Here is a 225,515-nt window from a genome sequence, read left to right on the forward strand (position 1 = left end):
TTCTCTCATTACTTGGGAGATCTTGAAGGCCAAGTATTCGTATTTTTTATTTTGACTGTTGCTGCGGCTGAGGCAGCGATTGGTTTGGCAATTTTGGTGACCTTATTCCGTAAGCTTGATTCAATTCAAGCTGAAGACTTAGGCGAGTTAAAAGGTTAACCACTGGATAAGAGATTTAAGAGAACAATATGACACCTACCTTGAACCCTCATATCCTACTAGCGATTCCTCTGGCGCCGCTCGTGGGTGCTGCGATCGCTGGTCTTTTTGGCACTAAATTCTTTGGTAATCTTTTGCCAAGAGCCATGGCGCATATCGTCACCATCCTTGGTGTGGCAATTGCTTGCGTACTGTCTTTCATGGTTTTGAAGGATGTCATGGCAGGGGCGCGTTTTAATGAAACGATTTATACCTGGATGCAGTTAGGTGAGTTAAGTCTAGATGTCGGTTTCTTGATTGACCCATTAACAGCCATGATGATGGTGGTGGTTACCTTTGTTTCTCTAATGGTCCATATCTACACCATTGGTTATATGTCAGAAGACGAGGGTTATGCGCGCTTCTTCTCTTATATTTCTTTATTCACTTTTGCCATGCTCATGCTCGTCATGAGCAATAACTTCCTCCAACTTTTCTTTGGTTGGGAGGCGGTTGGTTTGGTGTCTTATTTATTGATTGGATTTTGGTACAAGCGACCCACTGCGATTTTTGCCAATATGAAAGCCTTCTTGGTCAACCGTGTGGGTGACTTCGGTTTTATTTTGGGGATTGGTTTGTTATTAGCTTATAGCGGCAGCATGAGCTATGACGGTGTGTTTGCGCAAAAAGATGTCTTGGCACAACAAACACTGCCAGGTACGGATTGGAACCTGCTTACGGTGGCCTGTATTTGTTTATTTATCGGTGCGATGGGTAAATCAGCGCAATTCCCATTACACGTGTGGCTGCCTGATTCCATGGAAGGCCCGACGCCAATTTCTGCATTGATTCACGCAGCCACCATGGTGACAGCCGGTATCTTTATGGTCAGTCGTATGTCTCCTTTATTTGAGCTGACTGATACGGCTTTATCTTTTGTTTTGATCATTGGTTCTATTACGGCACTCTTCATGGGCTTTTTGGGGATTGTGCAAAACGACATCAAACGTGTGGTGGCCTATTCAACGCTCTCACAGTTAGGTTATATGACTGTGGCATTGGGCGTTTCTGCATACCCGATTGCTGTCTTTCACTTGATGACCCATGCTTTCTTTAAGGCACTTTTATTCTTAGGTGCTGGTAGTGTCATTATGGGTATGCATCACGATCAAGATATGCGCAATATGGGCGGTCTTTGGAAGTACATGCCGATCACCTGGTTCACTTCTTTGATTGGTTCCTTGGCATTGATTGGTACACCGTTTTTCTCGGGTTTTTACTCGAAGGATTCGATCATTGAGGCAGTCGCCAAGAGTCAAATTGCCGGTTCTGATTTTGCTTTCTTTGCAGTCATGGCGGGTGTTTTCATTACAGCCTTCTATTCGTTCCGGATGTATTTCCTCGTATTCCATGGTAAAGAGCGTTTTGGTCAGGCGCATGATGATCATCATGACGCTCATCATGACGATCACCATCATGGTCTGGCCCCAGGACAGAAACCTCATGAATCACCTTGGGTTGTGACCTTGCCACTCGTACTCTTGGCTATTCCTTCTGTGGCGATTGGTTATTTTGCTATCGGCCCCATGTTATTTGGTGAATTCTTTGGTCAAGCCATTTTCATTGATGCCCAAAAACATTCAGCATTAGCGCAGTTAGCGGCTGACTTCCATGGCCCAGTAGCGATGGCTGCTCATGCGCTTCATACCCCTGTTTTATATCTAGCTCTTGGTGGTGTGGTCACGGCTGCCGTGTTATATCTGTGGTTGCCGCAGATCCCAGCTTTCTTTGCGCGTGTCTTAGCTCCGCTCAAAAAGATTTTAGATAACAAATACTATATGGATGATTTGAACCAGGCATTATTTGCCAAAGGTTCGATTGTCTTGGGTCGTGGTTTGTGGAGGGGAGCTGATCAAGGTCTGATTGACGGTTTGATTGTGAACGGTAGTGCCAAATTGGTGGGCTGGTTCTCAGGCAGCGTGCGTCGCGTTCAATCTGGATTTTTGTATCACTATGCTTTTGCCATGATTCTTGGCTTGATCGGTTTGATCAGCTGGATTCTATATACCCATTTAAAAACTATTCAATAAGCACAGAGCCTTTGTCATGATTCTTTCTTACGCAATTTGGTTACCCATTATTTTTGGACTGGTGATTTTGTTCACCGGTTCAGATAACAGCAAGGCTTATGTGCGCGTGATGGCATTGATTGCCGCTTTGATTAGTTTTGCCGCCACCTTACCTTTAGTCACTGGTTTTGATACGACCACAGCGGCCATGCAGTTTGTCGAGCAATACGCGTGGGTACCTCGTTATGACATTCAGTATTTCTTGGGTGTAGATGGTATCTCGATGTGGTTTGTTGTGCTCACTGCTTTTATTACAGTGATCGTCGTGATTGCAGCATGGGAAGTGATTGAGACCAATGTGGCTCAATACATGGCCGCCTTTTTGATTCTTTCAGGCTTAATGATTGGGGTCTTTGCGGCCTTGGATGGTCTGCTCTTTTACGTATTCTTTGAGGCCACATTGATCCCGATGTACATCATTATTGGTGTATGGGGTGGACCGAATCGTGTTTATGCAGCATTTAAGTTTTTCTTGTATACCTTATTAGGTTCTTTGTTGACATTGGTGGCGATTCTTTATCTCTACAGTGCCACGGATACTTTCAATATCCTAGCTTGGCATAAAGCACCGCTAGATATAACAGAACAGATTTTGATTTTCCTGGCTTTCTTCATGGCCTTTGCTGTGAAGGTGCCGATGTGGCCAGTCCACACTTGGTTGCCAGATGCACACGTCGAAGCTCCTACGGGAGGTTCTGTAGTCTTGGCGGCCATCATGTTGAAGTTGGGTGCTTACGGTTTCTTGCGTTTTTCTTTGCCCATTGCACCGGATGCCAGTCAATATCTCGCCCCCGTCATCATCACCTTATCTTTGGTAGCGGTCATCTATATTGGTTTAGTTGCCTTGGTTCAGGCGGACATGAAAAAACTCGTCGCTTATTCATCGATTGCGCATATGGGTTTTGTCACTTTAGGCTTTTTCATCTTCAGTCCTTTGGGTATTGAAGGGGCGATTGTGCAAATGATTTCGCATGGCTTTGTCTCGGGCGCGATGTTCTTGTCGATTGGTGTGTTGTATGACCGTATGCATAGCCGTCAAATCGCTGACTACGGTGGTGTGGTGAACACCATGCCTAAGTTCACAGCTTTTGCCGTTTTGTTTGCGATGGCGAACTGTGGTTTGCCAGCCACTTCGGGGTTTGTCGGTGAGTTCATGGTGATTTTGGCTGCGATTGATTATGACTTCGTCATTGGCATCTTGGCGGCTACCGCTTTGATCCTGGGAGCCGCTTATTCTTTATGGATGACTAAGCGCGTCTTTTTTGGTGAAGTGGGTAATGAGCAGGTGGCAGCCCTGACGGATCTAAATCGCCGTGAATTTTTCATGATGGGAATCTTGGCAATATTCACGATTGGTCTAGGGGTGTATCCAAAGCCTTTGACAGATGTGATGCATGTATCTGTGATTGAGTTACTCAAGCACGTGGCTATTAGCAAACTTTAAGAGAAAACGCTGAGCACTGCGTAATAGATAAGGAATAAAAAAATGCAAATGACAGACTTGATCGCTATGTTGCCCGAGTTGGTGATGCTTGTGATCACCTGCTTGATGCTGCTGACTGTTTTCATTAAAGAGCAAAAAGTCAATGATGAAGATGTTTTTGAGACTCCTCGTGCGAGTCAATTGACCTATCAACTGACATTAGTCACCTTATTGGGCTTAAGTTTTGCTTTTGGTTTGCAGGCAGTCGACCAGCCAGTACATGCCTTTAATAATATGTTCTTGGTTGATGCGCTATCTAGCTTATTAAAGTCTGTCGCTTGTTTAGCATTACTGATTAGCTTGATTTATTCAAAGCAATACTTAGTCGATCGTGGCTTGTTTAGAGTTGATTTCTTTGCTCTCACGATGCTGTCTTTGTTGGGCCAGTGTATTTTGATTTCAGGCTCTAACTTAATGAGTCTGTATCTTGGCTTAGAGTTAATGGCTTTGCCTGTCTATGCGCTCGTTGCTATGCAAAGAGATTCGCGCTGGAGTATTGAGGCGGCGATGAAGTATTTTGTACTCGGTGCTATGGCTTCTGGTTTCTTGCTCTACGGTATGTCGATGCTCTATGGTGCGACAGGTAGCCTAGACCTCAATGAAATTTATAGAGCAGTCGGTAGCGGTGGTATCAACCGTTTGGTCTTGGCGTTTGCAGTTGTATTCATTGTCTCTGGTTTGGCATTCAAGCTGGGTACGGTGCCGTATCACATGTGGGTACCTGATGTATATCAGGGTGCTCCTACCGCGGTTACGCTCTTAATTGCTGGTGCACCTAAATTGGCGGCATTTGCTTTGGTCTTCCGTCTCTTGGTGGGTGGTTTATTGCCTCTGACTGCTGATTGGCAGCCGATGATTATGATCTTGGCCGTTTTATCATTGATCGTCGGTAACCTGACTGCGATTGCGCAAAGCAATCTGAAACGTATGTTGGCGTACTCGACTATTTCGCATATGGGTTTCATGATTTTAGGTATGTTGTCCATCTTTGATCAGCATGCCTATACTGCGGCATTGTTTTACGCAGTGACTTATGTGCTCACTACTTTGGGTTCATTTGGCCTCTTGATGCTCTTATCGCGTCAGGGCTATGAGTGTGAAACACTCGATGACTTAAAAGGCTTGAATAAGAGAAATCCATGGATGGCCTTTATTGGTTTGATATTAATGTTCTCTCTAGCAGGTATTCCGCCAACCGTTGGCTTTGCTGCTAAGTTATCGATCTTGGAAACGATTGTTGATGCGGGTTATCTCTACCTGGCTATCATTGCAGTGCTCACCTCTTTGATCGGTGCTTTTTATTACCTCAGAGTCGTCAAAGTCATGTACTTTGATGAGCCTATTCAGACTGAAGCGATTGCCGCTCAGGGTATAGCTAAAGCGATTTTTACTGTGAATGGCTTATTTGTTTTGTTGGCCGGTATTTTCCCTGCCACTTTAATGGCTTTGTGTTTGAGTGCGATGAGTAAAACTCTGTTAAGCTAATTCTATGCAGCCAGTCACACTAAGCATTGAGTCTTGGATATTTATATTGGTCGCCCTCGTGGCGGCCAATTTACCTTTCTTGTCCCAAAAATTTTTATTTATCGTCAGACTCAATAAAAAGCATATCGGCTGGTGTTTGTTAGAAATGTTAGTTTGGTATGCTGTGGTTGGGTTCATCGCTTATGCATTAGAGGCCTCGATTGGCAATGTTTTTGCTAAACGTTGGGAGTTTTTTGCAATCACGATCAGTCTTTTCTTAGTGGCCGCCTTTCCTGGTTTTACTTGGCGCTTCTTGCTTAAACATCGCGCCGAATAGTGAAGCCCCCACAACTGCAAGACCTGCCTGAAAGTGATGCGCATTTGCGCGAGACCTGTACCTCATCTGCTGAGGTTTATCAGGGTCAGTTTTTAAAAGTCAAAAAAGATATCGTGCGTTTGCCCGATGGCCAAGAACACTTTCGTGAGTACTTTGTTCATCCTGGTGCAGTCGCCATCGTGCCGATTTTGCCGGATGGTCGTATCTTGTTAGAAAGACAGTTTCGCTATCCAGTCGATGCTGCCATGATTGAGATCCCCGCAGGCAAGCTAGATCCCAATGAAGATCCTTTGGTGTGTGCCCAGCGTGAACTCAAAGAAGAGACTGGCTATACCGCGACAGAATGGTCCTACCTGGGTAGGATTCATCCTGTGATTTCTTATTCGACAGAAATCATCGAAATTTACATGGCAAAAAATTTAGTGCAGGGGACAGCAAAATTGGATGCTGGGGAGTTCCTTGATGTGTTTGCCGCCACCCTCAGTGAGATGCATGAATGGATCGCCACCGGGCAAATTACCGATGTCAAAACCATTATCGCGGTCTATCATCTCAGTCGTTTGCCGCAGTTTCGGGACATGTAAGATAGTCTTGGTTTCAACAAGACGGAAGAGGCAAAAAATAGCCTTAGTTTTTGAAGATTACTTGCCTTAATTGTGCGCTGCAAAATAAAATAGCGTTATGGCCAATTTCATCGATCCTGCAATCCTATTTTTCGTTTTCGGCTTTTTTGCTGGCTTTGTTAAATCGAATCTAGAGATTCCTCCGCAAATCTCCCGTTTCTTATCTCTCTATCTTTTGATGGCTTTGGGGTTAAAGGGTGGTTTTGCTCTCGCACAATCAGGTTTCACAGCGCATGTGGCGCTGAGCTTGGGTATTGCAGTATTTATGGCCATCTTGGTGCCGTTGGTCGCTTATTCATTACTGAGTCGAGTCATCAGCCGTTTTGACGCGGCTGCTTTAGCCGCCACTTATGGCTCAGTGAGTGCGGTCACTTTCATTACTGCCACCCAACACTTAGATCAGTCGGGTATTGCCTATGGGGGCCATATGGCCGCGGCGATGGCTTTGATGGAATCCCCAGCGATCATCATTGCGATCCTTTTTGCGAATCGCGTACGTCAGTCTCAGGCCAATGGTCAACAAGTAGAAAATGTGAGCATCGGTAAATTACTTCACGAGTCATTTACCGATGGAGCACAGCTCTTGCTCTTGGGGGCGATGGTGGTCGGTTTGGCTACAGGGGATGGTGGTCAAAAAGTCATGGGCCCGTTTTCTGTTGATTTATTTAAAGGGATGTTGGCCTTCTTCCTCTTAGATATGGGTTTGACAGCGGCACGCAACTTTAAGAGTGTGCTCAGCCAATCATTCTTTGTGGCACTTTATGGGGTCGTCGCTCCGATCACCCATGCGATGGTGGCACTCGGGCTTTGTTATATCTTTGGCCTGCCTCTCGGTGAGACAGTCTTGCTGATGGTTTTGGCAGCCAGTGCCTCTTACATTGCCGTGCCTGCAGTGCTTCGAGAGTCCATGCCGGAGGCCAACCCAGGTCTTTACTTTGGCATGTCTTTAGGGCTCACATTTCCCCTCAACATCATTGTGGGTATACCGCTCTACACTTGGATTGCGGAACAAGTGATACGCTAGGCTTTGTTAAGGGAATACCCCTAGCCTCAAGTTGTATCACTTAGTGTCCAATACAGGCTGTTTTGAGAGATCTTCTCTAAAAAAGCCCCCATAGTCGAGTTCAATAGTGAAAAAATGCCAACAATGTGGAACTGAGGTTCTTCATCAAGAACAACATCAAGACGCCAAATCAAAAGCGTCTTTAGAAATCCTACATTGCCATCATTGTGGTTTGATTCAGCAGGCCCATATTCCAACGGAAGACGAGTTAAAGATCTATTACTCGCATCACTATCGTACTGACTACAAGAGTGTTTATCAGCCCAAAATCAAATATGTTAGACGCGCTGGTTTGGCGGCGCTCGATCGGGTTCATTTTTTAGAAAAGCATTTAGGCAAGATCCATGGTCAGCAGTTGATTGATATCGGTGCTGGTGGTGGTGAGTTTGTTTATATGGCTCATAGCCATGGCTTTGCCGCGCGTGGCATTGAGCCTAATCAAGGGTATTCTGAGTTTGCACGCCAGGTCTACGACATGCGGATTGACACTGCGACGATTGATGCTTTGGAGGCTCAATCAGCGGACGTGATCACGATGTTTCATGTGCTTGAGCATATGCCTAAACCCGATGCGGTGATGCGTAAAGTATTTGAGTCACTCAAGCCAGGCGGGTATTTTTTTGTCGAAGTGCCCAACATCTTGCAGCAAGATGCATCACCACACAACATTTACTTTAAAGCACATTTGTACTATTTTAGTGAATATAGTTTGCGGGCCATTGCTGAACCTTATTTTGAAGTGCAAGCGCTTGAGTCCCACGGTAATTTAAAAATGCTTTTTAAAAAGCGTGAGATTGTGAAAAACTTCGCAGCACCCAGCCCAGCGACGATTGAGTTACAGAAAAAAGCGCTGTCTCAAAAGGGGTGGTTGAGTTACTTAACAGTGGGTGGAGGTTGGAAGAAACCTCTACGTCGCGTGTCTCAATATCGTGCAGAGGCACAGATCAAAGACATGAGCCCTAAAGTTTTGTTAGACCAATTGCGCTGCGCTAAACCCTAATTATCACAGGCCCTTAGCAATAAAAGCGGCTTTAGTCACATCAGTCATCCAGACAATGCCGTCACCGACTTGACCGGTTTGGCAGACGTGGATAATTTTGTCCATGAGGAGATCTGCGACCTCATCGGGGCAGACGATTTCAATACGGATCTTTTGTGTGTAATCCGTTAACTCATCTTTAATCGACGCTTTTTCTACTTTGTTAGGGGCGCTGCAACCCTCAGCTTTCGAGACCGTCATTCCTGGAAAGCCAGGGGTATCCATCAAGGTGTTTCTCAGGATGGGTAATTTATTTGGGCGAATGATGGCTTTGATTTCTTTCATGCTTCTGTCTCCTTATCTTCAAACCATCCGTAGAGTACGGGTAAAACCAAGAGTGTTAATGAGGTAGAGGTAATCAACCCTGAAATCACAACGACTGCCAAGGGGCGGGTCACTTCAGAGCCGGGACCGCTGGAGAATAGCATGGGGATCAGTGCGAGCATCGCAACGCTCGCAGTCATCATGACAGGTCTAAAGCGATGTGTGCAACCATCGATGAGAGCCTCTCGCAATGAGAGCCCATCTTCACGTAATTGTTTAATGAAGGAGACGAGGACCACGCCATTCAAAACGGCAATACCCCATAAATTGATGAAGCCGACTGCCGCTGGAACAGAGAGGTATTCCCCTGAGATTAAAAGACCAAAAACGCCACCAATCGAAGCGAAAGGTAAGACCAAGATAATGAGGCCTGCTAAGCGGACTGACTTAAACAGCATAAATAGCAAGAAGAAGATAGCGGCGATGGTCAATGGAATGATGATCATTAGGCGAGCCATGGCACGTTCCATATTCTCAAACTGGCCACCCCATTCTAGGTAATAACCACTGGGGATAGTCATCTCTTTGGCTATCCGAGTTTGCGCTTCTTTTACAAAGCCACCCAAATCGCGACCGGTGACGTTAACACCAATCACGAGGCGACGTTTACCCGATTCACGGGAGATCTGAGCGGGACCATCAATAATCGCAATTTCAGCCAAATCTTTCATTAAGACCAGTGCGCCATTAGGGGAGCGCAAAGCAATATTTTCGATCGCTTTAATATCATTACGGTAGTCGATAGGGTAGCGTAGGACCAGTGGAAAGCGTCTTTCCCCTTCAAAGACTGTTGTGGCTTGCTTGCCACCGATGGCCGTTTCGATCACATCATTGACATCTGCTACGTTGATACCATGACGCGCAATCGCATCACGATTAATTTTGATATTGATGTAGTTTTGGCCTGAGACTTGTTCAATACGTAAGTCAGTGCTACCCGGTGTGCTACTAAGAATCACACCCATTTGGGTGCCTAAATTTTTCAGTGTCTCTAAGTCATCGCCAAAGATCTTGACAGCCACTTGCGAGCGTACGCCCGAGACCATTTCATCAACACGAGCAGCGATGGGTTGTGAAATCGCTAGCTCAATACCAGGGAGGGTCTTGAGTTTTTCACGAATTTGATTCGCAATTTCTTCTTGTGTCAGATCGCGATCACCTAATGGTTTTAGAGACACAATCGGATCAGACTCAAAAGGTTGCCCAGGATCTGCGGGTGACTCACCGCGACCTAAGCGGGAGACGGCTTTTTCTACACCCGGAATGGTCATGATGCGCTTCATCGCCTCGAATTCAAGCTTGATCGATTCTTCTAATGAGATATTTGGAGCGCGCACAATTACAGGCGTGACAGCACCTTCTTGCATCACTGGAATAAATGCTTTACCCAAGAGCACAAAGCCTACCAAGCTCGCACCTAGGGCCAATATCGAGCGCTGTACAACCTGTTTTGGATTGGCCAAACACCAGTCTAGCCAGCGCATATAGGGCGCCTTGAGTTTGGCGACGAATTTCGTATCGTGCTCAGCGCCCCCCTTGAGGATGTAGGAGCACAGTACTGGAGACAGGGTGAAGGACAGAAGTAGGGAGATAGTTAATGCAATAGCGATGGTGAGAGCCAAAGGTGCAAACATCTTTCCTTCCATGCCTTCTAATGAGAGCAAAGGCATGAAGACCAAAATAATGATACCCACGCCAAAGAGCACGGGTTTGCCGACTTCAGCTGCAGCTTCTAAAACAATACGATTCTTGGATTCACCTTGCTTTAAGCGCTCACCGAGTTTGGCAAAGGTATTTTCAACCACAACGACTGAACCGTCGACCATAATACCAATCGCAATCGCAAGACCTCCTAAGGACATGAGGTTCGCAGAGATGCCATAGCGATTCATCATTAAGAAAGTCAACAATGGTGTCAGTACGAGCGTCGCCACCACAATCAGAGATGAGCGCACATCGCCTAAGAAAATAAAGAGCACGATGATCACCAAGATGATGCCCTCAATCAACACCTTGGCCACGTTAAACATAGCCGCATTGACGAGATCGGTACGGTCATAGAAGGGGACGATCTGCAAACCTTCTGGTAGCAGACGTAATTCATTAATCTCTTCTACCTTGGTTTTGATACGATTTACGACCTCACGCGCATTAGCGCCGCGAACCATTTGCACAATACCGGCTACAGATTCAGTGGCCCCATTTTTAATAATGGCCCCTTGTCTGACTTCGCTACCAATGGTGACTTCGGCCACGTTTTTCACAAAGACTGGCGTGCCGCGTACTTCTTTAAGAACAATCTGTCCAATATCTTCGGTTTTTGTAATGAGGCCTAAGCCACGAATCAAATAACGTTCGGCAAATACGGGGAGTTGCCCGCCGCCAGAGTTAGCGTTATTGCGTGCCAGGGCTGTATACACATCTTCAAGACGTAGTTGATAGTGGCGTAAGCGATCTGGGTTTACTAAAACGTGATATTCCTGTGCATAGCCGCCCATGGTATTAATTTCAGCAACCCCAGGGATGGAGCGCAACATGGGGCGTACCACCCAATCTTGGATGATGCGACGTTCCTTGAGTTCATCGACTGTCAATTCGCGATTACCATCGCTAGGGTGTTCTATGGTGTATTGGTAGATTTCACCCAGACCTGTAGAGGGTGGCGCCATGACAGGTGCCACGCCCTCAGGCATACGAGGCACCACCTCCATTAAGCGCTCCATGACTAGCTGGCGAGCAAAGTAGATATCTGTTTTATCCGTAAACACTAAAGTAACGACAGAAATACCGTTACGGTTTAAAGAGCGCATTTCTACTAGACCGGGCATGCCTGTCATGGCAATCTCAATCGGTACTGTGATGAAACGTTCGACTTCTTCAGGTGAGCGACCGGGTGCCTCGGTGGCGACCTGGACCTGAACGTTGGTTACATCAGGAAAGGCATCTACAGATAATTTCTTGACAGCCAAGAGGCCGACAAAAAACAAGGCAATAGAAATAACAATGACTAAGAGTCGCTGCTGGAGAGCGAAGCGGACAATTCTGTCAATCATTTGCTACCACCGCTTAACTGCTTTTTACGTTCTGTATTGAGGTGGTAAGCCCCTTTGGTGGCAATTTTTTGACCGGCTTCAATGCCTGAGTAAATGGGGCGCAAGCCTTTGCTCTCAGGCCCTGTTTTGACGGTCACCATCTTGAAAACATTATCTTCGCCACGCACAAACAGGTGGTCATAGTTACCATCACGAACGACCGCTTCTGCGGGGACTGTGAGGGCCGGTACAGGTTCACTTTCAATGAGCATAGTCGCTAACATGCCAGGGCGTAAGCGTCGATCTTTATTGTTCACCTCGGCACGCATCTTCACAGTACGAGTTTCCGGGTTCACGATAGAGCTGACAAAAGACACTTCACCATCGATGATGGCGTTGTTTAAGGCCACAATCTGAATTTGTAGTTTCTGACCCTTTTTAATCAAAGGCGCATTCGTTTCTGGAATATTCGCGATGGCCCATAAATGATCCAAGTTAGCAATCGTAAATAAGGCATCAGAAGGCTGCACGACTTGGCCGCGATTAATTTGACGCTCAACCACTTCGCCTGGAATGGTTGCAGTGACGGGGTTGATCGATTCAATCACGCCTGTTTGTGCCAAACGATCAATACTTTTTCTGGTCATACCTTGCACCAGTAATTGATCTTGAGAAGCGCGAAGTTCAGCTCGGGCATTGGCAGCCTCCGATTCACGACGCTGTAATTCAGCCAAAGCAATCACATCTTCCTTATAGAGAATCTTGGCACGTTCAGCGGCGCGGTTAGCCAGATCGCTGGTATTGCGTGCTTTGATATAAGCCAGTTGTGATTGAGTCAGTTCGGTAGATGTGATCTTTGCTAGTAAATCACCTTCTTTCACGACCTGACCTGGCAATGCGAGCATTTCGGTGACGCGACCTGTAACATTAGCACCAATGCGAGCTAAGTGGGATTCATGAAAATCAACGCGTCCGGATACGCGCACCACTTCAATGAAAGGGCGCACGGCGACCTCGCCGATTTCCACCATATTCAGAATATCCTCGTTCACGTACACTACTTCGGGGTCTTGGATACGAACCGGTGAGGGCTTATGGTCGAAGACATCAAAAATATAGAGAATGAAAACGAACAAAATGACCCAAGGTAACAAGGGGGTCGCCGATTGAACTGCAGCAGGGGATTTATCAAAAACCTCTACTAGTTTGGGCGCTTTTTTATTAGCTAGTTCACGAGTCGTTTTATTAATGGTTTCCTGAAACTCCTTGGCGACATCAATCGCTTGGCCCGATTGCTTGATAGCCCAGTCTTTGATGGGAACCACTTTATCGCGAAGACTTTGTAAGAGAGGTAATTTCATCTTAAGGGTTTGCTTTGACTAAAAGGTTATCGGGATTGGCGCGTAAACGTTCGATTTCAATAATGATGCTAGCGAGTTCGAATTTGGCACGGATCAAGTCTGCACGAGCAGCACGCAAAGTTCTTTGAGCATCCAAGTACTCTAAAAGGCCACGTTCTCCAAAGCGAAACGAAGCTTCAGCAATTCGACGTGCATCGGTGGCTTGTTGGATCACTTCATTTTCGAGCGTGCGTACTTGATATGAAGAAATTTCATATTGCTCATAAGCCAGCTCAAGCTGAGTTTCAAGTAATTGAGTTTGATAGTTCAATTGATTCTGTGAGCGAGCGACATTGGCCGCTGCCTCACGTACTTGACCGATCCGCCAGTCCCAAATCGGAATCGTCACTACCACGCCATAGCTACGATTGGTAAAGTCCGGTTCTTTGTTTTCTTGCCCTTTAAAGGCTAATTGAGGTAGGCGGGTATTTCTCTCTAGGCTTAGGCGAGATTGATTACTCTCGAGCTGGAGACGGGCGCGATTAATTTCGGGGTTTTGCGCTTTTACTTCAGCCAAGAGAGTCTCTAGCGAAGGAAGGTTGTCCTTCGGAATATCTTGAAACTTAATTTCAAACTGAGTGGGTAGATTTTTAGTGCCCACCACTAAGCGTAATTGAGCCTTCGCTTGATCTAAGCGTGATTTGGCTGCTTGAGTATTGATTTGCACATTGAGTAAGTCGGTTTCAGCACGAATTAACTCAAACTTCGCTGTTTCACCGACTTGATAACGTAGGCGGATGCGATCGCGGATTTGGCGAGTTAAATCAAGGTCTTCATTGGCCGCTTTAAGCTCTTCAACACGACGAATGTATTCGTAGTAGCGAGTTTTGACGCGCGCCACAATTTCATGTCGTTTTAAGAGCTCTGAGGCCTCAATCGCCTTGAGATTTTTCTCCGCCGCATTGACGCGAGGTACACGCATATAAGGCATGTCTATGGGTTGTGTCACTGACAGGGATTCCACAGTGCTCACGCTGCCACCTTGGCGTTTTTGGTCACCTCGCAAGGTTTCAAATTGTGGGTTTGGAATAGCTCGAGCAGTACTCAGTTGTCCTGCAGCTGCTTGAGTCTCATTTTTAGAGATTTGGACTTCCGCATTATTTTCCAGCGCCAAACTAATTAAATCGTTAAGTTGAAGCTGTTTTATTTTCGCAGTCGGGTTGGCACTCACCCAGGATGAGCTAAGAGCACATGCACTCATAGCAAGGGCGCTGAGCAAGTGACTCCATTGGAGTCGGCTGGCTTTCATGAGTATTTTTTTATTAGCCAAAATCGTTGTCTCTTATTAATCTAGTCTTACTAGTTTTTATGAATGTAATCATCATAGATTGTATTAGGATAACTAGGGTTAGCCCTTATGAAAACGGGGCTTTGTGGCACAATAGAGGTGCAGGTGCACCATTTAAAAAGTATTTCACTTGAAAACTTCTAGATTGGCACCAAATAGATGACGAATCATGAAAGTTTATAACCTCGCTTGCCCATTAGATCACCACTTTGAAGGTTGGTTTGCTTCAGAGCAGGATGCGCATGACCAGCAAGAGCAAGGCCTCTTGCGCTGTCCAGTCTGCGATAGTGATGAGATCACTCGTTTACCCTCTGCGCCTAGAATTTCAAAAAAAATGGCCGAGCCCCCAGTGGAAACCGTCCCAGCCGATACTGGCAATGCCATGGTGCTCTCAGGCAATGAAAGTGCTAAGTTACAGGCGCAGATCCAGGCGACGATGCTTAAAGCCATGCGTGATCTGATGCAAAAAACGGAAGACGTGGGCGATAACTTTGCCGAAGAGGCGCGCAAGATTCATTATCGTGAAGCTCCTGAGCGCAGTATTCGTGGTCAAACGAGTGCTGACGAGGCTGCTGAATTGCGGGAAGAGGGTATTGATGTGATTGCCTTACCGGTTATCCCCGCTCTTAAAGATACTCTGCAATAAGGATTCATTCGGTCTTTATTCGTCCTGCCCTCAAAGATTGGGGCAAATCAGTTGCGCTTAACGGGTCGGTACGACCTTTTTTTGGCGCGTGAGGTCTTCTACGGGGACCTCGTCGGGTCTTAAACGTCTTTCGCAGACTGGTTTTCCTTCGAATACGCGCATCATGGAGCAATCTTTGCCTGCTGACTCCGACACAGCATGGTCCGTCGGGCTTTTGCCTGTCGCTACGGTTGTGCCTACGCTAGCCGCTGTGACCGGGTAGGTAGCTACCATGGCACAGCCACTCAGGCTTGTCGCGCAGAGCGTAAGACCAAAATAGATAAAAGCTCTAAAATAATTGGGTGTCATTAATTAGCAATGTATTGATCGGTAAAAAGTTCAAACAGGCTATAGTTGCAGCAGTCATACTATAAACACTATAAATGAAGCAGGAGACAAAAATATGTCAATAATTATTGGCCACCATATTAATGGGCAACAAGTGCAGTTTGGGGGTGCTACAGCACCCGTTTATGAACCCGCAACGGGGGCTGTTCGTGCCCAAGTTGAATTGGCCAATGCTGATCAAGTCGGTCAGGCAGTAGCTGCCGCGAAAGCGGCTTTCCCAGCCTGGTCAACGACCCCTGTGACCCGTCGCGCGAAGGTCATGTTCAATTTCAAGCAGATTATCGAGGCACGCGTTAATGAATTAGCTGAAGCTATTACACGTGAACACGGTAAAACTTTTGATGATGCCAAAGGTGAAATCGCTCGTGGTTTAGAGGTAGTTGATTTTGCATGTGGTATTCCGCAGTTACTCAAAGGTGAGTACACCGAGCAAATTGCCACAGGCATGGATGCCTGGACGATGCGTCAAGCATTAGGTGTATGTGCCGGTATTACTCCTTTTAATTTCCCGGCGATGGTGCCGATGTGGATGTATCCCGTGGCGATCGCTTGCGGCAATACATTTGTACTCAAGCCTTCAGAGCGTGATCCATCAGCCACTCTACTCGTTGCAAAGTGGTTGGAGGAGGCTGGTTTGCCCAAGGGTGTATTTAATGTGGTGCAGGGAGATAAAACAGCCGTTGATGCATTGTTAGCACACCCCGATGTCAAAGCAATTAGTTTTGTCGGTTCAACACCGATTGCTTCTTATATCTATGAGACAGCGGCTAAGCATGGCAAGCGTGTACAGGCTTTGGGCGGTGCAAAAAATCATATGGTGGTGATGCCTGATGCAGATTTAAACCAGGCAGTTGATGCTTTGATGGGTGCCGCTTACGGTTCTGCAGGTGAGCGCTGTATGGCGATTTCTGTAGCGGTGGCTGTGGGTGATGTAGGTGATGCCTTGATTCAGAAATTAGCAGAGCGCATCAAAACCCTTAAAGTCAGCAATGGACTCACACCGGGTGCTGATATGGGCCCATTAGTAACGAAGGCCCATCTAGAGAAAGTCACTTCTTATGTAGAGTCAGGTCTTAACGAAGGCGCCAAACTGATTGTGGATGGCCGTGGTATTCAGGTGGTGGGTTGTGAAAACGGTTTCTTCTTAGGAGGTTGCTTGTTTGATCACGTCACGCCTGAGATGAAAATCTACCGCGAAGAAATCTTTGGCCCTGTATTAAGTGTCATGCGTGTGCCTGATGTGGCAACAGCGATTAATTTGATTAATGCTCATGAGTACGGTAACGGTACGGCTATCTTTACGCGTGACGGTAATACCGCCCGCGAATTCGTCAGCCGTATTCAAGTAGGTATGGTGGGTGTGAATGTGCCAATTCCAGTACCTATGGCATTCCACTCATTCGGGGGTTGGAAACGCAGTTTGTTTGGAGATCATCATGTGCATGGTCCTGAGGGCGTTCGCTTTTACACCCGTATGAAGGCTGTCACACAGCGTTGGCCAGAAACCATCGCCGCAGGTCCTAGCTTTACGATGCCAGTCAACGGCTAAAAAAGACCTTTTTTCTGCAAAATCAGGCTTGCATTTGATTTAACGCAGAAAGTCTACACAGGCTGGTCACTACAATGATGGGGTGACCAGCCCTCATCTTCGTCTCGTATCTAATGCCTCTGAGGCTTTATTTCAGCCTGAGCTCTTGCGGCGTTTTGATATTAATGGCCCGCGCTATACCTCCTATCCTACGGCCGATCGATTTAGCGCTGATTTTGGTGAATCTGATTATCTTTTAGCTCTCAAGCGAGTGGCAGCAGAGCAAAAGCCGCTATCGCTTTATTTTCATATCCCTTTTTGTCCCAATATTTGTTACTACTGTGGTTGTAACAAGATTATTACGAAGGATCATCGTCGTAGCGCTCAATACATTCGATATTTGGCGCAAGAGATGGATCAGGTCGTTACTGCGATGGGTCGACTAGGGAGAAAGATTCCAATTAAGCAATTGCATTGGGGCGGGGGTACACCCACTTTTTTATCGCATGATGAGATGAAAGAGCTCATGGCTCATATCCAAAGCCATTTTGAGTTTTTGGATGGCGGCGAATACTCGATTGAGATTGATCCTCGCCGTGTGCAAGAGTCTGATATCGCTCTCTTGGCTGATTTGGGCTTTAATCGCATTAGCTTGGGAGTTCAGGACTTTAATCCCGATGTGCAAAAAGCGGTACACCGCATCCAAACGATTTCTGAAACGCAGGCTGTTCTGGATTGGTCTCGAAAGTATGGTTTTACTTCAAGTAGTGTGGATCTGATTTATGGTTTACCGAAACAGACACCGAAGACTTTTTCTGAAACGGTAGCGGCAGTGATTCAGATGAATCCTGATCGCTTATCGGTCTATAGCTATGCGCATTTACCTCATTTATTTAAGCCGCAACGCCGCATTGCTGAGATAGATTTACCCATCGCAGTCGACAAGTTACAAATCTTAGCCAATACCATTGAGCAGTTACAAGATGCCGGCTATGGCTTTATTGGTATGGATCATTTTGCAAAACCAGATAACGAGCTCAGTGTGGCGCAAAGGGAAGGGCGCTTGCATCGTAATTTCCAGGGTTATTCAACCCAAGCTGAGTGTGATCTATTGGCATTTGGTGTTTCATCCATTGGTAAGGTAGATAATGCCTATGTACAAAATGTCAAAACCACAGATGAGTATTATGCAGCGCTTGATCAAGGCCATTTGCCTGTGATGCGTGGATTGATACTCAGCGCTGATGATCTGTTGCGTCGCGAGTTAATCAGTGAGTTGATGTGTCAATTTTCTTTAGATACAAAAGCATTTGCCCAAAAGTACCAGATTGATTTTCTGACTTACTTCGAGGATGAGTATCGCGAGCTTCAAGATTTACAGCGTTCAGGCCTTGTGGAGCTGAGTGAACATGGCATCCATGTGCCATTGCGTGGGCGCTTATTAGCACGTCGGGTAGCGATGGTCTTTGATCGTCACTTGCGTTTGGCAAAGACAAGTTCGGCTTATTCGAAAGTTTTATAGGAGAGTATTTTGCGTTTATTTTTGAAGAGCATCATAGGATTCATTTCATTGTTCGCTGTGCACAATATCGTCTTGGCCCAAGCAAATGCGATCACTATTGGTGTCGAAGTGAGTCAGAAAAACTTTACTGATCAATACGAAAGAGATCTCTTAATCCAAAAAACGACTGAGTGGATTTTCTTTGCTCCCGATCATGCTGCTAGTGAAATCATGAACCAAGTTTTAGAGGGTAAGGAGCAGCATGAGCTTGCTCAAAAAAATATGGTCTATTTAGCCGACATTAGCAAAATGCCAAGCTTAGTGAGTCGTTTTGTCGCATTGCCGAATATGCAAAAACTCAAATATTCAATCGGTTTGGGCCAGGATGCCCAGACATTGGCCATGTTTCCGCGTCAAAAAGCGTCAGTCACCATCTTGCGTTTGGAGAACTGGCGGGTCGTTGAAATACGTTTTTCACAAGACAGCCATAAGCTTAAAGACCTCTTGGTGACAGGGCGTCTATAGTTAGGCTAAAACCCTAGATGACTAATCTAAAAACATAATATAAACTTATATATTATTAAGTGATAAAAGGAGTAAACATGCTACGTTTTGATATCCCTCCCGTGAATGCCAATGTGGCTCGCTTTGAGGCATTCATTACATTTGCCGTATGTTTAGTGGCGCTCTTAGGCTTTCCATACCTCCTGCCGATCTTGGCTCTGATGGGTTTAGTCAGAGGTTTTTTTGGGCACTATCGCTGCCCATCCCATCGTTTGTTCTCAGCGGTCATGAACCGTATGGGCATTGCCGGAAAAAAAGAGAACGCGGGCGCCAAGATGTTTGCTAACAAAATTCTGTTTATTGCAGCGAGCGTCGCAAGTATCTTGTTTTTTACCGGTCATCCATTTTGGGTCGTACCAACAACTGCGCTGATCATTTTCTCCAGTATGGAATGGATGTTTTCATTCTGTGCTGCATGTTGGGCTTATGGTTATTGGTATAAGGTTTTTCCGCCTAAAGCCAATTGATCTAGACAAACTTCTTACATTCTTTATAAGGGCCTAAATAAAGGCCCTTTCTTAATTTTTCCTTAATTAAAACAAGCACAAATTCAGCTACTGTGCGGCATGCACAGAATATTTGATATTTATAAGTCTTGGCCTAAAGTCACAATCCACTCAGAAATCTATACATTGATCCTGAGTTTGTATATTTCTACTCTGCTCAATCAGAAGTTGTGGGCTCAGCTGTCTGATATTCAGACAGATCAATCTTTGACCAATCAGGCCATTTTTGGATTGGCACTATTTGTTCTGCTGACGACTCTGAACTATTGGATTCTGAGTCTCATTTCATGGGGGCGTAGCCAGAAGATAGTATTAGTACTGGTTACTCTGGCGGTGGCCAGTGCGGCGCACTTTAGTAACACTTATGACGTCCACTATGACACTAGCATGATGGCTAATTTGTTAGCAACTGATTATGCAGAATCGCGAGAATTACTGAGTTGGCGTTGGTTGTGGAGTGTGTGGATTTATAGTGTGCCTGTCGTTTTGTTGGGGCTGAGTACGCGTATTTCAAAGCTGACTGTAACGCGCAAAGTTACGCATAAGTTGATTGGTGTGTCAGTCACACTGGTATTGAGCTTGATGTGTTTGCTGCCACAGCTTAAGACTTTTACCAGTGTCATGCGCAATCATCATGATTTGCGACACTATGCTATTCCAGTCAGTATGGTGGTGTCTGGCATCAGGCAGGCCACAGTGCTTAAGGCTGTGCCAGCAGAAAAATTAGTCAAAATAGGAGAAGATGCTCAATATCAGGCTCCAGTCGATAAAAAAAATGAGTTGATGGTGATTGTTGTGGGTGAGACCGTTCGTGCAGCGAACTGGGGTCTTAGTGCTTACTCACGAGATACCACGCCACTATTGCGTAAAAAGTATGTGATTAACTTTCCTTATGCAGTCAGTTGCGGTACTAACACTGAAACATCGGTCCCTTGTATGTTTTCTGTTTATGGCCGAGAGAATTACAGTGAGAGAAAGATTAAAGAAACACAAAACCTACTTCACATAGTTCATAAAGTCGGTTTTGGAGTGACATGGATTGACAATCAGTCGGGTTGTAAAGGGGTTTGTGCGGGTCTTGAGTTTGTGGATGCTAAAAAATTCTCAGATCCGAAAGACTGTTTTGAGGGGCACTGCTATGACAGTAATCTTTTGAGTGCTTTGGAGTGGTCAATAGATCACCAAGCCGGTAATCAGGTGATTGTGCTGCATCAGATCGGTAATCATGGCCCAGCCTATTACAAACGCTATCCTGAAAACCATGCTTTCTATCAGCCAGAGTGTCGTGATACTAATCTTGATCGCTGTTCGAAAGAGAGTCTGATCAATGCTTATGACAATAGTATTCGCTATACCGACAAATTGTTGTCTGGCGTCATTGATCTTCTGGAGAAGCAAAAGAATAAAAATGTGAGCATGATTTATGTCTCAGATCATGGCGAATCATTAGGTGAAAAGGGTGTTTATTTGCATGGTATGCCTTATGCGATTGCACCTAAAGAGCAAAAAGAAGTACCCATGATGTTTTGGTTTTCCGAGCAATATCAAAAGACATATGCAAAGTCTGTTGCCTGTTTAAAACAGCAGTCAAAAGATCCTGCTCATCACGACCATATCTTCCACACAGTTTTAGGCTTACTCAATATACAGACGGCCAGTAAAAAACAAGAGATGGATCTGTCGCAGGTATGTCATGGCTAAGGCGAGTTATGCTTCTCTAGTACCTCAAGTTAAGGTCTTTGTGGCATTGATTGCAGGGGTTTGGCTTGCTGATTACAGTCATTTAGATTTTTGGTTAGAACAACAATTTTTCAATCACCAGACGCAAGTATTTACCTGGAGACATCATTGGCTGCTAGATATGCTATTGCACCATGGTCTCAAAAACTTAATGTATCTATTAGGTTTTCTCTCCATACTGTTAGCCATTTATGCTGTCAGAAAAAAATGGATCAGCCACCATCAGGCTATCTGGGGAGCTGGAGGAATTCTGTTTTTACCGCTACTGATCACTGGATTGAAGCGCATCACTGCAAAACAATGTCCTTGGAGTATTGATGGCTTAGGTGGTGCCAGTCCATATGTGCATCTTTTAGACAATAGTCTAGAAAGTTTAGGAAGCCAATGCTTCCCTGCGGGGCATGCGGCTGGCGGTTATATGTGGCTTGCTTGGGCGGCGACCCTTGCGGTGTCACATCCTCTCCTGGCTAGAGTGATTTTATGGTTTGGTCTATTGATGGGTAGCTTAATGGGACTTGCACGCATGATGCAAGGAGCTCATTTTTTATCTCATGTCATAGCAAGCGCTGCAATATGTTGGGCATACATGCTCACTGTGCAGACGATCTTTAATCGTAGAGTGGGTTATTTGGAATGAGAGTGCTTTCATTTTTAAAGCGACGTTTGATCTATGCATTTGCTTACTCGCTAGCGGGCTTGCGTTCTGCGTGGCAAACAGAAGAAGCAATTAAATTTGAGGCTTGTCTTTTGCCAGTGCTCATAGCCATAGCGATTAACTTTGGTAATAGCAATATTGAAAAAGCACTTTTAATTTCTTCCAGTCTTTTAGTACTCATTGTCGAACTACTCAACACGGGTTTAGAAAAAGCAATTGATCGAGTATCAATGGACTATCACGAACTATCCAAAGTCGTGAAGGATATTGGTAGTGCGGCGGTTCTTTTGAGCATGATTAATTTTTTAATTACTTGGGCTCTGATATTGATGTGATGATTTACTCTAAAAAGAATTTATTCCTTTTAATTCTCTCAAGTTGTTTGAGTGGATCCGTATTGGCAGAAGACGCGGCCTGCGAAAAAGTTGCCCCAGCACAGCTCAACTTGGCTCAAGCGATGGAGCGTGCGCTTCAATGTGGCCCAGAATTCCAGACTTTTCGCTGGCAATATGAAGGTCAATTAGCCGATGCCAAAATACTGAAGCAAAGACCGAACCCGAATTTCAGTTATGGGGTCAGTATGTTGAATCTGCACCCTAGCCAATATCCTGAAAATCGCAGTCGTATGGAAACGGGTACGCGCATCGATCAACTCTTTGAGTTGGGTGGTAAGGGGAAATATAAGATTCGCGCTGCTGATGCGCTCGAAGTGGCAGCGCAATATGACTTGAAGTTCAATGAAAAATTGGCACTTGTGAAGGTGCAGCACGCGTATTTTGATCTTTTGGCAGCGACTCAAAGAAATCAAGATTTGCGTGATTTAAGTCAGTTAAATATCCGCGCTAAAGAGGTGGCAGAAATTCGTCATCGTGCTGGGGATATTTCTCAATTTGAATATCAGCGTTTACTCATCGATATTCAGAGGACCCAAAATGATCTTGAGCTTGCTCAGATTGAGCTAGTTAAAAACCAAACGCAATTCGCTCAATTATTGGCTTATCAAAAAGGGCTAGAAAGTCTACAGCTCGCTAAAAATTGGCCAACACCCATGCAGTCATGGCCAGCCTTGGATTATGAAAAATTACTGCAACGCTCTGATTTGCAAGCGCTACGTCAAAAAACAATCAGCGCCGAAAACCAACGCTTGGTGGGGCGTGCTCTAAAAATTCCAGATCCAACGATCGGGCTGCAATACAACCATCAACCGGTGACTGGTCTAGCCAATAATGGCACGATCAATACCTACTCAATTGGTGTGAGCATTCCCTTATTTGTAAGACATGCCTATCAAGGCGAGGCTCGTAAAGCAGAGGTGGAGTATTACCAGGCTCGTGATCAGCAGTTACGTGCGGAAAGAGATGCCCTACAAGTAGTTCTTGAGCAAGAAAAAATCCTCAAGGCCAATCAAGCAAGGCATATTCGTTTACAAGAAGACATCTTGCCTGCTGCTGAACATGCTGCTAAGTCAGCAGAATATGCCTATCAAAAAGGGGCTATTCAATTACTGGACTTACTCGATACGAGGAGAACCCTAAGAATCGTACGCAGTGAGGCTGCACAAATACAGGCCGAGTATGCCAAAAGCCAAGTGCTTTACCGGCTTTTGATTGAAGTGGAAGACCTAAAACCATGAAAAAAATATTTCCCTTTTTGAAAGACAGTCTTGCCTTAATTATTTGGTTGTGGCGATTTGTTCAGCAATTGCTTATCAAGCTTCTGCGTAGAGCAATTGACTATCTGCGTCATGGACGTCTTCTGCAGAGTGCTCGACAATTGGAGCAAGGGCTGATTACACAATTAAGTACCCATTTACCTGCGGAGCCACAACGCTTTTGGCAGGCACATCATCGGATCGTATTAAAAATCATTTATATCAGTCTGATCATTTGGTGCTTCGTCAGCATTGCTAAATGTTCCTATACGCCTAGCAAGATCGTTGTTAAGCCTGTGATTGAGGGAAATTATGTGAGCTTTACAGGTACCAATAAGCCCATTAACGGGATCAAGGTTGTTGATCTGAGTGCTGGTAGTACGCAAATCATTAGTTTGCCTGGGCGTTTGGTTTGGAACGAAGAAAAAACTGCAAAAATGCTCAGCCCATTTTCAGGGCGCGTGCAATCTGTTGAGGTGCAGCTTGGGCAAGTGGTCAAGAAGGGTCAAGTCTTAGCCACTATCCAGTCGCCTGATTTTGGAGTTGCACAAGCAGATGCCAAGAAATCTCAAGCTCAAGCACGTTTAGCTAAAAATAACTTAACGCGTGCCAAGGATTTATATCAACATGGCATTCTTTCTAAGAGAGAGTATGACCAAATTCAGGCTGATGCTGAGCAAGCAGAGGCGGAGTATCAACGTGCGCATGCCAGATTGAAGAATCTGGACTCTGATTATCAGCAAGTGAACCAGGTTTTTGCACTCAAGGCGACTCAAGATGGTATGGTCGTCGAGAGAAATATTTATCCTGGTCGTGAAATCACTAGCGATGCAAGCGCGGGTTATTTGTTCACGATCACAGATCCTAGCCATTTATGGGCTACTTTAGAAGCCGCTGAGGTCGATTTAGGGCGCTTTGCGATTGGGGCAGAGATCAGTCTTTATAACAACGCCATCCCAAGTCAAAGGCTGACAGGCAAGATTATTCAGATTGCTGATTTTGTTGACCCTGTGACGCGCACAATCAGAGTTCGTGCTGAGGTACCGAATAACTCACGATTATTAAGAGCAGAAATGTACGTCCAAGGCGATATTCCTCTGAGTAATATCGAGGGCATTGTTGTTCCAGCTAAAGCCGTTTTCTTAGTGGGTACTCATCATTTTGTTTTTGTTGAGGTCGAGCAAAATAAATTTGCGCGTCGAGGTGTTGCTTTAGGCGCTCGCTTTGCCGATAAGGTGGAGGTGATGGAAGGCCTCAAGCCTGAAGATCGCGTTGTATTGGAAGGTAATTTATATCTCAATGAGATATTGCGTGACCATATGCGCTCACACGGATCTAGAGATCCGTCTTTCATAACACCAGCAAAGCCGATTTTGGAGGATTACCCTCTAGATGTTCATGTGGGTAACTAGCTATGCTCAATCGAATTATTCAGTTTGCTCTAGACCAAAAGCTCTTTGTGAGTTTGGGTTTACTGATTCTGATTCTTTCAGGTGCTTTAGCATTTAAAAACTTACCCGTGGAAGCTTTTCCTGATGTCTCGGATATTCAGGTGAATGTCATTACTCTTTATCCGGGTAGGGCTGCTGAAGAGGTGGAGAAGCAGGTCACGATCCCTATCGAAATCGCGCTCTCGGGGCTGCCTAATTCTGTGCGTATTTTTTCGCATACGCAATTTGGACTCTCTTTCTTGATGGTCACTTTCAATGACAAGACCACAGACTTTATTGCAAGACAGCAGGTCGCTGAGCGACTTAGAAGTGTTGATTTGCCGCCCGGGATACAACCTGAGATCGCACCTTTATCAACTGCGATCGGTGAGATTTATCGTTTTCGTCTCAAAGGTATTGGTAAAGACACGCAAGAGTTAAGAACATTGCAGGATTGGGTGGTTGAAAAACAACTGCGCCAAGTGCCTGGTGTGGCTGATGTGGTCGTGATAGGTGGGCAGGTCAAGCAGTATGAGGTCAATCCTAATTTAGCCAAGATGCGCGACTATAAAGTTAGCTTAGGAGAATTATTTGAAGCTTTATCCCGGGGCAATGCTAATGCGGGTGGAGGTCGAGTTGAAGAAGGACGACAACAATACCTCTTGAGATCTTTAGGGCTATTTAAGTCTTCTGCAGAAATTGGTAGCGTGGTGGTTGCTGAAAATCGGGGTGTGCCGATTCTGGTTAAAGATATTGCAGAGATCAGAACGACTTATGCACCACCTCAGGGTTTAATGGCTCAAGATGAGGAAGACGACATCGTTGTAGGTACGGTATTAATGAGAAAGGGCGAGAACCCTTCCTTAGTACTTGAGGGTATTAAGCAAAGAGTAGAAAAGCTCAATGATGAGATATTGCCCAAGGGTGTGACCATTGAGCCTTATTACGATCGTTCTTGGTTAATTGATAAAACCTTGAGAACTGTTTTTGGTAATTTAGTCGAGGGTGCCATCTTAGTTGTTTTGGTGCTCTACTTATTCTTGGTCAATGCGCGCGCGGCTGCGATCGTAGCGATGACCATCCCGCTAGCGCTATTGTCGACCTTTATTGGTTTAACTATTGTCGGTATACCTGCCAATTTACTATCGTTAGGCGCCATGGACTTTGGCATCATTGTGGATGGTGCGGTGATTGTGGTGGAAAATATTTTCAGACGATTAGGTGAACTCAATGATCAGCAGATTAGCCATGCTCGCGAAAGAAAGAGGGCGATTCTAAAAGCCACATCTGAAGTCGCAAGACCGACATTGTTTTCAATCATCATCATCATTGCGGCACATATCCCGATTTTTACTCTGCAGCGTCACGAGGGCAAGATCTTTGCGCCCATGGCTTATACGGTAACATCCGCTTTGATTGGGGCGCTGATTGTGTCACTGACGGTGGTCCCCTTATTCTGTTACCTCTTTCTTAAAAAAGACATTGCGCATGAGGACACCTCCATGGTGAGGTGGTGTAAAGAAAAATACCGCATTGTCTTGGATTGGGCGCTCAATCAAAAACGCAAAGTCATCAAAATCGCTCTCGGCATGATGTTGCTCACCATAGTGGTGGGTAAATTTTTGGGTAGTGAGTTCTTGCCGGAGTTAGATGAAGGCGCGATGTGGATCAGTATTGATTTGCCAGCCTCAGTGTCTATTACTGAGGCAAAAGATCAAGCGCGCCTTTTGCGCAGCATCATTGCACAAACACCTGAAGTTTCATCGACGATTTCCAAAGTGGGTCGTCCTGATGATGGTACTGATCCAAAGTTAATCAACACTGTAGAAATATTAGTTGACCTCAAGCCCGAGAAAGAATGGCGCTTTTGGCATAAGAAGACGCATATTATTCGTGAGATCGAAAATAATCTGAGAGCCATGCCGGGGATTGAGCCCAATTTCTCGCAACCTGTGCGCGATAACATTCTTGAAAGTATTTCCCAGATTAAAGGACAGATTGTGATCAAGGTTCTGGGAGATAACCTGGATCACAATAAAGAAGTGGCTGTTGATATCTTAAATCAGGTCAATCAAGTTGAAGGCGTCGTACGTGCCTTTATTGACCGCGAGGGCGAGTTGCCACAATTTATTCTCGAGATTGACCGAACTCAATCTGCCCGTTACGGACTCAATGTCGGTGACTTGCAGGATGTGATTGAAACTGCTTTAGGTGGTCGAGTGGCTACTGAATTATGGGAAGGTGAGCGCCACTTCTCAGTTGTGGTTAGGCTGAAGGAGACGCAGCGTTATTTGGGTAATTTACCGAACACCTTGGTGACTACTAAGACAGGTGCGCAGGTGCCACTCTCTGAGCTCATGAATTTCAAAACCGTCTCTGGCGCCATGAATATCAGTCGTGAGAATGGCCAACGTGTTACTTCAATTGGTGTTTTTATTCGTGATCGCGATATGGGTAGTGTCGTCAAAGATATGCAAGCGCGTGTGGCTAAGCATGTGAGTGTTAATGACGTCAGGATCGAGTGGTCGGGTGAATTTGAGAACCAAGAGCGCGCTATGAAGCGTTTATCGATTGTGATCCCTATCTCTATTTTGGTGATCTTCCTATTACTCTTTAATGCCTTTAAGTCATTACAAAGTGCTTTATTAATTATTTCGAACGTACCCTTTGCCATGATTGGTGGTGTATTGCTCTTATTTATTACCGGTACACCACTATCTGTATCTGCAGCCATCGGCTTTATCGCACTCTTTGGTCAGGCAGTCCTTAATGGTGTGATCTTAGTGACTTACTTTAATCAGCTGCAAATTGAAGGTTTAACTTTACGAGAGGCGATTGTGCAAGGCGCCACTGAGCGTTTAAGAACCGTTTTGATGACAGCCATGTTAGCGATGTTAGGCTTACTGCCGATGGCTTTATCAAGCGGTATTGGTTCGGAGACGCAAAAGCCTTTGGCTTTGGTTGTGATTGGTGGCCTGATTAGTGCCACACTACTCACTTTGGTGGTGTTACCAGTCTTGTACGAGGCTTTTGCTAACTACGCGACCCGACATCGCTACGAGGAGTAATTGACTCCCTAAGGTCATGTATCAGTGGTTTTATTGCCAAATAGGCGGCTTTTTAGCCGCCTTTTCTATGGCGACAAGATATTCTCTGTGAGCAGCCTCTTCAGCTTCATTAGCGCGCCGTACCTTAAGATCCTGAGGTAAGGGTTGGCGTTTGAGCTCTGAAATAGCTTCTAATTGGTCTAAATCGATACCTAAGCCATCTTGGCCACGTGTCATGGCGAGATAGACTTCTGCCAATAACTCGGCATCCAAGAGGGCGCCGTGCAAAGTGCGATGTTCATTGCTAATTTCAAAGCGTTCACATAGAGCGTCTAGTGAATTACGTTTACCCGGGAACATTTCGCGTGCTTCTTTGAGTGTGTCAGTGACCTTCGCAATATGCGATTCAAAGGTGCCCAATTTCAGGCGCTTGAACTCCATATCTAAGAAGCCAACATCGAACGGGGCATTATGAATAATCACTTCAGCATCTTTAACGAAGCTCACTATCTCATCAGCGATACTTGCAAAGACGGGTTTATCTGACAGAAATTCCACCGTCAGTCCGTGAACAGCGACAGCGCCTGGGTCAATGTCGCGCTCAGGGTTGATGTAGTGGTGTAACTGGCGACCGGTGAGGCGGCGATCGACCATCTCTAAGCAGCCGATTTCAATAATGCGATCCCCAGTGCTTGGGTTTAAACCAGTCGTTTCTGTATCAAGAATAATTTGGCGCATATCAGTCTTTGAGCATTTCAGGGGCTATCTCGAGTGGACCATCACCACTGTATTTATCAAAGTATAGATAAATCACCGGAGTGATTAATAGAGTCACCACTTGTGAGACCAATAAACCACCCACGACAGCAATACCCAAGGGTTGGCGTAATTCAGCGCCAGCCCCAAGACCCAAAGCAATCGGTAAGGCACCCATTAAGGCGGCTAAGGTCGTCATCATGATGGGTCTAAAGCGCAATAGACAGGCTGTACGAATGGCTTCTAAAGGTTTCATGTTTTGATTTCTTTGGGCATCTAGCGCAAAGTCAATCATCAGAATCGCATTCTTTTTCACAATACCAATCAAGAGCAAGATACCAATTGTGGCAATCATGGTCACTTCTAGATCAAACATGCGTAAAAAGACCAGGGCGCCTACAGCCGCTGATGGTAAACCCGCCAAAATCGTTAGCGGGTGAATATAGCTTTCGTATAGGACTCCTAAAAGTACATAAATCACTAAGACGGCAGCCAATAACAAGATCACCTGGCTACTTTGACCGCTCTTAAATACAGCGGCGTCGCCACCATAACTCGTGATGATGGTCGGTGGCAGTTCAATTTCTTTTGTGAATTGCTCCAGTCGCTTAGTCGCATCTCCAAGAGCAGCGTCAGGAGATAAGTTAAAGGAGATGGTCACAGCGGGTACCTGGCCTTGGTGATTCACGGATGTGGGGCCAATCGCACGGCGGAAGTTGGCAATGCTCGATAGCGGGACTAACTTATCACTGCGACCACGCACATAAATACCTGCTAGGTCAGATTCATACTGACGATGTTCAGGCGCTGCTTGTAAGATCACTTGATAAGTATTCACGCTGGTATAAATCGTAGAAACTTGGCGTTCACCATAGGCGGAGTACAAAGCGCTACGTATATCGGCAATGGAAACGCCAGCACTGGCGGCTTTTTCGCGATCAATATCAATTTGCGCTTGTAAGCCACGCAATTGTGAGTCGGTCGTGACGTCGCGGAATATCGGATCATTGCGCATTTTCTCGACCATCTTGGCTGACCACTCATTCACGCCCTCAAAACCCACACTTTGCAAAATAAATTGATAGCGGCTTTTCGTCACCTTGCCACCTAATTGCAAGTTTTGTATCGGGCGCATATAAACTTGCAAGCCTGGGATGTCGCGTAATTCTTTACGTAATTCTTCCAGCACTTTTTTCATGTGGACACGTTCGCTACGGGGCTTGAGGTTCACAAACATGCGGCCTGTGTTTGTGCCTGTGCTCGCACCACCCCCTAGGATGGACACAAGGCTATCAATATTGCGATTGTTGCGCACAATGGCTGCAGCCTGATCTTGCAGTTCGAGCATCGCCGTGAATGAAATATCCTCAGCGGCTTCTGTGGTGATAAATAATTGGCCAATATCCTCTTCTGGGAAAAATCCTTTTGGGCTCCAGACAAAGAGCACTATGGTCAGGATGAAGGTGGACAGAGCACCTAATAACACCTTATTCCGGTGTGTGAGTGACCAGTCTAAGGCGCGTTCATAAACTTTGAGTAAGGCTGCGAAGTATTCGTCAAACTGCAGTACTAGAGGATGACGACTTTCACTCATATGACCATCTTTAGGCAGGAAGCGGCTGGCTAACATTGGTACTAAGGTGAGTGATACCACGGCAGATACGAGGATGGATAGCGAGACCACAACCGCAAACTCTCTGAAGAGTAATCCTAATGGGCCGGGCATAAAGAAGATCGGGATAAATACGGCCACCAAAGAAATCGAGATCGAGAAGATCGTAAAGCTCACCTCGCGACTGCCTTTCAGAGCCGCTTTGAGGGGATGCATGCCTTGCTCAACATAGCGCATGATGTTTTCTAGCACCACAATCGCATCATCGACCACCAGGCCAACGGCAATCGTAATACCTAAGAGGGAAATATTGTCCAGGCTATAGCCCATCCAATACATCAAGAAGAAGGCGCCGATGAGGGAGACCGGTAAAGATAGAGCCGGAATAATCGTGGCAATCGCTTGCTTTAAGAATAAGAAAATTACCATGACCACCAATGCAATCGTGAGCATCAGAGTGAAGTTCACATCATGGATGGATTCACGAATCGATGCGGAGCGATCGATCAAGAGATTGATTGCGACCGATGCAGGCATTTGCTTTTCAAACTGCGGAATAATTTCTCGAATCTTGTCGACTACTTCCACTGAGTTGGCCGTGGGTTGGCGCAAGATGGCAATCGCAATTGAGCGCTCACCGTTATAGGCTGCTAAAGTTTTAATCGACTCATAGCTTTCTTGAACCCGCGCCACGTCGGCGAGTCGAACAGGTAAACCATTGCGTTGCGCAATGACCAAATTACCGTATTCTTTAGCGCGGACCATCTGCGGGTTCGCATAGATCGTCAGCTGTTGGCGTGGACCATCTAAAACGCCTACAGGTGTATTGGAGTTGGCTGCATTGATGGCTTTAGCAACATCATCAATCGTTAAGTTCTTCGCCGCTAATTGTGTAGGAATGACATCCACGCGCACGGCGTAACGCTTTTGACCATAGACCAATACTTGAGCAACGCCATTGATGGTCGAGAGCGTCGGTGAGATGAGATTTTCGGCATAGTCACTCAGCTCTGATAAGTCCATGGAAGGACTCGTCATGGTCATGATCAGTACGGGTGCATCAGCAGGGTTCACCTTACGATAAGAGGGAGGGGTGGTCATCTCTATGGGTAAGCGTCGTTGTGCGCGTAATAAAGCCGCTTGGACGTCAACTGCAGCTTTATCGATATCACGATCATTATTGAATTCCAGCGTGATATTGGTGGTGCTCAAAAAGTTGGTTGAGCTGATGACGGTAATACCGTCAATCGTTGAAAATTCTTTCTCTAAAGGCAGTGCCACTGAGGAAGCCATATTTTCAGGGCTGGCTCCTGGCAGAGTGGCTGTTACTTGAATAACCGGTGTATTAAAGCTCGGTAAAGCCGCCACTGGAATTTTGAAATAGGCCATCGCTCCTGCAGCCACTGTAGCGAGTGACAGCAGGATCGTCATCACAGGACGACGAATACATAACTCAGAGATATTCATTCAGCGGCTTTCTTTGTCTCGCGAATCGTGCCGCCGGGGCGTAGATTTTGTTTGCCCTCAACCACAATCTTGTCATTCTCGTTGACACCACTCACAGCCGTTTGGCCTTGGTATTGGTAGAGCACTTTAATCGGTTTGAGGTCTACCTTATTCTCAGCATTGACGACATAGAGGAAGGTGCCTTTTTGATTAATCACCACAGCTTGTGTTGGAATCACCAGGGCATCACTCATCGTTTTAGCGGTTAACTTGACGCTCACAAATTGCCCTGGAATCAGCTGACCCTTGGGATTGGGTAGTTGTGCCTTGACACGCACAGCGCCAATGGCGGGGTCGACTTGGTTATCAATCACATACACTTTACCTTGTACGCTGTCTTTGCTACCCGGTAAGCTGATGCTGACGCTCAGATCATCTTGACCCTGGCGCTCACCCATAATCAAAGGCAGTTCCTTTTCTGGAACCGTAAATTGCACATTGATGGGGTCCATCTGTGTGATCGTGACTAAAGCGCTAGTAGTGGTGGTGCCTGAGGCGGTTGTCGCAGTGGTGACGTTGGTCCCTGCTTGTACGAGGCTACCGGGGTAGACGTTGATTACCCCTGCGCGACCTGTAATCGGTGAACGAATACGATCGTAGCTCAGGGCGACTTCAGCCGCTTTTGCATTGGCAATAGCAGTTTGCCAATTCGTCTTACTGGTATCGAGCGCAGCTTGAGATAAAAATTTCTTGGCAAACAACTCTTTGGCACGTTCATATTGGCGCAGAGCATCATCGGCTTGTGCCTTGGCTTTTTCATAATTGGCTTGGCTAGCGCGATCATCCAAAGTGAAGAGCAGCTCTCCTGCTTTGACAGTTTGACCTTCTTTAATATGAATCTTGCTGACTAAATTAGTGGTTTGAGGGCGAATATCCACAATATTCGCTGAGGCAATCGTGCCACTAGCTTCTAGAATGATCGGGATTGCCTGCTTTTCAATCACAAAAGTCGTGACTAATTGTGGACCGCCTTTTTTAGTATTCGCAGGGAAGAAGTAGTTATATGCCGCATTGGCTGCGTAAACCAAAATCACCAGTAAGACTACTTTCCAGCGATGCGCCCATAGCCAAGACATGGATTGGCGTAAGTTGATTTTCTGAAGGCCGTTTTGTGCCGTATTAACCAGTTTGCAGGCGAGCTGTGTGATTTGATTTTTTATAGTTTTTTCCACTGACATAATCTAAAGGCGCGATGCCTTATCTCCTTGACTGTATAAGGGGAATTCTCGCACATTGTGGCTAGGGTTGCCGATTTTTAGCAAGTCCAGAAACGAAGCTCAAAAAGGCCTAAAAACACCCTCAAAAACCACGAAGGACTTGGTTAAAGGTAGTCTGCAACGCCTTGATTAGCCAGGGCATCGGCTAATTCATTGCCGGGGTCGCCATTATGTCCTTTGACCCAGTGCCACCGAATCTCATGCGAGCCTAAGAGGCTGTCTAACTCTTGCCAAAGATCAACATTTTTGACCGCAGCATTACTCGCCGTTTTCCAGCCGCGGGCTTTCCAACCCGCGAGCCACTCCGTGACGCCTTGCATGACGTATTTCGAGTCGGTATACAGGTCAACGATACAGGGATGTTTGAGGGCTTTGAGTGCATGAATAATCGCTGTCATTTCCATGCGATTATTGGTTGTCAGAGCTTCACCCCCGTGTAAATGCTTTTCTTTAGCACCGGAGCGCAAGACCACCCCCCAGCCACCCGGACCAGGATTACCTTTACAGGCGCCATCGGTATAAATGGTCACATGACTCATGATTCAACCTTTTGTTGTTGACCGCCAAGATGTGCAACGGGATTGAGTTGTGCGGTGGTCGGTAGAGGTTTGGTTTCAATTTTGCCGACCAAGCGTAAATGATTAACGCGTTTAATCGCTGAAACAATAAATACGGAGCCTAGGACGGGCCACCAACGATCACCGGCTTTTTCTAAAAAAGCCATCTTTTCCATACCTGAGGCACTGCGAAGCGGCAGGCGATAGCAGCCGAATTTGCCACGATCGACCGAAAAATCTAAGAGCTTGAGCCAATCTTTCACCCTGAGCAAAGCAATAAATTGTCCTTCGCGAGGCAAATAGGGGGTGCCAATCCAGTGGCTTAGGTACTGGCGTAAGCCCCATAAACTCGCCGGATTAAACCCGGAAATAATCACGCGACCTTCGGGAACTAAGACGCGGTGAACTTCTCTCAGAACTGCATGCGGGTCTTCGGCAAACTCGAGTACATGAGGCAATACGATCAAATCTAGACTTTGTGTAGCAAAAGGCAGTTCTTCAGGAATCGCTGAGACTGTTTGCCATTTTGGTGAATCCTCGCCTTCTGGACGGTCATGAGCACTTCTGACAATCAATTGGCAAGGCATACGATTTTCTTTGAGGGTGTTTATCTGTGGCAAACCGATTTGCAGCGCGTGGTAGCCAAAAATATCACTCACCATATGGTCAAACTGAGTTTGTTCCCAAGCCAAAACATATTGCCCTGGCGGGGAATTCAGCCAGCTATCCCATGACAACCAGGGATTGTTTTGTGAGGTGATGGGTGTGTGACTCATGGTCTAATTATGAATCATGGCGCGCTCTGCATTACAAGTCTTTCCAATCCCGGCTTATGACGACAACTATATTTGGTTGTTATCAGATGGCGAGCATGCTGTTGTGGTTGATCCTGGTGATGCGCAGCCAGTGATTGCAACCCTACGACAAGCCCAGTTAAAACTCACGGCGATCTTAATTACTCACCATCATGCCGATCATGTGGGGGGTATTGCTGAACTCCTAGCTTGGAGCCGCAGTCAGGGCGACACAGTTCAGGTTTATGGACCTTTAGCGGAAGAGATTCCAGAGTGTCATCAGGGGCTGGTAGCGCGCGATAGCTTACATTTTGCAGCGCCAGAACTCGATATCAGCGTCTTAGAAGTACCAGGACATACGCGTGGCCACATTGCCTTTTATTTGGAGCATCAGGGTCAGTCGCACCTTTTTTGTGGTGACACTTTGTTTGCGAGTGGCTGTGGGCGGCTATTTGAAGGGACTGCCTCACAGATGTGGCAGTCATTAGATCAGCTTCGTCAATTACCCGATAAGACATGGGTGCATTGTGCCCATGAATACACCTTAAGTAATATACGCTTTGCTTTAAGTATTGAGCCTCATAATGTTGATTTGCAGCAGTGGGAAGCTCGTGCCAAAGCCTTAAGGCAAGTGGGCAAGCCCACTGTGCCGACCACGATTGGACATGAAAAGAAAGTGAACCCTTTTTTGCGTTGTGAAGAAGATTCTGTGATGAGAGCAGTTCGGTTAGGCGACCCACAGCTGGCTTGCGACCCTGTCAGTATTTTTGCCAAACTGCGCGCCATGAAAGACGTATTTCGATGAACAGCCGTCTCATACAACGCATCTTAATTCTTGTATGTGCCACCAGTTTGGCTGCTTGTGCTAGTTTGCAAGAATCTGCTGAGTGGACCAATGAAAATTATTCAGGGCCTAAGCAGACCGGTAAGGCGCGTAAGGCGCCGCGCGTGAATATCGACAAACAATCTGTTACGGGTATGCAAGCCCCTTACGAAGATTTGTGGGATCGTATTCGTGATGGTTTAGTTCTTCAAGAGCCGGAAACGCCGCTAGTGATTAAACATGTACGTTGGTATGCCGATCGCCCTGATTATGTGGATCGCATGATGTCACGTTCTTCACGCTACCTCTTTTACATTGTTGAAGAGGTAGAGCGACGCAAGATGCCCATGGAGTTAGCGCTGTTACCGTTTATTGAAAGTGCTTTTAACCCACAAGCGTTTTCAAGGGCTAAAGCATCAGGGATGTGGCAGTTTATGCCGGCCACCGGTAAAGATTTCAAACTCACACAAAATGTTTTTCGTGATGAGCGACGTGATGTCATCCAGTCTACTGAAGCTGCTCTCGATTATTTGCAACGCTTATACCGTATGTTTGGTGACTGGAATCTCGCTTTAGCTGCATACAACTGGGGTGAGGGGAATGTTTCAAAGGCGATTAGACGTAATCAAGCGCAAGGTTTGCCCACCGATTATTTGAGCTTGAAGATGCCCGATGAAACACGCAATTACGTGCCCAAATTAATGGCGGTCAAGCGCATTATTCAAGATCCCAAAGCCTATGGTTTGACATTGCCTTCTATGGAAAACCACCCTTACTTTGTGATTGTCACTACAGAGCGAGATATTGATGTGGATCTTGCCGCGCAGTTTGCCCGTATGACGGTCGATGAGTTCAAGGCCATGAATCCCTCATTCAATAAGCCCGTGATTCTAGGAGCGAGTGAGCCTCAAATTCTGCTGCCTTTTGGTCGAGCCGAATCATTCCAAGAAAATCTCAATGCCTATAAAGGTCGTTTGTCATCATGGACCGCAGTGCGTCTGGGTCAAAGAGAGTCAGTCGATCAATTGGCAAAACGACTAGAGATGGATCCGAATAAAATCCGCGAGATCAATGCGATTCCCAAGGGTATGCGGATTAAAGCGGGGTCGACCATCATTGTTCCTAAAGGAAATAAATCATCTGATGTGCCGACACACTTAGCCGAAAATGCCAGCTTAAAGCTTGAAAAAGAAGTGGCTGCGAAGAAGAAAAAAGCGCATAACTCTAACCAAGCGAGCCAGGCTAAAAAAGCCAATACGGCTAAAAACAGCCCTCGTAAAGAGCAAAAAGTCGCAGATAGCCGCAAAAAGCCTCAGTAAGCGCATAGACAGCCCTTCTCCCTTTTATAGAAGGGGCTATTCCCTTAGGTGAATCCCTGATGTGTCAGTCCTCAGTCAGGCTTAGACTTCAAATTTATAAAGTTTTACTAAATTAATCGTCATCAGAGGGAGTTTCTATGTCTGCTTACAAGACATTTCACGAGCGTTCAATCAAGGATCCACAAAGTTTTTGGGCTGAGCAGGCGCAATTGATTGAGTGGTTCAAGCCATTTGATCAAGTACTGGAGTACAGCAAGCCACCGTTTGCAAAGTGGTATGTGGGCGGCAAAACCAATTTGTGTCATAACGCGGTTGACCGTCATTTAAAGACGCAAGCCGATGCTCGTGCTTTGGTAGCAGTATCGACAGAAACTGATCAAGAAAAGGTCTATACCTTCAAAGAACTTCATACTGAAGTCAATCGGATGGCTGCGATTCTGAAAGACCAGGGTGTGGCAAAAGGGGATCGCGTATTGATCTATATGCCCATGATTGCAGAGGCATGCTTTGCGATGTTGGCTTGTGCGCGTATCGGCGCCATTCACTCGGTTGTATTCGGTGGCTTCGCCTCACACAGTCTCGCCTCCCGTATTGATGATGCTAAACCCAAGATGGTGATCTCTGCGGAAGCGGGTGCTCGAGGTGGTAAGGCTGTGCCTTATAAGCCGCTTTTGGATGAAGCGATTCAGTTAGCGACCCACAAGCCTGACCATGTTTTGATTGTTGATCGTCGCTTGGTTGAATTCACGAAAGTGGTAGGCCGTGATTTGGACTATGCCACTGAGCGTGCCAAGCATATGGATGCTCAAGTGCCTTGTGAGCACATGGATGCGACTGACCCTTCTTATATTCTGTACACCTCGGGAACTACGGGTAAACCGAAGGGCGTGCAGCGTGATACTGGTGGCTACGCCGTAGCCTTAGCTGCTTCCATGAAATATATCTATGGGGGGCAAGCGGGTGAGACTATGTTCACCACCTCTGATATTGGTTGGGTAGTAGGACATAGCTACATTATTTATGGACCCTTGATCAATGGTATGGCGACCATCATGTATGAAGGCACACCACTCAGACCTGATGCGGGTATTTGGTGGAAGTTGGTGCAAGATTACAAAGTGAGTGTGATGTTCTCGGCACCGACTGCAGCCCGCGTACTCAAAAAGCAAGATCCTGCTTTTCTCACTAAATACGACTTATCAAGTTTGCGCTCTATCTTCTTAGCTGGCGAGCCGCTCGATGAGCCGACTGCTACTTGGTTGCATGGTGCAGTGAATAAGCCGATCGTGGATAACTATTGGCAAACCGAAACAGGTTGGCCGATGTTAGCTTTGCAACGCGGTGTAGAAGTCATGCCACATAAATTCGGTTCACCAGGCGTTCCTGTTTATGGTTACAACATGAAGCTTTTAGATGATGCGACTGGTGCTGAGTTGGGCGCTGACCAAAAGGGGGTGGTGGCCATTGAAGGACCATTACCTCCAGGTTGTATGCAGACGGTATGGGGGGATGATGAGCGTTTTGTCAAAACCTATTGGCAAGCTGTACCAGGCAAGATGGTTTACTCCACCTTTGACTGGGGTATTAAAGATAAAGACGGTTATTTCTTCATCTTGGGTCGAACCGATGATGTGATCAACGTCGCTGGCCATCGCTTAGGTACCCGCGAAATTGAAGAAAGCATTTCGAGCCATCCTAATATCGCCGAAGTCGCGGTGGTTGGTGTGGAAGATAAGCTCAAAGGCCAGGTCGCTGTCGGCTTTGCAATTCCTAAGGATGCCAATAAAACGGAGACCTTGGAGGCTGAGGTGATGAAGACCGTTGATTCTCAATTGGGCGCCGTGGCTAGACCTGCGAGAGTTTATATCGTCAATGCTTTGCCTAAGACTCGTTCAGGCAAGATTGTGCGTCGTTCTTTACAGGCTATCGCTGAAGGGCGTGATCCGGGCGACCTCAGTACGATGGAAGATCAAACAGTCTTGGCTCAAATCAAAACGATTATGGGTAAATAAGACCTACAAGATCCCATTAAAAACCTTTAAGTGATTGAATTCAGGGGGATTTATCCCCCTGATTCATTTTTGGCCATGCCAACGAGGGTCGGGGTTAACCATGAAGTCGGGTATAATTCCGATGTTATTAATTTTGAATACTTGCCCTAGCGCTTAAAGACACATTACCTCCCGAAAATCTCAGACCGGAGGTGTCTTTTCCGGGTGAGTGAAGTGTCGGATGGCAGCAGGGCTTTGGAGAATTCCTTTGCTGCCCCCGTTAATTCCTACTCTACCCCTCGCAGTTTTAGCTCTCGCTGATGGAAGTATCTTTCCTGGTTACAGCATTGGTGCGCCTGGTGAAACTGCAGGTGAAGTCGTGTTCAACACGGCGATCACAGGTTATCAAGAAATCCTCACGGACCCAAGCTACTCCAGACAGTTGGTGACATTAACTTATCCGCATATTGGTAATGTGGGTGTTAATCAGCAAGACTGTGAAGCGAGCAAAATCCATGCAGCCGGTTTAATCATTAAAGATTTGGCAATCGTGGCCTCGAATTTCAGAAGTGAGCAAACCTTAAGTGCGTATTTGCAAAGTGAGAACGTGGTCGGTATTGCTGGTATTGATACGCGCAAACTCACTCGGATTTTGCGCGATCAAGGAGCCCAAGCAGGGGCGATTGTCGCGGGTCGCCAAGGCGAGTCATACGCAGATTTACAAGCGCGCGCACTCAAAGCGGCGCAAGCTTTCCCAGGGATGGCTGGCTTGGATTTGGCTCAGGTGGTGACGACGACCCAAGCCTATGAGTGGACAGAGGGTGAATGGACTTTAAGCCTTAACGGTGGCGCACCCGGATTTAAAGTGTTACAAAAACCTCAAAAGCATGTTGTTGCTTATGACTTTGGTGTGAAGCGCAATATTCTCAGAATGTTGGCTGAGCGCGGTTGCCGCTTGACTGTAGTTCCTGCCAAGACATCTGCTCAGGAGGTTTTGGCGATGAAGCCAGATGGTGTGTTCTTATCGAATGGCCCAGGCGACCCCGAGCCTTGTGATTATGCGATTGCTGCGGCTAGAACTTTTATCGACAAGAGTATTCCTACATTTGGTATCTGCTTAGGGCATCAAATCATGGGTCTAGCCTCAGGCGCCAAGACTCTCAAAATGAAATTTGGTCATCACGGTGCTAATCATCCAGTCAAGGATTTAGATGATGGTCGCGTGGTGATTACCTCGCAAAACCATGGTTTTGCTGTGGACGCAAAAACGCTGCCAAGCCATGTGCGCGCCACCCACGTATCGTTGTTTGATGGCTCATTGCAAGGTTTGGCATGGACCGATAAGCCGGCATTTTGCTTCCAGGGTCACCCCGAGGCCTCTCCTGGACCGCATGATATTGCCTACCTCTTTGACCGCTTTATTAAATTGATGTGAGATTGACGAATGCCTAAGCGTACCGACATAAAAAGTATTTTGATTATTGGCGCAGGCCCGATCGTCATCGGACAGGCTTGTGAGTTTGACTATTCAGGTGCGCAAGCTTGTAAAGCCTTGCGTTCAGAAGGTTATAAAGTGATCTTGGTCAACAGCAATCCAGCGACCATCATGACCGATCCAGAGATGGCTGATGTGACCTACATTGAGCCTATTACTTGGGAAGTGGTTGAGCGCATCATTGCTAAAGAAAAACCGGATGCTATTTTGCCGACCATGGGTGGTCAGACAGCCTTGAACTGCGCTTTAGATTTGCACAGGCATGGCGTACTTAAAAAGTATGGTTGTGAGTTGATTGGCGCCTCACCTGAGGCGATTGATAAGGCTGAAGATCGTCAGAAATTTAAAGATGCCATGACTAAGATTGGCTTGGGCTCTGCCAAATCAGGCATTGCACACTCTATGGAAGAAGCTCATAGTGTGCAGCAACGAATTGCTCAAGAGACTGGCGGTGCTGGCTATCCTGTGATTATTCGTCCATCTTTCACCATGGGTGGTTCTGGCGGTGGTATTGCTTATAACCGCGAAGAGTTTGAAGAGATATGTAAACGTGGCTTGGATTTATCCCCCACGCATGAGTTACTGATTGAAGAGTCGCTCTTGGGTTGGAAAGAGTATGAGATGGAAGTGGTGCGTGATAAGCACGATAACTGCATCATCGTATGTTCGATCGAAAACTTAGACCCTATGGGCGTCCATACAGGTGACTCGATCACTGTGGCACCTGCTCAGACTCTTACTGATCGTGAATACCAAATTATGCGTAATGCATCCTTAGCGGTCTTGCGCGAGATTGGTGTGGATACTGGGGGCTCGAATGTGCAGTTCTCCATCAATCCGCGTGATGGGCGCATGATTGTGATTGAGATGAACCCTCGTGTGTCACGTTCTTCGGCCTTGGCATCCAAGGCAACCGGATTTCCGATTGCCAAGATTGCTGCTAAGTTGGCTGTTGGCTTTACCTTAGATGAGCTACAAAATGACATTACCGGCGGTAAAACGCCAGCCTCATTTGAGCCGAGCATCGATTACGTCGTCACTAAGATCCCTCGTTTTGCTTTTGAAAAATTCCCAGCGGCTGATAAGCGTTTGACCACGCAGATGAAATCAGTCGGTGAAGTCATGGCGATTGGCCGTACATTCCAAGAATCATTCCAAAAAGCACTCAGAGGTCTAGAGGTGGGTGTCGATGGCTTAGATGAAAAGTCTCAGGATCTTGATGAAATTACTCAAGAGATTCGTGAGCCTGGCCCAGACCGTATCTGGTACTTGGCTGATGCTTTCCGTATGGGTATGAGCCAAGAGGATGCTTTTAAGCATACCGCGATTGATCCTTGGTTCCTAGCGCAAATTCATCAGCTCGTTGAGATTGAAAAAACTCTACAAGCGCGTGACTTAAAGAGTATCAGTGTCGCCGAGTTGCGCTTTGTTAAACAAAAAGGCTTCTCTGACCGTCGTTTGGCTAAGTTGTTAAAGACTGAGGCCAAGGCTGTGCGCGAAGCGCGCCATGCCTTGAATGTTAGACCTGTTTACAAACGTGTAGATACTTGTGCCGCCGAGTTTTCGACCAACACCGCCTATATGTATTCTTGCTACGAAGCTGAGCATGGTGAGTGTGAGTCCAATCCTACTGGCAAAGAAAAGATCATGGTTTTAGGCGGTGGCCCCAACCGTATTGGTCAAGGTATTGAGTTTGACTATTGCTGCGTACATGCGGCTTTAGCGATGCGTGATGATGGTTATGAAACCATCATGGTCAACTGTAATCCAGAAACAGTATCGACTGACTATGACACCTCTGACCGTTTGTATTTCGAGCCATTGACCTTGGAAGATGTTTTAGAGATCGTTGCCAAGGAAAAACCCAAAGGTGTGATTGTTCAGTATGGCGGACAAACACCATTGAAGTTGGCTTTAGACCTAGAAGCTAATGGTGTGCCCATTATCGGTACAACGCCGGACATGATTGATGCGGCAGAAGACCGTGAACGTTTCCAAAAACTCTTGCATGAACTCGGTTTGCGTCAGCCACCGAATCGCACCGCAAGAACGGAAGAGGAAGCCCTCAAGTTGGCCGACGAAATTGGTTACCCCTTGGTGGTCAGACCTTCTTATGTATTGGGTGGTCGTGCGATGGAAATCGTACACGATAGCCGTGATCTTGAGCGCTATATGCGTGAAGCCGTCAAGGTATCGAATGATTCCCCCGTCCTTTTAGATCGTTTCTTGAATGACGCCATCGAATGTGATGTCGATTGTATTTGTGATGGTCAGCGGGTTTTCATTGGTGGTGTGATGGAACATATTGAGCAAGCAGGGGTTCACTCAGGTGACTCAGCGTGCTCTTTGCCGCCGTATTCTTTATCTCCAGAGACGGTTAATGAATTACGTCGTCAGACTAGTTTGATGGCCAAGGGATTGAATGTGGTTGGTTTGATGAACGTTCAGTTTGCGATTCAGCAAGAAGCAGGCAAAGACATTGTCTATGTCTTGGAAGTCAATCCACGTGCTTCACGTACGGTACCTTACGTATCAAAAGCTACCGGTTTGCAATTAGCAAAAATTGCCGCACGTTGTATGGCGGGCCAAAGTCTGGATCAGCAAGGTATTGGTGAAGAAGTCATACCGCCGTATTTCAGTGTTAAAGAAGCTGTTTTCCCATTCAATAAATTCCCAGGTGTGGACCCTATCCTAGGCCCAGAAATGCGCTCGACAGGGGAAGTCATGGGTGTGGGCAAAACTTTTGGTGAGGCGCTCTTTAAATCACAATTGGCAGCAAGCACCACTTTGCCAAAATCAGGCACTGTGCTTTTGACAGTCAAAGACAGTGACAAGGCGAAGGCGGTTGAAGTTGCCCAAATGTTGCATGGTATGGGTTATGCGATTGTGGCGACACAAGGAACTGCTGCTGCGATTGAAGCGGCAGGCGTGCCTGTGAAACGTGTTAACAAGGTGAAGGATGGTCGTCCTCATATTGTTGACATGATCAAAAATGGTGAAATCGAATTGGTCTTTACGACTGTTGATGAAACTCGTACCGCCATTGCAGATTCGCGCTCGATTCGAACCACAGCGCAAGCCAATCGGGTGACGTACTACACCACAATCAGTGGTGCCCGTGCGGCAGTAGCTGGCATTAAAGCCATCGACCAGCTTGAGGTCTATGACTTGCAGGGACTGCAGGCTTCTCTGTAAAGTAACGGTTTTAATACCCAGAATTAGAAAGCACGAAGTTTTATGAGCACGATCCCTATTACCAAACGCGGTGCTGAACTCCTCAAAGAGGAGTTGCAGCGCTTAAAACATATTGAGCGCCCAGCCGTGATTAATGCCATTTCAGAAGCACGCGCTCAAGGTGATTTATCTGAGAACGCTGAGTACGACGCTGCTAAAGAAAAGCAAGCCTTCATTGAAGGACGTATTCAGGAGTTAGAGGGTAAGTTAGCGGCTGCACAGATTATCGACCCCAGCACACTGGATGTAGAGGGGCGGATTGTTTTCGGTGCGACTGTGGAGTTGGAAGATTTGGAAGATGGCAAAGTGGCTATCTATCAAATCGTTGGTGATGATGAGGCCGATTTAAATAGTGGCAAGATTTCTATCAGTTCACCGATTGCTCGAGCCTTAATTGGTAAAGAAGAGGGTGATGTGGCCACCTTTAGTGCGCCCGGTGGTAACCGTGAAGTAGAAATACTCAGTGTTAACTACGTCTAACGACCATCCACGCGCACAGCGCCTTTTTTTGCTTTTGGTTGCCCTATGGGTAGGCACCCTGATTACGATTGGTTACATTGTCGCCCCGACCTTATTCGCCACACTGACTGACACGCAAGTTGCGGGCATGGTGGCGGGTGTCTTATTTAGAGTAGAAGGCACCTTGAGTTTAATTTTTTCTGCTGCCTTAATGGTCTTTGCGAATTTACTCGTTAAGCGCGGTCTTTTGCAGTACAAAGTCATCCGTTGGTATCTTTTAGCCATGCTCCTCAGTGCGGCCATCGTCGGCTTTGTTTTGCAACCACTGATGAACGCTTTGCGGGAAGAGGCGTTGGCGAATGGCTTTCCTGTGATGCTCTCGCCATTAGCTAGCCAATTTGCCATGTGGCATGGCTTATCAAGCGCCCTTTACCTTCTCCAGACGCTGATTGGTTTATGGTTGCTTTGGAAGCTGACGCGCTATCGCGAAGCGAGCTAAAGCTGCTTTAGATAGCCCAACTTAACCGAGTTGTCTTTTCTTGGCGCTCGTTTGGCGTGGCTTAGCTCGTTTGACCGTGCCACCTGCTGCCACGCGTTCATTGCCTAATACACGGGTGGCAACTGGTTTGGGGCGACGTGTGGGGTTGCGGGTGAACTTTTTCACCATCACTGTTTTAGGACCGCTGCCACGACTTGTTTTTGATTCAGCTTTTTCTTTGGCCGGTTTTGGGCGCCAGAGAACCAATAGTTTGCCGATATGTTGTATGGGGGCAGCGTTGAGGGTGTCGCACAAGTGCTTATAGATTTCTAAACGAGTCTCGCGCTCATCACCGAAAACGCGAATCTTAATCAGGCCATGGGCTTTAAGAGATTGATCAATCTCTTTTAAAACTGCCGGGGTCAGACCATCGGCACCGATCATTACAACAGGTTTGAGGTCATGTGCTTGAGAGCGGAGGGCGGAGCGTTCGGCGGAGTTAAGTTCCAGTACTGGCATAGTGTATTTTTTCAAAAAAGTCCCACATCATACGTGATTGTGCACCTTCAAGAGACTATTTTTCAGGGCTTTTTGCAAAAACAGGCGAAAATAGAGCTTTCTGATCGCAAAAAACAGAAAAACAACGCCGATTAACTGAATAAGTAGTGCTGTGGCTAAGAATAAATTCAATAAAGACTGGTTAAACGATCACCTCAATGATCCCTACGTCAAAATGGCGCAGCGGGAGGGTTATCGCGCGCGTGCTGCGTACAAACTCAAAGAAATTGATGAGCAAGATCGTCTTATTCGGCCTGGCATGGTGGTGGTTGATTTGGGCAGTACTCCTGGCAGCTGGTCGCAGTACGTACGTCAGCGCCTCGTTGAATTCGGTAAAAAAAATCCTCATGTCTCTGAAGGCAAGCCTGATGGCCAAATTATTGCCATTGATATTTTGCCCATGGAACCGATTGCTGATGTGACTTATTTACAGGGAGACTTTCGCGAGGAAGAAGTGTTGCGTCAGTTTGAAGCACTTTTGCCCGGAAACCCTGAAGATGGCCCTCGTGTGGATCTGGTTTTATCTGATATGGCACCTAATTTATCCGGTGTGGGGGTGGCCGATGCTGCGCGTATGGCGCATTTGGCTGAGTTGGCCTTGGAATTTGCCAAAGCGCACATGAAACCCGAGGGTGCTTTACTGATTAAATGTTTTCATGGCAGCGGCTATAGCCAAATCGTTGAATCCTTTAAAAAAGTATTCAAAGTAGTAGCCCCCCGCAAGCCCAAGGCATCGCGGGATAAATCCGCCGAAACTTTTCTTTTAGGTAAAAACTTTAAATAAAGTGCTTTTTGCAAGTGGCTTGGGCGTAAGTCTTTGATAACCACAGGAAAATATAAGGTATTAGCTGCAAAATCAAATCAGGCACTTGAAAAAGGCTCGGAGTAGAATCATATGTGTATAGATTGCATATGGGCATTTAGCCCCAAGGAGAAACTGTGAACAATAATTGGATTCAAAAAGTAGGCGTTTGGTTCATTGTGGGCCTGATCCTGTTCACTGTCTTTAAGCAGTTTGATAAGCCACGTGCTCAAGAAGGTGTGACTTATTCACAGTTCATGGAAGATGCCAAAAATGGCAAAGTCAAACGTGTGGATGTGCAGGGTCGCAATATTCAGGTCACACCGGTTGATGGTCAAAAATATTCTGTAACTAGCCCGGGCGATATTTGGATGGTCGGTGACTTGATGAAGTTTGGTGTACAAGTCACGGGTAAGCCTGACGAAGAGCAAAGCGTACTCGTATCCGCTTTGTACTATCTTGGCCCTACCTTATTGATTATCGGTTTCTGGTTCTTGATGATGCGCCAAATGCAAGGTGGTGGCAAAGGAGGAGCATTCTCCTTTGGTAAATCGCGTGCTCGTTTAATTGATGAGAACAATAATGCGGTCACTTTTGCAGATGTGGCTGGCTGCGATGAAGCTAAAGAAGAAGTATTTGAGTTGGTCGACTTCTTGAAAGACCCTTCTAAGTTCCAAAAGTTGGGCGGTCGTATTCCGCGCGGGGTTCTCTTAGTAGGGCCTCCTGGAACAGGTAAAACTCTTTTGGCTCGCGCGATCGCGGGTGAAGCGAAGGTGCCGTTCTTCTCAATTTCAGGTTCTGATTTCGTAGAGATGTTTGTCGGTGTGGGTGCGGCACGTGTGCGTGATATGTTTGAGAACGCCAAAAAGCAATCGCCTTGCATTATCTTTATTGACGAAATTGATGCGGTCGGTCGTCATCGTGGTGCGGGTATGGGTGGCGGCAATGATGAGCGCGAGCAGACCTTGAACCAAATGTTGGTTGAGATGGATGGTTTCGAAGCCAATAGTGGCGTCATCGTCATTGCTGCGACGAACCGTTCTGATGTTTTGGATAAGGCACTCTTGCGTCCTGGTCGTTTTGATCGCCAAGTACATGTGGGCTTGCCTGATATTCGTGGTCGTGAACAGATTCTCAAAGTGCATATGCGCAAGGTGCCCATCCATGGTGATGTAGATGCCAGCATTCTCGCTCGTGGTACACCGGGTTTCTCAGGAGCTGATTTGGCTAACTTAGTCAATGAAGCTGCTTTGTTTGCGGCACGTCGCAACAAGCGCACAGTAGATATGCAAGATTTTGAAGATGCGAAGGACAAGATTTACATGGGTCCTGAGCGTAAGTCTGCTGTGATGCGTGAAGAAGAACGTCGCAATACGGCTTATCACGAGTCAGGTCATGCAGTGGTTGCCAAAATGTTGCCGAAAGCTGATCCAGTCCACAAAGTGACCATCATGCCGCGCGGTTGGGCTTTGGGTGTTACTTGGCAGTTGCCTGAGCATGACCGTGTCAATATGTACAAAGACAAAATGTTGGAGGATATTTCCATCCTCTTTGGCGGCCGCCTAGCTGAAGAAATCTTCTTGAACTCCAGCAGTACCGGTGCCTCCAATGACTTTGAACGTGCGACAAAGATGGCGCGCGATATGGTGACCCGTTACGGTATGAGCGAGACTCTCGGTACCATGGTCTACGTGGATACCGAGCAGCAAGGCTTCTTTGGTCCATCGAGTTCAAAGACAGTGTCTGAGGCGACTCAGCAGAAAGTCGATGCCGAGATTCGTACTATTTTGGATACCCAGTATGCGGTAGCGAAGAAAATCTTGGAAGACAATCGCGACAAGGTTGAGATGATGGTCAAAGCGTTGCTCGATTGGGAAACGATCGATGCAGATCAAGTCAATGACATCATGGCGGGTCGTCCTCCACGTCCACCCAAGTATCCACCGAGTTCTAATACAGGTGGTCCATCAGGGGGTGCTCCAGCGCCTGCTGAAGGTGGAGCCCCGGCTGCTGCCTAATGCGTCATAGTTCATTAACGCCCGTAGCTTGGCGCTGCGGGCGTTTTTATTTCGATTGGCAAAAAAACCCAGCGCCACTGGTGATGGGTATTCTTAATGTCACACCCGATTCTTTTTCAGATGGTGGTCGCTTTGCCGCCCGTGATGCTGCCTTGAGGCAGGCTGAACTCATGATGGCTGAGGGCGCCCAAATCATTGATATTGGGGGTGAGTCGAGTCGTCCAGGTTCAGAACCTTTATCACTCCAAGAAGAGTTAGATCGTGTGATGCCCGTTTTAGAAGCATTGCAGGGTTGCGATGTAGCTCTTTCGGTCGATACTTATAAAGCGAAAACAATGCAAGCAGCCCTCGATATGGGGGTGGACTGTATCAACGATATTTGGGCCATGCGTCAACCCAATGCCATTCAGGCTGTTAAAGCCAGTGCCTGTGGAATTGTGCTCATGCATATGCAAAAAGATCCGCAAACCATGCAATTTAAGCCGGAGTATGAAGATGTGGTCAGTGAGGTCAATGGCTTCTTGGTCGAGCGTTGTGTGGCTCTCGAGGATGAAGGCATCGCACGGGAGCGTCTAGCGATAGATCCCGGTTTTGGTTTTGGAAAAACCGTCATTCATAATATGCAAATGCTCGGAGCGTTTGATGCCTTTTCGTATCATGGTTTGCCTGTCTTGGCTGGCATTTCCAGAAAATCGAGTCTTGGTGAGATCACTGGGCGTAAAACAGAAGAGCGAATGGTTGCCAGTGTCGCAGCGGCCCTCATGGCCGTGGAGAGGGGCGCCATGATCGTAAGAGTCCACGATGTGGGCCCGACAGTGGATGCATTAAAAGTTTGGTCTGCAGCGACACAATCCTTATAAAATATCGAAATGACAAGAAAATACTTTGGTACCGATGGTATTCGCGGTGAGGTGGGGCAGTTTCCGATCGTCCCTGACTTTGTAATGCGTTTAGGTTATGCCGCGGGTCAGGTTTTAGCCAAAAGCCCTGATGCTCACGGTAAACCGACAGTACTCATTGGTAAAGATACTCGTGTCTCCGGATATCTTTTGGAGGCTGCACTAGAAGCTGGTTTTTCTGCCGCTGGTGTGGATGTCATGCTTTGTGGCCCTATGCCAACCCCAGCGGTAGCTTATTTAACAAGAGCTTTACGTTTATCGGCAGGTGTGGTGATTTCTGCATCACACAACCCGTATTCAGATAACGGCATTAAGTTTTTTTCAGCCAACGGTGACAAGCTTGCAGATAGTGTTGAATTGGCTATTGAAAAAGCCTTAGAGGAACCGATGACGTGTGTCAGTTCAGCGCATTTGGGCAAAGCTAAGCGTATCGATGATGCTGCGGGGCGTTATGTCGAATTCTGTAAGAGCACTTTCCCTAACCACATGGACTTACATGGTTTGAAGTTGGTGGTCGATTGTGCTCATGGCGCTGCTTATCACATTGCACCCCATGTCTTTCATGAGTTGGGTGCCGAAGTGATTGCGATGGGGGTGCAACCCAATGGCAAAAATATTAACGATGGTGTGGGGGCGACTGCACCTCAGGCTTTGATTGAAAAGGTCAAAGAAACAAAAGCAGATTTAGGGATTGCCTTAGATGGTGATGCTGATCGTTTGCAGTTGGTGGATCAGTCGGGTCGTTTATTCAATGGTGATGAGCTGCTCTATCTCATTGCTATGGCTCGTTTAGCGGCTGGCGAGAATGTGCCAGGTGTGGTGGGCACGCTCATGACTAATATGGCGGTAGAAAAAGCACTACAAAAAAATGGCATTGCTTTTGAAAGAGCCAAAGTGGGTGATCGTTACGTTCTAGAAAAGCTCAAAGAGAAATCTTGGCTCTTGGGTGGTGAAGGTTCTGGGCATTTGATTTGTTTAGATAAGCACACCACAGGCGATGGCATCGTCGCAGCACTACAAGTCTTGGCCGCGATGCGTCAGGAAAAGCGAAGCCTCGCTGAGCTTTTACAGACAATCCAGCTTTATCCGCAAACATTAATCAATGTACGTTTTGCAGCGGATTATCAATGGCAGAGTGACGCGAAGATGAGTGCTGCCATCGGTGATGCCGAAAAGCAACTCAATGGCAAAGGTAGGGTCTTGATTCGTGCTTCAGGAACTGAGCCGGTCTTGAGGGTCATGGTCGAGGCCGAAGACGCTCACTTAGCTAAAACACAAGCTGAGAAAATCGCTCAAGTGATTCCACGCCAGTAATTCGACAACGCAGTCAAGCCTGTCATCATCCTGTCATATATTTCCATTATTATGGAAATATGAAAAATACGGACGCTATCCAAGCCTTCATTGCCTTAGGTCAAGAATCTAGACTCAATGTCTTTCGCCTCATAGTGCAAAAAGGGGATGAAGGTTTAACCCCATCACAAATCAAAGAAAAGTTAGGCATACCTTCAGCCACTTTATCTTTTCATCTCAAAGAACTCTATCAAGCCAATTTAATTGTGGTTGAGCGTCAAAGTCGTCATTTGATCTATCGACCCAACCCCAAACAACTTCAATCTTTATTGGATTTTCTGCTCTTTAACTGTTGCAGCGGTAAAGGTTGTGATTTGCCAACATTAAAAACCAAAAAGGCCTCACTATGAAGCGGATGCATATTCATATTGCTGTTACAGATTTAGATGCAAGTATTAATTTTTATAGCAAGATGTTTGCGCAAGACCCCACCATACGTAAAGCTGATTATGCAAAGTGGCAGTTAGATAATCCACGCATCAACTTTGCCATATCTGCTCGCGGCGCAAAAGAAGGTCTCAATCATTTAGGTATCCAGGTTGAAGATAACGCTGAATTAGTAGAAATGAAGGCTCGTTTAGACTCTCTTCAAGGTGAGCTCATTGAGGAGCAGGGGGCTGCCTGTTGTTATGCTCAGTCAGATAAATATTGGGTCAATGATCCAAGTGGTATCGCTTGGGAAACCTTTCATACACTAGATAGCATCCCTGTTTTTAATACAAGTGGTGATGACGCTAGTTGTTGCGTCCCACAGCCTACTGCTGTGGGGGTTTCTATAGCCAATATTCAAAAAAAATCATGTAATTAATTAGGGAGAGTATTTATGAAAACCTACAACATTCTATTTCTGTGTACGCATAATTCAGCACGTTCTGTGATCGGGGAAGTCCTAGCCACGCAAATGTCTGGGGGAAAATTCATTGGCTATTCGGCAGGTTCAACGCCTGGAGGAAGAGTCAATCCATTTGCGGTAGAGATCGCTGAGTCCCTAGGCTATGACACAAGTAAGCTCAGATCAAAAAGTTGGGATGAGTTTGCGGCACCCGGTGCTCCTCAGATGGATTTCATCATCACTGTGTGTGATAGTGCTGCAGGCGAGCAATGCCCTTATTGGCCTGGTAAGCCCGCTACTGCTCACTGGGGGTATCCAGATCCATCGGCCGTGCAGGGCAGCGATGAAGATAAGCGTGCCGCATTTAAACAAGTGGAGATGGGTCTGAAGCGACGCTTGCAAATACTCATGAATTTGCCCCTCGAAAAATTAGACACCATGTCACTCAATCAAGAGCTCAAACGTATTGCGACGGAGAATTAAATGCCAAGCTTGAGAGTGCAAGTGCTTGCAGAATATTTTGGTACTTTGTTGCTACTCGCTATTGTGGCCGGTTCTGGTCACATGGGCGAAACCTTAGGTGCGGGTAATGCAGCCGTCGCACTCTTAGGCAATAGTATTGCCACAGGTGCAGGGCTCTTGGTTCTGATTACGCTCTTAGGACCCATTTCAGGGGCGCATTTCAATCCGGTAGTGACCCTCATGTTTTGGGTACAAAAAGAATACGGCATCCAAAAAGCACTGAGCTTCATCGCAGCTCAATTCACAGGTGCTATTTCAGGTATTTGGCTCACGCACTTTATGTTTGGTTTGGAGATTCTGCAAAGCTCGAGTAAGCAGAGAACGGGGCCCGGTATTTGGTTGAGTGAGTTTGTCTCTACCCTGATACTGTTGGGCGTGATTTATCTTGCGATTCGTGTGGCCAAAGACAAGGTGGCATTATTGGTGGCGATGGTTGTGACCTCGGGCTATTGGTTTACTTCTTCGACATTCTTTAGTAATCCTGCTGTGACGGTAGCCAGAAGCCTCAGTAACACCTTTGTGGGTATCAGCCCAGTGGATATCCCAGGTTTTATCTTGGCTCAGCTAGCTGCCGTAGTCCTCATGGGATTTGTCATTTCTGCTTTCAAAAAGCCGTAGATGAGGGGATCTATCCCCCATAAATCAAAAGGATTTTTTATATAAGATACTGTTTTATATAGTCTTTTAATATTAATCCTGAGTAATGAATTTCCTCTGTGAATGTCACAAAACTTTCACATATCCTAGGTATCGTTCACTTGTGTTGCATGGGCAGCACATTTAATGAATGAGGAAATATATGAAAGCTATTTTGACCAGATCTTTAGTTGCAGGTGTCTTTGCACTTTCAACAGTAACAGCATTTGCCGCTGACATCACGGGCGCAGGTGCAACATTCCCATATCCGATCTATGCGAAGTGGGCAGAGGCCTACAAAGCCAAGACACGTAATGGTTTGAACTATCAATCTATCGGCTCATCTGGCGGTGTCAAGCAGATCAAAGCTAAAACAGTTGATTTTGGTGCCACAGATAATCCTGTGAAGTTTGAAGATCTCGAAAAAGACGGTATGGTGCAATTCCCAGCCATCATTGGTGGCGTAGTACCTATTATTAACGTCGATGGTATCAAGCCAGGCCAGATCAAAGTCACTGGCGACATTTTGGCTCAGATGTTCATGGGTTATATCGTTAACTGGAATGACAAGCAAATTGCTGCCTTGAACCCAGGTGTGAAGTTGCCCGATGCCAGCATTACTGTAGTGCACCGTGCTGACGGTTCAGGTACTACAGCGATCTTTACAGACTATTTAGCTAAAGTGAACCCAACATGGAAAAAAGATGTGGGTGCTGGTGCTGCTGTGAAATGGCCTGCGGCTTCTTCAGTTGGTGGTAAGGGTAACGAAGGTGTCGCTGCTAACGTGGGCCGTATCAAGAACTCCATCGGTTATGTTGAGTATGCTTACGCTAAGAAAAATAAGATGACACATTTGACATTGCGCAATGCTGCAGGTCAATTTGTGGAGCCTGATGATGAGACATTTGCTGCTGCAGCAGCAGGCACAGACTGGGCCAAAATTCCTGGTATGGGTACATTCATTACGAATGCTCCAGGTGCTAAGTCATGGCCAATCACAGGTGCATCATTCATCTTGATGTACAAGCAGCCTACTAACAAAGCCAACGCTGCAGAAGTGATTAAGTTCTTTGACTTTGCTTTCAAAGAAGGTAAGAAGATGGCTGCTGAGTTGGACTACGTGCCAATGCCAGATGCTACGACTGACTTCATTCGTAAGAATATTTGGACGCAAATCAACACCAAATAATTGGTGCGTTTGAAACTAAAGTGATAACCGCAGCCCACAAGGCTGCGGTTTTATTGATTAAAAATAAGAATAAGTTGTTATCTGAGAGAATTTTATGAATCAAGCATCAGATATGTTGACACCACAAGCGGAGAAAGTACTCAAGCGCCAGCGCATCGAGGATTTCTTATTCCATAAAACAACCTTGATTTTTGCTTTAACGGTTTTGGTGGCGCTCATGGGGATCATTATTTCCCTGATCATCAATGCCTGGCCAGTTCTCAAAGAGTTTGGAGTTGGCTTTTTCTTCACGGTTGAGTGGGACATTATCAACGGTCAATTTGGTGGTTTGATTGCTATTTTTGGTACTGTAGTCACTGCTCTAATCGCTTTGTTGATTGCTGTACCGCTGAGTTTTGGTATTGCTGTTTTTCTGACAGAAACTTGCCCGATTCCTCTGCGCCGTCCATTAGGAACTGCGGTGGAATTGTTGGCTGCTGTGCCGTCCATCATTTATGGCATGTTCGGTTTGTTCGTATTCGCCCCTTTGTTTGCTGAGTACATTCAGCCTGCTCTAGCAGCTACTTTAGGTCAGATCCCAGGTTTGGGAATTCTATTTACCGGTGCTTTCAATGGCATAGGTATCTTGTGTGCGGGCCTTATTCTGGCCATGATGGTAATTCCATTTATCGCATCGGTGATGCGAGATGTATTTGAGATCGTACCCCCTGTTTTAAAAGAGTCTGCTTACGGTATTGGTTGTACCACCTGGGAGGTGGTCAATAAAATTGTCCTGCCATACACAAAAACAGGTGTGATAGGCGGCATCATGTTGGGTCTTGGTCGCGCCTTGGGTGAAACGATGGCGGTGACATTTGTGATTGGTAATGCCCACAAGCTCTCGGCATCTTTATTTGCTCCTGGTAATTCTATTGCCTCGACTCTAGCAAATGAGTTTGGTGAGGCTGAGCCTGGCTTGCACTTCTCTTCATTATTTGCGCTGGGCTTAGCTCTGTTCATTATTACTTTTTTAGTGTTAGCGCTCGCTAAATTAATGTTGGCTCGTATGGAAGCTGGACAAGGTAAAAAATCATGATGAATGCAACTGTCAACAGTAATATGAATCCTGCAATCTACGCTAAACGCAAGCGTAGTAATTGGATTGGTCTGACCTTATCTATGTCCGCCATGGGTGTTGGCATGGCGTTCTTGATGTGGATTTTGGCTATCTTGCTTTACAAGGGTATATCGGCTATTGATTTGAATCTCTTTATTTCAAGTACGCCTGCACCGGGTTCTGAGGGAGGTGGTTTAGCTAATGCAATCGTCGGAAGTTTGCTGATCGTTTTGTCCTGTACCCTCATCAGCACGCCTATTGGTGTCATGGCCGGGATTTATCTAGCAGAGTATGGTTCACGTAGCAAAATCGCCACCGTCACACGTTTTGTAACGGATATTATGTTATCCGCCCCATCGATTGTGATTGGCCTATTCGTGTACGCCATTTATGTTGCTCAGGTGAAACATTTTTCGGGTTGGGCGGGAACGATTGCTCTCTCTTTAATTGCGATTCCTGTTGTGGTCAGAACGACAGAAAATATGCTCAGCCTAGTGCCCATTCAGTTACGTGAAGCCGCTTATGCTTTAGGTGCACCTAAATGGAAGGTGTCGTTTAATGTGACACTCAAGGCTGCCCAGAGCGGTGTGATCACAGGTATCTTACTCGCCTTAGCGCGCGTCAGTGGTGAGACTGCCCCATTGTTATTTACGGCACTCAACAATCAATTTTTCTCTACTAATATGAATGCGCCGATGGCTAATTTGCCAGTGGTCATTTTCCAGTTTGCCATGAGTCCTTATGACAACTGGGTTGATTTAGCCTGGGGTGGTGCCTTACTGATTACCTTTGTTGTGCTGGGTTTGAATATATTGACGCGTGTTGTCTTTAGAAAAAAAGTACAGGTATAAGAAAGTAAAGTATGAGAACTAGCTTTGAGATTGAAAAAATTCAAGGAACAATTATGGATAACCAACAAGAATTAAAAAATGCACTTGAGATTAAGAACCTCAATTTTTACTATGGTTCATTTCAGGGTTTAAAGAACATTAATCTAAATATCGCTGAGCGTCATGTAACCGCCTTTATTGGGCCATCTGGTTGTGGTAAATCGACTCTGCTGCGAACCTTAAATCGTATGTATGACCTGTATCCAGGGCAGCGTGCTGAAGGTGAGATTAATTTCTACGGTATGAATATCCTAGATCCTAAGCAAGACTTGAACTTGCTACGTTCAAGGATAGGTATGGTTTTCCAAAAGCCAACACCATTCCCGATGACGATTTATGACAACATTGCCTTTGGTGTCAAGTTGTATGAGTCTTTATCGAAGGCAGAGATGGATGAGCGTGTGGAGTGGGCTTTAAATAAAGCTGCATTATGGAATGAAGTGAAAGATAAACTGGGTCAGAGTGGCTTATCTCTCTCTGGTGGTCAACAGCAACGTTTATGTATTGCTAGAGGTGTTGCAGTGAAGCCATCCATCTTGTTGCTTGATGAGCCCACATCTGCGTTGGATCCTATTTCCACTGCCAAGGTTGAAGAATTAGTCCACGAACTCAAAAAAGACTATACGATTGCCATTGTGACTCACAATATGCAGCAGGCTGCGCGTGTATCAGATTTCACGGCCTACATGTATTTGGGTGAGATGGTGGAGTTTGGTAAGACCGATGAATTATTTATTAAGCCGAAAAAGAAAGAGACCGAGGATTACATTACCGGTCGTTTCGGCTAAAACAGGAGACTAAAAATGGTAGATAAACATTTATCTTCACAATTTGATGCTGATTTAAATTCAGTATGTGGCAAGTTGCTCGAAATGGGTGGCCTTGTTGAGTCGCAAGTTTCTATGGGTATGCGTGCTTTCGCGCAGTTAGATGCTGAGCTGGCTGACCAAGTCATGGCTCGCGAGCGTGATGTTAATACGATGGAAGTAGAAATTGACTCAGCCTGCACAGAGTTAATTGCAAGACGTCAACCCACGGCTCGCGACTTGCGTTTAGTGATGGCTATCTCAAAAGCCATTACTAATTTGGAGCGTGCCGGTGACGAAGCGGATCGTATCGCACGTCGAACCAAGCACATCATGGAAGACAGTGCCTCACACGGCATCAACACTGCTGAAATCCGTTTGGCAGGCCAGATGGCGATTTCTCTTCTCAGAAGAAGTCTGGACTCATTTGCTCGTCTAGATACATCAGCTGCTGCTGATGTGGTCAGTGAAGATAAGCAGATTGATGAAGAGTTTCGTGCATTTGTTCGTAAGCTGGTGACCTATATGATGGAAGATCCGCGCACGATTTCAGTTGCCTTGGATATGTTGTTCATTGCTAAGGCTGTAGAGCGTATTGGCGATCATGCGAAGAACATCGCTGAATTCGTTATCTACATCGTTAAGGGAACTGATGTGCGCCATTTGCCACAAGAAAAACTACAACAAGAGGCAAAAAGCTAATTTATGGCAAGTAGTATCTTAATTGTTGAAGATGAACCCTCTATTGCTGAGCTCATTGCAGTTAATTTAAGCCATGCGGGCTTTTTGCCGGTGCGGGCGTTTCAAACAGAGCAAGCCTCGCAATTAATGAAGGAGGTCTTACCTGATTTAGTTGTGCTCGATTGGATGTTGCCAGGTAAGTCCGGAGTGCAGTTTGCGAAAGAACTCAGAGCTAACGAGCGCACTAAAGATATCCCCATTATTTTACTGACAGCCCGTAGTGAGGAGATGGACAAGATTGCAGGCTTGGAGGCGGGGGCGGATGATTACATCACTAAACCTTTCTCACCCAAAGAGCTCGTTGCTCGTATACGTGCCGTATTGCGACGCAGAGCTCCTCAGTTGGCAGACGAAGTGGTGCAGATCAATCAATTGAGGCTAGATCCAGTATCGCATCGTGTGACTGCCCAAGCTGATGGTCATGAATCTACCTTGGATCTGGGGCCTACTGAGTTCAGGCTACTTCATTTCTTGATGACTCATCCAGAACGAGTTCACTCTAGGAGCCAGTTATTGGATAAGGTATGGGGTGACCATGTCTTTGTTGAAGAGCGCACGGTGGATGTACATATTAAGCGTCTTAGAGCTGCTTTAGCCCCAGCAGGCTGCCAAAACTTGATAGAAACAGTGCGTGGTAGCGGCTATCGTTTAACTAAAAACCCGGTGCTTGAATAGCTTGGTTAGGAAGATATCCAAAGGCCACGGATTGTGGCCTTTTTTATATAAATTGATAAAGGATTAGACCCCAGGTCATGGCGCATATCAAGAGGGCCACCATCACTGCCGCACTACCAAAGTCTTTAGCTCGTTTTGATAAATCGTGAACCTCAAAAGAAATGCGATCAATCGCAGCCTCAACGCTGGAATTGAGTAATTCGACCACTAGAACGGCCAGAACTGAGCTAATCATTAATATTTTTTCTACCGCTGTGACCGGAAGAAAAATAGCAATCGGAATCAAAATTAAAGCCAGAAATAGTTCTTGTCGGAATGCACTTTCTTCGCGATAGGCAAACAGCAAGCCATTCCATGAGTTCACTGCCGCGCGTATAGCTCTGGTGATCCCTTTATTGCCTTTGTGTGGGTTATCTTCAATACGATAATTCGCGCTCATAGATCTCCTTTTATTTCAGGCACATTAAGCAATAGCTATGTGACAAGATGATGTCATTACTTGACTTCAATTTGTCACCAAGTCGTTAAATTTCTATCACATTGCCTTTGCACACTGTGAGTAATTTATGAACAGGGGGCAAAATGAAAGTCACAGTCATTGGCACGGGTTATGTAGGTCTAGTCACAGGCGCTTGTCTAGCTGAATTAGGTAATGAAGTATTTTGCTTAGATGTTGATGCTGAAAAAATTAATTTATTAAACCATGGCGGTATCCCAATTTACGAGCCAGGCTTGAAAGAAATCGTAGATCGTAACCGCGCTTATGGACGTTTAACTTTTTCGACAGATGTCGCCGCTAGCGTAGCCCATGGTGATATTCAATTTATTGCAGTTGGCACGCCTCCTGATGAAGATGGCTCAGCAGATATGCAGTATGTATTGGCTGCGGCTCGGGCGATTGGTCGTTGCATGACCACTTTTAAAGTGATTGTTGATAAATCCACGGTACCCGTAGGTACGGCTGATCGTGTGACTCAGGTCATTGCAGAAGAGTTGGCCATCAGGGGTTTACCTGCAGAAAACTTTTCAGTGGTCTCCAATCCTGAGTTTTTAAAAGAGGGGGCAGCTGTAGAAGATTTTATGAGGCCAGACCGGATTGTGATTGGTACTCAAACTAATGCAGCAGGTTTGGCCGCTAAAGAGCTGATGCGAAAGCTATATAGCCCATTTAATCGTCATCATGAACGTACTTACTATATGGATGTGAGAAGTGCGGAATTAACTAAATATGCAGCGAATGCCATGTTGGCTACCCGTATCTCCTTCATGAACGAAATTGCTAATTTAGCTGATCAAGTAGGGGCTGATATTGAGTCAGTTCGCCTAGGCATTGGTTCAGATAGCCGCATTGGTTATGGATTCTTATATGCGGGCACGGGGTATGGGGGTAGCTGTTTTCCAAAAGATGTGAGTGCACTTAATAAAATCGCCCAGCAATGTGGTCAAGATTTAAAGTTGCTCAGTGCCGTAGAAGCTGTCAACGAACAACAAAAACATATCCTAATCAAGAAAATCACCAGTAAGCTTGGCAAGGATTTAACAGGTAAAACTTTTGCCTTATGGGGTCTGGCATTTAAGCCTAATACAGACGATATGCGTGAAGCGCCGAGTCGAGTGATTATCCGTAATTTGTTGATGCGCGGTGCCTGCGTACAGGCCTTTGATCCTGTGGCGCAATTAGAAGCTCAAAGGGTGCTTTATCAAGATATGGCTGATATTCCAGAGTTATTGGATCAACTAGATTTTGTCGCAGATCCCCAGGATGCTCTTCGAGGATCTGATGCTTTAATTATCGTGACTGAATGGAAGCAATTTAGAAGTCCCGATTTTCACTTGATGAAGCAACAGCTCAAGCTCGGTATGATTTTTGATGGGCGTAATCTCTATGATCCACTACATCTTCAGGAATTAGGTCTGGAATATTACGGTGTTGGTAGAGCATCTCATGGGGCCGCGGACCCATTTGCCTTTGTTGATCAGAATCATCTTCCAACGAGTCGCGAGCCTCTCTATACACACTTCACTGCCTGATCTAAATAATTGGTAAGATTCGAGCTATGTTGTCTTTTCAAGCTCGCATTGTTACGATTATTCTAATCACCATCGTTTTGGGATGGATTTTCTCCCAGCTTTATGGTTTGGTAGGTGGTTTACTAGCAGCCCTGATTTTTTTGACTATCTTATTAGTTCATCAGCTTTGGCATGCCCAGAACTTCACTAAGCTTTTAATGACCGCGCGCTACGGAGATGTGCCCGGAGCATTAGGTATATGGGGTGAAATCTACTATCGCCTACATAAATTGGTCAAAGGGTGGCGTGACCAAGTCCTTGAGGTTGAGAAACAGCATCAGCGGTTTATTCAAGCGATTCAGGCATCTCCTAATGGTGTGATCATGCTGAATGAGGATGATCAGATTGAATGGTGCAATGAAGTCGCTGAGCAACATTTTGGCATACAAGCACGTCGCGATGCTATGCAAAGAATCACCCATATTCTGCGTAAGCCGGCTTTTGTTCAATATATATTGCGTCAAAATTATCGTGATCCGGTTCGCCTGACTAATATGGGTCTTTATGAGCAATATTCTTTGGATGTGCAAATTTTCCCCTATGGCGATAAGCAGAAGCTAGTGCTTTCCCAGGATATCTCTCAGATTGAAAAAACAGACGCTATGCGAAGAGATTTTGTGGCAAATGTTTCACATGAGTTAAAAACACCTTTGACTGTCATGGCCGGTTTTCTTGAAACCGTACAGGAGTTAGATTTAACTGCTGAAGAGAGACAGAAGTACCTTGGCCTGATCAGTGCTCAAACGGGTAGGATGAAAAATTTAGTGGATGATTTATTAACTTTGGCTAAATTAGAAGGAAATCCTGAGCCGCCGATCTCTCAGACCGTTCGGGTTTCTCAATTGATGCAGCGTCTAGTGATGGATGCAGAAGGTTTATCACAGGGTGCGCATCGTATTCGTTCGGAAATCTTGTCAAACAAAGACTTCTTGGGGGATGAGGCTGAAATTTACTCTGCCTTTAGTAATTTGGTTTCTAACGCTATTCGCTATACGCCTGCTGGTGGTGAAGTAACCGTCATTTGGAAGGATGCTGATGAGGGTGGTGTTGAGTTTGTTGTGATGGATACTGGGCCAGGTATAGCAGAGGAACACATACCACGTTTAACAGAACGCTTTTATCGGGTTGACCGAAGTCGTTCCCGTGAGACGGGTGGTACTGGTCTTGGTTTAGCCATTGTGAAGCATGTGGCCACACGCCATCAGGGAGAGTTGCGTATTACTTCTTCCTTAGGGATTGGTAGTCGCTTTACTATCTTTATCCCAGCTCAACGTGTGGTTTCTGAATAATTCAGAATTTAATCTGAGAGCAGTTTGACTAATTCTAATTGACCAATAAACGGCTTACTGCTAGACCTTGCTTGTAGTTGTTTATAGCTGCCCTCAGCTTGCATGATCCACGCGGTGGTGTTATCTTTTAAAAGCATCATAAAGCCTTCACGAATCACTCTGGCTTTTAGTTTCTTATCCAAGACTGGGAAGGCGACTTCAACACGTCTAAAGAGATTGCGATCCATCCAGTCTGCTGAGGATAGATATAAGGTCTCAGCACCATCTGCATAGAAATAATAAATACGGTGATGTTCTAAAAACTTACCAATAATGGAGCGAACTTTGATATTTTCAGAGAGTCCCGGTACGCCCGGTTGTAGTGCGCAGACACCACGAATGATCAAATCAATCTTGACGCCAGCGGCTGAGGCTTTATAGAGCTCGGCAATGATGGTCGGTTCTAGTAGGGCATTCATCTTAGCCATAATTCGTGCCTTACGGCCGGCTTTGGCAGCGCGTGCTTCAGCACGAATGTGCGCGATGAGCTCGCTATGCATAGTAAAGGGGGACTGCCATAATTGCTTGAGTTCAGTGCGGCTACCTGTACCAGTGAGTTGCATGAAGACATGATGCATATCTTCACAAATTTCTTGGTTGGCTGTCATTAGGCCAAAATCACTATATAAGCGAGCCGTTCGTGGGTGATAGTTTCCTGTACCTAAATGGGCATAGCGCTTGAGCAAGACCTTAGATTTGCGACGACCTTGTGCAGGAACGACTTCTCGCCGCACAATCAATAGCATCTTGGCATGACATTTATGGCCGACTACGCCATAGACCACATGAGCGCCCACTTTTTCTAATTTGGCCGCCCAAGATATATTGGTTTGCTCATCAAAGCGCGCCAGGAGTTCTACCACGACGGTCACTTCTTTACCGTTACGGGCTGCTTCCATGAGTGCATCCATCACTTGAGATTGATCGCCGGTTCGATAAACAGTTTGTTTAATCGCTAAAACATCAGGGTCACGCGCAGCTTCTTTGAGCATTTCAAGTACCGGATCAAAAGCCTCGTAAGGATGATGAAGTAATACATCTTTCTCATCCAAAATATCAAAAATGCTATGTTGACCAGGTTTTGGCGTTACAGATTTTGTCGGGGAGTGTTTGGGAAATTTAAGATCGGGCCGGTCGACCAGATCAGGAATTTGCACCAGTCGTACAAGATTGACGGGGCCGTTGACGCGATAACAATCTGCTTCGTTCAAATGATTCATTTGACGAAGATATTTAATCAAGCCTTCTGGCATGGTGTCGGTTACTTCGAGCCTTACGGCGTCTCCAAGATGGCGTGTGGGCAACTCACCCTGTAAGGCCGAGCGCAAATCGGTAATGTCATCTTCATCGACAAATAGATCCGAATTACGCGTGACCCTAAATTGGTGACAGCCGGTGACTGCCATCCCGGGAAAAAGCTGTGGGACAAAAGCTTGCATAAAGGATGATAGTAGTACAAAGCCATGGGGTGCATCACAGAGGTGACTTGGCATCGGTACCACACGCGGTAGGGAGCGCGGGGCTTGGACTACGGCTAAGCTAGCTTCACGCCCAAAGGCATCTTGACCTGAGAGGCTGACAAAAAAGTTCAAGCTCTTATTGATTACCTTGGGGAAAGGATGTGCTGGATCTAGTGCTATTGGGGTTAGAAGGGGAACCAGTTCGGTATTAAAGAATTCTTGAGCCCATTTTTTTTGCCCTGCACTCCATTGGTCAGCCAAATAAAAACGAATACCTTCTTTATTCATCTTAAGCAGGATGTCATCTTGTAATAGCTGATACATACGGCTCACCAAGGCATGGGCTCGTTGAGTTACTAAGTCATAGGCTTTGATGACACTCAAACCATCGGGAGTCTGATTTTGAGGGTTGTCGCGTAATTGCTCCTTCAAACCAGACATACGAATCTCAAAAAACTCGTCCATATTGCTAGATACAATACAGACAAAGCGTAAGCGCTCTAGTAAAGGAGTTTTGGGATTTTCGGCTTGAGCTAATACCCGAGCATTAAACTCCAGTACGCCAATTTCTCGGTTTAAAAGTGCTATTTTTGCCATGTCATGAGTGTGGCAAATCGATATGTCAAAAATATGACAATTTGATGAAATCCAATTGTCATCGCCATGTCATAAAGAAGTCATAATGTTGGAAAAAATAAACCTATCAATCATGTCTAGTTCGATTTCTGCACCCCAAAATAATTTTGCTAATCAAAAAGAAGAGCTAGTCGCTGCCGTTGACCTAGGGTCTAATAGTTTCCGTATGGTGATTGCTAAGGTGATGCACTCGCCATCGGGTACACAGCTTCTACCGATCGACACTCTGAGAGAGTCGGTTCGTCTGGCGGCTGGCTTGAAAGAAAACAAAACCCTGGATCAAAAGGCCTTTCAAAGGGGGCTTGAGGCTTTAAGTCGTTTTGGTGATCGCTTAAGACATTTCCATCCTAAACAAGTTCGTGCAGTGGCTACGAATACCTTGCGTGTGGCGCGCAATGCAGACCAATTTATTCATGAAGCACAAAGACTCTTGGGTTTCCCCATTGAAGTCATTGCAGGACGTGAAGAGGCGCGTCTGATTTATATTGGTGCTGCACATGATGCCCCTGCATGTGATGGTAAGCGCTTTGTCCTCGATATTGGGGGAGGGTCTACAGAATTCATTATTGGCGATGGTTATGACCCCAAGCTCTTAGAGTCCGTCTACATTGGATGCGTCTCGTATTCGCAACAGTTTTTCCCGAATGGTTTAGTTGATGCCTATTGCTTTAAGCAGGCTCAATTGGCGGCGCGACGAGAGATAGAGGTCATTTCCTCGCAATTCCGTAAGATGGGTTGGAAGCAGGCCATTGGTTCATCGGGTACGGCGCGTGCGATTGCGGAATTAATTGCTTTGAACGGTTTTGAAGGAGAGCCTCATGAGTTACCGGTGGGTGATTTTGGGGGTGTCATCACAAGAGATAGCCTTCATGCACTTAAAAAATCACTTATTGAATCTGAATACATTGATCGATCTCAATTGATAGGCCTTAAGGGCGATCGTCGCCCGGTTTTGCCAGGGGGCTTGGCAATCATGATGGCAGCCTTTGATGAATTAGAGATCGATCGTATGGAAGTTACCGAAGCTGCTTTGCGCTTAGGGGTTCTTTATGATTTGATTGGTCGAGAGCAGCATCACGATATGCGTTTTGTGACGGTTGAACAGTTCATGCAACGTTATAACGTCGATCGCTCTCAAGCTTTACGTGTACAAGAAATGGCGAGTTATTTCTTGCAACAATTTCCTAAGCCTAAGACTGAAAATCGTAAAGAAAATCTTAATTTACTAAGTTGGGCTGCGCAGTTACATGAAATTGGCCTCACTATTTCTCATAACGGTTATCACAAACACTCTGCTTATATTGCTACCCATGCTGATATGCCTGGTTTTTCTCGTTTAGATCAGGCGCGTTTGGCTGCTCTATTGCTAGGACATACGGGTAAGTTGGGGAAACTGGCTGTCAGCTCTGCTTATATCGATTGGCGTATGCTTTTTTCAATTCGCTTAGCTTATGTGATCTGTCGCAGAAGGGCTGATGAGAAAGTTCCTGATATACAAGTCAAAGAAATTGAAGGGGGATTCACCATTACGATACCTCAAGCTTGGGCACAAAAAAATCCTCTTACAGTCTACAGCCTAGAAAAAGAATCAAATGATTGGCAAAAAATTGATAAGCGTTATCAGATAGAAATGATTTGAAATCCCATTCCCTAGTAATAGAAAAAGCTTCCCAGTGGGAAGCTTTAATCATTCAAGTGGCCGATCTGATCGATGCTTACGATTGAGCCAAGAAGTGCTTAGCGTAACGCGGATGAATCTCATCAAGTCGCAACATCGTCAAGAAGTCAGCTGTATTGAAGTCTGGGTCCCAAGCGGGGTCGCCACAAATCTTGGCACCCAGACGCAGATAACCTTTAATCAGTGCAGGTGGCTCAACCTCTAATTGATGATTGAGCTCTTCAATTGGTAAGGCTAACTTAGGAAAGACGCGGTATTCAACATCCGTGAGATGTGAGGCGCTCAATTTCTTTGCTAGGCTAGCCGCATAGTGGCCACCGTCACCCATCGGTACGCTGGCACAACCGAGCATAATTTCGTAATTATTTTTCTTCATGTACTGACCTAAGCCGCTCCATAAAGCCATAATGACCCCGCCTGAACGGTAATCACGGTGTACGCAAGAGCGACCCACCTCGACCATTTTTTCGCGCAAATGACGCAGACGAACTAACTCAAACTCTGAGTCAGAGTAGAAGCAACCCATTTCTTTGGCGCGATGTGGCGGTAAAACACGATAAGTACCAATCACTTTTAAGGTCTCGTTATCACGTACCAATAAATGCTCACAGTAGTTGTCAAAAATATCGACATCAAGATCTTCAGCATGAGGGGCTAGGCGGGCACCCATTTCCTCGGCAAATACTTTGTAGCGTAGACGTTGAGCTTCCTTCACTTCATCCTGATGGCGCGCCCAGCTGACGGAAATAGGCTGTGATTCCTTCTTAATGTTTGCCGCTTGAGGACTAGGGCGCTCAATACGAACATTCACGGGTGCGGCACTATTTTTCTTTTTCAGACCGGGTAGTTTTTCTTTCAAAATGACTTGTAGTGGAGCCAGGCGTTCAGACAGACTTTTTTTAGTTTTAGTCTTGATGATGCCATCGGTTAAGATCGATAGTGGGTTTGGAATCTCTCTCATAAAACTGTCTTCCTCATTATCTTTTCAATCATGAGTCTTAATTTAGTGACAGAATGTGTCAGGCGAGTGACGCAATCTTGACACTTGTGTGACTGCCGACGGGCTTCAGATGATTTAAAAACTGTTGGCTAGCGACCGCCCATGAAAACTTCTCCGCATGTGCACGAGCTACTTCACGCGGAATGTTGAGAGCATCTAAACAAGCTTGGCGCAGGTCTTCATTCATGGCCCCTGAATTAGAGTTGCCAATCACATCAATCGGTCCAGTGACAGGGTAGGCAGCAACCGGCAGGCCACAGGCCATGGCTTCTAATAAGACGAGGCCAAAAGTATCAGTTTTACTCGGGAATACGAATACATCGGCAGATGCATAGACTTTGGCAAGCTCTTCTTGCTGTAAGACGCCGAGGTAACTGACTTCTGGATATTTTGCTTTTAAACCAGCAAGCGCTGGACCATCTCCTACCACCCATTTAGAACCCGGTAGTTTGAGTTCTAAAAATGCTTCTATATTTTTCTCAACAGCCACACGACCTACGTATAAAAAGATGGGGTGCGCCGTATTGAGCACTTTCGCATCCTGCATCTTAAAAATGTCTAGATCCACACCGCGAGTCCAGAGTACGACATTGGTAAAGCCGTAAGCTTCGAGATCTTTTTTCACAACCTCGGTAGGCGCCATCACGGCAAGAGAGGGGTCATGAAACCAACGCAAAAACTTATAAGTAATAGCTAATGGAATGGCTGTACGTGCTTTGACATATTCTGGGAAGCGGGTGTGATATGCGGTTGAGAATGGCAGCTTATTTTTGATTGCATAAGAGCGTGCAGCGATTCCTAAAGGACCTTCAGTTGCAATATGAATCGCGTCCGGGTTAAACGATTTCATACGCTCAAGCACTTTTTTCTTCGGAAAGAGAGATAGTGCGATATCAGGATAGGTCGGGCAGGGGATGGTTTTAAATTCTAGGGGTGTAATCATCTGAATTTCATGCCCTAGTTTTTCCAACTCAAAGCGTGTTTGCTTGAGGGTACGAACTACGCCGTTGACTTGTGGCTCCCATGCATCGGTCACGATCATGATTCTCATTGCGGTGTCTCCATTTTTTCAGTAACTTGTATATTGATGGTCTGTGCGCTCAGTTCCTTTGTCTGCACAGCAGTGATGCTCATATCCACGATTAAATCTTTCACGGTTTCTTCTAGAATCACAGGCCAATGCACGATTCGAAGACTGCCATCCGCGTCTTCAACCAAGGCTGTTAGGCTCTCTACCCAGTCACCATCATTGCAATAAAGCAGGCCATCAATCGTGCGTATTTCAGCTTTATGGATATGACCGCAAACGACCCCATCGCAACCGCGCAGACGAGCTTCACGAGCCATGATGTGCTCAAAATCAGCGATATAACTCACTGCATTTTTGACCGAGTGCTTGAGGTATTGAGATAAAGACCAGTATTGCAAGCCCAGGCGCGAGCGGATCTTGTTGAACCAGCGATTCACCCACAAAATGAAGGTATAGAGAGTGTCACCTACGTAAGCTAGCCATTTGGCGTACTGCATCACGCCGTCAAAAAGATCCCCATGAGTAATCCACAAGCGCTTTCCATCGGCCGTCACATGAATGACTTCTTCCTCTACTCGGATATCACCGAAGCTCATGCCAAAGTACTCACGCGCCATTTCATCATGGTTGCCAGGGATGTAAATGACTTCTGAACCTTTGCGGGCTTTACGCAATAGTTTTTGCACGACATCGTTATGCGATTGGGGCCAATACCAGCTCTTCTTTAAGCGCCAGCCATCAATGATGTCGCCAACTAAATAAATCTTATCTGCGTCATTGTGTTTTAAAAAATCGAGAAGATACTTCGCTTGACAGCCGGCAGTGCCGAGGTGGACATCTGAAATCCAGATTGCACGGTAATGGTTCATGAGTGCTTATTGAGCCTGATATTTTTGAAGGCTCGATGACAGATTCATGTCATCTTGATGACACAAAGTTATGACATGCTTGGCGCATGAAAAGTAGTCTACTAGTGATTCATATTCTCTGGGCCTTGATACAGATACCCGTTCTGTTAGCGTTGGGGGCTCAGAAAAGACGCAGCATGATTCAGTCATGGGCGCAAAGATTGCTGCACATTTTAGATGTCAAGCTTGAAGTCCATCATGCTACAGATCATCATCTTAGAGAGCCTGCCTTGTGGGTCGCTAATCATATCTCTTGGTTAGATATCCATGTAATTAATGCAGTGAGTCCTGTGACATTTGTGGCCAAATCAGAAGTGGCGCGCTGGCCGATATTTGGATATCTAGCCCGAGCTATCGACACCATCTTTATTCAGAGAGAACGCGTCACCGATTTACGACGTGTTTTATCAGAAATGGTTGAGCGCTTTAGATTGGGTAAAGCGGTTTGTATCTTTCCTGAAGGCACATCTTCGGAGGGGCGTGAAGTATTAGCTTTTAAATCCAATTTATTTCAGGCCGCAGTCAGTGCAAAAGTCCCAGTTTTACCTATCGCTATTCAATATCAGTTAGAGGGACAGTTCACCTCGCATACCGCATTTATTGGAGATATGGGGCTCCTGGAGTCTATACGTTTGATTATGGATCATCCTGGGATTACTGCACGGCTGACCTTTTTAGAAACGCTAGATGCCAGTACGAACCGTCAAGCACTCATGAGCGCTGCTCATGAATCGATTTCATCAGTACTAAGAGGCTAATCAGTGCCACTTCGGTGATAGTAGACGAATACCAATAGAGATCCAACGATTATTTCTATCCCATTCCCCTTTATTGCCTATCGTCATATCGATTTGGGCACGTTGGGGGATTAACCAGTGTCGAACACCCCCTTGAAACGCTAGTTTTTCTGACGAGTCCTGAAAGCCTTCAGCAATCAAGTAACTGTTTGGAGCAATTTGATACTCCATACCTAGACCTGCGGTAGGAATATATTTTTTTTCATCATTCTTTTGCGAAGCACCGACATTCACATGAATAAATAAACCGTCGTTACGTAATGATTGTGTCCAAGGAATATAGAAATAATGATCGTTCATACGGGGCGAGATGAGGTTCGCTTCATTTTTGACATGACCCACAGCCAAACCCACGGACCAATCATTGGTCTTAGGTGCTCTCAATAAGGTTTTGCCCTGTACTTGTACCAAGCCCCAATGTCCGCCATCAACGGTATCTCCATGGGCCTTGGCGCCACCCACGGTCAACTCAAAATTACCCCCAATATTGCACGAAGGTAGGGCCCAATATTCATTGATATTTTGATTGAATTTGGCCCAGCTTTCTACTTGGCATGAGCCCTCATCGACAATGCGCGCATCATCGGTAATCATAGGGCGAGCGGCCCAAAGTGCATTGCAACATGAGCCCAAGATGCTGATAAGTATCAGTTTTTTAAACATGCGCATACTTTAATACAGTTATATGACGCCACTGTAACAACTGACCCTTATTTTTCTCCTTGCTAAATACATAAAAAAGGCGCAAAACCTTATAAATCCAAGTCTGACGTGCTATTGGAGGCGAAAAACACATTTAATTTAGATGCTTTATTTCCATGACATTTTTATTACTTCTGAGTAAATTCCACTTAGATGTATTTGTAAAGTAAATCACGTGATTAAAGATAAAAAAACGACTCGATTATTGAGGAGACACCGTGATTGGATTTCAGATTGTCTGCCCGTCGATAATTCTCTGGTGGCGTATGACATCTATTTATCCATCATGGAAAAATACTGTGCGAATGAACGTTGCACGGTCAAAGTCTTGTTCGAATCTTTGCCTCACTCCTATACCGCTGTGAGGAGTCATTACCAGCGCTTGCTGAAAAGCAATTGGATTCAGGTTATTAAATCTGATGAAGATGGTCGCGTGAAGTACGTCACGCCAACGGCTAAATCGATCAAAGCCTTCGATAAATTCACTGAGATTTTTAATGGCAATCATCACGCTTAAGTGATGTCAGCACATAAGATGAGTATGAGTCATTTAGATAGCTATCTAAAGTATTTGCGGTTTGCTGAAGAGCTTAATCGTGAATTTTCATTAGATGGTCGTGAAGTCAAAATGCTCGATCTGATTTTTATGAGAGAGCAGCAAGGTTTTCCGTTAAATGTATCTCAACTCATGAGTAGTTCCGATTTGGGTTCTCCAGCCACCAACCATAAAGTGATTGCACAATTGGTGCGCAAGGAGATGATTGAATATCAAATCTTGGATGATCGGCGCGTTAAATACGTATGTGTCAGTGAGAGAGCTAAAAAGCGCTACGCTAAATTAGGCCGTTATATCCATGAGAGTAGCGAACGTCAATTTTGACAATCTTGTCATAAAAGCACTTTTAGAGTACAATTAGCGCCTTAGTCGGAGTGTGGCGCAGTCTGGTAGCGCACCTGCTTTGGGAGCAGGGGGTCCAAGGTTCGAATCCTTGTACTCCGACCACTTTCCCCTCGATTTTCTCTACTTCCGCTCTAAAAGAATAGTCTTGTTACGGCATTGGCCTGGCTGGGCTTAAGCGCTGTCGATAATCAGCGATCGTATGCAGAATTGATCCCTCAGCAATGCCAAGATGTTCTAGGACATGGGTGCCAAGTTGCAGGCCTACCTCAAGTGTTTCGGGCATCGCGACGTTCGCCCCCGCTTTCAGAAGATCTTCGGCGTGTGCGCTATCGCGGGCGCGCGCAATGATTTGCAGGTGTGGATAGGTTTGTCGAATATCAATCACACTTTTGAGTGTGTCTTGGGAGTCGTTCATTGTTAAAACAATCGCTGCCGCGTTTTCTAAATGGATGCGACGCAGGACTTTCGTTTGACTGATGTCACCTAAATACACACGGGTCTTGGAGTGAGCGCCTAAATCTTGCGTGTGCTTATCCATCGCGATGTGAGGAATCTCTAGGGTCTGAAAGATATGGCCGAGTAATTGACCGACCCGACCATAGCCTGCAATGACGACTTGTCCATCGACTTGGTTAGGCAGATGACTTTCCAGTAAGGTCTCTGCATCTGAGTCAGTCTCTAGCAGGCGAATAAGCCATTGCGTGATTTTCTTAGCGATCAAGCTCATCAGTGGGGTGGCAAACATACTGATGGCAATGACCAGCATAAAGAATTGGGATAAGTCAGTACTCAGGATGCCAAGACTCAGTGCTAGGCCAATCACGATAAAAGCAAATTCTCCGCCTTGACCCATTAGTACTGCTGTTTCGATGGCTTTGGGCCAGGCAATTTTGCCAACATAAAAAATGACTGCCAGCACGCTGGCCTTGATCAAAAATAAGCCCAATACAGACAAAGGAATCCAGTAACCATAGGCGACAAATTCTTGAACCTGAATATTCATGCCGACAGTCATAAAGAAAACTCCCATCAATAAACCTTTAAAAGGTTCAATGGTGCTTTCGACTTCGTGACGGAATTGAGTTTCAGCCAAGACTAGTCCCGCCATCAATGCGCCCAATGCCATCGATAAGCCAGATAAAGAGGTGAGCCACGCAATCCCCAAGAGAGTGAGTAAAGTGAGGGCCATAAAGACATCAGAGCGATAGCTCTTGGTGAAGTACACAAAGATCGGTTGAATCAGCCAGCGCCCCAGGAGGTAAATCAAGACCATCAATGCCAAAGCTTTTGCTAGCGTCATGAAGGTGATCATTGCTATGCCGGCTTGACTGTGGTTTGCCATCATTTCGACCAGGATCAAAATAGGGACTACCGCTAAATCCTGGAACATCAAAATCGAAAAGCCGGCCTCACCATGGTGGGTTGCCAAGATGCGCTTATCGCTCATGATCTGCACAACGACCGCAGTAGAGGATAGAGCTAAGACTAGACCTAATAAAACCGATACCGAATAGCTATTGCCAAAGCCATAAGCAATGCAACCGATCATGGAGGCGGTGATGACGACCTGTAAAGAGCCGCCGGTAAATACCCATTGTCTGAGTTGCAGCAGTCTAGCCACCGAGAGCTCCAGGCCAATCATAAACATCAAAAAGATCACGCCGAGTTCCCCAAACTGGGTAATCACTTCATTTTGTGTAAAGCTAATTAACTTGAGAAAATCTAGTGGAGCTAGCCATTCCGAGATGCCATGGGGACCCAAGATCAAGCCCACAGCAAGAAAGCCCAGAATCTGATTGATGTGTAAGCGTTGTAGGAGTGGAATCAAGATGCCTGCCAAAACGAGATAGAGAATACTCTCGCGTAAAAAAGGCAGGGTATGAAGACTTTCCATGGATGATTCCTTGCTATGAGCTCAATATGATCATCATAAAGCTTCGGGTCAGCGATGCCCTATAAATCTGTGCAAAGAAGCGATCCAGTGTGAAATCGTTTGATCGATATCAGAAGAATGAGGAACTCAACCCTAAGTATCTCGATAGATACATTGGGTTGAGTTTGTCTCCTCGGTGAATAAGCGGTATTGACCTTATTGGGTCACGGTTTCGGTAATCGATGAGCGGATCAGATAATCAAAGGCGCCTAATGAGGCTTTTGCACCTTCGCCCATGGCAATAATGATCTGCTTGTAGGGTACAGTCGTACAGTCACCTGCAGCAAATACTCCTGGTAAAGAAGTCTCACCCTTAGCATCTACCAAAATCTCGCCACGTGGAGTGAGATCAACGCTACCTTTGAGCCAATCAGTGTTCGGTAATAAGCCAATCTGTACGAAGATGCCGGCGAGATCTAAGGTGTGCTCAGTCCCTGTTGTACGATCTTCGTAACGTAAGCCAACCACTTTCTGACCATCACCCAATACTTCTTTAGTTAGAGCGCTCTTGATGATGGTGACATTAGGTAAGCTGCCTAGCTTCACTTGTAAAACAGCATCGGCTCTTAATTTAGAGTCGAACTCAATCAAAGTCACATGGCTCACAATACCGGCTAAATCAATCGCCGCTTCCACACCTGAGTTGCCGCCACCAATGACTGCCACACGTTTGCCTTTGAATAGAGGGCCATCACAGTGTGGGCAATAAGCAACCCCTTTACCACGGTATTGTTGTTCACCGGGCACATTCATTTCACGCCAACGGGCGCCAGTACTCACAATCACGGACTTACTTTTCAGTACAGCACCATTTTCTAATTCAACTTCTAATTTTTGATCGACTGAACGCAGGGCGCGGGCACGCTGTAAGTTCATGATGTCAACTTCATAAGATTTGACGTGTTGCTCCATGGCCATCGCTAATTTAGGCCCTTCGGTCTCTTTCACAGAGATAAAGTTTTCAATACCCAAGGTATCCATCACCTGGCCACCGAAACGTTCAGAGACAACCCCAGTACGAATCCCTTTACGGGCAGCGTAAATCGCCGCAGCCGCGCCTGCTGGGCCACCCCCGACGACTAGGACATCAAACTCTTCCTTGGCATTGAGACGCTCAGCGTCTTTATCAGCAGCATTGGTATCTAATTTGGCAACGATTTCTTCGACGCTCATACGACCTTGACCAAAGACTGCGCCATTTAAGATCACAGTAGGCACTGCCATGATTTGGTAAGTATTGACCAGGTCTTGATAGAGGGCGCCATCCACCATCTCATGCTTAATGTTGGGGTTGAGTACCGCCATCAAGTTCAATGCTTGTACAACATCAGGGCAGTTGTGGCATGACAATGAAATAAAGGTTTGGAATGACAAAGGGCCTGGCAAAGTTTTGATCGTATCGATAATGGCTTGCTCGACTTTGGGTGGGTAACCACCGACTTGCAAAATTGCCAAAATGAATGAAGTCATTTCATGGCCCATGGGCAAGCCAGCAAAGCTAATGCGCGCAGGAGCATTTTCAGTCGCTACCGTGAAGCTAGGACGATGTTCGGCTTGACCATCGGTCTTGACCGTGATCTTGTCCGATTGTTCGGCAACTTCTTGTAAGAGAGTCAGCATTTCTTGAGCCTTAGGGCTCTCATCGAGTGATGCCGTCAAGACGACTGCTTGATTAATCTTTTCAAAGTAGGCTTTTAGTTGCGCCTTAATATTGTTATCTAACATGGCCATTCCTTTTTTCTATTTATATTGAAGAGTCTATTGATGAGGGCTTGCACCCTCGCCAATAGACTCTCTTGCGAGAGTCTATGGGTGTTGACTTAGATCTTGCCTACGAGGTCTAAGCTTGGAGTCAAAGTCTCAGCACCTTCTTTCCACTTAGCAGGACATACTTGACCTGGGTTAGCGGCAGTGTATTGAGCAGCTTTCAACTTACGAACTGTTTCAGAAACATCACGAGCGATCTCGTTGCTATGGATTTCAGCAGTTTTGATCACGCCTTCTGGGTTGATGATGAATGTGCCGCGCAATGCGAGACCTTCTGCGTCAATGTGTACACCGAAAGCACGTGTTAAAGCATGTGTAGGATCGCCAACGAGTGGGAAGCGTGCTTTACCTACAGCAGGTGATGTCTCATGCCACACTTTGTGTGAGAAATGAGTATCTGTCGTTACGATGTACACCTCAGTACCAGCCTTTTGGAATTCAGCATAGCTTTCAGCTGCGTCTTCGATTTCAGTAGGGCAGTTAAATGTGAATGCTGCAGGCATGAAAATCAGTACAGACCATTTGCCTTTGAGTGATTCCTCAGTCACAGTAATGAATTTACCGTTGTGAAACGCTTGAGCCTTAAATGGTTGAACTTGTGTATTAATAATTGACATAGCTTTCCTTTTTTTAAAGTTGTTGAACAACGGAGTGAATTGTGCACTTGCACAATTAATCTGTCTAATAGATTAATTAAATCTACTTAATCTATAAAATCGATTTTACTATCGGGGAAACCCTAGACCTAGTAACTACAATCTCAAAATAGTTATTGATAATCATTCTCATCTATGGTATAGTTCTTTCTGTGGGTTCCTCACTCTACCCACAAAGTTTCCTCATACGAAACTTCTCCTTCGATATGCCCCGCGCGGTTGACTCCCAAGCGGGGCTTTTTTTATGTTGACCCAGCTTCTTGGTTCTATCTGGAGATAGCGGTCAATGACGAATAGCGCACGCACGTTTTAAAGACCTGGAATGGGGCAGTGGTTGGTGTTGGTATTTTGCAACACAAATGATAACTATTCTAATTTGTGTTAAGATAATCAACATAATGAAAATAACGCTTGGCTATATATCTAATGATTATCAAAAAGTAGGTTTGCTCGTCACAGGCATTCATCTGGTGTGCCTGGTATGGATATTGGTGTGGGGAATGATTCATTTTGTAGCGCCTGTGCAGGTGGTGATGATGGCTGAAATGATTGATCGCGAAGCTAACTCGATCACTGCTCCCAAGAGCCTAGCGAAAATTCAGGAACAAGCAAAACCAGAAAAAATCAAAGAACCCATGATGACCCTGTCAGAGCGCTCTTCAGAGCGCGTTGAGACTAGTGCTAAAAATAGTCAGGGCCAATTGAGTAGTGCCTCAGTCCACCTACCAGATGCCTATGCCAAAGAGCTTAATAATCCTAAGCCACCTTATCCAGCCATCAGTCGCCGTTTAGGGGAGCAGGGTCGAGTGCAATTAAAGCTCTGTGTGAATGCACATGGAGAATTAGATCTCATTCAATTAGAGCAATCATCCGGCTACCCAAGACTAGATCAGATTGCTCTAGAGACAGTGGGCCGTTGGAAATTCATGCCTGCAAAGCAAGGTGTTCAAGCTATTGCGATGTGCTATCAGTTACCGATTCAATTTACTCTGGAGAAATAGTAGTGAACGAAAAATTAGGTTTTTTTCATATGTTGATAGAAGGTGGCGTGGTGATACAACTCACAGCCTTCATTTTGTTTCTGATGTCGATTGCTTCATGGACTGTGATCATTGTGAAGGCTCACGGCATTCAGGGGGCTAAAAAACAGGCGCAGAGCTTGAAAGATTTTTGGCACAGTCGTGATCTTGAGCAAGGGATTCAAAAACTGGCCGGTGCCGGAAATCCAGACAAAAACGCATTTGAGCATTTGGTTAGAGAGGGTCAATATGCCATCGCCCATCATCGCCATACAGATGCACATCTGCATGACAGCTTAGATCTGAGTGACTGGATTACGGGAACGCTCAAAAATGCTATTGATGATGCCCAAGAAAAATTGGGCGCAGGTTTGGCTTTATTAGCATCGATTGGGTCTACGGCCCCGTTTATTGGTTTATTTGGCACGGTTTGGGGAATCTATCACGCGCTCTTGGGTATTGGGGAGCTCGGACAGGTATCGATTGATCGTGTTGCTGGCCCTGTGGGTGAAGCGCTCATCATGACAGCCCTCGGTTTATTTGTCGCTATTCCCGCTGTATTGGGTTACAACGCACTCGTGCGTGGCAATAAATTCATTTTGGGCAAGCTCAATCGTTTTGCGTATGAGCTACATGCTTACTACATGACTGGACAGAAAACCATCTACACACACCAAAGATAAGGAGGAGCAAATGGCTTTTGGTACTTTAGAACCTGATCAGCAGGATGTCATGAATGAAATCAATATGACTCCGCTCGTGGATGTCATGTTGGTCTTGCTCATCATCTTTATTGTCACTATTCCTGTGATGCGTCATAGCGCTGAACTAGATTTACCTAAGGCGCATTCTCAAGCGATAGTCCAAAAAAATGAAACGATACACCTGAATGTCAATCAAATTGGCCAGTATCAATTGAATAAAAAAATCATGAGTCTTGATGAACTTGAGGCGCGCCTTCAAGAACTCGCCACCTATCATCCTGAGACTGCGCTCCATATTTATGGAGATCAGCGTGTGCCGTATGACTATGTGGCTAAAGCGATGGCTATTGCTAAACGGGCAGGTATCCAAAAAGTAGGTTTTGTGACTGAGGCGAAGTAGTTATGGCGGTTGTTGGAAGTGAACGCCTTGAAATCAAGATTCAGTACCTTAATGGTCGCAGGGCGATTGCAGCGAGGGAATTAATGGGAGAGACCAACAAGATTGTGATTATTCATGATGGGGAGACATATGAACTGAGATTAACACGTTTTGGAAAATTAGTTTTGAATAAGTAAGAATTTAATAGATCAATCCATAGTAGCCAGCCGTACATGGACTTCATTGCAAGTCCACGCGATGCAGCAAGCCAAATGAACTCGAGAGAGAAATCTCACTTTTTTATAAAACAGGAGCTTGTATGCATAAAAAAAATATTTCTGATTTCAAGAAAAAACCAATCACTACCCTAGGTTCAGCCATTGCTGTGATGTTGGTATCTCCCAGTTTGGCATGGGCCCAAACGAGTGAGACAATGCCATTGAATCAAGTCGATGTCAGAGGTCGATACGAACAAGGGGCCACTGGATATCACCAGGGTGTTAGTAATGTAGGTAAGACGGCCCAGGCGGTTAAAGATATTCCCCAGGCAATCACCATCGTGCCTAAAGAGTTAATTGTCGATCGTAATGATGACAATTTAAAAGATGCATTACGCAATGTTGCGGGTATGACATTCAACGCAGGTGAAGGAGGTCGTATTGGTGACAATATGAATCTCAGAGGTTTTTATTCCTTTGGAGACCTATATATGGATGGTATCCGAGATACTGCCCAATATAACCGTGAGGTCTTCAATCTAGAGCAAATAGATGTCTTGCGTGGTTCTGGATCTATGCTTTTTGGCCGCGGTCAGGCCGGTGGTGTGATCAATCAGGTGAGCAAAAAACCATTTATGACTGATAAAGGTCAGGTCTCTGGCACAGTCGGAAGCTATGACTACTACCGCAGTACTGCAGACTTTAACAAGGTGCTCGATCCAGACAGTAGTACCGCATTTAGGATCAATGCACTAGTACATGATGCCAAAAGTTCAAGAGATGTTGTCGCTAGTGAGCGGGAAGGCTTGGCACCAACATTGAGTTGGGGTATTGGTACCAATAATCAAATCACTTTAGGGCACTACTATCTTAAAACGCATAATGTGCCTGATTATGGGGTTGGCTTTGATTCAAGAACACGTTTGCCCGTGAATGTATCTGTGAAGCAATTCAGTGGTACGACCAAGGACTATGAAGACAACACCACGAATATGACCACGCTGCAGCATGAGTACACATTTGATAAAGATACCAAGCTCAGCACTAAATTCAGAAAATCAAATTACCAAAGAAGTTTATGGTCGAATGTGGGGCGTGATACCTATCCGCATACCAACCCACGCTTACCAGCGCCACGAGGAGCTGAGGAAGATACTTATGCCTTACAGACCGACTTTAGTAAAAAGTTCACGACAGGCTCTTTAAAGCACGAACTTTTAACTGGTCTGGAGTACCTCAAAGAAGACTTAAAACGTTGGACATTCAATTACAGCAACTGTAACAGTGGTTCGATCAGTGGTTATACCCTCATAGTTGATCGCTGTGATGTGGGCTATGGCAATCAGATTAAAGATCCGAATACATTATTTGGCTACCGTGGAGATTCCTATTCAGCGTACCTTCAGAACATGATTGAATTTGCACCGGGCTGGAAAGTATTGGGTGGTATCAGACAAGATTGGCTGAAAGCCAATTATCAATCAGCTACTGCCAGCTTTAATGGTGCCAATACAGCCAAACTTAACTTTTCGGAGAAAAGCTATCGTTCTGGTTTGATGTTCCAGCCCGACTCGATGACGACATACTATTTAGCTTGGAATGATTCTTTCAATGCCACGGCAGATCTCTATCAGTTATCCGCAGGAGCTGGATATCCGGCAGAAAGAAGTTCGACTACCGAACTAGGTGCTAAATGGGATCTTTTCGGGGGTGATCTTGCGCTAAGAACGGCTCTCTATCGGGCGAAGAAAGCTTGGGAGCGTAATACTGATCTAGAGAGTACTGGAAGCGTCAATGCGCGCAAACGTCATACCGATGGTTTGGAATTTGAGATGGCAGGTCGTATCAATCCGCAGTGGGAAGTCTTTGCTGGCTTAGCTTTGATGAATGCCAGAATCGATGAGCAGGGTGTTGGTAATCGTTTTAATCCGAACCTGCAACACAATGATGCGATTGTCGGTATGACCCCACGCAATACGCCCAATTACACTTATAACATCTGGTCAACCTATCGTGTTATGCCAGAACTCAAATTGGGTGGTGGCGTGACTGCAGTTGGTCGTCGCATCGTGTATCGCTTAGGAGATGCAGTACCTGCGGTCAATAATATTCCTAGTTATGCCCGCTTAGATGCGATGGCTCAGTACGACATTAAAGATCAATATACCGTCAAGCTCAATATTCTGAATCTCACTAATAAGAAAATTTATGAGACAGCTTATGAAAACGGCGGTTTTGTCGTTCCGGGTACTAAACGAGCGGTTCAATTAACCGGTATTTATAAGTTCTAAGCAGTAGGAGCCATCAGCATGTTGTTACATATTCCTCAAGTTCTAACACAACAAGAAATCATGAAGGTGCGTCAGATCATCGATGCAGCAGATTGGGCTGATGGCTCCATCACTGCGGGTACGCAGTCAGCTAAGAATAAAAATAATCGACAATTGCCTGAAGATCATCCATTGACAGAAGAAGCTCGACAGATTGTTCTGCGGGCCTTATCCATGAATGCGCTTTATCTAACGGGGGCCTTGCCCAAGAAGATTTATCCACCTTTATTTAATCGTTACGACGGGCAACAAAATTCTTTTGGTAACCATATTGATAATTCTGTCAGAACTCATGCTGCTACTGGCCGACATGTCAGAACGGATGTTTCATGCACCTTGTTCTTATCCGAGCCAGAAGATTATGAGGGCGGGGAGTTGATCATTGAGGACACCTATGGCTCACAAGCGATTAAGTTTGCTGCAGGAGATATGGTTCTCTATCCTAGCTCTTCAGTTCATCGTGTAGAGCCTGTGACGAGTGGTTCACGGATAGCCTGCTTCTTTTGGACTGAAAGTATGATTCGCCCCGATGAACAAAGACGACTCCTGTATGACTTGGATATGACGATTATGCAAATTCGTGAACGGTACGGAGACACTCCAGAGTCGATTCGTTTGACTGGAACCTACCATAATCTTTTGAGAATGTGGGCTGATGTTTAATAAGAACACTCTGCAAATATTGAAATAAATCAATATTTGCAGAGTAATCGGACACTTACTATTAGTAATTGAATCAATACGGTTTTGTACTAAAATACCGCCATGCATTCATTTAAGCGCCACATCGTTCACTGGTTTGCCGTACTTGGCATACTGATGTCGGCGCTTGCGCCCACGCTTTCTCAAGCCATGGCGGTCGCCCAAACGGGTCAGGGCATCAGCGTAGAAATATGTACCGTATCAGGTCAGAAAATGGTGCAAATCATTGCAGATGATTCAGAGTCAAAGACCCTAGATCAGAAGCACTGTCCTTACTGTACTTTACAGCCTGCCTTTCAGATTGAGCTCAATACGCAGCTTGATTTTGCTCAAGATCAAGAGCAACTCTTTCCGATACTTTTCTATCAATCACCCAAGCCACTTTTTGCTTGGCTCACTCTGCCCTCTCGGGCACCCCCACAACTCGCCTAATACCCATTAGCGTCAAGCATAGCTTGGCATGCGCACGTCAGTGCATTGGTTTTATGCGAGTTAAAAATGAAACAAAAATTACTGTTTAAGGCGGGTGAAACCGTTTATTTTGCTGGTCAAAAAGGGCCTGCTTACAGAGTCACTAAAGGCAATATTCGTCTCGATCATACTGATGAGGAAGGTGAGATCTCTTTTGCGAGCATGGCTATCCAAGAAGATTTATTGGGTGCTGAAGTCCTTTTAGGTCATAGCTATCAATTTAATGCCCATGCTCTAGTCGATACTGAAATTGAAGTATGGCAAGAGCCTAGTGAACTTTGGGAAATTGCTTTAGCAAAAGAGCTTCTGAAATCAAATCAAAGAAATGCTGAAGTCATTTCATTGAGATGCGGTCAAGCCATTGACAGAATTATCAAGCTGATCAAACTCATGGTCCCGGGTTATCAACAAGCCGCTAATGAGCAATTAGCGATCAATATCTCCTTACCCGCTTTAAGAGAAGCTGCGGAGATGACTGGGCTCACCATTGAGACTGTGAGTCGCTGCTTAACGAGTCTTCGAAAGCAGGGCATCTTACAGCCCATTCCAGGTGCGCGAGGAAATATACGTAATCAGTTTGTCCTCAACCTCAACAACGTAGAACCACTTGCTGCTTGAGATGAGCATTTGGTTTTGGATCATTTACATAACCCTCGGCATCGTTGGATACGCACTGGTGCTGAGGGCAAGAAATAAAAAATAAAAAAGAGAGTGAATATGAAAACATACTTAAAGCCAATCGTGATTGCTACATCGATCTTAATGATGGGTGGTGTTCAAGCTGTGAATACAGTTTTGGATGAGGTCACTGTGACCGGTTCTCGTGAAGAAACTAAAAAGTCAGACTCGATGCTATCTATAGGTGTTATTTCTAGGGATGCGGTTGACTTTACTAAGCCTGGCCATCCGTCAGAAATTATTAGCCAAGTACCTGGTGCGGCAGTGGCGGTGACTAATGGCGAGGGTCATACTACTGCAATTCGTCAAGGATTTACAACGTCACCACTTTATCTTTTCCTGGAGGATGGAGTTCCTATCAGAGCGACAGGTAGCTTTAATCACAATGCTTTGTATGAGGTCAATATCCCAAGCTCTGGAGGTGTTGAAGTGGTACGGGGTATTGGATCTGCTTTATATGGCTCTGATGCAATTGGTGGAATGGTGAACGTATTGACAAAAAAACCGTCTCTTAAAGAGGGAGGTGATGCGTCTTTAGAGTTTGGTGGGCATGGGTATAGAAGATTGCTGTTAGGTCACGATACTGGATTGTCGGCGATGGGTTCTGCATTTAGAGCTGATATAAATCTAACGCATACCGATGGCTGGCGTGACAAAACTGCCTACGATCGTCAAAGTGTTAATTTACGCTTGGATTCTGGTCTAGATCAGTTTACGGTTGTTAAAACAATCTTGGGATATACAAATATCGATCAGGAAACTGGTGCTAATTCTGCATTGCCATATGACTTATACATGAATGCTCCAAAAACGAATTTAAGATCCATTGGCTATAGGAAAGTTGAAGCTTTCAGACTATCCTCAGAGTTCCAAAAAGATTTAAATGCGGGCAATCAATTGTCGATCATTCCGTACTTAAGAAACAACAAAATGGATCTAAATGGTACATTTAACTTAGCAAGCGATGCACGGATTGAGAAAACAGAAACCACATCTTATGGGTTGCTGATTAAACATAAAAATAACTTCCATGATTCCTGGAAAAGTCGTTTGATTACCGGGGTCGATTTTGATTACAGCCCTGGTTCTAGAGTTGAGAATCCAATTTCAACTGTCACAACGGGTAGCGGGGCTTACACTAATTACACTGGTTACACAATTAATAGTCAAACTGCATATAACTATGATGTTACCTATCAAAATTTAGCGCCATACTTGCAACTTGAATCAAATCCAAGCAGTCAACTAAAGACTATTTTTGGTTTGCGGTACGACAATAGCTCATATGAAATGGTCAATAATCAAGCGCCAGGTTATACAAGTATTTCATCCAATCGTCATTACTATAGCCCAGCGAATGCAATCGCTACTTTTGATCGGTTAAGTCCTAAGCTAGGTTTTATCTATCAATTAACTAATACGCAAATTTTCTATGGTTCCTACAATCAAGGATTTAGAACTCCATCTGAAAGTCAGATATTTAGAGGGGGTAGAGGTGCCACACAAGCGGAAGCAAAAGCACAATTTGATGCATCTTCAAACCTAAAACCCATAGTTGCTGATCAATATGAATTAGGTACGCGGGGAAATGCCTATGGTTGGAACTATGAATTAGTGGGCTATCAGCTAACTAAACGTAATGATTTATTGGGGCGTCGTGATGAAACGGGGGCAACAGTTCAGACAAATAATGGTACGACGCGGCATCGAGGTATAGAGTTGGCTTTAGGCAAGGAGTTAGTTTCGAACTTAAGATTCGATACAGCACTATCCTATGCAAAACATCAATATCTTGATTGGGTAACTACTTCGAGTAATCGTACTGAAAATTATTCAGGAAAAGAAATAGAGGCATCACCGCGTTGGCTTTCCAATACTCGATTGACATATATTGAGAGTAAAAAACGCCAATCGCAATTTGAGTGGGTGAGGGTTGGGGATTATTATTTGGATCCATCTAATATGGGTGGTAAATATAGTGGGCATAACTTGTTTAATCTGAGACATTCCGAGTCAATTGATCAGAATCTGAGTGTCATAATTCGTGTTATGAATATATTCGATAAACGTTATGCAGATAGCGCATCTTGGAGCTCAAATAATCGAGATGTCTATAGTCCAGGATTGCCAAGAACATTCTATTTAGGACTGTCCGGAAGATTCTAATGAAAAAATTCTTGCTTATCTTTCTTGTTGGCATAACTAGTTTCGTTAATGGATATGCAAAAAATCAGCCTAATCATCTTGCTACTAGCTATGCTGTTGACGCTAATGGAGTTTTGTGGGCAATTATGCTGAATGAAGTTGGTAGGCTACAACTAGATAAGAGTCAGGATTTTGGTAAGACTTGGCGGACTCATCGAACTTTTGACTCTCAAGACAAGATATCTGCGCATGGTGAAAATAGGCCCAAATTAGTTTTTGGGCCTAAAAATGAGTTCATCATTACTTATACTAAACCTCTAAGTAGACCGTTCACTGGAGAGATTCGTTTTATCCGTTCAGAAGATGGGCAAACTTTTTCAGATCCAGTGACGCTGCATGATGACAGGCAGGAAATAACCCATCGATTTGAATCAGTTGCCTTTGATAAGCAAGGAAATTTACATGTGGTTTGGATCGATAAACGTGATCAGGAAAATATTAGAAAGTTAACAGGAAAAAAGGACGCGTATTCTGGTGCGGCTATTTATAGAAAAATGTCTATTGATGCTGGTAAATCATTTGGTCCAGATGAGAAGCTTGCCGATCATAGTTGTGAATGTTGTCGTATCGCTCTAATCTCCATTAATCACGGTGTGGCGGCAATGTGGAGACATGTCTTTGAGGGAAGTATTCGTGATCACGCCTTTTTATCTTGGTCTTACAATTCAAAACATACCAAAATAGTTAGGTCCACTTACGATAACTGGAAGCTAGAGGTTTGCCCGCACCACGGCCCTGCTTTAGCTGTTAATAATCAGGGTGGTTTTCATGCGATTTGGTTTGGTGAAAAGTCCGGGAAATTTGCTGTCAGATATGGAAAATTATCTGAACATGGTGATCCTATTGGGCAGGTGTTAGATTTGCCCGATACTAGGGCTGAGCATGCAGATATTATTTCTAAAGACAATACGATTGTCGTTGCATGGAGAAGTTTCGATGGGGATAAGACCACTATCAGATCAATGATATCCCGTGATAATGGCAACAGTTTTCATCAGGCAGTCAGCGCATCTACTTATCAAGAGAATGACTACCCAAAGTTAATTGAAATTGGAGGTCGTTTTTATTTACTTTGGAGAATTGAATCAAAAATTAATTCCTATGAAATTCGCTAAATTCCTAATTTTTCCAGCACTCATTCTTTATACAAGTTTTTTAAGTGCAACTCCAAAAGGTGTGGAGTTATTTTCTCCAGATACTTGGTCTCGTATTTCCACAGCTAAATCTCACGCTCAAGTAACAATTTTTACTACCACTGATTGTCAACATTGCCCTGCAGTAATTGAATACCTTGCAGACTTTAAGAAAAATAATAAAAAATTGAATTTAAGATTAAATATTGTTGTTATGGATGGTTTGGGTAATGAGGATTACCTTTTATCTTCACCCTATTATTTGCTTGCCAACAACCTATATGCTTTCAATGGTTCCCCTTCGAAATTAAGATATGTAGTGAATCCAGAGTGGCGTGGCATGACTCCATTTGTTGTTCTTCACCCCCTTAAACAGTTACCGCTATATGTTTATGGAAAGCCAGACAAGGCCCAGTTAAAAGTACTAAATTAAGAGGCCTATAGCTTTTCTTAATCGGGTCTGTACTGTGCTCTCAGCTATAATTCCCACTTCAAACACCTGCCCATAGCTCAGCTGGATAGAGCAACGGCCTTCTAAGCCGTAGGTCGCACGTTCGAGTCGTGCTGGGCAGGCCACACATCTAACCCATCACACGCTGAGCCATCCACATATATAAGGGTATACCTATTAGGATATTGATCGGGAAGGTGATGCCGATCGATAAACCAAAGTAGATCGATGGATTAGCTTCGGGTATGGCGTAGCGCAGTACTGCTGGTACGACAATATATGAAGCACTTGCCGAGAGCACCATTAATAAGACGGTATCAGCCAAACTCACACCGAGTAGTAGACATAAGACCATAGCGAGGCTTGCATGAACCAAAGGCGAGAGTGCTGCATATCCAATCAGTGCCAGGGAGTTAGATTTAGCCTCCTTAAAGTTCTTAGCGACCATCAAGCCCATGTCGAGTAAAAAGAAGGCCAGCATGCCTTTGAATAAGTCGCCTGAGAAAGGCTGCATCACTACTTTGCCGGCTTCGCCGCTCAGATAACCTACAGCCATAGCCCCTAGTAATAAGAGATGAGCACCGTCCGTGAATGACTCATGGAGGATCGCTTTGAGACTGGGGCCTTGGGCATTGTTCCTATCTAGCTCATGACGCAACATATTGGCCAGTAGTACTGCCATGATGATGGCTGGAGATTCCATAATCACCAAAGCAATCGCCATATAGCCATTCGGGCTTAGTTGACTTTGTTCTAAAAACTGCACAGCTGTGACAAATGTCACCGCGCTGACTGATCCGTAAGAGGCGGCCACAGCTGCAGCATCAAATTTAGAGATCTTGTTTTTAAGAAACTGATAGCCTAAAGCAGGCACGATAAAGGCCATCAGTATTGCTACTGCAAGGCTGATAGCGATATCACTATTCAGTCCTGTTTGAGCTAGAGCAAAGCCACCCTTTAAACCGAGTGCCATTAAAAGATAAAGCGATAAAAACTTAGCGATCGAGCGGGGAATCTCTAGATTAGATTTGATAAAGCCAGCAAAGCAGCCAAAGACAAAGAACAGAATCGCTGGGTCGAGTAAGTTTTGCATGATGTCTCCTTGTTTAGAAGGCATCATAGGTTTTTAATTACATCATGTAAAATCGATAATTAAATATTTATATATAGATAAATATCTATGAATGCAACTTTTCGACAACTACGATTGTTTCTTGCATTGGTTGACACTGGTAGTGTCAGTGGAGCGGCACGCAAGACTTTTGTGACGCAACCCACTGCCTCAATGCAATTAAAAGAACTCAGCGAAACCATTGGCCAACCACTTTTCGAGGTGATTGCTAAAAAAGTGTATCTCACGCAGGCTGGTGAAAAGTTAGCCTTAACCGCGCGCGCCATGATGGATGAATGGACGGGTTTTCAGCAAGAGTTGGCAGAAATGAAAGGCTTAACGCGCGGCCAACTAAAAGTCGCTGCGGTGAGTACAGCTAAATACTTCATTCCGCAGATGCTAGGTGAGTTCTGCCGCCAATACCCCGATATTGATGTTGCCTTTGAGGTGATTAATCGTGATGGTGTGGTGCAGCGTCTTGAGAAGAATATGGATGATTTGTACATCATGTCGATGCCACCCAAGCATATCGACATTGAGGATCAGATTTTCATGGCTAATCCATTGGTTTTATTTGTAGCGCATGATCATCCTCTAGCCAAGAAAAAAACCATTCAGTTAAAGGATCTCAAATCTGAGCGCTTTATTATGCGCGAACAAGGCTCAGGGACTCGTATGGCAATTGATGCCTACTTTAAGAAAAAACATTTTTCACCCACGATCCGTCTAGAGTTAGGCACTAATGAAGCCGTCAGAAACTCGGTAGCAGCCAATTTGGGGATTTCAGTTTTATCCATTCATGCTTTGCAATCGAGTCTGGAGAGGGGTGATATCAAGGTGCTCAAGGTGGCTGATTTTGAGCTGGTCTCACATTGGCACATCGTGACACTCAAAGGTAAAAAGCTCTCACCGATTGCGGCTAGTTTTAAGAAACACTTATTACAAAAAATGTCGCGCTAAATCAGTCTTTTAGGACATGACCCCACAAGCAGAATGTTTCAATTCGCTTTAACATGGGGGCATGACAAAAAAGAAAATTGGCGTAATCGGTGCGGGTATTGCAGGTTTATCTTGTGCCAAAGAACTCGTATCTGCGGGTTTCGATGTCACGGTTTTTGATAAAGGCCGAGGCGTCGGAGGTCGGATGAGCCATCGTCACTTTGAGAACTGGGGTGCTGATCATGGTGCTCAGTATTTCACTGTTAAAAATCCACTGTTTGCCAAAGAAGCAGAGATTTGGCTCAAAGAAAATGTCATTGCTCCTTGGCAAGGTCGACTCGCAAAGATTGATAACACGGTCGCTGAGTATCAAGATGAGGTGATTCGTTATGTCGGTACGCCCGGCATGAATGCTCCTGCTAAATATCTAGCGCAGGGCCATAAATTACATACCAGCTACACCGTTACAGAAATCAAGCGCAGCCAAGGGTATTGGTCGGTCGTTACTAAAGAGTGCGGTGAGTTGGAATACGCTTTTGATTTCATGATTTTTGCTATTCCTTCCGTGCAAGCCAAGCATCTGATTGATCGCTACTCCACCTCTTTAAGAGACCTTTGCGACAGCGCCAAGATGTTACCTTGTTGGACTTTGATGGCTTATCTCAAAAATCCACTCAGCCTCAACTTTGATGGAGCTTTTGTCAAAAATCATATGTATTCTTGGATTGCTAGAGACAGTGATAAACCAGAGCGATCCATTTATGAAAGTTGGGTTGCGCAAGCCAGCCCTGAATGGTCGACCGAGCATGTGGATATTGCTCCTGCAGAGGTCGAGCTTTATCTCACTGAGGGCTTTAAAGATTTGACCGGCTGCGAGTGTGATTTGTACCAAACTCATTTATGGCGCTATGCCAGACTTGAAACACCCCAAGAACTCAATTATTCGATAGACCCTCACGCCAAATTGGCTGTTTGTGGAGATTGGTTAAGAAACTCTACGGTCGAAGATGCGTGGTTGAGTGGTTATTATCTTGGGCAAGGCTTGTCTGAGGTATTGAGATAAACGATGTCTACTAAGCAGTGGAGTCCTGAAGATTTATCTCGCATCATTGAGATGGCTTGGGAGGATCGCACTCCCTTTGATGCAATACAGGCTCAATTTGGTCTGACAGAAGCTCAGACGAAGGCTTTGATGCGTCAAGAACTTAAGAGAAGTTCCTATGAACTGTGGCGTCAAAGAGTCACAGGCAGAAATACTAAGCATCAAGCTCTACGGTCTAAAGAAGTCATACGAGCCTATTGTGCGACCCAATATAAGCCCAAATAATCAATAGTTATCGTAGCGCTTTATTGGGCAAGTGCTTTTCTAATCCAATAAGACAGCCCATCAACCAGCATGACCAAAATAATCATGCTCAGTAAGAGGGTGCTAGTTTCTTGCATTTGAAATAAGCCCATATGAAAAGACAGCATCTGACCTAGACCACCGCCGCCAACGACGCCTAAAACAGCCGCTGCACGAATATTGTTTTCCCAACGATACAGCGTATATGAAATTAACTGGGGCAGCACGGTCGGTAAGGTGGCATATAAAAAGATATTGAGCTCTGATAGGCCATTACTTCTTAGGCTATCTGCGCAATGAGGGGGTGCGTTTTCAATGGACTCTGCAAACAGTCTACCGAGCACCCCAGATGTGTGTAAAGCCAGAGCTAATGTACCAGCAAAGGGGCCTAAACCTACAGAAATCAAAATGAGGGCTGCCCATACTAATTCAGGGATAGAGCGTAAAGCGTTTAATAGTAAGCGCGTGAGTGTTCTCAAGCGTGCAGGATCAGCGCTATGCGTCTGGCTCGCTGATAAAGCAAAAAAGATTCCCAAGATGGCAGCAATCAAGGTGCCCAGGGCAGACATGGCAATCGTTTCTAAGGACGCTACTAAAACTTTCTGCAAAAAAGATGAATCTAAATTAGGCGAGAGCAACTCGCCAAAGAAGCGACTCATTAAAGTCCAGCTGCGCTCTGAAAATAAACGATGCAGTTGTAAGTCCAGTGAGTAAAAGCTCAAGACCAAAAGCGCTGAGATACCTAAGAGCAAGGTATAAATACGCCAAGACGATTCGCGTGTCATCGTTTGCATCTTAGGCCAGTATCTTTCTGATTTGACTGCTCAAGGCGTCTGCGAGTGCCACCAATACAATAAATACCAGCAAGATTGTTGCGACCTCTGAGCCATTAAACATCTTCATTGAGTTATCCATTTGCTGACCGAGGCCACCTGCACCCACAAAGCCTAAAACAGCCGATGAACGAATTGCGCATTCCCAACGGTAGACTGTATAGCTAGTGAGCTCAGCGAGGTTTTGCGGTAGCACCGCGTATAAAAAAGTTTGTAATCGTCCGGCACCGTTAGTCATGAGTGCGCGACTGGATTCAGTGCCGCCACTTTCTAAGATCTCGCCGTAGATCTTGCCAAGCATGCCTGCATAAGTCAGTGCAATCGCCAATACACCCGCAGCAGGTCCTAAGCCCACCACACGCACAAACACCAAAGCCCAGACTAACTCTGGGATGCTGCGCATCAGGACTAATAGACCACGTATGATTTGGCGAAAAATAAAAGGTAGGCGATTCATCTTCCCTGTTAGAGCTGAGATAGATAGCACGCGCGTGCTCAGAAGCGTTAATGGCACAGCCAAGATCAATGCTAAAAAAGTCCCAGCGCTTGCAATGGCAATCGTCCGCCAAGCTTCTAGGGCAATCAGTTGCAGAAAATCACCTTGAATATTAGGTGGAAAAAAATCTGCTAAAAATTTCAGGGTTACTTTTAAATTCTGGGCCTCAAAAAAAAGCCAAGGGCGAAACTCAGTCGCGATCAGGCTGGGAACGAGTAACACAATCCCCAGAAAAAACCAGGTGAGCCGAGCATGCCAAGCAGGATCTTTTAACTGAGGGTGCAGCGCGACAGAGCTCATGAAGTCAAGCCGCTTTCAGAAGCGCAAGAGGGTTTCACTTGCGATAGCACCTCATCTTCATTGATGAGATGAGTGAGCTCATGTTGGTTTTGAGCATACAGTTCACGTAACTGGGTAGGTGTGATCGATTGAGCCGACTGATCAAAAGCGAGCCGTCCATTTTGTAGACCGATGACACGCGGAAACTCTTGTGTGGCTACATCTACCTGATGCAAGGTCACAATGAGAGTCACTCGGCGTTTATGAGCTTCTGCGATCAATGTTTGTATCGCTTGTTTGGAACGTTTAGGATCTAGCGCTGACAAAGGCTCATCGACTAGCCAAAGGCCAGCATGACTCATGAGCACCTTGGCTAAACCCACTCGTTGACGCTCACCTCCAGACAGTCGATCCACACGTTGCCATAACTTATCTTCCAGATCAAAAGCACTCAAGACCTCGAATCCGTCTCTAGCAAATTGGGGATAGATCAAATTGGCTAAGCTCTCTAATAGACTCAGTTCTGGTAGACGGCTCGCAGATAGAGCGGTGATGACTCGTTGGCGAGGGGGTAAAGGAGGAATTTGGGGCGCATAAAATAGTTGGCTACGAAACTCTTGGAGTTTGCCTACCGATAAATTCCAGGGGTTAAGATCATCCAGTCTGACTATGCCGCTTTGGGGTTTCAGGGCCGCTGCAATGACTTGCAATAGAGTAGTCTTACCTGAGCCCGAGGGGCCAATTAAAGCAATGTGTTCTCCAGATTGAATCGATAAAGAAATATCTTGCAGTGAAAACGCCCCATCCTGCGGGCTCGCAGGATGTTGGGCATAGATATGTTCGAGCTGAACCCTCACTATTTAATCAATCCAGCACTACGACCTGCACGCTCGAGAGCTTTATAGTTCTCTGCCTTGGTTGGAACATATTTGCTAGCGCGATTTAAGGTCAATATTTCTTTACCTTCAGGGGTATTCATGTCGATCGCTAAGATAGCTTTAGTGATTTTTTCACGTAAGGCTGCTGGCATATCGGCGTGTACAGACCAGTTGTAATTGAAATAAGCTGGCGTGGTAAAGAAGACATCAACCTTGCTGGTATCCACTTTGTTTTCGGTCACAAATTTATTCCAGACGGTGATATCCAAAGCAGCGGCATCTACGCGACCGCTGACGACTGAGGCAATCGTGGCGTCATGGGCGCCTGAGTAAGCCACACGTTTGAAGTCTTTCTCTGGATCAATCCCTGCCTCGAGTAAGAAGGTGCGAGGCATTAAATGTCCTGAGGTACTTGACTGTGAACCAAAACTGACTTGCTTGCCTTTTAAGTCTGCTAATTTAGTAATGCCTGAACTTTTCTGCGTGATAAAGACAGAGCGAAACTTCGTATCTTCCTCGCGCTGTGCAATAGGGATGACTTTTCCACCGGAGCGGATTTGAGCTTGAACATGCGTAAAGCCACCGAACCAAACAAGATCAACCTGTTTGTTGACAAGTGCCTCAACAGCGGCTGGGTAGTCGTTCACAGGAGTGAACTCCACTTTCATGCCGAGACTTTTTTGCAGATACTGACTTAAAGGACCAAATTTTCTGATTTGTTCCGTCGCAGCTTCTTCTGGAATCGTAGTCACACGCAAGACTTGTTGAGCGTGAGCCACAGAAAAGAGGGCGACAAAAGACAGCGCTAGGCTAGACTTAATCCAGAGACGTTTATTCATTGAATGCTTTCTAAATTTATGGCTCCAAATAGTCGAGCATGATGAAAGATCTAATGTGATCTATCTATACTCAATCCATTCGACTTTTGGGACACCGAGGCTCTAACTGAGCACTTATATACATCACTCATACCAACGGCTGGCGTTTGGTGATGAGGTTTACCGTAATTTAACATTTTCTATTCACTAAATGCAAATCCTTAAGTGAGACCTCATTCAGGTTGCGATTAATAGGCCTATATCAAAATTTCGACTATTTAAAGCACTTTTTCTTAGTTCCCTAGAGTTTCTCTTACCACTACATTGCAAGTTCAGAATTTAGAAAGTGAGAAAAACATGAGAAACAGATCGATAAACCGTTTATTTGTAGCAATAGCTTTATCAGTCGGCATTGTCTTGCCTAGCTTTGGTCAAGCAGTAATCACGAATGTATCGTATGACCCCACCCGAGAGTTTTACCAAGACTACAACAAGGCGTTTGCAGCGCATTGGAAAAAAACATCAGGTCAAGATGTGCAGTTCAAACAATCCCACGGTGGCTCTGGTAAACAGGCGCGCGCAGTCATAGACGGTTTGGAGGCCGATGTTGTAACACTCGCCTTGGCTTATGACGTCGATATTCTTGCGGAGAAGGATCTCATCCCTAAGGATTGGCAAAAACGTTTGAAGCACAACTCTGCACCCTACACATCAACCATTGTTTTTCTAGTTCGCAAAGGTAATCCTAAAGGAATCAAAGATTGGAATGATTTGGCCAAGCTGGGTGTCGATGTGGTGACGCCTAACCCTAAAACCTCGGGTGGAGCCCGCTGGAATTACCTGGCAGCTTGGGCTTATGCCTTGAAGCAACCGGGTGGTAGCGATAAAACAGCTCGTGATTTTGTCAAAAAACTGTATGCGAACGTCAAAGTACTTGATTCCGGTGCGCGAGGTTCTTTAACCACTTTTGCTGAGCGTGGGGTGGGGGATGTCTTTATATCTTGGGAAAATGAGGCATTCTTGGCGGTCAAAGAGCTAGGACCCGATAAGTTCGAGCTCGTGACACCTTCTTTATCTATCTTGGCTGAGCCACCGGTCACGATCGTCGATAAGAACGTTGATAAAAAAGGTACTCGTAAAGTTGCTACTGCCTATCTAGACTATCTATATTCTCCAGAAGGACAAGATCTTGCTGGTAAACATTACTATCGCCCGATTGATCCGAAGGTAGCAGCTAAATACTCTAGCCAGTTTGCTAAGGTCAAGTTATTTAAGATTGATGAAGTTTTTGGCGGTTGGCAAAAAGCCCAAAAAACTCACTTCAGTGATGGGGGCGTGTTCGATCAGATCATTGTGAAATAAGTTTCTCTTTGGCTCTGACTCCTCCTAGTCTGACCATCACCGCCCGGAATCCGGGCGGTTTTTTCTTGATTTGCCGTCTATAGTCGTTTTTCTTATAAGCAAATGACCATTTATTGGTTCACTTCTCCTCAATTCGTTTCTAGACTCACGGTCTATGACTATTTTGAAGAAAAATCAGATATTTCCGGGCTTTAACCTATCCTTAGGTTACACCCTGGTCTATTTGTCCCTGATTGTTTTGATTCCTCTGTCTGCCGTGGTATTCAAGTCCTCCCAATTGGGTTGGTCTGGATTCTGGGAGACAGTCACAGCCCCTCGTGTAGTTGCTTCTTACCAACTGAGCTTTGGTCTAGCATTGATTGCTGGTTTGATTAATGCAGTTTTTGGCCTCATCTTTGCCTGGGTTTTAGTGCGTTATAGTTTTTTTGGTAAGAGCCTGATTGATGCCCTGGTGGACTTGCCGTTTGCATTGCCAACGGCTGTTACAGGCATTGCCTTGACTGCTTTATATGCAAAAAATGGCTGGATTGGACAATACTTAGAACCCTTGGGGATCAAGGTGGCATTTACCCCCTTGGGTATCTTGATTGCACTTATTTTTATTGGCTTGCCTTTTGTAGTGAGGACAGTGCAGCCGATTCTTGAAGATCTCGAGGCTGAGTTAGAAGAAGCATCTGCTAGTTTGGGTGCCAATCGTTGGCAAACATTTCGTTTAGTTGTCTTCCCAATCTTGTTGCCAGCTCTTTTAACTGGTTATGCCCTCGCATTCGCTCGTGCCGTAGGTGAGTATGGCTCAGTCATCTTTATTGCAGGCAATATCCCGATGGTTTCAGAAATTACTCCTTTGATGATTATCACTAAGCTTGAACAGTATGACTATGCCGGAGCTACTGCAATCGCAGTAGTGATGTTACTCATTTCTTTACTCTTGCTTCTGGCAATCAATGGTTTGCAGGCCTGGACTGCAAAGCGTACAGGTCGGAGTCGTGTATGAGTATTTTGATAACGACCCCTACCCGTTTTGAGGCGAGCCAGGCAACTCGGGAGCCACGTTGGTTGAAGTACACCTTCATTACTATTTCGCTCCTATTTTTTGCTGTTTTTTTACTCATGCCATTGTTGGCTGTCTTTGTGGAAGCTTTACGTAAAGGCTGGTCGGTTTATTTGCACGCAATTGTTGAGCCAGATGCTTTAGCTGCCATTCGCTTAACACTCATTGCGGCACTTATTTCTGTCCCCCTCAATCTAATCTTTGGGGTTGCGGCTGCTTGGGCAATTACCAAGTTTGATTTCAAAGGTAAGCATATTTTGATTACCCTGATTGATTTACCCTTCTCGGTCTCACCGGTGATTGCAGGTCTCATTTATGTCTTGGTATTTGGTGCGCAAGGTTGGTTGGGGCCGTGGCTGCAGGAGCATGACATCAAAATCATCTTTGCTATTCCAGGCATAGTCTTAGCTACTATTTTTGTTACCTTCCCATTTGTGGCGCGTGAGCTTATTCCTCTGATGGAGGCACAAGGTCGTGAAGAGGAGGAAGCTGCAACTGTACTGGGTGCTAATGGGTGGCAAACATTTTGGAAAGTCACATTGCCAAATATTAAATGGGGTTTGCTCTATGGTGTAGTGCTCTGTAATGCACGCGCTATGGGTGAGTTTGGAGCTGTATCAGTCGTATCAGGTCATATTCGAGGCTTTACAAACACCATCCCTTTGCATGTAGAAATTTTATATAACGAATATAACTTTGCCGCCGCTTTTGCCGTAGCTTCAATTCTGGCTCTATTGGCGCTATTAACGCTTGTTATCAAAACTTATGTGGAATGGCGTTTACGTCGCGAGACCCATCCTAGCCCGATTATTGAAGGACAGTACTCATGAGTATCGAAGTAAAAAATATTAATAAAAAATTTGGCAACTTTACTGCCCTAGATAATGTCTCTCTAGAGTTCCCAAGTGGTGAGCTAGTCGCATTACTGGGACCCTCAGGATGTGGTAAGACAACATTGCTAAGAATTATTGCCGGTTTAGAGACCACTGATAGTGGCGAAGTTATTTTGGATGGGGTTGATGCATCAGGTACCCATGTTAGAGATCGTCAAGTTGGCTTTGTATTCCAGCACTATGCACTCTTTAGACATATGACCGTATTTGATAACGTTGCCTTTGGTCTGCGTGTCAAAGATAAAAAAGAGCGTTTGAGTGAAAAAGAAATTGCAGAAAAAGTACATAGCTTGCTGAACTTGGTGCAACTAGATTGGTTACATGATCGCTTCCCAGCGCAGCTCTCGGGTGGGCAACGTCAGCGAATTGCACTTGCACGAGCTTTAGCTGTTGAGCCCAAAGTTTTATTGCTTGATGAGCCTTTTGGTGCTCTAGATGCCAAAGTACGTAAAGAACTACGGCGTTGGCTACGTAAATTACATGATGAACTCCATATCACCTCAATTTTTGTGACACATGATCAAGAGGAGGCGCTGGAGGTTGCAGATCGTGTTGTTTTGATGAATAAAGGACATATCGAACAAATAGGGAGTCCAGACGAGGTATATGACAATCCAGCGACACCATTTGTGTATGGGTTTTTGGGTAATGTGAACTTATTTCATGGGCGTGTTGATGGTCAACATATCCAGGTGGGTGAGCACAGTTTGCAGTCTACAGATGCTAATTTTGCTGAGGGTACTTCAGTGATTGCATTTGCGCGCCCGCATGAACTTGACATTGTCGATAAAGACTCTCGTGCCGATGGTGTGGTTGCAAAGATTGATCGAATCTTATCTTTTGGCGTCAATTCTAGAATTGAATTATCTGCCTTAGAAGGTTCATCTGAAGATGGTTTGCCGCAGCACTTTGAAGTCGAGTTACCACGTTCTGAAGTACTCAATCGTGGTTTATCAGATGGCTTGGAAGTGCGTATTGTGCCGTCTCAATTAAAAGTTTTTGAAAAGCCTGAAGGTTTGCGCCCATGAACTTTCAGCAACTGCGCATCATCCGTGAAACGGTACGCTGTAATTACAATCTGACCGAGGTCGGTAATGCTTTATATACCTCCCAATCTGGTGTTAGTAAGCATATTAAGGATCTCGAAGATGAGTTGGGTGTGGAATTATTTGTACGTAAGGGTAAGCGTCTCTTAGGGCTGACTGAACCCGGTAAAGAGTTGCTGAATATTGTTGAGCGAATACTCTTAGATGCAAAAAATATTAAACAACTCGCTGATCAATTTAGTCAAAGGGACCAAGGGCAGTTAACGATAGCAACGACTCATACGCAAGCGCGTTATGCGCTACCTCATGTGATTCAGCAATTCAAGGCCGCATTTCCTAAAGTGCATCTAGCGCTTTATCAAGGTAGTCCTGAGGAAATTGTGGAGTTGCTCGCAGATGGTCGGGCTGATATTGGCATTGCTACCGAGGCCATCGATAACAGTGCTGAATTAGTTAGTTTTCCTTACTATAGTTGGCATCACGCAGTGATTGTTCCGAAAGGGCATGCCTTAGAAAAAGTGCCTAAGCCCAGCCTTGAGGATATTGCGGAATATCCGATCATTACTTATCACGACGGTTTCACGGGCCGTAAGAAAATTGACCAAGCTTTTTTAAAAGCAGAAATAACACCAGACATTATTCTCTCAGCCCTAGATGCTGATGTGATTAAAACTTATGTGGAGTTAGGTATTGGTATTGGAGTGCTAGCTTCGGTGGCATATCAAAAAGAACGTGATATACAACTCACCCTTTTAAATAGTAATCACTTATTTGAACAAAACGTAACAAAAATTGCGATTCGGCGAGGCCATTTTCTAAGAGGCTTTGCCTACCGTTTTTTAGAGTTGTGTTCGCCAGAGCTCTCAGAAGAAGTGGTGCGTCTAGCACTAAACCCCATCGATCAAACTCAACTAGATTAGGAAGACATCATGAAAAAAGTATGGTTATCACTATTGGTATTCGTGTCGGTTACAGCATCTGCACAGACGACTCTTTTGAATGTTTCATATGATGTATCTCGCGAGTTATATAAAGATATTAACTCCTCATTTATTGGACATTGGAAGGTTAAAACTGGGGAGCTAGTGACTGTTAATCAATCACATGGTGGTTCCAGTAAGCAGGCGGGCGCTGTAATCGGTGGCTTAGAGGCTGATGTGATTACGATGAATCAAGCGCCTGACATAGATATTTTAGTAGAGCGCGGCGGTCTGGTACGCTCTGATTGGCGTAAGGCTTTCCCGCATGATGCAAGCCCTTATTCTTCCGTAACCATATTTTTGGTTAGAAAAGGAAACCCCAAGAAGATTAAGGATTGGTCAGATTTGACGCGCGATGGGTTACAGGTAATTGTGCCCAATCCAAAAACCTCTGGAAATGGTCGTTATACCTATCTAGCAGCTTATGGTTTCGCATTACAAAAGACTAAGAGTGAAGCTCAGGCTAAAGAGTTTGTTAGAAAGTTATTTTCTAATGTGCCAGTTTTAGATGGTGGTGGCAGAGGTGCAACTACTACATTTACACAACGAGGTATTGGCGATGTGTTGGTGACCTTCGAGAATGAGGCTTCTTTGATCGAGCAGGAAGTAGGTAAAGGTCAGTTTGAGGTTGTTTATCCATCTCTCACGATTGAAGCCCCTGCGCCGGTTGCGATTGTTGAAAAAGTAGTTGCTAAAAAAGGTACTCAAAAACAGGCCAAGGCTTATTTAGATTATCTCTATACAGAGGCAGCCCAAGAAATTATTGCCAAGCATAATTTTCGTCCTCGCCATCCCGGTATTGCTAAGAAGTACGCAAAAGATTTTCCAGCAATTAAAACCTTCACAGTTGAAAGCCAGCTAGGTGGTTGGGCGAAAGTTCAAAAAGAACATTTCGCCGACGGTGGCATTTACGATCAAATTGTGATTAAGAAGTAAATGTCTAAATCCCTTGTATTGGGTTTGAGGGCGAGGCAGCGCCCGGATTTAAGTCTGATTCAAGCTAACCTTGAGCCATTGAATCCGGGACTGACTTGTCAGTGGCTTAGGGTTTCTCCGCTTGATATTGACTCAGTCGGTGAATCGATTTTTGCTCTTGATATCCAAAACTTGAGTTGCCCAGTTTCTGCTTTGATGGGGCATTTGCAAAGCATGGGGTACAGCGTTTCTTTACTCAAAAACGAAGCCAGTCAAATACCCTGTATTTTTAGTTAAGGTATTGATTTAATTGATTAAAATTTAATAATAATCTTATTATATTGAGTTATATAAAAACAATTAAATATTATTTTACGTAATAAAAAGCCCTCTATATAGTCATGGTTCATTTATAAGAGCAGTCAAGATTGAGCCATGACAGTCATCGGAAAAATTGAATATTTAATTAACAGAACAATCCCCCATATCCATTGGAGTCAAGCGATTGACTCAATGTGGGCACTCTCGTATGACACCCCATCGCTTAATTTTTGATTAGTAAAGATTCAATATGGCAACTTACACCAAAGAAAAAGTTCTCAGCGTGCATCACTGGAATGACACGCTCTTTAGTTTCAAAACGACACGTCAGACTGGCTTACGTTTTCGTAATGGTCATTTTTTAATGATTGGTTTAGAGGTCGAAGGCAAACCTTTGGCACGCGCTTACAGTGTAGCTAGTGCTAACTATGAAGAACATCTTGAATTCTTAAGTATCAAAGTCGAGAACGGACCTCTCACATCTCGCCTACAAAAAATTCAAGAAGGAGATGAGATTCTGGTGAGTCAAAAATCAGTAGGGACACTGGTGCTCGATGATTTAAAACCAGGTAAACACTTGTATTTATTTTCAACAGGGACTGGTTTAGCGCCATTCATGAGCATTATTCGGGATCCTGAGACCTATGAGCGTTTTGAAAAAGTGATCTTGGTTCACGGAGTGCGTTTGGTGAGTGAGTTGGCCTATGAGGATTTCATTCGCAACACCCTGCCTCATGATGAATATCTTGGCGAGTGGGTGCGAGACAAGCTGATCTATTACCCCACGGTCACTCGCGAAGCATTCAAGCACACGGGGCGCTTAACGCAAGCCATTGAGAATGGCCAAATGTTTGAAGATATTGGTTTACCACCCTTAGACCCCACTCAAGACCGTGCCATGATCTGTGGCAGCCCATCGATGTTGAAAGAGTTGTCACAGATGTTAGATGCTCGAGGCTTTCAGGTGTCTAGTGGTTTAGGTCAGCAAGGCGATTACGTCTTTGAGCGTGCTTTTGTGGAGAGTTAAGCGATGTATCAGTATCAAGCGATCGATCAACAACTCGTCAATGAGCGCGTTGCACAATTTAAGGATCAGGTAGAGCGCCGTCTAACTGGCGCTTTGCCAGAAGATGAGTTCAGACCTTTGCGTTTACAAAATGGCTTGTATTTACAACGCCACGCCTATATGTTGCGTATTGCCATTCCCTATGGCTTGTTTAATAGCCAGCAAATGCGTATGTTTGCCCAAATCGCGGATCAATATGATCGCGGCTATGGCCATTTCACAACACGACAGAATATTCAGTTCAATTGGCTCAAGCTAGAAGATACTCCCCAAATTTTGGCAGATTTGGCCAGTGTGCAAATGCATGCCATACAAACTTCAGGAAACTGTGTACGTAACATCACCAGTGATCCATTAGCAGGTGTTGCTGCTGATGAGATTGTCGATCCAAGACCCGTTTGTGAATTACTCAGACAGTGGTCAACTCTGCATCCTGAGTTTGCATTTTTACCAAGAAAATTCAAGATTGCAGTCAGTGCAGCAAAAGAAGATCGCGCGATTGTGGCGGCCCATGATTTGGGAATCTATTTACATAAAAATGCGACAGGCGATTTATTAGCTGATATTTTGGTCGGTGGTGGTATGGGGCGCACACCGATTATTGGTACTGTGATCAAAAAAGATTTACCATGGCAAGAGCTACCTAACTATATCTCGGCTGTATTGCGTGTTTACAACTTGCATGGGCGGCGCGATAACCTATATAAAGCACGTATCAAAATTCTGCTCAAAGCCTTAGGTGTAGAAGAATTCACCAGGCAAGTAGCAGAAGAATATACCCATTGGGATGGAGGTCCAGAGACCTTTACAGCAAGGGAGTGGCAGCGTGTTGCACAGTATTTTGTCAAGCCCACCTATAAAACACTGAGTGCTATTTCTGAGGAAGAGCTACGTGCTGCTGCTCCTGAGAACGAAAGAAAGACTTTCACACGCTGGCTAGAAAGAAATGTGAAGAGTCATCAAATGGCAGGTTATGCAAGTGTCTTCTTATCTTTAAAGCCACACGGCACAGTCGCTCCAGGCGATATTGATTCGGGTCAAATGCGCGCCATTGCCGATCTAGCTGATGAATATAGCCTGGGTTTGATTCGTTCTACTCACGAGCAAAACTTAGTATTGGCTGATGTAGAGCAGTCTCGCTTGTATGAGTTATGGCAAAAAGCCAAAGCTTTAGGTTTAGCTTTGCCGAATATCGGCTTATTAACTGACATCATTGCTTGCCCAGGGGGTGATTTTTGCTCACTAGCCAATGCTAAGTCGATTCCGATAGCCAATGACATTCAAAAGCGCTTTGATGATTTGGACTATTTATTTGATATTGGTGATATCACGCTGAACATCTCTGGCTGTATTAATTCTTGTGGGCATCATCATGTGGGCAATATTGGTATCTTGGGGGTCGATAAGGACGGTCAAGAGTGGTACCAGGTGACATTGGGTGGTGAACAAGGGCTCAATGCCAAGATCGGTAAAGTGATTGGCCCCTCATTTTTTGCAAGCGATATGCCCGATGTGGTTTCTGATTTGATTGCTGTTTACGCCGAATCACGCCATGCAGATGAGGCTTTCATTGACACAGTGCAACGCATTGGGATTGAGCCATTCAAGACTCGGGTGTATGCCAATAAAGAAAAAAAAGAAAAACATAAAAATACGGGAGAAGACGCTTATGCCTAAATTAATACGCTACCCGAAAGGACAGGCGGTCAGTGTGCTCGATGATGAGTGGCAGGTTCTCGCGATTGATGCCACTGAGCCTGGATTAGAGGGAAAAATCTTAATTCCATTTCGTTTATGGTTAAGTCATGCGAGTGATCTAGCCTATCAAGAAAAAGCATTAGCAGGACATCTAGGCGTTTGGTTTGAAAGTGACGCTGATATCTTGGCGCACCGTGAAATCATCTTGGCAGGCTTGAAATTATGGCCATTGGTGGCCATCGATTTCCCCATCTTCCGTGATGGTCGCGGCTTTAGTACGGCAGCCTTACTGCGTGAGCGTTTTGGCTGGAAAGGCGAATTACGAGCTATCGGTGATGTTCTAATTGATCAGCTATTGCAATTGGCTAAAGTCGGTTTTGATGGTTTTGTATTGCGTGCAGATCAGCAATTAGAGACTGCCTTGCGTCAGTTTGATCTCTTTGAACATCGTCTGCAAAACGATTGGCGGGCACAACGTTCACAGTTGACTAATTTGGGAACTAGCGTATGACATTGGCTGCCCCAATTCTCTGGAAAATACCTCAGACACATGTTTCTCTTGAACGCTTGGAGGCCTTGAAGAATCAGCTCGATCAACGCCTTACTGAGATTGTCAGTCGCTTTAAAGATGTACGTTTTGCAACCAGTTTGGCTGCTGAAGATATGGCAGTGACTGATGGGATTGCCAGGGTAGCTACAAGTATTCAGCTATTTACCCTAGATACGGGTCGATTGCATGCAGAGACTCTGGCCATGGCCGATCGTGTCCAATCGCATTACCAATTAAAAATCAAACATGTTTCACCCTCAGCTGAGACAGTCACTCAGTTGGTTAATGACTATGGCCTCAATGGTTTTTATGACGGTGAAGAACAGAAAAAAGCTTGTTGCAATATCCGTAAAGTACAGCCTTTAGCGCTCGCCTTATCGGGAGCGCAGGCATGGCTCACAGGGCAAAGACGTAGTCAGGCGGTCACCCGCCAAGAACTTCATTTTGAGGAGTGGGATGACGCTCGCGCTATCGCCAAGTTCAATCCAATTTTTGATTGGAGCGATGAGGATCTCTGGGCCTACACCCAGTGGCAAGCGATTCCCATTCATTCTTTACATCATCAGGGCTACCCTAGTATTGGTTGTGAGCCCTGTACTCGGGCTGTTAAAGAGGGAGAAGATATCAGAGCCGGGCGTTGGTGGTGGCTTTTACAAAACAGTAAAGAGTGCGGTTTACACATTAAATAAAAATAAATATGAGTCAGCTAGAGAGAAAAATACAAAATGAGCATTTAGATTGGCTAGAAGCTGAATCTATTTACATTATTCGTGAGGTCATTGCACAAGCGAGTCGGCCTGCTATGTTGTTTTCGGGTGGTAAAGATTCGATCGTGATGTTTCATTTGGCGCGTAAAGCATTTCGCTTTGGCAATCGACCTATTCAATTACCGTTCCCACTTTTACATATTGATACTGGGCATAACTACCCTGAAGTGATTGCCTTTCGTGATGAGATTGTGGCGCAAACCGGTGTGCAATTGATTGTTGAGTATGTGGAAGATTCGATTGCTAGAGGTAGTGTCAAACTGCGCAAAGCAACTGATTCTAGAAACGCTGCACAGGCTACTACTTTATTGGAAGCGATAGAAAAACATGAGTTTGACGCCTTGATGGGGGGCGCTCGTCGAGATGAAGAAAAGGCGAGAGCTAAAGAGCGAATTTTTTCTTTTCGAGACGAGTTTGGTCAGTGGGATCCAAAAGCGCAACGCCCAGAGTTATGGAATCTTTATAACGCCAGAATCGCCAAAGGCGAGAACATGCGAGTCTTTCCGATCTCTAACTGGACAGAACTTGATATCTGGCAATACATTGCCCGAGAAGAATTGGCTTTACCCAGTATTTATTATGCGCACGAGCGTGAGGTGGTCCAAAAGCAAGGCTTACTAGTGCCAGTAACACCCCTAACACCTAAAGGACCGGAAGACGTGAGTCAAACACTGAGTGTTCGCTTTCGGACTGTGGGGGATATCAGTTGTACTTGCCCTGTACTGAGTGATGCAGATACACCTGAGGCCATTATTGCTGAAACTGCTATTGCTGAAATCACTGAGCGTGGTGCTACACGAATGGATGATCAAACAAGTGAAGCCTCTATGGAGCGTCGTAAAAAGGAAGGATATTTCTGATGACAAATCACACACAACTTTCTCATCAGGCCGGAGTCCTTCGTTTCATTACATGCGGCAGTGTTGATGATGGTAAAAGTACTCTTATTGGGCGTTTGCTCTATGACACTAAAGCGGTGTTGAGTGACCAGTTACAGGCAATTTCTAAAACCAAACATGCACGTGTGACGGCTGCAGATGCTGCTGTGGATTTGGCACTTTTGACTGATGGGCTAGAGGCTGAGCGTGAACAGGGTATTACCATCGATGTGGCCTACCGATATTTTGCGACTGCTAAACGAAAATTCATTGTGGCGGATGCCCCGGGTCATGAACAATACACTCGTAATATGGTCACAGGTGCCTCCCAGGCGGATGTGGCTATTCTATTAGTTGATGCCACGCGTGTGCAGCTTGATACAGAGCCTGCTGCGCTACTGGCACAAACGAAGCGGCATGCCACTATCGTGAAGTTGTTGGGCTTACGTCATATCGCCGTGGCTGTGAATAAGATGGATTTGTTGGATTTTGATGAGGCGATCTTCCACAAAATCTCCTTGGCTATCGAAGACCTAGCCAAGACCCTTGACTTACCAAAGCCTGTAATTTTTCCCGTCTCGGCTTTGTTAGGCGATAACGTGGTGACGCCCTCACAACGCTTTGATTGGTATCAGGGCCCATCATTATTGACTTGGCTTGAGTCTTTGGAAATACAGGCAAGAGCAAGCATTCAGTCTTTGCGTTTGCCAGTTCAGTATGTGGCACGTCAGGATGGTAGCGCTACAGATGATTTCCGCGGGTATTTGGGCAGAGTTGAAAGTGGCCAAATTAAAAAAGGCCAACGCATTACTATTTTGCCTAGTGGCCAAGAGGCAACGGTGGCTCAGATTCATATCTCCAATGGCGCCGCTCACTCAGAGGGGGTTGATCAAGCGGATGCAGGTGATGTGATTGCCTTAAGTTTTGCTGAAGACGTTGATGTTTCAAGAGGTGACATGATTGTGGAGAGTGATCTTAAGTCACTGACTAAACAGATTCAGGCTCATCTCTGTTGGTTGGATACAGAGCCATTGTCTACATCCAGAAAGTATTTGTTGCGTCACACGACCCAAACGGTATTTGCTAAGGTCAAAGCAGTCACTCAAGTCTTTGATGTGCAAACCTTATCGCAACACACGGGTGAACATACACTCACAATGAATGGCATTGGCCAGGTTGAGTTGGTTTTACAAAAGCCAATCATGGCAGATCGTTTTGTAGACTCATTAGCAACAGGATCCTTTGTCTTAATTGATGAGGCAAGCAATCACACTGTGGCTGCAGGCATGATTGTGGAGATTGCCTGATGCAAGCGCCTTTCGGTAAAGTCTATTTAGTCGGTGCTGGCCCTGGTGCGCCAGACTTGATCACGGTTCGTGGAATGCGTTTACTACAGCACGCAGATATTGTTTTGCATGATGCTCTCGTAGATCCTGCAATGTTAGAGTTTTGCCCGCAAGCTGAACATATTCCAGTAGGTAAGCGTTGTGGTAAACATTCAGCGGCGCAGCACTTTATTAATAAGCGTTTGATTGATGCAGCAAAAAAACATCAAATCATTGTCCGACTCAAAGGAGGGGATCCTATGATGTTTGGCCGTGCTGATGAAGAGATTAGTGCTCTAGAAGCCGCAGGGATTGCTGTTGAGGTTGTTCCAGGCATTACTGCAGCCTTAGCCGCCTCAGCAACACTTAGACAATCATTGACCTTAAGAGGGGTGGCGCGCAGCGTTGCATTCTGTACTCAAGTCAAAGCTCAAGACGAAGTCAAAGCGAAGCTACCTGATGCAGATACGATTGTCATCTATATGGGACGTTCGGAAGCCATCACTATTGCTCAAGATTTACTCACTCAAGGCAAAGATGCGCACACTCCAGTACGCATTATTGAAGCAATCAGCACTATTCGTGAGCGCAGTCTAGCGCTGACTCTAGAACAAATGGCTAGAGGCGAAGCGCAGGCTTGGTTCGATACGGATGCGCCAGCTTTACTGCTCGTGGGTGCAGTATTTGGCAATCGCCTGGAGAACTTCGAGACTCTCACCGACAGCCGGCTTTACGCTTAATTGGAGCTGTGGGTTGGCCTGTCGACAAGTTGAAATGATTTTCGGTAGGTCTTCACGGATATGACCCCCTTGGCCAAAAAAAACGGGGATGACAGTAATATTCTCAACCCCTGCCTGAGTCAATTGCGCAACACACTCTGGAAGATTAGGGCTCATGAGTTCTAAAAAAGCGAGTTCTACTATTTGCTGTGGCTCAGTCTCTTTTAAGATTTCTTGTATCTTTAAAAAGGGTTCTTTCCAGCGTGGATCACGTGCGCCATGACCAAATAAGATAAGTGCTTTCTTTTCCATAGGCTCTAGTCTAATCCACTTACTTTGACGAGATCTAAAGATAAAAAAAGAGCCCGCATAGCGGGCTCTTGTCGTTCAACTGCAAGAAAGTTTACTGCTCTAAATCATAGCGATCTGCGTTCATCACTTTGACCCAAGCGGCCACAAAGTCTTGTACAAACTTCTCTTTGTTGTCGTCTTGAGCATAGAGTTCAGCATAGGCTCTTAAGATAGAGTTAGAGCCAAATACCAAATCAACGCGCGTTGCAGTCCACTTGGTTTTACCAGTCTGGCGTTCAACGATGTCGTACTGGTTATAACCATTGGGTTTCCAGCTGTAATTCATATTGGTTAAATTGACAAAGAAGTCATTTGTCAAAGCGCCAACACGGTCTGTGAACACGCCATGCTTGGTACCGCCATGGTTAGTACCTAGAACACGCATGCCACCGACTAGAACGGTCATTTCAGCAGCGGTTAAGCCCATCAACTGTGTGCGGTCGAGCAACATCTCTTCTGGAGAAACGGCATACTCTTTTTTCACCCAGTTACGGAAGCCGTCATGCAATGGCTCGAGCACTGCGAATGACTCACGATCTGTCATTTCAGCAGTAGCATCACCACGACCTGGAGCAAATGGAACTTGAACGTTCACGCCTGCTGCCTTGGCGGCTTCCTCAACACCCATGCTACCGGCCAAGACAATCACGTCAGCGATGCTAGCACCTGTTTCAGCACTGATCTTCTCGTATACAGCTAAGACTTTAGCTAGACGAGCTGGCTCATTGCCTTCCCAGTCTTTCTGAGGGGCTAGACGAATACGTGAACCATTAGCACCACCACGATAGTCAGAACCGCGGAAGGTACGGGCGCTATCCCAAGCAGTGGCTACACGCTCAGTGATCGATAAACCAGCAGCTGCGATCTTAGCTTTCACTGCGGCGACGTCGTAGTCCTTCTTGCCTGCAGGGATTGGATCTTGCCAGATCAAATCTTCTTTTGGAATCTCAGGACCAATATAACGTGTCTTAGGACCCATATCGCGGTGTGTCAACTTGAACCAAGCGCGAGCAAATGTCTGTGCGAAGTAGGCTGGATCTTTATAGAAACGCTCAGAAATCTTGCGATACTCTGGGTCGACCTTCATGGCCATATCAGCGTCAGTCATCATCGGCATCGTACGAATCGATGGATCTTCTACATCCACAGGCATATCTTCTGGCTTCACATTGATAGGACGCCATTGATTAGCACCGGCTGGGCTCTTAGTGAGTTCCCATTCGTAGTTCAACAGGAGATGGAAATAACCGTTATCCCACTTCGTTGGGTTGGTCGTCCATGCACCTTCAAGACCGCTAGTCACTGTGTCGCGACCGATACCACGCGTTTTATGATTCATCCAACCAAAACCTTGTTCATGGATATCTGCGCCTTCAGGCTCTGGACCGAGATTTTCTGCTCTGCCATTACCGTGGGCTTTACCCACTGTGTGGCCGCCCGCGGTCAAGGCGACTGTTTCCTCGTCATTCATCGCCATGCGTGCAAATGTGAGGCGTACATCGTGCGCTGTACGTGCTGGGTCAGGATTGCCGTTCACACCCTGGGGGTTCACGTAGATCAAGCCCATCTGCACAGCTGCTAGAGGATTTTCCAGTGATTGACGATCATCACCCTTATAGCGAGCAGAGCCTAACCATTCTTTTTCATCGCCCCAGTAAATATCTTTTTCTGGGTGCCAAATGTCTTCACGACCGAATGAGAAGCCGTACATCGGTAGACCCATAGATTCATAGGCTACGTTACCTGCCAAAATAAACAAATCAGCCCAGCTGAGTTTGTTACCGTATTTTTTCTTAATCGGCCACAAGAGGCGACGGCCTTTATCGAGGTTGCCGTTATCAGGCCATGAGTTCAGGGGTGCAAAACGTTGTGCACCTGTGCCCGCACCACCACGACCGTCAGCGATACGATAAGTGCCTGCTGCGTGCCATGCCAAACGAATCATCAAACCACCGTAATGACCCCAGTCAGCAGGCCACCAAGGTTGACTATCGGTCATCAAAGCGACGAGGTCGGATTTGACAGCCTTCACATCTAATTTTTTAACTTCTTTGCGGTAGTTAAAACCCTTCAGAGGATTTGTCTTGGTATCGTGCTGATGCAAGATATCCAAATTCAGGGAATTAGGCCACCAAGATACGACTGATTTTTCAGTCGTTGTATGCGCACCGTGCGCTACTGGACACTTACCTGTACTCATCGCTATCTCCTTTTTTAGTTTTACTATTTACTCATCGCCAAGGATTGCCAATAATTGGTCAACTCAGGACTATTTAACAGTTCTTGTAGATACATCATCTGAACCTCCTTCACTGTGTACGTCAAGTGTGTGCCTAAGACAGTGATATATCCAATGAATAAAAACGATGAGATTGATCGATTTTTTAGAACATGAAACCATGTCTAAAAAACGAGATAAATAATTGATTTAAATGAAATTTATAAATATTAGGGTTTGACCTAATGCTAGTGATGAGTGTTAAATCTTAAGAAAAAAATCCACGCGGCACTGGGAACTTTAGCGCGGGTTTTGCAAGGCAATCACTGCCATGCCTGCTAGCGCCAAGGAAGCGCCTAGCAGATCCCATCTACTCCAATGCAAACCATCCACCCAGCGCAGCCACAGCATGGCGACCACGATATACATGCCACCATAAGCTGCGTAAACACGCCCACTGGCGCTTGGATGCAGAGTTAATAAATAAGCAAAAAGAACGAGAACCAGGGTGCCGGGAAGAAGAAGCCAAGGTGTTTGATTTTGTTTTGCAACTAGCCAGAACAAATAGCAACCCACAATTTCTGCGACAGCAGTGATAAAAAATAATCCAGTCAGTTGTAGGGCGCTCATCATGTGTTTGTTTTTCTGAATGACTCCATCCTAACATTGAGGACATGCCTAACGCAGCTTGCCTGAAAAACCTTGGCTTTCAGAGTAAAGTAAGGCCCTGAGAACGAATAAAAAATAAGGAAACACAATGGCTGAAAAACTCTTTACTGCAGGTCATCTTGGCGATATACCTATTCGTAATCGTGTAGTGATGGCTCCTTTAACCAGAATGCGTGCTAATGATGCGGGAGTGCCCAGTGATTTAGCCCCTACTTATTACGCACAGCGCGCGAGTGCTGGCTTGATCATTGCTGAAGCTACCCAAATCTGTGAGTTGGGTAAAGGTTATCCGGCTACCCCCGGTATTCACACTGCAGAACAGGTGAGCGCCTGGAAAAAGGTGACTGATGCTGTGCATGCTGAAGGTGGCAAGATTGTTTTACAGCTATGGCATGTTGGCCGTATTTCACATTCATCATTGCACCCTGAGCAGGGTTTGCCGGTTGCGCCGTCGGCCATCAAGCCGCAAGGGCAGGTCTACACAGCATCTTGGGCCTTGGCTGATTACGAGACGCCACGGGCATTATCTTTGGATGAGATTGCTACGCTTAAGCTAACTTATCTGACAGCAGCCAAGAATGCCAAAGCAGCCGGTTTTGATGGGATAGAACTACACGCAGCGAACGGTTATCTCTTAGATCAGTTCTTGCAAGATGGTAGTAATCAACGTCAAGATCAGTACGGTGGTTCGATTGAAAATCGTTGTCGCTTAGTCTTAGAGATTTTGCAAGAGATCATTCCTGTGTGGGGAAGCGGACGTGTAGGTATTCGCTTATCACCCTATGGTACTTTCAATGACATGAGAGATTCGCAAGCGGTCGATTTATTTAGCTATTTAATCGATCAGTTAAATTCTCTACAGCTTGCCTACTTACATCTCATTGAACCGCGTGCGAGTTCGGCGGGTGGTAATGATGATCTTAACGAAGCTGCGCCGAATGTCAGTCAATTATTTAGAAAGCTTTATCAAGGTGCCGTCATCCTGGCAGGGGGCTTTGATCGGGGGTCAGCGATTGAGGCTGTCAAGCACGGTCAGGCCGATGCGATTGCTTTTGGTAGATTTTTCATTTCTAACCCAGATTTGCCCAAGCGCCTAGAAATCAATGCTGCTCTTCATCCTTATGACCGGGCTACTTTTTATGGTGGCGCAGCCAAGGGTTATACCGATTACGTCACACTTTGATTACAGTTTTGGCATAAACTAGGTGCCATGAAGACTTTATTGCGCTGCTATATTGCTCTCGCTATCTTGCTTGCGCCCTTGATGGGTGCTCAAGCTAGTATTACGCATGTAGTGCAGGAAAGTATTGATGTAGCGAGTCAGGCTATAGTGACCCATGACCTAACTCTGGATTGCCATGAGACTGTCACAGAGGTACATCAAGATCAATATCATAAAGCGTGTGATGCGAGTAAGCATTTGTGTTGCCTTGCAAGTTTATACATGAGTGATTCACGAGTATCGCTTGTGAATCACTTCACTCAACGTCTTGAAGATCAGTTTCGGAAATGGTCTTTGAAGACTTTCTTAGAACCCATCGAGCACCCGCCCAAAGCACTTTCTTAATTCATAGTTTTTATTAATTAAGAAAGGAAATCGAATGGGTATTTTTATTCCCGTTGTACTGGGCCTTGCCTTTGTAAAGGCATATCTGAAAAAGATAGGCTTAGCTTTAGCCTTATTACTGCCGCTTCAGGCAAGTTATGCAGGATTGTTCATACCTAAAGATATGACCATGATCATGGCTATGCGCACGGGTGAGATGACGACCACCGAATTAAGTTATGGCCTCAAGCCAAACTTAAGTATGGCGCTTAATCACTTTGAGTTCAGGGGCCACCATGACCGTATTAGTCGATATACCGGTGTGCAAGCTGCATATTTGTTAGATCGTCACTATGGAAGTCAAGGCATTGCTAATTGGTATGTTTTTGGTGGCCCGGTGACCAGTACTTATATGAACGCAGACTCAAAAAATGGTGCTCAGGGTGGGCTTTGGTTCGACTATGAAACTTTACGCATCTATACCCGTGTTTCAGCGCAACGTTTTCTAGTTCATCAACGTGAACAATCGGTCTATACCGCACAAGCCTTGTGGGCTCCCTATGCCGCGGAGTTTGGGGAAGTTGCTTCCTGGGTTGGAGTACAAGTGATGCGTGACTCTATGCAAACTGGACAAACCGCATTAACACCGATGTTGCGTTTTTTCGAAAGAAGCTGGTGGTTAGATATTGGTGTTAAAGCCAATACTGAGCGCCGCGGCGATCTATTTATGAATGTGATGTTTTTATTCTAAAAGGAGTTATTCATGAAAAAGTTAGTGATTCAATCTTGTGTCTTAATGCTCGCAAGTAGTTTTTCCTTGACAGCCTTGGCTGCTGCTGAATCTATCAAGATGAGAGTGGAGGGCATGGTCTGTGCATTTTGTGCTTCTTCTATTGAGAAGAAGTTAAAAGCATTACCGGCGACTTCGGAAATTTATATTAATCTTGAAAAACGAGTCGTTGCCATTACAACTAAAGATGGTAAAGCTGTGAGCGATGATGAGTTGAAAAAAATTATTGTCGATGCAGGCTACCAATTACAGTCAGTAGAGCGAGGTAAGTTCACTATGGCTGATATTAAAAATCAGGTCAAAGCAGACCGCTATAAGCCCGGTAATGAAACTCACCAGCATGACCATAAAGATGGTAAACATCATGGCAAACATTGATTCAGAGATTGTGAAATCCAACACGGGTCGACTAAGTTCGACCTTGAGCTTATTCACAAGTTTCTCAACATTAATTTGTTGTGCGCTACCAGCCTTACTAGTGACCTTAGGGGCGGGGGCGACCTTAGCCACACTGCTTAGTCATATTCCTCAGCTCATTTGGTTCTCTGAGCATAAATTATGGGTCTTTGGTATTGCAGGTTTGATGCTTACGTTGGCTAGTTATCAGCAGTATAGGAGTCGATATTTACCTTGTCCGACTGATCCTCAATTGGCCATGGCTTGTAATCGACAAAGAAAACGATCGCAAGTCATGTTGGGCATATCGATTGCCATTTATTTATTAGGCATTTTTTTTGCTTACATTGCACCGCTGATATTCGTTTAGGCTTAAAGGTGGCGATTACGCCACCTTTTTTCATGTCGACTTGTTTTCTACCAAAAATCATAGGTGGTCATCTGATTCGTTTAGTATAGCCATCTGATTGACGAACATCAGACCATGACAGCTTTATTGCGCGCCTCGCGTTACTACGGACCTCTCTTATTTACGCTGCTTTACATAGCGTTTGAATTCTCATTTAACTATCAGCTGCTAGATATCACGGGACCTATGGTGACTGAAGATACTCTTCAGGGGCTCGAGTTTTGGGGCAGGGTTTTATCGGGGATTGGTTTTGGTTTCACCATGCATCGCTGGGTGCAACGTTATTTTGAAAACACCACCTTATCACTCATCATTTGCTTTGCACTAGGTATTACCAGCATGTGGCATTTACAGAAAGAGGTGACTGATCACCTCGTTGCCCAAGCCAGCTTAGAAGATAAAAAAGTCGCTTTAGTCTTGGGGCAGTTGACGCAAAAGGCGGCGCAAGGGGAGCTAAGTACCTTACAGGCTAGACCTTTATTTACCGATGATATTGGCCAAGAGGATCGCAAAATTGTGGAATCATTATTTCCAGCCATGGCTTTGTTTGTGCCTAACCGAATCGCTCAATTGGCAGCTTGGCAGGGGGTTCCTGAAATTCAGATGACTGCGTATTTGGCTTCGGATATCCCTGCGCAACATTTAGATAATGCTTATCGCAACTTAATCGTGCCTCCTCTCACTTTAGGTATCTCCCTATTTTTTGCCTTACTCAATTTGGCCCAATTGATTTCCAGCATCATCAGTCCTTGGATATGGGGAGTGCAAGCTAGCTATAAGCGCTTTGCAGTATCTATGGCTTTGTTTGGGCTGTTACTGACTTATTCTTTTGCAGGACATAATCCGTTTGTGCATTCGCAGGCTTACCAACAAGACTTCAGAAAAACCTTATGGCAAGAAGATAGAACTTTAGCGGTACTCACGGAGTGGTCTTCTTATGGTGTGCCGAGTTGGTATCCGCTAGCCCATTGGTGCAACCAATATGTCTTGCGTGATGTCAAACTCAGAAGACCTTACTAAAGATTTTCTATGATGAGAGTTTGAGTACGACGACTCCCGCCACAATCAGGGCAACACCTAACCAGCGCAGCAGAGATTGTGGATCATTAAAGAAATAAACGCCCACTAAAAAAGTACCTACAGCCCCCATCGAGGTCCAGACTGCATACGCTGTACCTATGGGTATGCCCTTCAGAGAGAGCCACAAAAAAATACCGCTCAAGGTCATACTCACGAGAGCAAGCACTGGGCCCCAGATTTTGAAGGCAGGATTCGATGCCAACTTCAATCCTAGGGGCCAACCCACTTCACAAATACCTGCAAGGACTAGCCAAAACCAACTCATGTTTTCACCAGGGAAGTTCAGTGCCGTCGTAGGCTAAAAATTGCCCGCTCTGCATCGCAGTCACACGAGAGAGTACCTGCAAAATTTCTGTGGCAGCGATTTTGGGATCGCGTCCGATTTCATCGCCCCGAAATGGACGTGAGAGACGCGATTTGACCGTGCCGGGATGGATGGCCACGATGGCGGTATTGGTTTGGGTACGTTTGAGTTCGATCGCTGCGGTTTTGATGAGCATGTTCAGCGCTGCTTTTGACGCTCGATAGCTATACCAGCCCCCTAAACGATTATCACTAATGCTGCCCACCTTCGCTGATAAGAACGCCATCACTGCATGCTCCTTAGCCAAGTGGGAAGTGAAATACTTCATGATGAGCGCCGGTCCCAAAGTATTGACCAGAAAAGTCTCTTGCATTTGAGGCCAATTCAGATCTTTCAGTTGTTTTTCTGGCAGCCACTCTGGGGTATGCAAAATGCCAGCGCAATCAATAATCAGATCAAAAGCATGCGCCCCATAGCGTTCTTCTATAGCTTGGCTCGCTAGTGCGATGCTGTCGAGGTCAGTAAAATCCAGTGCGGGTTCACTGCTACGACTCAAACACACCACCTCATGACTCGGCTTTAATTCTTGGGCGATCGCTTGGCCAATCGCACCTGTGGCACCAATAATGAGGGCGCGTCGGACGCGGCCTGAAGTTTGATTTGTCATGACTGCAGTCTAAGCCGTATTGAAAGTCTTTGCAGATTAGGGTTTTTGATAAAAATCAATGATTTAAGTCCTTAATCTTGCCTTAATCATGTCTTAAGAGGCTCTTAATCTTCAGGTTTTATTGTGCTTACATGGATAAAGACATGGGAGACGCCGTGCAAGCAAGATTAGCTGTGATGGGTCACAAAGAAGTCTGGACGACGAAGAGTGAGCTACAAGAGCTCGATACTTTTCAGATCATTGAAGTCGGCCCGGATCATCCCGAGCGTTTAAGTCTACAAGCTTTTATCGCTGATAATTTTTTCAAGACATACCAAGCGGATGTGAAGCACTTCAGTGAAACTCTTTTGGGTTGCAAAGATGCTCAGGGACATTGGGTGGCAGCTTTGGGATATTCAGGCTTAGCGCATCGTCGTGCTTTTTTAGAGCAGTATTTAGATGTGCCGATCGAACAAGAAATCGCCAGTTTGCAAAAGCAGCCTGTTGCACGTGCACAGATTATTGAAGTCGGCAATTTAGCCGCGCTACATCCTGGTGCTGGACGTGCCTTAATTATTCAGATGACGCGCCATTTACATCGCAGTGGCTATCAATGGGTTGTCTTTACGGCTACGCGCCATCTTTTTAATTCATTTAAGCGCCTCAAACTCAAGCCTGTCAGTTTAGGGTTGGCCGATCCGAAACGTTTGGCCGATGGTGGTCGCGCTTGGGGTAGTTATTACGATACAGAGCCAGAAGTCATGTTTGGTGATATTGCACACGGTTATGCTGAACTGGCTGAGTAAGTATTCCGCAGATGCCATTGTTTTACGCCAGGCCGATAAGACCTGGGGTAAAGAGGCCATCTTACAAACGGTGAGCGCTTTAGTAGCAAGCCTGCGCTCACGACTTGAACCGTATGCTCCAGTGGGTATCTTGGGAGATAACCACCCCGAGTGGCTGATGATAGATTGGGCTTGCCAGGAGGCGGGGGTTGCATTGATACCTCTACCTACTTTTTTTACGCCAAGTCAGTGGGTTCATACCATCCGTCAAAGTGGTATGACGAGTCTTTTTGTACAAGATCCGCAGCATGCCAAAGCTTTAGGTTTTGTTTTTCCAATCACCGCGCCGAGTCAAAGCTATCATTTATTTGAAGCTAGTCAGGTTCTCAAAGATCAAATTCAAAAACCTGATTTGCTTGGTATTCAGAAAGTCACTTTTACTTCAGGGACCACTGCTGAGCCCAAAGGGGTTTGCTTATCAGCCGAGCAACAATGGGCTGTTGCGCAATCTTTAGAGCAACAGTTGCGTACTTTAGGAATAGAGAGACATTTAACCCTTTTACCTCTATCAGTCCTTTTAGAAAATATTGCGGGTGCTTATACAGCTGCCTTGAGTACAGCATCGAATGTTGTGCCAGCGCTGCAAGAGGTGGGGTTGTTAGGGGCAAGCCAGTTTAATCCTGAGTTGTGTTTGAATGCGATTGAGAAATACCAAGCACAGAGTGTGATTCTGCTACCGCAGATGCTGCAAGCGCTCTTGGCAGTACTGAAAAAGAATGATCCGCGTCTTGCCAGTCTGCGCTTTATGGCCGTGGGTGGTGCCAAGGTGCCTGAGGCATTACTGCATGCCGCACAAGAGATGGGCTTACCGATCTTTGAAGGGTATGGCTTATCGGAGTGTTGTTCAGTAGTGACATTGAACCTGCCACAAGCGTCTCGGATCGGTAGCATCGGTCAGGCTTTACCTCACCATCAGCTCACGCTTGCTACAGATGGAGAAATATTAGTCAAGGCGACAGCCCCTTTACGTTATCTCGGTCAGGCAGAGCAAGATCATGAGTGGATTGCAACAGGTGACTTAGGGCACCAGGATGCTGATGGGTATTGGTATATCTCCGGTCGCAAGAAAAACGTTTTAATTACAAGTTTTGGTCGTAATGTTTCCCCTGAGTGGCCTGAAAGCATACTCTTGGGTAGTCATTGTTTTGCCCAAGCGATGGTGTTGGGTGATGGCCAACCCTATTTATCAGCCATCCTCTTGCCTTACCCAGGGATTGATGGAAACAGTATTGAAAAAGCTCTTGAGCAAGTTAACGCTCAGTTGCCAGACTATGCGCAAATTCGAGCGTACTGCATCGCCCGTGAACCTTTTACTTTGAGTAACGGCTTGGCCACCGCCAATGGCCGTCCCAAGCGCGCCGCCATCTTGCAAAGCTATGCCACTCAAATACAAGCACTCTATACACAGGATTTAAATACAAGCCAGCTCAATCTGGTTGGAGAGAACTCATGACATTTTTTACGCAACTCAAAGAGCAAACTGATAGTGCTCGTCAGTATGTGCTTGGTGCACCGATTATTCAGGATGCCTTAGATGGCAACATTGTTCTTGAGCAATATATTGCTTTCTTAAGCCAGGCTTTTCATCACGTCAAACATACGGTGCCGCTTTTAATGGCTTGTGGCGCACGTCTAGATGATCGACACAATTGGTTACGTACCGCCATTGCAGAATACATCGAAGAAGAAATCGGCCACGAAGAGTGGATTCTGAATGATATTCGTGCTTGTGGCGCAGACCCGGAAGTTGTCCGTCATTCACAGCCTCACATCACGACTGAATTAATGGTGGCTTATGCCTACCATCAAATTGATCGTGGTAACCCCGTTGGTTTTTTTGGCATGGTTCATGTCCTTGAAGGTACGAGTATCGCGCTAGCGTCTGCAGCCGCTACCAAGATTCAAACTAGTTTGAATCTTCCGGATACAGCCTTCAGCTACCTAACCTCCCATGGTAGCCTGGACTTGGACCATGTCAAATTCTTTGAGTCTTTAATGAATCAGGTCACTGATTCAGAGGATCAGGTCGTAATCGTCCATTGCGCCCGACGTTTTTACCATTTGTATGGCGACATCTTTAGACATTTACCCTCGCGCGAGCAGGCGCTCGAGCAATTATTTACTGGAGTCACACATGTCTAAGTATCGTGTGGTGCTCACGGGTGCTACTGGCGGAATTGGTCAGGCTCTCGCAAAAGCCTTAGCACCGCATGCACAATCGATGATTTTATTGGGGCGCCAAGCGCAGGCCTTAGAGAAACTCGCTGGTGAGCTATCAGGATCTTGCCAAGTCGCCATAGTGTGTGGTGATTTACTGTCTCAAGAGACCCATCAGCAATTACAAGCTAAAGTCACTGACTTAGGCGGTGTAAATTTGCTTATTCATAACGCGGGTGTGAGTGATTTTGATGCTTTTGAAAATCAAGATCCAGCCATCATTAAGCAATTACTCGATGTCAACCTATTGACCCCGCTTTTATTGACGCAGGCCTTATTACCCTCTTTAAAACGCGAATCAGGCGCGCAAATTATCAATATCGGTTCAACCTTTGCGTATATTGGTTTCCCTGGCTTTGCCGCTTACTGCGCCAGTAAATTTGGTTTACGTGGTTTTACACAAGCTTTGCGCCGAGAGTTATCGGGGGCTGGCATTGTGGTGCGCATTTTTTCTCCACGAGCCACGCAAACGGACATTAATGATCAGAGAGTGGTCGCAATGAACCAGGCATTAAAGACTGCGGTGGATACCCCCGCTGCAGTAGCTCAAGCCTTTATGCAATTTTTACCGAAGACCACATTTGAAGCTCGCATGGGTTTTGCTGAAAACTTTTTTGCCATCCTCAATCAACTATTGCCCGCAATCCCTGATGGGGCGATTGCAGGGCAAGTCAAAACTATTCGTCAATTTTTTAGAAAAAAGGATGCATCATGAAATCGATCTATCGATTACTCGGGCTTTTGCTCGTCACTTCTTTCATTCATACACCCGTCATGGCGGCTGTTGAGGACGATGTTTTACTCATGCAAAAAGAATGGGAAAAAATCAAATACAGTATGCCAGCTACAGCTCAAGAACAAGCCTTTGATAAATTAGTCAAACAAGCGGATGCCATATTGGCTAAGAACAAAGCCTCTGCAGAAGTGCTGATTTGGCATGCAATCGTTGAAGCCAGTTATGCAGGTGCTAAAGGCGGTATTGGAGCTTTAGGTCATGTCAAAAACGCCAAAAAAGATCTAGAGCAAGCATTGACCATCAATCCCCAAGCGCTCGACGGCTCTGCCTATACCAGCTTAGGTTCGCTCTACTATCAAGTCCCAGGTTGGCCGATTGGTTTTGGTGACGATAAAAAGGCTGCCGAATTACTCAATAAGGCACTTGCCATCAATCCTAATGGCATTGATAGTAACTATTTCATGGGTGATTTTTGCTTTAGAAATGGTGATTTTGCCAATGCCGAGAAATTCCTTAAAAAAGCTCTCCAGGCACCGAATCGTCCTAACCGAACTCTCGCAGATGAGGGGCGTCGTCAAGAAATCAATACAATCTTGGATAAGATCGCACAAAAGCGTAAATTATGACCATCAAGGCCCATCTCGGGCCTCAGTAGGTTTAGGGGATTGGGATGAAAATCTTATTGGTTGAAGATGACGAGTTATTGGCTTCGGGTTTGCACGCGGCATTAACGCGCGGTCTTCATCAAGTGACCCATGAAAAAGACGGCGTAGCGGCATTGGCTAGTCTAGCCAAAAATACTTATGACCTCGTCATACTCGATCTTGGTTTGCCGCTCATTGATGGCACAGAAGTGCTCAAAGAGTTACGCAGTCGTCGTAATCTCACCCCCGTTTTGATTCTGTCAGCGCGTGATGCAACGCGCGACCGTATTGAAGGCTTGGATCTGGGAGCCGATGACTATCTCACCAAGCCCTTTGAGTTAGATGAATTACTCGCACGCATCCGCGTCTTAGAGCGTCGCCATGGCTCTATGAAAAATCAGCAATTGGAGTTAGGTCGTTTAATTCTGAATCTCGGAGCCTTGACCATTACTTGGGGTGGCGTGCCTATTGAATTACCCCGCCGCGAATTCGCGCTCTTGCGCAAGCTGGCTGAGAATCCTCATCAAGTTTTCTCGCGTGGTCAATTAGAAGAGACACTCTATGGCTGGAGTGATGGCGTGGAGAGTAATACCATCGATGTCCATGTGCATAGCCTCAGAAAAAAAATATCACCGGATATTATTAAAACAGTGCGCGGTGTCGGTTATCGCATTGGCCAGGTGAATTAATGCCATTTTCGATTCGCCAACGGCTGGTCTATGGCATTTTTATCGCCATGGCCTTGATTTTGAGTGTCATGGGTTATGCAGCTTATTTGGTCACTGATCACGAATCAGAGGAAATATTCAGTGCGCGACTAGCAACCTCGGCAAGAGTACTAGAAGCCCTAGTTGCCCGTCAGTTAGAAAAAGCGACCATTACTTCACCCATCATTATTGCCTTACCTGATGAGCTTGAAATTACCGATGAGCATTTTTCGCAAAAGGTAGGGCATTCCTATGAAAGTAAGATTGCCTTTCAGGTTTGGCACCAAGATGGTGTCTTACTAGCGCGTTCCGCATCAGCCCCCAATAAAGCACTGGGACCATTGCAAGCCGGTTTTCAAGACCATCGACTAGATGATGAGCTCTGGCACGTTTTTGCTTTACAGTCCGGGCAGGTCTGGGTTTTAGCAGCAGAAAAACATGATGTGCGCGATGAGATGTCCCGCGATCTGGGGCTGTCTATTCTCACGCCACTCAGTATTGGCGCATTAATTCTCTTGATTGTGGTCAATATGATTGCTTTAATTAATTTAAAGCCTATCTCTCACTTAGCAGAGAGTATTGCCAAGCGTGATCCCAGTTCTATGAAGCCCATCCAGCTAGAGGCATTGCCTGATGAGCTGAAGCCTGTAGTCGATGAGTTGAATCATCTCTTGGTACGCGTTCAGGATTCGGTCAAACAAGAAAAGCGCTTCATAGATGCCGCGGCCCATGAAATTCGCACTCCAATTGCCGCGCTCAAAATTCACGTTGAGAACGCTATTCATGCACAAAACGATATTGATCGTCAGAAATCATTGGCTGAGGCACTCAAGGGCTTGCGGCGCACGACTCGTTTAGCTCAACAATTATTGGCCTTTAGTCGTGTGAGTCGAGGTGTTGAGTTAGAGCGTAAAGACTTAATTGATTTAGAAAGTTTGCTGAGAAACTATTTAGATACGCATCAGTCTGTTTTGCAGCTGAATCATCGTTTGCAACTCAAGCTAGAACCTGATGTCTTGGTGATGGGTGATACCGATCAGTTAGAAAGACTTTTACAAAATCTGATCGATAACGCAGTGGTCTACGGTGAAAAAGATAGCGTGATTGATATTTCTTTAGCGCGTGTTGACGAGCAATATTTAGAACTGATTGTGGCCAATGATGGCCCACCGATTGCAGATAGCCAAAAAGAAAAGGTCTTTGATCCTTATTACCGTGTTTTGGGGGGTGGCTCTTCTGGTAGTGGTTTAGGTCTGGCGATTGTCAAAGAGATTGTCTTGCAACATGGGGGCCAAATTTATATTCGTGACAAGTCCTATCAATCAGGTGTGCAAGTCATTGTGCGTTTGCCGCTTGCACAAGCTTAGTTCAGCGGCGTATCACCTTGCTCGAGTTGTTCGAGCAACTCTTTAACGAGTTCGAGACGGATCAAAGGGTGGTCAATACTCAAGAGATGATTTTTCTGTGCCGCAGAAATGGGCATGATTTCACACCAACGATTGGCAACCCAAGCGCAATCATCAAGCAGGTAGGGGCTAGCAAATGGGATTTGTGCCTCACTCAAGCCGCGCCCCTTTAAACCGACAATAATTTCTCCAAGGCGTTGGGCCATATCTTGTACATGTTCTGGGATATCGCAGGACTTATCGTCTGGCATGAGTTCCACTTCGCCTATCCATAAACCATTTTTTTCTTGGCTATATTGATCGAGGCGAAAACGTTGGCCGCCTTGACAACGAATAAAAAAGAGGCTCGGTTGCACGGCTTCGAATTCTGCAATATGCGCCAGAGTACCAAAAGACATCAGTGAGAGCTGCTCATTAGGTTGCCTTACTTCTGAGCCTTGGTTGATCGTCACTACACCAAAAGGTGTGTTATCGCGCACACACTCTTTGATCATATCGAGATAGCGGACTTCAAAGATTTTTAAATCGAGTAAGCCATCGGGGTACAAAGTGGTACCCAGAGGGAAAAGTGGAATCGTTTGCGTACTGACTGACATAGACCTAGTCTAAACAGATTTTCTAAAAATTGCTCTTAGACACATTTTGTAGTCCTCCTGGACATCGACCTTCTGTTGGAAGTAAGCCTAGACCCTTGAGCTAGCTCAATATTTATGTAGCTTTGGGCGATGTTCCATTAATAAATGACTGTAGTCACGCTAAAATAAGGGTCTTTGTGACAGCATCGATCTGAACGAGTCACTGATAAAACACTGGATATAGCTCTATGGCAACGTATAACAAAGAAACTGTCTTATCTGTCCATCATTGGAATGAGACCCTATTTAGCTTTACGACAACTCGCTCTCAGGGCTTGCGCTTTCGTAATGGTCATTTCTTGATGATTGGTTTGGAAGTCGAAGGTAAGCCATTGGTACGCGCCTATAGCGTGGCTAGCCCGAACTACATGGAGCATTTAGAGTTTCTCAGTATTAAAGTAGAAAACGGTCCTCTCACATCGCGCTTACAAAAAATTCAAGTCGGTGATGAGGTGCTCGTGAGTGAAAAGTCAGTGGGTACTTTAGTGATTGATGATCTCAATCCTGGCCAGCACCTTTATTTATTCTCAACCGGTACTGGCTTGGCGCCATTCATGAGCATCATTCGTGACCCTGAGACTTATGAGAAATTTGAAAAAGTCGTCTTGATCCACGGCGTGCGTTTAGTCAGTGAGTTAGCTTACGAAGACTACATCAAAAATGAACTCCCGCAGGATGAGTATTTAGGCGAGATGGTGCAAAAGCAGTTGATCTATTACCCCACCGTCACGCGCGAGGCATTTAAACATACCGGCCGACTGACAACCGCCATTGAGTCAGGCCAATTATTTAAAGACATTGGTCTACCTCCTTTGGATCCGGCAGTAGATCGCGCCATGATTTGTGGCAGTCCTTCGATGTTAAAAGAAACCAGTGAGATGTTAGATGCGCGTGGCTTTAAGCAGTCACCGAGTCTAGGTGTCTTGGGTGACTATGTGATTGAGCGCGCCTTTGTCGAAAAATAATTAGCCTTGCCAGCGAGGTAATTCCCAGCGCTGGTAAACCGCTACGATTCTCAGTAATGCAATTAAGAGGGCGCACAGACTGAGTGAGAGCCATTCACTCCATCCTATGCTTTGCAAAATAATCAGCAAGGCGCTACCCAAAAAAGCAAAGATGGCATAGGGCTGATGATCTGAGAAAGCCTTTGGTATCTCATTACAAATCATGTCGCGCAAGACTCCGCCAAAAATGGCTGAGAGTACCGCCATCAGCAGAGTCACGATGATAGGCATGCCTAAATCCAGCGCCATTTGTGCACCGACTACACTAAACAAGCCCAGACCAATCGCATCAGGAACTTGAATCGCCCGTTCAGTGAACTCCACATGACGACGCTTCATGAAGATGGTAGCGATCACACACAAAAATAGGATGATCCACAACCAATAAGCATTTTCCATCCAAAAAAATGGACGACGGTCTAAGAGGATATCGCGTAAGGTGCCACCACCGAAGGCAGTAGCTCCGCTGACCATGCAGATACCGACCAAATCTAATTGCTTACGCAAGCCGGCAATCAACCCAGAGCAGGCAAAGGCCAAAACCGCTAGTACCTCTAGGCTAGTCATGGCATAGTGCAGGGACTCATTGATAGTGGGGTGCATTTTTTGAAGCTGAGTTAAAGAAAGTATTGTGACACTTTTTGGCAAGTGATGTGTCTTGCAGTGATTGATGAGATACGCTATAAAAATACCATCATGTCTTATTCACGTCGCCAAACTCTTTTTTATTTAGCTGCTTTGCCATTTTTGACGAGCGCCTGCGGCATACGCGCTTTACCGCCTGTGCAAACAGAGAAACTGCTTGGCTTACAGAGGCTCCCACAATTAAGGCCCATCACTGTTGGGCAATCATGGCGCCATGTGCAACGCAATGGTTTTAATGGTGAAGTCGTTCGAGAAATAGATGAGCTTGCACGCATCACAGACCAGCAAATTATCTTAGAGCGATCTTCGGCAGGGCAAGTATTGGCCCCAGAGATTCAAACGCGCACGGGTGGACTCTTACAGGACCCGTATTGGGATTTTGTACAAATTTATGATCAAGCCCTCACTGTGTGGCCGCAAAGCTTAGAGCCTGGTCGCGGAACTATTTTGAACACCCGGTATCGTATCCCTGATTTTTCGTACACGTTTTGGATACAGACTCAGTTACGAGTGATTGCTTGGGAGAAAATTCAGGTCGCAGCCGGGACATTCACGAGCCTACATCTACAGCGCTTTTATCGCTTGGACCATTATGACTTCACGCGCATTAGTACTACGCGTTATGACGATTATTGGTTTGTGCCAGAGATCAGTCGTTGGGTGATGCGAGAAACACGCGGAGAATTCCGCCGCTCTGGGCAGCGTTTATTGGACGCTCAATACGAGGATCACTTCCGTTATGAGCTCGTTAAGATGCAGGTTTAGAGCGCCAGTATTCGTGAAGTCGTAAAGCCAACATGGCTAGGATGCCCGCAGCCATCACGCCTAATGAAATACCTACGGCCTGTTTGCTAGCGGCATAACTAAAGCTTGAGTAGCTCAAATATGCGCAAGAGCCGCAAAATAGAAGTGGGGTGATGGGATAGAGGGGCACTCTAAACGGACGTTCTACCTTTTCTAGGCGCAAGCGAAACACCGCCAGACCGACTAAAGCTAAAAAGCTCCAGAAAACCGGAGCGGTAAATTCCACCATAGCTTCAAAGCCATCATGCTGTAGTGCGCCAAAGCCAATCAATGCTAAAGCGAAGCCCGCCTGAATTTGATACGCAGTCTTAGGCGAGCCTTTTGCGGGTTGCCAATGGCTCAAAAAAGACAGGCTTGGCCAATCAGCCCCCATGGCGTAGTTGCTGCGTGCACCCACGATCATGGTGGCGTTGATGCTCGTCAGTGCAGCAATAGCTACAAAGATACCCAATAGTTTTTGTCCCCAAGGGCCGAGCACCTGTTCAAGGAGTTGTGCGGGGGCGGCTTTACTCTTGGCTAAGCCATCAAGACCCAAGCCAGAAATCAAAGCCAAGTTCACGCATAAATAAATCAAGGTGATGATGATTAGACTGATCGTAATCACACGCACGGTCATGCGTGGCCCACCTTTGAGTTCGGCACTGATGTAGGCGGATTCATTCCAGCCGCCAAAGGTTAACAAGACGAAGACCATACCCAAGCCGAGTAGACCGAGAGGCACATCTTTTTCGAACCAAGGAGCTTGTGTCAAACCAGAAGTTTGACCTTGGCTGAGTAGATAGAGCGCTGCTAGAACAATCGCAATCAGTCCACTCACCTCCAAGGTGGTGAGTACAGTCTGAGTACGTGCAGAAGATTGGATACCACTCAAATTAATCAAGGTCAAAGATAAAACGATAGCGATGGCCCAGATGACCGAAGAGTACTTGCCAAGATGAATCACTTGGCTCATGTAATCACCAAACACGAAGGCCAGTAGTGCGATAGAGCCGGTATTAATCACCGTTGCTTTGGCCCAGCCATATAAAAAAGCAATATAGCGACCAAAGGCTTTACGTAAAAAATGATAATCACCACCTGCATGTGGGAAGGCGCTGGCTAGTTCTGCATAGCACAAGGCACCAGCAATCGAGAGCAGAGCGCCGCCTAGCCATAGCAGCAAGGTCCAACCGAGATCTTGGGTCAGGCCGGCGACGATCGCCGGGGTTTTGAAAATCCCAGCGCCAATCACGATCCCCACAATAATGGCGATCGCTCCTGTCTGACTCAGTAAGCGTTGCGGACTAGCGCTCAAAATGATAGTTCTTAGTTAACGCGACGACCAGTGACTTCATTGAGGATGCCATGGCCTTTTTCTTCACCCTTGGCATTGCCATCTTTGATAATGAGTTGCACCGTCCTATAGACTTGCTTGCGATCAATGAAAGAGAAAGTCAGTTGATTGCCTTCTAAGTGAGGATTCATGAGTGGCAAGTTACGTTTTCCGATCATGAGTGTGCCGCCCACTTTTTGATAGCGTTGCACTAAGTACAAGCGTGCTTTCTCACCGTCAACTCGGTCGAGTTGCCAGTAACCTCCCACCTCTGCAGGCACAATCCATAAGTAAGCAGTACCTGGCTCACGAATCGTTTGATCGGGTTCCCAATCTCCCATATCAAAGGCGTGCGAGACTAAGCGAGTGCCGGGCTTCATCTTCAAAAGTGTGGGGCGTAGCTTGAGATTCAATTCTGGCAATAGATACATAGTCACTACGCTGGCTTGGGAGAAGTCTTCTTTGAAGATGTCGCCATGAATAATTTGCACTCGCTTACCGACACCCGCACGTTCTGCATTACGTTTGGCAAGTGCTGCCATTTCACCATTGAACTCAATGCCAACCGAGGTAGCGCCAAATTCACGTGCAGCGGCGATCGCAATCTTGCCATCGCCTGCTCCTAAGTCATACACTAAATCACTCGAGCCTACTTTGGCCATTTCGAGCATATTGCGTACCAAGTCATTGCCGGTTGGAATCCAGATCACGTCTTTGCCATCTTGGCCCATCCTGGGGGTGTATTTATCGTCACCATAGCTGTTACCAAACAACTGTGCGTGTGCTGAAAAACTGAGTGTCGCGATAAGGCATAGAAGCGCACCTGCGCTACGCCATGTTGAACGCCACATAATTTGTCTCCTGGTATTTTTATAGGCAAAAAAAGTGTAACAAAGCCTATTGAATTTGTAATGAAAAAAGACAGAGTGCAAACCCTGATTTTTTGGATATTGGGTAAAAATCAGGGTTTCACCCTAAACCCCTTGGGTGAGAGTCAGTTATCCCACACGGTTTCGTTGGCTTCGTCTTTGGGGTCGATATAGGTATTTGTAGGTCGTTGGTACTTCACCAAAGCCTCTTTGATTTTTGCCACATTCACTGACTCAGTATCAGTCATCATTTTCAATGGTTCTGTCTGATCCTGCTCTATCGGTTTTCTAGCTTCATTCATCGCTGTCTCCTCGATGTATGAACCCACAATAGCAAATTCATATGTCATTGTCATGACCATCACGGGACTACGGAAAAAAATCACTTACTGCAGTAGGGTCTGCCCCAGAATTTTTTGGATAAGTGGGTGATGGACTTTTTTCTCGGTCCGTAAAGCAAAGAAATACTCGCGAATCGATTCAGAGACGCCGATTTGCTCCAAGCCGTAATTATTCTTTAATTCCTTGGCGAGGCGCTGTGCAGCAGGGAAGACACCCATGCCACTAGAGCCGAAGGTGACTAATAAAGCGCTATCTTCAAATTCACCGGCAAGATTGGGCGTGATACGCTGTTGATCTAGCCAGGCATCAATCGGTAAACGGGATGAGGCGTGATGTGTGGGTAGCAGAATCGGTAAGTCAGCTAAACAGTGGGGAAAGGCTCGCGCAGATTGTTTAGCTAGTGTGGGGCTAGCATACCAAGCGATGGGGGAAGAGCCTAATTCTTTGCTATACAGATTCAAGTTTTTATTTTCGGGCGCGCTCCGGTCAGCGAGCACTAAATCTAAACGGTGCAGTGCAAGATCTGCGACGAGGTCGTCAAACTCGCCTTCGTGACAAATGAGCTGTAAATTCTTTTCAGATAAAACGCTCTCAATTAGCGTGCGAGTAATCAGTTTGGGTAGACCATCGGAGACCCCAATCGTGAGTTTCATGCGCGTATTACTTGCAGCATCTTTGACCATGGCTGGCAACTGTTCACCGAGGGAGAAAATTTGATCCGCTAATTTCAGGGCTGCTTGGCCCGCTTCGGTGAGACCCAGACCGCGCCCGACCGGTTTAAAGAGCAGTTGCCCTAAATCTTTCTCTAATTCATGAACCTGCACACTGATTGTCTGAACCGCCATATTGAGGCGATCGGCGGCCTTAGACATGCTGCCTTCTTTGGCGACGACCCAAAAATAGTAGAGGTGACGATAGTTATAGGAGACGCTCATATTCAGTTTTTTACGAAATTATATTAATAAATTATCTACTTTTTTATGAATTAAGCAAAGGGTACAGTCACGTTGTGGTTATGGCCTGGCCTGTGAAGCCAGATCGCCCCAGATGGGGTTTTTAGAGTAGGAGACGTAGTATGAGAATCGCAACACAAAGTCGATATGCAATTATTGCCCTGGTGGACTTAGCGGTGCATTCCAAGGACATCTACCCGGTGAACTTGAATAATATTTCTAAGCGTCAAAACATATCCCTGTCTTACATAGAACAATTGTTCGCGCGTTTGAAGAGCGCGGGTATTGTGGAAAGTTATCGTGGCCCGGGTGGTGGTTATCTACTGAGTAAGCCGGCTAAAGAAATTAGTATTGCGGCAGTCGTGCGTGCGGTCGATAAAAACCATACTAGCAATAAAGAGCAAAGCCCGACAGATACGATTTGGCAAGAGCTCGAGAACCGTATGCAAGACTACCTCCAAGGTATTTATTTGGACAGCCTAGTGCCTGACAGCCCACTTCTTGAAGTGGCTGAAGAAACCGTTGAGCAACAAGCTGAAAAACTGGCGCGCCGTCGTCAAGCCACTCATACAGAAGCTCATCCTGCCAAGGCTAGATCTATGAGTCAGCGAGTAGCCAGAAAGGTCAAACCTTTAGCGAATTCTGTATTTGACTGGGGACGCTATATTTCTGATGCGCCAAAGGCATAAATCAGAATAAGCGGGAAAATGCCAATAAAAAAGCTCCCTCGGGAGCTTTGTTATTCAGAATACTTCAAGAACACATGGCTTATGCCATGGCGGCCACGTAGCTGAGCCCTTTGCGCCAGCGATCAAAAGCCACTAGCATCGGGGGGATTTCCCGGATCTTGCCTACGATATACAGGCCTTTGCTTTTGTTATAGGCCTTGCATAAAGCGATAAATTCATCATCACTGAGTTGGTTAAATCCATAACGCATGGATCGTTCCTTTCTTTTGTCTACTCATGCCCAAAACGCATTTACACGATACGCGTTGACAAAAAAGAGCTGCAAACCCCATTTTTTTATGCATACTGGCACAATACCAATATAAATCAATAATTTGGAGTACAAAATGACTTGGCCTTTATGGAGCATTTTGGTCGCAGGTTTATTGCCTTATGCGGGTACAGCGATCGCTAAATGGGGTTTTATACGATTCGATAATCATCATCCACGGGAGTGGTTGGCGCAGCAGACCGGTTTTCGAGCCCGGGGCAATGCGGCTCAAGCGAATAGTTTTGAGTCCTTTCCTTTTTATGCGGCAGCCGTATTAGTGGCCACAGTACAACAGGCACCACTAGCCATCGTCAGTCTATGTTGCACGGTTTATATTCTGGCGCGTATCAGTTACATCATCTGTTATGCGGCCAATTGGGCAGGAGCGAGAAGCCTGAGTTGGTTAGTCGGGATTATGAGTATCGTAGGCCTATTTATTGCTGCGTCTCGATAAATATTTTCCCTGATGCTTCAAGAGTTTGTCGTGAACAAAAAAGCATAAAAGCCAATTCCTAGGCTAATGTCGAAGCCTATTTTCAATTTGTCTTGGGCAAGCTAAATCAGTCCTGAGGCTAAGTGATCCGCTAGGTAGATAAGAGCTAGGAAATCATCTAGGATTACCCAAAAAGCATCTAAAACAAATGTTATTTTGGGAGGGCATCATGGGGCGTGGCACTAGCAATCATGAGCTACTAATGAAATTAGTCGAGTCCGGTGAAATACAGCTATCAGCGATTGCGAAGATGGACTATGACGATTTGGAAGAGCTCTGTACGCAAATTTTGAATTGGAAATTATTCGTGGGTAATCGCGAACATATTCCAGAAGCGATTTCACAATGGGCAGGTCATAAAGAGACTTAAGCCTTGAGCTCTTTGCTACTCCAGCGCGCTAAGAGTGGCATGGTGATTGCCCAAGCAATTGCTAAATAAATCGTGGCTGCTAGAGGATGCGCGAGCGTTGCTGCCCCAAGTTGCGCGCCAGCCATATACGATAGTGGTCCAGCCACAGCGCCCAAAAGAATCGCCAGTATCGAGCGTCCTTGTAGCCAAGCTAGTGAATGACGCAAGGTCATAGCAAAGGCGGGCCATAGAGCGATTAACCAAAGCGGTGGATACGGAGGAGTGATACCGGTGTAACTGATCCATTGCGTTTGAATCAGAGCAGTCTCAATAAACAATCCCAAGATGGTGGTGCGTAGCAAGAGTGCTATTTCTGTACGCCGCTCTGATGGGGGGATTTGCGTTAAAAGATGGAGTGCGATAGAAGCGCATACCACTGCGGGCCCTAACCATCGATAGCCATGCGCTGCCCCTAAGATACAGGCAAACCAGCTCACTTGAAAAAGAAGCAGATTGATCAATAAGCGCATAACTAGCGTTTATAAAAGCTTAATGTCACTTCGCCAAGATAAATGCCGAATTTACTCATTGCCGCGCGATTGAGCATGACTTTGTTATCCATTAAGTACATCCAGTCATCAAACTGCACATGAAAGATACGTCCATCGACGGGTAAGGCTAGGGTATAGGTCCAATTGAGGGCATTACCAGAAACAGTACCAGCAGCTTTGCCAATCACGTCATCGGCCGTGCCTTCATAGCGTTGTGGGGCGACTTCAGTCAGAGTCCAAACACGTCTTTGGGTCGTGCCGTCTGAGTAGGTGAAGCGTTCGTCGAGTACCCCCACTTTTTTGCCATTCTGAACGGTCCACTGGGCATCGATGACTACTTTGAAACGTTTCACCACTTCGCCACTGCGATTGGTAAAGATGCCATACGCATCGATCGTGCCATTGAAATACTCGGCTAAATCGAGGCTGGGTTTTTCTTGTGCGTAACGAGTGACCTGTGGGCCCGCACAGCCTAGTAAAAAAGTCACCCCACCCAGGAGTAAAACACTTTTTAAAAACCTCGATAGCTTATTCATAAAATCCTTCATCATGATCAACAGGCAGGGCCAATTAGCGCGGGAGCGCAGCCATTAGCAATCAGTTTGTTACGTAGCTGTGGAGCGCTCGTACGGGGATCTAACCAAATACCAAAAAATGCTTTTGCAAAGTCGGAGCCAGGAATCTGAGCAATTTTTTGTTGGTTATGTAAAAAAATAGTGCCCTGTGATGGAATGTGTATGGCGGTCAAAGTTTGTCCCGGTTGAATATCGGGGAAAATTTTCAATAACTCCTCACCCCATGCTTCGCGTTGTTTTGCAGGGATGTTCAATTGTTTCATTTCGGTTATCGTTCTCTCAGCTAAAGCTTGGCCCTTAAAGTTACGCAGATATTGAATATCTAGAGCAAAGACCTCGCCAGGTTTTTTGGCGTGTTGATACAAGCGAGCATCGTAGAGTTCAAAACCGAAGTAGGTCATACGCCCTTCACCCTGAAGACGCAGTTCGGGGGCGAGATTGCGTAAACCCGAGGGCAGCTCAGCAAAAGCTGGAGCTACACAGAATAGTAATAAACAACAAAGCTTTTTCATCAGTACAGGATAGCGAGCTTTTACGAAGTTTGCTGAAAGACCGAAAACCCTGATTCCACATCACGCTTTGATACATATCAAATCCTTAGCGGATATGGATTTCAATTCATAGAGGTCGGCGTATGATGAAACTATGGACCACAAGGAGGACGACCATGTTTCCAGAGTATCGTGACTTAATTTCTCAGCTCAAAACAAAAGATCGGCACTTTCTTCATTTGTTTGACAAACATAATGCGCTAGATCAGAAAATAAAAAATATGGAGGCCCGTATTGAATCAGGAAGCCATGAGGAGATTGAGGTTTTAAAGAAAGAAAAGCTCTTGATCAAGGATCAGTTGCATGAGATTCTCAAAAAGGCAAATGGCAAGAACTCGATATGACTCGCGCTTTTTGAAGGAAGAAGGCCTGCAAATGCAGGTCTTCAACTCATCAAGGCTTTGCTAGACTGGGTTTTTATTTCTTCTTTTTCTTCTTCTTTTTCTTTTTCTCTAATTTGTCGGCGTTGCCGTTTGCGTATAGAGCCCATTTCTTGATTTCTTCCAATAAGTCTTCTAAGTCTTCATAAGACATTTCTTTGAAATCCATCAAACTCATGGAGCCAGTCTCTTGTAGTTGTTTGACTGCTGCTTCGTAATTCATCGAGTGATCCCTTTCATTTCTCTCTGAGCACGCAGTTTTACGAATCCATCCCGGCAAAACAAGAGAAATACGGCGATTCACGAAAATTTAATATTGCCGACATCAAGTTACATGCAATTAACGACAAATAAGCTCATTTTTAAATGCTTTATAAAAATCATGATGTGATTGAATGGGCTATACTGACAAAAGCTTACAAAAATTAATATGCTCTTAGGCTAAGGATGACAAAAAACAAAGACCTGCAATCTGTCTATTTTCGCTTTCTGAATCTGGTTCGATCCGTCGATCAGCTATCTGTGTTTCCGAAACTAGACGCGACAGAGACAGAATTGTTGAACCATATCAGTATCGAATGGCGTCATGGGCGCCGTCTCTTGGTCAGTGATGCGATTGCTCTGAAGTCGATTGGTTCGCCAGCGACTTTGCACTCTCGTCTAAAGCTCTTGCGTGATAAGAACATGATTACTTACACGATCGAGGCGGATGGGCGTAAGAAATTCATTGAGCCCACTGAGCAAGCCCTGGACTACTTTGCAGAGCTCTCCAACTGTATGCTGAAGGCAACGAAGCCATAAACAGCAAGAGGACAGTAATAGGACAGAAACAAGACAGTCAATAGTCGCAAAAAAGCCACCGCAAGGTGGCTTTTATATTGACAGACTATCAAGGACTACAGAGCAATCACTTTGCCCGGGTTCATCAGGTTATCTGGGTCGAGTGCGCGCTTGATCGACTGCATCACACTAAAAGCAACAGCGCCACGGTGGTCGGGGAGATAGCCGACTTTTTGTTGACCCACGCCATGTTCGGCAGAGATAGAGCCTGAGTATTTTTCTACTTCAGCGTAGACCAATGCCTGAATTTCTTTTTGGCGATTGACAAAGAAACTCTCAGTTTCGCTAGCGCTTGGCCCAGCGACGTTGTAATGTAAATTACCGTCTCCTAAATGTCCGTAGTTAATGATCCGAATGCCAGGATAGCGTTGGCGCAGCATCTCATCACAAGTGCTGACAAATTGAGGAATCGCCGAAATCGGTAAAGAAACATCGTGTTTGATATTCGGACCATCATCGGCTTGCGCTAAAGGGATGTGCTCACGCATATCCCAAAACTTTCTGGCTTGGGACAGATTACTAGCGATGGCCGCATCGCTCGCGCATCCTGATTCAAGAGCACCTTCTAGAATTTTCTCCATCAAGGCCATCGCATGTTCAGCGCTTTCATAATCAGAGATTTCTACTAGCACTTCATAAGCATTATCGGCTGCTAATGGACTGGCTAGGGCAGGGTAGTAATGTTTGAGAAGGTCGAGGGCTTCGCGTGACATCACTTCAAAGCCCGTAAGTTGTGCTGAGGCACCCGCCTGAAAACGACTTAAGAGCTCCACAGCACCCTCGGCGCTGGGCACGGCCACTAGGGCGGTCCATTGCGCTACAGGGATGGGAAATAGTTTTAAAACCGCGGCAGTAATGATGCCAAGAGTACCTTCGGCACCAATATATAAATCACGCAGATCGTAACCCGTATTGTCTTTGCGTAAGCCACGAATACTATTGAGGATCTGGCCTTGAGGCGTCACGACTTCGAGGCCTAGACATAATTCACGCGCATTGCCATAGCGTAGAACCGAAGTGCCGCCGGCATTGGTAGAGAGGTTGCCGCCAATACTGCAACTTCCTTCAGCGCCCAAGCTGAGTGGGAAATAGCGACCCGCTGCGCTAGCTGCTTCTTGCACTGCTTGCAAGATACAACCTGCTTCGACCGTGATGGTTTGGTTCGCGGTATCGACCTCGCGCACGCGATTCATGCGCTGCAATGACACCACAATCTGACGACCTTGAGGATTCGGTGTGGCACCACCACACATGCCGGTATTGCCCCCTTGCGGGACCAAAGCGATTTTTTCCTGAGCACACAGTTGCACCACGGCTGCGACTTCATGGGTATTGGCAGGTCGAACTGCGGCTAGAGCGGTACCGCGATAGCGTTTGCGCCAATCAATCAAATACGGTTCTAAATCACTGGCTTCTGTGATGACTTGGTCCTGACCGACAATGGCCTGTAGTGCTTGGATAAATTGAGTATCGTTCATAGTGCGTTGACGTTGATTTAATGAGTGTGGTTCGCTGAGGACTCTTCTGCTGCTTTTTTAGCACGTGCCGCCTTTTTTAAGGGACGTAAATAAGCTAAGAGAGCTAGATAAGCGAGGATGGATAAAAAGACTTCGAGCATCGCCAAGTAGCTCGATAAGCCTGCATCGCCGATGCGAACGACCCCCTCAATGAAGTAGAGCATGACTAACATGCTCGACCATTGCATGGTGTAGTTACGTCCTTGCCAAATCCCTTTGAGTGCAAAAACTAGGGGTAGGGCTTTAATCACTGCCCACGATCCGCCCGGTTTGATGGGGGCTAAAACACTCTCCCAGGTAATACATAGCACCAAAAGCGCAAACCAACTGAACCAGGCAATCAAACGCCAGCGGTCATGTGATGGGGATAAAGAACTTGAGATCATGATTTAAGCTAAGCGAAGCGCTATTTCAGCTAGACGTTTGCCTTGGGCGATAGCCAGTTTTTTCTCTTCCGCACTGATGGGCGCTGAACCATCGGGCTTGGCATGATGGGTCACGCCGTAGGGCGTGCCTCCTGAAGTCGTATTCATGAGCTCTGGGTGACTGTAGGGCAGTCCCACAATCACCATGCCATGGTGCAGCAGAGGCAGCATCATGGACAAGAGCGTGGATTCTTGACCACCGTGCAAACTACCGGTGCTCGTAAAGACGCAAGCTGGTTTACCCGCAAGCGCACCCGCCAACCATTCAGCACTCGTGCCATCCAGGAAGTACTTCATGGCAGCAGCCATATTGCCAAAACGCGTGGGTGAGCCCAAGGCCAAGCCAGCACATTCTTTTAAGTCGCTGGCTTCCACATAGGCGGGGCCAGAACTAGGAATGTCACTCTCGGTCGCTTCGCAAACGGTAGAGACCGCCGGCACTGTGCGTAGGCGTGCAGTGGCACCGGGCACGCTTTCCACGCCTTCAGCAATTAATTCCGCTAAAGCTTGGGTGGCGCCATGGCGCGAATAGTAAAGAACCAATATAGTTACGTTTTTCATAAACCGTGCGATGATTGCAATCTGTAATTTCGTAATGATAGAGCCGTGGCAATAATTCTTCAGAAAGACCGTTGGTTAGACTTTTTTCGCTATATGCGCGCTCGTGCTCGTGGCGGTCATATCAATGAGTTGGCAGCGAGTCTCTCTTTTACGACCACACTCTCTTTAGTCCCGATGGTGACTTTGGCATTTTCATTATTTGCGGTAATGCCACGCTTTTTAAAATTACGTCAGTCCTTTCAAACTTGGTTATCGGATAACTTAATCCCCGGTGCGATTGGAGATCCCATCGTGATGTATCTCAATCAATTCGCACTCAAAGCGAAAGGGCTCACGGTCTTGGGTTCTTTAGGGCTCTTGCTCGGTGTTTTGTTCACCCTCCTGACGGTCGAAAATGCCTTTAATCGTATTTGGGGCGTGACTGAGCGCCGTCCTTTCATGAAACGTTTAGGCATGCATTTATTAGCAGCTATCTTCGGCCCGATCTTATTGGCTGGTAGTATCTATTTCAGTTCTTTATTACTCTCGGCAGGACATGGCTTGATTGGGCCACTGAGTCATGGTGTGGAATTGCTCGCAGCACTATTACCATTGGTCTTATCAATTCTAAGTTTTATGTTGGCTTATAAGATCTTGCCGCGTGAGCAAATTCCTTGGGCAGACGCGTGGTGGGGTGCAGTGTTTGCAGCGACCGTCTTTGAATTGGCTAAGTTTGCTTTTGCTAGCTTTATTTCTAATTTCCCCATGTATAAAACCGTATATGGTGCTTTTGCGATCTTGCCACTCTTTTTGGTTTGGATCTATTTGACTTGGTGGGTGACCTTGGCGGGCGCCACCTTGGTCGCCAATTTACCGATTGTGCGGGCCTGGAGCCGGGGTGAGGGCCAGTTGAACTTACCACTACGGTAGTTGCCCTAGTGTCAAAAGTCTAGCAAAGCCTGCCCGCTACTGATAGACTGAAGTCAATAACAACAATATTTGTTCGCCAGGAGTGCTTATGAAAGTCAGTGATATCTTACGTGTCAAAGGAAATACTCTTTTCACGGTATCTCCAGATACCTCTCTGTCTGCAGCTGTGCACATCATGGCTGAAAAAGACATTGGTTCTTTGGTGGTGATGGAGTATGCAGAGCTCGTCGGTATTTTGACTTTCCGCGAGGTGATCAATACCTTGGCGAAAAATCATGGCACCGTAGGGACGGTTCATGTGCGTAGCGTCATGGATCAAGCCCCCTTAACCTGTACCCCAGAAACTGACTTGGACGAAGTGCGTCGCATGATGCTCGAAAAACATGCTCGTTATTTGCCCGTGATGGATGCTAAGACATTGATGGGTGTGATCTCTTTTTACGATGTGGCTAAAGCGGTGGTGGAGGCGCAAAGTTTTGAGAACACCATGCTCAAAGCTTATATCCGTGATTGGCCAACTGAGGAAACGAAGTCATAAGGCACACTAAATATCAGAAAGGGCTTCGCAGAAGCCCTTTTTTAATGGTCAAGTGCAATCGATGACATAATGTCACCTATGGCTGGAAGCACACTAGGACACTTATTTCGTATCACCACCTTTGGTGAATCTCATGGACCTGCGATTGGCGCTGTGGTGGACGGTTGTCCTCCCGGTATGGAACTTTCTGCAGAAGATTTGCAAGGCGATTTAGATCGTCGCAAGCCTGGCACTTCACGTCATGTGACGCAGCGCCAAGAAGCTGATCAAGTGGAAATTCTGTCTGGTGTTTTTGAGGGCAAAACCACCGGTGCACCCATTGCTTTATTGATTCGTAATACCGATCAGCGCAGTCAAGACTACGGTGATATTTTGGATACCTTCCGTCCAGGCCATGCGGACTATACCTATTGGCACAAATACGGCATTCGGGATCCTCGTGGTGGTGGCCGCTCGTCAGCGCGTCTCACAGCGCCCGTAGTTGCAGCTGCAGGTATAGCTAAAAAATGGTTAGCCACACAAGGCATTCATTTTTATGGCTATATGAGTGCCTTAGGCGAAATGGCAATTCCTTTTGAAAGTCGCACTGAGATTGCGAACAATCCATTTTTTGCACCGAATAAAACTCTGATTCCAGCACTGGAGGCCTATATGGATCAATTGCGTAAAGCAGGGGATTCTTGTGGGGCACGTTTAACGGTGGTTGCCACTGGCGTTCCAGTTGGTCTTGGCGATCCCATATTTGATAAGTTGGATGCGGACATTGCACACGCGATGATGGGTATTAACGCTGTCAAAGGTGTGGAGATTGGGGCGGGTTTTGCAAGTGTTGCGCAAAAAGGTTCTGAGCATGGCGATGAACTTCATCGTGATGGGTTTGCAAGTAATCATGCGGGTGGCACCTTGGGTGGCATCAGTACCGGCCAAGATTTGGTGGTCTCTATTGCCATCAAGCCCACTTCATCAATCATGAGCCCCAAGGCCTCGATCAATCGTGCCGGTGAGCCCACCACGGTGCAGACCAAGGGTCGACATGATCCCTGCGTAGGTATTCGTGCTACCCCGATTGCTGAAGCGATGTTGGCTTTGGTGGTGATGGATCATTACTTACGACATCGTGCTCAATGCGCTGATGTTCAGGTATCGACCCCGCGCATTCCTGCGCAACGTCCTTAGCACTCGAGATAGGCGATGACCGGTCCGACTCGACTGGCCTTCGCCGCTTTTTTCTTCTTTTACTTCTGTTACATCGGGCTGATGTCGCCCTATGCCAGCCTTTATTTTGCGCATTTGGATTTCACAGCCTTTGAAATCGCTGTCTTAATGTCGATGTTTCAGGTGACACGCATGATTGGCCCATTTTTTTGGGGTTGGTTAGCAGATATGCGTCGAGACCGTTTAGGGATTATGCGCACCACCGCGGTCATGGCGACGCTTTTATTTCCAGCTATCTTTTTCTTAGAAGGTTTTGCTGCCTTTTTGATTTGGATGTTTGTTCTCAATATTGTGATTAGTAGCTTAATGCCACTTGGTGAGGCAGCAACCGTTCATGCTTTACAAAAAGAGAATGCTTTTGACGAACGTTATGGGCGCTTAAGACTGTGGGGTTCGATGGGCTTTATTGTCATGGTCATGAGTGCCGGAGCTTGGTTTGAGCGCTTTGGTATTGAAGGCTTGCCATGGTTTGGTGTGGTTGCACTCTTGATCATGACTGTATTGACATGGGCTTTACGGGAACCCCCGATCGAAGCGCCATTACAGCAAGTCATTCGTTTTGCACACGTGCTGAAGAACACCCAAGTGCAGTGGTTCATGGCTTCTCATTTTTGGATGATCTTTGCTCATGCAGCCCTGTATGTTTTCTATTCTCTTTACCTTGATCATTTGGGGTATTCAAAAGCGGTGATTGGAATTTTTTGGATGCTCGGTGTTTTGGCTGAGGTCATCTTTTTCTATTACCAAAAACACTTTTTTGCTCGTTTTACGAGCAGGCAGTTACTGCTCGCGGCGTACCTGGTAGCCGCATTGCGTTTTGCCTTGATCGCTTACTGGCCCGTATTTTGGGTCTTGTTATTTGCGCAATTGATGCATGCCGTTACATTTGGGGTGCACCATAGTGCCAGTATCAAAATGTTACAGATCTGGTTTCATGGACCGCTGCAAGCCAGAGGTCAAGCACTTTACTCGACAGTATCCTATGGTATCGGTGGAACGGTAGGTGGCATAGCCGCCGGCTATGTGTGGGAACATTTAGGAGCCGCACACGTTTTTGGGGTGGCGGCGATCAGTAGTGCTCTTGCTTACTGGTGTATGCAGCGGGTACGTCTACATATTTGAGTAATTTGGTCCACCGGTACCTTCAGGCGTCACCCAAACGATATTTTGCGTGGGATCTTTGATGTCACAAGTTTTACAGTGCACACAATTTTGTGCATTGATTTGTAAACGTTGAGTATCTCCGTCGTTCACATATTCATACACGCCTGCAGGACAGTAGCGCTGCTCCGGACCCGCGAAGATCGCCATATTTGTGAGTACAGGTACCTGATCATTTTTCAAAGTCAAATGGGCCGGTTGATTTTCTTCGTGATTGGTATTGGAAATAAACACTGAAGACAAACGATCAAATGAGATCTTGCCATCGGGTTTAGGATAGGTAATCGGTTCACACAAGGCCGCAGGTTTTAAACATTCATGATCAGCATGTGTGTTATGAATCGTCCAAGGTACATTGCCGCCCAAAAGCTTTTGTTCAATGCCCACCATCAGGGTGCCGAGATACAGGCCTTTAGACATCCATGGTTTGAAGTTACGCGCTTTTTTCAATTCAGTATGTAGCCAGCTCTTTCTGAATGCCGCGGGGTAAGCTGTGAGTTCATCGCCTGTGCGACCTGTACTAATGGCAGCCACTGCGGCCTCGGCAGCGAGCATCCCAGTTTTAATCGCTGCGTGACTACCCTTAATGCGAGACGCATTCAGATAACCTGCATCACAGCCAATCAGTGCGCCGCCCGGGAACACGGTCTTAGGAAGACTATTGAGGCCGCCGGCGGTAATGGCCCGTGCACCGTAGGCAATGCGTTTGCCACCTTCAAAGAAGGTGCGGATAGCCGGATGGGTTTTATAACGTTGGAATTCTTCAAAAGGACTTAGATAGGGATTGCTGTAAGACAAACCGACTACAAAACCAACAGCCACTTGATTGTTTTCTAAGTGATATAAAAAAGATCCGCCATAAGTGTCAGACTCAAGAGGCCAGCCTGCGGTGTGGATGACTAAACCTTCTTGATGTTTGGCAGGGTCAATCTCCCATAATTCTTTCAAACCAATGCCATAGCTTTGTGGGTCTTTGCCTTCATCTAGTTGATAGCGAGCAATCAGTTGTTTGCCTAAGTGGCCCCGTGAACCTTCAGCAAAGAGGGTGTACTTGGCGCGCAACTCCATACCCAATTGAAAATTTTCTGTGGGTTGGCCATCTTTGCCAATCCCTAAATTGCCTGTAGCAACCCCTATGACTTCGCCTTCTTCACCATAGAGAATCTCAGCCGCCGGAAAGCCCGCGAAGATTTCTACACCGAGATTTTCAGCTTGAGTACCTAGCCAACGTGTGACATTCGCTAAGCTCACAATATAGTTGCCATGATTTTGGAAGCATTCAGGCAGCATCCAGTTAGGTGTTGTGATGGCTTTTTGCTCGGTGAGGAACATGAAGCGATCTTCGTTCACGGCTGTATTTAATGGGGCACCTAATTCTTTCCAGTTGGGAAATAGCTCAGTGATGGCAATCGGATCCATCACGGCACCAGACAAAATATGCGCGCCGACTTCAGAACCTTTTTCTAGGACGCAAACGGAGATATCTTGCTGATTTTGAGCGCAGAGTTGCTTGATGCGAATCGCTGCAGATAGACCGGCAGGACCACCTCCGACGATCAAGACGTCATAGTCCATGGATTCGCGGGGGCCATATTGTTCTACTAGAGCTGCAGTAGTCGACATCGATTTATCTCCGTTTTTTTTGTGACAACGCCATCTTAATCGAGTCTTGACAGGTAAATGTCAGGACAGTTTCAGGGAAAAGGCTAGAATAATTGCTGTTGTGCATCATTTTTGCCCAAAAGAAGCAATCTAAAGGTAAAACTGATCTCATTCAAGCCATTTCTCAAGCGAGGGAGTCGTCATGAACAAGGTGTATGGATCTGCCCAAGAGGCCCTAGCCGGGGTCGTGCAAGATGGACAGACATTGGCAGTCGGTGGTTTTGGTCTATGTGGTATCCCAGAGGCTTTGATAGCCGCTTTGCGTGATAGTGGGAAAAAGAATCTGACGGCAATTTCAAATAACGCCGGTGTCGATGGCTTTGGTTTGGGTCAACTTTTAGAGACGCGTCAAATCAAAAAGATGATTTCCTCTTATGTCGGGGAAAACAAAGAATTCGAGCGCCAATATTTGGCAGGTGAACTCGAGTTGGAATTCACGCCGCAAGGCACGCTCGCAGAAAAGCTCAGAGCGGGTGGTTGTGGCATTCCCGCCTTCTTTACCAAGACTGGGGTGGGTACCATCGTCGCAGAAGGTAAAGAGATCCGCGAGTTTGATGGCGAAAAATATGTCATGGAGCGCTCTTTAGTCGCGGATGTCGCACTCGTCAAAGCTTGGAAGGCAGATAAATCAGGTAATTTGGTGTACCGCTTTACTTCTCGGAACTTCAATCCTATGTGTGCGATGGCCGGCAAAGTGACGATCGTAGAAGTCGAAGAGATTGTCGAAAACGGCGCCTTAGATCCAGATCAGATTCATACCCCAGGTATTTACGTGCACCGTATCGTGCTGAACAAAAATCCAGAGAAGCGCATTGAGCAGCGCACTATCACTACGAAGGCTTAAGGAGTTAAAGATGGCATGGACACGTGATGAGATGGCTGCGCGCGCAGCTCTAGAATTACAAGATGGATTCTATGTGAACTTAGGGATTGGTTTGCCAACCTTGGTGGCCAATCATGTGCCAGACCATATGGAAGTCTGGTTGCAATCAGAAAATGGTCTCTTGGGTATCGGCCCATTTCCAACCGAAGATCAAATCGATGCCGACTTGATTAATGCGGGTAAGCAAACGGTCACGACTTTGCCAGGCTCATCGATTTTTTCATCGGCTGACTCCTTTGGCATGATCCGCGGCGGCAAAATTAATATTGCTATTTTGGGCGCCATGCAGGTCAGTGAAAAAGGGGATTTGGCCAATTGGATGATTCCAGGCAAGATGGTTAAAGGTATGGGCGGTGCGATGGACTTGGTTGCAGGGGTCAAACGTATCGTTGTCTTGATGGAGCATATTGCCAAGAAAAAAGACGGCTCAGAAGACATGAAGATTCTGCCAGCCTGTACTCTGCCCCTCACAGGAGTAGGAGTCGTAGATCGCATCATTACGGATTTATGTGTGATCGATGTCACAGATCAAGGCCTTAAGCTCATCGAGTTGGCACCGGGTGTGACACAAGAAGAGGTGATTGCTAAAACAGCCTGCAAGCTCGACGTATCAGCGCTTCGGTAAGTCAATTCTTTGCAGTACCCGTATCTCATCATGGACTCCTCGGAGTCCATGATGCTTTCTGGCCAGCGCTTTATCTAAAAATGACCCGCTCTTTAAGAAGTGCTTCAAAGAGTGCTACATTCTGATTATGGGTCATACACATTCATCACACCTGCACGCCCATAAGGCGGGAGATGCGCAACACCTACATACACGTAGCGAGTTTTCGCAGCGGGTATTAGTTTGGGCCGTTATTCTGACATTCAGTTTTGCCACGATTGAAGCGGCCGCCGGTTGGTGGGCACAATCTTTGGCCTTGATTTCAGACGCAGGTCATATGGTCACGGATTCAGCAGCCCTCGCATTGGCCTTACTCGCGCAATACATTGCGCGTCGTCCTCCCTCGGCGCAACATTCATTTGGCTATGGTCGTGCAGAATCACTCGCTGCTTTTGTGAATGGCTTGGCGATGCTTGCTTTAGTGGCATGGATTGCATTCGAGGCCTTTTCAAGGATTCGTGAACCTCATCAAGTACAAGGTATGACGGTCACTGTTGTGGCTGTGATTGGTTTGATCATTAATCTGATTGTTGCGTGGCTCTTATCTAAAGATCAAAAGAGTGTTAATACGCGTGCGGCACTGGTGCATGTGATGGGGGATCTCTTGGGCTCCATCGCCGCTTTGATTGCAGGCTTAGTGATTAGTTATACCGGTTGGATGATGATTGACCCGATTTTGTCGATCTTTGTTTGTGTATTGGTTTTGCGTTCCACCGTCGATGTCCTCAGGGAGTCTTATCATTTTCTGATGCAGGGGGTGCCTGAGTACATCAACTATGTGCAATTGGGTGAAGATCTATCGACTGTGATTGGTGTCTTAGCGGTACATGATTTACACGTTTGGGAAATGTCACCGGGTGAACCTGCTCTGATGGGGCATGTAGAAGTCGAGAATTTACAAGATTGGCCCCAGACCTTAACGCGCATACGTCACTTATTGCATGAGCGATATCGTATCGAACATATCACTTTGCAAGCCGAGATGCCGAGTTAATGGATCTTTGTCAGCGGCGTGTCACCTCAATTGTTGTATAAAGAAGTATGGTGTCAAACAAGCCCTGAAGCGGGATGCTCTTGATGGCCTTCACAAAATCATTGAAACACTACTTGGCGCGGAGATAGAACATGAGTTTAAAAGGTAAAACAGCATTGGTGACTGGTTCAACCAGTGGTATTGGTTTAGGAATCGCTAAAGCATTGGCGGCTCAAGGCGCCAATATCATGATGAATGGTTTTGGAGAAAAAGACGCTGCTATTGCAGAGATCAAAGCCTTGGGTGTTGAGGTCGATTATCACGGTGCTGATATGAGCCGGCCTGCGGAAATCGAGGCCATGATGCAAGCGGCGCAACAACGATTTGGTGGTGTAGACATACTCGTCAATAATGCGGGTATTCAGCATGTGGCAAACATTGAAGACTTTCCAGTCGATCGCTGGGATGCCATCATTGCTATCAATCTATCTTCTGCTTTTCATACGACACGTTTAGCATTGCCTTACATGAAGCAAAACAACTGGGGTCGCATCATTAACTTGGCATCTGTTCACGGCTTAGTAGCCTCAGCACAAAAGTCAGCTTATGTGGCCGCTAAGCATGGCATTGTTGGTTTAACCAAAGTAACGGCCTTAGAGACGGCGCAAACCGGTGTGACTTGTAATGCAATTTGTCCAGGTTGGGTTTTGACTCCTCTGGTGCAAAAACAGGTGGATGCCCGTGCCCAAAAAGAGGGTTTGAACAATGATGCAGCTAAGAAAGCCTTGCTCTTGGAAAAGCAACCTTCCGCTGAATTTGTCACCCCAGACCAATTGGCTGCCTTAGCTGTCTTTATGTGTAGTGATGCGGCAAGTCAGATTCGTGGCGTTGCCTGGAATATGGATGGCGGTTGGGTCGCGCAATAAGCATGCTCAAAAAAATACTGACACGTCTGCGTGAGTTGCTGTTGGGGCAGTCCCCAGACTCAGAGTCTGGGGCGCCAAGTGCCACCTTAGCGGATGCGCAAAACTTTGCAGTGTCAGAGAGTTATCCAATTCCGGTAGCGGAAGTCGAAGATAGTGATGACCCCGCTTGTCGAACTCATTATGTGCAATGCGCGAGTGCGACAGGCTTACATCGCATGGCTTATCACGAGTGGGGCGACCCTAGCAATCCTAAAGTCTTGATCTGTGTGCATGGTCTGACTCGTCGAGGCAGTGACTTTAATGTCTTGGCTAAAGCCATGGCCAAAGACTATCGGGTGATTTGTCCGGATGTCGTCGGTCGTGGTGAGTCTGATTGGCTTGAGAACCCGATGCTCTATGGTATACCGCAATACGTCGCGGATATGGTGACTTTGATTGCGCGCTTGGGTGTCAATCAAGTTGATTGGTTGGGCACTTCCATGGGAGGGCTGATTGGTATTTTCTTGGCGAGTCAAGAGAACTCACCGATCAAAAAAATATTACTCAATGATGTGGGGCCCAAAATTGAGGTGAGTGCTCTACGACGTTTAGGTGATTATGTTGGTAAGCCCATGCGTTTTAAGACCAAGCAAGCGGGCCTCATTTATCTCAATCGTATTTGCGCCCCCTTTGGTGATTTCACACCCGAGCAATGGATGGCTTATAACGGCCCTCACTTAATCAAAGACGGTGGGGAATGGATTTTGCATTATGACCCCGCCATTGCTAAACCCTTTGCGGCGGTGACTATCGCTACAGCGGCGATGGGTGAGATGATGACTTGGAAAGCCTATGACGCCATCACTGCGCAAACGCTCGTCGTCCGCGGCGGACAATCAGATCTTCTGTCAAAGGAGACTGTGGCCAAGATGTGTCAGCGCAATCCTCGTGCTCGCAGTATTGAAATCCCAGGGGTGGGTCATGCTCCAGCGTTTATTACGCCAGAACAGGTAGACTTAGCGCGTGAGTTCTTCAGCGAGTGATTTACTCTTAAGGGGCGAGCCGCTTGAGCAACACAATCAAGGGGTTGCTCAGATTTTGCGCACGCTGAATTTGGATGCGGCAAGCTGCCAGGCCGCTGAGCATCTTGCGAGTGAACTGAATAAAGAAGCCTTAGAAAAACAGTTGGGTCCTGAAGTGGCGAAGCTCATTTTGGGCTATCGTGGCTTACGGCAAGCCCAGCTCAAGATTGCTAAAGGCGGACAAAAAGCAGAAACAACTTCATCTCAAGTTGAAGTGCTACGCAAAATGCTCATGGCTTTTGCGCATGATTTGCGCGTCGTGCTCTTGCATTTAGCTTCGGTCTTGCAAACCTTGCGTTGGGTCACATCTCAGCGGATGGAGGTGGAAGCAGTGTGGGCGCAAGGGGTCTTGGATGTCGATGCGGCCCTTGCAAACCGCTTAGGGATTTGGCAGGTCAAGTGGGAGATGGAGGACTTGGCCTTTCGGTGCTTAGCGCCGGTAACTTATAAGCAAATTGCACAACTCTTAGACGGTAAGCGCATAGAGCGTGAACAATTTATCCAAGGTGTGATTGAACGTTTGCGCTCTGAGCTGGCGAGCGCTGAAATCAAAGCCGATGTGCAGGGGCGACCCAAGCACATCTACAGTATTTGGAAAAAAATGCAGGGTAAAGCCTTGGATTTTGCCGAGCTCTATGATGTGAGAGCCTTTCGTATCTTGGTGGATGACATCAAGGCTTGTTATGCCGCTTTAGGTATCGTGCACCATGTTTGGCAGCCTATCCCCAAAGAGTTCGATGACTACATCGCCAGACCCAAGCCCAACGGTTACCAATCTTTGCATACCGTCGTGATGGATGAGGCAGGGGTTGCCTTTGAGATCCAGGTGCGTACCCATGAGATGCATCAACAGGCTGAGTATGGTGTGGCCGCGCACTGGCGTTACAAAGAAGCGGGTACAGCTGCTTATGCGGGAACGATTAGCGCAAAAGCGGAGTATGACCAGCGGATTGCCTGGGCCAGACAACTGATTGCCTGGAAGGAAGACGCCTGGGATCAGCTTAAGGGTCAAGAACTCGATGATCAGATTTATGTCATGACCCCATTGGGGCAAGTGGTAGGTTTGCAGCAAGGGGCAACACCGGTTGATTTTGCCTATGCAGTGCATACCGATTTAGGGCATCGTTGTCGCGGGGCTCGTATCGATGGCGCGATTGTGCCCTTGGATACACCTTTGAAGAATGGCCAGACGGTCGAGATTATTTCAGTCAAAGTCGGTGGCCCATCCTTAGATTGGCTCAACCCTGATAGAGGTTACTTGGCCACACATCGTGCCAAATCGAAAGTCAGAGCTTGGTTTCATGCTTTACAAGCTGATGACGAAGAGAAAGATAAAGAGAAAGAAAAGGACAAAGACAAAGATAAAGCCTATGAGGTGCAAGACAATCCACTCCTCATGGTGCGTAAGAGTCGCGCCAAGGGGCAAGGCGATGTCTTGGTGGTGGGGGTAGACTCTTTACTCACTCAATTGTCTAGATGTTGTCGTCCAGTACCACCCGACGCGATAGCTGGTTTTGTGACCCGTGGTCGTGGGGTATCGATTCATCGCCAAGATTGCCGTACTTTCAAACAGCTCTTAGCTAGAGCCCCAGAGCGTGTTGTGCTGACTGAGTGGGGTCAACAGCTCAATGATACGAGTCTCTTCCCGGTCGATATCGCCCTGATGGCGATCGATCGCCAAGCTCTGTTAAGAGATATTTCAGAAGTCTTTTCGCGCCTGAAGATCAATCTGACCGGGGTCAAAACAATCTCTAAAAAAGGCCTAGCGAGTATGCAGTTCACGATCGAGGTCAACTCGACCGAGGGCTTACAAAACGTCCTGAATGCCTTGTTAGATGTCAAAGGTGTTACACAAGTCAGAAGAAAGTAGTCAAGCGGTGCTAAACTATCACCTTTGGAATTTAGTAATAGGCTCGTAGCTCAGTTGGTTAGAGCGCTACCTTGACATGGTAGAGGTCGTTGGTTCGATTCCAATCGAGCCTACCAGTGACCACACAGTGTGTGTAATGTAAAACAGGCGCGGATAGCCTGAGATTAAAACAATAATCTTAGAGCGCCGCGCTTATTTTTTTGGAGTGAGTAGATGCCAGTAGTGACCTTGCCGGATGGATCTTCGCGCGAATACCCTGCGCCATTGACTGTATTTGAAGTCGCGCAAAGTATTGGCACGGGACTGGCCAAAGCGGCGCTGGCAGGACGCGTTAATGGCCGTTTGGTCGATACCAGTTACACCATCGCTGAAGATGCAGAGCTGGCTATCGTGACAGACAAGGACCCTGATGGTCTCGAAGTGATTCGTCATTCGACCGCTCACTTATTGGCTTATGCAGTCAAAGAACTCTTTCCTGAAGCGCAGGTCACAATTGGACCGGTGATTGATAACGGCTTTTATTACGACTTCTCTTATGCCCGCGCTTTTACGCCGGAGGATTTAGAGAAGATTGAAAAGCGTATGGCGGAGCTGGCTAAAAAAGATGAGCCAGTCACACGTCGAGTGGTGCCGCGTGATGAGGCGGTGGAATACTTTAAGAGTATTGGCGAGCATTACAAAGCTGAATTAATTGCCGCGATTCCTCAGGGAGAGGAAGTATCTCTTTATTCTGAAGGTGGTTTCATCGATTTGTGTCGTGGTCCGCATGTGCCCTCGACTGGCAAATTAAAAGTATTCAAGCTCATGAGTGTCGCAGGGGCATATTGGCGCGGCGACTCCAAAAATGAAATGCTTCAGCGTATCTACGGTACTGCTTGGACCAAAAAAGAAGATCAAGAAGCTTATTTGCATATGCTCGAAGAAGCCGAGAAGCGCGATCATCGCAAACTCGGTAAGCAGCTCAACCTTTTCCATTTCCAAGACGAGGCCCCCGGCCTTATTTTCTGGCACCCTAAAGGTTGGACCATTTGGCAGCAAGTCGAGCAATACATGCGCCGTGTTTATCAAGAGAATGGCTATCAGGAAGTGAAAGCCCCTCAGATCTTGGATCGCAGTCTTTGGGAGAAGTCAGGTCACTGGGATAACTACAAAGACAATATGTTCACGACCGAATCTGAAAATCGTTCATACGCGCTTAAGCCGATGAATTGCCCAGGTCATGTTCAGATTTTCAATGCGGGATTACATAGCTATCGCGAGTTGCCATTGCGCTACGGTGAGTTTGGTCAATGTCATCGCAATGAATCATCAGGAGCCCTTCATGGACTGATGCGTGTACGTGGCTTTACCCAAGATGATGGCCATATTTTCTGTACCGAAGATCAAATTCAAAGTGAGGTCGCTGCTTTTGACGTGGCCGTGCGCAAAGTCTATCAAGACTTCGGCTTTACCGAAGTGGCTGTCAAACTGGCCTTAAGACCCGCCAAGCGAGTCGGTGATGATGCGATTTGGGACAAAGCAGAGGATGCTTTGCGTAATGCGCTGAAAGCTTCTAATCAAACTTGGGAAGAGTTACCGGGCGAGGGCGCCTTCTATGGCCCGAAAATCGAGTACCACCTCAAGGACTCGATAGGTCGTTCTTGGCAGTGTGGCACCATGCAGGTGGATTTTTCCATGCCTGTACGCTTAGGTGCTGAGTACGTATCGTCTGACAATAATCGCAAAGTACCGGTCATGCTACACCGAGCGATTGTAGGATCGCTAGAGCGTTTTATCGGCATTTTGATCGAAAACCATGCCGGCGCGATGCCGACCTGGCTTGCACCAACTCAGTGCATTGTGATGAATATTTCAGAAAATTCAGCCCAATACGCGGAAAAAGTCGCACAAATCCTCAAAAAACAAGGATTTAGAGCCGAGGCTGATTTGCGTAACGAAAAAATAACGTTTAAAATCCGTGACAACGCTTTACAGAAGATTCCTTATCTCGTGGTGGTTGGAGACAAGGAACAAGATGCAAATGCGGTGGCCGTACGAGCCCGAGGTGGTATTGATCTAGGCGTGATGCCGATCGATGACTTCGTGAACCGACTCCAACAGGATGTATCCCAGAAGGTCGGACCCCAGCAAGCCTGAGGTGAGTGCGGTTTTGTGAAAATTTTTTAAAGGAAACGAAGATAGCTACTGAGAAACAGCATCGTATTAATCGGGAAATCACTACTCCTGAAATACGATTGATAGGTGCAGACGGTGAACCGATTGGTGTAGTTAAGATTGCCGAAGCGTTAAGACTGGCCGAAGAGAGTGAATTAGATCTGGTAGAGATTGCCCCGACAGCGGCGCCTCCAGTTTGCCGAATCATGGATTACGGCAAATTTAAATACCAAGAAGCTAAAAAAGCTCACGAAGCTAAGATGAAGCAAAAGGTCATGCAGGTTAAGGAAGTGAAATTCCGCCCTGGAACTGATGACGGTGACTACAACGTGAAGCTACGCAACCTAGTACGTTTCTTAGAGGACGGTGATAAAACGAAAATCACCCTACGTTTTCGCGGTAGAGAATTGGCTCACCAAGAAATTGGTGCGCGAATGTTGGAAAGACTGAAAGCTGACTTAGAGCCTTATGGCCAAGTAGAACAGTTTCCAAAAATGGAAGGGCGCCAGATGGTGATGGTGCTCTCCCCGGTGAAGAAGAAGTAATTCTTCTTCAACCCAAGAGCGCAAGCTCTTAAGAAGTGTGTCTGGGTTTTAGAAGTGCAATCGTCGATTGCCACCTGATTCGCACAAATTAGTAAAAGGTGATTTATGCCTAAGATGAAAACGAAAAGTGGCGCAGCCAAACGTTTTCGAGTTCGCGCAAGCGGTTCGATCAAGCGTGGTCAAGCCTTCAAGCGTCATATTCTGACAAAGAAGACGACAAAGAATAAACGTCATTTGCGTGGCCCAGTTCAGGTGCATGATTCTGATGTCAAATCAGTACGCACCATGATGCCTTACGCTTAACCCAAAGACCATTAGGAGAGAATAATGCCAAGAGTCAAACGTGGGGTTACAGCGAGAGCCCGCCATAAGAAAGTGATCGACGCCGCTAAAGGTTATCGTGGTCGTCGTAGCAATGTATTCCGTATCGCCAAGCAAGCTGTTATGCGTGCTGGTCAATACGCTTATCGTGATCGTCGTAATAAAAAGCGCGTCTTCCGTGCTTTGTGGATTGCGCGTATTAACGCTGCCGTTCGCCAATATGATGTGTCATACAGCGTATTCATGAACGGTATCAAAAAAGCCGGTGTTGAGTTGGACCGTAAGGTGCTCTCAGACATGGCGATCAACGACAAGCCAGCATTTGCTGCTTTAGTTGCTCGTATCAAACAAGCCGCGGCTTAATTAAGGAACCCGCATATGGTTCTTCTCGACCAAGTCGTCGAGGACGCCAAGCGGGACTTCGAGGCCGCTGCTGATTCAGCAGCCCTCGAAGACGCCAAGGCTCGTTACCTCGGTAAATCCGGTGTTCTCACTGAGCAACTGAAGTCGCTCGGTGCGCTAGAGCCTGAGGCTCGTAAAGCAGCCGGTGCCCAAATCAATCAAGCCAAAGCAGCGGTTGAAGCTGCTTTGACTGCACGTCGCCAAGCATTGGCGAGTGCGGCCCTGCAAGCCAAACTATCTGCCGAAGCCATTGATATCACCTTGCCTGGACGTGGTCAGGGTGTAGGTAGTTTGCATCCTGTGATGCGGACGTGGGAGCGTGTTGAGCAGATTTTCCGCTCGATCGGTTTTGATGTGGCTGACGGCCCTGAAATCGAAAATGACTGGTTCAATTTCACAGCATTAAATAGTCCGCAAAATCATCCAGCGCGTTCTATGCAAGATACCTTCTATGTGGAAGGTCATGATGAGCAGGGGCAAGCCCTTTTACTCAGAACGCACACGAGCCCCATGCAGGTACGTTATGCCAGCGCACATGTAGCTCGTTATGCCAAAGAAGCATCGATGCCACCCATTAAGGTGATTGCTCCTGGCCGCACTTATCGGGTTGACAGTGATGCGACTCACTCACCCATGTTTAATCAGGTCGAAGGCTTGTGGATTGCCGATCAAGTCTCCTTCGCGGATCTCAAAGGCGTGTATGTCGACTTCTTGAGAACATTCTTTGAAACGGATGATATTCAGGTACGTTTCAGACCGTCTTACTTCCCATTTACTGAGCCTTCTGCAGAAATCGATATGGCTTTTGCAAGCGGTAAATTGGCAGGTCGTTGGTTAGAGATTTCAGGTGCAGGTCAAGTGCATCCACAAGTACTGAAGAACATGGGCTTAGATCCTGAGCGTTACATTGGTTTCGCTTTTGGTTCTGGTCTCGAGCGTTTAACGATGTTGCGTTACGGTGTGGATGATTTACGCCTATTCTTTGAAAACGATATTCGCTTCTTAGCGCAGTTTGGTGCTTAAGAGCAACACTCAAGGACTTCAAACCTCATGCAATTTTCAGAATCTTGGTTACGTCAGTATGTGAACCCTGCGTTGAATACGCAAGAGTTGGCGCATGCTTTGACCATGGCAGGTTTGGAAGTTGAAGAGACCAAACCCTTAGCGCCCCCTTTTACTCAAGTTGTGGTTGCTAAGATTCTTGATGCACAACAGCATCCGGATGCTGATCGTTTACGTGTTTGTCAGGTTGATGCCGGACAGGGTCAAGTTTTACAGATCGTTTGTGGTGCCCCTAATGCGAGAGCTGGCATCAAGATTCCTTGTGCTCTTGTAGGAGCGCAGCTGCCACCCGCAGAAGAGGGCGGTAAGCCCTTTGCGATTAAGTTAGGTAAATTGCGTGGCGTTGAGTCCCAGGGCATGTTGTGTTCAGGCAGAGAGTTGGGGATTGGTCAAGACAGTGATGGCATCATGGAGTTGCCTGAGGATGCCCCGATTGGTCAGGATATTCGTCAATATTTACAGTTAGACGACACCATTTTCGTCATCAAATTAACCCCCAATAAAGCGGATTGTTTATCGGTCTTCGGGGTGGCTAGAGAAGTCGCAGCGATTACCGGAGCACCTCTGCAAGCCCCTGAATTCAAGGCAGTCACTGTGCAGATCAAAGATCAACTGCCAGTCCAGGTGATTGATAAAGATCTTTGTGGGCGCTTTGCAGGTCGTGTGATCAAGGGTGTGAACGCCAAAGCCAAGACCCCCGCTTGGATGGTGCGTTATTTAGAGAGCGCAGGTCAAAGAAGTATTTCTGCATTGGTGGATATTTCCAACTATGCGATGTTGGCTATTGGCCAACCGTCACATGTTTTTGATTTGGATAAGATCAAAGGGTCTTTGACAGTGCGTTGGGGTCAAGACGGTGAAAGCTTAAAGTTACTGAACGAGCAAACCGTATCGCTGTCTCAACAGGGTCAGCAAGGGGTTGGCATTATTGCCGATGAGGTCGGGCCACAGAGTTTGGCGGGCATCATGGGCGGTGACTTAGCGGCAGTCAGCTTGGAGACGCAACAAGTTTATTTGGAGTGCGCATTCTGGTGGCCACAAGCGATCCAAGGTCGTTCACGTCGTTTTAACTTTTCAACCGATGCAGCGCATCGTTTTGAGCGAGGTGTGGATGCTAGTCAAACGGTCAATGCACTGGAATTCATTACCCAACTCATTCTTGAAGTCTGCGGTGGTCAATGTGGCCCTGTGCAGGATCAAATTTTGGCTTTGCCAGAACGCAAGCAAGTACGCTTAAGAGTCTCGCGCGCGCAAAAAGTGATTGGTGTGAAGATTTCTGCTGAGCAGATTGCTGAGCTCTTTACGCGCATTGGTTTGTCGTTTGAAAAAACCAGCAGTGCTGATGACACTATTTTCCAGGTACAAGCTCCTGCACATCGCTTTGATATTGAGATTGAAGAAGATCTCATTGAAGAGGTGGCGCGCTTATACGGTTTTGAGAATATTCCAGCCAATCCACCAGTAGCTAGTCAGAGTATGCAAGGCACGCATGAGACGCGCCGCAGTATTCATGGCTTAAGACATGCATTGGCGGCTAGAGCTTATCAAGAAGCTTTGAACTTTGGATTTATTGATCAGCAAAGTGAAGAGCGCATTGGAGGTAATCCAAATCCCATTAAGGTTCTTAATCCCATCGCCAGCCATTTGGCGGTGATGCGTAGCAACCTCATTGGAGGTTTGGTACAAAACCTCACACAAAATTTAGCGCGTAAAGCTAGCCGCGTTCGCCTGTTTGAAGTCGGACGTGTATTCCAAAGAAATCCCAACACCCCAGCTGGTGAGTTGGCAGTTGCAGGCTACGATCAACCGATCAAGATTGCAGGCTTAGCGTATGGTCCAGCTTATCCAGAGCAGTGGGGTGTGGCTACTCGAGCAGTCGACTTTTATGATGTGAAGGGTGATATCGAAGCGCTCTTAGCACCACTTTCTTTGCAATTTAAAACATGTGAGCATCCTGCTTTGCATCCCGGTCGTAGTGCCCAGATCAGTTTTAAGTATCGCGGTAAAGATATCTTGGTGGGTGTCTTGGGTGAGTTGCATCCCGAGTGGTCTCAAGCCTATGACTTGCCTAGCTCACCGATTGTCTTTGAAATAGATTGGGCAGCGATTCAGGACTTGGGTTTACCCAAAGTCAGTCCAATCAGTAAGTTCCCAGCGGTTAAACGTGATTTGGCTGTCGTGGTTAAACAACATGTTACGGTTGCTGAACTCCTTGCTGCAATGCAAACCGTCAAACAAGCTTTGATACAGTCCATTGAACTCTTTGATCAATTCAAACCCAGCCCAGGCCGTATGGGCGGGATGGCTGAAGATGAGAAGAGTCTTGCCTTTAGAATTACCCTAGCTGATGAAGCTGGCACTTTACAAGATGCTCAGGTAGAACCCGTGATTTCAGAGTTGGTATCTGCAATGAGCGTAAAATGCCAAGCTAGAATAAGATAATCATCGTAAGTTCGAGCGTACAGCACGGAGAGACTGATATGACAGATGCAACAACAATCACAAAAGCTGAGTTATCAGATGCCTTGTTTGACCAGGTGGGTTTGAACAAGCGTGAGGCGAAGGACTTGATTGATGCTTTCTTTGAAACCATCAGTACTTCTTTAGCGCAAGGCGTGGATGTCAAGATTTCAGGATTTGGTAACTTCCACCTTCGTGAAAAATCAGCTCGACCAGGACGTAACCCTAAGACGGGTGAACTCGTACCTATTTCTGCGCGTCGTGTCGTTACATTCCACGCTAGCCAGAAGCTTAAAGACAAAGTCGATCCCAAGGTCTAATTTAAACAGCGATGGAACGCATGAACGGCACAATTGCCGGGGATACACTCCCTCCAATTCCAGCGAAGCGCTACTTCACCATCGGTGAGGTAGGGGAGTTGTGTGATGTCAAACCGCATGTGCTGCGTTATTGGGAACAAGAATTTAATCAGCTCAAGCCTCAAAAAAGAAGAGGTAATCGTCGCTACTATCAACATCATGAAGTAGTTCTCATCAGAAAGATCAGGGAGCTACTGTATGAAGAAGGTTTCACCATTAGCGGCGCCAGAATTCGTTTAGAAGAGTTAACAAGTCAAAATCAAAGTCAAACTTCATTAAGAAGTGAGCTTCTAGCGGTACTCAAGGTTCTCTCTAGCTGATATAGTGTTGGTTTTTCGTCGGGGCGTAGCGCAGCCTGGTAGCGTACTTGCATGGGGTGCAAGTGGTCGGAGGTTCAAATCCTCTCGCCCCGACCATTGATTCATTCAGTTCTCATCTTTTTACAAGCAATTTCTTCAACAATGTCCTATGATGGCTTTCATAGGAGGACAGGATGAAGACATTGGATCAACACCTAGCGCAGTATGCGGCTTATCACCAAGATCGACGTAATGTTGCAACACATTTTGTCGGCATTCCACTCATTATTTTGGGTATCGTTTTTGCACTTTCTACAGTTTCTTTTGCAGTGGGTGAGTCCAATATCACGCTCGCTTGGATCGTCAGCCTTGCCGCCTGTATTTATTACTTAAAGCTCAATCTAAGCTATGGCATCTTGATGCTCGTTTTGCTCATGGGCGCTTGTGCATGGGGAGCTGATGTGGCCAACATGGATCATAGTCTTTGGATTGCTCTAGCGGCCTTCATAGTGGGCTGGATCTTTCAGTTTGTGGGCCATATTTGGGAGGGCAGAAAGCCAGCCTTCTTCGATGACCTGATGGGTCTACTGATTGGTCCTTTATTCGTTCTGTATGAGTTTTTATTACTGCTTGGGCTAGGTAAAGACCTGGAGGCTAAGGTTCGTTCTCATATGAAGGCCTAGCTGAGAGCCATTAGCGCTAATTCTGGGGAGCGATCTAAAATCCTAAGCAAAGCTTTAGCAGCACCCGTAGGGCTTCTTTTGCCTTGTTCCCAATTACGGATTGTTTCTAGCGGGATGCCCATTTTTTTTGAAAATTCAAGCTGGGTCATACCAATTCTACGCCGTACTCTCTTTGCAAACTTAGCTGCATCTGCCATTGCTTCAAGATCGTCTTCTAGTTGATGTCGTGCAATGTCACGTTCGCTAGTTTGGTCTAGCTTGCTTGTATTGACCCTACCCTTGGGTAGTAATGGTCGACCCATTTGATCAGTTTTTATTGAGATTTTTTTCATAGCTTCTGATTTCTCTCAAGTTGGCTTTACGAGCTGAAATAATTCTAGTCAAGGATATTCTCACCGTATAAACCGTGAAAAATAATCTACGATGTGCCTGAGCAATCATTTGATAGCGTACTTCACCATAGTTTCGGCGATTATCTATCTGCACGAGTCGATAAGGATCATAAAAGCAGGGTAATACATAGGCAAAATCAAACCCTCTATCTCTTAGCAACGGTCACTTTTTTCTTCATTCCATTCAAAATTCATTGTACTCAATGTAGTTCAATGAACTACTTAAGTCAAATTTTTTTAGACGAGCCTACGAATAAAGATTAATACCTATCATTTTTATAACTTTTATATTAATTATTTAATGATTAAATACTGTCATTTTTATTAAATTAAAATAAAAACCATTTCCATATTTAATAGGTATAATCATCCTGTGATATTAATAATAATCACGTATTAATACAGGAGAATATATATGGCAAGCTACGCAGAGTTATTAGCCCAAAAAGAAGCACTAGAAAGACAGATTATTGAAGCCAAGGCCCGTGAAAAGGCCGAAGGTATTTCAAAGGCTAAAGCGATTATTGAGCAATATGGTTTAAGTGCAGCTGATTTATTTTCACGTCGCACCGGTTCTGCAGGCGGTTCTGGCCCACGTGGCAAGGTTGCAGCTAAATATCGTAATCCAACAACAGGAGAAACTTGGACGGGTCGTGGTAAGGCCCCCAAGTGGATTGAGGGCCAAGATCGCGCTAAATTTGCGATTTAATCTCTTCGTCTAAACCTTCGAAAAGGGGCTGAATGCCCCTTTCGTGTTTTTCATATAGACATAAACGCATCATTTCCTCGAGTTGACGAGCAAAACGCAGATTAATTTGCTGGTTTTCAAAGACAAACTCTTGGTGTTGATACATTCTTAAATCGACATATTGTCGGCTGTCCAAGGCGGGCGGATATTCGTGGCGACGGGGATTATCGAGTTGCTCAGGATAATCTTCTTTGGGACCCGTCGGTAAGCCAGTCGCCATGAGATAGTCGCTATTGACCAACACGCTGATTTGTCGGGTGCGGCGATTGCGACCTAAATGCGTCAAGATAAAGTGATGTTCACTGTCGCTGATCGATGCGTCGATATAAATCAGATCAGGCTCTAGGCAGGCCGCCTTCATCAGTGCATCGGTAGCATCACAAGTCAGCTGTAGATCAATCTTGGCTTGCCAGGCTTCGGCTAGACGCTGAAATTCTTGATACAGCTCGGGCGGGTTTAAGACGGCGAGCACCATAAACTCTTCAGTGCTGCGATAGCGCAGATTGTCTCGACGCAAGCGCAAGATCTTTTGCATCGAGGATTGCAGGATGCGGCGATGGCCTCCTTTAGTCTTCCAAGCCAATAACTCGCCAGTTTCTACCATCTTTTGGACGGTACCGAGAGAGACCTGCAGTTGACGCGCGGTTTGACGCGTACTTAGGTATTTCTCGGAATTTTCTGGATGTTGGTTCTCCAAGATAACTCCTTTTAAGGTTTTGCTAGGAGACTCAATACTAAAAAAAATTAGAAATTTTGAATATGGCAAGACATAAGAATTTCTTGTAGGAAATTACTTACATCAGTCTTGCAGAAGTCATTGATTTTGTTAGGGGAAACTACCAAATGTTGCGCTCGAGCCAATGCGCTAGAGTAAGGGCATAAAAATTTCAACAAATGGGAGGGCTCGTGGTATTCTCTCGTTTGCGGAATTCCTTCCGCTGCAATGACAATTAGTGTGCAATCCGCTAACCGGTGAAGCCGTGTCGCGGAAGGTTTTAACCCACTACAAATTCGGGAAACCCGATGAAAGGTGAGCAATATGATGCAGTCCTACAGAGGTAGTTCATATCTCTTTGGCGGTAACGCCCCCTATGTAGAAGAACTCTACGAGTCCTACTTAAACGATCCCACTTCTGTTTCAGACTACTGGCGTGAATATTTTGATAATGTTCAGCACGTGCCTGCTGTCGACGGCACGAATCGCCGTGATGTGCCTCATGCACCGGTGGTCAACGCCTTTGCTGAGCGTGCGAAGTCAGGCCCGATTCGTGTTATCAACGATTCTGCGGATTCTGAACTCGGTCGTAAGCGTGTGAACGTGCAGCAGCTCATTGCTGCGCATCGTAATGTGGGTAACCGTTGGGCTGATCTTGACCCCCTAAAGCGCACTGAGCGTCCCAATATTCCTGAACTCGAACCGTCCTACTATGGCTTCACAGATGCCGATATGGACATCGTGTTCAATACCAGCAACACTTTCTTTGGCAAAGACAATATGCCTTTGCGTGAGTTGTTGCAAAACCTGCGTCAAACCTACTGCGGCACGATTGGTGCTGAGTACATGTACATCACTGATCAGAAGATCAAACGTTGGTGGCAAGAGAAGTTGGAGTCGATTCGTTCAACGCCCACTTATGCACCTGAAAAGAAAAAGCAGATTCTCGAGCGCTTAACTGCAGCTGAGGGTCTAGAGCGTTACCTACACACCAAGTATGTCGGTCAAAAGCGTTTCTCACTCGAAGGGGGTGAGAGTTTTATCGCTTCGATGGATGAGTTGATTCGTGCAGCCGGTACTAATGGCGTACAAGAGATCGTGATTGGTATGGCTCACCGTGGCCGCTTGAACGTCTTGGTTAACGCTTTAGGTAAGATGCCTAAAGACTTGTTTGCCGAGTTTGATCACACTGCACCTGAAGATTTGCCTGCCGGGGATGTGAAGTATCACCAAGGTTTCTCTAGTGATGTCACAACCCCTGGTGGTCCGGTGCACTTGTCATTGGCGTTTAATCCATCACACTTGGAAATTGTGAACCCCGTGGTTGAAGGCTCTGTCCGTGCTCGTATGGACCGTCGTGGTGATACGACCGGTTCACAAGTATTGCCAGTTCTTGTGCACGGCGATGCCGCAATTGCGGGTCAGGGTGTTGTCCAAGAAACTCTCGCGATGGCTGAAGTACGTGGTTATTACACCGGTGGTACGGTCCATATCGTGATCAATAATCAGATTGGTTTTACGACTTCAGATCCGCGCGATTTACGTTCAACGCTTTACTGTACTGATATTCTCAAAACGATTGAGGCGCCGGTATTACACGTTAATGGTGATGATCCTGAGGCGGTGGTATTGGCCACTCAATTAGCGATTGAATATCGCAACACCTTCAAAAAAGATGTGGCGATAGACATCATTTGTTTCCGTAAACTCGGTCACAACGAACAAGATACGCCATCACTCACGCAGCCGCTGATGTACAAGAAGATTGCACAGCATCCTGGTACACGTAAGTTGTATGCAGACAAGTTAGAAGCGCAAGGTGTTTTACCTGCCGGTGGTGGTGATGAGATGGTGAAGGCTTATCGTGCCGCAATGGATGCTGGTAAGCACACAGTCGACCCCGTGATTTCTAATTTCAAAGGCAAGTATGCGGTGGATTGGAGCCCCTATTTAGGTAAGAAGTGGACCGACTCTGCAGATACCGCGATTCCATTGGCTGAGTGGAAGCGCTTAGCTGAGCGCATTACGACTGTACCTGAAGGCTTTAAGCCTCATAACCTTGTAGAGAACGTTCTCGCTAACCGTGCGGCGATGGGCCGTGGTGAAGTGAATGTTGACTGGGGTATGGGTGAGCATATGGCTTTTGCCTCATTGGTCGCAAGTGGTTACCCGATTCGTTTATCGGGTGAAGACTCTGGCCGTGGCACATTCACACACCGTCACGCTGTGATTCATGATCAAAATCGTGAGAAGTGGGATATTGGTACATACATTCCACTGCAGCATGTGGCCGAAGGTCAGGCGCCGTTTACTGTGATTGACTCGATCCTCTCTGAAGAAGCGGTCTTGGGCTTTGAGTACGGTTATGCAGCAGCAGAACCTAATACGCTCACGATTTGGGAAGCGCAATTTGGTGACTTTGCCAACGGTGCTCAAGTTGTTATCGACCAATTCATCGCCTCAGGTGAAGTGAAGTGGGGTCGTGCTAATGGTCTTGTCTTGATGTTGCCTCACGGCTATGAAGGTCAGGGCCCTGAGCACTCATCAGCCCGTTTGGAGCGCTTTATGCAGTTGTGTGCTGATACCAATATGCAAGTGGTTCAGCCAACTACAGCTTCACAAATTTTCCATCTCTTGCGTCGTCAGATGATTCGTAACTTCCGCAAGCCTTTGGTCATCATGACACCGAAGTCACTCTTGCGTAACAAGGATGCGACATCACCGATTAGCGAATTCACAAAAGGCGAATTCAAAACAGTGATTGGCGAGTTGAATGCCGATATTGATGCGAAGAAAGTCACTCGTGTAATCGCTTGTTCTGGCAAGGTCTACTATGACTTAGTCAAGGCACGCGAAGCGAAGAAGCAAGATGATGTAGCCATCATCCGTGTGGAGCAACTCTATCCATTCCCGCACAAAGCATTTGCCGCGGAAATGAAGAAATATCCTAAAGCCACTGAGATTGTCTGGTGCCAGGATGAGCCACAAAACCAGGGTGCCTGGTTCTTCGTGCAGCACAACATTCATGAAAACATGACCGAAGGTCAGAAGTTGGGTTACTCCGGTCGTCCCGCTTCAGCCTCACCGGCTTGTGGTTACGCTCACTTACACCAAGACCAACAAAAGGCCCTGGTTGATGGCGCATTCGCAAAGCTCAAAGGTTTTGTGCTCACGAAATAAACAACAACGAACAATACATATTTAAAAGGGAAAGAACATGGCACTCGTCGACGTTAAAGTTCCACAATTATCTGAATCAGTTGCAGAAGCAACTTTATTAACTTGGAAGAAAAAAGCTGGTGAAGCAGTGGCTCAAGATGAAATCTTGATCGAGATCGAGACTGATAAAGTCGTTCTCGAAGTACCAGCGCCTTCTGCTGGCGTGCTCTCTGAGATCGTTGTAGCCGATGGCGGCACTGTGGTTTCTGATCAAGTGATTGCAAAAATTGATAGCGCTGCTAAAGCTGCTGCTGCACCGGCAGCTGCCGCTACGCCTGCAGCTGCTCCAGCACCAACACCAGCACCTGCGGCTGCTCCTGCAGCAGCACCGGCTGCCAGTGCTAAAGCCATGCCATCTGCAGCGAAGCTCATGGCTGAAAACAATCTGTCTAATGTGGCAGGTACTGGTAAAGACGGTCGCATCACCAAAGGCGATGTGCTCTCTACATTAGCCGGCACTGCCCCAGCAGCCAAAGCAGCGCCTGCTGCTGCACCTGTTGTGTTTAATTCAGCCGGTCGTCCTGAAGAGCGCGTACCGATGAGCCGTTTGCGTGCTCGTATTGCTGAGCGTTTATTGCAGTCACAACAAACCAACGCGATTTTGACCACTTTCAATGAAGTCAATATGGCGCCGGTGATGGCCATGCGTAATAAATACAAAGATCAGTTTGAGAAAGAGCACGGCACTAAATTAGGTTTCATGTCTTTCTTCGTTAAAGCTGCGGTTCATGCTTTGAAGAAGTACCCGATTCTGAACGCTTCTGTTGACGGTAATGACATTGTTTACCACGGTTACTTTGATATTGGTATTGCAGTCGGTTCACCACGTGGTTTAGTGGTTCCTATCTTGCGTGATGCAGATCAAATGAGTTTGGCAGATATTGAGAAGAAGATTGCTGAATTTGGTGTGAAGGCCCGTGATGGCAAGCTCTCATTGGAAGAGTTGTCAGGAGGTACTTTCTCCATCTCTAACGGCGGTATTTTCGGTTCGATGTTGTCTACACCAATCATCAACCCACCACAATCTGCCATCTTGGGTATTCATGCGACGAAAGAGCGTCCAGTTGTTGAAAACGGCCAAGTCGTAATTCGTCCGATCAATTACCTCGCGATGTCTTATGACCACCGCATCATTGACGGCCGTGAAGCTGTTCTTGGTTTAGTGGCCATGAAAGAAGCGCTCGAAGATCCAGCCCGTTTGTTGTTAGACCTGTAATTGACCGTTATTCAAAGGAAAAAACATGAGTCAACAATTTGACGTATTAGTAATTGGTGCAGGTCCGGGCGGTTATATTGCTGCAATTCGTGCTGCGCAATTGGGTTTTAAGGTGGCATGTGCCGAAAGCAATGCCTACGATGATCCCAAAGGTGAGCCACGTCTGGGCGGTACCTGTTTGAATGTGGGCTGTATTCCATCTAAAGCACTCTTGGCGAGTTCCGAAGAGTTTGAGAATGCTGCTCATCATCTGGCTGATCACGGTATTTCTGCCAAAGACGTGAGCATTGATGTCAAAAAGATGGTTGCGCGTAAAGACGAGATCGTGACCAAAATGACGGGTGGTATTCAGTTCTTGTTCCGCAAAAACAAAATCACCTTGCTCAAAGGCCATGCTTCGTTTGCAGGTAAAACTGCAGAAGGCTATCAGGTCAAGATCGATGGCAAAGATGCGGGTACGGTCACTGCCAAAAATGTCATTATTGCGACCGGTTCAAAAGCCAGACATTTACCTAACATCCCAGTCGATAATGAAATCATCTGTGATAACGAAGGCGCCTTGAAGTTTGGTGCCACACCGAAGAAGTTGGGTGTGATTGGTGCGGGCGTGATTGGTTTGGAGCTTGGCTCTGTATGGCGTCGTTTAGGTGCTGATGTCACAATCTTGGAAGCCTTACCTGGGTTCTTAGCTGCTACTGATGAAGCTGTTGCTAAAGAAGCGCACAAGCTCTTTACCAAGCAGGGTCTTAAGATCAATTTGGGCGTTAAGATTGGTGAAGTTAAAACCAGCAAGAAAGGTGTATCGATTGCCTATACCGACGCTGACGGTAAGGCTCAGACCTTGGATTGCGATCGCTTAATCGTTTCTGTGGGTCGTGTGCCTAATACCGACAAACTGAATCTGGATGCGATTGGCCTCAAAGTTGATGAGCGTGGTTTTATTCCCGTAGACAACCACACTTGCGCGACCAGTGCAGCAGGTGTTTATGCCATTGGTGACGTGGTTCGCGGCCCGATGTTGGCTCACAAAGCTGAAGATGAAGGCGTGATGGTTGCTGAAATCTTAGCCGGTCAAAAACCACATATTGATTACAACTGCATTCCATGGGTAATCTACACCTCTCCTGAGATTGCTTGGGTGGGTAAGACTGAACAACAGCTCAAAGCGGAAGGTCGTGCTTATAAGCCAGGTCAATTCCCGTTTGCAGCCAATGGTCGTGCCCTCGGTATGGGCGCTGCCGATGGTTTCGTCAAGGTCTTGGCTGATGCCAATACCGATGAAATCTTGGGTGTACACATCGTCGCTGCTGCGGCTTCAGATTTGATTGCTGAAGCAGCTGTCGCTATGGAATTCAAAGCGGCTGCTGAAGATATTGGCCGTGTTTGCCATCCACACCCCAGCTTGTCTGAGGTGATGCGTGAAGCGGCATTGGCTACGGATAAACGTGCTTTGAACATGTAAATCCATCTCGGTTGATAATAAGGGGCTGTTGAGTATTCAGCAGCCCCTTATTCATTAAAGATCATGAAAGTTACCCAGTTCTACGAACAAGAGTTAGCCAAGCGCGGATACAAGAGTGATCCTGCGCAGCAAACGGCTATTGATCGTTTGCAACGTTGCCAAGATGAATGGCTGGCTTACAAAGAGGTACGTAGTGGCAAGATTGCCAAGATGGTGCGCTTTCCTGATTTGCCAAGAGGTGTTTATCTATGGGGTGGTGTTGGGCGTGGTAAATCATTTTTAATGGATTGTTTTTACGCGGCCTCTCCCCTAGAAAAGAAAACCCGTTTGCACTTTCATGAGTTCATGAGAGAAGTGCACCGTGAACTACAAGACCTTAGAGGTAAGGCTGACCCACTCGATATTCTCGGTAAAAATATTGCCAAAAAATACCGTCTCATTTGTTTTGATGAGTTTCACGTAAGCGATGTCGCTGATGCCATGATTCTTTATAAGCTGCTCGATGCTCTATTTAAAAATCGTGTGCAATTTGTCATGACGTCTAACTATCGTCCCGATTTACTCTATCCCGACGGTTTGCATCGCGACCGTATTTTGCCGGCCATCGCTCTTTTGCAAGAGAAGCTAGATATTCTCAATGTCGATGCGGGTCTAGATTACCGGCAAAAAGCCATGGAGCAAGTCCAGGCCTATTACACCCCTTTAGGGGAGGCGACAGCACAGAAGATGGATAGTGTATTTACCAACGTGGCTGAAGCCCATGATGAAGAAGATCCAACTTTGCACATTGAGCAGCGTGAGATTCGCGCGGTCAGACGTGCCGGTGGGGTGGCTTGGTTTAGTTTTAAAACTCTCTGTGGTGGACCCCGCTCACAAAATGATTATTTAGAGATTGCTAATTTATTCCATACGGTCTTGCTCTCAGATGTGCCTTATATGCCACCCAAGATGGCCAGTGAGGCGCGACGGTTTACTTGGTTAATCGATGTCTTTTATGACCACAAGGTCAAGCTCATCATGTCTGCTGCGGTTGAACCTGAACAGCTTTATACCGAAGGCCCGATGGCCAATGAATTTCACCGCACGGTTTCGCGTATTGTAGAAATGCAGTCCAAAGAGTATCTAGAAGCACCGCGCCGGGTTGTGAATACACAACTCACTTAATTCATATAAGCCGATTAGAATAGGGCTATGAACACTCTCAATGCCGATTTGCATTGTCACTCTGTGGTCTCTGATGGCACTTTGACGCCTGAGGCTCTGGCTTTGCGCGCCCAAGAAAACGGCGTACAGATCTGGGCTTTGACCGATCACGATGAAGTGGGTGGTCAGTCCAGGGCGCGCACAGCTGCGCAAGATTTAGGTATGCGCTATATCTCCGGTGTGGAAATATCAGTGAGTTGGGCCAATCAAACTTTGCATATCGTGGGTTTAGGCATTGATGAAAATAATCCCCAGTTGATTCAAGGTTTATATGACACGCGCAATGGCCGTACCAATCGCGCCAAAGCGATCAGTGCTGAACTCGAAAAGATCGGGATTCAGAATGCTTATGCGGGTGCCTTACGCTTTGTAGGCAATCCCGAGCTCATTTCTCGAACCCACTTTGCTAGACATTTGGTGGAAAGTGGTGTGTGTGCCAGTACCGAGGAAGTTTTCCAAAATTACTTAGTTGCGGGCAAACCCGGTTTTGTCGATCACGTCTGGGCTAATCTGGCTGATGCCATCCAGTGGATTACCGGTGCTGGTGGTATCGCTATCATTGCTCACCCAGGGCGCTACCGCTACAGCGACTTACAAAAAGAAGAACTCTATGCGCAATTCAAAGACTTAGGGGGTAAAGGTATAGAAGTCGTGACTGGCAGTCATACGCCAGAAGAGTACGCAATATTTGCTAAAGTAGCACAGCGCTACGGATTTTTGGCTTCCCGTGGATCTGATTTTCACTCTCCGGATGAGAGTGATATTGATCTAGGGTGTTTGCCAAATCTCCCGGCACCATTACGACCGGTATGGTCGGAACTTCAATAAGAGAGCTATGTTTTCTGAACGCGTTTTATCAGGTATGCGCCCCACAGGGGCACTGCACTTAGGGCATTATCACGGAGTACTCAAGAACTGGGTCCAACTACAAACTGAATACCCTTGTTTCTTCTTCGTGGCTGATTGGCACGCGCTCACTACACATTACGAAACACCTGAGATCATTGAAGAGTCCGTCTGGGATATGGTGATTGACTGGTTGGCTGCTGGTATTGATCCTACGCAAGCCACGTTATTTATTCAGAGCAAGGTTCCTGAGCATTCAGAACTCTTTCTCTTGCTCGCCATGGGTACGCCCTTAGGTTGGTTAGAGCGAGTGCCAACCTACAAAGATCAGATTGAGCGCTTAAAAGAAAAAGATTTGCAAACCTATGGTTTCTTAGGCTACCCCTTATTGCAAGCGGCAGACATTTTGATCTACCGTGCGCAACATGTACCTGTGGGTGAAGACCAGGTGCCGCATGTAGAGATGACCCGTGAAGTCGCACGGCGCTTTAACCACCTGTATGGTCGTGAAATTGGCTTTGAAGAAAAAGCGCAAGAAGCCGTTAAAAAATTAGGCAGTAAACGCGCCAAACTCTACCTAGAGCTCAGAACGCAATACCAAGAGAAGGGTGATGATGAGGCGCTAGAGCAAGCCAGAGCCGTTTTAGCGGATGCGCAGAGTTTATCGATGGGCGATCGTGAGCGTTTATTTGGCTACTTAGAAGGTGCACGGAAAATCATCCTGCCTGAACCGCAAGCGCTTTTGACCCAAGAGTCACGTATGCCAGGTCTAGATGGTCAAAAAATGTCAAAGTCTTATGGCAACACCATTGCTCTAAGAGAAGATGCACAAAGCATTGAGAAAAAAGTCAGAACTATGCCGACTGATCCGGCTAGGATTCGTAAAACTGATCCAGGCGATCCAGCACGCTGCCCCGTGTGGCAATTACATCAGGTGTACTCTGATCAAGAGACCCGCGATTGGGCTGAGAAGGGGTGTAAGAGTGCGGGTATTGGTTGCATTGAGTGTAAGCAACCGGTGATTAATGGCATTCTTAAAGAACAACAGCCCATGATGGAACGTGCGCAGACTTATTTGGATGATCCTAGTCTTTTGCGTGCCATCATCGCCGATGGTTGCGATAAAGCACGCCGTGTCGCGCAAGAAACGATGCGCGATGTACGCGAAGCCATGGGTTTGGACTATAGCTAATCATCTTGAAGGCTATCCCGATTCAGGCGGCAAGCCACGGGCGTGATCTGCCACCCTCGTCTTGGATCGTAGCGCACGCCAAGCGTATCCCTTCCTCAGGCACAGTTTTAGACTATGCCTGTGGCAGTGGCCGTCACGCACTCTACTTAGCCCGTTTAGGTTACCAAGTCACGGCAGTCGATCAAGACGAGCAGATGTTAGCGCTTCTGATGGAGCAGGCCGCATCCCAGGGACTGATTATCAAAACCCAAGTCATGGATTTAGAAGGACCCAATTGGCCATGGGCTTCTGGTACTCAGTTTGATGGTGTAATCGTGACTAATTATCTATATCGACCCTATCTACCAAAAATCCCCAGTCTCTTAGCTATCGGGGGTGTTTTGCTTTATGAAACCTTTACACAGGCTCATGCCCAGTTTGGTAAGCCCAGTAACCCTGACTATCTTCTCAAAGACCAGGAGTTGATGCATTTAGCCCAAGATCAAGGGCTGGAAGTCTTGGCTTTTGAGGATCTACAAATTTCATCACCGAAGCCGGCCTGTGTGCAGAGGCTATGTGCGATTCAGATACAATTAAATGTATGACTAAATTAGCAAAAAACATTCAGGGCAGCCTAGTCGCCATCGTCACGCCGATGCACGCGGACGGTAGTTTAGATATGGCTGGATTGCGCCAACTGATTGATTGGCATATTCAAGAAGGTACCGACGGTATTGTCATTGTGGGTACTACTGGCGAGTCTCCGACAGTCTCTGTCGAAGAGCACTGTGAGTTGATTCGCGTCACTGTCGAACACACTAAGGGCCGTATTCCGATCATTGCGGGTACTGGAGGTAATTCAACGGCTGAAGCGATTGAGTTGACTGAGTACGCCAAAAAAGTAGGTGCTGATGCCAGCTTGCAGGTGGTTCCTTATTACAACAAGCCGACCCAAGAGGGTATGTATCAGCACTTTAAGACGATCGCGGAAAAGGTCGACTTACCGGTCATTCTTTATAACGTTCCCGGTCGTACAGTTGCAGATATGAGCAATGAGACCGTGATTCGTTTGGCCCAAGTTCCTGGTGTGATTGGTATTAAAGATGCTACCGGTAATCTTGAGCGCGGCACACAATTGATGGCTGGTTTGAAGGCCACTGGACAAAGTCAATTTGCGGTTTATTCGGGGGATGACCCGACTGCCTTATTGCTCATGTTCATGGGTGGACAAGGAAATATTTCTGTCACTGCTAACGTTGCACCGAAGCTCATGCATGAGTTGTGTGTCGCAGCGATGGCGGGTGATGTTGTCAAAGCACGTGAGATTCAATATCGCTTATTGCCCGTGCATAAAGCGATGTTTATGGAAGCCAATCCAATTCCTGTGAAATGGGCTTTGCATGCCATGGGTAAGATGGGCTCCGGGATTCGTTTACCACTAACGACGCTGACTGAACCTGTACAAGTACAAGTTCGTGCGGCTTTAAAAACTGCTGGATTGTTGTAATACCTTCTAAGAAAGAGCGACCTGTATGCGTCATGATGTAACTAAACTGTGTCTGATTGCTTGTGGCCTCGTGCTATCAGCGTGTACCTCGACTTTCTCAGGTGACACGATTGATTACAAATCTGCGGGTGAGAAAAAAGGACCTAATTTGGCCTTTCCTCCTGACATGACTGTCACGGGTGGTGATAAGCGTTATGTAGTCCCTGATTCAGGGGCTACGCTGTCTGGTTACAGTGCTGCGGTCAAGAATCGCCCAACAGCAACGCAGCAAGTATTGCCGCAGACACCCGATATGCGCATTGAGCGTGATGGTAATCGTCGTTGGCTCGTCGTGAAGCGTCCTGCCAAAGAGGTTTATCCGAATGTGCGTGAGTTTTGGCAAGAGACCGGTTTTATCCTGATGGTCGACTCTCCTGAGACCGGCATTATGGAAACTGACTGGGCAGAAAACCGTGCCAAGATTCCACAAGATATTATTCGTCGTACGCTCGGTAAAGTTCTCGACTCTCTCTACTCTACTGGTGAGCGTGACAAATTCCGTACTCGTATTGAGACCAATGCTCAAGGTGAGACAGAAATCTATGTGACGCATCGTGGGGCGATTGAAGAGTTAACGGGTAACGATAAGACGCAAACCATTTGGACCACGCGTCCTAATGATCCCGAGTTAGAGGCGGAGTTCATTGCTCGCATGATGCAACGTTTGGGTTATTCTGAGCAGGCAGCCCGAGCAGCTGTAGGTAAGCCAACTGCTAAGACAGCACAAGTATCACGCTTGAAAAAAGACGGCATGCCACGTCTTGAGTTCCAAGAAAACTTTGACCGTGCTTGGCGCCAAGTCGGTGTTGGTTTAGATCGTTCAAACTTCACTGTAGAAGATCGTGACCGCAGTAAAGGCATTTACTTTGTGCGTTTTATCAATCCGAAAGATCTTTCTAATCAGACAGGTTTCTTTGACAAGCTCTTTAGTCGCAAGAGTGAAGATGACTTCAAGAAAGCCAAGCGTTACCGCGTGATCGTGAAAGAGCAGGGCGCCATCGTGAACGTGACGGTGCTTGATGAAAAAGGCAATCCTGAAAAAGGGGAGACGGCCATTCAGTTACTGACCATTTTGGATCAGCAGACAGGTCGCTAAGACTGTCGACTTGTAGAAGTCACCAACAAAAAAGCCACCCTAGGGTGGCTTTTTATCAACTCAAGAAGGATTACTTCTTTGCTGGTTCTGCAGCAGGAGCAGCAGGAGCAGCAGCTGGAGCACCAGCAGCAGGTTGTTGTGCAGGAGCAGCGTCAGCAGCTGGAGCAGCTGGCTTAGCTTCTTCTTTCTTACCACAAGCTGCCAAAGAAACTGCTAACAAAGATGCGATCAAGAGTGATTTTTTCATTTTTCTATCCTTAAATATTTAGATTAGCTAATCATCGGCTTGCGCCGTAAATCGCACACGCGATTCATCTATGATTATAAGCAGTTTTCAACAAAAAACTAGTGGAAAACCCTAGGTCTTGTTCAAAATCAAAGCCCCGGCTAAATAGTGCTCGTACCATGGGTTATTTTCATCCTCTAAGACAGCTTGAGCTTCTGCCATTTGCGCACCCGTTAAGTGCTGTAAATGGCTCAGGGCCAGCCATGTGGACCAGTCGGGTGCATGGTTATCTGAAACACTTTCACCATTGAGGTAAATGAACTCGCCGTCATGCAAAAGACGTGAAGCCCAAGCGAGTCGCAAGCCGTGTTTCAGGACTGCCTTATGAAAGGCCGATAGGGATAAGACCGGTTGGGGTGGTTCAAAGACCACATGAGGTTTGGGTTCGCTCAGCATGGCTGCCAAGCTGCAAGAAATATCACTGTTTGACCAACGTAATTGATCGAGGCGCTTCGCAATCGCTTTGACCATCGCTTGAGGGATGCGCCCACTGCCAGCGACTGCTTTTTGCAGAGGATCTGTGTATAAGCTCGCGAGGGCAGGATCCTCAGCCAAGACATCGGCTGTACGCCATAAGATTTCACTTATGAGTTCGGCATAACTCGGTGAACGAAAGCCAATCGACCATGTTTGGCAGCCGGGATCTAAAGCGATGCCATCATGAGCGATGTGTGGCGGTAAGTACAACATATCGCCTGGTTCTAAGATCCAGTCTGAACTCGCTTTGAAATCTTTTAGAATTTTGAGTGGTAAGCCAGCGCAGAAATCGAGATTCTTTTGTGCAGAAATTTTCCAGCGACGTCGACCTGACATTTGTAATAGGAAGACATCGTAAGAGTCGACGTGTGGACCGACGCCACCCCCAGGGCCCGCAACGCTGATCATCAAATCATCTAAGCGCGCATCGGGAATAAAACGGAACCAAGATAAAACGGTTTGCGCTGCCTCGTGATGCAAATTCATGCCTTGAACCAGCAGCGTCCATTCTTTTTCATGGAGCGCCGGAATCTGTTTCAGAGGCCCTTTTTCTAAAGACCAAGGATGGGCTTTCACCAGGCGCGATTCCACTTGATCGGATTGTGCGAGCGTGCATAACTGGGCAAAATCAATCGGACTAGTCAGGGCCTGACCTGATTTTTTGGCTAAGGCAAAAGCCGGAATAGCGCCGCGTATTAAAAGGGGTTTTTTCTGCCAATAATCCCGCATGAATACTTCGGGGCTCATCCCTCCTAAGAGTGCCCAAGCTTGGCCTAGGGGCATGGGTTGTGGCATCGCAGGCGGGGTATAGGGGTAAGAGGACAGAGTCGGTTTCATGGCATGCATTTTGCCTGATTTAAACCGATTTTCGCGAGAAAACACGCTTTTACAATCTCTCTCAGTACGATTTAGCATCAGAGGCAAGTCATTTAGGTAAAATAGCATTAATGAAAGTAGAAAAAAATACGATCGTCTCGATTCGATATCGTCTGACGGACGCACAAGGGAACCTCATCGAAGAATCCACGGACCCCATGGTCTATCTCCATGGTGGCTATGACGGTACCTTTCCCAAGATTGAAGCAGCGGTTGATGGGCAAAATATTGGTTATGAGACCACTATTTCGCTTGAGCCTACCGATGCTTTCGGTGAGTACGACCCTGAACTATTAAAGATCGAACCGCGTTCACGTTTTCCCGAGCCGCTAGAAGTCGGTATGCAGTTTGAAGGACTCCTCGAAGACCCTGAAGAAGAGGAAGATGAGGATACGCAATTGATTTACACCGTCACAGATCTGGCTGAAGATAAAGTGGTTTTAGACGGTAATCATCCCTTGGCAGGAATCTCTTTACGCTTTTGGTTGCAAATTGAAGATGTGCGCCAAGCCACTGATGAGGAACTCGTCGATGGGCATCCCAAAAATGCCTTTGGCCTGAGAGTCTTAGAAGGTGAAGAGGGTGGTGATGCAGATGATGATGGGGATGTTTATCCCAGTACATCCGAGCGTCGTCCGACCTTACATTAATTTTTTCAATTGATACAAAAGATCCAAAGCCTCGCGTGGCGAGAGCTGATCGGGATCGATTTGTCCTAAGGTGCTGAGTAATTCTTGATAGGGCGGTGTGACCACTTCGGCATCTTGTGCCATGCTCAGCAAATCCGCTTGTTGCTGATCACCTTTTTGTTCTTCAAGACGTTGTAAATGTTTGCGTGCATCTTTGATCACTTCTTGAGGTACACCAGCGAGTTGCGCCACCCCAATGCCGTAGCTTTGGCTAGCGTGACCACTTTGCACGCTATGCATAAACACAATGCGATGATTCTTTTCCAGTGCTGATAAATGCACATTAGCGCAACTGCTATGTTTAGTGGGTAAGCTTGCGAGCTCGAGGTAATGCGTTGCAAAAAGTGTCCACGAGCGATTGCGCGCTGCCAAATGTTCTGCAATGGCCCAGGCCAGAGCCAAACCATCAAAGGTCGATGTGCCGCGGCCAATTTCATCCATGAGAACTAAAGATTCTTTAGTAGCACGATGCAAGATAGCCGCTGCTTCAGTCATCTCCACCATAAAGGTAGAGCGACCACTAGCGAGATCATCAGCAGCACCAATTCGGGTGAAGATACGATCTATCGGGCCAATCACAGCACTGCGCGCTGGCACAAAGGAGCCCACATAAGCCAATAAAGTAATGAGGGCAATCTGGCGCATATAAGTTGATTTACCGCCCATATTCGGACCGGTAATCACCAGCATGCGGCGACTGTTATCGAGGCGGATATCGTTGGCAGTAAATGCTTCCGATTGCTTGGCTAACTGCGCCTCCACCACCGGATGACGCCCCCCTTGAATATCTAACACTGCCTCATCACTCATCTGTGGCGCTTGCCAATCGAGTACATGAGCACGCTCTGCAAAACAAGCCAGGAGGTCAATGTCTGCCAAAGTATTTGCCAAGCTTTGGCAAGCTGCCACGTGCGCTTGCAAGAGCACAATTAATTCATCAAAGAGTTGTTTCTCTAAAGCAAAGCTTCGTTCTTTGGCCGACAGGGCTTTATCTTCGAAAGCTTTTAATTCTGGGGTGATGTAACGCTCGGCATTCTTGAGTGTTTGGCGACGACGATAGTCTTCTGGGACCTTATCTGTTTGACCGTGGGTCACCTCAATAAAAAATCCATGCACCTTATTGAACTCGACGCGCAAGTTGGCAATACCGGTGCGCGCACGTTCGCGCGCTTCTAAATCGAGTAAGAACTGACCACAGTCATCTGAGAGGCTGCGTAATTCATCTAACTCAGGGTGATAGCCTTTGGCGATCACACCCCCTTCGCGCAGCACCACAGACGGCTCAGGAGCGATTGCTCTTTGCAAGAGTTCAAGAACGGGCGGTGGAGTCTGTAAAACAGCTTGCCAGCTTTGCAGTAACTCTGTCGCATGAAAACGCTCTAGTTCACGCGCAATTGCTGGTAGGACAGCCAAGCTATCGCGCAAGCTACTTAAATCACGCGGCCTAGCACTGCCTAATGCAATACGCCCGCTGATGCGTTCGATATCTGCGATTTGGCGCAATTGTGAACGTAAAGTTTCTAAGGCAAATAAATCATTTTTGAACGTGTGTACGGTGGCGTGGCGCAAAGCGACTGCAGCCCGATCACGCAATGGGTGGTGCAGTACGTGGCGTAGACGCCGGCTACCCATTGCACTAGCGCAGGTGTCGAGTAAAGATAAGAGAGTGGGCTCGGTTTCACCGCGCAGCGTTTCTGTAATTTCTAAATTGCGTCGTGTGCTGGCATCTAAACCAATGTACTGTTGGTCATCAGAGACACTGCAACGTTGCAGATGCGGGAGTTGCCCATGCCAACCTAGGCCTTGAGTATTCGCAGCATAAGCCAAGACACCGGCTACAGCTGCTAATGAAGGGCTATAGCGGTCTAGATCATCAATCCCAAAACCTTGTAAAGAGGCCACATCAAAAGCTTCTTGTAAACGGCGCTGTCCTTCGTCTGGTGTCCATACCCAATCCGGAATTTGTTGGCCCCCTAAAGTGAGATGAGCCATTGCAGAGTCACGCAGAATATCGCGCAGCATCTCTGCTGAGCCGAGTGGACAGATCACTTCTACTGCTTGGATACGAGCTAATTGACTGGCTAGTTCTGAACGAGCAGCTTGAGTGACTTGTAGCTGACCACTGGTCACTGTGAGCCAGGCTAAGCCCCAGAGCTCTGCCTGAGCGCTGGCAGGGACCAAGGCGAGGACCGGTGCATCGCTGCGTTCATTGAGTAGGGCTGCATCAATCAAAGTACCAGGGGTCACCACCCGCACGACTTTACGCTCTACAGGGCCTTTACTTGTTTCTGGATCGCCTATTTGCTCAGCAATCGCGACTGATTCACCATGACGAATTAATTTGGCTAAATATTGTTCAGCCGCATGGTAGGGAACACCAGCCATTTTGATCGGTGCACCGGCTGACTGGCCGCGCTGTGTGAGGGTGATATCGAGAATGCGAGCAGCGCGTTCAGCATCTTCGAAGAACAACTCATAAAAATCCCCCATACGAAAAAATACCAAAGCATGGGGATGTTCTGCTTTGATGCGTAAAAACTGCTGCATCGCTGGCGTATGTTTAGCCAGCTCAGTCGAGGACAAGCCTGCAGCACTCATAAGAGAAAATTAATTGCCCAAATCTTCAGGGCGCACACCATAAGCCGTAAAGGAATGTTGTGACTCATCCGTTTGAATAATCCGTGCGGGGATGCCGACCGCTGTGGCACCGGCGGGAACCGCTTTAAGGACTACAGCGTTTGAACCAATGCGTGCACCCGCACCCACTGTAAAGCCACCGAGGACTTTAGCGCCGGCACTCACCACTACCCCCGCCTCGAGAGTCGGGTGGCGCTTGGTACCTTTATACAAAGAGGTGCCGCCCAAGGTCACGCCTTGATAGATTGTGCAATCGTCACCAATCACGGTAGTCTCACCAATCACCACACCTAAGCCATGATCAATGAACACCCGTTTGCCGATGATCACAGCAGGATGGATTTCAATACCGGTGATAAAGCGCGCCGTATGGGACACAATGCGCCCCAAGAGCTTGAGACCTATATTCCATAAAAAATGCGCAACGCGGTGTAACCAAATGGCGTGTAAACCCGGATAGCAAAGGATGACCTCAAGACGGGTACGCGCAGCCGGGTCGCGTTCAATAATGGAATCTACGTGTTCGAATAAAGACATCAGCGAATTTTACCGTGCAATAGCATTTGTTTGGCGATACCGCGTAAAAGATCGATTTCTTCTTGGCGCAAACCGGCACGCGCGAAGAGCGCTTGCAAACGTGGCATCAGTTTCTTTGGATGATCAGGGTCGAGATAGCCGATCGCGACCAAACCGGCTTCCCAATGCTCGAGCATCTTAGCGACTGCGACAGCGCTTGCCATCTCAGGCATCTCAGGACTGGTCTTAGAAAGTAATTGCTGCATCATGGCTTGACGCAAGCTATAGGCCACCACCATCATGGCTTGCGCCAGATTCAGTGATGGGTAAAGGGGATTGGCATCAATCCATACGCGATGCGTACAGACCTCTAGATCCTCATTGTCTAGGCCGGTACGCTCCGTACCAAACATCATGGCCACACTCTGTTTGGCAATCAGTGCCTTGGCTGCTAAATCACAAGCCTCGGGTAAAGAGATCGCTGGTGGCCCGAATTCTCGATCTCTAGCGGTCAGGCCAAATACCCACTGGGCATCGCCTACGGCGCTGAGTGTCTCAGTATGGGTTTGACTGTTTTCCAAAATATCCAAAGCCCCGCTGGCTAAGGCGATGGCCTCGGCTTTGTTCTGCATCCGCGGGTAAGCAGGGTTCACCAAATGCAGGTCGGCAAAGCCCATAGTTTTGAGGGCGCGTGCGGCCGAACCGACGTTTCCCGGGTGGCTGGTACGCATCATCACCCAGCGTAAGGGCCAGTTTTCTTGTAAAACGCCCAATTGCTCCTTATTTCGGGCTAAAATCGCGTTTTGCCGTTCAGCTTGTGAGCTGGACATTGTTCTTCTCCAATTCGTTGTGTTTTGAGATTACTTATGCACCCCATGTTAAACGTGGCCGTGAAGGCCGCTCGTCGCGCTGGCACTATTATCAACCGAGCCTCATTGAGCAATGATGGTTATCAGGTCACACGTAAACAACACAACGATTTTGTCACGGAAGTCGACCAAGCGGCTGAAGCTGCGATTATCGATACTCTCAAAACCGCCTATCCTGAGCATGGTTTTCTAGCTGAAGAGACTGGCGAGCAAGCAGCGTCCAACCCAGGACAAACTCAATACACTTGGATCATTGATCCACTGGATGGCACTACCAACTTCATTCATGGCTTTCCACAGTACGCCATCTCGATTGCTTTACAAGTCGATGGTGTGATCACCCAAGCGGTGGTCTATGACCCGAATCGTGATGAACTCTTTACTGCTACCAAAGGCGGTGGTGCTTACCTGAACAATAAACGTCTGAGAGTGGCAGGTCGCACCAAGATGGCGGATTGCTTAATTGCCACAGGCTTTCCATACCGCGCTGACCAAGATGTCGATACCTATATCAAGATGTTTAAAGATATGACCACTCAATGTGCTGGTTTGCGCCGTCCAGGCGCCGCATCATTGGACTTGGCTTACGTGGCAGCAGGTCGTGTCGATGGTTTCTTTGAGCAAGGCTTATCCCCTTGGGATATGGCAGCTGGGGTACTCTTAATCACCGAAGCCGGTGGTTTGGTCGGCAATTATGCGGGTGAAGAGGGTTACCTCAAGAGCGGTGAAATCATGGCCGCTAACCCGAAGATTTTTGGCCAAATGGTCCAAATCCTGCAGAAATACAGCCAATCTAATTAAGCCTGCACCAAGTCTAGGCTGCGTACACCCTCGGCTGTGATGGCTAAAGCATTGCCCTTCGGTAGCACCGTCTCAGGATGGTCAAAGTCCCAATCGGAGAGCACCCAGCGCTCCCAGTGTTGACCACCCAGACTTTCTTGATGATAGCCAGGACGATGCGTATGACCGTGGATGAGTTTCTTGGCACCGGTCATCGCCATTAAGCCCGCAGTAGCGACTAAAGTGACATCTCCTTTGACCTGAATCACTTCGGGTGTGAAACGTGCGGCACGCTGATATTGAGCAGTACTATTGCTGCGTAAAGTGCTGGCAATTTTGATGCGCATGCCGCGGGGCAAGCTTAAAAATAACTTTTGTACCCAGCTGTGGCGTACGACCCGACGAAAACGCTGGTAAGAATGATCTTCGGTACACAGAGCATCGCCGTGACTGAGAACCCATGACTCATTGGCAATCGTCATGACTTGCGGGTCACGCAGTAGAGTCATCTTGGCTTTTTTGGCAAAGGTCTCGCCTAGCAGGAAGTCACGGTTACCGTGCATAAAGAAAACAGGTATGCCGGCATCGGCCACCGCAGCAATCTTCTGTGCCACTTGGTGGTGGAAGGGGGAGTGTGCTTTAGCATCATCGCCCACCCAGTACTCGAATAAATCGCCGAGGATGATGAGGGCGCCATATTGGCGCGCCTCATTTTCTGTGAAATCAAAAAAACGTTGCGCGGTCCGCGGCATTGACGCCGTCAGGTGTAAATCGGAGATCAGGACCGCGTTGGCAAAAGACATATTTATTCTTCGATGATTTCAGCAGATTGAATCACCACATCTTCTTTAGGTACGTCTTGATGAAAGCCTGAGCTGCCTGTTTTTACTTGGCGGATCGCATCGACCACATCCATACCCTCAATCACTTCACCAAAAACGGCGTAGCCCCAACCAGAAGGTGTGGGAGCTGAGAAATTCAAAAAGGCGTTATCCACCACATTGATAAAGAACTGGGCAGTCGCTGAGTGCGGATCATTGGTACGCGCCATCGCAATCGAGCCGCGCTTGTTCGGCAAGCCGTTATCTGCTTCATTATCAATCGGTGCACGTGTGGCTTTTTGTTTCATGCCCGGTTCCATGCCGCCGCCTTGGATCATGAAGTTAGCAATCACGCGGTGGAAAATCGTACCGTTGTAATGACCTGAGCGTACATACTCCAAGAAATTCTCCACGCTCTTCGGGGCGAGCTCATCATTGAGGCTCAATGTAATTTTGCCGTGATTGGTCGTGAGTTGAACTTTAGACATGACTTTCCTTTATGAACAAATAATCAAAACAATAAAAAAAATGAAATTATTTCAGAATATCTTCAGCAAGCTTCATCTTGCGGCGACTATCGACTTGACGCTTATCAAGCTGCACCGCACGGCCATAGGCGCGGGCGGCTAGACGTGTATAGACGTCGCCGAGATTCTCCAGCGCTGTTGGGAATGACGGTTGTACTTTCAGAGCCAGCTCGAGATACTCTTTCGCTTCTTCTAGTTGTCCCTTGTGCGCATAGATAGCTGCTAAATTGTTATAGGGTTCAGGCAATTCAGGAAACTGTTGCGTCAGTTCTATAAGCGTTTTCTGGGCAGCATCAATTTGCCCTTCTTCCAACTGAATGCGAGAAGACAAGAAACGCAATTGCACATTGCGAGGATTGGCTGTTAATTCTTTGGCAATCAAGCTTTGTGCCAAATCTAATTTTTTATCAGCAATCGCTTTGTAAATATCAGCCGGAATCGCATTGCGATTCTTCGGTTCTGGAATACGTTGCAAGACAATAAAAGGGGTGGCCAGAGACGGTTGCATCTGTGCTGATTGCACGGCATTCGGATTATTCTCAAATGGCGAAGGATCTGCTTTGGCCGCAATCGCTGAGCGATCGAGTGGATTGACAGGATTACCCCCCAATAATTGCGCATGGCCAGCGCTAGGCAGCCATAGGCTCATGGCGCAGGCAAGCGGCAGATAGATAGATCGCAGGGGGCTAGAAAACGGGGTTTGGCTTACGGTCATTGTTGGGGAAATTAGCTATACTCAGCGCTCAGTCTAACAAAACCGCCAAGCATAAGCCATGGCGCATGAAAAAATAATTCAAGACCCGCATGCTACAAATTTTTAATACCCTCACGCGCCGTAAAGAAGTCTTCAAGCCGATCGAGCCTGGTCAGGTCAAAATGTACGTGTGTGGCATGACGGTCTATGACTATTGCCATATTGGGCATGCCCGTGTCATGGTCGTGTTTGACATGGTGCAGCGTTGGTTAAAAGCCAGCGGCTTAAAAGTGACCTATGTACGCAATATCACCGATATCGATGACAAGATCATCAAGCGTGCGCTTGAAAATCAAGAAAGCATTGCCCAGCTGACGCAGCGTTTTATTGATGCCATGCATCAGGATGCGGATGCTTTAGGCATTGAAAGACCGGATCATGAGCCACGTGCCACGGACTATGTGAAATCGATGCAGGGCATCATCAGCACGCTCATACAAAAAGGCTATGCCTATCAAGCTGAAGATGGTGATGTGAACTATGCCGTGCGTCAATTCAAGGGCTATGGCAAGCTCTCTGGGAAGTCCTTGGATGACCTCAGAGCGGGTGAGCGAGTTGCGATTGCTAGCCACAAACAAGATCCATTGGACTTTGTTTTATGGAAGAGCGCCAAGCCCACCGAGCCGGCGGATAGCCAATGGGCTTCACCGTGGGGCATGGGTCGCCCGGGTTGGCATATTGAATGCTCGGCCATGAGTTGTGACCTTTTGGGGCAGCATTTTGATATTCATGGCGGTGGGGCAGACTTACAGTTCCCTCACCATGAGAACGAAATTGCTCAAAGTGAAGGCGCGTTCTCGGACGAGACCGGTAAGCCTTTTGTGAACACCTGGATGCACAATGGCTTTGTGCGAGTCAATGAAGAAAAAATGTCCAAGTCTTTGGGCAACTTCTTCACCATTCGTGATGTGCTCAAAAGCTATGATCCTGAAGTGGTACGTTTCTTTATCCTCAAAGCGCATTACCGTAGCCCGCTGAACTATAGTGACGCTCATCTCGATGAGGCTAAACAAGGTTTGACGCGTTTATATAACGCACTCGCTTCTGTAGCAGAGATCCCCACGTATGCCAAACCCAGTGAGTGGCGAAAGCGTTTTGCCGAAGTCATGAATGATGACTTCAATACCCCAGAAGCAATTGCCATTTTGTTTGAGCTTGCCAATGAAATCAATAAAGCAGAAGGTGAGCAAAAAGTGGACTTAGCCAGAGAGCTTAAAGGCCTTGCCAAACTCTTAGGTCTACTGGAGAGAAGCCCCCAAGCTTTCTTGCAGGGTGGAATCGGACAAGCCGGTCTGAGTGAAGAGAGTATTCAAGAGGCCATTGAGGCACGTGCGCAGGCTAAAAAAGACAAAGACTTTGCCAAAGCGGATCAGATTCGCCAAGATCTTTTAGCCCAAGGCGTTGTTTTAGAAGATAAGCCAGGCGGTATCACTGTCTGGCGTCGTGCCTAAGATGCCTGCAGTAAAGACTTCAGCAGTCCTGGCTGCGCCGGATTATTGGCAAACGGCTTGTACGCAGCTTATGAAGCAAGACCGTATCTTGCGTAAGCTCATTCCGAAGTACCCGCAAGCAGAATTTCTCACGACCCGCGGTGATCCTTTTCAGACACTTGCCAGAGCCATTGTGGGGCAGCAGATTTCTGTTAAAGCTGCGCAATCAGTATGGGACCGTCTTTTAGAGACCAATCGTGCTCAGCATAAACACTTCAATGCCAAAAACATTCTCCAACTAGAGCCGAGCCTCCTGCGCGCTGCAGGTTTATCCACGCGCAAAGTTGAATACATGCGCGACTTGGCCAACCATTTTGAAAACGGTGGTTTAGGTCATGCTCAATGGGATCAGCTCGATGATGAAACCGTCATCAAAGAGTTAGTCGCGATTCGGGGAATTGGTCGCTGGACCGCCGAAATGTTCCTGATCTTCTATCTCATGCGCCCCAATGTCTTGCCTTTGGACGATATTGGTCTAATTAGAGGCATTTCCTTGGCTTATTTCAGTGGTGAGCCTGTGACTCGTTCTGAGGCCAAAGAGGTCGCAGCCAATTGGGAGCCTTGGAAAACTGTAGCCACTTGGTATATGTGGCGCAGTATCGATCCCATCCCAGTTGAGTACTAAAGCCGTTTTTTTGGGGAAATACCCCCTGCCATATTAGAATAGACCCCATGAAAATCACTTTTCTAGAATTCGAGCAACCGATTGCCGAGTTAGAGCAAAAAATCGAAGAGCTCCGCTTTGTGCAAGATGAGTCAGCCGTTGATATTTCTGAAGAAATTGAAAAGCTCTCAGAAAAAAGCCAGCAACTCACCAAAGACCTCTATGCCCGCTTAACGCCTTGGCAGGTCGCGCAAATTGCCCGTCATCCACAGCGTCCCTACACCATGGACTATGTGAACCACATCTTTACCGATTTCCATGAACTGCATGGTGATCGTAATTTTGCCGATGATCAATCCATCGTCGGTGGTTTGGCCCGTTTTAATGGCATGCCTTGTATGGTGATTGGCCATCAAAAAGGGCGCGATACTAAGGAGCGCGCATTGCGTAACTTTGGTATGAGCCGCCCTGAGGGTTATCGTAAAGCCAAGCGTCTGATGCGTCTTGCGGAAAAATTCAATATCCCGGTTTTCACTTTTGTCGACACCCCGGGCGCCTTTCCTGGTATTGATGCGGAAGAGCGCAATCAATCCGAAGCGATCGGCCATAACCTCTATGTGCAAGCAGAGCTCAGAGTGCCCATCATCGCCACCATCATCGGTGAAGGCGGTTCAGGTGGAGCCTTAGCGATTGCGATGGGGGATGTGGTGCAGATGTTGCAATATGCCACCTACTCAGTCATTTCTCCAGAAGGTTGTGCTTCTATTTTGTGGAAGACCGCAGAAAAAGCACCTGAAGCAGCTGAGCAATTAGCGCTGACAGCGCAGCGTCTCAAAGCTTTGGGACTCATCGACAAAATCGTCAATGAGCCACTCGGTGGTGCTCATCGTGATCATGCCAATATGGCTGCCATGCTCAAACGTGCCTTGGCTGACTCATTAAGACAGTTCCAAAGCATGGGTGTGGATGAACTCCTCGCGCGTCGCCATGAGCGCCTCATGAGCTATGGCAAATTCAAAGACACCACCCAAGACAAGTAAGGCCCAAGCCAAGCCCAAGATTGCAGTAGCCTATAGCGGCGGAATGGATTCCGCCGTTTTGCTTCATGCTGCTGTCAAGCACTATGGGGCTAAGAACATCTATGCCTTGCATATTCATCATGGTATTCAAAAAGAAGCCGATGCATGGCTAGCGCATTGCCAAGCCAGAGCCCAAGAACTCGCTTGCCACTTTGACTATCGCCACGTCACGCTCACCCACAAAGGCAATATTGAGGCCCAAGCACGGCAATTAAGATACCAAGCACTCCAAGAAATGTGTGAGATCCATCAGATTGGACATGTTCTCTTAGCGCATCATCAAGATGATCAAGCCGAGACGGTTCTGATTCAGTTGCTCAGAGGAGGAGGGCTCTCAGGTTTACAAGCTATGCCGGCCATCAAAGCTAAAGGGACATTACAGTTTTATAGACCTTTTTTAGAGACCCCGCGCTCTGAGCTGAAAGCGTATGCTAAGTTGCATCACATCATTTGGGTCGAAGACCCTAGTAACCAAGATGATGCCTACACCAGAAATGCCATTCGTCAGCACGTCATGCCCGCCCTAGAAAAAATCCAGGCGCAGGCCAAACAGAATCTTGCTCAAAGTGCCCGATATCTGAGTCAGGCGCATACATTGCTCACGCAACTGGCGCAAATGGATTTAAAGCCATTGATTCAAGGCCCAGTGCTGAATATGCAGGGTCTAAAAAAGCTCCACCAGGTAGAGCCCCTCAGAGCCAATAATGCCCTCAGGTATTACCTACAGCAACAAGGCATTCATGCGCCGAGTGAAGAGCGCCTACAAGCCTGGTGGCAAGATCTAGACAAGCAAAAAAGAAGTGCGCAAATCATTTGGCAACACGATGCCTATACCTTGAGGGTGTGGAAGCAAGAACTTCATATTGAAAAGCCTATTCAAGAAGGTGAGTGGACATTCAGAAAAGCCAAAAAAGGAGAGTGGGGTATTGCCCAGGCTGTCTTTGAGCAAGCCAAACATAGGGGGCTGATTAACACCATGCCACGCAGTGGGGGTGAGAAATTCAAAACACATCCAGATCGGCCTCGCAAAACACTCAAGAATCTATTCCAAGAAGCCAACATTCCGCCTTGGCAGCGCCAGGCTCCTCTTTTATATCTTGGTGAGGATCTCATTGCTGTGGCCGGGCTTGGCATTCATGCCGATTGGAGCACCAACTCAGGCCCCCGCATAGTGCCGCTCTGGCAGTAGTAAGCAGTAATTACTACACACAAATTCCCATCATTTCCTACACAAAACCCCCCTTGTGTTGTCCATACATTTTTTAGAAAAATAGTGACCCAATCTTTTTTCTTAAAGATTGTATTTTTGGAACAAAAGGGGAAACCCAGAAGGAGTAGAAATGAATCAGTACGACATCCACAACGATAGAGACTATAGAACGGCGCTTATGCATATGCGTCGCATGGTCACTGGATCAGGCATTAACAATTGCAAGGGCTTCTTGCAATTGTTAATTGACGATGTCGAGCATTATGAAAGTCGTGTTTTGGGCATTGAGGTTTCAGACAAGGTCTTAAGTCTGTGCATACGCTTAAAGCGCCTCGGTTTAACGGATGAGCAAATACAAAGCCTCTGTGAGGAAAAAAGCACTGATGAGGAGGCTCTAAACGTGTAAAATCATAGTTTTGCTGGAAAACGCACCCTCGTGGTGCGATTTTTACGATTACTAGATACACATTCAAACATGGCTTTAATTGTTCATAAATACGGCGGTACCTCGATGGGCTCGATTGAGCGCATCAGAAACGTCGCCAAACGCGTTAGCAAGTGGATGAAGGCTGGACATCAGGTGGTGGTTGTGCCATCAGCGATGTCTGGGGAAACCAACCGCCTTTTAGTCTTGGCTAAAGAGATCTCTGCTAATCCTGATCCACGTGAGTTAGATCAGATTGCTTCTACAGGTGAGCAGGTCAGCTCAGGCTTATTAGCTTTAGCATTACAAGCGGAAGGCACACCTGCAGTCAGTTATGCAGGTTGGCAGGTCGTCATTAAAACCGACTCTTCCTACACCAAGGCCCGTATTCAGGGGATTGATGGTGATAAGGTCAAAGCTGATCTTAATGCCGGTAAGTGCGTTGTCATTACAGGTTTCCAAGGTGTGGATGAGAAGGGTAATATCACTACCCTAGGTCGTGGTGGTTCAGATACTTCTGCAGTTGCGGTTGCGGCTGCTTTAGATGCAGATGAGTGCTTGATTTACACCGACGTTGATGGTGTGTACACCACTGACCCACGCGTATGTGAAGATGCGCGTCGCTTGGATAAGATCACCTTTGAAGAAATGCTGGAGATGGCCAGCTTAGGCTCTAAGGTTTTACAGATTCGTTCAGTTGAGTTTGCTGGCAAGTACCGTGTCAAAACACGTGTACTCTCATCGCTCACTGACCCACTCATGCCGCTCGAACAAGAAATGAATTCGGGTACTTTGATTACTTTTGAGGAAGATAACAATATGGAAGCCGCTGTCATTTCGGGTATTGCTTTCGCCCGCGACGAAGCAAAGATCACTGTTTTAGGGGTACCTGATAAGCCAGGTATTGCATATCAAATCTTGGGCCCGATCGCGGATGCCAATATTGATGTGGACATGATCATTCAGAACCAGTCTGTAGATGGTAAGACTGATTTCACATTCACCGTACCTAGAGCAGATTACCAAAAAGCTTTAGATCTATTGAAGAGCAAGGTACAGGCACACATTCAGGCGAAAGAAATACTGGGCGACCCCAAAGTTTCTAAAGTTTCTGTAGTGGGTGTTGGTATGCGTTCTCATGTTGGCATTGCGAGCAAAATGTTCCGCACTTTGTCAGAAGAGGGCATCAATATTCAAATGATCTCAACGAGTGAGATCAAGATTTCTGTTCTGATTGATGAGAAATATATGGAGCTCGCAGTCAGAGCCCTCCATAAAGCTTTCGAGTTAGAGCAAAAGTAATTTACAATTCACGTGTTCACAGTAACACGTGAAATGGAGACGTGGCCGAGTGGTCGAAGGCACTCCCCTGCTAAGGGAGCATACGCCAAAAGCGTATCGGAAGTTCGAATCTTCTCGTCTCCGCCAGATTAGTTGTTTAAATTAGGAGCTCTGCTCCTTTTTTATTTTCTACCTTTGAAGCTTTTTGATCTAACAACCCCACAAAAAACTCGGACTAAATTTTTCCTACACAGCCTGTCAAACACTTCATACAACTGACTGCTGGGCCAATCATTATCAGCATCCCAGAACCCCAATAAAATCAAGACTCACTGGCACTTTTGACATATCTCATTAGCACTTTTGTCACTTCAAAAAAGCATGTATCTCAGCTAAAAAATTGAGGTAAGATTTCCTCACCAACACACCATTTCAGGGTATCGAATGAGCTGTGTTGAGCCAGCCAAAGCAGTGTTCTGAAAGCTCACACACCTTAAAAGTTCACACGCGACTAGCCAGCAGATTGAGTCGACACCTATCTATGTCGATGAGTACTGTCGCTAGTTCTTGCGCTTGTATTTCTCTTCATAGAGTTGACTCTTTGTTTTGCAGGGGCGATCTCGCCCAATCATTTCTTAACTATGGAGGATTGCTATGATCAGAAATAGGCAGGTCAATCAAAGAAACGTCTTTGCCTGGGTTGTGAAAAATCACATGGACCCTAGTTACGCTGTACCCAAAGATTTACCCAAAAGAAAAATTCATAAAGAAGACTACGAGTGGGATCCTGAAGACTACTTGGATGTAGATCTTTTTGACCGTCTGCCATCGCGCTCACAAGACTTTGTCATGCATCAGATTCATTGTCCGGACTCGAACCATAAAAAAATCTGGCAGTCCTAGGGAGCTATCCACGGTTTTTGATTGCCAGGGTGGTGTCTGGCCCCAACACCACCCTGAGCATCAAGCTCTGAGCTCCATTCTTCAATGGTTCAACCCAATTTTATGGATCGGCGTATGATGAGAAACAAGACACTTCTGGTGTTGGCTTCAGTGCTAGTTTGTTTAACGAATCGTTGTGGTTTACCTAGTGAAAAAACTTTACCTCAGCGCACTCATATGTCTGACTCATGCCTCCATAGGCTATGCGGATAATGCGAGTATTTTGTGCCCAAGAGCGATTGAGGCCGCTGAGAGTCGTTACCTAGACACACTACAAAAGAAGCTTATAGAAAGCTCGGAAAAAGATCGTCACGGCATTGCACAGATGGAATTCATGAAGTATCAAGAGCAACTTGAACAATTGACCGCAAAGCAACTCAAACAAATTCATGCGCAGGGCGGGGATGTGAACAAAGTCAGGTCTAGCCTGAAAACCCTCGACAAACTGAATAGCCTGCACTATGAGTTCTTTGCGTGTACTCTTTTACAAGACCCTCGCCAGCAGAAGAAAGAATTATTGAAAATCGGATTTAACTATTGCGAAAAACTCATCAATGGCGCTAAGCCCATGAGATGTCTAACGCCATAAGTCAATCTTAGTCAAGAAACGGAAACCATCATGAGAGCCTTTTTATTTATCTGTGGATTGATCATGGCCCAGGCCAGTCATGCTGATCAACGCCTAACGCATCAGATTATTTCTTGTCATCAAGGTAAGAACGCAGATTGCTCGGATTGTTCGATTACCGAAAAACCCCATTTTCAAGGATTTCTGGTGAACGCTCGCGAAAAGACCGTCGTGATTCATACCTTTGGGCCTGAGAAAAACTGGATCAGTTCTTCAGTCTTTGAAGATTGCAAAATTCAGGATAAGGACAACTGGACTTGTGACCTGAGCGAAGCCGATAGCAAGCGTCGTTACCAAGCGAAGCAGAGCTTCTTAGAGTATTTGATTAATGAGCCCCAGCATAAGGGTCAGTTGAGGTATTGCGGCTTTAAGAGCGCCACTCAATAAAGCCCTATACACTTAGTGAAAACCCTATAAAAACAATGAGATAAGTAAGGGTTTCTGTTTTTTAGGCCTCGGACCTACAATCGAAAGCATGAATACAACTCATGCTAATCACTCTCACGCCCTCTGGCAAAAAGCTTATCAAGAGGCTGGCATTGTGCCTCAACTCAAAGCTCCAGAGTATTCCAATCTAGCAGCGCTTGTACACGATATGTGTTTGCGCTATGCGCAACAAGACCCTAAGAAAAAGGCCTATACCTGCGTCGTACCGAACGGTATGAATGGCAATCTGACATTCAAGCAAGTCGATGAAATGTCAGATGCATTTACCGGCTATTTGCGCGGCGTATTAGGTTTGCAAGCCGGTGATCGCGTCGCAGTGCAGTTGCCCAATAGTTTGTCTTACCCGATTGTTGCTTTTGGCATCATGAAAGCCGGATGTGTTTTGGTGAACACCAATCCACTCTATACCGAAAGCGAGATGATTCATCAGTTCAATGATTCGGGTGCCAAAGCACTCGTGATCATTGATATGTTCGCTAATAAATTACCAGAAGTATTAGCCAAGACTCAAATCAAGCATGTCGTCGTTGCGGATGTCACGGCATTTTTCCCAGCCGTTCCGCGTCGTGTGATTCGTTTAGTGCAAAAAGTTTGGAACCGTGTTTTGCCAAGTATCACTGTGCCGCATGAGCGCATTGCTAGTGCCCTGAAAAAGGGTGCGGCGACCTTGGCGCAAACCCCGGCTAAAACTTATTGGGAACATATTGGTCCCGATGAAATGGCCGTCTTGCAGTACACCGGTGGTACTACAGGGGTCAGCAAAGGAGCCGTACTCACCCACAGCAACTTATTGAACAACGTCAATCAAATGTTGGCCATGGGTGGCACCCATATGCAAATCGGTACTGAATGTGTACTCACTGCATTACCGATCTATCACATCTTTGCATTCACGGCGAACCTCCTAGGCTTCCTGGTCATTGGTGCCAGAAACATCTTGATTCCGAGCCCACGTCCAGTGCAGAACTTGCAGCGTGCGATTGAGAACTACCCAGTGACCTGGATGACTGGGGTGAACACCTTATACAACGCGCTGCTTAATGAAGAGTGGTTCTTGGCTTATCCACCCAAGCACCTTAAAGCTTCGATTGCGGGGGGTACGGCTTTGCACTTAGCTGTAGCCCAACGCTGGCGCGAAGTGACTAAGACACCGATTGCCGAAGGTTATGGTCTGACTGAAACTTCGCCCGTTGCGACATTCAATCCTTTGTCGGGTAAACCACGCAACGGTATTGGTATTCCAACACCGGGTACCGATGTGCGTTTGGTGGGAGAAGATGGTCAACTCGTTGGCATCGGTGAACCGGGTGAGATCCAAGTCAAAGGACCTCAGGTGATGAAGGCTTATTGGCAACAAGATCAAGAGACTGCCAAAGTGCTCCATGATGGTTGGTTAGCTACGGGTGATGTGGCCATGATGGATGAAGAGGGCTATCTGCGCATTGTGGATCGTAAGAAAGACATGATCTTGGTTTCAGGTTTTAACGTCTACCCCAATGAGGTTGAAGACGTCATCGCCCAAATGGATGCTGTATTGGAAGTAGCAGTAGTCGGTGTCCCAGACCCAGTCAGTGGTGAAGCAGTGCGTGCTTATGTCGTACCTAATCCTGAGCATGATGGCGAGCTCAAGACAGCAGATGTAATTGCACATTGCAAATCACAACTCACCAACTACAAGGTGCCACATCAAGTTTTGATTCGTCATGACTTGCCGAAAACACCCATTGGTAAGGTCTTACGTAAGACTCTCAGAGCAGAAGCCTTGGCTGAGATGGGTGCACCCAGACAATAACAAGATAGAAAGAACACTATGGTTACCGAATTCGAGACAAAACTACTAGGCATGATGATGATCATCATCATGCTGGGCATGGGAGCATCCTTGACCTGGCGTGATTTCCTCATTTCATTCCGTAAGCCCAAGCGCCTGATATTGGGTTTGTTTTTGCAATATGGTTTGATGTCTTTCATTGGCTTTAGCTTGGTTAAGCTCTTGGGCTTGCCACCAGCAATTGCGATTGGTCTGATTTTGATGAGCTGTATGCCAGGGGGTACAACCTCTAACATCTTTACTTACTTCTGTAAGGGTGATTTGGCGCTCTCGATCATGATGACTTGTGTATCTACGCTTGCCGCCTTAGTGATGGTGCCTGCAACCATTGCTTTCTATTCTAATTTGGCAGGCTTCTCGGGAGACTATGTCATCCCCGCAGAAAACGTCGCTCAAGTCCTGGTAGTCTTGCTAGTGCCTACGGTCATTGGTGTGATACTGCGTAAGCTCAATGCTAACGTGGGAGCAACCGTTGAACTTATTGGTGCTGCCTTTGGCGTCGGCGTGATTCTTTTCCTAGTGGTCACATGGATCCCCCGTAACTATCAGCTACTTCTTGATACGCCTATAACAGTCTACGCAGGTGCTATTGGGCTTGGTTTGATTGGTATGTTAGCGACTTACTACATTTCGCGTGGCGCAAGAGAAGATAAGAACCGTGCGCGCACGATTGCTCTTGAGATTGGTATTCAAAATGGTCCTCTGGCGATTTTGATCGTGACCCTCAATATCACTGGCCCTAATCAGCAAGATGTACTTTTAATCCCCGTCTTGTATTCACTGTTTATTGTGGTGAATTCTACGATTTTGACATTCTTCTTTAGACGTAAAGCTGATGAAGAGGCTGCGGCACGTGACCGTGCCAAATTAGCAAAAGCCTAGTAATCACTGCGGAGTGGCTGGAACTAATTTCCAGCCCTCTGCGCAGACTTGCACATAGGGATAGTAAGTCTGAGTCGAGGCACAGTAATACCAAACCGGTGGCAGATTTTGTGCCAAAAGCGGTTGAGGGGGTACTACAAGCACCGGAGGTGCTGTATAAACCGGGCTTGGATAAACGGGTTGAGCATAGACCCAGCGCGGCTGGGTCAGGGCATAAGTCACGACACCGCCAGCGATAAAGGGACCCACCCAGTGACTGGTACGATGGTAATGACCCCGATGGCCACCATGAGCTTCAGCAGGGCTGGCAATCATTGAGCCTAAACTCAGGAGGCTGATGGCCAAGAGTGTTTGTGTAGCCTGACGGATGATCGCTTGTTTCATATTCACCTCTTTTGGCAGGATGCCAAGGATATGCCCATAACGTAGTTCAAGCGTCTAAGTTGACATCTTTTTACTCATCAAAAGCCCTGTGCCAGTGTTATATTGCAAGCGTTTGATTTCAATTGCTTTTAGGAAAGATATGCTGAAAAAAATAATTTTGGGTTTCATTATTTTTCTAATCTTCATCATGGGCTTTACCGTCTATGGTATTTATCAGTTAGATAGTTTGGTCAAGCAAGCGATTCAGAGTTATGGCAGTGAAGCAGTGGCTAGCAAGGTCACTGTGGGTGATGTGAACGTCAATCTTAAAGAAGCCAAAGTCTCGATTCGTGATTTGCAGGTCGCTAACCCCGATGGCTTTACTCAGGCTCAGGCCCTCCAAGCCAAGCAAGTCGAAATTCTTTTAGATAAAGATAAATTAGGTACGGATTTAATTGTGGTGCGTAGCGTCCTGGTGACAAAGCCGATGATTGTCTATGAATACCAGAATAAAAAAGATAACCTCAGCATTTTGCAAAAAAATGCTGAGGCATACGCGCAGCGTATACAAAAAGAAGCCCCAGTCACACCGGCTGATCCCAAAGTCGCTAAGGCGCAAAGTACTCGCTTAATTATTCAAAGTGTCGAGATTCAGAAACCAGAATTAGTGCTCCAAGACACTCGATTGGCTGATAAACCGGTTCAGATTGATTTGCCGGATATTCGTTTAAAGCAAATAGATTCTGAAAAAGGAGTCAGTGCCGCTGAGTTAAGTGCCCAACTCATGGAATCTTTATTTACGGAATCGCGTCGCTCGATCAGTAATCACGCGCCCACAGTGCTATTTGAGGCAGGTGAAAAACTCAAAGAGGCGGAGTCCCAAATCAAAAGTCAGGGCGATAAGTTATTACAGGAACTCAAGAGTCTATTTCGCTAAAACGCTGATGCGGTGATTAGCTCTACGTGATATCACCGAATTGCTCGATCAAGGGGTGCTGACGCGCTCCTCATCCTCGGGTAGAAGTGCTAGCTATGACTTGAGCTCTCTGAAGTAATTCCCGTAAATCGATTAAATCAACATATTTAATCGAATTCATCTATCATGTAAATTCCAGTGTTATAGATAACTGAGGTTTTCATGGCTGCACTTCCTTCGCTGCGTCAATTACGCTATTTAGTGGCTGTAGCGCAACATCTGAACTTCACCAAAGCGGCTGAAGCTTGCTTCGTGAGCCAATCGACACTCAGTACTGGGCTCAAAGAGCTTGAGCAGACCATGGGCGTGCAATTGATTGAGCGAGATCGACAAAATGTGTCTGTCACTCCAGTCGGTGAAGAGGTAGTCGCGCGTGCGATTCAATTATTAGCCGGCGCAGAAGATCTCATTGAGTACACCCATCACACCGGACATGCCATGACCGGCACCATCAAGTTAGGTGCTATTCCGACGATTGCGCCATTTTTATTGCCTCAAGTGATACCGATGATTCGCCAAGAGTATCCGGATTTAAGAATAGCTTTACGCGAAGACTTAACTGCCAACTTATTGCAAAGGGTCGTTGACCACCAGCTTGATTTTGCATTGATTGCGCTACCTTATGACACAGAAGGTTTACTGGTCAAAGAGCTGTATGCCGATGAGTTTTGGTTGACCGCCCCCCAAGGCGATCCTGCTTTGCAGGAAGAGGAAGTCACAGTACCCGCCAAAATGGCCGAACGACTTTTATTGCTCGAAGAAGGGCATTGTCTGCGTGAACATAGTTTACGAGCTTGTCGTAAAAAAGAAGTCGCCAATGCCGATGGTTTGGAGGCAACCAGTCTTTTAACCCTGGTCCAAATGGTTGAGTCGGGTCTAGGCATTACCTTATTGCCAGAGATGGCTGTTCGTTCTGGGATTCTGAACAACACCCATTTGCAAGCGCGCCCATTGTCCGCTCCTGCACCTAAGCGTGGCATTGCTCTGGTAGCGCGTCAAACCACTGCCAGAATCGATGAGTTTTTAGCCATCGCACAAATGATCATAGAAATTCATTGGCATGTACAGAAAAAGACTCAAGCTCAAAGTGTGAGTGGGAAGAGTGCCCGCTAACTGCTACAAGATGCTAGAAGAAAATTTAGACTTTGAGTCTAAAGGGTGTGAAATTCGTGTGATAGTCGTAATAGTCTTCTGACTCCTTACGTTTGAGCCAAGCAATCACGCGGTAGGTCACAGGGGTCATTAATATTTCCCAGGAGGTCTTCAGCACATACTGAGCCAGCGCCACCGCAATAACTTGCTCGGTCGGCCAAATGGCATAAAACGCCATGAAGTAAAAAATAGAAGAATCAATCGCTTCGCCCACCGCTGTTGAGCCTATCGTGCGCATCCAGAGATGTTGGCCTTGCGTTAAGATTTTCATCTTCGCCATCACATAGGCATTAGCAAGACTACCGCACCAGAAAGCCAACATCGAGGCGGCAATAATGCGCCAAGTATTGCCAAAGACAGTTTCTAAACCGATTTGGTACTGACGCATATAGTCGTTATCGGCCGGTGGTAATTGAATCACCACGACAGACATGAAAGCGGCAAATAAAAGCGCGGCAAAACCGGCCCACACCGCACGGCGATCATGCCCGTAGCCGTAGACCTCGGTGAGGATGTCGCCAAATAAATAAGTGATGGGGAAAAATAAAATACCAGCACCAAAGACAGTCATCCCGAGGATGGGTAAATCCACCACGGCTGCTTTACCTGCACCAATCAAGTTGGAGCACAGTAAAGCGGTGACAAAAGCCGCTAGGAGTAGATCGTAATATTTGTAATGGCGCTTGGCTTGCATCTGGTCATCATAGACCTAGATGCAAAACTCTGCTTAGGGGTTTAAAAAATCACCGGAACGAATACGTGTTAGATATTTGACATCTTTAGCGTATTCATAAATATGAGCCGTGTATGTTTGTTCGTTTTCAATGAGGTGAACAGTGCTCACAATCCGATCGTATTCATGGGGGCGCAGGTCAGTCATACTGCATTCTTCAAAGGCGTCAAGTTTGGCTAACAGTGGTGCTAGTGCATCTTCAGCAATTTCATAAAGCTCACCGATGACTTGATCGTCTGGATTTTCTGAGCCGATCGCGGCAGGGTAGAAAGATACTTGATAGAGTTGTGCTTGCCAACGAGCTAAACCTAAACAACGACCTATGCTTTGTATCTCGGTGCGCATCGCGCGCCCTTGTTCTTGAGGCGCTTGGCTTCTTAATGTGCCGTATACGAATAAATAAGACCAACGCATGACACTCTCATTCACAAAAAAGACTTAGATATGCCTAGGAATCTTTTAACGCCTCATGAATACTCGGAAAGCAAGTCAAGAAGAGATAACTTGGATATTGCTCGGGCTTCATGCCGTCGAGATTGGCAAATACTTCTTCACGGATCTTACCAATCGTATGAGAGTCTGTTGCCGCCAAGGCGCTCACAAGACGGGCGGCTAGAGAATCTTTTTCCATATCAATACCATGTTGCATTTTGATATTCGCTAAAAATGATCCATAAGTACTCGCAAATTGCATATCGCAAACAAAACCGTGATGAGTACTCGGATGTTGTTGTGACAAAGTCACTGCTAATTGTTGGCAATCGCTAAATACAGCGCGTAGTTTTTGCAAGATTTCGGCAGAGGGATTCATGATGCTATTTTATCGGGAAACTCACCGTTCAGGTAATACCAGCGGCTCTCTTGCCGGACAAAGCGACTGACTTCATGTAAGCGATAAGCCTTGCCATTGATTTTGTATATGGCAAGAAACTCTACGAGTCCTGACTCGCCGCTAGGCTCTATTTCACTGCGATAGATTTTTAAGCTCTGCCAGCGGGGCCGTTCATCTTGAGCATCGTCATCGAGTGTGGCTGGACGCGTACTCGGATGCCATGTGTCTAATACATAATCATGAAGACCTAGGGCATAGGCGCTATAGCGTGAACGCATCAATAATTCAGGACTACTTGCAGCAGTACCTTGATGCCACACTTGGCAACAACTGACATAGTCAGCTCCACCGCAAGGGCAGGGTATAGAGGTCTTCAATGTTTTAGCCATACCGCATTATTCAATGAAACTCATTGGTGTCAGTATTTTTACCTCCCCGAGATTTACGCGAGCGGGTTTGCGCAACAGAGACTTCGACGCTCTGAGTGGGATTGATTTCATGCCAAGTCATCAATATGTCACGTTTGAGATAAATCATGATTTGTGACAACTTGCGTTTAGAGGGCTTAGGCAAAGTCTCGCGAGCAAAAAACATGCGAGCTAACTCTTGATTGAGCATTTGTTCGGCATGCATGATGGCTTCAGAAAGACTGTGACCGATGGCGAGCAGATCAGGAAAGTCGCTCAAGCTAATCAGATAATCTCCTCGAGCGGTTTGTTCTACGGTGGCAGGGTAAGCAAACATGGTTTTCTCATAAAAATCTCGAGTCTAGGCAAGCCCCCATAGCAAAGCAAATCTGTAAAAAAGACCTTTTGTGAGGTAGTGACAAAAACTTTCCTAAGTAAATCAATTGGGTATATATTGCGAACATTCAGAAATAAGAAAAATGACAGATAAGTCTTACGCAAAAATAAGTATTAACCTACAGAGGATTCAGAAAACAATATGACTCAAGATCATTCCAGCGTGACAGTCGTGAGTGAGCGCCCCATACAGTTTCAGGGGAACCGCTTGGCGGCATGGTTACTCAAGCGTTTAGGGTGGACTCTGTACTTTGATGGATTGCCTGGCCCTCATGGTGTGATGGTGGTCTATCCGCATACCTCTAACTGGGATTTTTTTATTGGCTTATTGGCGAAATGGGCGATGGGTCTACAGATTCAGTTTTTAGCGAAAGACTCGCTCTTTAAGATTCCTTTGGTCGGTGCTTGGTTGCGTTATCTTGGTGGCATCGCTGTCGTGCGTTCTAGTCCACAAGGGTATGTGCAAGATATGGCGAGTTCAATGTTAGCCCGTGAATATGCTTGGGTGGTCATTACCCCCGAGGGTACCCGTCAACGCACGCCCGGTTGGCGCAGCGGTTTTTATCGCCTAGCCACGCTCGCCAATATTCCCGTAGGTTTAGCATTTATAGATTACCGCCATAAAGAGATTGGTGTGAAACATTTCATACAACTGTCTCAGAATGAAGATCTAGACCTAGACACAATAAGACAAGAGTATGCCGAGCGCGCTGGGTTTCATCCTGAAGATGCAGCGCCCATTACTTTTTGGACGCCGCGCTCATAGTGCTAGACGGTTTGTGCTGCGTCGTAACGCTTGAGTGTTTCAAGATCGACACGTTCAAGCGCTTTGAGATGGGTACTCTCTAATTTAATTTTGGGAGCACAACCCGCCTCGAGGGCTTCTAGCCAACGTGACAAACATAAGCACCATTGGTCACCGGCTTGTAGACCAGCAAAGCGCCACTCAGGACGTGGCGTGATAAGGTCATTGCCACGCGCATAACTAAATTGTAGAAATTCATCACTCATGATGGCGCAGACCAGGTGACTGCCTACATCATCAGGACCGGTCTTACAGCAGCCATCACGATAAAAGCCAGTGAGGGGCTCAAAAGAACAGGGCGATAGTGGTTCACCCAAAACATTGCGTGCGATTTCTTGTGCAGACATAAAACGAATCAGTTACATTAGGAAGACTTCACTCTAGTGCATTTCATGCGGCTTTGCAGCATGAAACCAAAAAGTGCTGCTAGGGGAAGGGGATTGAATATCAATAAAAACAATTCGAGGAGAATCAATTGAAGCCCTTCTTATCTAAAACCCTGCGTTTAGCAACACTCATGAGTGCTGTTTTACTCACAGCAGCAGTTCATGCACAGAATTATCCGAATCGCCCGATCACCTTCGTCGTGCCCAACCCTCCTGGCGGATTGGTGGACACCTCAGCGCGTTTAGTGAGTGATTCACTAGCGGGTGTGATCGGTCAACCCACAGTCGTAGAAAATAAACCTGGGGGTAGCGGCAATATTGCTTACCAAGCTGTCGCGAAAGCGCCCAAAGATGGCTACACGATATTGGTCTCTTATTCCGGGTATCACGTCGCCAACCCGATTCTGATGGATAAGCTCCCTTGGGATCTAAAAAGTTTGACTCCGATCGGCTTGGTCACGATTGCGACCAATGTGATTGCCGTACATCCATCGGTGCCTGTGAATAATCTCAAAGAGTTCATCGCCTATGTTCAGAAAAATCCAGGCAAACTGAATTACGCATCCCAAGGCAACGGTTCGGTGGCCCATATCGGCACTGAAATTTTCAAGCAAAAGATCAATGGCAATATCGTGCACGTTCCTTACAAAGGATCTGGCGCGGCGATTCAGGATGTTCTGGCTGGCCAAGTACAAGTCTTCATTACCACACCACCTTCTGTCATGGGCCATATTCAAACCGGTAAGCTCAAGGGCTTGGCGGTGACTGGTAAGAGTCGTCACCCCATGATGCCCAATGTACCCACAGTCGCAGAAGCGGGCTTGAATAATTTTGATTTAGAGTCATGGGTCGCTTTATATGCCCCAGCAGGCACACCTGATGCAGTGATCAATAAACTATCAGCCGATGTCAAGAAAGCTTTGGAATTACCAGAAACGAAAAAACGTGCAGATGCTGCAGGGGTGGAGGTTCGTTACTTACCCCCTGAGCAGATGACACGTCTATTAAATTCTGAAATCGAGATTTGGGGCAAAGCCATCAAATCAGCGAATATCAAAATGGATTAAGAACCTACATAATCCTTTTGTGCTTCCCAAGACGCCGCTTTAAAAGCGGCGTTTTGCATGAGCTTGTCATAAATACGCATAATTTGCGGATAGCGTTCTAAGGGGATCTGAGCGGCGATGGCATTACGAACTTGAGGCACTAAACACACATCTGCTAGGCTGATTTCATCGGCGAAAGAGTATTGCCCCGCACAATCGGTCAAACGTTGTTCATAGGCAGTTAAGGCTAGGTGATGCCAATGAGCGTACCAAGTATCAAGACCGTTCGCTGAAACTTGTAACTCTCGTTTGAGATAACGCAGCACGCGTAAATTGGTTAAAGGATGAACGTCACTGGCCATATCGTGACACAGTGCTCTGACTTGGGCGCGTGCGATCGGGTCTTGAGGTAGTAGGGCGGGTTCTGGATAGACTTCTTCAAGGTACTCTAAGATGGCCATCGATTGATGCAAATGGACATGACCGGTATTTAAAACCGGCACCATACCTGCTGGATTTTTTAAAAGAAAATCACTACTAAACTGATCCCCGGGTTGCCCTTTGAGATTAACCGGGATAGCTTCAAAAGCTAAGTTCTTATAGTGCAAAGCAATTCTGACCCGAAAGGCAGCGGAACTGCGATAGAAGGTATGGAGTTGTAGATTCATGGGTACATCTTAAGCCAAATAGGGTGCGAAGGTGCAGGGCTAAAAAATGGTTTAATGCCGTATGGATGTGAAAAATAAAAAATACCTATTTGTCTACTTGCATGGTTTTCGCTCTTCGCCACAATCGACCAAAGCTCGTTTGACTGAAGCAGCTCTTGCTGAACGTCAAGCCAACGGTTGGCAGATTGAGTGGTACGCACCGCAACTACCCGCTTCACCGAAAGAGGCGATGGCTCTGGTACAGGCCGAGATTGTCCAGAGACAGTATGATGTTTTATGCATCATCGGCTCCTCGCTCGGAGGCTACTACGCGACTTATCTAGCAGAGCAGTACCCTGGTGCGCGCACCACCTTGCTCAACCCCGCTGTATTTCCGGCCCGTGATTTAGAGCGTTATGTGGGCACACAAACGAACTGGCATGATGGTAGCCCCTTTGAATTCAAACCCGAGTATGTAGCGCAATTAGAGGCGCTCAAGGTCGACCGTTTGACTGGTCACGAGCGCTATTACTTGGTGGCTGCCACGGATGATGAAGTTTTAGATTGGAAAGAAATGATGATGAAGTATCCTGGCGCGAATCAAGTGGTGATTCGTGGTGGCGATCATGCGATTACAGATTACCCCATCTATTTACCAGAGATATTGCGCTTTCATTTTTTCTGGTCTTATGAGAATTAGGCAAGTCAGATTTGATTACTAGACAATCTATTTATAAAAATATCGAGACAACTATGAGCCAGCCAAGCAAATTATTTAGTCCCCTCAAACTATCATCTCCTGCAGGTGGTTTGACTTTGGCTAATCGCGCTATTGTGGCGCCGATGTGTCAATACTCCGCGAACCAGGGTCAAGCCACTGACTGGCATATGATGCATTGGGGTAACTTACTCAATAGTGGCGCAGGTTTATTCATTATCGAAGCGACCGCTGTCGAGCCTGAGGGCCGTATTACTCCTTATTGTTTAGGTTTATGGGATGACAAAACAGAAGCGGCTCTAAAAGACCGACTCCAACGTGCGCGCGCCTTAGCGCCGCAGGTTCCAGTCTGTATTCAGTTAGCGCATGCGGGGCGTAAAGCCTCTAGTGATGCGCCCTGGAAAGGTGGGCAATTGCTTGATGCGCAGCAAGGGGGTTGGCAGACCGTGGGCCCATCAGCGATTCCTCAACTCGATGGTGAAGTTGCGCCTCAAGAACTTGATGCTACTGGTCTAGAACGGATCAAGCAGGCTTTTGTCAAAGCGGCACAGAGAAGCCAAGCGCTGGGAATCGAAGCCATCGAAATTCATAATGCCCATGGATATCTCTTGCATCAATTTCTCTCACCGATTGCTAATCAAAGAAGCGATCAATATGGTGGGTCTCTGGAAAATCGCATGCGCTATCCTCTCGAAGTGTTCCAGGCATTACGTAGTGCATTTTCAGGTGTTTTGGGTGTGCGTGTTTCTGCGAGCGATTGGTTAGATAACGGTCTACAGCTTGAGGAAGTAATTGAGTTTGCAAAGCAACTCAAAGCATTGGGTTGTGATTTCATTCACGTATCTTCAGGAGGTATATCGCCTAAGCAACAAATTGCGATTGGTCCTAATTATCAAGTACCGTTTGCTAAAGCGATTAAGGCAGCTACCGGTATGACAACCATTGCTGTTGGTCTAATTACTGAAGCCAAGCAAGCTGAGGCCATATTGCAAGCTGATGAAGCGGATGCTATTGCCATGGCGCGCGCCTTTTTATATCAGCCTCGTTGGGTCTGGCAAGCCGCTGCTGAGTTAGGTGGACAAGTGGCAGCTAGTGAGCAATACTGGCGTTGTATGCCGCGTCAAGCGCAGCATATCTTTGGCCAAGTCAAACTCGGGCAGCGTTAAATCCTGCCTACCCAAGGAGTGGGTATGCAAAAGCCAGCACTGAAATCTTCAGCAACGCTCATTAGCGTTGCTTTAGTGCTATCGCTTCTGCTGCACTTCATAGCCATGGGGGGATTATCTTTCTGGCCCAAAACCACAGCTTTACCTTTGCCCAATACCGTTGTGCAAGCCACATTGGAAATGGCTCCCGTAGATAATAAACAAAGTACTGAGCGCGCAAGTATTGAGGAAACATCATTGGTGGGTGACGCTTTTGAAGAATCATCAGAGCCATTCAATGCTCAAGCCTTTCAATTGCCACCTAGTGCTTTGATGACTTATACCGCTTATTTAAATGGCGCAGCTTACCCTGCGGGGACAGTCAATTGGCAAATACGTGATGCACGATATCAACTGCAAGTCACGGTACCGGTGCCCTTTATTGGGGACTTTACTTTTACAAGTTCAGGGGGTGTCGATACTTTTGGATTAGCCCCTGAAATTTATATTGAAAAACGAGCGAGTCGCTCAGAGCGCACAGTCACTTTATTGCGCGATCAGGAACTGATCCAGTTTTCTACGCAGACAGAAAAGATTCCTTTACGCCCCGGCACTCAAGATCGTTTTAGTGTCATGTTTCAGTTAGCAGGTTTAGTAGCCGGTAATCCTGAGATCGATCAAAAGGGGATTGCCCGAGAAATTCCATTGGCCAGTATTCAACAGTTAGAGACTTGGACTTTTGTGAGCCAGGGAGATGTTGTGCTGACAGAAGTGGCAGAGCATTTACAGGAAACACGTCATTTTTTACGGCTGCCTCGGGATGAAAAAGATCTAAGACGCTTTGAGGTTTGGCTCGCTAAAGGAGCGCATTACTTACCCGTCAAAATGCGTCAGACGGATCACAAAGGCCAAGTCATTGAACTCGTCTTAAGCCAATTACAAATGCAATAAAGGTCTGATTAGCGCACATCGCGCACACACCGAAAACCAATATATGCGACGCGTGTATCCATCGGTTTGGTAGCTAGGTCAGACTCGATTTGCCGCTCTGGCCCATACCACCAGGAAGCCCCTCGCGTAATTCGTTCTTGACCACTACCGCCATCAACCCACTCCCAAAGGTTGCCACCCATGTCATATAAGCCATTCACGCCGGCTGTGGTGGTCATCACAGGCACATGGCCGCTACCCCGATTCAGTGAGCCTTGAGGAGCGACACCTTTGAAGCGACCTTGTAGATGGTGAGAGCCATCGGCAGAAGGGCCATTGGGGTAGCGATAGCGTTGTCCTTGAACAAAGGGGGCTGATGGTGTTGTTCTTTGCTCTAGGTAAGCGGCCTGCGTCCATTCTGCATCCGTCGGTAAGCGTTTGCCGAAGTAACGACAGATTGCTTGCGCTTCGGCATACATTAAGTGAGCTGCAGGTTCACGATCCTGGGCAGCCACACCAAAAGGGGTGCGCCAAGTCCAACCCGGTTTTTGAACCCAGCCGGATTCATAGATATAGCTGCCACCTTCTTTTTCACCGCGACTCACAAATCCAGTGGCCTTGGCATAGCGCTTGACAGTGCCGATGCTCACTTCATGCAGATCCCACTCCAGTGGGCCAATTCGAGTGGTTTTCTCTAAGGTAGTCAGAGGGCCAGCACTCTCAGCCATCAAGTGTGGGCCGTAGAGCAAAGCACTACAAACGGATATCCATGCGAGCTTTTTCATCGACGTACGATCCTTGTGAGTAATAACCATCCAATAAAGAGAGCATACAGGCTGACCTCAAAAAAATCTTGCTTACCTGATTTATGCCAAAAATAGTGCAGGATGACTGTTATAGCAATCACATAAATCAAGCGATGTAATTTTTTCCAAGACCGCCCTAAGGTGCGCATGGCCCATGTATTGGAGCTGATTGCCAAAGGCAACATCATCACAAAAGACAAAAAGCCCATCGTAATGAAGGGGCGCTCCAATACATCGACGACCATCGTAGACCATGACCAACCATGATCTAACCAAAACCAAATCACAAAATGACACAGTGCATAGCTAAAACTCGCTAAACCTAGTGTGCGTCTCCAGGGTAATAAAAATGGCTGTTGTGTGATTTGTCGTAAAGGCGTGATTGACAAAGTTGCGCATAAGAACACGAGTGCCCACGTCCCTGTGGAACGTGTAATGAACTCAATGGGATTGGCGCCTAGACCATCATAGAGGCCTAAGTAAACAAGTCTTAAAAAAGGTAGGCTCGCTAATAAGACCAGTAGGCTTTGTTGTACTGCCGGTGATGCACTCAGAGTTATCTTTCGCATCACAGGCTTTAGTAAAAACGCTTCAGATCCATACCTGCATAGAGCGACGCGACTTGCTCAGCATAACCATTAAAGGGCAGGGTCTTGATGCGGGGAGCAAATAGACCGCCTTCACCGCCTATGCGACGTTCTTGGGCTTGGCTCCAGCGAGGGTGAGATACCTCGGGATTGACGTTGGCATAAAAACCATATTCATGAGGGGCTGCCACTTGCCAACTGGTGCGCGGTTGCTGTTCTGTAAAGCGAATCGCCACAATGGATTTGCCACTCTTAAAGCCATATTTCCAGGGAATAGTCATGCGAACGGGGGCTCCGTTTTGTTTCGGTAACACTTCACCATATAAACCAAAGGTCAGCAGTGTGAGGGGGTGTAAGGCTTCATCGAGGCGCAAGCCTTCGGTATAGGGCCACTGTAAGACGCGACTTTTTAAGCCGGGCATTTGCTCACGATCGGCTAAGGTCACAAATTCAACAAACTTAGCGGAGCCTTGAACTTGAGTCGCTTTGATTAGGTGTGACAAAGAGTAGCCAATCCAAGGAATCACCATCGACCAACCCTCTACGCAGCGCAAGCGGTAGACACGTTCTTCTAGAGGCGCTAATTTGATGAGCTCATCGATATCCCAGGTCCGTGGTTTATTCACAAGTCCTTCGACACGCACCGTCCAAGGACGGGTTTTAAGTCTTTGTGCGTGGACGACGGGGTCGGCTTTGTCCAGACCAAACTCATAAAAATTGTTATAGCTGGTGACATCCTTATAGGGTGTTAATTTTTCTGCTGTGAAAAATTGTGGATTGGGTTTTGCAGCTAATGCCAGGCGCTCATTGGCGCGAGCCTCCCTATGCCATGCCAAAGAAGTGATAGATGTTGAAAGGGCCAATGTCGACCAGCCCGCTTGGGCTAGCCACTGACGCCGTCCTTCGTAAAGGGCTTGAGGTGTGATTTCAGAGGCAAGAATCTTTGGAGGCTTGTTCATAAAACAAGCTTAATCGACTTCTTTATTTCTTGCACAAACGATGTTCAATTTTTAGGCAGCGATTGGTGACAATCGGTATCTGAGCCTTCTTAGCAGCGGCAACGCTTGCTTCATCATGGATGCCTAACTGCAGCCAGATCGAGCCTACTCCCAGCGCAATCGCTTCTTGCGTGATGCGTAAGCAGTCTTCTGCGCGACGAAACACATTCACCATATCGATCTTCTGTGGAATGCTTTTGAGATCAGGGTAGCAGGTCATCCCCAGAATACTCTGGCAGTTAGGGTTGACTGGAATAATGTCGTAGCCCACTGCTTGCATATACCTAGCTACATCATAGGAGGGACGATCCGTCTTGTCAGACAGTCCTACTACGGCAATCGTTTTTGTCTTTTGAAGTAATTCTGGGATATCAACGCTCATGCAAAACACCTAGAAAGCTGAGATACTCTGATCATGCCACAAGATCAGAACTTTGTTGATGTGAAGAAATTACATCACTCCAAGTGGACCGCTGTGACTCCTATCGAGCGACAAAAACATTTCATGGTGGTTAAAGTGATCGTGCCTGAGGATGGTTCGCCGATTCGTCAGGTTGTTATTGAAGCGGTTTTGACGCGGCAGCAAAAAACCATTGAGTGGCGTACTTTGAAAGATCGTCAATATTGGATCAGCGGTTGGTCTTAGCACTGTGAGTGAATGCTCAAGAGCGATGAAAGCGTCGCATGAGTCTTTTTTCAAAGAGCTCATAAAAGGGCCAAGCGAGAGCTACGCTGAGTATCACAGCGCATAGCATACCCAATAGATGTATCCCTGGTTCGCGAGGTAAGAATTGCATCCAAAAAGCGTTCACGACGAGTGAGATTGGAAAATGCACTAGAAAAACTGAGTATGAGCGTTGGCCTAAGGCGAGTAAGGCAGAGGATGCGGGCATACGTAGTTTAAGATCTACACTCAAAAATAGAATACAGGCGCAGATCCAGGCAAGCGATAGACGTAAATTCGGTTCTTGATAGAGTGCCAAGCCATAGGCTAAGCTGACTAAGAGCATGGTGATGTAGCCTAAAGGGCGTTGTAATTGATTGGCATACGCAGCAATCATGCCAATACCATAAGCAGCCAGGTAATAAATAAAGTAAATATCATAGGCATGCGCTTGGCTAAACATGACCAAAGAGATCAAGCTGGCAGACACAATCAGGGCTAAGGCTAAATAACGGGTTGTTTTAAATGACCAAGAGACAGGTGCTAATTTCTCAATCAAGAAAATGAGCAGAGCACTCACCATAAAAAGCTGAAAATCAATCGCCACATACCAAAACCCTGCGGAGAGAGATTCGTAATGCAAGATATCTTGTAAAAACAGAAGATGACTGGCCAATTGCCAAGCGCTAGGTCGTGCTGAAATCGAATCATGACGCATCCACAGACTCGCGAGCTCATTGCAGAAAATGACTAAAACAATGGCGGCGTAATACGGAATAGCGAGACGCCAGAATTTATGGCTGATATGTTCAGTAATGCTGCGCTTCACAAATGTGTTAGCGGTACTCCATTTACTCGCTGCTAAATAGCCACCGATGGCTAAGAAGACATAGACTGCCATACGACCATACTCAAATAGCCAGGCATTGAGTGGTGCTATCAGTGGAGCGGCAAGGTCAGACATTGGGCCGTAAAACGCCAAATGGTGTCCCACAATCAAGAGGCAGGCGATGCCCTTGATTTGATCGACGAGAAGATTGCGTGAGTTCAAATCTTATTTCACGATCGGCCACATCAAGTTCAATTGATTGGACTTGGAGGCTTCAATCTTGATATTGCGTTTTAATGGGCGACCTTCAAAGACTGCATCGATGGTGTATTCCCCGGGAGGTAGATCAATCAGGAGGATAGGCCCTTCGGTCACGATCTCTAGGCTAGGCGTTTTACTGCCTTTTTTACTCAGTTTGATTTGTACATCTGAGATCCATAACGCTCTTTGGGGGTGATCTTGGGAAAGCTCCACTAGTAGTGGCCATTTTTTACCCAGCTCTTGCATCGCTTCAGACTCTTCGCTGCCGATGCCGCCTGTCATATACATCAGGCCGTTGATATTCTTTGTCTCAGGTAAGAGACTTGTGGTTTGTGCCAGTGCACTCGTTAAGCTCCAATAGAGTGCGAGGAATAATCCAGTCCAAGAAATTTTCACGCCATCTCCTGCAAATTAATTGAATTCGTGTAGCATGGTCAGATGTCTTTATGCCTGCCCATTCGCTATTATCGGCTAAGAATTTCAGCTCTGATGCAATTCCTCGCTCTAGGGATATTTTGTTATTCCAGCGGGGTCTGTGCCATGAGCTCGGAGCAGGTCGCAAAAACGCTCATGCAGCGTGATCAGATTTTAGTGATGCGTCATGCTGATGCGCCGGGTTACAGTGATCCGCTCGGTTTTCGTCTAGGTGACTGCAGTACCCAGCGTAATTTAGGAGACGCGGGGCGCACACAAGCCAAGGCGATCGGTCTCTGGTTAGCGCAGGGACTACAGAAGACCGCAAGCGAGCGACAAATTTACTCTAGCCCCTGGTGTCGTTGTGAGGAGACTGCTCGCTTACTCCAGTTAGGACCCGTGCGTAGCGAGCCCGTTTGGGGTTCTTTCTTTGAGCGGCCGCAAGAAGAGGGGCGTTTTCGCCAGGGCGCCAAGCAGTTTTTAAAAGAACGCTACGCAGCTAGAGTAGCAGGACCTAACAATCCCGCCATGATTGTGGTGACACATCAAATTAATCTGACCTCACTGATCGGTTCTTGGGTGAATGTGGGTGAGATGGTGGTATTGCGATTTAACGCCCAGGGCGAGGTGATCAGTCATCAACGCCTTGCCCCTATACCTTACTAGCCTAATTTATCAATATAAATCAATGACTTAATTAAGTCACAGGATAAGTCTTGACCTTATTCTTAAATACTGTATATTTATACAGTATTGAACCTGTATTTGATTAAGAGCTAATAGGAGTATGTCATGAAAACATTAATTGCTAACCCACTATGGTCAGTATTGAGCGGTCTCGTGATTTGGATGGTTTTCGCAGAAAAACCCGGTGAGTGGCAGCGTAAAGAATGGATCTGTTCACGCCAAGATTAAGGCTTCATTGATCCCATCCTAAAAACCCACTTCACACTCACTTCTTTGGGATGGGATCTTTCCCTGTTTGCCAATCAATTCCTGCTCGCTGCAAACGATCTTGTAGACAGGATTCGCAAAGACAAGTCTGAGTCTCTTGAATAACACTGGCTGGCAATGGGGGGTATTGCATACACCAACACTGCTGGTCAGGCGCTTGCGCACCACACTTTACTGGAGCATGGCAAATCGGGCAAATAGAAGGTGTCGAATTCATGGATGCAGGATCAGTAGTGTGATGCCGGGATTGCCATAGATGTCTTTGGTCAATTGAGTCTTTAACTGAGGATAGAGTTTGGTGCACTGGGCATAGGCACTATAACCTGGTAATAAATCATCCCCTCTAAAGTAGTTCTCAACCGTTTTATAAAAGCCTGCTTGCAAGTCAGCTATCAGGGCATTTTTAATAGCACCCCCGCGACCTCCAGAACCGTAGCCATGAATCACTTTTACAAATTGCACGCCCGTATCTTCAAGTTGTCTTAATTTTTCCACCAGCCGTTCGCGTGCTTGATCAACGCTCGGTAGCCCCACTTCAAGATTGAAAGTAAAAATACCTGCCACTTTTTTGGCGCCATCGGGAAGTTCTGTGGCGCCACAAAAAGGGCAGGAGGAGGCTAATGCGCTACGCGCATTGCCGCAACTAGGGCAGGGGACGTACGATACTTTGACCATGGAGCCAAGCATTCAAACATTCGACGACCCCTTGGCTAAAGGTCTTGAAAACATCTTCAGCCACAAAGCCAAGATGAGGGATTAACAGCGTATTGGGGCAATCGCGCAGCGGATGATCAATCGGCAAGGGTTCGATATCAAATACATCAAGAGCTGCTCCTGCAATTTTTTCATCGCGCAAAGCATTTACCAGAGCATCGGTATCAACTAACACGGATCGGGAGGTGTTAATGAGTAAGGCGCCGGGCTTCATTAGAGCAATTTTTTCTTTGCTCACGATGCCCTTGGTCGTTGGGCCTGCCACGATATGCAATGAGATGATGTCGGATTCGCTCATTAATTGATCGAGTGATACGGCACTGGCACCCGCTGCTTGAGCTCGCTCTGCGGTCATATTCGGGCTCCAACACAGCACACGCATGCCAAAAGCTTGCGCGTAGCGCGCCATCCGTGAACCAATTTCGCCTAGGCCAATCAGTCCCAAGGTTTGACCTTTGAGCATTGGTAAGAGCGAGCGATCATTGCGCCAAGCACCTAACATCATGACGGCGTTTTGTTCGATCACGCGCTTATACAGGGCCATTAACATGGCCCAACTTAATTCAGAGGTGGAATCTTTTGACGGGCCCCATTCGGTGAAGCTAACTGGAATCTGACGTTGTTTGAGGGCCTCAACATCCAAGGCTAGATTACGGGTGCCTGTAAACACCACATACTCTAGGTAGGGCAGTTGGGCAATGAGATCGGCCTTTAAAGGGGTGCGATCACGCATTAACACCAAGGCGTTCGCATCTTTGATGGCTTTGAGTAAATCAGGACCTTCCATGCGTTCAGAGTAGTACTCGACATGCGCATCTCTTTCGATCGCTGACCAATCGGCTAAGCGGCGGTAGGCTTCTTCATAATCATCTAGCACGACTATTTTTTTCATATTGTCTCCGTGTAAACCCTAGTCTAGGGGGTGCCTCATTATTTTGGGGCTTGGCACAGATTATAGGAGTGTGGGATATTAACGTTGTCATAGAGCAAAAATAGCCGGACATAACACAGGAGACAATATGAAGTTAAAGACCTTAGCCCATGTGGCAGGTGCAGTATTTTCAGCTGCGACCTTACTCGCATCGCCCTTAGCGCAAGCGCAAGAGTGGCCCACACAAAAACCCATCAAGCTCATTGCCGTTTTCCCACCTGGGGGTTCAGTGGACCAAGTAGCCCGTATCTTGGCCCCGGCATTGCAAAACCAATTAAAGCAAAACGTCATTGTTGAAAACATCGGTGGTGCTTCTGGTTCGATAGGTACTGCAGCCCTTGCTAAAGCGGCGCCGGATGGTTATACCTTTGCAGTTGTATTTGATACGCATGGTGTGAATCCGAGTCTCATTGAAAAGCTACCTTTTGATACCAAAAAAGATATTGCGACTGTGACCATGATTGGTACAGCCCCAATGGTTTTAACAGCCAGTAAAGCATCGGGCCTGACAAGCTTTAAGCAATTGGTTGATCAAGCACGTGCGAATAAACCGAATAGCTATGGCTCTATTGGTACAGGTAGCTTAGGCCATTTGGCTTTTGCTTCTTTAGCCAAAGATGCCAAATTTGATTGGACCCACATTCCATTTCGTGGGGGTGGTCCTTTGATGCAAGATGCCTTAGCCGGTCATGTGCCATTAGCGGTTGGTTCTTTATTCTTGGTCAAGCCTCATATTGATTCAGGTGGGGTGATTCCTTTGGCGGTCACAACTAGCAAACGTTCACCTGAATTGCCAAACGTGCCAACGATCGCTGAGAGTGGCTTCCCAGGCTTTGAAGCCCCTGCTTGGTGGGCTGTGATTGCGCCTGCACAAACACCGCCTGCGATCATCAACCGTATGCATGAAGAGGTGGCCAAAGCTTTGAAGTCGCCTGATATTGCCTCACGCATGAAGACCCAGGGGATTGAAATCTCTGCATTAGGACCGAAGGCAGGACAAGATTTCATTAATCGTCAGATTGATGTTTGGGGTAAGTTTGTGCGCGACAACAACATCAAGCAAACGAACTAATTGATGAAAAAAAACATCGTTCCATTGCAAGCCTCAGATCTAGCAGAACCTGCGGATCTGGTGGCGGCCATTCGTGCGCGACGTGGTGGCGAACTGATCAATTTAGATCGTATGCTACTACATAGCGTTCCGTTTGCACGAGGATGGAATCGATTTTTAGGGGAGGTTCGTGAGAACCTCACCCTAGACCCCAAGTTGAGAGAATTAGCGATGTGTGGTGTTGCTGTTCTCAATCGCGCTGACTATGAGTTTTTACATCACGCACCGATTTTTATGAAATGTGGTGGTAGTGCTGCGCAAACAGCTGCGTTGCAACAACTGGGTCAAGCCCCTTTGCCTCAAGGTTTGTTTTCAACTCAAGAAGAACAGGTGATTGAGTTGATTGTGCAAATGACTCGTCAAATCGAAGTCGATGATGAGCTGCTGGAGTCCTTGCAGCGCCAATTGGGTAATACGGTGCTGGTGGAGTTAGTCGGCGTGATCGCGACTTACAATATGGTGTCGCGTTTCTTAGTGGCGCTCCGCGTTACCCCTGATTCTCACTAACAAGCTGTTTTACAGCCGTATACTTTCATTAGCCTAATAGCTAATAGCTCTGGCCATTATTCATATCTATGATGCGCTCATTAGTCTATAAGAAAGTAAATAGTGTCAGCTGGCCATATCTACCTGATTGATGATGATAGTTCGGTGCGTGAGTCTATCTCTCGTATGCTTAAGAGTTATGGGTTTTCAGTGGAGAGTTACGCTGATCCAGAAGATTATTTAAAGCAAGCGATTCCAGTTTCTCCCGCAGCCATCATTTTGGATGTGCGTATGCCGGGGATGAGCGGTGTAGAGTTACACGCAAAACTCAATGAGATGGGACGTAAAACCCCCATTATTTATATTTCTGGTGAATCGATGCCCCATGAAATCGTTACTTCTATGAAGCAAGGGGCTATGGATTTCTTAATTAAGCCCTTTAATCTAGAAGATTTGCTCAAAGCAGTCCAAGCTGCCCTCGAAGTGGACACTCAAACCCATCAATTACTCAATCAAACGATCTCAATTCAAGCACGCTATGAAAGTTTGACCCCACGCGAGAAAGAAGTCTTTGAATTATTGGTCGAAGGCCTCATGAATAAAGAGATCGCAGTGCAATTGGGCACGACCAATGCCACCATTAAAGTCCATAAATCACGCGTCATGGAGAAAATGCAGGCCGGCTCTTTGCAGGAGTTGGTGAGGTTGCATCACAGACTGTCTTAATGCATTGTTATGTCATGTAATCAATGTTAAAGTCTTAATAAATAAAGAGAAAGAGCCGAACGGAGACAAAAATGGCCCTGGGCAAAAACAAAATAGAAGTGCTGCCACAAATCGTGGGGTCTGCCATTGTTGCGGGTCGCGAAAAAATGCGTCTGACTCAGGAGCAACTCGCACACCAGGCTTGTCTTTCAAAACGTCAAATCATGCAATTGGAAGAGGGTGGTGTTTCCACTTTCTATTCAGAGGCGCACAAAGTTACTGTTGCCAAAAAAGTAGCTAAATTACTCAATATCGATGAATCTCAGGTCTTGGTAGATCCAAGAGGCGATGCTGTCTTACAAGAGAACTTACCTTTTGATCAACAAGAATCTCCAGCAGACGTGCCTGCACCAGCTGCATCCTTCAGTGCCGAAGCTCGCACTGCACGTCAAGAGTCGACAGAGCCTGTGCATAAAGTTTCTCTAGAAAATCTTACTTCGAGCGAGAAACCAGAGCCAGTCAAAAAGAAATCTTGGTTACCCCTGCTACTGATTATCTTGGTGGTCGCAGGTATTGTGTTGACTAAAGATCAAATTTTAGAAGTCTTCATGCCCAAGCCTGCCACGCCGATTGAGGTCAAGCTCGAGGGTGAGAGTAAACCTGAGGATAATAACGCCGCACCGAATGCAACACCTGCTAATCCGGGTACTTCACCTGCAGGTCAGCAGGGCAGTGCTCCAGGAACGCCAGCAGTGACTGCAGCAACGAGTGCCCCGTTGCCTAGCGAATTATCTTGCCCTAAAGCTGATGCAAATGTGACTGAAGTGCGCGTGACAGAGCCGAGCAAGCCGGGTAATTTTGTTTACGTACAAGCCAAAACCAAGCAAGTAGTTTGTGTGATTGATGCCAGCGGTAAAAACATGATGCAGACTCTTGAAGCAGGTGCTGCACATACTTTCCCTGGTCGTGCACCATTTACTGTGCTGACTCAAGGTTTGGCTCAGGTCCAAGTCTACTATCAAGGTCGCCCTGTTCGTGCGGGTGAGCAAACTCGTACGGTCCGTTTAGTCGAAGCCCAAGCTCAATAATTAGCTCCACACCACTCCTTGAGGTTGCAGCTATGCGACTGCCCTCATCGATGCTCTAGTCTTGATATGATGTAGGCATCTTTTTATCTAGCTTGCATCATGCCTCAAGAATTCATCAAAATCGTCGAAGTGGGCCCACGCGATGGCTTGCAGAATGAAGCTGTACCCGTGACGACTGATACCAAAGTGGAGTTAATTCGGCGATTGGCAGCCGCAGGATTTCAACACATTGAAGCCACTGCATTTGTTTCTCCACAATGGGTGCCACAGATGGCCGATGCGAGTGCAGTCATGGCCCAGCTTGAAAGAAAAAACACCATTCAATACTCAGCGCTTGTGCCTAATTTAAAAGGATATGAAGCTGCGCTTGCTGCCAAAGTCGATGAGGTAGTCATCTTTGGCGCAGCGTCTGAGGCCTTTTCACAAAAAAATATCAATTGCAGTATTGCTGAGTCTCTTGAGCGTTTTCGTCCAGTCGCCCAAGCAGCGCAACGCGATGGTTTACGTTTGCGCGGTTCTGTATCTTGTGCTTTTGTATGTCCATATAGTGGTGAGGTGAGTACTTCAGCCTTAGTCCAGATTGCTCAAGGCTTGCAGGACTTAGGCTGTGCAGAAATTGATATCTGTGACACGATCGGAGCAGCGACAGCTAAGCAAGTCAGAGTCGCTTATGAAGCTTTGGCCAAAGTCATTCCAGTAGAAAAAATGTCAGGCCATTTTCACGACACCTATGGTCAAGCCTTGGCTAATATTTTGGCCGCACTAGACAGTGGCATTCGTATCTTTCACGCGAGCGTTGCAGGTTTAGGAGGGTGCCCTTACGCCAAAGGGGCTACTGGTAATGTCGCTACTGAGGATGTGCTCTATTTATTACAGGGTTTGGGTTATGAGACCGGCATTGATTTTGCCAAGGCCTGTGAAGCAGGGCACTTTATTGCCCAAAGTATTGGTAGACCTAATCATTCGCGAGCAGCCAACGCTTGGTTAGCCAAGTGTGCGGCATGAGAGCGCAGCCACGTTCTAAAACCGAATTATTCTGGGCATTTACCCAACTCTCTTTACAGGGGTTTGGCGGTGTCTTGCCGGTGGCCCAGCGCGAGTTGGTTGAAAAAAGAGCGTGGTTCACTCGAGCCGAGTTTTTAGAAGAGTGGGCTGTTGCCCAGGTTCTACCCGGCCCCAATATCGTCAATTTATCGATTATCTTTGGTGCTAGGTATTTTGGCTTTTGGGGTGGTCTAGCAGGTTTAGCGGGCATGCTTTTATTTCCCATGCTGGTATTGATTGTGATTGCTATGTTGTATTTGCAGTTGGGTGATCGGGCCTCAATCGAAGGGGCCTTGCGAGGGATGGGGGCTGTAGCTGCTGGCCTGATTGCCGGCACCTCGTTGAAGTTAGCTACGGCCTTGCGTCAACATCCTTTGGGTCCTTGGCTGACTTATGGCATTGCTGTTTTATGTTTTGTCTTGATTGCCTTGTTACGGGTACCGCTGTTGTACGTACTTTTATTTTTAGGCGGCAGTTCCATTTTGGCGACTTACTGGGTCGTCAAAAAATCTAATACACAAAGGCAGCATGATTAGTTTAGGGTTCAGTTTATGGTGGGATGTCTTTCTCACATTTATTGGTATGTCCTTGCTGGCGATTGGTGGGGCCATCACGGTCATACCGGATATGCATCGTCATTTGGTACTGCAGCAAGCATGGATGACTGATTCTCAATTTACTGCATCGATCGCGATTGCACAGTCGGCGCCGGGCCCGAATATTTTGGTGGTGGGTATGATGGGTTGGCACATTGGTATCAATGCCACACAGGGACTCTGGCAACAATATGCTTGGGGAACGGTGGGCTTCTGTGTAGCAATGTTAGGCGTGATGTTGCCTAGCTCGTTACTGACCTATGGCGCAGCGCGTTGGGTACAAAAACACCGCGATACCTTAAGCGTGATTTCTTTTAAGCAAGGTTTAGCCCCGATTGTGGTGAGCAGTATCTTAGCGACCAGTTGGATCATTACCGTCGCGCATGATGATTGGTCACGCGATTGGACGATTTGGTTAAGCACTGGATTGACCGTCTTATTGATTTGGAAGACCAATATCCACATTTTGTGGCTCTTAGGAGCGGGCGCCGTATTAGGGGCTTTAGGCCTGATATAGCCAAACAGTAGACGTAAAAAAACCCGGCAGCGCCGGGTTTTCTCACATCAATATCCTATTACATAGGCTGAATGTTCGATGCCTGCTTGCCTTTAGGACCTTGAGTCACTTCAAAGCTAACCTTTTGGTTTTCTTTGAGGCTCTTGAAACCTGAACCTTGGATAGCAGAAAAGTGTGCGAAGAGATCTTCACCACCGCCATCAGGAGTAATAAAACCGAAGCCTTTAGCGTCGTTGAACCATTTAACTGTACCTGTTGCCATTACTAATTTCCTTATCAAACTAATTTAAAACATACGGTGACAATCACCGCTTACTGCAGGGCTGGAAGATTTAATTGCACGAAATCTCCAATCAAATGGAAACAACGGAAGTCACCTAAAGTCCTACGAAACTGAGTATCGCACACATTTCTAAAGATTTGATGACTATTTCATCAGGGGTTTTACTAGGTATTCCCTTGATTTATCAGTCAATTTAGGCATTTTGGGGCCGTTTTTTGGATATTTGAGAGATTCTTACACGCTAAAGTTGGAGTTTCGCGCATCGATTCTGAATGCCTTATGATGTATCAAGGGCACAAAAAAGCCCGATGATGATGAATCTATAACGATAAAAAGGCAGACAATGAATCAAGCAGAAATTACAAAAATTGTGGATGAAAACATCGCAAGTCGTCGTTCGATTCGTGCGTTTTTACCCCAAGAAGTGTCTAAGGAATTGATCCTGGAGATCATGAATGTGGCTGCACGTGCGCCTTCGGGTACAAATACGCAGCCTTGGCAAGTGCATGTGCTTACCGGAGATAAGAAAAAAGCACTCTCCGAAGAGATCGTGCAAACCTTCCTCGATCCAGAAGCGGCTAAACAGCACACAGAAGAATACAACTACTATCCTGCGCAATGGGTGGAGCCCTACATTGGGCGTCGTCGTAAAGTGGGTTTTGATCTGTATGGACTGCTTGGCATTGGTAAAGAAGACAAAGCCAAAATGCAGCAACAGCATGCGCGCAACTATCAATTCTTTGATGCACCTGTCGGCATCTTCTTCACTATCGATCGTGTGATGCAGCAAGGTAGTTGGTTTGATTACGGTATGTTTGTGCAAAACGTGATGTTGGCTGCTAGAGCTCGAGGACTCGATACTTGCCCACAAGCTGCATTTACTCAATTCCATAAAATTATCGGGCGACACTTAGGTTTGGCTGAGAACCAACAATTGATATGCGGTATGTCACTCGGCTATGCTGATTTATCTAAGCCAGAAAATAAATTAGTCACTGTTCGTGAGCCTGCTGAAACCTTTACACGCTTTTTATAAACACATTTATGTCCAAAGCTTTTCAATGGGATGATCCTTTTCGCTTGAGTGAACAACTCTCAGAAGAGGAGCGCATGATTGCCCAGGCTGCACGTGATTACGCGCAGGGTCAGTTAGCCCCGCGCGTCTTGCAGTCCTTTCGTCAAGAAAAAACCGATATTGAAATCTTCCGTGAGATGGGCTCATTGGGCCTTTTAGGTGCGACAGTTGCGGAGCAATATGGTGGGGCTGGCTTAAGCTATGTGGCCTATGGTCTGATTGCGCGAGAAGTCGAGCGAGTCGACTCGGGTTATCGCTCGATGTTGAGTGTGCAATCTTCACTAGTCATGTTGCCCATTGAGACTTTTGGTACGGAGGTACAAAAGCAACGTTATTTACCCAAGCTAGCCACAGGTGAGTGGATAGGTTGTTTTGGTCTAACGGAACCTGATCATGGTTCAGATCCGGCCGGTATGGTCACTCGTGCGAAGGCAGTCTCTGGTGGTTATGAAATCACGGGTAGCAAAATGTGGATTACCAATAGTCCGATTGCAGATGTCTTTGTGGTGTGGGCTAAATTGAAAGATGACAGCAGCGGTCGCGATGAGATTCGTGGCTTCATTTTAGAAAAGGGTATGCCTGGTTTATCAGCGCCCGCGGTGCACGGTAAAGTGGGTTTGCGCACTTCGATTACTGGTGAGATTGTGATGGATCGCGTGTGTGTCACTGAAGATGCCATCTTGCCTAATGTCAAAGGTCTGAAGGGGCCTTTTACTTGCTTAAACAGTGCGCGCTACGGTATTGCTTGGGGAGCGTTAGGCGCTGCCGAAGATTGTTGGCATCGCGCGCGCAATTATGTGTTGGAGCGTCAGCAGTTTGGTCAACCCTTAGCGGCTAATCAGTTAATTCAAGTCAAACTGGCAGATATGCAAACTGAAATTAGTATTGGTTTGCAAGCTTGTTTACGTTTGGGGCGTATGAAAGATGAGGGCAGTGATGCTGTTGAAATCACCTCCATCCTCAAACGTAACTCCTGTGGCAAGGCTTTGCACATTGCGCGCTTGGCACGCGATATGTTGGGGGGTAATGGCATTGCCGATGAGTACGGCGTGATTCGCCATCTGGTTAACTTAGAGGTCGTCAATACCTATGAAGGCACGCATGATATTCATGCCTTGATACTTGGACGCGCCCAAACTGGCATACAAGCCTTCTTCTAAGATGTTTTTACGTAAGCTTTTTTTATTGCTATGTTTCTTGACTGCATCACACCCAGCCATTGCTTTGGAGGTGGGTGATGAACTGAAGCTCCCCGAGTTAAAAACAATTCAGGGAAAGGTTTTTACCCAAGCTGACTACAGCAAGCGATTTACGATCGTACAGATCTGGGCGACCACTTGCCCATTTTGTCGTTTTCAAAATAAAAACTTAGACGAGTTACTCAAAAAAATAGAGCCCAAGCAGGTGAATCTGATTTTGTTATCGGTCGATAAAAATACTAAAGTGGTTGAAGACTATTTAGAAAAGAATCAATATCGTTTTGATGTCGTGATGATGACCCCAGATTTGGCCAAGCGCTTTGGTAAACGCCGTTGGATTCCAGAGCTTTATGTCATCGATCCCAAAGGCAAGATCATTCAAAAGGACATGGGGCAGATGATCGATCTAGACGTTTATGACCTGGCGCGTTTTGCTCGTTAAGCGAGAGTTGAAAAATTTGAAATTGTAATGATGTGCATTACAATTAATGGATGATTCAATCTTTCAGGCATAAAGGTTTAAGAGATTTTTTATGAAGGGTACATATCAGGGAATACCGGCTCAGTGTGCCCCAAAAATTGAGCGCATCTTGGACTTATTGGATTCTGCTGTAGAACCCACTTGTCTTAATATTGTGGGCTATAAGTTTCACGGCTTGAAAGGGTCTCGCAAAGGTACTTATGCTTTGTGGGTCACTGGAAATTGGAGAGTCACTTTTCGATTTGATGGTGAAAATGCTATTGATGTAGATCTAGAGGACTATCACTAATGACGAAAGCTAAAAAAAGTCTGCGACACCCTAATCGAAGACCCACTCATCCAGGAGCTATATTGAGAGAAGATGTGCTGCCACAATTAGGCATTACTCAAACTGCCTTTGCTCTTCATTTGGGGGTGAGTCGCTTGACGGTTTCGGAGATCCTACTTGAAAAAAGAGGGGTTAGCGCAGAAATGGCGATTCGCTTGTCTAAAGTGATCGGCGGCTCCCCTCTGACATGGCTGCGCATGCAGGAGGCGGTTGATCTGTGGGAAGCCGAGCAAAAGCTAAAAACTCAAATTAAAAATAAGCTCACGCCGATTAAATTGCTTGCGGCCTAAAGGCCTGAAATAACCTCAAGTTAAAAGTCATAAGCATATGCCAAATTCTTCTAAGAAAAACCCCACGGCGACGCACCCAACTCCTAGGCAGCATAAGACTTTTCAGGTCTAATACAGTTAGCAAAAGAACCTAATTTTAGGGTTAAACCCGTAGGGTTTTTTGGTTCACTAGCTTTTATGATGGAGAAGTTCTTAGGGAGGAGTTTATGACGAAACATTTCAAGTCGATCAAGCCTGTGATTGCAGGTTTTGCAGTGAGTGTGTTGGCACTGTCTGCCACAGCACAAGCGCAAACTTTACAAGTCAAGCAATGGGTGGCTTCCTGTGCTGCTTGCCACGGTACAGATGGTTATTCAGAAGGTGGTATGGCGAGTCTTGCCGGACAAAAAAAGTCAGACCTCATTGAAAAGATGAATGATTACAAATCAGGTAAGCGTGTGGCGACCATCATGCATCAATTGGCCAAGGGTTATACCGACGAGCAAATCGAGCAAATTGCTGCTTACTACGCCGCTTTGCCTCATCAGAAACCTGCTGCAAAGCCAGCTAAATAATAAAAAAGGAGTTCATGATGCAAAGACGACAATTTATACAAATCGCCGGTGCTAGTGCGATTGCTACGACTTTAGCGGGCTGTGCCTCTACCAAGATCGATGCCAAAGGAGCTAAGGTTGTTGTAGTGGGTGGTGGTTATGGCGGTGCTACGGCTGCAAAATATGTGCGAAAGTTCTCCAATTACACAGCGGATGTGACGCTGATTGAGCCGAATCAAAACTTTATTTCTTGCCCGCTCTCTAATTTAGTTTTGGGCGGCAGCCGCAAGATTGAAGATCTCACAGTCAGTTATGAGGGCCTGCGTAAAAATCACGGTGTTAACCTCGTACGTGACTCTGTAGTCTCAGTGGACGTTGCTAAGCGCCAAGTTCGTTTAGCAGGCGGTGCCTCATTGTTTTACGATCGCTTGATCGTTTCCCCGGGTATTGATTTGGTGTATGACAAATTACCGGGCATGTTAAAGCCGGGTGCTCAAGACGAAGTCTTGCATGCTTGGAAAGCAGGCCCACAGACCGTCGCTCTCAGAAAACAGCTCGAGAGCATGAAAAACGGTGGTGTTTTTGCTATTTCAATCCCATTGGCTCCATACCGTTGCCCTCCTGGACCTTATGAGCGTGCTTGCCAAGTGGCTGAGTACATTCAGCAAAATAAGCCGAAGAGCAAAGTGCTTATCTTGGATGCCAATGATGATGTGACCTCTAAGCCGGGTCTCTTCAAACTTGCATGGTCACGCCGTTATCAAGGTTTGGTTGAGTATCGTCCTAAGCACAACTTGGTGGATGTGGATGTCAAGACGAAGACTTTGAAGTTTGAGTTCAACGACGACATCAAAGCCGATGTATTGAACGTTTTGCCGATGATGCGTGCGGGTTCGATTGCTGTCAAAACCGGTTTGGCCAATATGAACAATCGTTGGTGTGAGGTTGACTTCCTGACTTTTGAGTCCAAAGTTGCCCCGAATGTGCATGTCTTGGGTGATGCGATTCAGATTGCCCCAGGTATGCCGAAGTCTGGCCATATGGCTAACCAGCACGGTAAGACTTGTGCGGCTGCCGTAGTTGCTATCTTGAGTGGTGCTGAAGTCAGCCAAATGCCGGTGTATAACAACACTTGCTATAGCTTCGTTTCAGCGACTGAAGTGGTACACGTGGCTAGCGTTCACCGTTACGATGCTGAAAAGCGCACCATGGTGACTGTACCTGGATCGGGTGGTGTCTCAACAGCCGCTAATCCATTAGAAGGTGAGTACGCGAATGCATGGGCACGTAATATCTGGGCCGATATGTTGACCTAAGATATGCTGTGAACCGATGTATAAAAAAGACCCTGCGGGGTCTTTTTTATTGATCGTCATGTTTACTTTTTAGTTTTTTGCAAATACTGCGCGTCTAGCTCACGCAAAAAAGCCATTTTCTCGGCGATTTTGCCTTCCAGACCCCGTTCGGTCGGCTGGTACCAACGCGGTTCAGTCATATTCTCTGGCAGATATTGTTCCCCTGCAGCGTAGGCATGCGCTTCGTCGTGCGCATAGCGGTAGGTACGCCCATGACCGAGTTCTGACATGAGTTTTGTCGGGGCATTACGTAAATGCAGAGGTACTTCAGCGCTACCATGATTTTTTACATAGGCCATCGCTTGATTGAAAGCTTGATAAGCGGCATTACTCTTAGGGGCAATTGCTAGATAGATGGCTGCCTCTCCGAGAGCTAATTCTCCTTCGGGGCTTCCTAATCGTTCATAGGTCAGGGCGGCATCGTTGGCAATTTGTAGAGCGCGCGGATCGGCTAAGCCAATATCTTCCCATGCCATACGAATCAGGCGCCGGGCCAGATATTTAGGATCAACGCCGCCATCGAGCATGCGGCATAGCCAATATAAAGCGGCATCAGGATTGGAGCCGCGCACGGATTTATGCAGAGCGGAGATTTGATCGTAGAACTGGTCTCCACCTTTATCAAAGCGCCGTGAGCTCGCGCCCATCACGCTCTGTAGCCAAGGGACTTCAATAGTTTTAATTTGAGCTTGAGTCGCTGCGCTGAAAACTTGTTCGCAGACATTGAGTAGGCGTCGGCCGTCGCCATCTGCGCTCGCGATTAAAAACGTCTGCGCCTCGGGTGTAAGAGGTGGACTCTCTGGCATTGCGGCGCGGGCGCGTTCTAGCAATAGTCTTAATTCATCATCGCTGAGGGCTTGCAAAACATAGACTTGTGCCCGAGAGAGCAGTGCTGAGTTCACTTCAAACGATGGGTTTTCTGTAGTTGCGCCAATGAAGGTCACTAAACCGGATTCGACAAAGGGCAATAGCGCATCTTGTTGAGATTTATTAAAACGATGAATTTCATCAATAAAGAGGATGCTAGGTCGCCCCTGTTGTGCAATCACCGCTTGCGCTTCTTCAATAGCGGCACGTATTTCTTTAACACCTGCTAGCACGGCAGATAGGGCAATAAAGTGGGCTCCAAAAGCATCGGCACACAGACGCGCCAAAGTCGTTTTACCCACGCCCGGTGGACCCCAGAAAATCATCGAATGAGCCTGGGCCGATGCAAAAGCCAGGCCGAGCGCTTGCTCAGGACCTAATAAATGGCTTTGTCCAACGACTTCACTGATGTGTTGGGGACGTAGACGCTCTGCTAAGGGGATATGAGGCGGTGTTTGCGGAAAAAGACTCATAACGCAATTTAAACACAGGCAGTCATGGCGAAGTCAATTTAGCTGATTACAATAGCTAGTCTTCGTAAAGTTAGGTTAAGTATGTCAAATCTACAAGAAAAAACAGGCTTAGAAAAAATGAAACCATTGCCGCGTTGGATTTTTATGAGTCGTTGGTTACAGGCGCCTTTATATATTGGCCTGATCGTGGCCCAAGCCGTCTATGTGTACCAGTTCTGGAATGAGTTGGTGCATTTGATTGGCATGATTTCCACGAAAGGTGGTGTCACTGAAACAGAAATCATGCTGATTGTCCTGGGCTTGATTGACGTCGTGATGATTTCTAATTTGTTAGTGATGGTGATTGTGGGCGGTTGGGAAACCTTTGTCTCGCGCATGGAGTTAGAGCATCACCCTGATCAACCGGAGTGGCTCTCGCATGTTAATGCGGGTGTGCTCAAGGTCAAGTTAGCCACTGCGATTATCGGAATCTCATCAATCCATTTGCTCAAGACCTTTATCAATGCCGATAGTATCGACGATAAAACGCTGCTCTGGCAGACCGTGATTCATATCACTTTTGTGGTTTCTGCCTTGGCGATTGCCTACACAGAAAAGCTTTTACATCGCGAGCATCATTAAATATAGAAGGCTTTAGGACTCTTAGAGCGAAAAAACATACAGCACAAAAAGAAAAAGTAATTATCAAGGGGCACATCAGTGCCCCTTATTGTTTGAGCCCTAAAAAGAGTAAGAACAGACTCTTAATGATCTACTCAGAACTGGCGCAAACTCAAACCTGCCCAGATCAGCGAGGCTGAGGCAATCACCGTCAGAATCGTGCGCATTTTCAAAAAGTCTTGTAGGTAAGCCGCATCGCTAATTAAGTGACGATATTGGCTACGATCAACGGCGAGCGCTAATAAGAGTGTGGCAGCTACACCAAAGTAGCCTAAAGAAAATGGCATATGTAAGCAGGCCCAGGCGAGGAGGGCCGGCACAATACCCCATAGCCAAGCACCACGATCACGCCAAAAGTTGTGGCTGAGCTGATTGGATTGTGGACCTAGGACCAGGCCCCAATGAATCGCCCCTACAAAAGAGGCAATGGTCGCGCCATAAATAAATAATGAGTTGGCTGCCCAGAAGTCAATCGGTGGCTCGCCAAATTGCACCAAGGCACTGAGTGCAATAAAAGGGATTAATCCTGCGTATCCTAGAAATTTTGTAATGGGCGCTAACATGGGGTCAGAGTGTAATGGGCTTATGAATAAGTGTAAACGCCTCGACCGGTTTTGCGCCCTAGATATCCGGCTGCAACCAACTCGCGTAATAATGGGCAGGGGCGATATTTGGAATCATTGAAGTTGGCCATATAGACTTCCATCACGGCTAAACAAGTATCCAGACCAATCATATCGGCTAAAGCTAGAGGGCCAATGGGATGATTGCAACCCAGTTTCATGCCGGCATCGATATCTTCGGGGTTGGCGACACCTTCGGCCAGGACAAAGAAAGCCTCATTGATCATCGGGATTAGGATGCGGTTGACCACAAAGCCTGGGGCATTTTTTACAGTAATCGGCTCTTTACCTAGAGCGCGAGCCATGTTTTGCACGGCGGCATGGGTCGCATCTGAAGTCTGCAGACCGCGAATAATCTCAACCAAGGCCATGAGTGGCACTGGATTAAAGAAATGCATGCCGATAAAGCGTTCAGGGTATTTGATTTGTGCTGCTAATTCTGTGATCGAGATTGATGAAGTGTTGCTGGCAATGATGACATCAGGGCTCACAACCTCCTGTAGTTGCTGCAAAATTTTGACCTTCAAGTCTTTATTTTCAGTCGCTGCCTCAATCACGATTTGGCAATGGGCAAAATCCACATAATTCGTGCTGCCTTGAATCTTGGCTAAAGCAGCGCTTTTATCGGAAGCGCTGATTTTATCTTTCTTGATCAGGCGCTCGAGGCTATCACTGATTGTTTTGATGCCGCGCTCAAGCGCTGTTTGATGAATGTCAACCATGACCACCTCAAGCCCAGCCACTGCGCAAGCCTGTGCAATACCATTGCCCATCGTGCCCGCGCCAATCACACCCACTCGCTTTATGCTCATCTTGATCTAACCTAATTAATAAAAGAATAGCCACAGTTTAAGGCCCCGAGGGTTTCACGAAACTGAATCGGCTCGGTAATTTTCAATTCTGGTTGAGCCTTCATGGATAATGGGGGCATGAAGAACGCAGGATTCATTCTTAAGATTGTGTGCCCGGATCAACCGGGCATTGTTTATGCGGTCAGCCAATTCTTATTTCAGAAGGGCGCCAATATCATCGACTCCGCCCAATTCAGTGACCGTTTTACAGGCCGTTTTTTTATGCGTGTACATTTTGAGGCAGCTCAAGCAAAACTGGACCTGCAGAACTTAGAGCGAGACTTTCAGAGTATTGCCCAAGAAAAAGCCATGCAAGCAGAGTTTTTTAGTGATGCAGTCAAGCCGCGCGTTTTGATTATGGTCTCTAAGTTAGGGCATTGTTTAAACGATCTCTTGTTTCGCGCCCAAAGCCAACAATTACCCATAGATATCGCAGCGGTTGTTTCCAATCATGAAGACTTCAAGCCTTTGGTAGAGAGTTATCAAATTCCTTTTTACTGTTTACCCTTGAGTGATCAATCCGATCCCCGTAAAAGTGAGCAAGAAGCATTTTTACTGAATTTGATAGAAGAGCAAGCGATTGATTTAGTCGTACTGGCGCGCTATATGCAAATTCTGTCCAATGATTTGTGTGAGCGATTATCAGGTCGCGTCATTAATATTCATCATTCCTTCTTGCCTAGTTTCAAAGGCGCGCGTCCGTATCTACAAGCACACCAACGCGGGGTGAAGTTAATCGGTGCGACTGCCCATTACGTTACTGCTGATTTGGATGAGGGCCCCATTATTGAGCAGGGGGTGGCACGCGTGGATCACACGATGGATCCCGAACAATTGGCGGCCATTGGTCGTGACGTGGAGTGTATGGCATTAGCAAAAGCGGTGCGTTGGCATGCTGAGCATCGGATTTTGCTCAATGGTCAAAGTACTGTGGTCTTTCAATAAGAGACATCATTTATGGAATTCAATCTGATTGATTTGTTTTTACACCTCGATAAACACCTCGCAGCAGTGGTACAAGCTTGGGGTCCTTGGGTGTATGCACTGTTGTTTGCCATCATTTTTGTAGAGACCGGGTTGGTGGTCATGCCATTTTTACCTGGGGACTCCTTGCTCTTTGTAGCGGGTGCGATCGCTGCAGTAGGCGGCATGAGTTTGCCTTTACTGATTATCTTGCTGATTATTGCGGCGATTTTGGGTGATGCCGTCAACTACTCGGTCGGCCGTTGGTTTGGACCGCGCGTATTTGCATGGGAAAACTCACGTTTTTTTAATCGAGATGCCTTTGATAAGACTCATGCCTTTTATGAAAAACATGGTCCGATCACGATTGTGATTGGGCGCTTTTTGCCCTTCATTCGGACTTTTGCGCCTTTTGTCGCAGGCGTGGCGCATATGTCTTACCCTAAATTTGCCACTTATAACGTTCTCGGTGGCGTCATCTGGGTGGGTAGCTTGACCACCCTGGGCTACCTCTTAGGTGAGCACCCTTGGGTCAAGCAAAACTTCTCTATCGTTGCTTTAGCGATGATCATCATTCCTGGCTTGCCGGCAGTTTGGGTTTTTATAAAAACTCTTCTCGAAAAACGTCAAGCCAAGTAGATGTGCTACTTACGCTGTTGGTATTGAGTCTTACCGTAGAGATTTTCACGCGCCTTATCGTCTAAGAGGGGCTTACGTAAATTGGTCAGTACCTCAACCCCGCGCATCACCGCCGGTCTTGCAGCAATTTCTTCATGCCAACGTAGAACGTGCGGAAACTCTTCGAGTGTTAGACCTTGGTTTTTCCAGGAGCGGGTCCAAGGAAAGATTGCAATATCCGCAATGGTGTACTGCTTGCCAGCAATATAGGCAGTTTTAGACAATTGTTTGTCGATCACACCATACAGACGTCGCGTTTCATTGGTATAACGATCAATCGCATATTGAATTTTTTCAGGCGCATAAATGCGGAAGTGGTGTGTTTGTCCGAGCATCGGACCAAAGCCACCCATTTGGAACATCAGCCATTGCAAGACATTGAATTTATCTCGGTCTGAGCGTGGCATGAATAAACCGGTTTTACTCGCGAGATAAACTAAGATGGCGCCGGACTCAAACACGGAAATTGGTTTGCCATCGGGGCCCTGAGGGTCGACCAAGGCGGGGATTTTATTATTGGGGCTGATCTTCAAAAAGTCAGGCTTAAATTGATCGCCCGCGCCAATATCAATCGGGTGCGCGAGCCAATCTTGACCTAGGCGATAGCCACATTCCTCCATCATGATGTGTACTTTGTGGCCATTAGGCGTAGCCCAGCTATAAACATCGATCATCTTTTTCATGAGGTCTCCTGATTTATTGTAAGACTTGTAAGCGTTCTAGTGCCGCTTGCAAAGTAGTGTTTTGTTTAGCATAGCAAAAACGCACAATACCTGATTCGGTTTTGTCTTCATAAAAAGCGCTCACTGGAATAGCTGCGACACCGACTGTTTGTGTGAGCCAACGACAAAAGTCTGATTCTGTGAGTTCAGCTTGGGCTATTTGCAGCTGGCGATAGTTCACACACTGAAAGTAGGTGCCTGGTGCGGGTAATAGTTTTAAGCCGGTACTGGCAAGCCCTTGACGAAACAAATCGCGTTTGGCTTGATAAAAATCAGCGAGTTCCAAATAAGGGCCGGGGTCTTGCATATAGGCGTAGATGGCATGCTGCGTGGGGGTGTGTACGGTAAAGACATTGAACTGATGAACTTTGCGAAACTCTAGCGAGAGTTCATGAGGCGCAGCCACGAAGCCAATTTTCCAGCCTGTGACATGATAGGTTTTACCAAAACTAGAAATTAAAAAACTTCTTTGAGCCAGTTCTGGGTGGCAAGCTACGCTATGGTGGTGTTGACCATCGTAAACCATATGCTCATACACTTCATCACTACAGATGAGGATCGATGTGTTGCGTACTAGACTCGCTAAGCGCTCTAAATCTGCACGAGTCCAAACCATACCCGTGGGATTATGGGGCGAATTAATCATGATCATTCGGGTGGCAGGACTGATCGCAGCCTGCAGTGCTGCCCACGGTAACTCATAAGATTGGCTAAGACCATCAGGGCCTTGACGCAGCTCCATCGCCACTCGAATAGCTGTGCCGCCCACCGCTTCAATCGCTGGGATATACGAGTCATAGACAGGCTCAATCACAATCACTTCATCGCCTGGTCGCACACAGGCAGCCACGACTGTGAATAGGCCTTGTGTGCCGCCTGCAGTCACCGTGATTTCTGTATCGGGCTCATAGCTATGACCATAGAGCTGCGCTAGTTTTTCGCTAATGGCTACGCGCAAAGGCAGAATGCCTGCCATGGGCGGATATTGATTGTGGCCAGCTAAAGACGCTTGATAGAGGGCATCGGTCAAACGCCGATCGCAGGGAAAATCTGGAAAGCCTTGACCTAAATTAATCGCTTGATGTTTTTGTGCCAAAGCAGACATCACGGTAAAGATGGTAGTGCCGACTTTAGGTAATTTGGTCGAAAGCATAGTTCGTTTTGACCGGTTATGATGGTGATTATTTACTGAACACATATTCTGCCATGTTGATCGTACTTTCGCCCGCTAAAAGCCTCGACTATGACACGCCTGCAGTGACGCAGGCGCATACCCTGCCTGATTTTGTCAAAGAAGCTGCGCAATTGATTGCTATCTTAAAGAAAATGTCTTTGCAAGAAATTGCGGAGTTGATGGATCTCTCAGATAAATTGGCGGCCCTCAATGTGGCGCGTTACGGTGATTGGTCTAAAACCTTTACCGATAAAAATAGTAAGCAAGCATTACTGGCCTTTAATGGGGATGTCTACGAAGGCCTGAATGCCAATACTCTGACTAAAAAGCAGTTGGATTACGCACAAGAGCATGTGCGGATTTTGTCAGGACTCTATGGGGTCTTAAGACCTTTAGATTGGATGCAGGCCTACCGCCTAGAAATGGGAACGGCTCTTAAAAACACCGCTGGCAAGGATCTCTATGCATTTTGGGGGAAGAAGTTGGCTCAACATCTCAAGGCCAGCCTAGACAGTCATCGATCTAAATATCTCATTAATTTGGCTTCTGATGAGTATTTCAAAGCGGTCGATGTCGCGGCACTAGAGCATCCCGTGATAGCCCCAGTGTTTCAGGACGAAAAAGCAGGTAAGTACAAGATTATTTCCTTTTATGCCAAGCGTGCGCGTGGTTTGATGACGCGTTTTATCATCGACGAAAAAATTGATAAACCCGAGGGTTTGCTTGACTTCAATTACGAAGGTTATCGCTATGCACCTAAAGAAAGTAAACCCCATCAGCCAGTATTTAGACGTCCAGAAGCGGCAGCACGATGATCTTACGCTACGCTTTAGCATGTCTGATTTTGATCAGTTCGCATGTAATGGCGATTGAAGAACCACGCTACGAGCTAGTACTTGCTCAAGAGGATTTTCAATTACGCCGCTATAGTCCGATGCTGATTGCGCAAGTGACTGTCAGTGGTGATTTGAGTACCGCCTCTAATCGTGGTTTTCGACAAGTGGCTGACTTCATCTTTGGGGCTAATGAAGACCCTATTAAAAAAGAAGCACAAAAAATTGCCATGACTGCTCCGGTAGTCATCGAAGATGTCTCGAGCAAGATTGCCATGACAGCGCCTGTGATTGTACAAACTGAGTCCGGCCCCGGGCAGAGCTCGAAGGAGGCCCTCTGGAAGCTGGCTTTTGTGATGCCCAGACAGTTCACGCTAGAAAACTTACCGCGCCCTAAAAATCCAAATATCGAGATTCAGAAGCTCGCTGAGCGTGAAGTGGCTGTTGTGACCTTTTCAGGTTGGGTCAGTGAAGCTGATTATCAAAAGCAGACAGAACGTCTTCGGACTTGGATACAGCAACAAGGTTGGCGCACTGCGGGTGAGCCACAGCTATCACGCTATAACCCACCTTGGACATTGCCTTTTTGGCGTCGTAATGAGGTGTGGTTACCGATTACACGTCAATGAAATAGAGGTTCTTGGGCGGGTAGGTCTTCGGGCATTTCTGCATGGACAATCTCGCCACTACGGTCGGCAAACATCGGCACACCACAGTCTTCGCACATCTCAGGCGCAAACAGCGTGCTGTGGCGGAAATGATCTTCGATGCCCGCCGCCTTCAGGGTGTCGTAAATTTCACGTATGGGACTATCTTCGATAGAAACGTCGCTTAAGGCATCGTTACTCACCATTTCACGATCATAGAGGGGCCAGACTACGCCATACAGAATTTCTTTTTGACCCTTCAGGCCAAAGCCAATGCGATATTCATCGCATTCTTCTTCACCAAACCCTGCCACAATCACAGTCAATTGTTTGCGAGAAACATTGAGCACAGACTCTAAATAATTGATGGCAGCGACAATGCTTAAGGGGCGTACTTTACGATCGGATTCGCGACAGTTCGTGAAATAAGCTTCGGGTAAGGCTAATTCAAATTCGCAACCCGGTAAGAAGGCAGCAATCGTCTCTGCAATACCGCTTTGCCATTGAGTGAGTGCCACACTGCGTTCTTGACGGCGTGGACCATCTTCTTGCCAACGAAATAATGCTTGACCTGCGGGCGAGGCGACCACGCCCACCACATAGCGCGGGTCTGCCAAAACAGGAATGGTCTCTGGCATATTACGTAATTCCATTTTGATTTCACCGCCACCAATGGCCGCTGCTGCCAATTGTTCGAGTAACTGACGTGTTTGACAGTGGGAGTGTGGCATCTGATCAATACTATAGAGCCATGGGATCAGCGCAATACGACTGCCGTCAGCAATAATCGCCTCATGCAGGAGATTGCCCATGGCGGTGATGGAGTTTGCAGATAATTTGCCAGATGGGATGTTGTAGCGCGTATGCGCCACTATTGGGATGGCTAAGAGTAGGGCGTCCCAAGTTTGCCCATTGAACTCCAGAGTCATGGACTCTGCGAGCGTTTCTGCATTTTCAGCGAGAGCATCATAGGCAATCGGATTAATTTTGAGCGTTTGCT

General features: G+C 46.5%; 244 protein-coding genes, 5 tRNA genes and 1 pseudogene (2 of these 250 running past the window's edge). 170 read left to right on the forward strand and 80 right to left on the reverse strand.

All coding sequences use genetic code 11. The features are described 5' to 3' along the window. The 8 genes from nuoK to ICE94_RS06440 form a co-directional block, all read left to right on the forward strand. On the forward strand, positions 1 to 159 hold the 3' portion of the coding sequence (gene nuoK, locus ICE94_RS06405; RefSeq protein WP_216149957.1) for an NADH-quinone oxidoreductase subunit NuoK. The gene continues 150 nt to the left of window position 1, outside the view; only the last 159 of its 309 coding nucleotides appear in the window; its start codon lies off the left edge, out of view; it ends in the stop codon at positions 157 to 159. A gap of 29 nt (positions 160 to 188) precedes the next feature. Beyond that, a complete protein-coding gene (gene nuoL, locus ICE94_RS06410; protein WP_216149959.1) occupies positions 189 to 2,228 on the forward strand; it encodes an NADH-quinone oxidoreductase subunit L in 2,040 nt (679 codons plus the stop codon). Positions 2,229 to 2,244: 16 nt separating this feature from the next. Beyond that, a complete protein-coding gene (locus tag ICE94_RS06415; protein WP_216149961.1) occupies positions 2,245 to 3,711 on the forward strand; it encodes an NADH-quinone oxidoreductase subunit M in 1,467 nt (488 codons plus the stop codon). Positions 3,712 to 3,753: 42 nt separating this feature from the next. Continuing rightward, positions 3,754 to 5,235 carry an NADH-quinone oxidoreductase subunit NuoN gene (gene nuoN, locus ICE94_RS06420; RefSeq protein ID WP_216149963.1) on the forward strand — a complete coding sequence of 494 codons (1,482 nt, stop codon included), beginning with the start codon at positions 3,754 to 3,756 and terminating at the stop codon, positions 5,233 to 5,235. A 4-nt stretch (positions 5,236 to 5,239) separates the two neighbouring features. After that, on the forward strand, positions 5,240 to 5,551 hold the full coding sequence (locus tag ICE94_RS06425) for a DUF2818 family protein (protein WP_216149965.1): 312 nt from the start codon (positions 5,240 to 5,242) through the stop codon (positions 5,549 to 5,551). 14 nt (positions 5,552 to 5,565) lie between these two features. Next, positions 5,566 to 6,135: an NUDIX domain-containing protein gene (locus tag ICE94_RS06430; protein WP_216151000.1), complete on the forward strand. Its 570-nt coding sequence runs from the start codon at positions 5,566 to 5,568 to the stop codon at positions 6,133 to 6,135. 97 nt (positions 6,136 to 6,232) lie between these two features. Then, positions 6,233 to 7,198, forward strand: coding sequence for a sodium-dependent bicarbonate transport family permease (locus ICE94_RS06435; protein WP_216149967.1), 966 nt, complete (start codon positions 6,233 to 6,235; stop codon positions 7,196 to 7,198). Positions 7,199 to 7,304: 106 nt separating this feature from the next. Then, a complete protein-coding gene (locus tag ICE94_RS06440) occupies positions 7,305 to 8,237 on the forward strand; it encodes a class I SAM-dependent methyltransferase (RefSeq protein WP_216149969.1) in 933 nt (310 codons plus the stop codon). Positions 8,238 to 8,240: 3 nt separating this feature from the next. Here the strand turns inward: ICE94_RS06440 and ICE94_RS06445 are convergent, their stop codons facing one another. From ICE94_RS06445 to ICE94_RS06460, 4 genes are read right to left on the reverse strand one after another with little or no spacing between them, the layout of a single operon-like run. Beyond that, complete coding sequence (locus ICE94_RS06445; protein ID WP_216149971.1) at positions 8,241 to 8,561, reverse strand: P-II family nitrogen regulator; 321 nt, start codon at positions 8,559 to 8,561, stop codon at positions 8,241 to 8,243. After that, positions 8,558 to 11,653 carry an efflux RND transporter permease subunit gene (locus tag ICE94_RS06450; protein ID WP_216149973.1) on the reverse strand — a complete coding sequence of 1,032 codons (3,096 nt, stop codon included), beginning with the start codon at positions 11,651 to 11,653 and terminating at the stop codon, positions 8,558 to 8,560. The genes ICE94_RS06445 and ICE94_RS06450 overlap by 4 nt, the downstream gene beginning before the upstream one ends. Then, positions 11,650 to 12,993 (reverse strand): efflux RND transporter periplasmic adaptor subunit, encoded by a 1,344-nt coding sequence (locus ICE94_RS06455; RefSeq protein WP_216149975.1) that lies wholly within the window; start codon positions 12,991 to 12,993, stop codon positions 11,650 to 11,652. The genes ICE94_RS06450 and ICE94_RS06455 overlap by 4 nt, the downstream gene beginning before the upstream one ends. Before the next feature lies 1 nt (position 12,994). Beyond that, positions 12,995 to 14,281: a TolC family protein gene (locus ICE94_RS06460; protein WP_216149977.1), complete on the reverse strand. Its 1,287-nt coding sequence runs from the start codon at positions 14,279 to 14,281 to the stop codon at positions 12,995 to 12,997. Positions 14,282 to 14,489: 208 nt separating this feature from the next. Between ICE94_RS06460 and ICE94_RS06465 the strand changes: the two genes are divergently transcribed. Next, a complete protein-coding gene (locus ICE94_RS06465) occupies positions 14,490 to 14,966 on the forward strand; it encodes a DUF1178 family protein (protein ID WP_216149979.1) in 477 nt (158 codons plus the stop codon). 57 nt (positions 14,967 to 15,023) lie between these two features. Here the strand turns inward: ICE94_RS06465 and ICE94_RS06470 are convergent, their stop codons facing one another. Continuing rightward, the gene (locus ICE94_RS06470) at positions 15,024 to 15,239 is read right to left on the reverse strand and encodes a hypothetical protein (protein ID WP_216149981.1); all 216 of its coding nucleotides are present in this window, start codon (positions 15,237 to 15,239) and stop codon (positions 15,024 to 15,026) included. A 169-nt stretch (positions 15,240 to 15,408) separates the two neighbouring features. Here ICE94_RS06470 and ICE94_RS06475 point away from each other — a divergent pair, with 169 nt between their 5' ends. The 10 genes from ICE94_RS06475 (at position 15,409) to ICE94_RS06520 (ending at position 27,996) form a co-directional block, all read left to right on the forward strand. Next, complete coding sequence (locus tag ICE94_RS06475) at positions 15,409 to 16,902, forward strand: CoA-acylating methylmalonate-semialdehyde dehydrogenase (protein ID WP_216149983.1); 1,494 nt, start codon at positions 15,409 to 15,411, stop codon at positions 16,900 to 16,902. An 82-nt stretch (positions 16,903 to 16,984) separates the two neighbouring features. Further along, positions 16,985 to 18,403 (forward strand): oxygen-independent coproporphyrinogen III oxidase, encoded by a 1,419-nt coding sequence (hemN, locus tag ICE94_RS06480; protein WP_216149985.1) that lies wholly within the window; start codon positions 16,985 to 16,987, stop codon positions 18,401 to 18,403. A gap of 9 nt (positions 18,404 to 18,412) precedes the next feature. After that, the gene (locus tag ICE94_RS06485) at positions 18,413 to 18,907 is read left to right on the forward strand and encodes a hypothetical protein (RefSeq protein ID WP_216149987.1); all 495 of its coding nucleotides are present in this window, start codon (positions 18,413 to 18,415) and stop codon (positions 18,905 to 18,907) included. A gap of 77 nt (positions 18,908 to 18,984) precedes the next feature. Next, positions 18,985 to 19,413, forward strand: a complete 429-nt coding sequence (locus ICE94_RS06490) for a DUF4395 family protein (protein ID WP_216149989.1) — start codon at positions 18,985 to 18,987, stop codon at positions 19,411 to 19,413. Positions 19,414 to 19,512: 99 nt separating this feature from the next. Then, on the forward strand, positions 19,513 to 21,153 hold the full coding sequence (locus tag ICE94_RS06495; protein WP_216149991.1) for a phosphoethanolamine transferase: 1,641 nt from the start codon (positions 19,513 to 19,515) through the stop codon (positions 21,151 to 21,153). After that, positions 21,146 to 21,829 carry a phosphatase PAP2 family protein gene (locus ICE94_RS06500; protein ID WP_216149993.1) on the forward strand — a complete coding sequence of 228 codons (684 nt, stop codon included), beginning with the start codon at positions 21,146 to 21,148 and terminating at the stop codon, positions 21,827 to 21,829. Before ICE94_RS06495 ends, ICE94_RS06500 begins: the two co-directional genes overlap by 8 nt. A gap of 2 nt (positions 21,830 to 21,831) precedes the next feature. Further along, entirely contained in the window at positions 21,832 to 22,182 is a 351-nt protein-coding gene (locus tag ICE94_RS06505; RefSeq protein WP_370623781.1) for a diacylglycerol kinase, read from the forward strand. 47 nt (positions 22,183 to 22,229) lie between these two features. After that, positions 22,230 to 23,480: a TolC family protein gene (locus ICE94_RS06510; protein WP_216149997.1), complete on the forward strand. Its 1,251-nt coding sequence runs from the start codon at positions 22,230 to 22,232 to the stop codon at positions 23,478 to 23,480. Beyond that, positions 23,477 to 24,910, forward strand: coding sequence for an efflux RND transporter periplasmic adaptor subunit (locus ICE94_RS06515; RefSeq protein WP_216149999.1), 1,434 nt, complete (start codon positions 23,477 to 23,479; stop codon positions 24,908 to 24,910). Before ICE94_RS06510 ends, ICE94_RS06515 begins: the two co-directional genes overlap by 4 nt. A gap of 2 nt (positions 24,911 to 24,912) precedes the next feature. Beyond that, on the forward strand, positions 24,913 to 27,996 hold the full coding sequence (locus ICE94_RS06520) for an efflux RND transporter permease subunit (protein ID WP_216150001.1): 3,084 nt from the start codon (positions 24,913 to 24,915) through the stop codon (positions 27,994 to 27,996). 30 nt (positions 27,997 to 28,026) lie between these two features. On the opposite strand, the gene dnaQ is transcribed toward ICE94_RS06520, so the two are convergent. From dnaQ to ICE94_RS06545, 5 genes are all read right to left on the reverse strand, one after another. Further along, positions 28,027 to 28,713: a DNA polymerase III subunit epsilon gene (gene dnaQ / locus ICE94_RS06525; protein WP_216150003.1), complete on the reverse strand. Its 687-nt coding sequence runs from the start codon at positions 28,711 to 28,713 to the stop codon at positions 28,027 to 28,029. Position 28,714: 1 nt separating this feature from the next. After that, positions 28,715 to 31,810, reverse strand: coding sequence for an efflux RND transporter permease subunit (locus tag ICE94_RS06530; protein ID WP_216150005.1), 3,096 nt, complete (start codon positions 31,808 to 31,810; stop codon positions 28,715 to 28,717). Beyond that, a complete protein-coding gene (locus tag ICE94_RS06535; RefSeq protein WP_216150007.1) occupies positions 31,807 to 33,021 on the reverse strand; it encodes an efflux RND transporter periplasmic adaptor subunit in 1,215 nt (404 codons plus the stop codon). The genes ICE94_RS06530 and ICE94_RS06535 overlap by 4 nt, the downstream gene beginning before the upstream one ends. A 149-nt stretch (positions 33,022 to 33,170) precedes the next feature. After that, the gene (gene rnhA, locus ICE94_RS06540; protein WP_216150009.1) at positions 33,171 to 33,605 is read right to left on the reverse strand and encodes a ribonuclease HI; all 435 of its coding nucleotides are present in this window, start codon (positions 33,603 to 33,605) and stop codon (positions 33,171 to 33,173) included. Next, complete coding sequence (locus tag ICE94_RS06545) at positions 33,602 to 34,399, reverse strand: class I SAM-dependent methyltransferase (RefSeq protein WP_216150011.1); 798 nt, start codon at positions 34,397 to 34,399, stop codon at positions 33,602 to 33,604. Before ICE94_RS06545 ends, rnhA begins: the two co-directional genes overlap by 4 nt. A gap of 16 nt (positions 34,400 to 34,415) precedes the next feature. On the opposite strand from ICE94_RS06545, the gene gloB reads away from it, so the two are divergent. From gloB to ICE94_RS06580, 7 genes are all read left to right on the forward strand, one after another. Further along, positions 34,416 to 35,222, forward strand: coding sequence for a hydroxyacylglutathione hydrolase (gloB, locus tag ICE94_RS06550; protein WP_216150013.1), 807 nt, complete (start codon positions 34,416 to 34,418; stop codon positions 35,220 to 35,222). After that, positions 35,219 to 36,559: a transglycosylase SLT domain-containing protein gene (locus ICE94_RS06555; protein WP_216150015.1), complete on the forward strand. Its 1,341-nt coding sequence runs from the start codon at positions 35,219 to 35,221 to the stop codon at positions 36,557 to 36,559. Before gloB ends, ICE94_RS06555 begins: the two co-directional genes overlap by 4 nt. A gap of 137 nt (positions 36,560 to 36,696) precedes the next feature. Beyond that, positions 36,697 to 38,571, forward strand: a complete 1,875-nt coding sequence (locus tag ICE94_RS06560) for a propionate--CoA ligase (RefSeq protein ID WP_216150016.1) — start codon at positions 36,697 to 36,699, stop codon at positions 38,569 to 38,571. Between the two features lie 220 nt (positions 38,572 to 38,791). Then, positions 38,792 to 39,985, forward strand: a complete 1,194-nt coding sequence (gene carA / locus ICE94_RS06565; protein ID WP_216150019.1) for a glutamine-hydrolyzing carbamoyl-phosphate synthase small subunit — start codon at positions 38,792 to 38,794, stop codon at positions 39,983 to 39,985. A gap of 9 nt (positions 39,986 to 39,994) precedes the next feature. Beyond that, a complete protein-coding gene (gene carB, locus ICE94_RS06570; protein ID WP_216150028.1) occupies positions 39,995 to 43,240 on the forward strand; it encodes a carbamoyl-phosphate synthase large subunit in 3,246 nt (1,081 codons plus the stop codon). A gap of 42 nt (positions 43,241 to 43,282) precedes the next feature. Next, complete coding sequence (greA, locus tag ICE94_RS06575) at positions 43,283 to 43,759, forward strand: transcription elongation factor GreA (protein ID WP_216150030.1); 477 nt, start codon at positions 43,283 to 43,285, stop codon at positions 43,757 to 43,759. Then, the gene (locus tag ICE94_RS06580) at positions 43,743 to 44,237 is read left to right on the forward strand and encodes a DUF4149 domain-containing protein (protein ID WP_216150032.1); all 495 of its coding nucleotides are present in this window, start codon (positions 43,743 to 43,745) and stop codon (positions 44,235 to 44,237) included. The genes greA and ICE94_RS06580 overlap by 17 nt, the downstream gene beginning before the upstream one ends. A 21-nt stretch (positions 44,238 to 44,258) precedes the next feature. On the opposite strand, the gene ICE94_RS06585 is transcribed toward ICE94_RS06580, so the two are convergent. Beyond that, positions 44,259 to 44,735 (reverse strand): YhbY family RNA-binding protein, encoded by a 477-nt coding sequence (locus tag ICE94_RS06585; RefSeq protein ID WP_216150034.1) that lies wholly within the window; start codon positions 44,733 to 44,735, stop codon positions 44,259 to 44,261. Between the two features lie 151 nt (positions 44,736 to 44,886). On the opposite strand from ICE94_RS06585, the gene ICE94_RS06590 reads away from it, so the two are divergent. From ICE94_RS06590 to phoB, 14 genes are all read left to right on the forward strand, one after another. Beyond that, complete coding sequence (locus ICE94_RS06590) at positions 44,887 to 45,558, forward strand: RlmE family RNA methyltransferase (RefSeq protein ID WP_216150036.1); 672 nt, start codon at positions 44,887 to 44,889, stop codon at positions 45,556 to 45,558. A 155-nt stretch (positions 45,559 to 45,713) separates the two neighbouring features. Next, positions 45,714 to 47,594 (forward strand): ATP-dependent zinc metalloprotease FtsH, encoded by a 1,881-nt coding sequence (gene ftsH, locus ICE94_RS06595; RefSeq protein ID WP_216150038.1) that lies wholly within the window; start codon positions 45,714 to 45,716, stop codon positions 47,592 to 47,594. After that, positions 47,594 to 48,454, forward strand: a complete 861-nt coding sequence (gene folP / locus ICE94_RS06600; protein ID WP_216150040.1) for a dihydropteroate synthase — start codon at positions 47,594 to 47,596, stop codon at positions 48,452 to 48,454. Before ftsH ends, folP begins: the two co-directional genes overlap by 1 nt. A gap of 9 nt (positions 48,455 to 48,463) precedes the next feature. Further along, on the forward strand, positions 48,464 to 49,807 hold the full coding sequence (gene glmM / locus ICE94_RS06605; RefSeq protein WP_216150042.1) for a phosphoglucosamine mutase: 1,344 nt from the start codon (positions 48,464 to 48,466) through the stop codon (positions 49,805 to 49,807). 59 nt (positions 49,808 to 49,866) lie between these two features. After that, entirely contained in the window at positions 49,867 to 50,196 is a 330-nt protein-coding gene (locus ICE94_RS06610) for a helix-turn-helix transcriptional regulator (protein ID WP_216150044.1), read from the forward strand. After that, entirely contained in the window at positions 50,193 to 50,654 is a 462-nt protein-coding gene (locus ICE94_RS06615; RefSeq protein WP_216150046.1) for an ArsI/CadI family heavy metal resistance metalloenzyme, read from the forward strand. Before ICE94_RS06610 ends, ICE94_RS06615 begins: the two co-directional genes overlap by 4 nt. A gap of 15 nt (positions 50,655 to 50,669) precedes the next feature. Next, a complete protein-coding gene (locus tag ICE94_RS06620; protein WP_216150048.1) occupies positions 50,670 to 51,161 on the forward strand; it encodes an arsenate reductase ArsC in 492 nt (163 codons plus the stop codon). Next, a complete protein-coding gene (locus ICE94_RS06625) occupies positions 51,162 to 51,818 on the forward strand; it encodes an MIP/aquaporin family protein (RefSeq protein WP_216150050.1) in 657 nt (218 codons plus the stop codon). It abuts the gene before it with no gap. A gap of 181 nt (positions 51,819 to 51,999) precedes the next feature. Further along, positions 52,000 to 53,025 carry a phosphate ABC transporter substrate-binding protein PstS gene (gene pstS / locus ICE94_RS06630; protein ID WP_216150052.1) on the forward strand — a complete coding sequence of 342 codons (1,026 nt, stop codon included), beginning with the start codon at positions 52,000 to 52,002 and terminating at the stop codon, positions 53,023 to 53,025. 94 nt (positions 53,026 to 53,119) lie between these two features. Next, positions 53,120 to 54,100, forward strand: a complete 981-nt coding sequence (gene pstC, locus ICE94_RS06635; protein ID WP_216150054.1) for a phosphate ABC transporter permease subunit PstC — start codon at positions 53,120 to 53,122, stop codon at positions 54,098 to 54,100. Then, positions 54,097 to 54,972 (forward strand): phosphate ABC transporter permease PstA, encoded by an 876-nt coding sequence (gene pstA / locus ICE94_RS06640; protein WP_370623782.1) that lies wholly within the window; start codon positions 54,097 to 54,099, stop codon positions 54,970 to 54,972. Before pstC ends, pstA begins: the two co-directional genes overlap by 4 nt. A 53-nt stretch (positions 54,973 to 55,025) precedes the next feature. Next, on the forward strand, positions 55,026 to 55,799 hold the full coding sequence (gene pstB / locus ICE94_RS06645) for a phosphate ABC transporter ATP-binding protein PstB (RefSeq protein WP_255539158.1): 774 nt from the start codon (positions 55,026 to 55,028) through the stop codon (positions 55,797 to 55,799). A 15-nt stretch (positions 55,800 to 55,814) separates the two neighbouring features. Then, on the forward strand, positions 55,815 to 56,519 hold the full coding sequence (gene phoU, locus ICE94_RS06650) for a phosphate signaling complex protein PhoU (protein WP_216150070.1): 705 nt from the start codon (positions 55,815 to 55,817) through the stop codon (positions 56,517 to 56,519). A 3-nt stretch (positions 56,520 to 56,522) separates the two neighbouring features. Further along, complete coding sequence (phoB, locus tag ICE94_RS06655; protein WP_216150072.1) at positions 56,523 to 57,233, forward strand: phosphate regulon transcriptional regulator PhoB; 711 nt, start codon at positions 56,523 to 56,525, stop codon at positions 57,231 to 57,233. A 43-nt stretch (positions 57,234 to 57,276) separates the two neighbouring features. Here the strand turns inward: phoB and ICE94_RS06660 are convergent, their stop codons facing one another. After that, positions 57,277 to 57,672 carry a diacylglycerol kinase gene (locus tag ICE94_RS06660; RefSeq protein WP_216150074.1) on the reverse strand — a complete coding sequence of 132 codons (396 nt, stop codon included), beginning with the start codon at positions 57,670 to 57,672 and terminating at the stop codon, positions 57,277 to 57,279. 143 nt (positions 57,673 to 57,815) lie between these two features. Between ICE94_RS06660 and ICE94_RS06665 the strand changes: the two genes are divergently transcribed. Together ICE94_RS06665 and phoR are read left to right on the forward strand one after the other, a co-directional pair. Next, a complete protein-coding gene (locus tag ICE94_RS06665) occupies positions 57,816 to 59,264 on the forward strand; it encodes a UDP-glucose/GDP-mannose dehydrogenase family protein (protein ID WP_216150076.1) in 1,449 nt (482 codons plus the stop codon). Positions 59,265 to 59,290: 26 nt separating this feature from the next. Next, positions 59,291 to 60,592, forward strand: coding sequence for a phosphate regulon sensor histidine kinase PhoR (gene phoR, locus ICE94_RS06670; RefSeq protein ID WP_216150078.1), 1,302 nt, complete (start codon positions 59,291 to 59,293; stop codon positions 60,590 to 60,592). A gap of 8 nt (positions 60,593 to 60,600) precedes the next feature. Here the strand turns inward: phoR and ppk1 are convergent, their stop codons facing one another. Further along, a complete protein-coding gene (gene ppk1 / locus ICE94_RS06675; protein WP_216150080.1) occupies positions 60,601 to 62,688 on the reverse strand; it encodes a polyphosphate kinase 1 in 2,088 nt (695 codons plus the stop codon). Between the two features lie 112 nt (positions 62,689 to 62,800). On the opposite strand from ppk1, the gene ppx reads away from it, so the two are divergent. Continuing rightward, positions 62,801 to 64,366: an exopolyphosphatase gene (gene ppx / locus ICE94_RS06680; RefSeq protein ID WP_216150082.1), complete on the forward strand. Its 1,566-nt coding sequence runs from the start codon at positions 62,801 to 62,803 to the stop codon at positions 64,364 to 64,366. A gap of 76 nt (positions 64,367 to 64,442) precedes the next feature. On the opposite strand, the gene ICE94_RS06685 is transcribed toward ppx, so the two are convergent. From ICE94_RS06685 to ICE94_RS06695, 3 genes are read right to left on the reverse strand one after another with little or no spacing between them, the layout of a single operon-like run. Further along, the gene (locus ICE94_RS06685; RefSeq protein WP_216150084.1) at positions 64,443 to 65,366 is read right to left on the reverse strand and encodes a GNAT family N-acetyltransferase; all 924 of its coding nucleotides are present in this window, start codon (positions 65,364 to 65,366) and stop codon (positions 64,443 to 64,445) included. Between the two features lie 58 nt (positions 65,367 to 65,424). After that, on the reverse strand, positions 65,425 to 66,456 hold the full coding sequence (locus tag ICE94_RS06690; protein ID WP_216150086.1) for a glycosyltransferase family 1 protein: 1,032 nt from the start codon (positions 66,454 to 66,456) through the stop codon (positions 65,425 to 65,427). Further along, positions 66,453 to 67,304, reverse strand: a complete 852-nt coding sequence (locus tag ICE94_RS06695) for a UDP-2,3-diacylglucosamine diphosphatase (RefSeq protein ID WP_216150088.1) — start codon at positions 67,302 to 67,304, stop codon at positions 66,453 to 66,455. The genes ICE94_RS06690 and ICE94_RS06695 overlap by 4 nt, the downstream gene beginning before the upstream one ends. An 86-nt stretch (positions 67,305 to 67,390) precedes the next feature. Between ICE94_RS06695 and ICE94_RS06700 the strand changes: the two genes are divergently transcribed. Then, the gene (locus ICE94_RS06700) at positions 67,391 to 68,101 is read left to right on the forward strand and encodes a 1-acyl-sn-glycerol-3-phosphate acyltransferase (RefSeq protein ID WP_216150090.1); all 711 of its coding nucleotides are present in this window, start codon (positions 67,391 to 67,393) and stop codon (positions 68,099 to 68,101) included. On the opposite strand, the gene ICE94_RS06705 is transcribed toward ICE94_RS06700, so the two are convergent. After that, a complete protein-coding gene (locus ICE94_RS06705) occupies positions 68,102 to 68,803 on the reverse strand; it encodes a hypothetical protein (RefSeq protein ID WP_216150092.1) in 702 nt (233 codons plus the stop codon). It abuts the gene before it with no gap. Positions 68,804 to 69,017: 214 nt separating this feature from the next. On the opposite strand from ICE94_RS06705, the gene ICE94_RS06710 reads away from it, so the two are divergent. The 3 genes from ICE94_RS06710 (at position 69,018) to ICE94_RS06720 (ending at position 69,845) form a co-directional block, all read left to right on the forward strand. Next, positions 69,018 to 69,359: a hypothetical protein gene (locus tag ICE94_RS06710; RefSeq protein ID WP_216150094.1), complete on the forward strand. Its 342-nt coding sequence runs from the start codon at positions 69,018 to 69,020 to the stop codon at positions 69,357 to 69,359. A 24-nt stretch (positions 69,360 to 69,383) separates the two neighbouring features. Further along, the gene (locus tag ICE94_RS06715; RefSeq protein WP_216150096.1) at positions 69,384 to 69,722 is read left to right on the forward strand and encodes a hypothetical protein; all 339 of its coding nucleotides are present in this window, start codon (positions 69,384 to 69,386) and stop codon (positions 69,720 to 69,722) included. Between the two features lie 46 nt (positions 69,723 to 69,768). Next, a tRNA-Pro gene (locus ICE94_RS06720) sits at positions 69,769 to 69,845 on the forward strand. 46 nt (positions 69,846 to 69,891) lie between these two features. Here ICE94_RS06720 and ICE94_RS06725 read toward each other — a convergent pair. The 3 genes from ICE94_RS06725 to ahpC form a co-directional block, all read right to left on the reverse strand. Further along, positions 69,892 to 71,637: a cation:proton antiporter gene (locus tag ICE94_RS06725; RefSeq protein WP_216150105.1), complete on the reverse strand. Its 1,746-nt coding sequence runs from the start codon at positions 71,635 to 71,637 to the stop codon at positions 69,892 to 69,894. A gap of 195 nt (positions 71,638 to 71,832) precedes the next feature. Next, on the reverse strand, positions 71,833 to 73,401 hold the full coding sequence (ahpF, locus tag ICE94_RS06730) for an alkyl hydroperoxide reductase subunit F (RefSeq protein WP_216150107.1): 1,569 nt from the start codon (positions 73,399 to 73,401) through the stop codon (positions 71,833 to 71,835). A gap of 95 nt (positions 73,402 to 73,496) precedes the next feature. After that, positions 73,497 to 74,060 carry an alkyl hydroperoxide reductase subunit C gene (gene ahpC, locus ICE94_RS06735; protein WP_216150109.1) on the reverse strand — a complete coding sequence of 188 codons (564 nt, stop codon included), beginning with the start codon at positions 74,058 to 74,060 and terminating at the stop codon, positions 73,497 to 73,499. 437 nt (positions 74,061 to 74,497) lie between these two features. Here ahpC and ICE94_RS06740 point away from each other — a divergent pair, with 437 nt between their 5' ends. The 12 genes from ICE94_RS06740 (at position 74,498) to ICE94_RS06795 (ending at position 84,514) form a co-directional block, all read left to right on the forward strand. Next, positions 74,498 to 75,100 (forward strand): energy transducer TonB, encoded by a 603-nt coding sequence (locus ICE94_RS06740; protein ID WP_216150111.1) that lies wholly within the window; start codon positions 74,498 to 74,500, stop codon positions 75,098 to 75,100. 2 nt (positions 75,101 to 75,102) lie between these two features. Further along, the gene (locus tag ICE94_RS06745; RefSeq protein WP_370623783.1) at positions 75,103 to 75,801 is read left to right on the forward strand and encodes a MotA/TolQ/ExbB proton channel family protein; all 699 of its coding nucleotides are present in this window, start codon (positions 75,103 to 75,105) and stop codon (positions 75,799 to 75,801) included. Positions 75,802 to 75,811: 10 nt separating this feature from the next. Beyond that, complete coding sequence (locus ICE94_RS06750) at positions 75,812 to 76,222, forward strand: biopolymer transporter ExbD (RefSeq protein ID WP_216150118.1); 411 nt, start codon at positions 75,812 to 75,814, stop codon at positions 76,220 to 76,222. 2 nt (positions 76,223 to 76,224) lie between these two features. Next, complete coding sequence (gene hemP, locus ICE94_RS06755) at positions 76,225 to 76,398, forward strand: hemin uptake protein HemP (protein ID WP_216150120.1); 174 nt, start codon at positions 76,225 to 76,227, stop codon at positions 76,396 to 76,398. A 122-nt stretch (positions 76,399 to 76,520) separates the two neighbouring features. Then, on the forward strand, positions 76,521 to 78,710 hold the full coding sequence (locus tag ICE94_RS06760) for a TonB-dependent siderophore receptor (RefSeq protein WP_216150122.1): 2,190 nt from the start codon (positions 76,521 to 76,523) through the stop codon (positions 78,708 to 78,710). A gap of 18 nt (positions 78,711 to 78,728) precedes the next feature. After that, entirely contained in the window at positions 78,729 to 79,412 is a 684-nt protein-coding gene (locus tag ICE94_RS06765) for a Fe2+-dependent dioxygenase (RefSeq protein ID WP_216150124.1), read from the forward strand. Positions 79,413 to 79,514: 102 nt separating this feature from the next. Continuing rightward, positions 79,515 to 79,883, forward strand: a complete 369-nt coding sequence (locus ICE94_RS06770; RefSeq protein ID WP_216150126.1) for a DUF2946 domain-containing protein — start codon at positions 79,515 to 79,517, stop codon at positions 79,881 to 79,883. 66 nt (positions 79,884 to 79,949) lie between these two features. Next, entirely contained in the window at positions 79,950 to 80,540 is a 591-nt protein-coding gene (locus ICE94_RS06775; protein WP_216150128.1) for a Crp/Fnr family transcriptional regulator, read from the forward strand. A gap of 99 nt (positions 80,541 to 80,639) precedes the next feature. Then, complete coding sequence (locus ICE94_RS06780) at positions 80,640 to 82,766, forward strand: TonB-dependent receptor (protein ID WP_216150130.1); 2,127 nt, start codon at positions 80,640 to 80,642, stop codon at positions 82,764 to 82,766. Continuing rightward, positions 82,766 to 83,920, forward strand: coding sequence for a hypothetical protein (locus ICE94_RS06785; protein WP_216150132.1), 1,155 nt, complete (start codon positions 82,766 to 82,768; stop codon positions 83,918 to 83,920). Before ICE94_RS06780 ends, ICE94_RS06785 begins: the two co-directional genes overlap by 1 nt. After that, the gene (locus ICE94_RS06790) at positions 83,907 to 84,371 is read left to right on the forward strand and encodes a hypothetical protein (protein WP_216150134.1); all 465 of its coding nucleotides are present in this window, start codon (positions 83,907 to 83,909) and stop codon (positions 84,369 to 84,371) included. Before ICE94_RS06785 ends, ICE94_RS06790 begins: the two co-directional genes overlap by 14 nt. Positions 84,372 to 84,437: 66 nt before the next feature. Then, a tRNA-Arg gene (locus ICE94_RS06795) sits at positions 84,438 to 84,514 on the forward strand. Between the two features lie 5 nt (positions 84,515 to 84,519). Here the strand turns inward: ICE94_RS06795 and ICE94_RS06800 are convergent. After that, the gene (locus ICE94_RS06800) at positions 84,520 to 85,482 is read right to left on the reverse strand and encodes a sodium-dependent bicarbonate transport family permease (RefSeq protein ID WP_216151004.1); all 963 of its coding nucleotides are present in this window, start codon (positions 85,480 to 85,482) and stop codon (positions 84,520 to 84,522) included. Positions 85,483 to 85,569: 87 nt separating this feature from the next. Here ICE94_RS06800 and ICE94_RS06805 point away from each other — a divergent pair, with 87 nt between their 5' ends. The 3 genes from ICE94_RS06805 to ICE94_RS06815 all read left to right on the forward strand — a co-directional run bounded on the left by ICE94_RS06805 (position 85,570) and on the right by ICE94_RS06815 (position 87,766). Next, a complete protein-coding gene (locus ICE94_RS06805) occupies positions 85,570 to 86,460 on the forward strand; it encodes a LysR family transcriptional regulator (protein ID WP_216150136.1) in 891 nt (296 codons plus the stop codon). Positions 86,461 to 86,521: 61 nt separating this feature from the next. After that, positions 86,522 to 87,502, forward strand: a complete 981-nt coding sequence (locus ICE94_RS06810; RefSeq protein WP_216150139.1) for an NAD(P)/FAD-dependent oxidoreductase — start codon at positions 86,522 to 86,524, stop codon at positions 87,500 to 87,502. Between the two features lie 3 nt (positions 87,503 to 87,505). Beyond that, positions 87,506 to 87,766 (forward strand): TIGR03643 family protein, encoded by a 261-nt coding sequence (locus ICE94_RS06815; RefSeq protein WP_216150141.1) that lies wholly within the window; start codon positions 87,506 to 87,508, stop codon positions 87,764 to 87,766. 20 nt (positions 87,767 to 87,786) lie between these two features. Here ICE94_RS06815 and phnE (ICE94_RS06820) read toward each other — a convergent pair whose 3' ends face one another. The 4 genes from phnE (ICE94_RS06820) to ICE94_RS06835 are packed head-to-tail and all read right to left on the reverse strand — an operon-like array spanning position 87,787 to position 91,109. Continuing rightward, on the reverse strand, positions 87,787 to 88,578 hold the full coding sequence (gene phnE, locus ICE94_RS06820; protein WP_216150143.1) for a phosphonate ABC transporter, permease protein PhnE: 792 nt from the start codon (positions 88,576 to 88,578) through the stop codon (positions 87,787 to 87,789). A gap of 1 nt (position 88,579) precedes the next feature. After that, positions 88,580 to 89,413 carry a phosphonate ABC transporter, permease protein PhnE gene (gene phnE, locus ICE94_RS06825; RefSeq protein WP_216150145.1) on the reverse strand — a complete coding sequence of 278 codons (834 nt, stop codon included), beginning with the start codon at positions 89,411 to 89,413 and terminating at the stop codon, positions 88,580 to 88,582. Beyond that, complete coding sequence (locus ICE94_RS06830) at positions 89,410 to 90,249, reverse strand: ATP-binding cassette domain-containing protein (protein WP_216150147.1); 840 nt, start codon at positions 90,247 to 90,249, stop codon at positions 89,410 to 89,412. Before ICE94_RS06830 ends, phnE (ICE94_RS06825) begins: the two co-directional genes overlap by 4 nt. Further along, positions 90,249 to 91,109, reverse strand: a complete 861-nt coding sequence (locus ICE94_RS06835) for a putative selenate ABC transporter substrate-binding protein (RefSeq protein WP_216150149.1) — start codon at positions 91,107 to 91,109, stop codon at positions 90,249 to 90,251. Before ICE94_RS06835 ends, ICE94_RS06830 begins: the two co-directional genes overlap by 1 nt. Positions 91,110 to 91,445: 336 nt before the next feature. Between ICE94_RS06835 and ICE94_RS06840 the strand changes: the two genes are divergently transcribed. From ICE94_RS06840 to cobA, 14 genes are all read left to right on the forward strand, one after another. Further along, positions 91,446 to 92,450 carry a sulfate ABC transporter substrate-binding protein gene (locus ICE94_RS06840; RefSeq protein WP_216150151.1) on the forward strand — a complete coding sequence of 335 codons (1,005 nt, stop codon included), beginning with the start codon at positions 91,446 to 91,448 and terminating at the stop codon, positions 92,448 to 92,450. Positions 92,451 to 92,604: 154 nt separating this feature from the next. Then, the gene (gene cysT, locus ICE94_RS06845; RefSeq protein ID WP_216150153.1) at positions 92,605 to 93,444 is read left to right on the forward strand and encodes a sulfate ABC transporter permease subunit CysT; all 840 of its coding nucleotides are present in this window, start codon (positions 92,605 to 92,607) and stop codon (positions 93,442 to 93,444) included. Beyond that, positions 93,441 to 94,331, forward strand: coding sequence for a sulfate ABC transporter permease subunit CysW (cysW, locus tag ICE94_RS06850; RefSeq protein ID WP_216150155.1), 891 nt, complete (start codon positions 93,441 to 93,443; stop codon positions 94,329 to 94,331). The genes cysT and cysW overlap by 4 nt, the downstream gene beginning before the upstream one ends. Next, entirely contained in the window at positions 94,328 to 95,422 is a 1,095-nt protein-coding gene (locus tag ICE94_RS06855; protein WP_216150157.1) for a sulfate/molybdate ABC transporter ATP-binding protein, read from the forward strand. Before cysW ends, ICE94_RS06855 begins: the two co-directional genes overlap by 4 nt. Next, positions 95,419 to 96,360: a CysB family HTH-type transcriptional regulator gene (locus tag ICE94_RS06860; protein WP_216150159.1), complete on the forward strand. Its 942-nt coding sequence runs from the start codon at positions 95,419 to 95,421 to the stop codon at positions 96,358 to 96,360. Before ICE94_RS06855 ends, ICE94_RS06860 begins: the two co-directional genes overlap by 4 nt. A gap of 9 nt (positions 96,361 to 96,369) precedes the next feature. After that, positions 96,370 to 97,356 (forward strand): sulfate ABC transporter substrate-binding protein, encoded by a 987-nt coding sequence (locus ICE94_RS06865; protein ID WP_216150161.1) that lies wholly within the window; start codon positions 96,370 to 96,372, stop codon positions 97,354 to 97,356. After that, positions 97,357 to 97,632 carry a hypothetical protein gene (locus ICE94_RS06870; RefSeq protein ID WP_216150163.1) on the forward strand — a complete coding sequence of 92 codons (276 nt, stop codon included), beginning with the start codon at positions 97,357 to 97,359 and terminating at the stop codon, positions 97,630 to 97,632. Positions 97,633 to 97,906: 274 nt separating this feature from the next. Further along, the gene (locus ICE94_RS06875; RefSeq protein ID WP_216150165.1) at positions 97,907 to 98,683 is read left to right on the forward strand and encodes a ferredoxin--NADP reductase; all 777 of its coding nucleotides are present in this window, start codon (positions 97,907 to 97,909) and stop codon (positions 98,681 to 98,683) included. A gap of 3 nt (positions 98,684 to 98,686) precedes the next feature. Next, positions 98,687 to 100,399, forward strand: a complete 1,713-nt coding sequence (locus ICE94_RS06880; protein ID WP_216150167.1) for a nitrite/sulfite reductase — start codon at positions 98,687 to 98,689, stop codon at positions 100,397 to 100,399. Next, positions 100,392 to 100,931 (forward strand): DUF934 domain-containing protein, encoded by a 540-nt coding sequence (locus ICE94_RS06885; RefSeq protein WP_216150169.1) that lies wholly within the window; start codon positions 100,392 to 100,394, stop codon positions 100,929 to 100,931. Before ICE94_RS06880 ends, ICE94_RS06885 begins: the two co-directional genes overlap by 8 nt. Beyond that, complete coding sequence (locus ICE94_RS06890; RefSeq protein WP_216150171.1) at positions 100,928 to 101,659, forward strand: phosphoadenylyl-sulfate reductase; 732 nt, start codon at positions 100,928 to 100,930, stop codon at positions 101,657 to 101,659. Before ICE94_RS06885 ends, ICE94_RS06890 begins: the two co-directional genes overlap by 4 nt. Positions 101,660 to 101,667: 8 nt before the next feature. Further along, positions 101,668 to 102,597: a sulfate adenylyltransferase subunit CysD gene (gene cysD, locus ICE94_RS06895; RefSeq protein WP_216150173.1), complete on the forward strand. Its 930-nt coding sequence runs from the start codon at positions 101,668 to 101,670 to the stop codon at positions 102,595 to 102,597. After that, positions 102,597 to 103,922, forward strand: coding sequence for a sulfate adenylyltransferase subunit 1 (locus tag ICE94_RS06900; RefSeq protein ID WP_216150175.1), 1,326 nt, complete (start codon positions 102,597 to 102,599; stop codon positions 103,920 to 103,922). The genes cysD and ICE94_RS06900 overlap by 1 nt, the downstream gene beginning before the upstream one ends. Then, on the forward strand, positions 103,922 to 104,680 hold the full coding sequence (gene cobA / locus ICE94_RS06905; RefSeq protein WP_216150177.1) for a uroporphyrinogen-III C-methyltransferase: 759 nt from the start codon (positions 103,922 to 103,924) through the stop codon (positions 104,678 to 104,680). Before ICE94_RS06900 ends, cobA begins: the two co-directional genes overlap by 1 nt. On the opposite strand, the gene ICE94_RS06910 is transcribed toward cobA, so the two are convergent. The 3 genes from ICE94_RS06910 to ICE94_RS06920 all read right to left on the reverse strand — a co-directional run bounded on the left by ICE94_RS06910 (position 104,603) and on the right by ICE94_RS06920 (position 107,858). Next, positions 104,603 to 104,971: a sirohydrochlorin chelatase gene (locus tag ICE94_RS06910; protein WP_216150179.1), complete on the reverse strand. Its 369-nt coding sequence runs from the start codon at positions 104,969 to 104,971 to the stop codon at positions 104,603 to 104,605. The two genes, cobA and ICE94_RS06910, sit on opposite strands and share 78 nt — an antisense overlap. Before the next feature lie 91 nt (positions 104,972 to 105,062). Next, complete coding sequence (gene katG, locus ICE94_RS06915; protein ID WP_216150181.1) at positions 105,063 to 107,210, reverse strand: catalase/peroxidase HPI; 2,148 nt, start codon at positions 107,208 to 107,210, stop codon at positions 105,063 to 105,065. A 318-nt stretch (positions 107,211 to 107,528) separates the two neighbouring features. Further along, the gene (locus tag ICE94_RS06920; protein ID WP_216150183.1) at positions 107,529 to 107,858 is read right to left on the reverse strand and encodes a YnfA family protein; all 330 of its coding nucleotides are present in this window, start codon (positions 107,856 to 107,858) and stop codon (positions 107,529 to 107,531) included. A gap of 127 nt (positions 107,859 to 107,985) precedes the next feature. On the opposite strand from ICE94_RS06920, the gene ICE94_RS06925 reads away from it, so the two are divergent. The 6 genes from ICE94_RS06925 (at position 107,986) to ICE94_RS06950 (ending at position 112,058) form a co-directional block, all read left to right on the forward strand. Beyond that, positions 107,986 to 109,080: an alkene reductase gene (locus ICE94_RS06925; protein WP_216150185.1), complete on the forward strand. Its 1,095-nt coding sequence runs from the start codon at positions 107,986 to 107,988 to the stop codon at positions 109,078 to 109,080. Between the two features lie 27 nt (positions 109,081 to 109,107). Beyond that, positions 109,108 to 109,464 (forward strand): hypothetical protein, encoded by a 357-nt coding sequence (locus ICE94_RS06930; RefSeq protein ID WP_216150187.1) that lies wholly within the window; start codon positions 109,108 to 109,110, stop codon positions 109,462 to 109,464. A 34-nt stretch (positions 109,465 to 109,498) separates the two neighbouring features. After that, a complete protein-coding gene (locus ICE94_RS06935) occupies positions 109,499 to 110,194 on the forward strand; it encodes a hypothetical protein (RefSeq protein ID WP_216150188.1) in 696 nt (231 codons plus the stop codon). Between the two features lie 12 nt (positions 110,195 to 110,206). Continuing rightward, positions 110,207 to 110,611: a heavy-metal-associated domain-containing protein gene (locus tag ICE94_RS06940; RefSeq protein WP_216150190.1), complete on the forward strand. Its 405-nt coding sequence runs from the start codon at positions 110,207 to 110,209 to the stop codon at positions 110,609 to 110,611. Further along, on the forward strand, positions 110,598 to 110,999 hold the full coding sequence (locus ICE94_RS06945) for a hypothetical protein (RefSeq protein WP_216150192.1): 402 nt from the start codon (positions 110,598 to 110,600) through the stop codon (positions 110,997 to 110,999). Before ICE94_RS06940 ends, ICE94_RS06945 begins: the two co-directional genes overlap by 14 nt. Positions 111,000 to 111,113: 114 nt before the next feature. After that, positions 111,114 to 112,058 (forward strand): hypothetical protein, encoded by a 945-nt coding sequence (locus ICE94_RS06950; protein WP_216150194.1) that lies wholly within the window; start codon positions 111,114 to 111,116, stop codon positions 112,056 to 112,058. Positions 112,059 to 112,065: 7 nt separating this feature from the next. Here the strand turns inward: ICE94_RS06950 and ICE94_RS06955 are convergent, their stop codons facing one another. After that, complete coding sequence (locus ICE94_RS06955) at positions 112,066 to 112,383, reverse strand: multidrug efflux SMR transporter (RefSeq protein WP_216150196.1); 318 nt, start codon at positions 112,381 to 112,383, stop codon at positions 112,066 to 112,068. 4 nt (positions 112,384 to 112,387) lie between these two features. Then, a complete protein-coding gene (locus ICE94_RS06960) occupies positions 112,388 to 113,089 on the reverse strand; it encodes an SDR family NAD(P)-dependent oxidoreductase (protein WP_216150198.1) in 702 nt (233 codons plus the stop codon). Between the two features lie 155 nt (positions 113,090 to 113,244). Between ICE94_RS06960 and ICE94_RS06965 the strand changes: the two genes are divergently transcribed. The 7 genes from ICE94_RS06965 to ICE94_RS06995 are packed head-to-tail and all read left to right on the forward strand — an operon-like array spanning position 113,245 to position 119,584. Further along, entirely contained in the window at positions 113,245 to 113,874 is a 630-nt protein-coding gene (locus tag ICE94_RS06965) for a thermostable hemolysin (RefSeq protein ID WP_216150200.1), read from the forward strand. Continuing rightward, the gene (locus ICE94_RS06970) at positions 113,855 to 115,366 is read left to right on the forward strand and encodes an AMP-binding protein (RefSeq protein WP_216150202.1); all 1,512 of its coding nucleotides are present in this window, start codon (positions 113,855 to 113,857) and stop codon (positions 115,364 to 115,366) included. Before ICE94_RS06965 ends, ICE94_RS06970 begins: the two co-directional genes overlap by 20 nt. Then, positions 115,363 to 116,055 (forward strand): TenA family transcriptional regulator, encoded by a 693-nt coding sequence (locus ICE94_RS06975; protein WP_216150204.1) that lies wholly within the window; start codon positions 115,363 to 115,365, stop codon positions 116,053 to 116,055. Before ICE94_RS06970 ends, ICE94_RS06975 begins: the two co-directional genes overlap by 4 nt. Continuing rightward, positions 116,048 to 116,845 (forward strand): SDR family oxidoreductase, encoded by a 798-nt coding sequence (locus ICE94_RS06980; RefSeq protein ID WP_216150212.1) that lies wholly within the window; start codon positions 116,048 to 116,050, stop codon positions 116,843 to 116,845. Before ICE94_RS06975 ends, ICE94_RS06980 begins: the two co-directional genes overlap by 8 nt. After that, positions 116,842 to 117,492: a tetratricopeptide repeat protein gene (locus ICE94_RS06985; RefSeq protein WP_216150220.1), complete on the forward strand. Its 651-nt coding sequence runs from the start codon at positions 116,842 to 116,844 to the stop codon at positions 117,490 to 117,492. The genes ICE94_RS06980 and ICE94_RS06985 overlap by 4 nt, the downstream gene beginning before the upstream one ends. A 44-nt stretch (positions 117,493 to 117,536) precedes the next feature. Beyond that, on the forward strand, positions 117,537 to 118,199 hold the full coding sequence (locus ICE94_RS06990) for a response regulator transcription factor (protein WP_216150222.1): 663 nt from the start codon (positions 117,537 to 117,539) through the stop codon (positions 118,197 to 118,199). Further along, positions 118,199 to 119,584, forward strand: a complete 1,386-nt coding sequence (locus ICE94_RS06995) for an ATP-binding protein (RefSeq protein WP_216150224.1) — start codon at positions 118,199 to 118,201, stop codon at positions 119,582 to 119,584. Before ICE94_RS06990 ends, ICE94_RS06995 begins: the two co-directional genes overlap by 1 nt. Here the strand turns inward: ICE94_RS06995 and ICE94_RS07000 are convergent. Continuing rightward, entirely contained in the window at positions 119,581 to 120,219 is a 639-nt protein-coding gene (locus tag ICE94_RS07000; protein WP_216150227.1) for an LON peptidase substrate-binding domain-containing protein, read from the reverse strand. The genes ICE94_RS06995 and ICE94_RS07000 overlap by 4 nt on opposite strands. A 227-nt stretch (positions 120,220 to 120,446) precedes the next feature. Between ICE94_RS07000 and ICE94_RS07005 the strand changes: the two genes are divergently transcribed. Next, the gene (locus ICE94_RS07005) at positions 120,447 to 121,223 is read left to right on the forward strand and encodes a ferredoxin--NADP reductase (protein WP_216150229.1); all 777 of its coding nucleotides are present in this window, start codon (positions 120,447 to 120,449) and stop codon (positions 121,221 to 121,223) included. On the opposite strand, the gene ICE94_RS07010 is transcribed toward ICE94_RS07005, so the two are convergent. Next, positions 121,224 to 121,829 carry a trimeric intracellular cation channel family protein gene (locus ICE94_RS07010; protein ID WP_255539102.1) on the reverse strand — a complete coding sequence of 202 codons (606 nt, stop codon included), beginning with the start codon at positions 121,827 to 121,829 and terminating at the stop codon, positions 121,224 to 121,226. Positions 121,830 to 121,958: 129 nt separating this feature from the next. Between ICE94_RS07010 and ICE94_RS07015 the strand changes: the two genes are divergently transcribed. Further along, the gene (locus tag ICE94_RS07015) at positions 121,959 to 122,672 is read left to right on the forward strand and encodes a hypothetical protein (RefSeq protein ID WP_216150232.1); all 714 of its coding nucleotides are present in this window, start codon (positions 121,959 to 121,961) and stop codon (positions 122,670 to 122,672) included. Here the strand turns inward: ICE94_RS07015 and ICE94_RS07020 are convergent. From ICE94_RS07020 to ICE94_RS07035, 4 genes are all read right to left on the reverse strand, one after another. Further along, a complete protein-coding gene (locus ICE94_RS07020) occupies positions 122,656 to 124,005 on the reverse strand; it encodes an APC family permease (RefSeq protein WP_216859832.1) in 1,350 nt (449 codons plus the stop codon). The two genes, ICE94_RS07015 and ICE94_RS07020, sit on opposite strands and share 17 nt — an antisense overlap. A gap of 11 nt (positions 124,006 to 124,016) precedes the next feature. Continuing rightward, a complete protein-coding gene (locus tag ICE94_RS07025) occupies positions 124,017 to 124,874 on the reverse strand; it encodes a class I SAM-dependent methyltransferase (protein WP_255539103.1) in 858 nt (285 codons plus the stop codon). A 143-nt stretch (positions 124,875 to 125,017) separates the two neighbouring features. Continuing rightward, complete coding sequence (locus ICE94_RS07030; RefSeq protein WP_216150234.1) at positions 125,018 to 125,248, reverse strand: hypothetical protein; 231 nt, start codon at positions 125,246 to 125,248, stop codon at positions 125,018 to 125,020. 30 nt (positions 125,249 to 125,278) lie between these two features. Further along, entirely contained in the window at positions 125,279 to 126,169 is an 891-nt protein-coding gene (locus ICE94_RS07035) for a LysR family transcriptional regulator (protein WP_216150236.1), read from the reverse strand. Positions 126,170 to 126,309: 140 nt separating this feature from the next. On the opposite strand from ICE94_RS07035, the gene ICE94_RS07040 reads away from it, so the two are divergent. Beyond that, positions 126,310 to 126,876 carry an Rrf2 family transcriptional regulator gene (locus ICE94_RS07040; protein ID WP_216150238.1) on the forward strand — a complete coding sequence of 189 codons (567 nt, stop codon included), beginning with the start codon at positions 126,310 to 126,312 and terminating at the stop codon, positions 126,874 to 126,876. 79 nt (positions 126,877 to 126,955) lie between these two features. Here ICE94_RS07040 and ICE94_RS07045 read toward each other — a convergent pair whose 3' ends face one another. Beyond that, on the reverse strand, positions 126,956 to 127,126 hold the full coding sequence (locus tag ICE94_RS07045; RefSeq protein ID WP_216150241.1) for a hypothetical protein: 171 nt from the start codon (positions 127,124 to 127,126) through the stop codon (positions 126,956 to 126,958). A gap of 136 nt (positions 127,127 to 127,262) precedes the next feature. Here ICE94_RS07045 and ICE94_RS07050 point away from each other — a divergent pair, with 136 nt between their 5' ends. Both ICE94_RS07050 and ICE94_RS07055 read left to right on the forward strand, forming a co-directional pair. Next, a complete protein-coding gene (locus ICE94_RS07050) occupies positions 127,263 to 127,640 on the forward strand; it encodes an MAPEG family protein (RefSeq protein WP_216150249.1) in 378 nt (125 codons plus the stop codon). Positions 127,641 to 127,827: 187 nt separating this feature from the next. Further along, positions 127,828 to 128,049, forward strand: a complete 222-nt coding sequence (locus ICE94_RS07055; protein ID WP_216150251.1) for a hypothetical protein — start codon at positions 127,828 to 127,830, stop codon at positions 128,047 to 128,049. On the opposite strand, the gene ICE94_RS07060 is transcribed toward ICE94_RS07055, so the two are convergent. Genes ICE94_RS07060 through ICE94_RS07070 form a run of 3 tightly spaced genes read right to left on the reverse strand, consistent with a single transcriptional unit; the run spans position 128,046 to position 129,666 of the window. Next, positions 128,046 to 128,558, reverse strand: a complete 513-nt coding sequence (locus ICE94_RS07060) for a DUF2878 domain-containing protein (protein WP_216150253.1) — start codon at positions 128,556 to 128,558, stop codon at positions 128,046 to 128,048. The two genes, ICE94_RS07055 and ICE94_RS07060, sit on opposite strands and share 4 nt — an antisense overlap. 2 nt (positions 128,559 to 128,560) lie before the next feature. Continuing rightward, a complete protein-coding gene (locus ICE94_RS07065) occupies positions 128,561 to 129,115 on the reverse strand; it encodes a DUF3833 domain-containing protein (protein ID WP_216150255.1) in 555 nt (184 codons plus the stop codon). A gap of 17 nt (positions 129,116 to 129,132) precedes the next feature. After that, on the reverse strand, positions 129,133 to 129,666 hold the full coding sequence (locus ICE94_RS07070; protein WP_216150257.1) for a chalcone isomerase family protein: 534 nt from the start codon (positions 129,664 to 129,666) through the stop codon (positions 129,133 to 129,135). A 155-nt stretch (positions 129,667 to 129,821) separates the two neighbouring features. Between ICE94_RS07070 and ICE94_RS07075 the strand changes: the two genes are divergently transcribed. After that, on the forward strand, positions 129,822 to 130,049 hold the full coding sequence (locus ICE94_RS07075; protein WP_216150259.1) for a YdcH family protein: 228 nt from the start codon (positions 129,822 to 129,824) through the stop codon (positions 130,047 to 130,049). Between the two features lie 73 nt (positions 130,050 to 130,122). Here the strand turns inward: ICE94_RS07075 and ICE94_RS07080 are convergent, their stop codons facing one another. After that, positions 130,123 to 130,308, reverse strand: a complete 186-nt coding sequence (locus tag ICE94_RS07080) for a hypothetical protein (RefSeq protein WP_216150261.1) — start codon at positions 130,306 to 130,308, stop codon at positions 130,123 to 130,125. A 224-nt stretch (positions 130,309 to 130,532) separates the two neighbouring features. Between ICE94_RS07080 and ICE94_RS07085 the strand changes: the two genes are divergently transcribed. Continuing rightward, complete coding sequence (locus ICE94_RS07085; RefSeq protein ID WP_216150263.1) at positions 130,533 to 130,886, forward strand: hypothetical protein; 354 nt, start codon at positions 130,533 to 130,535, stop codon at positions 130,884 to 130,886. A 95-nt stretch (positions 130,887 to 130,981) separates the two neighbouring features. Here the strand turns inward: ICE94_RS07085 and ICE94_RS07090 are convergent, their stop codons facing one another. The 3 genes from ICE94_RS07090 to wrbA are packed head-to-tail and all read right to left on the reverse strand — an operon-like array spanning position 130,982 to position 133,428. Next, a complete protein-coding gene (locus ICE94_RS07090; protein WP_216150265.1) occupies positions 130,982 to 132,403 on the reverse strand; it encodes an FAD-binding oxidoreductase in 1,422 nt (473 codons plus the stop codon). Positions 132,404 to 132,420: 17 nt separating this feature from the next. Beyond that, positions 132,421 to 132,828: a DUF2069 domain-containing protein gene (locus ICE94_RS07095; protein ID WP_216859833.1), complete on the reverse strand. Its 408-nt coding sequence runs from the start codon at positions 132,826 to 132,828 to the stop codon at positions 132,421 to 132,423. Between the two features lie 3 nt (positions 132,829 to 132,831). After that, positions 132,832 to 133,428 carry an NAD(P)H:quinone oxidoreductase gene (gene wrbA / locus ICE94_RS07100; protein WP_216150267.1) on the reverse strand — a complete coding sequence of 199 codons (597 nt, stop codon included), beginning with the start codon at positions 133,426 to 133,428 and terminating at the stop codon, positions 132,832 to 132,834. A 45-nt stretch (positions 133,429 to 133,473) separates the two neighbouring features. On the opposite strand from wrbA, the gene ICE94_RS07105 reads away from it, so the two are divergent. From ICE94_RS07105 to ICE94_RS07120, 4 genes are all read left to right on the forward strand, one after another. After that, on the forward strand, positions 133,474 to 134,337 hold the full coding sequence (locus ICE94_RS07105) for a YhjD/YihY/BrkB family envelope integrity protein (protein WP_216150276.1): 864 nt from the start codon (positions 133,474 to 133,476) through the stop codon (positions 134,335 to 134,337). An 88-nt stretch (positions 134,338 to 134,425) separates the two neighbouring features. Further along, on the forward strand, positions 134,426 to 134,875 hold the full coding sequence (locus ICE94_RS07110; RefSeq protein ID WP_216150285.1) for a CBS domain-containing protein: 450 nt from the start codon (positions 134,426 to 134,428) through the stop codon (positions 134,873 to 134,875). Between the two features lie 78 nt (positions 134,876 to 134,953). Then, positions 134,954 to 136,051: a chorismate synthase gene (gene aroC, locus ICE94_RS07115; protein WP_216150287.1), complete on the forward strand. Its 1,098-nt coding sequence runs from the start codon at positions 134,954 to 134,956 to the stop codon at positions 136,049 to 136,051. Between the two features lie 15 nt (positions 136,052 to 136,066). Then, positions 136,067 to 137,212: an MFS transporter gene (locus ICE94_RS07120; RefSeq protein ID WP_216150289.1), complete on the forward strand. Its 1,146-nt coding sequence runs from the start codon at positions 136,067 to 136,069 to the stop codon at positions 137,210 to 137,212. On the opposite strand, the gene ICE94_RS07125 is transcribed toward ICE94_RS07120, so the two are convergent. Next, entirely contained in the window at positions 137,201 to 138,874 is a 1,674-nt protein-coding gene (locus tag ICE94_RS07125; protein ID WP_216150290.1) for an electron transfer flavoprotein-ubiquinone oxidoreductase, read from the reverse strand. The two genes, ICE94_RS07120 and ICE94_RS07125, sit on opposite strands and share 12 nt — an antisense overlap. A gap of 181 nt (positions 138,875 to 139,055) precedes the next feature. On the opposite strand from ICE94_RS07125, the gene ICE94_RS07130 reads away from it, so the two are divergent. From ICE94_RS07130 to ICE94_RS07210, 17 genes are all read left to right on the forward strand, one after another. After that, on the forward strand, positions 139,056 to 139,757 hold the full coding sequence (locus tag ICE94_RS07130) for a CoA transferase subunit A (protein ID WP_216150298.1): 702 nt from the start codon (positions 139,056 to 139,058) through the stop codon (positions 139,755 to 139,757). Between the two features lie 10 nt (positions 139,758 to 139,767). After that, on the forward strand, positions 139,768 to 140,421 hold the full coding sequence (locus ICE94_RS07135; protein WP_216150300.1) for a CoA transferase subunit B: 654 nt from the start codon (positions 139,768 to 139,770) through the stop codon (positions 140,419 to 140,421). A gap of 127 nt (positions 140,422 to 140,548) precedes the next feature. Further along, positions 140,549 to 141,454, forward strand: a complete 906-nt coding sequence (locus ICE94_RS07140; protein ID WP_216150301.1) for a cation diffusion facilitator family transporter — start codon at positions 140,549 to 140,551, stop codon at positions 141,452 to 141,454. Positions 141,455 to 141,585: 131 nt separating this feature from the next. Continuing rightward, a complete protein-coding gene (locus ICE94_RS07145; RefSeq protein ID WP_216150303.1) occupies positions 141,586 to 142,359 on the forward strand; it encodes a 3-hydroxybutyrate dehydrogenase in 774 nt (257 codons plus the stop codon). A 215-nt stretch (positions 142,360 to 142,574) separates the two neighbouring features. After that, complete coding sequence (locus tag ICE94_RS07150; RefSeq protein WP_255539162.1) at positions 142,575 to 143,381, forward strand: alpha/beta fold hydrolase; 807 nt, start codon at positions 142,575 to 142,577, stop codon at positions 143,379 to 143,381. After that, positions 143,362 to 145,290: an HD domain-containing protein gene (locus ICE94_RS07155; RefSeq protein WP_216150307.1), complete on the forward strand. Its 1,929-nt coding sequence runs from the start codon at positions 143,362 to 143,364 to the stop codon at positions 145,288 to 145,290. Before ICE94_RS07150 ends, ICE94_RS07155 begins: the two co-directional genes overlap by 20 nt. A 39-nt stretch (positions 145,291 to 145,329) precedes the next feature. Beyond that, positions 145,330 to 145,406: transfer RNA gene (locus tag ICE94_RS07160), tRNA-Val, on the forward strand. A 97-nt stretch (positions 145,407 to 145,503) separates the two neighbouring features. Beyond that, on the forward strand, positions 145,504 to 147,426 hold the full coding sequence (thrS, locus tag ICE94_RS07165) for a threonine--tRNA ligase (protein WP_216150308.1): 1,923 nt from the start codon (positions 145,504 to 145,506) through the stop codon (positions 147,424 to 147,426). 5 nt (positions 147,427 to 147,431) lie between these two features. Then, on the forward strand, positions 147,432 to 147,989 hold the full coding sequence (infC, locus tag ICE94_RS07170) for a translation initiation factor IF-3 (protein ID WP_370623784.1): 558 nt from the start codon (positions 147,432 to 147,434) through the stop codon (positions 147,987 to 147,989). A gap of 105 nt (positions 147,990 to 148,094) precedes the next feature. Then, entirely contained in the window at positions 148,095 to 148,292 is a 198-nt protein-coding gene (gene rpmI, locus ICE94_RS07175) for a 50S ribosomal protein L35 (RefSeq protein ID WP_216150311.1), read from the forward strand. Between the two features lie 24 nt (positions 148,293 to 148,316). Further along, positions 148,317 to 148,673 carry a 50S ribosomal protein L20 gene (gene rplT, locus ICE94_RS07180; RefSeq protein ID WP_216150313.1) on the forward strand — a complete coding sequence of 119 codons (357 nt, stop codon included), beginning with the start codon at positions 148,317 to 148,319 and terminating at the stop codon, positions 148,671 to 148,673. A 15-nt stretch (positions 148,674 to 148,688) separates the two neighbouring features. Then, positions 148,689 to 149,735: a phenylalanine--tRNA ligase subunit alpha gene (gene pheS / locus ICE94_RS07185; protein ID WP_216150322.1), complete on the forward strand. Its 1,047-nt coding sequence runs from the start codon at positions 148,689 to 148,691 to the stop codon at positions 149,733 to 149,735. Positions 149,736 to 149,762: 27 nt separating this feature from the next. Next, complete coding sequence (gene pheT / locus ICE94_RS07190; protein WP_216150330.1) at positions 149,763 to 152,216, forward strand: phenylalanine--tRNA ligase subunit beta; 2,454 nt, start codon at positions 149,763 to 149,765, stop codon at positions 152,214 to 152,216. Between the two features lie 38 nt (positions 152,217 to 152,254). Continuing rightward, positions 152,255 to 152,554: an integration host factor subunit alpha gene (locus ICE94_RS07195; RefSeq protein WP_216150332.1), complete on the forward strand. Its 300-nt coding sequence runs from the start codon at positions 152,255 to 152,257 to the stop codon at positions 152,552 to 152,554. 20 nt (positions 152,555 to 152,574) lie between these two features. Then, positions 152,575 to 152,913, forward strand: a complete 339-nt coding sequence (locus tag ICE94_RS07200) for a MerR family transcriptional regulator (protein ID WP_216151021.1) — start codon at positions 152,575 to 152,577, stop codon at positions 152,911 to 152,913. 19 nt (positions 152,914 to 152,932) lie between these two features. Further along, positions 152,933 to 153,009: transfer RNA gene (locus ICE94_RS07205), tRNA-Pro, on the forward strand. 77 nt (positions 153,010 to 153,086) lie between these two features. Beyond that, positions 153,087 to 153,575, forward strand: coding sequence for a DUF962 domain-containing protein (locus ICE94_RS07210; RefSeq protein ID WP_216150334.1), 489 nt, complete (start codon positions 153,087 to 153,089; stop codon positions 153,573 to 153,575). On the opposite strand, the gene ICE94_RS07215 is transcribed toward ICE94_RS07210, so the two are convergent. Both ICE94_RS07215 and ICE94_RS07220 read right to left on the reverse strand, forming a co-directional pair. After that, positions 153,572 to 153,907 carry a DNA-binding transcriptional regulator gene (locus tag ICE94_RS07215; RefSeq protein WP_255539104.1) on the reverse strand — a complete coding sequence of 112 codons (336 nt, stop codon included), beginning with the start codon at positions 153,905 to 153,907 and terminating at the stop codon, positions 153,572 to 153,574. The genes ICE94_RS07210 and ICE94_RS07215 overlap by 4 nt on opposite strands. After that, positions 153,882 to 154,127, reverse strand: coding sequence for a BrnT family toxin (locus ICE94_RS07220; protein ID WP_255539105.1), 246 nt, complete (start codon positions 154,125 to 154,127; stop codon positions 153,882 to 153,884). Before ICE94_RS07220 ends, ICE94_RS07215 begins: the two co-directional genes overlap by 26 nt. Before the next feature lie 255 nt (positions 154,128 to 154,382). Between ICE94_RS07220 and ICE94_RS07225 the strand changes: the two genes are divergently transcribed. Next, positions 154,383 to 154,676: an H-NS family nucleoid-associated regulatory protein gene (locus ICE94_RS07225; protein ID WP_216150336.1), complete on the forward strand. Its 294-nt coding sequence runs from the start codon at positions 154,383 to 154,385 to the stop codon at positions 154,674 to 154,676. Here ICE94_RS07225 and ICE94_RS07230 read toward each other — a convergent pair. Then, entirely contained in the window at positions 154,660 to 155,412 is a 753-nt protein-coding gene (locus ICE94_RS07230; protein ID WP_216859834.1) for an excisionase family DNA-binding protein, read from the reverse strand. The two genes, ICE94_RS07225 and ICE94_RS07230, sit on opposite strands and share 17 nt — an antisense overlap. A 342-nt stretch (positions 155,413 to 155,754) precedes the next feature. Here ICE94_RS07230 and ICE94_RS07235 point away from each other — a divergent pair, with 342 nt between their 5' ends. From ICE94_RS07235 to bamC, 9 genes are all read left to right on the forward strand, one after another. After that, entirely contained in the window at positions 155,755 to 158,610 is a 2,856-nt protein-coding gene (locus ICE94_RS07235; RefSeq protein ID WP_216150338.1) for a 2-oxoglutarate dehydrogenase E1 component, read from the forward strand. 37 nt (positions 158,611 to 158,647) lie between these two features. Next, a complete protein-coding gene (odhB, locus tag ICE94_RS07240) occupies positions 158,648 to 159,865 on the forward strand; it encodes a 2-oxoglutarate dehydrogenase complex dihydrolipoyllysine-residue succinyltransferase (RefSeq protein WP_216150340.1) in 1,218 nt (405 codons plus the stop codon). Positions 159,866 to 159,890: 25 nt separating this feature from the next. After that, positions 159,891 to 161,327: a dihydrolipoyl dehydrogenase gene (lpdA, locus tag ICE94_RS07245; RefSeq protein WP_216150342.1), complete on the forward strand. Its 1,437-nt coding sequence runs from the start codon at positions 159,891 to 159,893 to the stop codon at positions 161,325 to 161,327. Positions 161,328 to 161,390: 63 nt separating this feature from the next. After that, positions 161,391 to 162,491, forward strand: a complete 1,101-nt coding sequence (gene zapE / locus ICE94_RS07250) for a cell division protein ZapE (RefSeq protein ID WP_216150344.1) — start codon at positions 161,391 to 161,393, stop codon at positions 162,489 to 162,491. A gap of 27 nt (positions 162,492 to 162,518) precedes the next feature. Continuing rightward, positions 162,519 to 163,358 carry a 3',5'-nucleoside bisphosphate phosphatase gene (locus ICE94_RS07255; RefSeq protein WP_216150346.1) on the forward strand — a complete coding sequence of 280 codons (840 nt, stop codon included), beginning with the start codon at positions 162,519 to 162,521 and terminating at the stop codon, positions 163,356 to 163,358. Positions 163,359 to 163,365: 7 nt separating this feature from the next. Beyond that, positions 163,366 to 164,568 (forward strand): tryptophan--tRNA ligase, encoded by a 1,203-nt coding sequence (locus tag ICE94_RS07260; protein ID WP_216150348.1) that lies wholly within the window; start codon positions 163,366 to 163,368, stop codon positions 164,566 to 164,568. A gap of 5 nt (positions 164,569 to 164,573) precedes the next feature. Beyond that, on the forward strand, positions 164,574 to 165,152 hold the full coding sequence (locus ICE94_RS07265; protein ID WP_255539107.1) for a bifunctional 2-polyprenyl-6-hydroxyphenol methylase/3-demethylubiquinol 3-O-methyltransferase UbiG: 579 nt from the start codon (positions 164,574 to 164,576) through the stop codon (positions 165,150 to 165,152). Next, positions 165,149 to 166,054: a 4-hydroxy-tetrahydrodipicolinate synthase gene (dapA, locus tag ICE94_RS07270; RefSeq protein ID WP_216150350.1), complete on the forward strand. Its 906-nt coding sequence runs from the start codon at positions 165,149 to 165,151 to the stop codon at positions 166,052 to 166,054. The genes ICE94_RS07265 and dapA overlap by 4 nt, the downstream gene beginning before the upstream one ends. 25 nt (positions 166,055 to 166,079) lie before the next feature. Continuing rightward, complete coding sequence (gene bamC / locus ICE94_RS07275; RefSeq protein ID WP_216150357.1) at positions 166,080 to 167,189, forward strand: outer membrane protein assembly factor BamC; 1,110 nt, start codon at positions 166,080 to 166,082, stop codon at positions 167,187 to 167,189. Positions 167,190 to 167,259: 70 nt separating this feature from the next. Here the strand turns inward: bamC and ICE94_RS07280 are convergent, their stop codons facing one another. Then, on the reverse strand, positions 167,260 to 167,436 hold the full coding sequence (locus ICE94_RS07280; RefSeq protein ID WP_216150359.1) for a hypothetical protein: 177 nt from the start codon (positions 167,434 to 167,436) through the stop codon (positions 167,260 to 167,262). Between the two features lie 111 nt (positions 167,437 to 167,547). Then, the gene (locus ICE94_RS07285; protein WP_216150361.1) at positions 167,548 to 168,789 is read right to left on the reverse strand and encodes a cupin domain-containing protein; all 1,242 of its coding nucleotides are present in this window, start codon (positions 168,787 to 168,789) and stop codon (positions 167,548 to 167,550) included. Between the two features lie 110 nt (positions 168,790 to 168,899). On the opposite strand from ICE94_RS07285, the gene ICE94_RS07290 reads away from it, so the two are divergent. Further along, positions 168,900 to 169,478, forward strand: a complete 579-nt coding sequence (locus ICE94_RS07290; protein ID WP_216150363.1) for a peptidylprolyl isomerase — start codon at positions 168,900 to 168,902, stop codon at positions 169,476 to 169,478. Here ICE94_RS07290 and mutS read toward each other — a convergent pair. The 3 genes and pseudogenes from mutS to ICE94_RS07305 all read right to left on the reverse strand — a co-directional run bounded on the left by mutS (position 169,470) and on the right by ICE94_RS07305 (position 173,500). Continuing rightward, positions 169,470 to 172,115: a DNA mismatch repair protein MutS gene (mutS, locus tag ICE94_RS07295; RefSeq protein ID WP_216150365.1), complete on the reverse strand. Its 2,646-nt coding sequence runs from the start codon at positions 172,113 to 172,115 to the stop codon at positions 169,470 to 169,472. The genes ICE94_RS07290 and mutS overlap by 9 nt on opposite strands. Before the next feature lie 27 nt (positions 172,116 to 172,142). Further along, positions 172,143 to 172,691, reverse strand: a pseudogene (gene cysE, locus ICE94_RS07300) (serine O-acetyltransferase); the annotation flags it as partial. After that, entirely contained in the window at positions 172,691 to 173,500 is an 810-nt protein-coding gene (locus tag ICE94_RS07305) for an RNA methyltransferase (RefSeq protein WP_216150376.1), read from the reverse strand. The gene ICE94_RS07305 and the pseudogene cysE, both read right to left, overlap by 1 nt. Before the next feature lie 36 nt (positions 173,501 to 173,536). On the opposite strand from ICE94_RS07305, the gene ICE94_RS07310 reads away from it, so the two are divergent. Beyond that, positions 173,537 to 174,340: an inositol monophosphatase family protein gene (locus tag ICE94_RS07310; RefSeq protein WP_216150378.1), complete on the forward strand. Its 804-nt coding sequence runs from the start codon at positions 173,537 to 173,539 to the stop codon at positions 174,338 to 174,340. On the opposite strand, the gene ICE94_RS07315 is transcribed toward ICE94_RS07310, so the two are convergent. From ICE94_RS07315 to ICE94_RS07325, 3 genes are read right to left on the reverse strand one after another with little or no spacing between them, the layout of a single operon-like run. Further along, positions 174,337 to 175,122, reverse strand: a complete 786-nt coding sequence (locus ICE94_RS07315; protein WP_216859835.1) for a UDP-2,3-diacylglucosamine diphosphatase — start codon at positions 175,120 to 175,122, stop codon at positions 174,337 to 174,339. The two genes, ICE94_RS07310 and ICE94_RS07315, sit on opposite strands and share 4 nt — an antisense overlap. A 2-nt stretch (positions 175,123 to 175,124) precedes the next feature. Further along, entirely contained in the window at positions 175,125 to 175,628 is a 504-nt protein-coding gene (locus ICE94_RS07320; protein ID WP_216150379.1) for a peptidylprolyl isomerase, read from the reverse strand. A 46-nt stretch (positions 175,629 to 175,674) separates the two neighbouring features. Further along, a complete protein-coding gene (locus ICE94_RS07325) occupies positions 175,675 to 176,316 on the reverse strand; it encodes a tetratricopeptide repeat protein (protein ID WP_255539108.1) in 642 nt (213 codons plus the stop codon). Positions 176,317 to 176,471: 155 nt separating this feature from the next. On the opposite strand from ICE94_RS07325, the gene cysS reads away from it, so the two are divergent. The 12 genes from cysS to ICE94_RS07385 all read left to right on the forward strand — a co-directional run bounded on the left by cysS (position 176,472) and on the right by ICE94_RS07385 (position 187,239). After that, a complete protein-coding gene (gene cysS, locus ICE94_RS07330; protein WP_216150386.1) occupies positions 176,472 to 177,872 on the forward strand; it encodes a cysteine--tRNA ligase in 1,401 nt (466 codons plus the stop codon). Between the two features lies 1 nt (position 177,873). Beyond that, complete coding sequence (locus ICE94_RS07335) at positions 177,874 to 178,536, forward strand: DNA-3-methyladenine glycosylase (RefSeq protein ID WP_216150388.1); 663 nt, start codon at positions 177,874 to 177,876, stop codon at positions 178,534 to 178,536. Between the two features lie 47 nt (positions 178,537 to 178,583). Beyond that, positions 178,584 to 179,555 (forward strand): acetyl-CoA carboxylase carboxyltransferase subunit alpha, encoded by a 972-nt coding sequence (locus tag ICE94_RS07340; protein ID WP_216150390.1) that lies wholly within the window; start codon positions 178,584 to 178,586, stop codon positions 179,553 to 179,555. Further along, entirely contained in the window at positions 179,521 to 180,783 is a 1,263-nt protein-coding gene (gene tilS / locus ICE94_RS07345) for a tRNA lysidine(34) synthetase TilS (protein ID WP_216150392.1), read from the forward strand. The genes ICE94_RS07340 and tilS overlap by 35 nt, the downstream gene beginning before the upstream one ends. 151 nt (positions 180,784 to 180,934) lie before the next feature. Next, positions 180,935 to 181,210: a hypothetical protein gene (locus ICE94_RS07350; RefSeq protein WP_216150400.1), complete on the forward strand. Its 276-nt coding sequence runs from the start codon at positions 180,935 to 180,937 to the stop codon at positions 181,208 to 181,210. Between the two features lie 69 nt (positions 181,211 to 181,279). Next, entirely contained in the window at positions 181,280 to 182,530 is a 1,251-nt protein-coding gene (locus tag ICE94_RS07355; RefSeq protein WP_216150402.1) for an aspartate kinase, read from the forward strand. A 35-nt stretch (positions 182,531 to 182,565) separates the two neighbouring features. Continuing rightward, positions 182,566 to 182,656: transfer RNA gene (locus ICE94_RS07360), tRNA-Ser, on the forward strand. Between the two features lie 507 nt (positions 182,657 to 183,163). After that, a complete protein-coding gene (locus ICE94_RS07365) occupies positions 183,164 to 183,412 on the forward strand; it encodes a hypothetical protein (RefSeq protein WP_216150404.1) in 249 nt (82 codons plus the stop codon). A gap of 187 nt (positions 183,413 to 183,599) precedes the next feature. Beyond that, positions 183,600 to 184,040, forward strand: a complete 441-nt coding sequence (locus tag ICE94_RS07370; RefSeq protein ID WP_216150405.1) for a hypothetical protein — start codon at positions 183,600 to 183,602, stop codon at positions 184,038 to 184,040. Between the two features lie 30 nt (positions 184,041 to 184,070). Then, positions 184,071 to 184,466 (forward strand): hypothetical protein, encoded by a 396-nt coding sequence (locus tag ICE94_RS07375; RefSeq protein WP_216150408.1) that lies wholly within the window; start codon positions 184,071 to 184,073, stop codon positions 184,464 to 184,466. Positions 184,467 to 184,554: 88 nt separating this feature from the next. Beyond that, positions 184,555 to 186,318, forward strand: a complete 1,764-nt coding sequence (locus ICE94_RS07380; RefSeq protein ID WP_216150410.1) for an AMP-binding protein — start codon at positions 184,555 to 184,557, stop codon at positions 186,316 to 186,318. An 18-nt stretch (positions 186,319 to 186,336) separates the two neighbouring features. Further along, positions 186,337 to 187,239, forward strand: coding sequence for a bile acid:sodium symporter family protein (locus ICE94_RS07385; RefSeq protein ID WP_216150411.1), 903 nt, complete (start codon positions 186,337 to 186,339; stop codon positions 187,237 to 187,239). A 3-nt stretch (positions 187,240 to 187,242) separates the two neighbouring features. On the opposite strand, the gene ICE94_RS07390 is transcribed toward ICE94_RS07385, so the two are convergent. Further along, positions 187,243 to 187,623, reverse strand: coding sequence for a hypothetical protein (locus ICE94_RS07390; RefSeq protein ID WP_216150413.1), 381 nt, complete (start codon positions 187,621 to 187,623; stop codon positions 187,243 to 187,245). Positions 187,624 to 187,762: 139 nt separating this feature from the next. On the opposite strand from ICE94_RS07390, the gene ICE94_RS07395 reads away from it, so the two are divergent. Both ICE94_RS07395 and ICE94_RS07400 read left to right on the forward strand, forming a co-directional pair. Then, positions 187,763 to 188,539 (forward strand): hypothetical protein, encoded by a 777-nt coding sequence (locus ICE94_RS07395; RefSeq protein WP_216150416.1) that lies wholly within the window; start codon positions 187,763 to 187,765, stop codon positions 188,537 to 188,539. 201 nt (positions 188,540 to 188,740) lie between these two features. Then, on the forward strand, positions 188,741 to 189,691 hold the full coding sequence (locus tag ICE94_RS07400; protein ID WP_216150417.1) for a hydrogen peroxide-inducible genes activator: 951 nt from the start codon (positions 188,741 to 188,743) through the stop codon (positions 189,689 to 189,691). Positions 189,692 to 189,716: 25 nt separating this feature from the next. Here ICE94_RS07400 and ICE94_RS07405 read toward each other — a convergent pair whose 3' ends face one another. Genes ICE94_RS07405 through ICE94_RS07425 form a run of 5 tightly spaced genes read right to left on the reverse strand, consistent with a single transcriptional unit; the run spans position 189,717 to position 192,039 of the window. Then, the gene (locus ICE94_RS07405; protein ID WP_216150419.1) at positions 189,717 to 190,424 is read right to left on the reverse strand and encodes a queuosine precursor transporter; all 708 of its coding nucleotides are present in this window, start codon (positions 190,422 to 190,424) and stop codon (positions 189,717 to 189,719) included. 33 nt (positions 190,425 to 190,457) lie between these two features. Next, the gene (locus ICE94_RS07410) at positions 190,458 to 190,877 is read right to left on the reverse strand and encodes a gamma-glutamylcyclotransferase (protein WP_216150421.1); all 420 of its coding nucleotides are present in this window, start codon (positions 190,875 to 190,877) and stop codon (positions 190,458 to 190,460) included. Positions 190,878 to 190,911: 34 nt separating this feature from the next. Beyond that, a complete protein-coding gene (locus ICE94_RS07415) occupies positions 190,912 to 191,274 on the reverse strand; it encodes a hypothetical protein (RefSeq protein WP_216150423.1) in 363 nt (120 codons plus the stop codon). Next, positions 191,271 to 191,684, reverse strand: a complete 414-nt coding sequence (locus ICE94_RS07420; protein ID WP_216150425.1) for a YchJ family protein — start codon at positions 191,682 to 191,684, stop codon at positions 191,271 to 191,273. The genes ICE94_RS07415 and ICE94_RS07420 overlap by 4 nt, the downstream gene beginning before the upstream one ends. A gap of 10 nt (positions 191,685 to 191,694) precedes the next feature. After that, a complete protein-coding gene (locus ICE94_RS07425; RefSeq protein WP_216150427.1) occupies positions 191,695 to 192,039 on the reverse strand; it encodes a type II toxin-antitoxin system HicB family antitoxin in 345 nt (114 codons plus the stop codon). Between the two features lie 201 nt (positions 192,040 to 192,240). Here ICE94_RS07425 and ICE94_RS07430 point away from each other — a divergent pair, with 201 nt between their 5' ends. Further along, positions 192,241 to 192,864 (forward strand): 1-acyl-sn-glycerol-3-phosphate acyltransferase, encoded by a 624-nt coding sequence (locus ICE94_RS07430; protein ID WP_216150429.1) that lies wholly within the window; start codon positions 192,241 to 192,243, stop codon positions 192,862 to 192,864. Between the two features lie 2 nt (positions 192,865 to 192,866). On the opposite strand, the gene ICE94_RS07435 is transcribed toward ICE94_RS07430, so the two are convergent. After that, positions 192,867 to 193,250, reverse strand: coding sequence for a DUF2237 family protein (locus ICE94_RS07435; RefSeq protein WP_216150431.1), 384 nt, complete (start codon positions 193,248 to 193,250; stop codon positions 192,867 to 192,869). Between the two features lie 170 nt (positions 193,251 to 193,420). On the opposite strand from ICE94_RS07435, the gene ICE94_RS07440 reads away from it, so the two are divergent. Continuing rightward, positions 193,421 to 194,356, forward strand: a complete 936-nt coding sequence (locus ICE94_RS07440) for a tripartite tricarboxylate transporter substrate binding protein (protein WP_216151039.1) — start codon at positions 193,421 to 193,423, stop codon at positions 194,354 to 194,356. On the opposite strand, the gene maiA is transcribed toward ICE94_RS07440, so the two are convergent. Then, the gene (gene maiA, locus ICE94_RS07445) at positions 194,353 to 195,003 is read right to left on the reverse strand and encodes a maleylacetoacetate isomerase (RefSeq protein ID WP_216150433.1); all 651 of its coding nucleotides are present in this window, start codon (positions 195,001 to 195,003) and stop codon (positions 194,353 to 194,355) included. The two genes, ICE94_RS07440 and maiA, sit on opposite strands and share 4 nt — an antisense overlap. Before the next feature lie 61 nt (positions 195,004 to 195,064). Here maiA and ICE94_RS07450 point away from each other — a divergent pair, with 61 nt between their 5' ends. Genes ICE94_RS07450 through ICE94_RS07460 form a run of 3 tightly spaced genes read left to right on the forward strand, consistent with a single transcriptional unit; the run spans position 195,065 to position 197,796 of the window. Beyond that, complete coding sequence (locus ICE94_RS07450; protein ID WP_216150435.1) at positions 195,065 to 195,682, forward strand: YqiA/YcfP family alpha/beta fold hydrolase; 618 nt, start codon at positions 195,065 to 195,067, stop codon at positions 195,680 to 195,682. Positions 195,683 to 195,735: 53 nt separating this feature from the next. Further along, positions 195,736 to 196,866, forward strand: coding sequence for an NADH:flavin oxidoreductase/NADH oxidase (locus ICE94_RS07455; RefSeq protein WP_216150437.1), 1,131 nt, complete (start codon positions 195,736 to 195,738; stop codon positions 196,864 to 196,866). Between the two features lie 24 nt (positions 196,867 to 196,890). Beyond that, positions 196,891 to 197,796, forward strand: coding sequence for a DUF3108 domain-containing protein (locus ICE94_RS07460; protein WP_216150439.1), 906 nt, complete (start codon positions 196,891 to 196,893; stop codon positions 197,794 to 197,796). An 8-nt stretch (positions 197,797 to 197,804) separates the two neighbouring features. Here the strand turns inward: ICE94_RS07460 and ICE94_RS07465 are convergent, their stop codons facing one another. From ICE94_RS07465 to ICE94_RS07480, 4 genes are read right to left on the reverse strand one after another with little or no spacing between them, the layout of a single operon-like run. Continuing rightward, entirely contained in the window at positions 197,805 to 198,560 is a 756-nt protein-coding gene (locus ICE94_RS07465) for a formylglycine-generating enzyme family protein (protein WP_216150441.1), read from the reverse strand. Beyond that, complete coding sequence (locus tag ICE94_RS07470) at positions 198,557 to 199,150, reverse strand: sulfite oxidase heme-binding subunit YedZ (protein WP_216151041.1); 594 nt, start codon at positions 199,148 to 199,150, stop codon at positions 198,557 to 198,559. The genes ICE94_RS07465 and ICE94_RS07470 overlap by 4 nt, the downstream gene beginning before the upstream one ends. A gap of 8 nt (positions 199,151 to 199,158) precedes the next feature. Continuing rightward, on the reverse strand, positions 199,159 to 200,127 hold the full coding sequence (msrP, locus tag ICE94_RS07475; protein WP_216150447.1) for a protein-methionine-sulfoxide reductase catalytic subunit MsrP: 969 nt from the start codon (positions 200,125 to 200,127) through the stop codon (positions 199,159 to 199,161). 22 nt (positions 200,128 to 200,149) lie between these two features. Further along, positions 200,150 to 200,548: a CoA-binding protein gene (locus ICE94_RS07480; protein WP_216150449.1), complete on the reverse strand. Its 399-nt coding sequence runs from the start codon at positions 200,546 to 200,548 to the stop codon at positions 200,150 to 200,152. 33 nt (positions 200,549 to 200,581) lie between these two features. Between ICE94_RS07480 and ICE94_RS07485 the strand changes: the two genes are divergently transcribed. Continuing rightward, on the forward strand, positions 200,582 to 200,812 hold the full coding sequence (locus tag ICE94_RS07485; protein ID WP_216150451.1) for a TIGR02450 family Trp-rich protein: 231 nt from the start codon (positions 200,582 to 200,584) through the stop codon (positions 200,810 to 200,812). Positions 200,813 to 200,828: 16 nt separating this feature from the next. On the opposite strand, the gene ICE94_RS07490 is transcribed toward ICE94_RS07485, so the two are convergent. Beyond that, positions 200,829 to 201,881, reverse strand: a complete 1,053-nt coding sequence (locus tag ICE94_RS07490) for an acyltransferase (protein WP_216150453.1) — start codon at positions 201,879 to 201,881, stop codon at positions 200,829 to 200,831. 3 nt (positions 201,882 to 201,884) lie between these two features. After that, entirely contained in the window at positions 201,885 to 202,316 is a 432-nt protein-coding gene (locus ICE94_RS07495) for a hypothetical protein (RefSeq protein ID WP_216150454.1), read from the reverse strand. A 144-nt stretch (positions 202,317 to 202,460) separates the two neighbouring features. Between ICE94_RS07495 and ICE94_RS07500 the strand changes: the two genes are divergently transcribed. Together ICE94_RS07500 and ICE94_RS08500 are read left to right on the forward strand one after the other, a co-directional pair. Continuing rightward, positions 202,461 to 203,000, forward strand: coding sequence for a histidine phosphatase family protein (locus ICE94_RS07500; RefSeq protein WP_216150456.1), 540 nt, complete (start codon positions 202,461 to 202,463; stop codon positions 202,998 to 203,000). Between the two features lie 126 nt (positions 203,001 to 203,126). Next, on the forward strand, positions 203,127 to 203,249 hold the full coding sequence (locus ICE94_RS08500; RefSeq protein WP_255539110.1) for a hypothetical protein: 123 nt from the start codon (positions 203,127 to 203,129) through the stop codon (positions 203,247 to 203,249). A gap of 37 nt (positions 203,250 to 203,286) precedes the next feature. On the opposite strand, the gene ICE94_RS07505 is transcribed toward ICE94_RS08500, so the two are convergent. From ICE94_RS07505 to ICE94_RS07515, 3 genes are read right to left on the reverse strand one after another with little or no spacing between them, the layout of a single operon-like run. After that, the gene (locus tag ICE94_RS07505; protein ID WP_216150458.1) at positions 203,287 to 203,505 is read right to left on the reverse strand and encodes a cysteine-rich CWC family protein; all 219 of its coding nucleotides are present in this window, start codon (positions 203,503 to 203,505) and stop codon (positions 203,287 to 203,289) included. After that, entirely contained in the window at positions 203,502 to 203,963 is a 462-nt protein-coding gene (locus ICE94_RS07510) for a hypothetical protein (protein WP_216150461.1), read from the reverse strand. The genes ICE94_RS07505 and ICE94_RS07510 overlap by 4 nt, the downstream gene beginning before the upstream one ends. Then, the gene (locus ICE94_RS07515; protein ID WP_216150463.1) at positions 203,932 to 204,894 is read right to left on the reverse strand and encodes a D-2-hydroxyacid dehydrogenase family protein; all 963 of its coding nucleotides are present in this window, start codon (positions 204,892 to 204,894) and stop codon (positions 203,932 to 203,934) included. The genes ICE94_RS07510 and ICE94_RS07515 overlap by 32 nt, the downstream gene beginning before the upstream one ends. Positions 204,895 to 205,021: 127 nt before the next feature. Between ICE94_RS07515 and ICE94_RS07520 the strand changes: the two genes are divergently transcribed. The 7 genes from ICE94_RS07520 to ICE94_RS07550 all read left to right on the forward strand — a co-directional run bounded on the left by ICE94_RS07520 (position 205,022) and on the right by ICE94_RS07550 (position 210,480). Then, complete coding sequence (locus tag ICE94_RS07520) at positions 205,022 to 206,005, forward strand: tripartite tricarboxylate transporter substrate binding protein (RefSeq protein ID WP_216150465.1); 984 nt, start codon at positions 205,022 to 205,024, stop codon at positions 206,003 to 206,005. A gap of 3 nt (positions 206,006 to 206,008) precedes the next feature. Then, positions 206,009 to 206,551, forward strand: coding sequence for a carboxymuconolactone decarboxylase family protein (locus tag ICE94_RS07525; RefSeq protein WP_216150474.1), 543 nt, complete (start codon positions 206,009 to 206,011; stop codon positions 206,549 to 206,551). Between the two features lie 102 nt (positions 206,552 to 206,653). Continuing rightward, on the forward strand, positions 206,654 to 207,256 hold the full coding sequence (locus tag ICE94_RS07530; protein WP_370623785.1) for a response regulator transcription factor: 603 nt from the start codon (positions 206,654 to 206,656) through the stop codon (positions 207,254 to 207,256). Between the two features lie 71 nt (positions 207,257 to 207,327). Beyond that, positions 207,328 to 208,323: a hypothetical protein gene (locus ICE94_RS07535; protein WP_216150476.1), complete on the forward strand. Its 996-nt coding sequence runs from the start codon at positions 207,328 to 207,330 to the stop codon at positions 208,321 to 208,323. A gap of 99 nt (positions 208,324 to 208,422) precedes the next feature. Beyond that, positions 208,423 to 209,328 (forward strand): hydroxymethylglutaryl-CoA lyase, encoded by a 906-nt coding sequence (locus tag ICE94_RS07540; RefSeq protein ID WP_216150478.1) that lies wholly within the window; start codon positions 208,423 to 208,425, stop codon positions 209,326 to 209,328. Then, a complete protein-coding gene (locus ICE94_RS07545) occupies positions 209,325 to 209,903 on the forward strand; it encodes a chromate transporter (RefSeq protein WP_216150480.1) in 579 nt (192 codons plus the stop codon). Before ICE94_RS07540 ends, ICE94_RS07545 begins: the two co-directional genes overlap by 4 nt. Beyond that, the gene (locus ICE94_RS07550; RefSeq protein ID WP_216150482.1) at positions 209,896 to 210,480 is read left to right on the forward strand and encodes a chromate transporter; all 585 of its coding nucleotides are present in this window, start codon (positions 209,896 to 209,898) and stop codon (positions 210,478 to 210,480) included. The genes ICE94_RS07545 and ICE94_RS07550 overlap by 8 nt, the downstream gene beginning before the upstream one ends. A gap of 58 nt (positions 210,481 to 210,538) precedes the next feature. Here the strand turns inward: ICE94_RS07550 and ICE94_RS07555 are convergent, their stop codons facing one another. Then, positions 210,539 to 210,742 carry a cold-shock protein gene (locus ICE94_RS07555; RefSeq protein WP_216150484.1) on the reverse strand — a complete coding sequence of 68 codons (204 nt, stop codon included), beginning with the start codon at positions 210,740 to 210,742 and terminating at the stop codon, positions 210,539 to 210,541. 364 nt (positions 210,743 to 211,106) lie between these two features. On the opposite strand from ICE94_RS07555, the gene ICE94_RS07560 reads away from it, so the two are divergent. From ICE94_RS07560 to ICE94_RS07590, 7 genes are all read left to right on the forward strand, one after another. Continuing rightward, on the forward strand, positions 211,107 to 211,799 hold the full coding sequence (locus tag ICE94_RS07560) for a nitroreductase family protein (protein WP_216150486.1): 693 nt from the start codon (positions 211,107 to 211,109) through the stop codon (positions 211,797 to 211,799). A gap of 8 nt (positions 211,800 to 211,807) precedes the next feature. Beyond that, complete coding sequence (locus ICE94_RS07565; RefSeq protein WP_216150488.1) at positions 211,808 to 212,998, forward strand: acyl-CoA dehydrogenase; 1,191 nt, start codon at positions 211,808 to 211,810, stop codon at positions 212,996 to 212,998. 37 nt (positions 212,999 to 213,035) lie between these two features. Then, positions 213,036 to 213,479, forward strand: a complete 444-nt coding sequence (locus tag ICE94_RS07570; RefSeq protein ID WP_216150490.1) for a TlpA disulfide reductase family protein — start codon at positions 213,036 to 213,038, stop codon at positions 213,477 to 213,479. Positions 213,480 to 213,570: 91 nt separating this feature from the next. Further along, positions 213,571 to 213,807, forward strand: coding sequence for a type II toxin-antitoxin system RelE/ParE family toxin (locus ICE94_RS07575; RefSeq protein WP_255539111.1), 237 nt, complete (start codon positions 213,571 to 213,573; stop codon positions 213,805 to 213,807). Beyond that, positions 213,807 to 214,136, forward strand: a complete 330-nt coding sequence (locus ICE94_RS07580) for a HigA family addiction module antitoxin (RefSeq protein ID WP_216150492.1) — start codon at positions 213,807 to 213,809, stop codon at positions 214,134 to 214,136. Before ICE94_RS07575 ends, ICE94_RS07580 begins: the two co-directional genes overlap by 1 nt. A gap of 206 nt (positions 214,137 to 214,342) precedes the next feature. After that, positions 214,343 to 214,690, forward strand: a complete 348-nt coding sequence (locus ICE94_RS07585) for a c-type cytochrome (RefSeq protein WP_216150494.1) — start codon at positions 214,343 to 214,345, stop codon at positions 214,688 to 214,690. Positions 214,691 to 214,707: 17 nt separating this feature from the next. Further along, complete coding sequence (locus tag ICE94_RS07590; protein WP_216151047.1) at positions 214,708 to 215,985, forward strand: FCSD flavin-binding domain-containing protein; 1,278 nt, start codon at positions 214,708 to 214,710, stop codon at positions 215,983 to 215,985. 62 nt (positions 215,986 to 216,047) lie between these two features. On the opposite strand, the gene ICE94_RS07595 is transcribed toward ICE94_RS07590, so the two are convergent. Further along, entirely contained in the window at positions 216,048 to 217,364 is a 1,317-nt protein-coding gene (locus ICE94_RS07595) for a replication-associated recombination protein A (RefSeq protein ID WP_216150496.1), read from the reverse strand. 81 nt (positions 217,365 to 217,445) lie between these two features. Between ICE94_RS07595 and ICE94_RS07600 the strand changes: the two genes are divergently transcribed. Further along, a complete protein-coding gene (locus tag ICE94_RS07600; protein ID WP_216150498.1) occupies positions 217,446 to 217,985 on the forward strand; it encodes a TIGR00645 family protein in 540 nt (179 codons plus the stop codon). Between the two features lie 134 nt (positions 217,986 to 218,119). Here the strand turns inward: ICE94_RS07600 and ICE94_RS07605 are convergent, their stop codons facing one another. Together ICE94_RS07605 and ICE94_RS07610 are read right to left on the reverse strand one after the other, a co-directional pair. Continuing rightward, a complete protein-coding gene (locus ICE94_RS07605) occupies positions 218,120 to 218,587 on the reverse strand; it encodes a DUF3429 domain-containing protein (RefSeq protein WP_216150500.1) in 468 nt (155 codons plus the stop codon). A gap of 20 nt (positions 218,588 to 218,607) precedes the next feature. Continuing rightward, on the reverse strand, positions 218,608 to 219,459 hold the full coding sequence (locus tag ICE94_RS07610; RefSeq protein WP_216150502.1) for a 3-hydroxybutyryl-CoA dehydrogenase: 852 nt from the start codon (positions 219,457 to 219,459) through the stop codon (positions 218,608 to 218,610). A 117-nt stretch (positions 219,460 to 219,576) separates the two neighbouring features. On the opposite strand from ICE94_RS07610, the gene purU reads away from it, so the two are divergent. Both purU and ICE94_RS07620 read left to right on the forward strand, forming a co-directional pair. Continuing rightward, positions 219,577 to 220,443, forward strand: a complete 867-nt coding sequence (gene purU / locus ICE94_RS07615; protein WP_216150504.1) for a formyltetrahydrofolate deformylase — start codon at positions 219,577 to 219,579, stop codon at positions 220,441 to 220,443. Between the two features lie 12 nt (positions 220,444 to 220,455). Next, positions 220,456 to 221,100 (forward strand): DedA family protein, encoded by a 645-nt coding sequence (locus tag ICE94_RS07620; protein WP_216150506.1) that lies wholly within the window; start codon positions 220,456 to 220,458, stop codon positions 221,098 to 221,100. A gap of 5 nt (positions 221,101 to 221,105) precedes the next feature. On the opposite strand, the gene ICE94_RS07625 is transcribed toward ICE94_RS07620, so the two are convergent. After that, entirely contained in the window at positions 221,106 to 221,813 is a 708-nt protein-coding gene (locus ICE94_RS07625) for a glutathione binding-like protein (protein ID WP_216151049.1), read from the reverse strand. Positions 221,814 to 221,835: 22 nt separating this feature from the next. After that, positions 221,836 to 223,014, reverse strand: coding sequence for a methionine aminotransferase (locus tag ICE94_RS07630; protein ID WP_216150508.1), 1,179 nt, complete (start codon positions 223,012 to 223,014; stop codon positions 221,836 to 221,838). A gap of 53 nt (positions 223,015 to 223,067) precedes the next feature. On the opposite strand from ICE94_RS07630, the gene yaaA reads away from it, so the two are divergent. Both yaaA and ICE94_RS07640 read left to right on the forward strand, forming a co-directional pair. Further along, on the forward strand, positions 223,068 to 223,850 hold the full coding sequence (yaaA, locus tag ICE94_RS07635) for a peroxide stress protein YaaA (RefSeq protein ID WP_216150516.1): 783 nt from the start codon (positions 223,068 to 223,070) through the stop codon (positions 223,848 to 223,850). Further along, positions 223,847 to 224,497 carry a heme-binding protein gene (locus ICE94_RS07640; RefSeq protein ID WP_216150518.1) on the forward strand — a complete coding sequence of 217 codons (651 nt, stop codon included), beginning with the start codon at positions 223,847 to 223,849 and terminating at the stop codon, positions 224,495 to 224,497. Before yaaA ends, ICE94_RS07640 begins: the two co-directional genes overlap by 4 nt. Here the strand turns inward: ICE94_RS07640 and ICE94_RS07645 are convergent. Beyond that, positions 224,491 to 225,515, reverse strand: the 3' portion of a protein-coding gene (locus ICE94_RS07645; RefSeq protein WP_216150520.1) for a DUF2863 family protein. Its footprint extends 187 nt past the window's final position; the window shows 1,025 of its 1,212 coding nt (coding positions 188-1,212); its start codon lies beyond the right edge, outside the window; its stop codon occupies positions 224,491 to 224,493. The two genes, ICE94_RS07640 and ICE94_RS07645, sit on opposite strands and share 7 nt — an antisense overlap.

This window comes from Polynucleobacter sp. MWH-Loch1C5, from assembly GCF_018881775.1.
Classification (GTDB): domain Bacteria; phylum Pseudomonadota; class Gammaproteobacteria; order Burkholderiales; family Burkholderiaceae; genus Polynucleobacter.

Bases quoted from the DNA above. Each gene is read 5' to 3' on its own strand.
- ICE94_RS07595 (WP_216150496.1), bottom strand. From the start codon at position 217,364: ATGAGTCTTTTTCCGCAAACACCGCCTCATATCCCCTTAGCAGAGCGT.
- ICE94_RS07125 (WP_216150290.1), bottom strand. From the start codon at position 138,874: ATGTCGACTACTGCAGCTCTAGTAGAACAATATGGCCCCCGCGAATCC.
- pstS (WP_216150052.1), top strand. From the start codon at position 52,000: ATGAAAGCTATTTTGACCAGATCTTTAGTTGCAGGTGTCTTTGCACTT.
- odhB (WP_216150340.1), top strand. From the start codon at position 158,648: ATGGCACTCGTCGACGTTAAAGTTCCACAATTATCTGAATCAGTTGCA.
- ICE94_RS07090 (WP_216150265.1), bottom strand. From the start codon at position 132,403: ATGAACGATACTCAATTTATCCAAGCACTACAGGCCATTGTCGGTCAG.
- ICE94_RS07005 (WP_216150229.1), top strand. From the start codon at position 120,447: ATGGCAACGTATAACAAAGAAACTGTCTTATCTGTCCATCATTGGAAT.
- ICE94_RS07375 (WP_216150408.1), top strand. From the start codon at position 184,071: ATGAGAGCCTTTTTATTTATCTGTGGATTGATCATGGCCCAGGCCAGT.
- ICE94_RS06885 (WP_216150169.1), top strand. From the start codon at position 100,392: ATGCCTAAATTAATACGCTACCCGAAAGGACAGGCGGTCAGTGTGCTC.
- phnE (WP_216150145.1), bottom strand. From the start codon at position 89,413: ATGAGCTCTGTCGCGCTGCACCCTCAGTTAAAAGATCCTGCTTGGCAT.
- pstB (WP_255539158.1), top strand. From the start codon at position 55,026: ATGGATAACCAACAAGAATTAAAAAATGCACTTGAGATTAAGAACCTC.
- ICE94_RS06955 (WP_216150196.1), bottom strand. From the start codon at position 112,383: ATGAGTTGGTTTTGGCTAGTCCTTGCAGGTATTTGTGAAGTGGGTTGG.
- ICE94_RS07390 (WP_216150413.1), bottom strand. From the start codon at position 187,623: ATGAAACAAGCGATCATCCGTCAGGCTACACAAACACTCTTGGCCATC.
- ICE94_RS07010 (WP_255539102.1), bottom strand. From the start codon at position 121,829: ATGACTAGCCTAGAGGTACTAGCGGTTTTGGCCTTTGCCTGCTCTGGG.
- ICE94_RS07540 (WP_216150478.1), top strand. From the start codon at position 208,423: ATGCCTCAAGAATTCATCAAAATCGTCGAAGTGGGCCCACGCGATGGC.
- ICE94_RS06475 (WP_216149983.1), top strand. From the start codon at position 15,409: ATGTCAATAATTATTGGCCACCATATTAATGGGCAACAAGTGCAGTTT.
- ICE94_RS06760 (WP_216150122.1), top strand. From the start codon at position 76,521: ATGCATAAAAAAAATATTTCTGATTTCAAGAAAAAACCAATCACTACC.
- ICE94_RS07515 (WP_216150463.1), bottom strand. From the start codon at position 204,894: ATGAAAAAAATAGTCGTGCTAGATGATTATGAAGAAGCCTACCGCCGC.
- ICE94_RS07215 (WP_255539104.1), bottom strand. From the start codon at position 153,907: ATGAAAAAAATCTCAATAAAAACTGATCAAATGGGTCGACCATTACTA.
- msrP (WP_216150447.1), bottom strand. From the start codon at position 200,127: ATGAACAAGCCTCCAAAGATTCTTGCCTCTGAAATCACACCTCAAGCC.
- ICE94_RS07200 (WP_216151021.1), top strand. From the start codon at position 152,575: ATGAACGGCACAATTGCCGGGGATACACTCCCTCCAATTCCAGCGAAG.
- yaaA (WP_216150516.1), top strand. From the start codon at position 223,068: ATGTTGATCGTACTTTCGCCCGCTAAAAGCCTCGACTATGACACGCCT.
- ICE94_RS07505 (WP_216150458.1), bottom strand. From the start codon at position 203,505: ATGAATTCGACACCTTCTATTTGCCCGATTTGCCATGCTCCAGTAAAG.
- ICE94_RS06435 (WP_216149967.1), top strand. From the start codon at position 6,233: ATGGCCAATTTCATCGATCCTGCAATCCTATTTTTCGTTTTCGGCTTT.
- ICE94_RS07555 (WP_216150484.1), bottom strand. From the start codon at position 210,742: ATGGCAACAGGTACAGTTAAATGGTTCAACGACGCTAAAGGCTTCGGT.
- ICE94_RS07620 (WP_216150506.1), top strand. From the start codon at position 220,456: ATGGAATTCAATCTGATTGATTTGTTTTTACACCTCGATAAACACCTC.
- ICE94_RS06765 (WP_216150124.1), top strand. From the start codon at position 78,729: ATGTTGTTACATATTCCTCAAGTTCTAACACAACAAGAAATCATGAAG.
- ICE94_RS06810 (WP_216150139.1), top strand. From the start codon at position 86,522: ATGACAAAAAAGAAAATTGGCGTAATCGGTGCGGGTATTGCAGGTTTA.
- ICE94_RS07195 (WP_216150332.1), top strand. From the start codon at position 152,255: ATGACAGATGCAACAACAATCACAAAAGCTGAGTTATCAGATGCCTTG.
- dapA (WP_216150350.1), top strand. From the start codon at position 165,149: ATGACTAAATTAGCAAAAAACATTCAGGGCAGCCTAGTCGCCATCGTC.
- ICE94_RS08500 (WP_255539110.1), top strand. From the start codon at position 203,127: ATGAAAACATTAATTGCTAACCCACTATGGTCAGTATTGAGCGGTCTC.
- dnaQ (WP_216150003.1), bottom strand. From the start codon at position 28,713: ATGCGCCAAATTATTCTTGATACAGAAACGACTGGTTTAAACCCAAGC.
- ICE94_RS07325 (WP_255539108.1), bottom strand. From the start codon at position 176,316: ATGAGCCTATGGCTGCCTAGCGCTGGCCATGCGCAATTATTGGGGGGT.
- pstA (WP_370623782.1), top strand. From the start codon at position 54,097: ATGATGAATGCAACTGTCAACAGTAATATGAATCCTGCAATCTACGCT.
- ICE94_RS07290 (WP_216150363.1), top strand. From the start codon at position 168,900: ATGAAAGTAGAAAAAAATACGATCGTCTCGATTCGATATCGTCTGACG.
- ICE94_RS07210 (WP_216150334.1), top strand. From the start codon at position 153,087: ATGAAGACATTGGATCAACACCTAGCGCAGTATGCGGCTTATCACCAA.
- ICE94_RS07040 (WP_216150238.1), top strand. From the start codon at position 126,310: ATGAGAATCGCAACACAAAGTCGATATGCAATTATTGCCCTGGTGGAC.
- ICE94_RS06700 (WP_216150090.1), top strand. From the start codon at position 67,391: ATGAAAAGTAGTCTACTAGTGATTCATATTCTCTGGGCCTTGATACAG.
- ICE94_RS07420 (WP_216150425.1), bottom strand. From the start codon at position 191,684: ATGGCTAAAACATTGAAGACCTCTATACCCTGCCCTTGCGGTGGAGCT.
- ICE94_RS06990 (WP_216150222.1), top strand. From the start codon at position 117,537: ATGAAAATCTTATTGGTTGAAGATGACGAGTTATTGGCTTCGGGTTTG.
- folP (WP_216150040.1), top strand. From the start codon at position 47,594: ATGCGTCATAGTTCATTAACGCCCGTAGCTTGGCGCTGCGGGCGTTTT.
- ICE94_RS07310 (WP_216150378.1), top strand. From the start codon at position 173,537: ATGCACCCCATGTTAAACGTGGCCGTGAAGGCCGCTCGTCGCGCTGGC.
- ICE94_RS06560 (WP_216150016.1), top strand. From the start codon at position 36,697: ATGTCTGCTTACAAGACATTTCACGAGCGTTCAATCAAGGATCCACAA.
- ICE94_RS06695 (WP_216150088.1), bottom strand. From the start codon at position 67,304: ATGAACCATTACCGTGCAATCTGGATTTCAGATGTCCACCTCGGCACT.
- ICE94_RS06770 (WP_216150126.1), top strand. From the start codon at position 79,515: ATGCATTCATTTAAGCGCCACATCGTTCACTGGTTTGCCGTACTTGGC.
- cysW (WP_216150155.1), top strand. From the start codon at position 93,441: ATGAGTATTTTGATAACGACCCCTACCCGTTTTGAGGCGAGCCAGGCA.
- ICE94_RS07000 (WP_216150227.1), bottom strand. From the start codon at position 120,219: ATGTCAGTCAGTACGCAAACGATTCCACTTTTCCCTCTGGGTACCACT.
- ICE94_RS06805 (WP_216150136.1), top strand. From the start codon at position 85,570: ATGAATGCAACTTTTCGACAACTACGATTGTTTCTTGCATTGGTTGAC.
- ICE94_RS07535 (WP_216150476.1), top strand. From the start codon at position 207,328: ATGGCCCTGGGCAAAAACAAAATAGAAGTGCTGCCACAAATCGTGGGG.
- ahpF (WP_216150107.1), bottom strand. From the start codon at position 73,401: ATGTTAGATAACAATATTAAGGCGCAACTAAAAGCCTACTTTGAAAAG.
- ICE94_RS06725 (WP_216150105.1), bottom strand. From the start codon at position 71,637: ATGGAAAGTCTTCATACCCTGCCTTTTTTACGCGAGAGTATTCTCTAT.
- ICE94_RS07480 (WP_216150449.1), bottom strand. From the start codon at position 200,548: ATGAGCGTTGATATCCCAGAATTACTTCAAAAGACAAAAACGATTGCC.
- ICE94_RS07525 (WP_216150474.1), top strand. From the start codon at position 206,009: ATGAAAAAAAACATCGTTCCATTGCAAGCCTCAGATCTAGCAGAACCT.
- ICE94_RS07050 (WP_216150249.1), top strand. From the start codon at position 127,263: ATGACTTGGCCTTTATGGAGCATTTTGGTCGCAGGTTTATTGCCTTAT.
- ICE94_RS07085 (WP_216150263.1), top strand. From the start codon at position 130,533: ATGACAAAAAACAAAGACCTGCAATCTGTCTATTTTCGCTTTCTGAAT.
- ICE94_RS06515 (WP_216149999.1), top strand. From the start codon at position 23,477: ATGAAAAAAATATTTCCCTTTTTGAAAGACAGTCTTGCCTTAATTATT.
- ICE94_RS07640 (WP_216150518.1), top strand. From the start codon at position 223,847: ATGATCTTACGCTACGCTTTAGCATGTCTGATTTTGATCAGTTCGCAT.
- tilS (WP_216150392.1), top strand. From the start codon at position 179,521: ATGGCAAATTCAAAGACACCACCCAAGACAAGTAAGGCCCAAGCCAAG.
- ICE94_RS07140 (WP_216150301.1), top strand. From the start codon at position 140,549: ATGGGTCATACACATTCATCACACCTGCACGCCCATAAGGCGGGAGAT.
- ICE94_RS06545 (WP_216150011.1), bottom strand. From the start codon at position 34,399: ATGAGTCACACACCCATCACCTCACAAAACAATCCCTGGTTGTCATGG.
- ICE94_RS07130 (WP_216150298.1), top strand. From the start codon at position 139,056: ATGAACAAGGTGTATGGATCTGCCCAAGAGGCCCTAGCCGGGGTCGTG.
- wrbA (WP_216150267.1), bottom strand. From the start codon at position 133,428: ATGAAAAACGTAACTATATTGGTTCTTTACTATTCGCGCCATGGCGCC.
- lpdA (WP_216150342.1), top strand. From the start codon at position 159,891: ATGAGTCAACAATTTGACGTATTAGTAATTGGTGCAGGTCCGGGCGGT.
- ICE94_RS06900 (WP_216150175.1), top strand. From the start codon at position 102,597: ATGACAAATCACACACAACTTTCTCATCAGGCCGGAGTCCTTCGTTTC.
- ICE94_RS06785 (WP_216150132.1), top strand. From the start codon at position 82,766: ATGAAAAAATTCTTGCTTATCTTTCTTGTTGGCATAACTAGTTTCGTT.
- ICE94_RS06985 (WP_216150220.1), top strand. From the start codon at position 116,842: ATGAAATCGATCTATCGATTACTCGGGCTTTTGCTCGTCACTTCTTTC.
- ICE94_RS06780 (WP_216150130.1), top strand. From the start codon at position 80,640: ATGAAAACATACTTAAAGCCAATCGTGATTGCTACATCGATCTTAATG.
- glmM (WP_216150042.1), top strand. From the start codon at position 48,464: ATGACAAGAAAATACTTTGGTACCGATGGTATTCGCGGTGAGGTGGGG.
- ICE94_RS06445 (WP_216149971.1), bottom strand. From the start codon at position 8,561: ATGAAAGAAATCAAAGCCATCATTCGCCCAAATAAATTACCCATCCTG.
- cobA (WP_216150177.1), top strand. From the start codon at position 103,922: ATGCAAGCGCCTTTCGGTAAAGTCTATTTAGTCGGTGCTGGCCCTGGT.
- ICE94_RS06960 (WP_216150198.1), bottom strand. From the start codon at position 113,089: ATGACAAATCAAACTTCAGGCCGCGTCCGACGCGCCCTCATTATTGGT.
- ICE94_RS06685 (WP_216150084.1), bottom strand. From the start codon at position 65,366: ATGAGAGAGATTCCAAACCCACTATCGATCTTAACCGATGGCATCATC.
- ICE94_RS07135 (WP_216150300.1), top strand. From the start codon at position 139,768: ATGGCATGGACACGTGATGAGATGGCTGCGCGCGCAGCTCTAGAATTA.
- cysS (WP_216150386.1), top strand. From the start codon at position 176,472: ATGCTACAAATTTTTAATACCCTCACGCGCCGTAAAGAAGTCTTCAAG.
- ICE94_RS06690 (WP_216150086.1), bottom strand. From the start codon at position 66,456: ATGAGAATCATGATCGTGACCGATGCATGGGAGCCACAAGTCAACGGC.
- ICE94_RS07575 (WP_255539111.1), top strand. From the start codon at position 213,571: ATGAAGGGTACATATCAGGGAATACCGGCTCAGTGTGCCCCAAAAATT.
- purU (WP_216150504.1), top strand. From the start codon at position 219,577: ATGAAGAACGCAGGATTCATTCTTAAGATTGTGTGCCCGGATCAACCG.
- maiA (WP_216150433.1), bottom strand. From the start codon at position 195,003: ATGAATCTACAACTCCATACCTTCTATCGCAGTTCCGCTGCCTTTCGG.
- ICE94_RS06740 (WP_216150111.1), top strand. From the start codon at position 74,498: ATGAAAATAACGCTTGGCTATATATCTAATGATTATCAAAAAGTAGGT.
- nuoN (WP_216149963.1), top strand. From the start codon at position 3,754: ATGCAAATGACAGACTTGATCGCTATGTTGCCCGAGTTGGTGATGCTT.
- ICE94_RS07355 (WP_216150402.1), top strand. From the start codon at position 181,280: ATGGCTTTAATTGTTCATAAATACGGCGGTACCTCGATGGGCTCGATT.
- phoU (WP_216150070.1), top strand. From the start codon at position 55,815: ATGGTAGATAAACATTTATCTTCACAATTTGATGCTGATTTAAATTCA.
- pstC (WP_216150054.1), top strand. From the start codon at position 53,120: ATGAATCAAGCATCAGATATGTTGACACCACAAGCGGAGAAAGTACTC.
- ICE94_RS07545 (WP_216150480.1), top strand. From the start codon at position 209,325: ATGAGAGCGCAGCCACGTTCTAAAACCGAATTATTCTGGGCATTTACC.
- ICE94_RS06940 (WP_216150190.1), top strand. From the start codon at position 110,207: ATGAAAAAGTTAGTGATTCAATCTTGTGTCTTAATGCTCGCAAGTAGT.
- ICE94_RS07400 (WP_216150417.1), top strand. From the start codon at position 188,741: ATGGCTGCACTTCCTTCGCTGCGTCAATTACGCTATTTAGTGGCTGTA.
- ICE94_RS06935 (WP_216150188.1), top strand. From the start codon at position 109,499: ATGGGTATTTTTATTCCCGTTGTACTGGGCCTTGCCTTTGTAAAGGCA.
- ICE94_RS07060 (WP_216150253.1), bottom strand. From the start codon at position 128,558: ATGCGCTTATTGATCAATCTGCTTCTTTTTCAAGTGAGCTGGTTTGCC.
- ICE94_RS06665 (WP_216150076.1), top strand. From the start codon at position 57,816: ATGAAAGTCACAGTCATTGGCACGGGTTATGTAGGTCTAGTCACAGGC.
- phoR (WP_216150078.1), top strand. From the start codon at position 59,291: ATGTTGTCTTTTCAAGCTCGCATTGTTACGATTATTCTAATCACCATC.
- ICE94_RS07035 (WP_216150236.1), bottom strand. From the start codon at position 126,169: ATGAGCGTCTCCTATAACTATCGTCACCTCTACTATTTTTGGGTCGTC.
- ICE94_RS07625 (WP_216151049.1), bottom strand. From the start codon at position 221,813: ATGATCGATGTTTATAGCTGGGCTACGCCTAATGGCCACAAAGTACAC.
- ICE94_RS06455 (WP_216149975.1), bottom strand. From the start codon at position 12,993: ATGAAATTACCTCTCTTACAAAGTCTTCGCGATAAAGTGGTTCCCATC.
- ICE94_RS07340 (WP_216150390.1), top strand. From the start codon at position 178,584: ATGAAAATCACTTTTCTAGAATTCGAGCAACCGATTGCCGAGTTAGAG.
- ICE94_RS07425 (WP_216150427.1), bottom strand. From the start codon at position 192,039: ATGTTTGCTTACCCTGCCACCGTAGAACAAACCGCTCGAGGAGATTAT.
- ICE94_RS06880 (WP_216150167.1), top strand. From the start codon at position 98,687: ATGTATCAGTATCAAGCGATCGATCAACAACTCGTCAATGAGCGCGTT.
- ICE94_RS06500 (WP_216149993.1), top strand. From the start codon at position 21,146: ATGGCTAAGGCGAGTTATGCTTCTCTAGTACCTCAAGTTAAGGTCTTT.
- ICE94_RS07485 (WP_216150451.1), top strand. From the start codon at position 200,582: ATGCCACAAGATCAGAACTTTGTTGATGTGAAGAAATTACATCACTCC.
- ICE94_RS06775 (WP_216150128.1), top strand. From the start codon at position 79,950: ATGAAACAAAAATTACTGTTTAAGGCGGGTGAAACCGTTTATTTTGCT.
- cysD (WP_216150173.1), top strand. From the start codon at position 101,668: ATGAGTCAGCTAGAGAGAAAAATACAAAATGAGCATTTAGATTGGCTA.
- ICE94_RS06660 (WP_216150074.1), bottom strand. From the start codon at position 57,672: ATGAGCGCGAATTATCGTATTGAAGATAACCCACACAAAGGCAATAAA.
- ICE94_RS06530 (WP_216150005.1), bottom strand. From the start codon at position 31,810: ATGAATATCTCTGAGTTATGTATTCGTCGTCCTGTGATGACGATCCTG.
- ICE94_RS07015 (WP_216150232.1), top strand. From the start codon at position 121,959: ATGTCTTATTCACGTCGCCAAACTCTTTTTTATTTAGCTGCTTTGCCA.
- ICE94_RS06415 (WP_216149961.1), top strand. From the start codon at position 2,245: ATGATTCTTTCTTACGCAATTTGGTTACCCATTATTTTTGGACTGGTG.
- phnE (WP_216150143.1), bottom strand. From the start codon at position 88,578: ATGCAAACGATGACACGCGAATCGTCTTGGCGTATTTATACCTTGCTC.
- ICE94_RS07365 (WP_216150404.1), top strand. From the start codon at position 183,164: ATGATCAGAAATAGGCAGGTCAATCAAAGAAACGTCTTTGCCTGGGTT.
- ICE94_RS06425 (WP_216149965.1), top strand. From the start codon at position 5,240: ATGCAGCCAGTCACACTAAGCATTGAGTCTTGGATATTTATATTGGTC.
- ICE94_RS07320 (WP_216150379.1), bottom strand. From the start codon at position 175,628: ATGTCTAAAGTTCAACTCACGACCAATCACGGCAAAATTACATTGAGC.
- rplT (WP_216150313.1), top strand. From the start codon at position 148,317: ATGCCAAGAGTCAAACGTGGGGTTACAGCGAGAGCCCGCCATAAGAAA.
- ICE94_RS06855 (WP_216150157.1), top strand. From the start codon at position 94,328: ATGAGTATCGAAGTAAAAAATATTAATAAAAAATTTGGCAACTTTACT.
- ICE94_RS07510 (WP_216150461.1), bottom strand. From the start codon at position 203,963: ATGGTCAAAGTATCGTACGTCCCCTGCCCTAGTTGCGGCAATGCGCGT.
- ICE94_RS06890 (WP_216150171.1), top strand. From the start codon at position 100,928: ATGACATTGGCTGCCCCAATTCTCTGGAAAATACCTCAGACACATGTT.
- ICE94_RS07450 (WP_216150435.1), top strand. From the start codon at position 195,065: ATGGATGTGAAAAATAAAAAATACCTATTTGTCTACTTGCATGGTTTT.
- ICE94_RS07315 (WP_216859835.1), bottom strand. From the start codon at position 175,122: ATGTCTTTTGCCAACGCGGTCCTGATCTCCGATTTACACCTGACGGCG.
- ICE94_RS07305 (WP_216150376.1), bottom strand. From the start codon at position 173,500: ATGTCCAGCTCACAAGCTGAACGGCAAAACGCGATTTTAGCCCGAAAT.
- ICE94_RS06705 (WP_216150092.1), bottom strand. From the start codon at position 68,803: ATGTTTAAAAAACTGATACTTATCAGCATCTTGGGCTCATGTTGCAAT.
- ICE94_RS06555 (WP_216150015.1), top strand. From the start codon at position 35,219: ATGAACAGCCGTCTCATACAACGCATCTTAATTCTTGTATGTGCCACC.
- ICE94_RS06920 (WP_216150183.1), bottom strand. From the start codon at position 107,858: ATGAGCGCCCTACAACTGACTGGATTATTTTTTATCACTGCTGTCGCA.
- ICE94_RS07225 (WP_216150336.1), top strand. From the start codon at position 154,383: ATGGCAAGCTACGCAGAGTTATTAGCCCAAAAAGAAGCACTAGAAAGA.
- greA (WP_216150030.1), top strand. From the start codon at position 43,283: ATGAGCACGATCCCTATTACCAAACGCGGTGCTGAACTCCTCAAAGAG.
- ICE94_RS07395 (WP_216150416.1), top strand. From the start codon at position 187,763: ATGCTGAAAAAAATAATTTTGGGTTTCATTATTTTTCTAATCTTCATC.
- ICE94_RS07055 (WP_216150251.1), top strand. From the start codon at position 127,828: ATGTTATTTTGGGAGGGCATCATGGGGCGTGGCACTAGCAATCATGAG.
- ICE94_RS06490 (WP_216149989.1), top strand. From the start codon at position 18,985: ATGCTACGTTTTGATATCCCTCCCGTGAATGCCAATGTGGCTCGCTTT.
- ICE94_RS06875 (WP_216150165.1), top strand. From the start codon at position 97,907: ATGGCAACTTACACCAAAGAAAAAGTTCTCAGCGTGCATCACTGGAAT.
- ICE94_RS07285 (WP_216150361.1), bottom strand. From the start codon at position 168,789: ATGAAACCGACTCTGTCCTCTTACCCCTATACCCCGCCTGCGATGCCA.
- ICE94_RS07585 (WP_216150494.1), top strand. From the start codon at position 214,343: ATGACGAAACATTTCAAGTCGATCAAGCCTGTGATTGCAGGTTTTGCA.
- ICE94_RS06835 (WP_216150149.1), bottom strand. From the start codon at position 91,109: ATGAATAAACGTCTCTGGATTAAGTCTAGCCTAGCGCTGTCTTTTGTC.
- ICE94_RS06715 (WP_216150096.1), top strand. From the start codon at position 69,384: ATGAGTCATTTAGATAGCTATCTAAAGTATTTGCGGTTTGCTGAAGAG.
- ICE94_RS06790 (WP_216150134.1), top strand. From the start codon at position 83,907: ATGAAATTCGCTAAATTCCTAATTTTTCCAGCACTCATTCTTTATACA.
- ICE94_RS06450 (WP_216149973.1), bottom strand. From the start codon at position 11,653: ATGATTGACAGAATTGTCCGCTTCGCTCTCCAGCAGCGACTCTTAGTC.
- rnhA (WP_216150009.1), bottom strand. From the start codon at position 33,605: ATGAGTCATGTGACCATTTATACCGATGGCGCCTGTAAAGGTAATCCT.
- ICE94_RS06750 (WP_216150118.1), top strand. From the start codon at position 75,812: ATGGCTTTTGGTACTTTAGAACCTGATCAGCAGGATGTCATGAATGAA.
- ICE94_RS07470 (WP_216151041.1), bottom strand. From the start codon at position 199,150: ATGCGAAAGATAACTCTGAGTGCATCACCGGCAGTACAACAAAGCCTA.
- rpmI (WP_216150311.1), top strand. From the start codon at position 148,095: ATGCCTAAGATGAAAACGAAAAGTGGCGCAGCCAAACGTTTTCGAGTT.
- ICE94_RS07580 (WP_216150492.1), top strand. From the start codon at position 213,807: ATGACGAAAGCTAAAAAAAGTCTGCGACACCCTAATCGAAGACCCACT.
- ICE94_RS06610 (WP_216150044.1), top strand. From the start codon at position 49,867: ATGAAAAATACGGACGCTATCCAAGCCTTCATTGCCTTAGGTCAAGAA.
- ICE94_RS07430 (WP_216150429.1), top strand. From the start codon at position 192,241: ATGACTCAAGATCATTCCAGCGTGACAGTCGTGAGTGAGCGCCCCATA.
- ICE94_RS06930 (WP_216150187.1), top strand. From the start codon at position 109,108: ATGAAGACTTTATTGCGCTGCTATATTGCTCTCGCTATCTTGCTTGCG.
- ICE94_RS07065 (WP_216150255.1), bottom strand. From the start codon at position 129,115: ATGAATAAGCTATCGAGGTTTTTAAAAAGTGTTTTACTCCTGGGTGGG.
- ICE94_RS07455 (WP_216150437.1), top strand. From the start codon at position 195,736: ATGAGCCAGCCAAGCAAATTATTTAGTCCCCTCAAACTATCATCTCCT.
- ICE94_RS07630 (WP_216150508.1), bottom strand. From the start codon at position 223,014: ATGCTTTCGACCAAATTACCTAAAGTCGGCACTACCATCTTTACCGTG.
- ICE94_RS07550 (WP_216150482.1), top strand. From the start codon at position 209,896: ATGATTAGTTTAGGGTTCAGTTTATGGTGGGATGTCTTTCTCACATTT.
- ICE94_RS07145 (WP_216150303.1), top strand. From the start codon at position 141,586: ATGAGTTTAAAAGGTAAAACAGCATTGGTGACTGGTTCAACCAGTGGT.
- phoB (WP_216150072.1), top strand. From the start codon at position 56,523: ATGGCAAGTAGTATCTTAATTGTTGAAGATGAACCCTCTATTGCTGAG.
- ICE94_RS07255 (WP_216150346.1), top strand. From the start codon at position 162,519: ATGAACACTCTCAATGCCGATTTGCATTGTCACTCTGTGGTCTCTGAT.
- katG (WP_216150181.1), bottom strand. From the start codon at position 107,210: ATGAGTACAGGTAAGTGTCCAGTAGCGCACGGTGCGCATACAACGACT.
- ICE94_RS07095 (WP_216859833.1), bottom strand. From the start codon at position 132,828: ATGATCTCAAGTTCTTTATCCCCATCACATGACCGCTGGCGTTTGATT.
- ICE94_RS07560 (WP_216150486.1), top strand. From the start codon at position 211,107: ATGAATCAAGCAGAAATTACAAAAATTGTGGATGAAAACATCGCAAGT.
- ICE94_RS07350 (WP_216150400.1), top strand. From the start codon at position 180,935: ATGAATCAGTACGACATCCACAACGATAGAGACTATAGAACGGCGCTT.
- ICE94_RS07465 (WP_216150441.1), bottom strand. From the start codon at position 198,560: ATGAAAAAGCTCGCATGGATATCCGTTTGTAGTGCTTTGCTCTACGGC.
- ICE94_RS06945 (WP_216150192.1), top strand. From the start codon at position 110,598: ATGGCAAACATTGATTCAGAGATTGTGAAATCCAACACGGGTCGACTA.
- gloB (WP_216150013.1), top strand. From the start codon at position 34,416: ATGGCGCGCTCTGCATTACAAGTCTTTCCAATCCCGGCTTATGACGAC.
- ICE94_RS07280 (WP_216150359.1), bottom strand. From the start codon at position 167,436: ATGAAAAAATCACTCTTGATCGCATCTTTGTTAGCAGTTTCTTTGGCA.
- hemP (WP_216150120.1), top strand. From the start codon at position 76,225: ATGGCGGTTGTTGGAAGTGAACGCCTTGAAATCAAGATTCAGTACCTT.
- aroC (WP_216150287.1), top strand. From the start codon at position 134,954: ATGGCTGGAAGCACACTAGGACACTTATTTCGTATCACCACCTTTGGT.
- mutS (WP_216150365.1), bottom strand. From the start codon at position 172,115: ATGAGTGCTGCAGGCTTGTCCTCGACTGAGCTGGCTAAACATACGCCA.
- zapE (WP_216150344.1), top strand. From the start codon at position 161,391: ATGAAAGTTACCCAGTTCTACGAACAAGAGTTAGCCAAGCGCGGATAC.
- ICE94_RS07500 (WP_216150456.1), top strand. From the start codon at position 202,461: ATGAGCTCGGAGCAGGTCGCAAAAACGCTCATGCAGCGTGATCAGATT.
- ICE94_RS06615 (WP_216150046.1), top strand. From the start codon at position 50,193: ATGAAGCGGATGCATATTCATATTGCTGTTACAGATTTAGATGCAAGT.
- ICE94_RS06865 (WP_216150161.1), top strand. From the start codon at position 96,370: ATGAAAAAAGTATGGTTATCACTATTGGTATTCGTGTCGGTTACAGCA.
- ICE94_RS07030 (WP_216150234.1), bottom strand. From the start codon at position 125,248: ATGACAATGACATATGAATTTGCTATTGTGGGTTCATACATCGAGGAG.
- ICE94_RS07415 (WP_216150423.1), bottom strand. From the start codon at position 191,274: ATGAATCCCTCTGCCGAAATCTTGCAAAAACTACGCGCTGTATTTAGC.
- bamC (WP_216150357.1), top strand. From the start codon at position 166,080: ATGCGTCATGATGTAACTAAACTGTGTCTGATTGCTTGTGGCCTCGTG.
- ICE94_RS07410 (WP_216150421.1), bottom strand. From the start codon at position 190,877: ATGCGTTGGTCTTATTTATTCGTATACGGCACATTAAGAAGCCAAGCG.
- ICE94_RS07335 (WP_216150388.1), top strand. From the start codon at position 177,874: ATGCCTGCAGTAAAGACTTCAGCAGTCCTGGCTGCGCCGGATTATTGG.
- ICE94_RS07440 (WP_216151039.1), top strand. From the start codon at position 193,421: ATGAGTGCTGTTTTACTCACAGCAGCAGTTCATGCACAGAATTATCCG.
- ICE94_RS07385 (WP_216150411.1), top strand. From the start codon at position 186,337: ATGGTTACCGAATTCGAGACAAAACTACTAGGCATGATGATGATCATC.
- ICE94_RS06465 (WP_216149979.1), top strand. From the start codon at position 14,490: ATGAAAGTTTATAACCTCGCTTGCCCATTAGATCACCACTTTGAAGGT.
- ICE94_RS06870 (WP_216150163.1), top strand. From the start codon at position 97,357: ATGTCTAAATCCCTTGTATTGGGTTTGAGGGCGAGGCAGCGCCCGGAT.
- ICE94_RS07070 (WP_216150257.1), bottom strand. From the start codon at position 129,666: ATGAAAAAGCTTTGTTGTTTATTACTATTCTGTGTAGCTCCAGCTTTT.
- ppx (WP_216150082.1), top strand. From the start codon at position 62,801: ATGTCTAGTTCGATTTCTGCACCCCAAAATAATTTTGCTAATCAAAAA.
- carB (WP_216150028.1), top strand. From the start codon at position 39,995: ATGCCTAAGCGTACCGACATAAAAAGTATTTTGATTATTGGCGCAGGC.
- cysT (WP_216150153.1), top strand. From the start codon at position 92,605: ATGACTATTTTGAAGAAAAATCAGATATTTCCGGGCTTTAACCTATCC.
- thrS (WP_216150308.1), top strand. From the start codon at position 145,504: ATGCCAGTAGTGACCTTGCCGGATGGATCTTCGCGCGAATACCCTGCG.
- ICE94_RS07110 (WP_216150285.1), top strand. From the start codon at position 134,426: ATGAAAGTCAGTGATATCTTACGTGTCAAAGGAAATACTCTTTTCACG.
- ICE94_RS07405 (WP_216150419.1), bottom strand. From the start codon at position 190,424: ATGCAAGCCAAGCGCCATTACAAATATTACGATCTACTCCTAGCGGCT.
- ICE94_RS07460 (WP_216150439.1), top strand. From the start codon at position 196,891: ATGCAAAAGCCAGCACTGAAATCTTCAGCAACGCTCATTAGCGTTGCT.
- ICE94_RS06840 (WP_216150151.1), top strand. From the start codon at position 91,446: ATGAGAAACAGATCGATAAACCGTTTATTTGTAGCAATAGCTTTATCA.
- ICE94_RS07080 (WP_216150261.1), bottom strand. From the start codon at position 130,308: ATGAATTACGAAGCAGCAGTCAAACAACTACAAGAGACTGGCTCCATG.
- ICE94_RS06910 (WP_216150179.1), bottom strand. From the start codon at position 104,971: ATGGAAAAGAAAGCACTTATCTTATTTGGTCATGGCGCACGTGATCCA.
- ICE94_RS07025 (WP_255539103.1), bottom strand. From the start codon at position 124,874: ATGTGGCGTTCAACATGGCGTAGCGCAGGTGCGCTTCTATGCCTTATC.
- ICE94_RS07380 (WP_216150410.1), top strand. From the start codon at position 184,555: ATGAATACAACTCATGCTAATCACTCTCACGCCCTCTGGCAAAAAGCT.
- ICE94_RS06625 (WP_216150050.1), top strand. From the start codon at position 51,162: ATGCCAAGCTTGAGAGTGCAAGTGCTTGCAGAATATTTTGGTACTTTG.
- ICE94_RS06980 (WP_216150212.1), top strand. From the start codon at position 116,048: ATGTCTAAGTATCGTGTGGTGCTCACGGGTGCTACTGGCGGAATTGGT.
- ICE94_RS06460 (WP_216149977.1), bottom strand. From the start codon at position 14,281: ATGAAAGCCAGCCGACTCCAATGGAGTCACTTGCTCAGCGCCCTTGCT.
- ICE94_RS07235 (WP_216150338.1), top strand. From the start codon at position 155,755: ATGATGCAGTCCTACAGAGGTAGTTCATATCTCTTTGGCGGTAACGCC.
- ICE94_RS06925 (WP_216150185.1), top strand. From the start codon at position 107,986: ATGGCTGAAAAACTCTTTACTGCAGGTCATCTTGGCGATATACCTATT.
- ICE94_RS06860 (WP_216150159.1), top strand. From the start codon at position 95,419: ATGAACTTTCAGCAACTGCGCATCATCCGTGAAACGGTACGCTGTAAT.
- ICE94_RS06815 (WP_216150141.1), top strand. From the start codon at position 87,506: ATGTCTACTAAGCAGTGGAGTCCTGAAGATTTATCTCGCATCATTGAG.
- ICE94_RS07150 (WP_255539162.1), top strand. From the start codon at position 142,575: ATGGCTTATCACGAGTGGGGCGACCCTAGCAATCCTAAAGTCTTGATC.
- ICE94_RS06800 (WP_216151004.1), bottom strand. From the start codon at position 85,482: ATGCAAAACTTACTCGACCCAGCGATTCTGTTCTTTGTCTTTGGCTGC.
- ICE94_RS07605 (WP_216150500.1), bottom strand. From the start codon at position 218,587: ATGTTAGCGCCCATTACAAAATTTCTAGGATACGCAGGATTAATCCCT.
- ICE94_RS06950 (WP_216150194.1), top strand. From the start codon at position 111,114: ATGACAGCTTTATTGCGCGCCTCGCGTTACTACGGACCTCTCTTATTT.
- ICE94_RS07590 (WP_216151047.1), top strand. From the start codon at position 214,708: ATGCAAAGACGACAATTTATACAAATCGCCGGTGCTAGTGCGATTGCT.
- ICE94_RS06995 (WP_216150224.1), top strand. From the start codon at position 118,199: ATGCCATTTTCGATTCGCCAACGGCTGGTCTATGGCATTTTTATCGCC.
- ICE94_RS07120 (WP_216150289.1), top strand. From the start codon at position 136,067: ATGACCGGTCCGACTCGACTGGCCTTCGCCGCTTTTTTCTTCTTTTAC.
- ICE94_RS06520 (WP_216150001.1), top strand. From the start codon at position 24,913: ATGCTCAATCGAATTATTCAGTTTGCTCTAGACCAAAAGCTCTTTGTG.
- ICE94_RS06970 (WP_216150202.1), top strand. From the start codon at position 113,855: ATGCTGAACTGGCTGAGTAAGTATTCCGCAGATGCCATTGTTTTACGC.
- ICE94_RS07045 (WP_216150241.1), bottom strand. From the start codon at position 127,126: ATGCGTTATGGATTTAACCAACTCAGTGATGATGAATTTATCGCTTTA.
- ICE94_RS07260 (WP_216150348.1), top strand. From the start codon at position 163,366: ATGTTTTCTGAACGCGTTTTATCAGGTATGCGCCCCACAGGGGCACTG.
- ICE94_RS07610 (WP_216150502.1), bottom strand. From the start codon at position 219,459: ATGAGCATAAAGCGAGTGGGTGTGATTGGCGCGGGCACGATGGGCAAT.
- ICE94_RS07075 (WP_216150259.1), top strand. From the start codon at position 129,822: ATGTTTCCAGAGTATCGTGACTTAATTTCTCAGCTCAAAACAAAAGAT.
- ICE94_RS07565 (WP_216150488.1), top strand. From the start codon at position 211,808: ATGTCCAAAGCTTTTCAATGGGATGATCCTTTTCGCTTGAGTGAACAA.
- ICE94_RS06495 (WP_216149991.1), top strand. From the start codon at position 19,513: ATGCACAGAATATTTGATATTTATAAGTCTTGGCCTAAAGTCACAATC.
- ppk1 (WP_216150080.1), bottom strand. From the start codon at position 62,688: ATGGCAAAAATAGCACTTTTAAACCGAGAAATTGGCGTACTGGAGTTT.
- pheT (WP_216150330.1), top strand. From the start codon at position 149,763: ATGCAATTTTCAGAATCTTGGTTACGTCAGTATGTGAACCCTGCGTTG.
- ICE94_RS07520 (WP_216150465.1), top strand. From the start codon at position 205,022: ATGAAGTTAAAGACCTTAGCCCATGTGGCAGGTGCAGTATTTTCAGCT.
- carA (WP_216150019.1), top strand. From the start codon at position 38,792: ATGGCAGCAGGGCTTTGGAGAATTCCTTTGCTGCCCCCGTTAATTCCT.
- ICE94_RS07435 (WP_216150431.1), bottom strand. From the start codon at position 193,250: ATGTCTGCACAAGAAATCGCACGCAATGTTTTGGGTGAACCACTATCG.
- ICE94_RS06470 (WP_216149981.1), bottom strand. From the start codon at position 15,239: ATGGTAGCTACCTACCCGGTCACAGCGGCTAGCGTAGGCACAACCGTA.
- pheS (WP_216150322.1), top strand. From the start codon at position 148,689: ATGGTTCTTCTCGACCAAGTCGTCGAGGACGCCAAGCGGGACTTCGAG.
- ICE94_RS07600 (WP_216150498.1), top strand. From the start codon at position 217,446: ATGTCAAATCTACAAGAAAAAACAGGCTTAGAAAAAATGAAACCATTG.
- nuoL (WP_216149959.1), top strand. From the start codon at position 189: ATGACACCTACCTTGAACCCTCATATCCTACTAGCGATTCCTCTGGCG.
- ahpC (WP_216150109.1), bottom strand. From the start codon at position 74,060: ATGTCAATTATTAATACACAAGTTCAACCATTTAAGGCTCAAGCGTTT.
- ICE94_RS06620 (WP_216150048.1), top strand. From the start codon at position 50,670: ATGAAAACCTACAACATTCTATTTCTGTGTACGCATAATTCAGCACGT.
- ICE94_RS06585 (WP_216150034.1), bottom strand. From the start codon at position 44,735: ATGCCAGTACTGGAACTTAACTCCGCCGAACGCTCCGCCCTCCGCTCT.
- ICE94_RS06975 (WP_216150204.1), top strand. From the start codon at position 115,363: ATGACATTTTTTACGCAACTCAAAGAGCAAACTGATAGTGCTCGTCAG.